The sequence below is a fragment of the Mesoplasma tabanidae genome (genome assembly GCF_002804025.1).
Lineage (GTDB): Bacteria > Bacillota_I > Bacilli_A > Mycoplasmatales > Mycoplasmataceae > Mesoplasma > Mesoplasma tabanidae.
In genome coordinates this window covers 461,371-692,056 of the sequence record NZ_CP024969.1, presented here as the reverse complement: position 1 = coordinate 692,056, position 230,686 = coordinate 461,371, and the positions used below count along the sequence as shown (strand labels likewise).

The following is a 230,686-nucleotide window of genomic DNA, read 5'->3' as shown; positions in this document are numbered from 1 at the left end:
AATAATTTTGAAGAAGAAATAAAAATTACTGAAGAAATGGTCTCAGAGGAAGATATCTTTGAAGATGAATCTGATGAAGGAATGTTTTAATGGAAAGATTACAAAAAATCATTTCAGCTAGAGGAATTACTTCAAGAAGAAACGCAGAAAAATTAATTGTTGAAGGTAAAGTTAAAGTTAATGGTGTCGTAATTACTGAACTTGGTTTTAAAGCATCTCCTGATGCTGATATTGAAGTTAATGGAAAACAAACAACTAAGAATAATGAAAAATTTTATTACTTGTTTAATAAGCCAAGACTAGTTTTAACAACAATGTATGATCCAAAGCAACGAAAAACAGTCGCTGATTATTTCAAAGATGTGCCCACAAGAGTTTATCCTGTCGGAAGACTTGACTATGATGTTAGTGGTTTAATTATTATGACTAATGATGGAGAGTTTGCCAATTTTGTTATGCACCCAAGATATGAATTTTTTAAAACATATCAAGGATTATGTAAAGGAAAAGTTTCAAAACAACAAGTTAGTCAATTATTAAAAGGTGTGAAAATTGAAGATGATTACTTTACAAAAGCAATTCAAGCTGAATTATTAAATTATGACCAAGAAAAAGATCAAACAATTGTTGAAATGACAATTGCTGAAGGAAAAAAGCACCACGTTAAGCAAATGTTTTCAGCAATTGAAGCAAATTTAATGAAGTTAAAAAGAACTAAGATTGAGTTTTTGGAAGTTGATGATTTAGAAGTTGGAAGATATAGAGAATTAAAACCTCATGAAGTTAAAAAGTTCTATGGAATTTATCAATCAACAAAGAGAAAAGAAGATTTAAAAGTTAAATAAGGAAAGGTAGAAAATATGAAAATAGCTATTTTTGGAACAGTTGGAGCAGGAAAATCATCAATATCTCAAGAATTATCAAATAGATTAAACTATGAAATTTTTCCAGAACCCATATATGAAAATCCATACTTTGAAGATTACTATAAAGATATCAAAGCTTATGCTTTTAGAATGCAAATATTCATGTTAACTGCAAGATCAAAACAATTATTTGCTGCAAAAGATTTGAAGAACAAAATTTTTGACAGAACAATTATTGAAGATCCAATATTCATGAACGTAGGTCATAAAATGGGTAATGTCGATGATACTGATTATAAAACTTATTGTGATTTTTTCCAATATGTCGTTTCAGAAAACTTAAAGTATCCAAACGATAGATTAAAATTTGATTTAGTTGTTTACCTAAAAGTTAGCGATGAAACTTCAATTAGAAGAATTAATGAACGTGGAAGATCTGCAGAATTAAGTATTGATAATGAGTATTGAAAAATATTAAATGAATCATATGAAGAGTACTACCAAGAACATAAAAATGACTTTCCATTTTTAGTTATTGATGCAAACAATAATAACTTAGACGAAAAAGTTGAAGAAGTTATAAGAAATATAGAAAAAATTAAAAAGGAGTTTTAATATGGGAAGAGCACACGAAGTTCGCGCCGCCTCAATGGCCAAAACAGCAGCTAAAAAATCTGCAGCAAATGGTAGAGCTAGTAAAGAAATTTATATGGCAGCTAAAGCTGGTGGAACTGATCCATCTTCAAACTTAGCTTTAAGAGCTTTAATTGATAAAGCTAAATCAAATCAAATTCCAAAAGAAGTCATTGATAGAGCAGTTAAAAGAGCATCTGGTGGAGATGCAGAAAACTATGTGTCAAATAGATATGAAGGTATGGGACCCGGAAACACAGCTATTATAGTTGATGCTTTAACAAGTAATGTTAACCGTGCAGCTGCAAATATTAGAGAAGTATTTAATAAAAATAATGGAAATCCAGAAGGAAAAGTTGCATTTATGTTTGAAGAAGTTTCAATGTTTGCCTTTAAAGGTAAAACAGAAGAAGAAATACTTGAACAATTAATGTTGAGTGAAGTTGATGTAAATGATGTAGAAGTTGAAGAAGACATGGTAATTGTCACCGCTCCTTATAAATCATTTAATGCTGTTAAACATTCATTAGATGAATTAGGAATTGAAGAATACTTAATATCAGAAATTAAATTAATTCCAACTGATGATTACATTGAAGTTGCAGATAGTGAATTAAAACAACAATTACAAATATTATTAGATAAGCTTGATGAATTAGAAGATGTACAAAACGTATATCATAATGCAGCTATTTAATTAAATAACAATTATAGGTGATAAAATGGATAGTTTATTTATTATAGGATTTCTTCTAATATGTTTAATTTTAATAGTAGTAATTTCCTCTTGTTTTTCTCATAAAGCTAAAAAAATAAGAGATAAAATAATTGGATTAAGCGAAGCAATAAAAAAAAGAAATGAAATTGATTCAGTTTATAAAGAAAGATTTAAAGAACTAAATGCTAGACACATAGTGCTTCAATTCAATCACTTTAATGGTAAAAAAACTTATGATAATTTTTGCCTATATAGCGCTTGCTATAATTATTTATATGAAAATGAAATTCAAATTAGAAATATTGTTGGAACTATAATAGCTAACAGACAATTTAAAAAAGAATATGAAAAAGAAATTAATGAATCATTTGCTCAAACAAATTTAGAAATTATCTTGACTTCAAAAATTAAACCTAAAAAATTTTACAAATATGAAAAAGAAATTTATTTTTCTAATTATATGAAACCTGCTGTTGATTTCAATATTAACTTATCAAAAGGATATGTGACACCTGCTGGAAGAAATAGTTACAGAGAAAATATGATTAAAACTTTTGAACAAATATTTGATATGTTAGAAAGTGTCGAAAAAGAAAAAGCAAAAAGATCTTCAGAAGAATTTAGGAGAAGATATGAAAGAAGCCTTGTCAGTGATAGAGTTCGCATTCAAATTCTTAATAGAGATAATTTAACGTGTCAAGTCTGCGGTGAATCAAAGAAAAATGATAGTTCACTTGTACTACATATTGATCATAAAGTTCCTATTGCAAAAGGTGGAAATTCAGATTTATCAAATTTATGAACATTATGTAAAAGATGCAATTTAGGTAAAAGCGATTTAATTCTCGAAAATATAATAAATTAATAAAAATATTTTTATAACACTTAGGTGTTATTTTTTTTATAATCAATATAGGTGATAATATGGATAGTTTATTTATTATAAATTTAATGCTATTAATAGTTAACTTTATTGTGATGATATCGTTGCTCTTTTCGGTGTTGTATTTCAATAGAGCTTACATGAATTATCAAGTGCCAAGAATCAATTCATATAACGATGTTATTAGTTCTAAAGAAATAGAAAGAATAATTGAACAGTTTAAAAGAATATATCATTTAGTTGATTATGAAATTATTTATGCAGATACTGAAAATTATATTAATTTATTTAGAAATTTAAATAAAAGCAAGAAACAAATTGTAATATCTAAAAAAATATTTGAATCAGTTGGTTATGAAATTGATTATATTATCTCTAGGTTATGAATAGCATCAAAAATAAATGAAAAAAATTGATTAGTTAGAGGATATAAATGGTTATTGGTAACTATTCCTTTCCTGTCACTAGCGTTAATGTGTATATGTTTATTAATGAATTGCATCTTGTTTGGCTATATGAGCGGTAGATCAAGTGAAAATGTAGATAAAATTATTTTATGAATTTGAAAAATACCGATGTTCTCAGTTTTTTTCTTTATAGGTTTTATTTCAATGATAATGTCATACTTTTTTTCACTTAAAGTGAAAGAAGCTATTGAATATAGTTACAGTAATGAAATTAGTTCATTAGTTAAATTAGCTTTAGAAGAATATGTTCAAGATTTTGTTAGTGCCAGAACTTATGCACAAAACATTAAAATAAGTTATTTACCCTTGATTAAAAATGCACATTTTTGAGAAAATGCAAAATGAGTTGGACCTTTTGTTTATATGTAAAAAAAGAGGCTTAATAACCTCTTTCTTCGATATTTTTGACTTCTCTTTTAACTTTTAAAACATTTAATATATGTATTGTGTATAACACAAAACGAAAAATTATTAAAATTAAAATAATAGATGAAATAATATTAAAAATTAATAATTTATTTTTACTTACTTTAAGAAATTCTTCTCTACTGATAGAATTAGAATTTAAATGAGAATCAAAATAATCATTTAAAAAAGAACTATCAAATGTTTGAAAATGCTCAATATAAGGTATAACTACAAAAATTAACAATAATATATAAACTGCAAATTTAATTTTAAATTCTTCACCATTGCGTATTGAAATTACAAGTTTATAAATTAAATAAATGTATACAATAATTCTAAAAGCTTCACTAACCAAAAAGGTAGGTGTTTCAAATTCTATAAAAAGAGACTTATTAAAACCACTTATATTTAAATTTCCTAAAAAATAAACAGTAATTATTAAAAGAAAATTTAATAGAAATGATAAAGTTAATGAAATTAAAACTAAATACTTAAAATTATTTTTAAATATTGCTTTCATATTTTTTGGTAATTATTTATTAATTATCCTTGCCCAATTCCCTTTGCTTTTCACTCAGATAAAATTAAATCTCTTTCACCAGCTTCAAGTCTGTCTTTATATTCAATAAATCTTTCTTTACATTCATGTAATTCTTCAATTGCTTCTTCTAAAGTTCCTCAACCATTAATTTTTACTGATTTTTTTTGTAAAGCTTTGTATTGTAAGAAGAAGTTTTCAATTTCATCGCGTAAATGTTGAGGTACATCTTCTAATTTTTCATATGAACTAAATCTTGGGTCATCATTAAAAACTCCAAATAATTTAGTATCAATTTCTCCGGCATCAATCATTTTAATTGATCCTAAAATTCTAACGCTTACTTGAACACCAGGCATTGTAGGGTAAGTACATAAACTAATAACATCTAATGGATCTCCATCTCAGTCTAGTGTGTTTTCAACCATTCCATATTCGCCTGGATAAAAGTTTGCACCATATAAAACTCTATCTAAAATAATTCTTCCTGTTTTTGCATCTACTTCATATTTATTAGATGAACCTTTAGGAATTTCAACGATCATATCTAATACATTGTTTTTTGACATATATATTTTCCTCTTTTCTTTTTTTATTTTATCTTATATTAATTTATTTTTTAATATTTACTTGAAAAAGTTATATTTCTTATTTATAATTTTTATAAATTAGGAGAAAACATGAAAAGAGAAAAAAAAGAATTTGGTACTTATTTAAAAGATATAAGTTTGCTTGAAGAAGAAGAAATAAACAAAAAAGAACATAGAAAAGAAGATCATTATCATGGTATTCATCATTTTGATGAAAAAGGAGGTCATGATCATATTGAAAAAAATGAATTTAAATTGTCGGTTGAATTTAAAATGTCAAGAAGAAGACTTATTTATAAAATGGTATTAACTTCTGTATTTTTAGCTTTAACAGCGACAGTGAGCGCTTTAGATATTTTCTTTGAAAAAGTTGCATTACCAGTAGGTTCAGGTCAGTTATGAATTGACTTTAGATTTTTGGATATTGCGTTCATATGTATATCAATAGCAACATTAGGGCCAATATTTTCATCAATTATTGGATTATTAAACCCTTTTATTCATTTTGGAATTCATGGTGGAGAACATGGAATTTGATCAACTGTAATAGAAGCACCTCAAAATGTATTAATAGTCTGAATGGTATGAGCTGTATTTAACGTAGTATTTAACAATTCCCCAATACACAGAGATACTGATAAAACAAAAGCAAGATTAAAAAGATTTACTCCTATTCCCGTAATGATATTATTAGCATCAATCATTACAACAGGTATGTTTGTATTAGGTATGTATCTTGATGGCTTAACATCTCATCATGATCATGTTCACAACCACACAATGCAATTATTTCATGAAGGACATGATCATTCTGATGGTAAACTTGAAAATGTAGGTGATATTAACTTTGCTATAGGTTTATCAATATTTGCTTGAAATATCTTAAGATATAGCGTAGCATTCTCAATATTTAGTATTGTTGAATGAAGAATGAGACCGATAAATCATAGATATAAATAAAAAATAAGGGAAGTTAAGTAGTTTTACTTGACACCTTTTTTATTTTTAGTAAAATTAAATAAGGTTTTAAAAATTATAGGAGGAAACATGGTAAAAATTAGATTAAAAAGAATTGGTAAAAAACAAGCGCCTTTCTACAGAATAGTAGCTGCTGATTCAAGAGTTAACCGTAATGGTCAATACATAGAATTAATTGGAACATTTGACCCATTAAAATCAGAAATTAAAATTAACAACGAGTTAGCTTTAAAATGATTACAAAACGGAGCTCAACCAACTGAAACTGTTAGAGAATTATTATCAAAACAAGGTGTAATGAAAGCATTACACGAAGCAAAACTTGCTAACAAGAAATAATTCAAACAGAATAAAAATTTGTTTTAAAACCACTTTAAATTAGCAAGGACACAAAATGGAAAATAAAAATTTATTATCTATTGGAAAAATTGTAAATACATTTGGTATTAAAGGGGCTGTTAAAATAGCTCTAGAAAAAAACATCGAAGCAAATGACATAAGTGAAATTAAACTTTTATTTATCGAAAATGCTAATAATGTAATTATTCCAAAACAAGTTGAATCAATTAGTATGCAAAAGAATTATTTAGTTGTTTATTTTAAGCAACATAATCATATTAATGAAGTTGAGATCTTTAAAGGCAAGAAAATAAAATATTTAAATGATAATGATGCATTCTCAATATTCTATGATTTAACTTACTATTCTGTTATTTATAACAATCAGAATGGCAAAGTTATTGAAACAATGTTTAATGGTAATCATGATTTAATTAAAGTTTTATTTGAAAATGAAGAAAAAGCATTTTGAGTACCTTTAGTTGATGTGTATAGTAAAAACATTGATGATGAATCAAAAATTATAACTTTAAAAAACATTGAAGGATTAAAATAATGAAATATTCAATTCTAACTTTATTTCCAAATATCATTAAGTCTTATATTTCTGAATCAATTATTAAAAAAGCTTTAGAGCGAGAAAAGATTGAATTAGAAATTATTGATATTAGAGATTTTACATCATTGCCTCATAATCAAGTAGACGAGTATCAATTTGGTGGAGGAAGAGGAATGGTTTTAATGTGTGATCCAGTTGTTAGTGCAATTGAATCAGTTAAAACAGATAACTCAATAGTTATACTAACATCTCCACAAGGGAAGACTTGAAATCAAAACATTGCAAAAACATTTGCAAGTGAGTATGACCATATTATTATAATTTGTGGTCATTATGAAGGTTTTGATGAAAGAATATTAAAATATATTGATATTGAAATTTCTATTGGTGATTATGTGTTAACCGGTGGAGAATTGCCTTCATTAATAATGTTAGATTCTATTACTAGAATTCTACCAGGAGTTATAAATACTGAATCACATGAACAAGAAAGTTTTGAAAATAATTTATTGGATTATCCAGTATATACAAAACCCCATGATTATAGGGGAGACAAAGTTCCTGAAGTCCTTTTAAGTGGACACCACGCTAATATTCAAAAGTGAAGAGACGAGCAACAATTAATCTCTACTTTTAATAAAAGACCAGATTTAATTGATGAATCAAAATTAAACAAAATACAAATACAATTATTAGAAAATCTTAGAAAATCGAAAGGAGATAAATAATATGGCATCAAAAGCAACAAAAACAACACAATCAAAATACGATATTATTAACAACCAATTACGTAACGACTTACCAGATTTTACATCAGGGGATACTATTAAAGTTGACGTTAAAATTAAAGAGGGAGAAAAATTCCGTATTCAAACATTTGAAGGATTGGTAATCAAAACTCAAGGTTCAGGTATTACTTATTCTGTTGTTGTTAGAAAATTATCAAATGGTGTATTCGTAGAAAGAACTTTCCCACTACATTCACCAATTATTGATAAAGTTACTATTGTTAAACGTGGACGTGTACGTAGAGCTAGAATTTACTACATCAGAAAATTATCAGGTAAAGCTGCAAGAATTAAAGAAATTTTACCAACAAAAGCTGATAAAAAATAGTTGTCAATTATTCAACAATATAACTCTCATGTTAAATGAGAGTTTTTTTATTTGTTATAATATAAAAAGATTAAAAAGGAGAAAAAATTATGAGTGCAGAATTTAACTGATTTCCAGGTCATATGAATAAGACTTTAAAAAACATTGAAGAAAAAATTCCCGTGGTTGACTTAGTTATTGAGATTTTGGATGCTCGTGCTCCATATTCATCTCGTAATTTAACCTTTTCAAAAATATTAAAAAATAAACCTATTTTATATGTTTTATCAAAAGCAGATATTGCTGATCCAAAAGTAACTCAAGAATGAGTTGATTATTATGAGAAAAAAAATAATACTGTAATGGTATTAGATGACAAACAAAAAAATATTGTTAAACCATTAATTGATTTAATTAATAAGGCAACAAAAGAAAAGCAAGAAAAAGATAAAGCAAAAGGAATGGTCAATTCTTTAATTAATGTTTTAGTTATTGGAATTCCAAATGTTGGTAAATCAACCTTTATTAATAGATTAATTAAAAATAAAAGTGTTAAAGCAGGAAATAAACCTGGTTTAACAAGAGGAATACAATTAATTCATTTATCACAATTTATTTCTTTATTAGATACACCTGGAGTCTTGCCAGCTAAATTAGAGAATGAAACAGTAGCTACAAATATATGTGCGATTAATTCTATTAGAGAAAATGTTTATCCAAAAGAAAGAGTTGCAGGAAAATTGATGCAATACTTGTTTAATCACTATGAAGGATTAATTGAAAACCATTATAAAATTTCTCCAAGGCTGCAAAGACCAATTCAAATTGCAGATACTTTTATTATTTTTGAAATGATAGCAAAAGTAAGAAAATGATATATGAATGATGAATTACTTGATTATGATCGTGTTATTGATGCATTTATGAGAGATATCATAGGAAATGAATTTACTAAAGTTTCTTATGAAAGAATTTTAGAAGTTGTTCCAGAAGAAATGGAAAAAGCTTCAAAAGTTAGAAATGAAAAAGCTATTGAGGACATAACAGATTTATGATAGATAAATCAAGAATTTTATTTGATACTCAAATTAGACTAGAAAATAATACTGATTTTATTAGCGGTAGTGACGAAGCTGGAAGAGGAGCAATGGCTGGACCTGTTGTTGTTGCTAGTGTTATATTACCAAGCGATTATGAAAATACATTAATTAGAGATTCAAAAAAGTTATCTAAAAAACAAAGAGAAATACTTTGCGAAGAAATTAAAACAGTTGCAATAAGTTATGCTATTGAAATAATTGAAGCTGGTGATGTTGATATATTAAATCCAAAGCAAGCTAGTAGGTTAGGTATGATCAATACAATCACTAGTTTAAAACCTAAACCAATTATAAGTTTAACTGATGCTGAAAAAATAAATATAGATAACTATAATTGTGTAGCTTTTATAAAAGGTGATGATTTAAGCCAATCCATTGCAGCAGCTTCTATCTTGGCAAAAACAACCAGAGATAGCATAATGATTGATTATGCAAAAATTTATCCAAAATATAATTTTGATTTACATAAAGGATATTGTGTTAAAGAACATTTACAAAAAACTAAACAGTTTGGGGTACTTCCAATACACAGAAAGAGTTACAAACCAATTAAAGATATTTTAGAAAATAACTTTTAATGTTATTTTTTTATTTTTTTCCTTAACTATATTATGTCAGGTGTCTGACGAATAATAAAAAGGAGTTCATATGAATTTAGTAAATATAATCGGACAAATTGAAGGAGATGCACAAGTTGCATATACTTCAAAAGATGGAAACGCAAAATTATACAAGTTTGTTGTTAGAGTTCCCAATTCTTATAAATCTAAAACAGGAAAAAATGAAGATGACTTAATTAATGTTAAAGCTTGATCTTCGGCTATTAATGATGAATTTGCATTGCATGACCAAGCTGTTGTTGGTATTGAAGCAAGAATACATTCATCAATTAATAAAGAGAGTGCCAACGTGTTTAATGAAATTATTGCAAATAGAATAATGTATTTAAATTAATAATGGACAATGTATTATTATATTTCTCACTAAAGTATCATGGTGATTGAGAGCAAATTTATGATGCATTAGATAGAAAAGAAAAAATAGAAACTCAGAACTTAATTCAAGTTCCTAATTCAATACCTAATAATTTCATTTCAATTATCAATCCACTTTATCCAAATAACCTTAAGCAAATAATGAAACCTGCATTTATAATTTATTATTTAGGTAATATTTCATTATTACAAAATTACTTTCAAACAATATTTATTAGCAGTTCAGAGAATATTGATGAATATAACATAATGGCAATAAAAAAAATCATTGCTGATTTAATTAAAGAAAATAGAACAATTTTAATTTCAGATGAGAGCAAGTTTGATAAGCAATTAATTGATTTTATAATAGCAGAACAAGGAAAATTAATTATAATTACAAAAAAACCACTTCAAAAGTTTATAGAAAGTGAATTTTGAAATAAAAATAAAAACGTTGATTATGCAGATTTTCTAGTGATAAGCGAATATGAAGAATCAAACAGTTTTAAATACAAGTCAATTAACAATAAAAATGAAATGAACATTAGAATTATTAATGGTTTATCAAAAGCTGTTGTATTTTTAGAACATTCAAATTTTAGTGAAATAGAACCTTTATTTAACGCTGTTGTCAATGAAAATAAACCGTGCTTTGCAATTCCACAAAATTTAAAAAAATTTAAATCTTCAAGTAATAATTTGCTAAAAAATGGTGCAAAATTATTGGAAAGTGCAGCAGATATTTTAAATCAAATTTAAAAACACATTAGGTGTTTTTTATTTTGCCTTTTGGTGGTAAAATATTTAAAATATGCAAAGGCATTTTATTAGAAAAGAGGGGATTTTATGGACAGAGAAGAACAACAAATGCTTGATAATGAAAAGCTAAATGAATCTTCAACACCACAAGTTAGAGTTTCAAGATGATTGAAAAAATCTGATTTAAACACAGAATTAGAAGCAAATAAATCTAAAAAGAAAAAATCTTCATATATTGGATTATTAATTAGATATATGAAAAAAAATAAATTATGGACAACACTTATGTTAATTTCAGTAATTATTTTATCTATTGCGTCAGCAATGACTCCTAAAATTATTGAGCAAATGAGTGCAGCTGTTTTAGTTGAAAAAACAGGAGAAGTGTTACCAAAGTGATGAGGTTTAAATTTTAATACTTTACTTGGTATTGAAATAGCTATTATTCTTTTTATGGCATTAGCAACTTTTGTTTCTCAATGAACAGCTGGTATGTTAGGTAAAAAAATAGAAGTTGATTTGAGAAATGATTTAAACAAAAAATTAGTTTCGATGGATATGTCATATTATTCTGATAAAAAAATTGGAGAAATTTTAACAAAAGTTGTTTCTGATACTCAAATTATTGGAGAACAAACTGGAATTATTCCAATTACTTTTTTAAACGGTATTTTAACAACAATTGCCTCAATTATTGTTATGTCAACAATATCAGGTCCACTAACAATTGTTTTATTTTCTGTGTTTCTTGTTATGTTTATAATTTTTGCAGTTTTATTTATTCCAATGAAACCAATTGCATACAAAACAAGAAAAATTGTTACAGAAGTTAATGGTGATGTTACTGATAGAATTAGTAATGTTAAATTAATTAAAGCTTCAGGAACTGAAAAATATGAAGAAAACAGATTTATTGAAAAACACGTTCCTTATTTTGAACAATCAACACACATGAACTACTACCAAGCAATGATCTTGTCATTAATTTTCTTAATTATTAATGCAATTGAAACAATTATGATTATTGCAACAGTTTTAATTTATGATGCAAATGATGTAGCTGCAGTTTTACCAGGTATGATTTCAGCTTCAGCTTTAATGATTGGTCCTTTAATGTCTTTCTTAAGAGTTTTAGTTGGTTTAACTCAATCAAATGTAGCTTCAAAAAGAATCGGTGAAATTTTAGAGCAAGAACCAAGATTCAATAATCACTTTGAAGATAAAGAAGGTGTAGTTATTGACAAAATCCAAGGAAATATTTACTTTAGAGATGTTGCATTTGCTTATCCTGAAAAACCAACAGAACTTATATTACCAAAATTTGATTTCACTTTTGAACAAGGTAAATCATATGCATTTGTAGGAACAACAGGTGCAGGTAAATCAACAATTTCAAAATTATTATTAAGATTTTATGATCCAACTATTGGACAAGTTTTAATTAACGAAAATATTGACTTAAAAGATGTTGTTCTATCATCTTATTTAGACAAAGTAGGATATGTTGAGCAAGAGCCTGCTATTTTCTTAGGTAATGTTTATGACAATGTAAGATATGGAAGATTTGAGGCAACAGATAAACAAGTGGTTGCAGCTTGTAAAAAAGCTGAACTTCATGACTTAATTATGAGTTGACCAGATGGTTATGACACAATTCTTGGTGAAAGAGGATTTATGTTATCTGGTGGTCAAAAACAAAGATTAGTTATTGCTAGAATGTTTTTAAAGAACCCTCAACTATTAATCTTAGATGAAGCTACTTCTGCTTTAGATAATATTGTAGAAAAAGAAATTCAAGCAAAATTAAATGAATTAATGAAAGGCAGAACAAGTGTAACAATTGCACACCGTCTATCAACAATTAAAAATGTTGATGAAATATTAGTTCTAGCTCCAAAACAAGGAATAGTTCAAAGAGGAACTTTCAACGAACTTAAAAAAGTGCCTGGTCATTTCAAAGATTTATATGACGCAGGTAATTCAAAAAATGATGGAAAGGGTGTAGTAAATAATGAGCAACAATAATCAAAAACAATTAAACAAACATGGTTTTGATGTAAATATGGAATTTTCATTTAAAAAACTTGGTGTTTTTATGAAACAAATATTTGAATCTGCAAGTCAAAATAAATTTCTTTTCTTTACTGTTTGTTTTTTCACAATGTTAGACGCCTTAATATCAACTTTTTTACCAGTATTTGCAACAATGATGATTTCAGGTATTATGAATGACTTAGCTGGAACTGAAAAAAAAGAAACTCTAAGTTTTTTAGCATGACAAGTATCTATTATAGAATGAAAAACTTGACTATATATCACATTAGCAACTCTTGTACTTTTATTTATGTCTGAATATGTTGTTAACTGAAGTGTTGCTCAATTTTCTTTACATGTTGAAATTAATCAAAGACAAAAAATGTTAATTAGATTAGCGCAACAAGATGTTGACTTCTTCTTTGATCATGTATCAGGAAATATTTTAACAAGACTTGTTGGTGATACACAATCATTAGCATTTGGTATTCAGCAATTCTTTACAAATATGATTTACTTCTTAACTGGAATAATAATGGCTGTAGTAATCATGATATTATCAGGAATTTGATATGTAGCAGTTATTATGGCTGTATATATGGTTTTCTCAATTGGAATTGCAGTTATTATATTTATTCAAAACAGAAGAAAATTAATTACAGCATTTGATAGAAAACGTGAAGTTGATCAAGATATGACTGATAGAATTTCAAATATATCTTTAATTAAATCTTCTGGTTTAGAAGAATATGAAGTTAAAAGAGTTGAAGAATTAAATGAAATTTATAATAGAGCTGGTGACAAAGCTGTTCAATGATCTGCATTACTAACTCAATGAATTCAAATAACAGCTTCAGCAATGATGCCTTTATTTGTTATTATATTTTGTGTTGCTTTCTTAAAAAGCGGTAATACAGAACTATTATTAGTTAAAATGCCTTTAGCGCAGGTTTTAGTTTCATTTGTTGTTGGAGCTATTGCAATGTTAATTCCAACATTGCGTTCTGCAACAAGAGCTCAAAACGCTGCTCAAAGAATATCAGAATTAACAGATCCAGAACCAACAATTAAACCAAACCCTGAAGGCCCATTAATTGAGAAAATTAATTCAGTGACTTTTGAAAATGTTGCTTTTGCTTATCCTAAAAAACCTGAAAAAACAATTTTACCAAAAATGAATATTACATTCGAGAAAGGTAAATCATACGCCTTTGTTGGTGAAACAGGTAGTGGTAAATCAACAATTGCTAAACTATTATTAAGATTTTATATGCCTGTTGATGGAAAAATAATGGTTGAAGGAAAATATCAAAACGAAGACGCTTTAATTAAAGATTCACATGACTTAAATACAATTAACTTACCAGCTTACCTAAGCAGAGTAGGGTATGTAGAACAAGAACCACAAATTTTATTTGGAGATTTTTTTGAAAATATTAGATATGCAAAATTTGACGCGACTGATGAAGAAATTATGAAAGCTTGCAAAAAGGCAAATTTACATGATTTCATAATTTCGCTAAAAGATGGATATAAAACTATTTTAGGTCAAAGAGGTTTCTTACTTTCTGGTGGTCAAAAACAACGTTTAGTTATTGCTAGAGTATTCTTGAAAAATCCTGACTTCTTGATTTTAGATGAAGCCACTTCTGCTTTAGATAATATTGTAGAAAAAGAAATTCAAGCTGAGTTGGATAAATTAATGAAAGGTAGAACTAGTGTAACTATTGCTCACCGTTTATCAACTATTAAAAGTGTTGATCAAATAATTGTTCTTGGTGCAAACGGAAAAGGAATCGTTCAACAAGGAACTTATGATGAATTAATCTCAACTCCAGGTAGATTTAAAAAACTTTATGAAGCAGGGTTAATGAATTAATGAATAATAAAACAATAAATATTATCGGAGCTGGTTTAGCAGGCACAGAAGCTGCATATCAATTAGCAAAAAGAAATATAAAAGTTAAGCTTTATGAAGTAAAAAGAATAACTAAAAATCCCGTCCAATTTTTGGACGGGTTTGCTGAGTTAGTTTGCTCAAATTCTTTACGAAGTAATGAAATGACTAATGCAGTTGGTACTCTTAAAGAAGAAATGAGACTTTTAGATTCTTTAATAATAAGAGCAGCTGAATACGCACAAGTTCCAGCTGGAGGAAGTTTAGCAGTTGATAGAGTTTTATTTTCAGAATACATAACAAAAGAAATTAGTTCGAATAAAAATATTGAAGTAGTTGATAAAGAAGTTGAAAAAATTGACCCTAATGAAATAACTCTTATTGCTTCGGGGCCACTAACTACTGATAAATTACAATCTGAGATTACTCGACTTATAGGAAGTGATGATTTCTATTTTTATGATGCGGTTGCTCCAATCATTGAAAAGGATTCAATCAATATGAACATAGCTTATCAAAAAAATAGATATGACAAAGGTGAAACTAATGATTATATAAACTGTCCTATGTCAAAAGAAGAATATTTAAATTTTTACAATGAATTAATTAAAGCAGAAATTGCTATTGGTCATTTGCCTGGAGAAGCTGAACTAAAATACTTTGAAGGATGCATGCCAGTTGAAGCAATGGCTAAAAGAGGACTGGATACTTTATTATTTGGTCCAATGAAACCAAGAGGTTTAGATAAACCTGATGGAACAAGAAACCATGCAGTCGTTCAATTACGTCAGGATGACGCAAGTGACAGGCTTTATAACATAGTCGGATTTCAAACAAATTTAAAATGACCTGAGCAAAAAAGAATTTTTTCTATGATACCTGGTTTAGAAAATGCAAAATTTGTTAGATACGGTGTTATGCATAAAAATAACTTTATTAACTCTCCAAAAGTTCTTAATAAATACTTACAACTTAAATCGAACAAAAATATATTTTTTGCAGGACAGATAACAGGTGTTGAAGGATATGTGGAATCTTGTGTTTCAGGATTAATAACAGCAATCAATATAGCAAACTTTTTGAACAACAAACAAATGAATATTCCAGATTCAAAATCTGTATCAGGTGCATTGCTAAATTACATCAATAAGGCTTCAGCTTCAAACTTTCAACCTATGAAAGCTAACTGAGGGATTGTTGATGAAATTGATTTTAAAAAACCTAATAGAAAAATTACAAAACAGGAAATTAGAAAACTAAAAAATGAAAATTTTTCACAGTTAGCAATTAATTCTATTAAAGACTTTATTAAAAATATTTAGAAAGAAGATAAATTATGATAAATCGTTTAGACACAGTTTTTTGAGCATATTTTGATGAATACGTTAAAAAAGACGCATCTTCTATTTTTAAAAAAATTAATAATGATTTAAAAGAAAAAGTTAATGAAATATACGATGTTACTTATTATTCACTATTTCAATTTCAATTGTGAAAAAATGAATCATTGATTAATATTGAACCTGAAAAATATAGTGAAATATCAAACTACATAATTAAAAATTATAATGAACTTTTTATTTTTACATTTCAAGATAAAAATATAGAATCAAAATTTAAAGAATTAGATGAAATCAGTAAAATTTTTATTAAGGAAGTAATTGAAGGATTTGTTTTAAACCATATTATAAAAACATCTTTTGTTAATTCAGAAGCTCTTAATCAGAACTATTATTGAACTTTTGCTAGTTTATGTGCTTTAACAAGTAAATTTGAATATGATATAAATTTTAAAAGTGAAAATCTAAATAAATATTACTATTCAATAGTTTATCCTTTTTTAGTTACAATGCTTATGATAGATGTTCTAAAACCAGCTGATATGGTAGATAAAATAAAAAAAGTATTTACAAGAAAAAATATATCTGAAGCTTACAAAAAAGGAAGAGAACTTAGTTCAGAAGAAAAAGAATGGCTTGCACCAACGGTTCAATTTTTAAAAAATGAAGATGAATTGAATGCTTTTATTTTAAACTTCAAAAAAGACAACTGAGATATAATTGATATTAAACAAAAATTTAAATTGATTCATGAACTTTCTAAGATAACAACAATTTTTTTAAGGGATAATCTAAAAAATATTTCAGTTATATCAGAAGGGGAAGAAATTTATGAGGCAATTTATGCATATTTACCATTATTTTTAAGTTCATCTAAAGAACAGGGAAAGATAAACATAAAGACTTTTGAAGGAGCTCTTAAAACAGTTCATTGTGTGTCTCCAATAAATCAAAAAGACTTTAATCCAACTTGAACTATAAAGCACTCTAAAAAATTTAAAGAATTTAAAAAAATAAAGTTTAGAAATGAAAAATTAATTGATTTTATAGCAAGAGTGAGATATTCAACTTATTATATGGAAATGATCAATAAAAATAAAAGAAATAATGGTGTATTGGGAGATTGCTTAATTTTATTTAAAAAAGTTGGAATAGTGCAAACTATGCATTTTTACAGTGAAAATGAAGAAAAATTTGAATTTAATTATAAAAATGTAAAATTTAAATCTATAAATCTCGATATTAAAAACTTTTTAAAATTACTGAATAAGGTTGATAGATTTGAAGAAATAGCTGACTATAATTCTCAAATGTCAACAATGCTAAAAATAATTTCATTAACTATTACAATTGATCCAAAAACACCAAAAGCATTTGAATATTCATGAGAAACATTGCTTAAATACTATATTATTGCTTTTGGTCCTTATAAAAAAAATATGATGTCATACACACATAAAGATCTTGAATTGATTGAATTTAAAGTAAATAAATTGTTAACACAATATAAAAAGTTGAAGCAAAAAGAAAAAGTTGTTGATTCTATTGGTGTGTTGTATAAATTGCAACATTTTAAATAGAAAAAAAATAAATACAATAGCAAATTTTAAGATTTTTTAAAAATAAAAAATTATTATTAATTTACAACTGAATATAAAAGAAACTTATACAGGGTAGCATAATGGGCTACTGACCCCGCCTTCAAACCAATTTGAAGACTATAAGTGAAAAACCACTCTTTAATTATTAAAGTTTCTTTTTATGTCCAAAAGACTAGGAAGAAATTTTTTTATTTAGTTGAATTTATAATAGAGAAAAACGAAAGGAATATAATTATTATGGCTAAAATAAAAAATCAATACTATAATGAATCTGTTTCGCCTATTGAGTACGCGCAACAAGGATTTAAAGGTAAAATGCGTTCAGTAAACTGAAATGTAGTAAATGACGAAAAAGATTTAGAGGTTTGAAATAGAATTACACAAAACTTCTGGTTACCTGAAAAAATTCCAGTTTCAAATGATTTAACATCTTGAAGAACATTGACACCTGAGTGACAAGAATTAATTACAAGAACTTTTACAGGGTTAACTTTATTAGATACAATTCAAGCAACTGTTGGAGATGTTGCACAAGTTCCTAATTCATTAACAGATCACGAACAAGTTATTTATACAAACTTTGCATTTATGGTTGCTGTTCATGCTAGATCATATGGTTCAATTTTCTCGACATTATGTTCAAGTGAACAAATCGAAGAAGCTCATGAATGAGTTATTAATGCAGAAACATTACAAGAAAGAGCAAAAGCATTAATTCCTTATTATGTAAACGATGATCCGTTAAAATCAAAAGTTGCTGCAGCTTTAATGCCAGGTTTCTTATTATATGGAGGTTTCTACTTGCCTTTTTACTTATCAGCTAGAGGTAAATTGCCAAATACTTCAGATATTATTAGATTAATTTTAAGAGATAAAGTTATTCACAACTATTACAGTGGATATAAATATCAAAAGAAAGTTGCCAAGCTTTCACCAGAAAAACAAGCTGAAATGAAAGACTTTGTATTTAAATTGCTATACGAACTAATTGACTTAGAAACTGCTTATTTAAAAGAATTATATGATGGTTTTGGATTAGCCGATGATGCAGTTAGATTTAGTGTATATAATGCAGGTAAATTTTTACAAAATTTAGGATATGATTCACCTTTTACAGAAGAAGAAACTAGAATTGAACCAGAAATATTCACACAACTATCAGCAAGAGCAGATGAAAACCATGATTTCTTTTCAGGGAATGGTTCATCATATATTATGGGTGTTTCAGAAGAAACAGAAGATGACGACTGGGAGTTCTAAAAAATGCATGATGATATTAAATTAGTTTCAGGCGAAGAGATTGTCAAGCCTAAAGGAGAAGTACATGTTGTTTACTTCTCATCAATTTCAAATAATACACATAGATTTATTCAAAAACTAGGTGTTAAAAATTCAAGAATACCATACGAATTAGAAGAAGAAATTAATGCTGATTCTGATTATGTATTGATAACTCCAACATATAGTGGTGGTGGAGAATTTACTTCAGGAGCAGTTCCAAAACAAGTAATTAAATTTTTAAACAATGAAAAAAACAGAAACTTTTGTAGAGGTGTGATTGCTTCAGGTAATACTAATTTTGGTAATACTTTTGCAATGGCAGGACCAATTCTTTCAAAAAAACTTAATGTGCCATTGTTATATCAATTTGAATTATTAGGAACTCAAAACGATGTAGAAAAAATTAATAAAATATTGAAAGACTTTTGAGGAAATAAAAATGGAAGATAAAAAAATAAATACATTATCTGGTACAGATGAAAGTGATGAATATGTTACTTTAAATGCCAGAGCTAAAATATTAGCAGCTGGATCAGATAATTTCAAATTAGATGTGGAAGCTGCAAAAGCCTATTTAAAACATCATGTTGAACCTAGATTTGTAAAGTTTGATTCAGTTAAAGAAAGAATTGAATATTTAGTTTCTAATGGATACTACGAAGAAGAAGTAATTAATAAGTATACTATTCAACAAATTGAAGAAATTACTGATATTGCTTATGGATTTAAACGTGAATTTCCAAGTTTTATGGGAGCTATGAAATTTTACAATTCATATGGTTTAAAAACATTTGATGGTCAAGAATACTTAGAAAACTTTGAAGATAGAGCTGTTATGAATGCTTTATTTTTAGGAAATGGTAATTTTGATTCTGCAACAAAAACGCTAAGACAATTAATGCTAGGTAGATTTCAACCAGCTACACCAACATTCTTAAATGCTGGTAAAAAACAACGTGGAGAATATGTTTCATGTTATTTATTAAGAGTAGAAGATAACATGGAATCAATTTGTCGTGCAGTTACAACATCATTACAATTATCAAAGCGTGGTGGTGGGGTTGCTTTATGTTTAACTAACTTACGTGAATTAGGTGCACCAATTAAACATATTGCAAATCAAGCAACTGGTGTTATTCCAGTTATGAAAATATTAGAAGATTCATTCTCATATGCTAATCAATTAGGTCAAAGACAAGGGGCAGGAGCTGTTTATTTAAATGCTCATCACCCTGATGTTATGTCTTTCTTAGACACTAAAAGAGAAAACGCTGATGAAAAAATTCGTATCAAATCTTTATCTTTAGGATTAGTTATCCCAGATGTTACTTTTGAATTAGCTCAAAAAAATGAGGAAATGGCTTTATTCAGTCCTTATGATGTTGAAAGAGAATATGGAAAAGCAATGTCAGATATATCAATCACTCAAGAGTATGAGAATTTAGTTAAAAACCCAAACATTAAAAAAACTTATATTAATGCAAGAAAGTTCTTTTTAACTGTTGCAGAATTACATTTTGAAAGTGGATATCCATACATTTTATTTGACGATACTGTAAACAATAATAATGCTCATGCTGCGACTGGAAGAATTGTTATGAGTAACTTATGTAGTGAAATTGCACAAGTTTCAACACCAAGTACGTTTAATGATGATTTAAGTTTCAAAACAATGGGAGATGATATTTGTTGTAATTTAGGAAGTCTTAACATTGCTAAAGTAATGGAAAGTGGAGCTGAATTTGCAGAAGTTATTGAACATTCAATTAATGCTTTAGATTTAGTTTCACGAACAAGTGATTTAAGTAGTGCACCATCAATTCAACAAGGTAACAAAAAAAATCACGCTGTTGGTTTAGGAGCAATGAACTTACATGGTTTCTTAGCGACAAACTTTATTTGATATAACTCAATTGAAGCTGTTGATTTCACAAATATGTTTTTCTATGCAATGGCATACAATGCATTTAAAGCATCACATAAATTAGCTTTACAATATGGTACATTTGATGGATTTGAAACATCACAATTTGCTGATGGAAGTTGATTTAATAAATATACTAAATGTGCACAAGACAAATGAACTCCTGAAACACAAAGAGTTAGAGAATTATTTGCTCAATATAATGTAACTATTCCAACTCAACAAGATTGAATTGAATTAGTTGAATTAATTAAAAAAGATGGAATCGCAAATTCACACTTAATGGCTGTTGCTCCTACAGGATCAATTAGTTACTTATCTTCATGTACTCCAAGTTTACAACCAGTTGTAGCACCAATTGAAGTACGTAAAGAAGGAAAATTAGGTAGAATTTATGTTCCTGCTTACAACATTAATTTTGACAATATGGCTTACTATGCTTTAGGTGCATATGAAGTTGGACCAATGCCAATTATTGATATTGTTGCAGCGGCTCAACAACACGTTGATCAAGCTATTTCATTGACATTATTTATGACAGACCAAGTTACAACTCGTGACTTAAATAAAGCATATATTCATGCATTTAAGAAAAAATGTGCATCAATCTACTACGTACGTGTAAGACAAGAAGTATTAGAAGATAGTGAAAACTATGAATGTGATGCATGCGTAATTTAAAACAATAACTTAAGTAGCCAAAGGCTACTTTTTTATTTATAAATTTAAGCTAACTTATAATTATAGGTTTCTACTTTAAGTGTGAAAATACAAACAAAAATTAACTTATAATGTAATTAGAATAATTTCTAAAATGAAATCAATTAATAGAAATTATTATTATTTGAAAGGTTTAAAAAAATGAGACATGTAAAAATTAACAGTCACTTTTATGATGAATGCAAAAAAGTAAGAGAAGCTGTAGGTGGAATAAAAAACATCGAATTAATTAATAGATGTTCAACAAGAATTAGAATTAAGGTTATTGACAAGTCAAAACTAGACTTAAGCAAGCTTAAAAGTTCTATAATTTTTGTAAAAACATTATTAAAAGAAGATTATGTCCAATTAATCATTAACAAGAATATTGAGCAAGTTTTCTTAAACTTATTAAAGGCTTTAAAAATTTCTTATGATGAAGTGCCCAATGACTTTGAAGTAAGAGTTAACAAGTCAGAAAGCTTTTTTAAAGCTTTCACAGATGGTATAGCAATAATTGTTAAACCATTAATTCCTTTGCTTATAACAATGGCTATTGTAGCAACATTATCAAATGTGTTTAATGGAATTAACTTTGGCTTTAACACTGAGGGGAATGATGAATTAAAAATAGCTGCAGGAACTATAGCTAGCACAGGAAAAGTTGCAGCAGCTATAGGACTTATGTTTAGAACATTATCTGATAGTTTAGTTTTAGCTTTTTCTATTATGATTCCTTGATCAATATTTAAATTGATGAAAGGGAGTCAAGCAATTGGTATATCTATTGGAGTAGTTTTATGTTTTCATGGTTTATTGACAACTAACTCAATAATGGATGGAAAGCACGGAGGTTTATTTAATTGAGATGAAACTGTTTCATTTATTAAGACTGGTTATCCATGAAAAATTTCATTTGAGGGTCAAATATTACCAATTGTAGGAGTTAGTTTTTTAGCAGTATATATTGAAAGATTTGCAAATAAATTTGATATTCCTGTTTTTAAAGAAATGATTGCAATTCCAATGATTACAATTTCAACATTTTTTATAGCTCTATTATTAATAGCACCAGTTGGATTGTTATTAACATACGGAATGAATGTAGGTATTGTTTGAGCAACAACAAACAACATTGCTAAATATATATTTAATCCAATTTTAGGATTAGCCTTACCCTGGTTAGTCATAACAGGTTTAATTCAAGTTCTTGTTGTTATTAATTTACAACAATTTACAAATTTTGGTGGAACAACAATGATGCCTTTGTTTACTCAACTAAATATTGCAGTTGCAACATCAATCCTAGCTGTTTCGCTAATTAACAGACACAATAAAGAACTGAAAAGAACAGCGATTCCATCTTATTCATTAGCATATGTTAGTGGTTCAACAGAACCTGCATTATTTGGTGTAGGACTTAAATTTATTTATCCAGTAATAGCAGCAAGTATTGGAGCTACTGTAGGTATTATTATTACAACATTTGCTGGAGTTATATGCACAAATGGTAACGCATCTTTATTAATTTTTTTATCAATAACAACTGATAAAGAAATATTAAATAATTTTAATGTTAACACTATTGCAGGAGGCCCTTATTTATGAATGGCTATTGCTATTTTAGCAACATTTATAACAACATTCTTTGCAACTATAGGATTATCAAAGTTAAAAGTATTTAAAGAAATGAGCAACAAAGTTTTAGAAAGAGATTTTTCGGTAAAATAATATGAAACTAAATAAAAAAACAATATTAAACTTAATAACAGAACATAAAAAAGAAGATATTTGTAAAGCAAATGAGTTAGTAGCAAATGACAAATATTATAGACCAACTTATCATATAGCACCACCAAATGGTTTATTAAATGATCCGAATGGTCTTGTGTATATAGACGGAGAACATTATATTAATTATCAATGATCACCAGTTCAACCATACCATGGTATGAAACACTGAAGATTAGTCAAAACTAAAGATTTTATTAATTATGATGACTTAGGAGTATCAATTATTCCAACAGAAGAATGCGAAAAAACAGGTGCATTTTCTGGTTCAGCTTTCAAAGAGAAAGACGGTGTAAAAATTTATTACACTGGTAATATTGAAGAAAACGGTGAAATGATTGAAGAAGTTCAAATTAAAGCTGATTTTATTGATGAACAAATTGTAAATAAAAGAGTTGTTGTTAAACATGACAAAAATTTATTTACACCACATGTGAGAGATCCAAAAATATTTGAATACAAAAATAACAAATATATGATCATTGGTGCACAGTGCAAAGACGATATGTTAGGTGGATTAGTTTTTTATAAAACAGATGATATGGAAAAATACACTTTTGACAGAATTTTAAAACCTTCCTTAAATGAAACATATGGATACATGTGAGAATGCCCTAACTTAGATTATTTAGAAGGCAAAATATTATTCATGCAATCATCAGAAGGTTGATTTAATGAAAAAAATCCTTATGAACTAAATAGTTCAAGAAATGTTGTTTATACTAAGTTAGATAATCTAGATTTTGAGAACAATAAATTAAATGAAAAATCAATTTTAAAAACAATGGATTTTGGGCATGATTTTTATGCACCTCAAACTTATTGAGTTGATGAAAAATTATTAATGATAGGTTGACTAGGAGCTGTTGATGTTCAATATCCAACTGATCAATACTCATGACATTCAATGTTAACTATACCAAGAGAGTTAAGTTGAGCAAAAGAAAATTTAGTTCAAAAACCTTATTCAGAATTCAAAAAGAATGTGCTAACAAATACAATTAAAAAATTAACTAATCAGTTTAATGTAAATAAAGCAATACACTTAGAATTTGATTTAAAAGATAATATAAATATTAAAATTTTAAATAATGAAAATGAATTTATTGAAATAATTTTTACTGATAATGAAATAATTTTAGACAGAACAAATCAAACATCTAAAGTTGATTGAGATTTTGAATCACCAAGAAAAGCAATAAGAAAATTAAAAAATCAAAAAATTGAAATATTTATTGATTCTTCATCAATTGAAGTATTTGCTGATAATTATGAGACAATTTTTACTTCAAGATTTTTCGTAAAAGATTTCAATAGAATTAAGTTTGACAAAGAACATGAAATTACTTTATCTGAAGTAAAAGAAATGAAATTAAAATAATAATAAACAAGTAGTTATTTGACTACTTTTTTAAATTAAAATTATTTTTTTAATTACAAACAACTATGCTATAATATATAAATGACTTGTGATTTAAAATGATTATTTTTTGATCCTGAGTATAGAAAAAGGATAGAAAATGACATTTAAAGAATTACAACTAAGCGATAAAATATTGATCGCACTGGAAAAAGCTAAGTTTAATGAAGCAACAGAGATTCAAGCAAGAGCGATACCACTTTTCCTAGAAGGAAAAAACATTTTTGGTAAATCAAGTACTGGTACAGGAAAAACAGCCTCATTCGTATTACCAATTTTAGAAAAAATTGAACCAAATAAAAGAAGGGTTCAAGCCGTAATTATGGCACCAACAAGAGAACTAGCGATGCAAATTGTTAATCAAATTAGAATATTTGGTTCTAGAATCGAAAACTTAGTAATAGCTCCATTGATTGGTGGAGCTGACATGCGTGATCAAATTAAAAGATTAAGAGATGCACAAATTGTTGTGGGAACTCCAGGAAGAGTGAATGATCACTTAAACAGAAAAACTTTAAAATTAGAAGATGTTAAAACAATCATTTTAGATGAAGCTGATGAAATGCTAAAAATGGGATTCAAAAGTGAAATTGATGCATTATTTGAAAGAGTTTCACCTGATGTTCAAATTGGTTTATTCTCAGCAACAACATCACCAAAGGTAATGCAAATAGCTAATGATTATATGAATCAATATGATGTAATTGAAATTGAAAATCAAATTGAAGTAAACGCGAATATTACAAATACTTTTATTTTTACAAAAGGTTATAGTAAAGAAGATTTAATTGTTAAAGTTTTTGAAAAACATCAACCTAAAAGAGCAATAATTTTCTCAAACACAAAAAATCATACTGATAAAATTGCAGATAACTTAGAAGCTGCTGGAATTAGAGCAATAGTTATTAATGGAGACAAAAGACAATCACAAAGATCAAGAGCAATAGCAAAATTTAGAAACAATGAAATTTCAGTTTTAGTTGCAACTGATGTTGTTGCACGTGGAATCGATATTACTGGTGTTGATTATGTAATTAACTATGATGTATCAATGGAAGACGAACATTTTGTTCATAGAATTGGAAGAACAGGAAGAAATAATACAAAAGGAGATTCAATAACTTTTGTACAAAATCAAAATGTTTTAAGACAAATTAAAGGTATAGAAAAAAACTTTAAATTAATTATTGATGAAATGCAAATTTCTGAATATGGTCAAGTTGAAAAACAAGAAGGAAGAGGAAATTCTGGTCGTGGTCGTGATGACAGAAGAAACTCAGGTCGTGGAGATAGAAGAGATTCAAACCGTGATGACAGAAGAAGTTCAGGTCGTGGAGATAGAAGAGATTCAGGTCGTGGTCGTGATGACAGAAGAAATGCTGGTCACAATGATAGAAGAGATTTTGGTCGTGGTGAAAGAAGAAGAACAAGTGAAAGAATTGATAATGCTAGAAGCGCTTGAACTTCACAATCATGAGAAGAAAGAATGTTATCATTATCACCAGAAGAAAAAGAAGTTGCTAAAAAAGCTTTATCATTAGTAGACGATTATTCAGGAAATGAAAATCAAGAAAACAGATCAAACAATTTTGAAAATGATAGAAGAGATGCAAACCGTGGTCGTGATCGTGGAGACAGAAGAGATTCAAACCGCGGACCTGGTCGTGATGATAGAAGAAGTTTAGGTCGCGGAGACAGAAATTCAAAACGTGGTAGAGACGAAAAAAGAGATTCAGGTCGTGCAGACAGAGAAAATAAAAAATATGAAGGAACTAGACATTCTTCATGAGATGTTAAAACTGACTACTCACAACAAGATTCAGGTCGTTGAGAAAGAGTAACTGGTAAAGACAAAAGACCAGATTCTTTTAATGATAAAAAAGGCGGATCAGATTCAAACCGTGGAAGAGACGAAAGAAGAGATAGAAGAAGCTCAGGTCGTGGTGAATGAGTACATTCAGGTCCAAGAGAAAATAAAGGATCTGGAACTCGTAGTAGAAGAAATTCTTCATCTAATGTTTCATCAAGAAAACCAAAAAATAAATGATAATAATTTAAATAAACAGAACTACTAAATTAAAGTAGTTTTTTTATTTATTTTTTGTTTAAATATTAAATCTTTTGTAAAATTACTTTTAAATTTATTAATATTTATGTTATATTTATATATGTAATTATTAATTGCCCATGTAGCTCAGTTGGATAGAGCACGCGCCTTCTAAGCGTGAGGTCGGAAGTTCGAGCCTTCTCGTGGGCACCACTCGAAAACATCAATCATGCTATAATAGGCATGATTTTTTATTGAAATGAGGTTTATATGAATTTTTATGATGAACTAATTGCTGAACTAAAAGAATTAGTTCTAGAAAATGATTTTGAAACTGCTTTATTAAAAATAAATCAAGAATTATCAATGCCTTATGTTCCTTCAGATATTGAAGAGCAACTTATGAAATTTAAAGTAGAAATATTTGAAAAAATTTCAAATAAAGCAAGCAACAACAATAATCTTAATGCTGATTACATTTTGCAATTATTAAAATCAGATGATAGAGAACAACAAGCATTTGGTATAAATTTTTTAAATAAAATTAATTTAAGAGACAAGCTAAATGAAGTTAGTGAAATTCTTCTTTTAAAAAAAATTGATAATTCAATAAAAACTTTAATTCTTTATACTTTAAAAGAGCAAGAAATAAATAAGATTTTTGATGTTTCATATAGTGGTGTCCAAAGACAATGAAATCCTTTTGAAATTAATTTTGATGATAACTTTAAATTTATCACTGAGATTGATGAAGTCATTTCAAAAAGTATAGAAAATGAGAATCCAGGGATAGCGCATGACGCAAAGATGATAAATATAAATTTTTATTTAAATAACTTAGATAATTTTAATACAATGTTCTTAAATGAAAAAGCTGCAGCATTTATTTTATTTGCTGTAGAAATGTTAGAAGAAAAGAAAGAGATGTCATATATTAAACAGTGATTTGATTTTGACGAAGAAAAAGCATCAGAATTATTAAAGGAGATTAAAGGTAATGAATAACAAAATCAATTTTGATAAAGATAATTATCTAGAATTTAATGATTTTAATGATGTGATGATTCAAGCATTTGGAATAGGGTGTTCACTTTGTTATGATCCAGAAATCAGTTTTGTTTTAAAAGACCACCCAAAACCAATTGGCACACTTATAAAAGAACAAGAGAAAAACTTAACAGATAATGAAGTTGAAAAGTTGATTGAAAAACCTATTCAGGAATGACAAAAATTTGAAGACATTAATTTTGATAAACATGTGCCAACATTTTTATGTGATGAATGTTGAAATCAAATGATTTAATATAATAAAAAAGAAAGGAGCTGAAAAATATGAAATTTATTGATACAGCTAAATTTACTATCAAAGCTGGTAATGGAGGAAATGGTGCAGTTAGTTTCCATACTGCACTTTTCGTGCCCAATGGTGGTCCAAACGGTGGAGATGGAGGAAATGGTGGAAGTGTTATATTTGAAGCTGATGGCGGAAAACACTCATTACTTGATTTAAAACTTCAAAAGCAAATTAGTGCTCAAGACGGATTTAAAGGTGATATTAAAAATATGCATGGTGCTCAAGGTAAAGATCTTATTGTTCGAGTTCCTGTTGGTACATTAATCATTGACAATAAAACTGGAACAATTTTGGCTGACATGGATGAGGACAAAAAGCAAGTTTTAGTTGCTAAAGGCGGAAAAGGTGGAAAAGGGAATGCAAGATTTGCGAACTCAAGAAATAAAGCACCAACCATATTTGAAGCTGGTGAAATTGGGCAATTCTATGAAGTTAAAGCTGAATTAAAGGTATTAGCTGATGTAGGATTTGTTGGATTACCAAATGCGGGTAAATCGACTTTACTTAGAGCTATATCAAACTCTAAACCTGAAGTTGCAGATTATGCATTTACAACTTTAAATCCTCAATTGGGAGTTTCTAGATCTAAAGACGGTTCAACATTTGTTGTAGCTGATTTGCCAGGATTAATTGAAGGAGCTAGTTTAGGAAAAGGATTAGGACACCAATTTTTAAAACACATTGAAAGATGTAGAGTAATTTGTCATGTTCTAGATATGAGTGGGAATTATGGCCAAGAAGATGTAATTAAGAACTATGAATTGATTAGAAGTGAACTAGTTAAGTATAATTATAAATTGGATGAAAGACCTGAAATTATTGTTGCTAATAAAATGGATACAGATGAAGCGCAGTTAAATATGATGGAAGAACATATCCAAAAATATTTTAAAGATAAAAAAGTTGTTTTTGTATCAGGATTATTAAAAGATAATGTCGATGAATTACTATTAAAAATTGCAAAGGAACTTGAAACTGCAAAATATGTACCATTGTGAGAAATGGAACAAGATATTTATGAAGGAATTAAAGTCTATCGCCTTGAAGAAGATGAAGAAGATATTCAAATTATTAATAAAGGTAATGGTAGATGAGAAGTTGCAGGTGATACAATTTATAAAATTTATCAAAAATTTCCAATCACAACTGATGATAACTTATTATTGTTTAATGAAAAACTTAAAAAATCAGGCGTTTATGATATGTTAAGAGAACGTGGTGTAGGTGCTGGAGATATTGTAAAAGTATTTGAATATGAACTTGAATGAATGGATTAATTTATAAAGGAGACAATTATGGAATTAAAAGAATATTTAAATTATTTAGTTGAATTTATTAGAGAAACAGTTAAAAATGCAAACGCAAAAGGTGTTGTTATTGGGATAAGCGGTGGAATTGATTCTGCTGTTGTTGCCTGTTTAGCAAAAAAAGCTTTTCCAAATGATTATACAGCTGTTTGAATGCCAATTGAGTCTAGTGAAGAAGACTACAAATGTAAACAAGAACTAATTGATCAATGTGGAATCAAAGCTATTGATGTTGAATTAAAAGAAACATTCTTATCATTTAAAAAGGCAATTAAAGAATCAACAACACCTGATCATAAATTAGCTATTGCTAATGCAAAAGCTCGTTTAAGAATGACAACTCTTTATACTGTTGCTCAAACAAATTCATACTTAGTTTTAGGAACTGATAATCTTGATGAATGACATATTGGATATTTCACTAAATTTGGTGATGGTGGAGTTGATATGGTTCCTTTAGTTCACTTATTAAAAAGAGAAGTTAGAGAAGCTGCAAAAATATTAGGAGTTCCTACTTCAATCATTAATCGTGCACCAACAGCAAGTTTATGAGAAAATCAAACTGATGAAAGTGAGTTAGGAATTACTTATGATCAAATTGATGCTTATTTAGCTGGTGAAATAAATGATCAAGATGTTAAAGCAAGAGTTGATCATTTGCATAAAATAAGTGAACATAAAAGAAATGGCGCACTAGCACCAAAAGAATTTAAAAGAAAATAAAAATTATAGGAGAATTAAATATGAAAAAAGTAATTATGAGAGGCGCAGAAATTTTATTTACTGCTGAATCAGAGAATCAACAAGTTTTAGATCAAATGCTTTATGATTTCTGTGTTGGTAATAACATTCCTGTTGACTCAGTAGTTTTTAAAGAAATTTAATGGTGGTTTTCCATCATTTTTTATTTTTATTACAATAATTTTTTCCATTTTTTAATATTTTTAATATAAAAAATAGTATTTAAATATTATAATTATATATGTTATGAAATAACTTAAACAGGAGAAAAAAATATGAGTAAACAATTTAAAGGTATTGGAGCTAGTGAAGGTATTGCAGTAGCAAAAGCATTAGTTCTAGCAGAAGACCAAATAGAAATCAAAAATACAAAAGTTTCTGATATTGATGCTGAAGTTTTAAAATTAGAAAACGCAGTTAATAAATCAATTGAAGATTTAGAAAATTTAAAAATTACTACATTAGAAAAATTAGGTCCTAAAAAAGCGGCTATCTTTGATGCGCATAAAGAAATCGCATCAGATCCAGCTATTAAAGACGAAATTATAAATGTTATTAAATCTGAGTCTGTTTGTGCTGAATTTGCAGCTCAACAAGTAACTAATAACTTTTATGAAATGTTTGCTTCAATGGATGATCCATATTTTAAAGAAAGAAGTGCTGATATTAAAGACGTTGCTTCAAGAATCATTAAACATATATTAGGTATTGCTATTGTTGATTTATCAACAATTAGTGAAGAAATTATTATTGTTGCTGAAGATTTAACACCTTCGCAAACTGCTCAATTAAACAAGCAATTTGTTAAAGGTTTTGCAACTAATATTGGCGGAAGAACTTCACATGCTGCAATTATGGCAAGAAGTTTAGAAATTCCTGCTGTTTTAGGATTAAGAACAATTACAACTGATGTTAAAAATGGTGAAGTTTTTGCTTTAAATGGAACAACAGGAGTTGTTGAATTAGATTTAACAGATTCAATTAAAGCTGAATACGAAAAATTAGCAAAAGAATTTGCTGCCTTAAAAGCTGAATTACAAAAATTTAAAGACTTGCCATCAAAAACTGCTGATGGACAAGAAAAATTAATTGAAGCTAATATTGGTTCTCCAACTGATGTTGAATCAGTTATTGAAAATGGTGGAGAGGGAGTTGGATTATTCCGTTCAGAATTCTTATATATGGACAATGACCACTTCCCAACAGAAGAAGAACAATATGTTGCTTACAAACAAGTAATGGATGCAATGAAAGGTAAATTAGTTGTTATCCGTACATTAGATATTGGTGGAGACAAAAAATTATCATACTTTGAATTCCCACACGAAATGAACCCATTCTTAGGATATAGAGCTGTTCGTTTTACATTAGATAGAAAAGATATTTTTAAAGATCAATTAAGAGCTTTATTAAGAGCTAGTGCGCATGGGGAATTAGGAATTATGTTCCCAATGATCGCAACTGTTGATGAATTCAAACGTGCTAAAGCAATCGTAGAAGAATGTAAAAAAGAATTAAGAAAAGAAAGCATTGCATTTGATGAAAATGTTCAAGTTGGAATGATGGTTGAAATTCCTGCTGCTGCTGTTAATGCTGATAAATTTAGTAAATATGCTGATTTCTTTTCAATTGGAACAAATGATTTAATTCAATATTCAATGGCTGCTGACCGTATGAGTGAAAATGTTTCATACTTATACCAACCATTAAACCCAGCAATTTTAAAATTAATTGATTTAACAATTAAAGGTGCACACAAGAACAACAAATGAGTTGGTATGTGTGGAGAAATGGCTGGAGATATTCAAGCATTACCATTACTTTTAGGAATGGGACTAGATGCATTCTCAATGAGTGCAACTTCAATGCTAAGAGCAAGAGCTTTAATGAGCAAAATTACTATGACAGAAGCTGAAGAATTAGCAAATAAAGCACTTGCATCTGATGACACTCCTGAAGTTATTGAACTAGTAGATGCATTTTTAGCTTCTAAATAATTTTTAATAAAACAATGTGAAGATACATTGTTTTTTTGTACCTAAGTTTCAATGATAATAGATAAAAGTACACTTCTATGTTAATATAAATAAAAGACAAACAAAGGAGAATTATGAAAAAATTTAAAAAACTTATTTTAAATATGGCAGTTTGTATAAATGTAATGATTTTTGGAATTTTAACTTTAGTTGCTTTTTATAGCATTGGTTTTAAAGATGGAGTTAATTTATCTAATGTAACAGAAGTAACAGAAAGCAAGCAATATTTTGCGTTAGCTTTAACTGGAATTATTTTAGTCTGAGCATCAATGATTTTACCAATATTGAAATTATTATTTAGAAAACCTTTTCAAACAATGATTATTAGTATTACTACTTTAGTTGTGTTAACTATGGCAACTGCAATGATGATGGCAGCTGATATTACATTTGTTATCAATGGTAATTCAGATACTTGAAAAGTGTTTGGTGTTATGTTGTTATTACTTGTTGGTTACAGTATAACAATTCAACCTCAAATAAAAATTTTATTTTTTAAAAATGAAGATAAGAAAACTGAAATTTCACAAGAAGCTTAATAGCTTCTTTTTTTTGAAAAAGTTATGATTATAGGTGTTTTTAAGACAATAAAGTAATGCATTTTTTAATAAAATATATAATAAGCAAAGGAGAATTATGAAAAAGATTAATTGAAGAGCCTACGCCTTAGAAATTATTGAATTAATAGGTGGTAAAGAAAACATACAAGAAATTTATCATTGTGCTACAAGATTGAGATTTATTCTTAAAGATGATGAAAAATTTAAATTAGATGAAATTAAAAAAACAGAACTTTTTAAAGGTTATAAAAAACAAGAAAATCAACATCAAATTATTATTGGTGCTGGTGTAGTTGATAAAGTTTATAAAGAAATTGATTTAATTGTAAATGAAAATTCATCAAATACAGGTGATTTAAAACCAGAAAATAAACAAATATTTTGAAACAAAAAATTATCAACAAAATCAAATATGTTAATGATATCAAAAAGAGGGATGAATTCATTTGCTTCTATTTTTGTACCATTAGTTCCAGTATTTATTGCTGGAGGTATGTCATTGGCAATTATGTCATTAGTAAATCAAATATCACCAAACACAGGTTTTGCAAAATTGCTTGATGTTATTGGCGGAGGAATAATGGGATCAATCCCAGTATTCGTTGGATATACTGCAGCCAAAAAATGAGGAGGTAATCCATTTTTAGGAATGGCAATAGGACTAGTTTTAGTTTCTCCAGCTTTGCTTAATAGGTATTCAACAAATACACCAATACAATTGGGATTTGATATAAATACTCCAGCAGATATAATTCAAAAATTTAGAATAGAAGCTTTACATAAATATTTTTCTGATAATAATTTAACAGAACCTGAAAATGTAGAAATCATGCTTGATAAAATTGTAGGAGTTTATTACACAATATTTTCAGGTTTCTTTAAAATAAAATTAATCGGATATCAAGCACAAATTGTTCCGGTTTTACTTGTTATTGGTTTATCAGTTAATATAGAAAAAGTATTGAAAAGATGAACTCCTCAAGTAGTAGCAATTATAGTTGTGCCTTTAGGTACGGTTATATTGTCTTCATGATTAGCTTTCTGAGCAATAGCTCCACTTGGAGAAATAATTGGAAAAGGTATTTCATTAGGATTATCAGGATTATTTAAATATACAAACTGAAACTTTATTGGATTTGGAGGAATGATTTTTGCAGGATTCTATCCATTCTTAGTTATTACAGGTTTACACCAAGGATTTTTACCAATTGAAACACAATTACTTGTAGATAGTAATTTACAATTTGGTCATTCATTATCATTCATTACGCCTGTTGCATGTGTTTCAAACATTGCACAAGGTACAGCAGCACTTATGTTAGTATTTTATACAAAAGATAAAACTGAAAGATCTAAAGCAATCTCATCAACATTTGGTGGTTACACAGGGATAACAGAACCTGCTATGTTTGGAATTAACTTACAAATTAAACCACTATTTATTTCAGCTGCTATAGGTTCAGCTATTGCTGGATGATGATTAGGAATGACACATACTATGGCAAACTCATTAGGAAGTGCATCTTGAATTGGTTTAGTTCAATTTGACTGAAATACAGTTGAAACTAAAAAGTATTTTGAAGCAAATAATATTCACGCAATTTTAACAGGAGTTCCAATGGGGGTTCATATTACAATTGCTATGTTAATTTCTGTTTTTGCAACAGCGGGTGCATCTGCATTGCTACTAAGAACAGATTGAGGAAAACAATCAATTAAAAATTACTTAAATCCATCTGAAAATCAGTATAATTAAAAAATAATGATTAATACGAAGGAAAATGTAATGGATAAAAAATGAGAAATAGTATTCGATTATTTAATGCACTTAATTAGAGAAAATAAAGTTCAAGCAGGCGAAGTATTACCTAGTCAAAATATGCTTAAAACAAAATTTAAGTACAGTGAGCAACCAATTAGAATTGCATTTAACAAATTAATTGAATTACAAATTGTTAAACCAGTAAATGGTAAAGGATATGTAGTTCAAGAAAAAATACAAAACAATTTATTATTTAGTTTTAGAGAGTTATTTCCAAATTCAATAAATAAATACTTTGAGTTAAAAGAAAGTAAAGTTGATAATGAATTGTCAAAATTAACTAATTTTTATGAAGGAACTGATGTTTACTTTTTTAAATGTGTAAGAAAAGACAATGAAACTAATGAAGTTATTTTATATCAAGAAAGTTATGTGCCAAAATCAATTTATAAAAATTTAACTTTAAATTATTTAAATGAAAATGGCTTAATGAAGTTTGTTGAACATGAAACACCTTCTAAAGTAAGTCACTCTTCAAAGAAAATATATTTTGAAGATGCCACTGATAAAAATTTAGTTCATATTTTTAATGATGAAACATTGACAGGTTTTATTGTTGATGAAGGAAACGTATACGGAATTTTTGGTGAGCTACTTGAATATAGAATAAGTAGATATAAGCCAAAGTATTTCAAATGAGATTTTATAGAATGAAGAAAATAAAAAGAGGAAAAAATGAAAAAGAAAGATTATGCGTTAGAGGCAAAACGTTTTATTGACGCAGCTGGTGGTAAAGACAATATTGAATCTTACCTTCATTGTGTTACAAGATTAAGATTAAATCTAGTTGATAAGACAAAAGTTAATGAAGCTGAAATCAAAGCGTCTCCATTAACAAAAGGGATAAACTATGCACAAAATCAACTACAAATTATATTAGGTAGCGGAGTTGTTGAAGCGGTTTATGAAGAAGTTCAAAAAAATATGGAAGTAAGTAATGTTCCATTAGATGAAAAAATAAGTAGTGATAAATTAGAAGATTTTAAACTACAAGCAAAGGCAAATAAAGAAGCTTTAAGAAATAAATCAGGATTTTTTGGTCAAATTCAAAAAGGTATGAGGGTTTTAGGAGATATATTTGTTCCTATTATTCCAGCAATTGTTGCTGCAGGATTAGCAATGGGAGTTTCTGCTTTACTAAAACAAATTATTAAACCATCTGGAGCTCAATTAGATTCATTGCTTTGAATAATTGTAGACATAATTACAAAAACTGCATTTGATTCACTAGCAGTTCTTGTTTGTTGATCAACAGTTAAAAGATTTGGTGGAAACCCAGTATTAGGTATTATTATAGGATTAATGTTAGTTAGTCCTTTATTACCAAATAAGGGTTCAATTGCCGCTTATAATGCTCAATTAGATTTTTATAACAATCAATTTGAACTAAACAAAACACCAATTGATATTTATAATGCATGAATTAAAGCAGGATTGAAATGAATGGGTCAAATTCCAACAGCTGAAAGTAAAGTGTGGGATCCTTCAACAGCAGCTATTGCACCAATTAAACTTTGAATTATTCCGATTACTGGATATCAAGGTTCAGTTTTACCAGCATTAATAATTGGTATTTGTGTAGCTTACTTAGAAAAATGAATCAAAACTTGAATGCCAAAATCAGTTAATATGATTTTTACACCATTCTTAACTATTACAATTGCATTATTAATTGCATTATTCTTCTTTGGGCCAATCTTATTAATGGTTGAACAAGGAATTCTAATTTCAACAAAATGAATTTTAGGAATTAAATATGGTTTTGGAACAGCTATTATAGCAGGTCTTTTACAAGGTATTGTTATTACAGGTTGTCACCAAGTGTTGCAAGGCCTTGAAATGCAACTTGTAATTGATGGAAGCTTACCAGGAGCAAATGGAGCAGAACCAGCAGGTTCAATCTTTAATGCTATTTGAACAGCATCAATTATTTCACAAGGTGGTGCAGCAATGGCTGTTGCAATTAAGGCAAAAGATAAATCGGATAAAGAATTAGGTTTCTCAGCAGCTCTTTCAACATTCTTTGGAATTACAGAACCAGCAATTTTTGGAACAAATTTGCCAAAAGTTAAGCCTTTTATTTACGCATCAATTGGTGGATTCTTTGGAGGATTATTTGCAGGAATATTAAGTATTACATGTCCAGGAATGGGAGTTACTGTTATTCCAGGGTTATTATTATACACAGGAGACTGAGTTAAATTATTGGGAATCATTGGAGTTAACATAATTGCATTTGGTTCAGCGTTCTTATTGACTTTGTTTTTATTTCAAGAAGGCGTTGAGGCTAAAAAAACTAAATTAGGATTAAAATTTGATCAATTAAAAAACAAATTAAAATTTGGAAAAATTAAATTTAGAAAAAACAAAGCGGAGTAAGTACATGCAAAAAGAAAAATATAGTTTAATAAGCAATGAAGATCTTAAAGATATTCAAAAATGACATGATAAGAAAGAAAGCGACTGATACAACAATCAATTTCATTTAGCTGGATATTCAGGATCAACAAATGATCCTAATGGATTAACTTATAAAGATGGTAAGTATTATATTTTTATGCAAAGTTGTCCATTTAGTATTCAACATTTCAACAAATCATGAGCTTTATATACAACATCTGATTTTATAAATTATAACTATGAAGGTTTAACTTTAATTCCTTCAACAAAATATGATATCAATGGAGTATTTTCAGGAAGTGCCAGAGTAAATGAAAACAATGAAATTGAAATATATTATACAGGAAATGTTAAATTTAATGATGTAGATAGAACTGCGTACACTTTAAAAGCATTTATTGATTTAAAAGAAAAAATAGTAACAAAAGAATTATTATTTGAAGCTGATTTAGCGAAATATTCAGGTCACTATAGAGATCCCATTGTATTTGAAAAAAATAATGAATTATTTATGTTAAATGGTGCACAAACAACTGATTTAAAAGCAATGTTAAATGTTTATAAATTTAATGGTGAAACTTGAGAAAATTTTAAAGATATTAAATTTGATGAAAATGACGATCAAAATGCTTATATGTTAGAATGCCCTAATTACTTTAAATTAGATGGTAGGGAATATGTTTTTGCTTGTCTAGAACAAGACACACCGCTTAAAGATGGAAGTCATTTTGTAAAATATAGAGAAGTTGAAGTTGATAATGAAATTAATTTTACATATAAAACTAATTTAATAAAAATTGATTTAGGTTTTGATTTTTATGCGCCTCAAGTATTTAGTAATACTGGTGAAAGAGTTATTATGCTAGGATGATTAGGAAATTCTAAATCTAATCCTTTTCCACCTGAATTAACAACATGAAGTAATCAACTTACATTACCTAGAGACTTATTTGTTAAAAATGATCATTTATATCAATTACCAATAAAAGAGATAGATGCTTTAAGACAAACTGAAATATCTTTAGCAAAAGTTTCTTATAATTATCAAAATGGTTTAAGTGAAATAATTGCTAATCAAATTAGTAGTGATTTTAAAATTAAAATTAAAAATGCTAAAGATGAAAATATTTTAATTTCAAATATAAATAACGAATTTATCATTGATAGAACTAATACCACTTTTAAAGATGAAGAAAATTTACCATCAATAATTAATTTGGGTAACTTAAATGTTAAAAATTTAAGAATTTTAATTGATAGAAGTGTTATGGAAATTTTTATAAATGAAGGTCAATATGCTATATCAGTTCGATTCTTTATTGATAAACACAATGAAATTCAAACAGACATTAAGAATGTAAAAATTAATCAATTAAAAGGGTACTCATATAATTGAAATAATATAATATTTAAAAATGAGATAAAAGGACAATAAAATGAAAAATATAGTTTCAATAGGAGAAGTGTTAATGGATGTTTATTCAGAAAATAACACAACCAAAAGCGAAGTTGGAGGGGCGTCATTTAATGTTGCTTGTTCAATTGGGGCAATTAACAAAAATAATAGCTATTTTATGGGAAGTTTAGGAAATGATGAATTTTCACCTTTAATTAAAGAATTTATAAAAAGATTTAATGTTAAAGATGAATTTGTTCAAGCAAGTGATAAACCAACTACAATTGCTAAAGTTACACTAGATGAAAATAAAGAAAGATTTTTCCAATTTATTAGAAATAGTGATGCTGAATATCAACTTGAAAAAGAAAATAGAGAAAAACTTTCAAAAATAGATTTTATTCATTTTGGAAGTGCTACTGGTTTTTTAGATGGTAATTTAAAAAAATCATATAATCAATTATTTGAATTAGCAGTGGAAAATAGAATTAAATTTTCATTTGATCCCAACTTTAGGGATAAACTTTGAGTTACTAAAGATGAAATTAAAGCTTTTAAAATGCATTGTCAAAAGTACATGGAAAAAGCTAGCTTAATCAAATTTTCAGAAGATGAATTATTGTTATTAACAGAAATTGAAAATCAAGAAGAGGCTATTAAATCAATAATGCAAAAAAACCCAACTGCATTAGTTTGTATAACTCGTGGATGTAATGACACTATTTTTGGGTGAAAAAATAAATTAAATTATGTACCAACTATATTAGCTGAAAATTTAGTAGATACTACTGGTGCTGGAGATGCTTTTATTTCAAATTTAATCAATGAATATGTATCTTTAGAAATTAATGAAAATTCGCCAACAGAGCAAATTACAGAAATTATTAAAAAGTCAAATATGTTTGCTAATCAAACAGTTCAATATTTAGGGGCATTAAGTTTTTTAGAACACTTAAAATAAGAAAAAAGCTAAGATTTATTCTTGAATATAATTCTCTAAGTATACAAAAATGATAAAAAAACAATTTATCATTAAAATGTGTATACAAGGAGAATTTTTTTTATGGCAAATATCAAAGGAAACAAATCAATTATCTTATCAACTCAAGAAAAAGAAATAATAGTAAAAGAACATTTTGAAAAACAAATGACTTTTTCACAGTTATCAAAAAAATACAATGTATCTTATTCAGCAATTAGAAAATGATGCCTTGATTATGAAATATACGGACTATCTGCGTTGGAAAGTCAAACTGGAAAAATGAATGTTAAGCAAAAAGGCAAAGCGAAACCTTCATCTAGATCTCTTGATTCAAAAGATAGAGAAATAGCTATGTTAAAAAAACAACTTAAGCAAGCAAATATGGAGCGAGATATCTGAAAAAAGTTTGATGAGTTGATGAGAGAATCTCAAAAAAAGAAATAATATTTAATAAATGTAAATTAACTTATAAATTAAAAAATAAATACAAAATTTATCAAATTTGTGAAATTTTAAAAATCACAAGAAGAACATATTATTTATGACTTAAAAAAGGAATGCCGGAGTATCAAATTAAATTTGATAAAACATTTGCCTATGAAGTTGAAAGTATTTTTAAACAAAATAACGCAAGATATGGATACCCAAGAATTCAAATAGTATTAGAAAATAAAGGAATTAAAGTTAGTTGTTCTAAAGTTTATAGATACATGAAACTTTTAAACTTATATTCAAATCTTAGAATAAAAAAATTTATTAAGAAACCAAAAGAAAATAAAAAACATGAATCGAAAATTTAAAAATATTGTTAATAGAAAATGAAATGATTATAAACAAGATGAACTATGAGTTACAGATGTTTCATACATTCCTTGCAATAAAGGTTATGTTTATTTAAGCGTTTTAAAAGATGTTGCTTCTGGTTTTATAGTTGGGCATACTGTTTCAAAAATAAATGATAATAAAATATATAAAGATACTTGAAAGAGTGCAGAAAAATTTCATGATTCATCTAAAGTTAAAATTATTCATTCTGATAACGGATACCAATATACATCAATTTAAGCTCAAAGATTTGCTAAAGATAATAACTTGATCATTTCATTATCAAATCCAGGTTTATCACTTGATAACGCAGCTTGTGAAACATTTTTTTCACAGCTAAAAACTGAAGAACCAGAAGTACTTAAACAAAAAGACTTTAACAGAATCAAAGAAATCATTGAAAATTACATTAATTATTATAACTTAATCAGAATTAGAATTAAATCAAAAAATCCACCTGCATATAACTACTTAAAGCAAGCAAAAAGTCATTTCACGAATGAAATGACCTATTATTAATAAAAAAACATTTTGTATACTTGCAAAAATATATTCATAAGATTTATTCTTAGTTTTCTTTTATTTAAATTTCCTTAAAGTATAATTTATTTAAATACAAAAAAGAGGTAACTTAAATGATAAAGATGATAGCAATTGACATTGATGGAACAGTATTTGACCATAAAACTGGTATTCATCAAAAAACAAAGGATGCAATTTTAAAAGCTAAAGAATTAAACATACCAGTAGTTATTGCAACAGGTAGAAATTTAACAACAATACATCATATTGCTAAGGAACTACAAATAGAAGATTCACTCTATCCATTTGTTTCTCAAAATGGCGGTCAATCTTTTAGTTTTAATCACGAAAATAGTAAAGAAATAAAAATATATTATACAGTTTCATTTGAGCCAAAATTAACCAAAGAACTATTTGATTGTGCTAATAAAAATAAAATTAGAATTTTTGCATATTCTGAAGATGAAAAATATGCATACTGCAATAAAAAAATAAGTGCTTTTAGAACATTCATGAAATTTAAAACAAAACGACAAAAATTAATAAGTTACAACAGCAAAACAGATTTTAATAGATTAAAAGTAAGTAAATTTATTTGTTTTGGTAAATCAAAGCACATGGAAAAATTTAGACAATTTGCTGAAAAGAATGACATTTCCATTTTTGCTTTTAGTTATGTTTCTGAATCTCACTCAAATATTGAATTAAATCCAAATGGTGTTGATAAAGCATATGGACTGAAATATGTTACTGAGCAGTTGAATATAGATCCAAAAGATGTTATTTACTTTGGAGATGGTGAAAATGATATGGCAGCAATTAAATGAGCAGGTAAAGGTGTAGCCATGAAAAATGCTAAAGACTTAGTTAAGGAAGTTGCTGATGATGTTACAGCTTTAACAGCTGGAGAAGGTGGAGTTGGAGATTATCTATTTAAAAATATTTTTAAATAATATTAATGCAAAAAATGAAGTAATTAAAGCTTCGTTTTTTTAATTTCTAAAAAATAACTTTTTATACATTTTTTAAATAATTAATATAAAATTTATTTAGTTGTTTTAAAAGGAGGTAAGCTATGAATTTATTAAAATTTAAAGAAATTTCAAATTCACAACAATATCTAATTCTTGAATGATTAGATGTTGCATTTAGCCATACCCAAATTTTTGAAACTATTTTAGAAACTGAGAGCCTCTCCCTTAAGTAGGAAGTCAAGTAAATAACGACTTCTATTTTGTCATATGATGACATGTTTTTTTGAGTTTAAAACTCAACAATCATATATGAAGAAAAAGAGGAAACCAAAATGGAAAATAACATCTTAGAGTTACGTAATGTAACTAAAGACTACGATGGTAAAGTTGTTTTAAAAGGTATAGATTTAAATATTAAAGAAGGAGAATTTATTACTCTTTTAGGACCATCAGGTTGTGGTAAAACAACAACTTTAAGAATTGTAGCAGGTTTTGAAAAACCAAACAGTGGACAAATTATGTTTGAAGGTAAGGACTTATTACCAATCCCAATTAATAAAAGACAATTTAATACAATTTTTCAATCTTATGCTTTATTTCCACATTTAAATGTATTTGATAACATTGCGTTTGGCTTAAGAACTAAAAAAACTAAAAAAGATATCTTACAACGTGAAGTTTTAAAACAAATTAGACAAGTAGGATTAGAAGGATTTGAAGATAGAAATATTAATGATCTTTCTGGTGGTCAAAAACAACGTGTTGCAATTGCTAGAGCTTTAGTTATGAAGCCAAAAGTTTTATTATTAGACGAACCATTAGCAGCTTTAGATGTTCAATTAAGACAGCATATGCGTGAAGAACTAAAAAGGCTACAAAGAGAAATTGGTATTACATTTTTAATGGTTTCACATGATCAAGAAGAAGCATTAAGCATAAGTGATCGTGTTGTTGTTATGAACGAAGGTTCAATACAACAAATTGGAACTCCTGAAGATATTTATAATGAACCAGAAAACTTATGAGTAGCTAAATTTATTGGACAATCAAACATTATTGAAGATGGAGTATTTATTGAAGATAATAAAGTTCAAATAGATGGTAAAGCATTTGTTTGTGATGATACTAACTTTGGTGAAAATGAAAAATCAATTGATATCGTAATTCGCCCAGAAGATATTGAGATTAAAAAAGTTAACACAGGGTTTTTTAATGCTTCTGTAATGCATACAACTTTTAAAGGGGTGCACTGAGAACTATTGGTCGAAACAACTAAAAAAAGAATTTGAAAAATACACACAACACAAACATTTAAAGTTGATGATAAAGTTTCTATTAAATGAAATGATGAAGCAATTCATGTAATGTGAAAAGAAGTAGAGTAGAAATGGCAAAAAAAGATAAAAAAATTTCTGTAGCTTTTGACCAAGAACAATTGGAATCAGCAATTGATAATGAAATTGCACGTGAAAACAAGATTAAAGTTCGTCAAAAATTAAAAGAAATTAACAAGACTTTAGGAAAAACTAAATTATTTAACTTTGCAAAGGGAAAAGCATGACCTATTTTATTGCCTTTCTTTATTGTTATGATTTTGTTAGTAATTATTCCTATTCTTTCAATTGTTGTGTATTCATTAGTTCAACCAAGCGGCGACTTGAAAATGTTTGAAGTTAGTTTAGAAAAATTTATTAGATTATTTAAAAATGGAAATATTATGATGTCTATGGGATTAACCATAGCATATGCTTTTATAGCGTCATTATTTTGTATTATTTTAGGATATCCTATAGCTTTAATAATGTCAGAAATGAGATCAAAAATATTAGCAAAAAATATGTGATTATTGATTACAATGCCTATGTGAATTTCAATGCTTTTAAAAGTACTAGGACTAAGAAGTTTATTCTTAATTATGGCCCCTAGTGCTTTAGGAACACAAATAGCAATTATTATTGGAATGACTTATATGTTTATTCCATTTGCAATAACACCAATTTATGATGCTCTAGACTCAAGAAGAAGAGATATTGAAGAGGCAGCAATGGATTTAGGTTGCTCAAAATATAAAACTTTTTGAGGAATAACTTTTAGATCATCAATGCCAGGGGTTATTACTGCAATTACACTTGTTCTGTTACAAGCAGCAACTTCACTTATAGTTGTTCAATATATGGGTAATGGAAAAATTAATTTAATTACATCAATAATTGAGTCATATTTCTTTAAAGGAAGTGACTTTGGATTTGGAGCCGCAATTAGTGTTGTATTAGCAGCATTAGTATTCTTATTGATGATGGTATCTAAATTCTTTACAAATAAATTTGAAAAGAAAGGAGCTAAATCATGAAAAGATTCGTCAGATCAACTTACTTTGCTTTAATCTTATTAGTTATTTATGTTCCTATTGGAATAATGGTAGTATTTTCATTTAACAGTGGCTCATCTGTTTCAAATTGAATGGGTTTTAGTACAAGATGATATGAAGAGTTTTTTAAAAACTCACCCTTTATAAAATCAATAATTACTTCTTTATTTGTTGCTGTTGTTTCCACAGCAATTAGTGTTGTTATTGGAGTTATGGCTGCTATTGGTTTAAGCAGATTAACAAAAAGAAAACAAAGCAAATGAATGTCAGTTGCAAATATACCATTAATTAATGCTGACATTATTACAGCTGTTGCTTTAATGGTTGTATTCTTAATCTGTGGATTAAAGTTTGGAATATTAACATTAATTATGGCTCACGTTTCATTTAATGTACCCTATGTTTTAATAACAGTTATGCCAAGATTAAGAAAAGTAGACAAATCAATTGTGGAAGCAAGTTATGATTTAGGCGCAAAAACAAGCACAGTTATATTTAAAGTAATTTTGCCTATTTTAAAACCTGCAATTGTTATAGCAACTGTTATTGCTTTTGCTATGAGTTTTGATGATTTTATAATTTCATATTTCACTGGAGGAGCTCAAACAAACGTAGCATCATTTATTTATTCAGCAAAAAGAATTAAACCATATATTTTTGCCTTTGGAACAATGATGGTCGCAATAATCGCAGCAGGAGTAATTATTTGAAATGCTTTCTTATTTGCTCAAGAAAAAAAAGAATCAACAAAATTAAAAATCAAAAATGGAACATATAAATCAAAAGAAATTTACAAAATTGAAAAAGAAATTCAATTGCTTTTTGATGCATTAAATTCAGGAACAAAAAGAAAAATTAGTTTTAATATTCCAATTTGATTTAAATACTGTATTTTAAAATTTAAATTAAAAATAGCTAATTCAAAAAATTATGATAAAAAGATAGCAAAGTTAGAATGAAAAAGATATAAATTACAAAATACAATTAATCGTGAAAAAAGATATGCTTCTAGACTTAAAAAAGCTTTAGCAAAACAAAAACAATTAGAAAAACAATTATCTAAAACAACTGAAGTGAAAAGGGCTGCTAAAATCTCTATTCAATTAGAAAAAAATGAAGAAAAAGTAACATTCTTGTCAGAAGAAATTGCATGATTAAACGAACAAGAAAAAGAAGCAAAAGAAAAAGCTGCTTCAATTAATAAAAAGATTAAGCAATTGAAAAAAGATTTTAAGGCAGAAGTAAATCCTTCAAAAAGTACTGTTAACTGATACAACAAAAAAATCAAATACTATGAAGAATGAAAAATTGAAGTTGAAGAAGGAAAAAATAACTTTAAACTTAGAATGATTGTTGAAAAATTAAAAGAAATCAAACAAATTAATGAAAACAAAATTAATGATTTAGCAAGTAGACTTGATTTAATAGCGACACAAGCTTTTAGAAAAGTTAGTGTAACTAATAAATTAAACAAAAAAATTGCATCTAACCCAAATGATAAAACTTTAGTTGAATTAAAAAAACAAACATTTATAAAATTTGAGCAAACTCAAAATGATTTGATTGCTTCAAAAAATAACAAAATAGATCAAATTAAGTTAGCTATTGCAAAGCAAAAAGAAAAACACTTTCCAATAAACATAGATGAAGCTAACTTCACAAAAGGATTTTTTGCAAGAAGTTGAAAAGTAATAATGGTTTCTTTATTGGTTTTAGTTTCATTTACAGGATTAACAGTAGCGTTTGTCATGAATAATATTTATGATTTAGTTATTGGTAACTGAGGTGAATATATTGACCCTTCACTAATCAAACAATTTGAAAAAGAAAATAAAGTAAGAGTTAATTATCAAGAGTATGATTCAAATGAAACTTTATATAACAAACTTTATACTTTTAATTATGATTTAATGGTTCCAAGTGATTATATGGTTCAGAAATTGGCTGAAGAAGGAAAACTAGAACCATTAGACTATTCAAAAATTAATGCATGATCAAAACCTTTTGGAGATGAAAATATAGCAATTAATCCAGAAAAAATGAAAGAAAATATTAAAACTGCTGAATCAGAAAACGAAAATAAAGATTCTGAAAAGTTAGAAATTAGTAGTGATTTATTAAATGTTATGAGTAAATCAGAAGTTAAATATGTTGAAGAAGGCGAATATGAGGGAAAAGGTCTAGGAAGTGGAACAATTGTTGATTATGCAATCCCTTACTTATGAGGGGATTTAGTTATTGCTGTTAATCCAAATTCAATCGGTACAAGTAGAACAAGTTCAAATCCTGACGCTTCAAACATTAAATGATTAATTCAAAAACATCCTGAAACTTTATTAAAAAGAGAAAAAGGATCAGTTGAATGAATATCATTAGCTCCAAATGATCAATATGATATTTCTTATGAGTACGCAATGAATAACTCAGAGTTATCATGAAGAATTTTATGAGAAGCAGCAAAAGATGGCAAAGAAGTTGTGTTAAATGAAGACCCTAAAAATGTGTTTGCAATTGCTGGACAAATATTATATGGTACAGGTAATTTAACAAAACAAAGTCAAATTGATGCAGCAGCTAAAGAATTAAAAACATTACTTAGTTATAAAAACGTAGGATTACAAGGTGACTCATTAATCCAAACAGCTAGTGAAGCTCAATTTGATTTTGCTGTAATGTATAATGGTGACCTTTCTTATGCTAATGTAATTTATAATGGTGAAGATACTTTAGAAACTGATGATGAAGAAGATGAATACAAATTGTTTTCAGTTAGTCCAAAAGCCGATGATGAACCAAAAGTTTATTATTTATATGGCAGACCAAATGGTAATGTTGAAACAAAATCTGATGAAGAAGGTTCAAAGCCAACTAAACAGACAACAAATATTTATTCAGATAATATGGTAATGTCAAGATATTCAAAACATAAAGATCTTGCTTATGACTTTATTAATTTCTTTATTGAACATGCTGAAGATATTTCAGAATCTACAGGAACTCCAACAGGTTTTGTTGAAACAATGGAATCAGCAACAGCAGCACCTGAGGGTTCTAAAGAAGAAGGAACATATTACAGATATTCAGATATGTTTAAACCAATTATTTTACATAAAAATGGAGGAAATGGAAAACCTGCATATGACGATATGTGATTAGAACCTTTCTTTAATAATTTATTAGATCCAAAATTAATCGATGCGTATAATACATTACGTGCAGGTAAACAATAGTTTAAAATGGTATATAATCTTAAAAAAGTTATATGCTTTTTATTTTGAAAGGAAATAGAAGAATGTTTTTTAAACTAAAAAAAGAATATTTTACAAATTGATACAAAAACTATTCTTTAAAAGACTGAAGACTATGATATAAAGTTTTGTTTGTAGCTTTAATGACATTTGTAGTGTTATTTAGTTATATTCAAGTATTTGTTAATTTATCTTTAGTCGTTAAACAAATTAATGCATTAAATTTAAATTCTGAAATAACTAGTGAAAAATTAAGTGAAGTTTTAACTAACTTAAATATTTCAAAGGCAACAGAAGCTAGATTAGTTTTCACAAAAACTAGTCATGGATTATTACATGCAGGTTACCAACCATTTGAGCAATTTGTTCAAATGACTTCCTTCTTTACTCTAATTAGTAATTTATTAATTTTAATTTGAATGTATGTTGCATTGTTCAAACCTTTAAATGAGGGAAGAAAAGGAATATTGAATAATAAAACATCAATTATTTTTGCAGCATATATAACAGTAACTTTTTTACTTTACAATTTGATACTAAGAATTACTGTTTCAACTATAGATAATAATTTTATGAGTTATTTTGTTAATGAAATGTTTCATACAGTAGCACCGTTGTTATTTATTGGTTATATATTGCATGTAGTTAAATGAGAAGCAAAAGACAAACTTTCTTTTATAGAATTGAAGAAAACTTGAGTATATGGAATTCTAGGGTTAGTAATTTATGGTACATATGCTATTATTAGAGGATTATTAAAGGTTGCTGGTGGAACACCTGGATCTAGTCAGCAAGCATTTCCATACCCATTCTTACAAGTTACAGAAGCAAAGGTAAAGATGGGAGCTATTGAGTTACCAGGAATATTTTTATTTTTAATATTTATAATAGTTATAGCAATTATTTGTGTAGGATTCATATCTTTATACAATTATATTATTATTAAAAAGATAGAGAAAGGAGTGCAAAATGAAAAATAATTATTTTAGTTTAAAAAAACAAAATGCTAAAAAATGATTTTTAGCTAACTATGAAGTTAACGACTGAAAATTTTGATTTAAATTATCATTTGTAACAATTTTACTAGCAGTACTAATTATGAGTTACTTGAGACCAATTATTAATTCAAGCATTTATGTTAATCAGATAAATGATCTAATAAAGGAAAAAAATATTAGAAGCATTTCAGATTTAATTGATGAAGCATTAAAAAGTGGAAAATATGATTGATTAGTTTCTTCAAAAACAAATGGTGAAACAATTTTTAATATAATAACATCTATCAACTTTACATTTATTGGTGAAGCTAAAACACTACATGCAAATTATCAACCTTTTGAAGACATTTGATTTAGAACTTCATTTTTTACTTTGTTGAGTAATATATTAGTTTTAGTTTGAGTGACTGTTTCATTTATTAAACCAAAAAATGAAGGAGCAAAAGGATTGATTGGTACAAATGGTGCCATATTAACATCAACATTTATAACAATTACATTTTTAATTTATCAATTAAGTTTAAGACCAACTGTTATTGCAACAGGTTTGGGTAATGGTGAATCACTAGTTCAAGCACTATTCCCAAGTGTTGCATCTGTAATTGAAAATGAAGTTTTTCATACATTTGTACCTATAGCGTTCGTCTTATACGTGCTTTTAGGAATGCAACATGATTCTAAAGAAAATATTTCAATTAAGTTTTTACATAAAAATTGAATTCAAGGAATTATAACTTTAATTAGCTATGGTTTGTATGCAATTATTAGAGGATTAATTAAAGAAGCTGGTGGAACTGCTTCAACTTCAATGTATGCCTACCCTTATTTCTTTTTACAGGTTACAACACCTGGTAAAGATGGTTTATTAGGTGTTTCAGGTATTGCTTGATTCTTTATATTTGTTATTGTAATAGCAGCAATATATATTGGTTTTTCAACATTGTATAGATATTTAATAGTTAAAAGAATAGATAAAAAATAATCAAAAATTAGTCAGGCTATATAAAAGCCTGATTTTTTAATTACCTAAAAATTCAACTATTAATTTACATAAGAAGATTTTTTTTATATACTTATATAGTCCTTTAATGGCGGCATAGCCAAGTGGCTAAGGCATGGGTCTGCAACACCCTGATCATCGGTTCGAATCCGATTGCCGCCTCCAATAAAATTCAATCATTCGGGTACTCCGAATGATTTTTTTTGTAAAAATTAAATTTGCAAAAAATCTATTGTTTTTTTAACAAAACTTATTTATAATAAAAAAGTCCCTTAAATTAAGGTGTACCAATAATAACAAATGCGCCCGTAGATCAATTGGATAGATCGTTTGACTACGGATCAAAAGGTTGGGGGTTCGAGTCCCTCCGGGCGCACCAATTTAATTATTAATGTTATTATTGAAAAAGTAATAACATGTCGTATCGGGAAGTGGCTCAGCTTGGTAGAGCATTCGGTTTGGGACCGAAGGGTCGCAGGTTCGAATCCTGTCTTCCCGACCATTATATTTTTTTTGTGGGCCCTTAGCTCAGCTGGGAGAGCACCTGCCTTGCACGCAGGGGGTCGTCGGTTCGATCCCGATAGGGTCCACCATTTTTTTACGGCGGGGTAGCTCAGTTGGTTAGAGCGTTCGGTTCATACCCGAAAGGTCGCGAGTTCAAATCTCGCCCCCGCTACCATAATTAAAGGACCTTTAGCTCAGTTGGTTAGAGCATCCGGCTCATAACCGGACGGTCATTGGTTCAAGTCCAATAAGGTCCACCAATAGTTAATAATATGGTTGCAACTTGAATATTACATGGAAGATTACCCAAGTCCGGCTGAAGGGATCGGTCTTGAAAACCGAGAGTCGGGGAAACCCGAGCGGGGGTTCGAATCCCTCATCTTCCGCCATTTTTTTATCGCGGGGTAGAGCAGTTGGTAGCTCGTCGGGCTCATAACCCGAAGGTCGTAGGTTCAAGTCCTGCCCCCGCAACCATTTTAATGGCCCCATAGCGAAGTTGGTTATCGCGCCTCCCTGTCACGGAGGAGATCACGGGTTCGAGTCCCGTTGGGGTCGCCATCGGTTGTGTAGCTCAGTTGGTAGAGCAGCAGATTGAAGCTCTGCGTGTCGGCGGTTCAATTCCGTCCACAACCACCACTAAAAAAAATTAAGCACATATGTGCTTTTTTTATTTTTTAAGGAGTAAAATTATTTATAAATAAAATGGAGGTTAACAAAATGCATGCACCAAAATTTAAAAGATTAGTTTATATATCAAGTTACATAATAGTTTGTGCATACGTTTTGTTTGCCTTTCTATTATCTTTTGAAGCTATAAAAACTAATAATTATCAAGAAACTAACATGATTATTGAAAAGGCGAATAATTTTTTTTCAATTATATTGATAGTATTATTGAGTTCTGAAACTTTGAGATTTATTTCAAGAAATGATGAAGATTTAATTAAAAACAAAAATATTAAAGTCTTATATAAAAAAGAAAATATAAAATCAATATTTAAACTTTTAGGTTTAACATTACCATTTTTAGTAATTAAATTTGTACGATTTGTATTTATTGACAAATTTAAAGAAAGTTTGCCTTTGCCAATTCAAATTGTAACTATTGTTTTTTTGGTTATAAGTATTATTTTAATAAGTTTAATTTTATATATAGTAATAAGTTATATATTCAAAAAGAATTGACTAATTGAGGAAAATGGAGAAGTTGATTTAACTTTGTGAATTGAAAAATATGAACCTACAAACAATGAAAATGATGACTGTGATAAAAATAATGAATTAGTTTTTATTAATTTAATAAAACACTTTTTAGCCTATACAATTAAAAAAAATGAATTAGTTTTTAAAATTTTAAAAACAAAAAATATTAAAATTACAAAACTGAGAAATATGCCACCTTTAACTAACTAATTTTTTATTAATAAAAAATAAGAAAGAGGTTAGGGAAATGAAAAAGACAATTACTTTACTAGCTGCGGTTAGTATTGTTGGAGGAGCAAGCACAACAGCTGTGTCTTGTTCTTTTAAGGGTGATAAAAATAAAGGCGGAACTACAAATCCAAAACCAGCTGATAAGGAAACCAGCCAGGTATTATTAAAAGCAGAAATTCAAAAGTATTTAAATGAAAAGGGAACATTTAATAGTAAAGAAGATGCAATAACAGATATACAGAATAAATCAGATTGAACTACTGAAGGTTTAGAATCATTAGTTGGTAGTATCTACGGAAGTGATTCAGTCTCATCTATTCACATTAAAGCAAAATTAAAAGAAGGTTATGTTTGACCAAAAACATCATCAGGAGAGTTTGATGTAATAATTAAAATAGATAATGAAAATAATGTAAATAAACTTGCTGAAGAATTGAGCACAACTTATTATAAAAGTGAAGAAGAAGCTAAAGAAACAATTAAATCAAAATTTAAATCAATAAGTGGTGTTGATCAAGTTGTTGTTGCAAAAATAGCAAATGCAAGAAGCCAATTAAAATATGAAGTTAATTTAACTTATAAAAATAATGTTCAAGGACCAGAAAAAAAAGATGTATTAATTAATATAAAAAATAATTTAAGCACAGATATTTATGCTGCAAATCAATCTATAAGTAAAGATAATAAAAAATATGAATCAAAAGTATTAGCAGCTAAAATAATTAAGGAAACCTTTGAAAGTATTAAAGGGGTCAAAAGCACAAACTTAGTTTGAGACCAATGAGCGCCTTATAATTATACTATTTCAATAAAATATGATGATAAAAGTCAAGGGCCTGAAACTGCTGAAGGAGTAATTCAACTTAAGACAAATCTTTCAGATGCTATTAAAACAGCTAAAAACATTTTTGAAATAAAAGAATATAAGAATTCAGTTTCTGCAAAAAGTGCTGTTGAAACCAATTTAAAAATTGAAGGAATATTAAATGCCGAATTTTCTTGAGAGGATGAAGCGACGTTTAAATATAATATTAAATTCAGTTATTCAAACGATTTTTTTGGACCACCTTCAATAAGTGGAACATTATTAAAATACGAATCTGCAACTTTTGATAAAATTGAAAATCAATGAATTGACATGAGAAAAAATCAAACTATATCAGTTGATTTAAAAGGTAAAAATTTAGCTAATAAGAAAATATCTGTTAGTTCAGATAATTCATCAATAACAGCAAAATACGCTGATGAAAAAATTGTATTAACGGCTAATGACAATAAGAATATTCAAGCTGTTATTAAGGTCTGAGATGAAGAAGAAAAAGATGACGGAATAGAATTTACAACATCAATATTGGCAAAACCTGAAATAGCAACTAAATTAGAATCAGAGTATGGTTGATACTTAAACCATGAAACAACTTTAGATATATCAACAAAAGATTTTGATAAAGTTAAGGGTGATACTTTTGTAATTACTTCACAACTGCAAGGAAATGAAAATAGTTTTCCCGTTTCAACTTATATTGAAACAAGTTTAATGCAAGATTCTCAAGATCAACAAAAATTTATATTCCATTATAAATTTATTAAAGCATTACCTGAAAATGTAAAAGTACAAATTGGTTTAAAATTAAATGGAGAAATAGTCTCTATATTTAATTTGGTTTCAAAATCAGAAACTAATATATCAGAGCACATTAATAAAACTTTAAATAATATTAAAAATAATTACAATTGAAAAGAAGGAAAAGAGGATGATCTACAAAATCAAGTTCAAAATGATTTAGCAACAATCAATGGTATCGATCAAATTTATTTTGAATGAGTTAAAAAAGAAAATTTATCTTACAAAGTTGCGCTAACTTATAAAATAGGGTTTACAGGAGAAAAATCATTTATTAATAATGGTACATGATATATGCCTGCTGAATTTGAACAAAATCAATCTTTAACTTTTGATATGAGAAATCCGTCTAATAATTCATACAAAATTTATGGTCAAAATTTATCAGGTAAAAACTTTGGTGTTGAAACAGATAATTCAGACATAAAAGTTGAAATTGATGGACAAGTTGGTGTTGAAGGAAATCGCCAATACGTAATTATTAAAATTTCAACAACTGCAAAAGATGACGTAAAAAATAAGATAACTTTATATCAAGACGATGATAAAAATCAAAAAGTTGAAATAGGTGCTAATGTTTGGGCGCTACCTTATTTAGAAAAAATTGGTGATTGACCAACAAAAAAATTAGAATTATATGTTAGTGGAGCTACATTTAGATATAAGTTTATAATTCATAATTACAAAAAAGACTTAGATTCTAGCATAGTGTCAGCAACAAGTTCTGATAGAGAAAGCAACACAGAAGAAAAAATTAACGTGTTTATTGAAGAAGTTTCTATTAATGATGGTATATTTAACTGAGTTATTGAACCAAAAATCAAAAATAAGTTATTTGGATCTCAATATGCAATTTTAAGATTTAAATATGGTAATGCAATTCAAGAAACTAAAGTTAATACTTGAGTAGGTGCTTAAAAGATTTGATAACAACTTAAATGTTGTTATCTTTTTTATTTCATTGATTTTCTTATTTGTTATATAATTAAAAATGTACAAAAAACAAGAGGAGAAATATCATGAGACAAAAAGTAATTTTCGGGAATTGAAAAATGAACGGAACTAATGCTGAACTTGTTACTTTCTTAAAAAAAGTTGACAAAGCTGCTAAAAAATCAGATGTAGTTGCAGGATTAGGATTACCATTTACATTATTATCAACAGGAATTGAAAAAGCAAAAAATGTTAAAATTGCTGCACAAAATGTTCACTTTGCAGAAAAAGGAGCATTCACTGGAGAAGTTTCAATTTCAATGTTACAAGAAGTAGGAGTACAATATGTTATTATTGGTCACTCAGAAAGAAGAGAAATGTTTGCTGAAACTGATGAAACAGTTAACAAAAAAGCTACTGCATTATTAGCTGCAGGTATGACACCAATTATTTGTTGTGGTGAAACTTTAGAAACTAAAGAAGCTAAAAAAACTGTTACATTTGTAAATGCACAAATTAAAAAAGCTTATAAAGGAATTAGTGCAGAAGATGCATTAAAAACAATTATTGCTTACGAACCAATCTGAGCTATTGGAACAGGAAAAACTGCAACAAGTGAAGATGCTGAAAAAGTGTGTGAAGCTATTCGTAAAAATTTAACAAAAATTTATGACGAAACAACTGCACAGCAAATAACTATTCAATATGGTGGAAGTGTTAATCCATCAAACATTGCTGAATTAATGTCACAACCAAACATTGATGGAGCACTTGTTGGAGGAGCTTCATTAAAAGCTGACGATTTTATTGCATTAATCAACTATAAAAAATAATTAATGAATGAAATTAAACTTTTAGTTTTAGATATGGATGGTACTTCTTATCACAAGATGGGAAATATTATCGAGTCTAATATTAAACCATTACAAGATGCTATAAAAACTGGTACTAAAGTAGCTTTTGTTACTGGAAGACCAGTTTTAGCAAAACCAAATAATTTAAAAGCACATAATTTGGCCGAAGAAAATGCAATTTTAATCGGATGCAACTCAGGGTGTATTTATGATTTGAATACTGAAAAAGTTTTAAAAAGTAGTCCAATTAAATCTGACCAAGCTAAAAAATTATTTGAAGAAGTTAAAAATACTGAAACAATTCTCTGAGGATATGTTGATGATTTAAATACAGTTATTCTTTCAAGAAAAGTTGATGATGTTTTTAATGAAGAATGTCACTGAGAAGGAAAATTTTTTGATGGAGAATATCTAATATATGAAGATGTTAAAGATAATTTCAATTTTAACTTTTTTAAAATTTTGGGATTCAACGGTAATTATGCTCTTTACAATAAATTTGAAAAAGAATTTAATTTAAATATTGCAACAAATGATGGAAAAATTGCTGAGATTAATGCAGCTGGAATTAATAAAAAATTTGCTATTAATTGATTATCAGAATTCTTTGATATTCCACTAAAAAATATTGCAGCAATGGGAGATGGTATGAATGATTTACCAATGATTGAACATGCTGGAATTGGAGTAGCTCTAAAAAACTCAGAACCAAAAATTAAAGAAGTTGCCCAAATATATATAGATAAAGAAAATACAGAAGGTGCAGTTGCAGAATTTGTTAACAAGTACATTCTAAAAAGCAATAAGGAGAAATAAATGAAAGCTAAAAAACCTGTTATTTTGGCCATCTTAGATGGTTGAGGGATTGAAGAAGCTAGCGCTGGTAATGCAGTTGCTAATGCTGATCAAAAATTTGTAAAAGAAATGATGGATATGTACCCATGAGTTAAAGCGCATGCTTCAGGTGAATGAGTAGGTTTACCAGAAGGACAAATGGGTAATTCAGAAGTTGGACATATTCATTTAGGTGCTGGAAGAATCAACATGGAGTCTCTAGCAAAATTAAATCATGAAGTAAAAGTTGATGGTTTTTCAACAAATGAAGTATTGGTTAATACTTTTAAATATGTTCAAGAAAACAATAGTTCACTACACTTAATGGGTTTATTCTCAGATGGTGGAGTTCATTCACACATGAACCACATGATTTCAATGTACAAAGCTGCTGTTAAATTTGGTTTAAAAAATATTAAATTTGATTTAATTACTGATGGTAGAGACACAGCTCCAAAAGTAGCAGAACAATATATTAAACAATTATTACAAGTTATTAAGGATAACAACAACATTGGTGAAATAGCTTCAATTAGTGGAAGATATTTTGCAATGGATCGCGATAAAAGATTTGAAAGAAGTGCAGAAGCGTATATTACAATGACTGAAAGAAAAGTTGATCAGCCTAAATTTACTGATCCAATTGAATATATTAAAGCAGCATACGAAAATGGATTAGATGATGAAATGATTGTACCAGCATACAATGCAAGTGTTGTTGATTCAGAATTAAAAGCAAATGACGCAATGATTTTTACAAACTTCCGTCCTGATCGCGCTATTCAAATGGCATCAATCATAACAAACAAAAATTATGCAGCATGAAGTGATGAAGCATTTAAAGGTGCTGAATTCATTGCAGACAAAATCAGATTTGTTTCAACAATGAAATATGCAGATAGCGTATCATCACCATTTATAGCATATCCACCAACTCCATTAACTAATACTTTAGGAGAATACATTTCTAGTTTAGGTCTAAAACAATTAAGAATTGCTGAAACTGAAAAAATTGCTCACGTTACTTTCTTTTTTGATGGAGGAAATGATTACTTTAAAAATGGTTTAGCAAAACCAGAAGAAATTTCTTTACCGCATGCAAGCATAGATTTAATTTCTTCACCAAAAGTTGCGACTTATGATTTAAAACCAGAAATGTCAGCTGTAGAAATTACAGATAAATTATTAGAAGAAGTTAAAAAAGATGAATTTGACTTAATTATTTTAAACTTTGCCAACTGTGATATGGTAGGACATACAGGAAACAATGATGCAACTGTTCAAGGAGTAAAAGTTTTAGATGAACAATTGAAGCGTATTCATGATGAATTTGTATTAAAACACAATGGTGTAATGGTTATTACAGCTGACCATGGTAATGCAGAAATTATGATTGATGAAAATGGTGGACCGAATAAAAAACACACAACTAGTTTAGTACCAATTATTGTTACTGATAAAACAATTGAGTTAAGTGGATTTGATCCAGCTATTGCTAAAGTTGCACCAACAATTTTAGATATCATGGGGTTAGAAATTCCAAAAGAAATGACTCAGCCTTCAATGTTTTTTAAAAAATAATTTCATATAATTTAGAGTGCTTTTAGGCACTTTTTTTAATTCATAAAAGTAATATAATTAATTTATAGAAAATTAAAAAAAGGAAAAATATGAAAAAACAAAAAATGACTTATCATGACATTGCTGAAAAAGCAGAGGTTGGCATAGGAACTGTTTCAAGATACTTTAATAACTATAATATTTCTGAAGTAGCTAAAACAAAAATAAATAAAGTTTTATCTGAAACTAATTATATTCCTAACTTTGCAGCATCAAATATTAAAAAGCCTAGTAAAGACGTTTATTTAATACTTCCTTATAATAATGATGAAACAGCTAATATGGAAATTGTTAACGGTGTAAAAAGTTCATTATCGCAGCAAAATATTAACTTCTTTATTTTTCTTTCTTCTTCTGATAGTGAAATTTATCAAAAAGATTTAAAATATCTTACAATGAGAAATCCTTATGGAATTGTATTGTTATTACCTAAACACACTTCATCTAATTTAATATTGCAAATTCAAGAAATAAAATCTACTAAACTGATTGTATATAACAGAAATATTGAAGGAATAAATTCTGTTAATATTGATGATAAAGAAATTTTTAAAAATCTTGCAATAAAAATAGATAAGAGTTATAAAAATGAAAAAATAGCTTTTATAGGTTTAAACAAACAAGATATTACAACTGGTAAATACAGATCTGAGTCATTTACAAATGCTATTCAAAATAACACAGTTAAAAATTATTTATTAAAACAAAATTCATTTGAACATGTACAAAGCATCATAGAAAAAGTAATAGAGCATAATCCAAAAATTATAGTTAGTGCTACACACACAATATCAATGTATGTTTATGGGCACTTAATGGAAAACAAAATAAGGAATAAATTTGTAACAACAGATATTGGAAGAATGGGGAAAAGCCAGTATTTAACGAATTCTGATATAAATATTTTTATTGATTACTTTTTAATTGGTTATAAAATTGGGAATAAATTATTAAATAAAGACAAGAAAATGGAAAATTTCTTTAAAATTATTTAATAGTTTATTTTTTTATATATAATATTAATGTTGGAAATGTTTCCAATAGAAAGGCAAATATTATGGGTAAAAAAGAAAAAATACCGCAAGTAAAAATTGATTTAAAAACATGATCAAATGAACTTGTTTTATACTTAGGTGGTTCTGAAAATATAATTTCAGCTACGCACTGTTTAACAAGACTAAGACTTGTTATTAAAGATGAAAATTTAATTAATAAACAAAAAGTTGAAACAATGCCCAGCGTTAAAGGGACTTTTAAGTCTTCTGGTCAATATCAAATTATTATAGGAACAGAAGTCGATAAATACTTTAAAGAGTTTGTAAGCGTTTCAGGTGTTCAAGCTGTAACGAAAGAAAAAGCAAAAGCAATTGCAAATGAAAATAATGGTGGATGATTTCTAAAATCTCTTAACTTTTTAGGAGAAGTATTTATACCAATTATTCCAGTTTTAGTAGCAGGTGGAATTATTTTAGGATTTAGAAATATTTTAGAAGCAGACTTTAATGGTTTTGTTATTGTTCAACAAAACCAATTTTGACAGGGGCTAGATGATTTTTTATGAGTTCCAGCACAAGTTTGTTTCTGATGATTACCTGTTCACTTATGTTGAAGCATATTTAGAAAAATGGAAGCTGATCAAGTTTTAGGGATTGTTGTTGGACTATGCTTGTTAGTTCCACCATTAATGAATGTTTATGAAGTTTCTGGAGAAGCTTCACAAGATGGTGGCTTTAAATGAATATGACAAATTATGGCAGGTATGGATGATGGTGCATTTAATTGAGGATTTATGAAGTATCCTTGAAAAATTCAATATACAGCGCAAGTTATTCCAGCATTTGCAATTGGTATTACAGGTGCTTATATTAATAAATGAATTAAAAGAACATCACCAGCAGTTATTAGTCAAATAATTGTACCTTTAGTTACAATATTACCTACTTTTGTGTTAGCAATGTTTATTATAGGTCCTGCTGGATTTATAGTTGCATCTGTTATAAGTTTTGCAATTTCATGAGCATTTACAAACAATGTTGCTAAATATTTCTTTGGATTTATAATTGGTATTGTTTATGCACCAATTGTATTGACAGGTGTGCATCACTTATTTAATGCAGTTTTTGTGCAAGATACAATTCAAAACGGAGGAAACTTCTTATTTATTGGTACATGTGCTCAAGCAATTGCACAAGGAAGTGCAGTTATTGGATGAATTTTAGTTAACAAAAAAGATCCTAGAGCAAAGGATGTGGGAATTCCATCAGTTGTTTCAGCTTATTTAGGGGTTACTGAACCTGCAATGTATGGTGTTAACTTAAAACACATGTATCCTTTTGTAGCAGCGTCAATAGCTACTGGAATAGGATTAGAATTGGCTGTTATTTCTGGTGTGAGTGCTGAAAACTCAGGTAACGGTGCTTGATTAGGAATATTGAATGTTCAAGTTGAATCAAAAATTGAAGGTGTAAATACTTGAATTGGTACAGGTTATACATGATTTATGATTTCTATGTTGATAACAGCAGGAACAGCTATTGGATTAACAATGTTATTTTCAAAAGTTAAATATTTTGAAAAATTTAATATTGAAGTAAAAGCAGCAGAATTATTGAAATAAAAAATATTCAACATTTAGAAATAAGAAAGGAAGTTAAAATATGAATTTACTAGCGAAAACAGATTTACCTGGGATACTTCAAAAAACAAACCCAATGGCTGCAATAGGTTTTTGTTTCTTAGTAGTTATTCCCTCAATTGCTATTTTGATATTTGCAATATTAGGAAATAAAAAAGAGGAAGGTTCTTGTAGTAAGAAAATAAAAACATATAGATATATTTTATTAGGAGTTACTGTTGCATTTATAATAGCGGGTATAGGTATGATTATTGCTTACAGTGTTTCTACAAAAGAATTTTACTTTAGCTCAAAATGAGTTGAAGAGCAAAGAACCTACTTTCATAACTTGGGAGTTACATTACCAGAAAATGTTTATGATTGACCACAATTTAAACTGCCTGATTTTGTAACTGCTGATAATCAAGAAAAATTTAAGGCAATCATTCAATCAATTGAATATGCTATTAAAAATAATTACGTTTTAGCATAAAATAAAATTAAATAGAAAAAGGGAAAAAATGAGAAATGAAGTAATTTATCAGATATTTCCTTTAACTTTTTCTGATGGGCAGAAAAAAGGTAAAGGAAATATCAAAGGTATAATAAACAAGTTAGATTATTTAAAAAATTTAGGTATAACTAGAATATGAATATCTCCTTTTACAAAATCACCATTTAAAGATAGTGGGTATGATGTTTCTGATTATTGCAAAATTAACGAAAATTTTGGTAGTATCGAAGATGTAGAATTGCTTATATTAGAAGCAAAAAAAAGAAACTTAACAATTATATTAGATATAGTATTTAATCATACATCTAATAAACATGAGTGGTTTCAAAAAGCATTAGCTGGAGATCAAAAATATATGAATTATTATATTTTTAAAGATCCTATCGATGGAAAAGAACCAACAAATTGAAAAAGCAAAATGGGAGGTCTAAGTTGAGAGTATGTTCCTAGTTTAAATAAATATTATTTACATTTATTTACAAAAGAACAGCCAGATTTAAATTGGGAAAATCCAGAAGTTAGAGAAGAACTCATTAGTATATTAAATTTTTGAAAAAATAAAGGTATAAGTGGTTTTAGACTTGATGTGTGTAATCTTTATAGCAAACCTAGTTTATTTGAAAACGATCAAATAGGAGATGGAAGAAGATTTTACACAGATGGAAGTAAAGTTGAAGAATATTTTAATTTAATGAACAATAGAGTTTTTGGCAAAGACAAGCAAATATTTACTGTAGGTGAAGTGTCATCAACAACAAAAGAAAAATCAGCAAAGTATGCAAAGTTAGAAAATAATGAACTTGATTCAGTTTTTACTTTTTTACATTTAAAAGTTGATTATGAAAATAATGATAAATGAACAAATGTAAAACCTGATTTAAGTTTATTTTGAAAATTGCAAAAGGAATGACAAGAATATTATCAATCTCAAAACTCAACTTTAGCATTATTTATGAATAATCATGATCAACCTAGAGCTGTTTCTAGATTTGGAAACACTGATAAATACTGATATGAAAGTGCAACTTCTATTTTTGCTTTCACATCTTTAATGCGTGGAGTTCCATTCATTTATCAAGGTGAAGAAATAGGAATGACAAATTTAAAATTTAATAAGATTAGTGAATTCAAAGATGTTGAATCAATCGGCAATGCTAATGATTTGTTAAAAACAAAATCGAAAAAAGAAGTTTTAGATATTTTAAGAATAAAATCAAGAGATAATGCAAGAAGTGTAATGCAATGAAGTGACGAATTAAATGCAGGTTTTTCAGAAAAGCAAAATATTAGTTTATTTGTTAATCAAAACTATAAAAAAATTAATGTTCAGCAACAATTAAACGATAAAAAATCAATTTTAAGTTTTTATAAAAAAATTATAAGTTTAAGATTAAATAATGAAGTTTTTAATGAAGGAAAAATAAACTTTTTTGAAAATCAAGATTATGCATATTCTAGAACATTTAAAGATAAGGAAATAATTATATTAACAAACTGAACAACTGAAAATAAATTGATAAAATTAAAGTTAGATTGTAACAATTGGAAAATAATTTTAAACAATTATAATGAATTTGATTTTAATTCTTTAAAACCTTACCAAGTAGTAGCTGTTGAAAGGAAATAAAAACTATGAGATACAATGACCGTGAAAAAGCAAAATTTTCTCTTAACTCAAGCATTGCGGTTTTTATTGTTTCCACTCTACTTTTTATAATTAGTTGTATTTATATTGGCGTCGCTAAACCTTTTCCCTTTTGATGAATATTGGCTTGTGTAGTATTTATTCAAACAGTAATAAGTATAGTTTATTGCTGATATGCTATATCTAAAATTGATATATATGGTAGCTACTCAAACGAAAGTTCAATGAAGATAATGTTTATTCTAATAGTGCTTGAGCTCTTAACATTAAATATTTTTGCCTTTATGTATGGTATTTATACATACAGAAAAATATATTTAAGCACAAGACATATATTATAAAAAAGTATAGGAGAAATAAAATGATATTAAATATTGATTTGGGTGGAAATTCAGCTAAATGTGCTTTAATAGATAATTTTGAAATTAAGTGTAAATTTTTTATTGAAACACCAAAATTTGAAATAATTGAAAATCTAAAAAAAATGATAGATATTTATTTTAAAGAAAATAATTATAACTGAATCAACATTGAAGCAATTTCTTTTTCAGTGCCTGGCGCGTATGATAAGAAAAATGAAACTATTGTTTTTGCAGGCAATTTAAACTGATGAAATTATCCACTTTTAAATGAAGCTAAAAAAATATTTAGTTTTGATAAAATTTTTATTTTAAATGATGCTAATGCAGCAACATATGGTGAATGAAAAAAAGGACAAAAAGGTATTCCTGAGTCAATGATGCTTTTTACTTTGGGTACTGGAGTAGGGCATGGTTTAATTTTGAATAAACAATTATGAGAAGGAACCAAAAAAGGTTATGCTAGTGAAGGCGGACATGGTGGTTGTTTTGCTGATGAAGAATTGCTTTGTTCATGTGGTGTTTATGGTTGTTTAGAGGCTAGAAGTAGTGCAACTGGTATAGAACGTGAATTAAATAAAACAGACAACAAAAACTACATTGAATCAAAATTTGGAAAAGAATTTAAAACAATAAAAATAATTGATATTGTTGAACTATTTAATAATGATGATCCAGTTATTATGAATATTTTTAAAGAATGCTTACTTCCTTTATCAAAAGCTGTTGGATATTTACAAACAGTTTTAGATGTTGACAAAATAATTATTGGTGGTGGGCCCTCAAATCTTGGTGAAAAAATCACCAAAATAATTTTTGATAATCTTAAAAAGTATACTTTAAAGTCTTTTTATGAAGATATGGAAATTGAAATTGCAAAACTAGGTAATGATGCAGGTATTTGAGGAGCATATTACTGAGCTTTTGAAAATCTTAAGTAACAAATAATAATTTAACTATTCAAATAGAAAATGATTTTCTTTGAATAGTTTTTAATATGCGAATAGAAAAATTAAACATTTTTAAGCATTTTAGTTTTTATGCTATAATCTTATAAGAAATGAAAGAGGTGATTTTATGAGTATTCCATCCCAGAGTTTATTTAATGGATTAAATTTTATTGAGAGTGCTTTTAAATCACTAATTTTTAATCGTTAAAATTTTAGTATTTAGGCATTCATAGAAAAGGAAAATTTATGAAAAGACTAAAGAAATTAAACAATAATACAAAAATTGAATTAATCAATTATGTAGACTCTGATAATAATAAATTACTAAAACAATTTGAAGTAAATAGTTTTGGTTTAAACGACGAACAAGTTGAAATAAATAGAGAAAAATTTGGTGGAAAAGAATTAAAACCAGCAAGATTTAATATATTTTTAGTTTTTGTTAAGTCATTTTTTTCACCATTTAACATTATATTAATGGTGATTGACGCATTTAACTTTTATGAATATATTGATGAGCCTAATACTTTTTCATTAGTGGCTGCTGTTATTGTGCTAATTATGATACTAGCTAGTGGAACAATGGCATTCATTCAAGAAGTTAGATCTCATTTAGTTATTAAAAAAATGATAACAGAAAATAAGAAGACATCTAAAGTTATTAGAAATATTGCATATAATTACAAATCAATAGATAATGCTAATTCAATTAGAATGATTAAAGAAGCTGAATCTATTGAAAATGATGAATTAGTGCCAGGAGACATTATTTATTTAGTGAATGGAGATATTATTCCTGCAGATGTAAGGATTCTATGATCAAATAATTTATACGTTAACCAGTCATCTTTAACAGGTGAAAGTTTCCCCGTACAAAAAAAAGATTCTAATGATATAGAATTTGAATCACATTTAAGCTATCAAAATATAGGTTACATGGGAACTGAAGTTATGTCAGGAAGTGGTTTGGCAATTGTTGTTGCAACTGGACAAAAGACTTATTTTTCTTTAATTGATAATAAAGTTAAAGAAAAAAGAAAGAGTTCTTCTTTTGAAAAAGGAATTAAAAGAATTACATTATATTTAATTGCATTTATGATTGCTGTAATACCTGCTGTTTTATTAATCTCTGGTTTACAACAAGGAGATTTAGTAAAAGGCGCAATGTTTACGATAGCAATTGCTGTAGGTATAACACCAGAAATGTTGCCAATCATTGTAACTTCAAACTTAACAAGAGGTTATAAACAAATTGAAAAAAATGGCGAAATAATTGTTAAAAATTTAAACTCAGTACAAAACATTGGAGCAATTGATATATTATGTACTGATAAAACAGGAACTATTACAAGTGGAGAAATTAGTTTAAATAAAGTAACTGGGGTTAACGGTGAAAAATCAGAATTCTTAGAAAATGTTTTATACTTAAATAGTTATTTTCAATCAGGATTTCAAAATCCAATTGATAGTGCTGTTTTATCATCAAAAATTAAGAAACCAGATGTGGAAGATTACACAAAGGAATGAGAAATTCCATTTGATTTTGAAAGAAAAATTTTATCAGTTATATTAACAAGCAAAAAAGATAAAGAAATTTTTACAAAAGGTGCAGTTGAAGAAGTTTTAAAAGTATGTAATAGAATTTCTATCAATGGAAAAATTGAAAAACTAGATGCAAAACAAAAGAAGATTATATTAAATAAAACGCATGAATTAAATTTAGAGGGTTATCGTGTAATTGGTATAGCACACAATATTTTACAAGATGAAGATGTTGAAGAAGAACTAATTTTCTATGGATTTGGTACTTTCTTTGATAGACCTAAAAAGACTTCTAAAAAGTTAATTAAAAATTTAGCATCTAAAGGCATATCAACAAAAGTGCTTACTGGTGATAATGAAATAATCACAAGAGCAATTTGTAAAAATGTAGATTTTGAAATCACAAAATTATTTTCAGGTGCGGAAATTGAAGCAATGGATGAAAGGCAATTAAATAAAGCAGTAGTTGAAGCTAACGTTTTTGTTAAATTATCTCCAATTCATAAGTCAACAATTATTGCTGCTTTACAAGCACAAGGACATGCTGTTGGTTTCATGGGAGATGGAATTAATGATGCACCAGTTCTTAGAGAATCTGATGTAGCAATTTCATTTAGTGAAGCATCAAATATTGCTCAAGACGCAGCTGACATGATTTTAACAGGTGAGTCTTTAATGGCAATTGAAAATGCTGTTGTTGAAGGACGTAAAAGTTTAGCTAATATGCTTAAATATATTAAAGTAACTGTTGCTTCAAACTTTGGTAATGTTATATCTGTTATTGTTGCATTATTCTTAACAAAAGAAGAACCTATGTTAGCATTACATTTATTATTACAAAACCTTTTATACGACTTTGTTATGTTTGCATTAGTATTTGATAATGTAGATGAAGAGTTCTTGCAAAAACCAAGACCGTTCACAACAAAAAATATAATATGATTTGCTGTTATAAATGGTCCTATTAGTTCTATATTTGATATATCAACATTCTTAGTTTTAATATTTGTGTACAATTTAGTCCCATTCCAAGGAAGTGTTCCTAAAGGAAGCACAGACGCAATGCAATTTCATGCATCATGATTTGTTGTTGGATTAATGACTCAAACTGCAGTTATGCAAGTTTATAGAACTGAAAAAACACCATTCATTCAATCAAAATGTTCATTATCAATGTTAATAGCAACTATAATAATTTGTTTAGCAGCTATATTAATACCATTTACACCAGTTAACCAGTTGGTTCAAATGGCAACACCACATTGATCATTCATATTTGTAGCATTGGGATTTGTTGGATGTTATATACTTCTTGCTCAGTTAGTAAAAAAACTATACATTAAAAAATTTAAAGAATGATTATAAATACCTTTAATAGGTATTTTTTTATATAATCAAATAATGAAAGAGGTGATTTTAATGATTATCAAAAGTATTATTGAAACAAAAGAACTAGCCATTAAAATTGCTAATGAAATAAAATTAGTTAATACTGAAATTTATTTACTACTAACAGGTGATCTTGGTGCTGGTAAAACTACTTTTACTAAGCAAATAATTAAATCATTAGGTGTTGATCAAAACGTTACATCACCAACCTTTAATATACTAAATCAGTATGAAAATAATGAAAATAAAATAATTAATCATATGGATGCTTATAGACTAGATAAAAATTCTGATATTGAAATGTTTTTAGAAGAGTTTGATAATAACATTAATATCATTGAATGATGAAAAAATTTAAATTATGACTTTGAGCAATTTAAGAATATCAAAATTGAAATATCAGTAATTGATGCAAACACTAGAGAAATTAAAATAGAAAGAAATTATTAACATGAAATTATTTATAGATACATGTAATTGAAAATTAATTTTAATTTTGAAAGATCAAGAAAAAGTAATTGATAGTTTAATAATGCACGATACTAAAAAAGTTAGTGATATAGCCTTATCTACTATCACTATGTTATTAAGCAAAAATAACTTAAAAATTAAAGACATTAAAGAATTTTATTTAACTAATGGCCCAGGAAGTTATACTGGAGTAAGAGTTGGTTTAACAATAGTTAAGACATTAAAAACATTAAATAATCAAATAAAGGTATATTTAATAAATTCTTTAGCATTTCAAGCATCAAATGATAAAGCTATTTCTATTCTTGATGCCAGAGGTAATAAATATTATATTGGTGTATATGAAAAGCAAAATGCTTTGATAAAAGAAACAGTAGTTAATTTAGAAGAATTAGAAGAGATTAAAAACACTTATAAAAGCTTTATAATTAAACAAGACAATGAATCGTTAGATTATATTGAAACATTTAACTTATTAGAAAATAAGTTTACTTTAGTTAATGAAATTGAAAAAATTTTACCTTTATATATAAAAAATTTCATTTAGGAATTTAAATTTTAAAGCAAATGTATTATAATAATTTTGCTTACTACATTTATAAGACCCCGGACAAGTCAAATAAGAGGAGAAAAAGCACATGAAACAAACAACATTAATTGCTGCAAAAGATATCAAAAAGAATTGATATATCGTTGATGCAGCAGGACAAAATGTGGGGAGATTATCTACAGAAGTAGCTAGAATCTTAAGAGGTAAACATAAAGTTGACTTCACACCTCACATGAACAATGGTGATCACGTTATCATCATTAACGCTGAGCAAGTATTATTTACTGGTAAAAAAGAATCAGATAAAACATACTACCACCACTCAATGCACCCAGGTGGACTAAGAAGAAGAACTGTAGCAGTTCAAAGAGAATTAGACGCAACTAAAATTTTAGAACGTTCAATTCGTTTGATGTTACCAAAAAATGTACAAGGAAGAAATCAATTTAGAGCATTACACGTATTTGTTGGTGAAAACCACCCTTACGCAGCTCAAAAACCAGAAGTTTTAACATTCGTAAAAAAAGGAGATAACAAATAATGGCAGAAAAAGTTATTTATAGAGGAACTGGAAGAAGAAAAACTTCTGTAGCTCAAGTTATCTTAACTCCTGGAAAAGGAAACATCATTGTTAATGGTGTTCCTGCATTAGAATTCTTCCCATATCCAACATTAGTTCAAGACTTAGAACAACCACTTGTAGCAACTGGAACAGAAAAAGATTTTGATATCACTGTTACAGTTAAAGGTGGAGGGTTTACTGGTCAAGCTGGAGCAACTCGTTTAGGGATTGCTAGAGCATTATTAGTAGCTAGTGAAGATTACCGTAAAGGGTTAAGAGCTGTTGGGTTACTAACACGTGATGCACGTATTAAAGAACGTAAAAAATACGGTCTTCGTGGAGCACGTAGAGCACCTCAATACTCAAAACGTTAAACATATATTTTCAGCAATATATATTCAAAAGATGGCTTATGCTGTCTTTTTTATTTTTTATTCATTTTTCTATTGACTTAATATTGTAAAAATAATACAATATTTTTGTTTTCGGAATATAGCTCAGCTGGTTAGAGCACTCCGCTGATAACGGAGAGGTCGTTGGTTCAAGTCCAATTATTCCGACCATTAGATATCACAAGTAATAATCATTTGATTATTACTTTTTTTATTTTTTAAAAATAGTAAAATTAATAATAGTTTATATTTACAAGGAGTTTAAAATGGAATTTTCACATAAAGCGATTGAGAAAAAATGAAAAAAATATTGAGAAGAAAATAATACAAATAAAACAACTAATACATCTGATAAAAAATCTTATGTATTAGATATGTTCCCATACCCAAGTGGAGCTGGTATTCATGTTGGTCATGTTAAGGGATATACTGCAACTGATGTTTTCTCTCGTTATAAAAGAATGAATGGATATGATGTTTTACACCCAATGGGTTGAGATGCATTTGGACTACCAGCAGAACAATATGCATTAAAAACAGGTAATGATCCAATCGATTTCACTTTAGAAAATATTAAAACATTTAAACGCCAATTAAAAATGATGGGATTTAGTTATGATTTTGATAAAGAAATATCAACAGCTAATCCTAACTATTACAAAATAACACAATGAATATTTAATCAACTATATAAAAAGGGTTTAGCAGAAAACCGTGACGTTGAAGTTAACTGATGTCAAGAATTAGGAACAGTATTAGCTAATGATGAAATCATTGAAAAAGATGGATTGATGGTTAGTGAACGTGGAGAGCACCCAGTGACTAAACGTAAGATGCGTCAATGAGTTTTAAAGATTACAGAATATGCTGATCGTTTATTAGAGGGATTAGAGGAATTAGAATGAAATAGTTCAATCAAGGACTTACAAAGAAACTGAATTGGTAAATCAACTGGAGTTGAATTAGACTTTTTAGTTAATAATATTAAAGTTCCAGTCTTTACAACTAGAATTGATACTATCTATGGAGTTAGTTATATTGTTTTAGCTCCAGAACATGAACAAGTATTAAACATCACAATAACTGAACATTTAAATGATGTACAGGCTTATATTGAATTAGCAAAAAACAAATCAGAAATTGATCGTAAAGATGAGTCAAAACCAAAAACTGGAGTATTCACAGGAAGCTATGCAACTAACCCACATACGGGTGAGTTAGTTCAAGTTTGGGTTAGTGATTATGTCTTAGCTAATTATGGTACTGGTGCTGTTATGGCTGTGCCTGCCCATGATAAAAGAGATTGAGACTTTGCAACTAAATTTAATTTAGATAAAAAATTTGTAATTGAAAGTAAAACTAATGAAAAAGCTTTTGTTGGAGAAGGAAACATCATCAATTCAGATATTCTAAACGGAATGAATAAAAAACAAGCTATTCAAGCAATGACAAAAATTGCTGTTGAACAAGGTTGAGGAAGAGAACAAACAAACTATAAATTAAGAGATTGATTGTTCTCTCGTCAAAGGTTTTATGGTGAGCCATTCCCAGTCTTATATGGGCCAAATCAAGAAATTACTTTAATTGAAGATCTACCAGTAAAACTTCCAAGAATAACAAACATTAAACCAAGCGGTACTGGAGAATCTCCATTAGCCAATGTAGAAAAATGAGTTAATGTTGAAATCAATGGAGTTAAATACAGAAGAGAAACAAACACAATGCCTCAATCAGCAGGTTCAAGTTGATACTATTTAGCTTACATTTTAGCTGATGGAGAAAATGAATTTATTAATATTGATAGTGAAGAAGCTAAAAAACGTTTTGAAAAATGAATGCCAGTTGATTTATATGTTGGTGGACAAGAACATGCTGTTGGTCATTTACTATATGCAAGGTTTTGAAACTATGTATTATTTGATTTAGGAATTACTTCAGTCAAAGAACCATTTAAGCAATTATTTAATCAAGGAATGATTTTAGGACCAGATGGTAGAAAAATGTCTAAGTCATGAGGAAATGTAATTAACCCTGATGATATAGTTTCAACACATGGTGCAGATAGTTTGAGATTATATGAAATGTTTATGGGACCATTAGATGCATCTTTACCTTGAAGCGAAGATGGATTAGATTCAGCTTTAAAATGAATTCATAGAGCTTATAGAATGGTTGTATCAATTGAATTAACTGATGTCAATGATGCTAAACTAGACTTTGTTTATAATGATGTAGTTAAAAATGTAAGCGAAATGATTGAAGCATTGAAATTTAATACAGCAATATCACAATTAATGATTTTTGTTAATGCAGTTTATAAACATGAAGGACCAGTTTATCGTCCATACATTGAAGGGTTTGTAAAAATGTTAAGTATCTATGCTCCATTCATTGGAGAAGAGTTATGAGAAAAACTAGGACATGCTCCTTCAATCACAAAACAAGTTTGACCAGTATTTGATCCAAGTAAATTAGTGTCAAATACAGTTGTTATTGCTTTACAAATTAATGGTAAATTAAGAGCTACTATTGAAGTAGAAAAAGGAACTATTAAAGATAAATTATTAGAATTAGCTAAGAAACATGAGAATATTATTAGCTATATTAAGGATAAAGAAATTATTAAAGAGATTGCTGTTGTTGATAGAATTGTTAACATTGTAATTAAATAAGGGTACAAAAAAACATAAAATCAGTATTGACACTGATTTTTTTTGTTATAATATTTTAGTTAAAAGAAAGGAATATAGAAAATGAGAAAAACAGTTAGATTAGTTATTTTATTACTAGTTGTTGCAGTTATTTACTTTGGTTACTCAGCTTGAATTGATTCAGTTGCTATTTATAACATTGATGCAGCTCAATTAGGTTCATCAGTTTGAAATACAAAAGTAACCGAAATTCTTGATTACATTGCAAATAATAAATTAGGTTTTACAGATTCAATTTCTTTAGTTGGATGAATGAAAGTTAATGGATTTGCAGATTTCATTTCAGCACAAGGAAATGCTGTAACACCACCTTCAAAAATGTTAGATGTGATTTCTCCATCAGCACTAGGTAATGTTGAATTTATTCAAAAGTTAACAGCATTGACAAATGAAAAATATGTATTATCAGGATTTATGGCAGCCAACTCATTACTAAAAACATTATTGGATCCATTCAAAATGATTTTAGTTGGGGGAGTATTTGCAATGTTCGTACCATTAACAAAACAATTATTATTTGGAACAGTTATTGGAATGAAATCATACATGAAAAACCGTCAATCAAATGTTTTATACAACTACCAAAAAACAATTTCATTTACAGAAGCATTACAAGCTAAATTAGCAGAAGGAAACTTTGAAGCAGTTAAAGCTGATTATGCAGCATATTCAGGATTGGCATTCAAACCAGAATTCTTAAACATTATGATGGATGAAATTTGTTCAGTACTTATCAAAGAAGGAGATGTAACAGTTTTTGCTGAAGCAGCAGGAGTTGTTACAGAATCTATCAAAGAAATGTATGAAAAAGAAAGAAGACGTTCAATTAATGGTCGTGGAGATGAATTATTCTTTGACTTAAAACGTGGATATGAATACTGTGCAACAGGTTCAAAATACTCAATTGCTTACCATAAAGCATTACAAGATAAAGCAGATAACAATTTAGGGTGAAAAATTTATAGTTTAGAAATCTTTAAATTTAATTTCTTCTTAGTTGCGATGTTTATACCAGCAGTTATTATTTCAGCATTTGTTGGGGGATTAATCAATGGATTAGTTTCTAACTTAACAGGTGATGTTAGAGCATTAACTGTAGCAGCTACATTCTTCGTTTCTTGAGTAATTTTAACTATTATTGCTCATTCATTAATGATCTTCAGAAATGAACAATACAAAAACATCAAAAATATTTTAGTTAAACCAGCTATTATTTTCTACTCATTATACGTATTAACTTTCATCACAATTTCAGCAGGAATTGTTGGTGTATCTAAAGTTAACATCGTTGCTCCAGGATCATCAGCTCAAATTTGAGTTTGATTCTCAGCAGTAGCTTACTTAGTATTATCAACAAGTTTAATTTTCTATGTAATTGCTACATTAGTAGATAGCTACAAACAACATAAAACATTATCTAAAAAATTATTAGTTGATGGAATCATTTTACCAATGATCGCATGAACTATTGCTACTGTTTCAAACTTTATGGCTTTATATGGACCAGATGGACATAGCTTACAAAGCATTTTCGCAGCAATTAATGGAGTTACTTTAGTTGGATTCTGAATTTACTTATCAATTTCAAGTTTCTTAATCAACAACTTAATTTCACCAAACATGGCTAGAGAATTACGTAAAGTAGTTGAAGCAGATGCATTAAAAAATGCAAAAGCAAAAAAATCTACAAAATCTACTACAAAAGCAGCTAAATAATTAGTCGCTTAGATTTAATAAAAATTAGTAATTCCATAAGGGATTACTTTTTTTATTGTAAAATAAAATGTTGTATCAAATAGTTGGTAAAATATTAATAATATAAGGAGATTTATGACAATTTATAAACAAATAAAAGAAGTTATTGAAAAATATGACAAAATAATCATTTTAAGACACATTGTTCCAGATGGAGATGCTTATGGCTCACAATTAGGATTAAAAGAATTAATCAAAACAAATTATCCGCATAAAGAAGTTTATGCTTATGGTGAAGAAATAGCATACTTAAAACATGTAGGAGCACCTGATACTTTTACAGACGAAGCAATCTTTAAAGATGCATTAGTAATTGTGACTGATTGTGGTAATGTTGAAAGAATTGATAATCAAAACTATGATAAAGGTGCTTTCTTTTTAAAAATTGATCACCATCCAGATGCAACTCCATATGGAGATTTATCATGAGTTGATGTTAATTATACAAGTGCTAGTGAAATGGTTGGAGATTTAGCAATTAATAGTAACTGAGAAATTACTCCAGTTGCTGCTAGAGTCATCTATCATGGAATCTGTACAGATAGTGGAAGATTCTTATTTGGTGGAATTACACCAAGAACTTTTGAAGTATGCGCAAAATTAATTGAAACAGGTTTTAATGTTTTTGAAATGTATAAAACAATGTATAAACGCTCATTTTCAGCTTTAGCTTTACAATCAGAATTAATTGCATCAGCTAAAGTAACTGAGCACAAAGTTGGATATATTATTTTAGACGAAAATTTGATGAAAAAATATAATTTAAGTTATGATGAAAATGGTAAGTTTTCAAACTTATTAAAGGACTTAGAAGAAATTGATATCTGAATGACTTTTTCAATTAGAGAAGATGGTAAATGAAGAGTTGAATTCCGCTCAAATGGTATTCCAGTTAATGAACTAGCTATTAAGTGAGGCGGAGGTGGTCATAAAATGGCTGCTGGAGCTCTAATTAATAATTTAGATGAAGCAATGCAAATTGTTGAAGATGCAAATCAAATAATAATTGATAATGTATAGACCACTTTATAATGTGGTTTTTTTATTTGCTATAATCTATTTATGAACAATAAAAATTATTTAAGTAAATTAGAAATTTACAATTTTGATAAGTATGAATTGTTAGATAAAAAAGAGTTTCATGAAGTTGAAAAGTATTTTTTATCTGATGAATATGTAATAGATATTATTGTTGGTGAAATTAATGCTTTTGCGCATATGGTTTTGCTAACTAACAAAAGACTATTTACAATAAGCAAGTTCATCCAAACAGCAAGTCAAATAAAACAATATGGATTAGAACAAATTGATGATGTAAAACTAAAAGTTCTTGGTGATACAGCTGATTTAACTATAATTTTTAAAAATAATAATATTTTTAAAATAGATTATTTACATACGCAAGATGCACAAAAATTTGGATATAACATATCAAAAATGTATGAAGAATTTATAAGTTCATTATAAAAAAGGAGAAAATATGAAAATATTAGCTATTGAATCAAGTTGTGATGAGTTTTCAATTTCAATAATTGATGATGGAAAAATATTAACAAATATTATTTCTTCACAAATAGATCAACACGTTAATTTTGGGGGTGTTGTTCCTGAACTAGCTGCAAGATTACATTTAGAAAATATATCTTGAGTAATCAAAGCTGCACTAGAATCTTCAAATACTAAAATTGAAGAAATAGATCATGTAGCATATACTGAAAAACCAGGTTTAATAGGTTCATTAATTATTGGAAAATTAGTTGCTGAAACAATTGCAAATTACATTGATAAACCATTGATGCCTTTACATCATATTGAAGGACACATTTATGGAGCATCAATTGAAAATGAGTTCATTTATCCTGTATTAGCAATGGTTGTTAGTGGTGGGCACACTCAAATTGAAATCATTAATTCACCAAATGAATTTAAAGTCATTGGTTCAACTTTAGATGATGCAATTGGTGAATGTTATGACAAAGTTGCAAGAGTAATGGGATTAGGTTATCCAGGTGGTCCAAAAATTGATAAATTGGCTCAGGAAGGAAACAAAAATGCTTTCACATTTCCTATCCCAAAAAACGATGAAAGTTATGATTTTTCATACTCAGGCTTAAAAACTGCGGTTATCAACATTATTCATAATTTATCTCAAAAAGATGAAAGCATTCCTATTGTAGATATTGCAGCAAGTTTTCAATATACAGCAACAAAAATAATTGAAAAAAAACTTGAAAAAGCAATCACTGAATTTCAACCAAAAACACTTACAGTTGCTGGTGGTGTTAGTGCGAATAGTGAAATAAGAAATATAATATTAAGTCTAGGAAAAAAATATAATATTTCAAATACCTTTGTGCCTAAAATGGAATACTGTACTGATAATGCAGCTATGATAGCCAAATTAGCATATGAAAAAATAAAAAGTAGTAATTAATTTCCAAAAAATGATAAAATATAATAAATATTTATGCAAAAGCACAAATTACAAATCGGAGGAAACATGAGATCTTTTTTAGCAAAATTATCAACAATCGAAGAAAACAATTTAACTACACGTGAGTTAATAATTGTTGATTATATTAAAAATAACTCAAAACAAATAGTAGAAGAAAATATCAAAATTGATGAATTAGCAAGACGTGCAAAAACAGGTTTTAGTGCAATTTATAATTTATTGAAAAAAATGAACATCGATGGATATAGAGACTTTATGATTTGTTTGGCAAATGATGTTGAACATGCAGAATTAAATATTGCAAAAAATGATGAAAACGTAGCAAACGGATATATTAATTTAATTAAGCAAAATTATACTTTAATTAAAAAAGCCAATTTGGTTAAAACAATCAAGCTTATTGATTCATCTCCAAGAATAGTTGTTTGTTATTGAGAAGCAGTATTAAGAGGACCAGCAATGGATCTTTCAAACTTTTTTTACAATCAAGGAATAAATGTAACATTGTTAGATTCTGATTGAGATTCAATTAACAATAGAATCAAGAATACTCAAACAAATGACTTGTATATATTTTTAACAAAATATGGAACATCTACTCATTTAGCAAAAGTTATTGAAGCAATTAAAAAACAAAAAGGTAAATCAATTTTTATTTCAGGTAAAGTGCCATCAAAAGAAGTTGAATTAAATGCAAGTTTAATTCATACATTAATTGTTGATGGTGTTGAAATAAATGATGATAATGTTTTAATTTCAAAATCATTACCTTTCCATTACTTTAATGATTTATTAATTTACCACTATTTAAATAGCGAAAAAAAATAAGGAGATTAATATATGTCCAAAGTAAATATAAAGAATCATAAAAAGACCAGATCAAAATTGGGAACTAGAATATTTAAAAGAGTTAATTTACGATTTAAACTTTTTTATAAACTTTTAGAGACAACAATGGGTCAAACAAATAAAAATAAATACTATTATCCAGAATTAAGACGCATGAATAAAATTATGCGTAAATTTTATAAAACACCGCAATTACAGTTAAAAGCAACAGATAATTTAATTCCTTTTAATTTTGAAACAGAAGATGGTGTAATTATTTCAGGATTAAAATATATTACTAATCCAAATTCTAAAAAATGAGTTGTATCATTACATTGATTTGCAGGACATAAATATTGAGGTTTATTTGAAGCTAGACCGTTTATTGAATTAGGCTACAATATTATGGTTTTTGATTTTAGAAACCATGGTGACTCTCAAAGTACTGATTTTGTTACTATGGGAGCTAGTGAAGTTAAAGACTTTAGAGCAGCCATGAAATGATTATATGAAAATCACAAACCTGAATCAATTGGTTTAGTAGGAATGAGTATGGGTGGTTTTACAATGCAATATGGCATTGTAAAATACAATGAAGAATTTTCAAAATATAATATTAAATGAGCAATTTGTGATTCTTATTATGGAAGTATTAAAACGCTTTTAGTACACACAAGAAATGTTTGGTTAAAAAATTTTGTTAGCTATAAAAAAGTTAATAAATCTATCAAAAAAATTATTAAGAACCAAATTCAAGATACTGATTTAGATTGAAATGATTTAGATATTTTTAAATATTATGAAACTGATTTAAAGCTGATATTCCCAATGTTTTTCTTACATTGTAGAAATGATAGTGTAACACCATTTGATGATTCAATGAGATTGTTTGATAAAAGATCAATTTATTCTAGAGATGATGAAATTTTAATTTATGATTATTCTTCTCATTGCTTATCTTTAAAACATCATTATTATCAAACAGTTTATCGCTGATTAATGTTTGAAAATAAAATAATGAAAGATGATGAAATAACTGAAAAAGCTTTAAAAAATTTAGGTATTAATTCTGAAATTATTGATAATAATTTTTTAGAAAAATATGAAGTAAATACCTTCTATGTAAATTCAACTAAAAACAAGAAAAAAGGAAAAATAAAATAAATGAAATTAACTAATATTAAATTAATTGCAACAGATTTAGATGGGACTATTTTAGAGCATGGAAAAATATCAAATCAGTTTGATTTACAAATGCTAAAAAAAGTTTCAGAACAAGGAGTTCATGTAGCAGTAGTTACTGGACAAGGATGATCAAGTGGATCAGTAAGAGCTAAAATGTTTGATGTAGATAAACATTCTGATGTTTCAATTTTTTCAAATGGTTCAGTCATTTCAAAAGTATCATCATTTGAACTAACTTATTGTGAAACTATTAATATAGAATTAGTCAAAGAATTTATGAATAAAATGTTTGAATTAAATATTCCTACATTAGCATATACAAAAGTACCTGCTCATGCTTACTGAAATAAACTTGATATAAATGTTAAGTCATTGAAAGATAGAAAATGAGTCGATAAATATGATGTTGAACCAATTGATGTAAAAACTTTTGAAAATTATCAAGACGTTATTCAATTCATGATATTTGTTGAAGAAAAAGAAGAAGCTGCAATGCTTGAGTGATTTGAAAGTACAAACAAGTCTAATGAATTAAATAAGATGAGAAGTAATGTAGAATCAACACCAATTTATGAGTTTATTAATGTAAAAGCAAGTAAAGGAAATGGTGTATTAAAATTAGCAGAACTGTTAAATATTCAATTAGAAGATATTTTAATATTTGGAGATAATATGAATGACATTAGTATGTTTGAAGTTGTTCCAAACTCAGTAGCAATGGGTAATTCAGTACCTGATATTAAAAAGATAGCAAAATATGAAACTGACACAAACCTAAATGGTGGAGTTGGTAAATTTATAGAAAAATATGTTTTAAAAGGAGAATAATATGGATATTAAATTTTTATATGACAACCATGATACTTTAAAAGAACAAAAAGTAACAATTATTGGTAGAGTTAGATCAAATCGTCAAGGAAAAGTAGTTAGCTTCATGGTTTTAAACGATGGAACTGTTTTAAATGACTTACAAGTTGTTTATAAACCTGAAACTATTGGTTTTGAAGATGGAAGTAAAGCAAGAGTGAGTTCAATTGTTGAAATAGAAGGTATTTTAGTGCCAACTCCATCAAGACCTCAACCTTTTGAAATTAATGCAACTTCAATTGTTTTACTAGACCAAGCTGTTGAAGAATACCCTTTACAAAAAAAAGAACATTCTCCTGAATTTTTAAGAGAGATTTCACATTTAAGAGCTAGAACAAAAACATTTCAAGCAATTTTTAGAATTCGCTCAACTGCAGCTTTTGCAATTCACAAGTTCTTTCAAGAAAATAATTATGTTTATGTAACAACACCAGTCATTACTTCAAATGATGCTGAAGGTGCTGGAGAGCAATTTGTAGTTACAGTTAACGAAGATAAAGATTATGCTAATGATTTTTTTGGTAAAAAAGCTAGTTTAACAGTTTCAGGACAATTAAATGGTGAATCATTTGCACAAGCATTTAAAAACATTTACACTTTTGGGCCAACTTTTAGAGCTGAAAATTCACATACAACAAAACATGCATCAGAATTTTGAATGATTGAACCAGAAGTTGCTTTTGCAGATATCAATGAAAACATTCAATTAATGCAAGATATGTTAAAAAGTGTTGTTGGTTATGTTTTAGAAAAAAACATGACTGAGTTAGAATTCTTACAAGAACAATTAGAGCCAGGATTAATTGATAAAATCACAGGAATTGTTAATGCTCAATTTAAAGTTAATACTTATGAAGATGTTTTAAAAACTTTACAAAATGCTATTGATAAAGGTCATAAGTTTGAAGAAAATAACATTTACTTTGGATTGGATTTAGGTACAGAACACGAAAGATTTATTTGTGAAGAAATTAATAAATGTCCAACATTTGTCATTAACTATCCAAAAGATATTAAATCATTTTATATGAAACAAAATGATGATGGTAAAACAGTTGCTGCTGTAGATTTACTAGTTCCTGGAATTGGTGAATTATGTGGCGGAAGTGAACGTGAAGCCAACTTAGACAAGATTCTTCAAAGATGTGAGTTCTATGGAATTAACCCTGAAGAACTAGACTGATACATTGGATTAAGAAAATATGGATTCTATAAATCTGCTGGATTTGGATTAGGATTTGAAAGATTAATTATGTACATTACAGGTGCTTCAAATATTAGAGATGTTATTCCTTTCCCAAGAACACCTAAATCATTACTATACTAATTAAACAATAATTCAAAAAATGCCTTATGGCATTTTTATTTTGAATGTTAAGTTTGGTATAATAAATAAAGATTAAAACTGGAGGTATGCATATGGCATTTGGAGATTTTTTAACTAAAAGAATGAAAAAATCAATGGAGAAAAATATTAAAAAATCTACATTGAATGAAGAAAACATTCAAGAAACACTACGTGAAATACGATTAGCGTTATTAGAAGCTGACGTTAATGTTGAAGTAGTAAAAGAATTAATAAGTAAGATAAAAGAAAAAACAGTAGGTGAATATATTCAAGAAGGTGTTACATCACACCAACAAATGTTGAAAATTGTTCATGAAGAATTAATTGATATTTTAGGAACTGAAAAAGCTCCTTTAAATCTTTCTAAAAAACCTTCAGTTATTATGATGGTTGGTTTACAAGGATCAGGAAAAACTACTTCTTCATCTAAATTAGCACACTACTTAGCAAAAAAAGAGGCTAAAAAACCTTTATTAGTAGGGCTTGATATTTATAGACCTGGTGCAATTGATCAATTAGTTGAATTAGGAAATAAAAACAATATTCCCGTTTTTGAACAAGGGAAACAATCACCATTAAAAACTGCAAAACAAGCTCTAGATTTTGCCGAAAAAAATGGACATGATGTTGTTATATTAGATACTGCTGGACGCTTACAAATTGATAAAGATTTAATGAATGAATTAAATGATTTAAGAAAATCAACATCACCAAGTGAAACTTTATTAGTAGTTGATGGAATGATTGGACAAGAAATCATTAATGTAACAAATGAATTTAATAATCAATTAAAACTAACTGGAGTTATTGTAACTAAGTTAGATGGAGATGCTCGTGGAGGAGCTACATTATCAATTAGATACATGACTAAACTGCCAATTAAGTTTATCGGGGAAGGTGAAGGTGTTTCTGCACTTGCTCCATTCTATCCAAAAAGAATGGCTGACAGAATTCTTGGAATGGGAGATATTGAAACTCTTTTTGAAAAAGTTGTTGATAATATTGATGAGCGTTCAATGCAAAAAACTATGAAACGTATGTTCATGGGGCAATTTGATTTAGAGGATTTAAGAAACCAATTAGTTCAAGTTTCAAAAATGGGTAACATTGGTGGAATTATGAAAATGATGCCGGGTGCTAAAATTTCAGAAAATCAAATTTCTGATGCACAAAGAAAATTAGTTGTATTTTCAATCTTAATGGATTCAATGACACTAAAAGAAAGAAGAGAACCTAAATTGTTGAAATCACTTACTAGAAAAAATAGAATAATTAGTGGTTCTGGTCGTACAGAAAAAGAATTAAACGAATTAATCAATTCATTTGATAAAGGTAAAAAACAAGTTCTTGAAATGGCTAAGATGATGAAAAGCGGGCGAATGCCAGGAATGCCTGGAATGGGAAAAGGAGGATTTGGTTTTTAATCAAATCATCTAATGAATATAAAAATAATTTGCTTTGGTAAATTAGATAAAAAATTTTTTATTGATTCATTTAATGAATACGTAAATAGAATTTCAAAATATGCTAATTTACAAGTTATTGAACTTAAAGAAGAATACCAAAAAGAAGATGTAGTAAATAAAAGCATTAATTCTGATTTATTATTAGAAAAGTTAAAAACTTTTTCAGATCATGAAATAATTTGTATGGATGTTAGTTCTAAAAATTATTCAACAGAAGAATTCACATCAATCATTGATAATAATAAAAATTTAAAGCAAGCAAAAATTGCTTTTATTATTGGACCAAGTGATGGTTATAGTGATAAGTTTTTAACTCAAAATTACAAAAAAGTTTCTTTTGGAAATATAACATTGCCACATCAATTATTTAGAATTATTTTAGCTGAGCAAATATATCGTGCTTTTAAAATAATGAATAATGAAAAATATCACAAATAATTTTTTGAATATATTGCACTTAATTGTTATAATAATTAAGTGTATTAATGGGTTAATACTCAAGTTGGTGAAGAGGACACCCTGCTAAGGTGTTAGGTCGGTTTCCGGCGCAAGAGTTCGAGTCTCTTTTAACCCGCCAGTAAAAATATCAAAGCTACCTTAATAGGTGGCTTTTTTTATATCAAAAATAGTTAAAAAATTATATAATATTATATAGTCTGGGGTGGTATAGTGAAATCGGATAAAAAAAGACTTAAAGACTGATTTAAAGAAAAAATTTTATTTTGAAGAGCTGACAAGGATGATATATTAAATGAAAACGAATTAGATAACTTTTTTAAATCATTATTCGTTAATGCAGGATCTGAAAAAGAAATAGTTTTAGATTTAATTAAAAAAAGAGGAATCAAAAGTTTTTTATTCTATACTGATGTTAGAAATATTGGTTATATTTTAAAAAATGGTATTCAACCAACCCAAGAAATAGTTTTAAATCATGATGAATCATATCATGTATGAGGTTATCACCAAAAACAAGACTCAAACAATTTAGACTTTGATATTTCATCAAGAGCGCATTTTTGAAAATGATCAGCTGATGCTGGAATCGATACAAATAAGTTTTGTGTTATTGGAATAGACCCTGAGAAATTAGCAAAGACTACAACAAAAGATTGAATCTTTGACAGATCTTTTGGAATGATTAATATTATAGAATCAATTCATTTTGACACAATTAAGTGAATTTTAATTAGAGATCAACAATATTATAATTATGCCAATAAAATTATTAAAGAATTAGGATTAGAAATAAAATTATATTTAAGTCATGATGGCTTAGTAAAAGTAGGAGAGTAATATAAATGAAGCAACTAGACAAAATAACACCAAGAGATGTTGATTTCTCACAATGATATACAGATATAGTATTAAATGCTAAATTAGCTAGTTATGGACCAGTTAAAGGAACAATTATATTTAGACCTTATGGTTATGCTATTTGAGAGTTAATGCAAAAATACTTAGATGCTAAGTTTAAAGAACTTGGAGTAGAAAATGTTTATTTCCCATTGTTAATCCCTCAATCATTATTTCAAAAGGAAAAAGATCATATTGAAGGATTTTCTCCTGAAATAGCAACTGTTACAAGAGTTGGAGACACTCCATTAGCAGAACCATTATTTATCAGACCTACTAGTGAAGTATTAATGGCTAATTTTTTCAAAAATGAGGTGAAATCATATCGTGATTTACCATTAATTTATAATCAATGAACAAATGTAATGCGATGAGAAAAAACAACTAGACCATTTTTAAGAACAAGTGAATTTTTATGACAAGAAGGACATACAGTTCATTCAGAAAGAAAAGAAGCTTCTGATTTAACTTTAAAAATATTAGATACTTATACTAAATTTGCACAAAATGCATTATTGCTACCAGTTATTCCTGGTAAAAAAACTGAGAAAGAAAAATTTGCGGGTGCTGATTCAACTTATACAATTGAATCATTAATGCATGATGGGCAAGCATTACAATGTGGAACATCTCATTACTTTGCTGATAACTTCTCAAAACCTTATGAAATCAAATTCCAAAATAAAGAAGGAAAACTTGAACATGCTTACTCAACAAGCTGAGGAGTTTCAACAAGATTAATTGGAGCTATTATTATGACTCACTCAGATGATAATGGTTTGGTCCTTCCTTCAATGGTTTCACCAATTCAAGTTAGATTAATTCAAATTAAAGAAACTGATGAAGTAATTAAAGTAACAGAAGACATTAAAAACTTATTAAAAAATAAATATCGTGTTGATATTGATAAAACTGATAAATCATTTGGGTTTAAAATTAGTGAAGCTGAAATTAAAGGTATTCCTTTAAGAATTGAAGTAGGACCAAGAGATTTAGAAAACAATCAAGTAACTATTTCAAGAAGAGATACGAGAGAAAAAAATCAAGTAAATGTAAATGAAGTTGAAATTGTTGTGGATCAAATGATTAAAGAATATGATGCTAACTTATATGCTAAAGCATTGAAAAACCGTGAAGACAGAACTTCAAAAGCAAATTCAATTGAAGAATACAAAAATATATTAAGTCAAAACCAAGGATTTGTTTTAGTTCCATTTTGTGGTGAAATAGAATGTGAAGATGATGTTAAAAAACAAACATCAACAAACTCACGTTGTATTCCATTTGAACAAGATAATAAAACTGAAAAATGCTTCAACTGTAATAAAGATACAACTTTAAAAGTTTATTTTGCTAGAGCATATTAATAAGAATAAAAAGGAGGTTTAGAGATGAAATATTACGCTGTTAAAAAAGGAAGAAATATTGGTGTTTATAACACTTGAGATGAATGTAAAGCTCAAGTAGAAGGATTCAATAACGCAGTTTATAAATCTTTTTCAAGTAAAGCTGATGCTGAAGCTTTTATAACTGGTGGAACTTCAAAACCTAAACCTAATAAAGTAAAAGTTAAAATAGATGAAAATGCTGCTGTTGCTTATAGTGATGGTAGTTTCATTAAAAATAACAACACTTATTCATATGGAGCTGTTGTAATGTGGAAAAATAAAGAATTTCATTTTTCCAAAAGATATCATGATGATGAATTAAAATCAATGTGAAATGTAAGTGGAGAATTACAAGGTGCTAAAAGAGTAATGTTATTTGCTTATGCTAATAACATTTCAAAACTATATTTATATCATGATTATGAAGGCATTGCTAAATGAGCAAATCATGAATGAAAAGCTAAATCTGATGAGGGTAATGAATATATTAAGTTTGTTGATCAAATTAGAACAAAAGTTGAAATTGAGTTTATTTGAGTTAAGGGACATAGTAATGATTATTACAATGATTTAGCTGATCAATTGGCAGCAAATGCAACATTTGAAGAATACGTTAAGGAGGTTTAGAGATGAGAAAATTTCAATTACAAATGATTGATGGAAAAGAACTAATTAATTTTGAATGAAAAACATCAAAAAAACCAATTGCGGTTATTCAAGTTGTGCCAAACTTTGATGAACATATGGAAATGTATGATAAATTTGCAAAAACTATGAAAGAACATAACATTTTAGTCGTTGGTACTGATTTAAGAAGCATTGGTGAAAGTAGAGAAGAAGCTGATGGTTCAAATATCTTTTTTGACAAAAAACAAGGTTGAAGTAAATTAGTAGAAGATATTAAAAATATTAATACTTGAATCAAAAGATATCATTCTGACTTACCAATCTTTATGTTAGGCCAAGGATTAGGGGGTAATCTAGCTAGAGCTTTTTCAATTAAATACTCAGAAGAAATAGCTGGTTTAATTTTAATAAATACTCGTGATTATAATTACCACATTTCTAATATTTTCTTAAAATATATGAATTTAAATCAAGTTATTTTTAATGTAAGAAATGATGCAAAATTCCTTAATAACATTAGAGAGAAAAGAATAAATAAAAGACATAATCCTTTATTAAAATTTGATAATCAATGACTATCAAGTGATTGAAAATATGTAGAAAAATATAATAACGATCCTTTATGTAATTTAAAATTAAGTTTTTCTGCATTTAAGGATATTGCTGTTGGAAATAAATTTATTTCTAAAAATTCAAATAATGAATTTATAACAAAAGACTTACCAATTTTAATTCAAAGTGGTGGATTAGATAACTATACTAAGATGGGGAAAGATTCACAAAAATTATTTTATAGATATACCAAATTAGGTTTAGATACTGATTTTAAAATATATCAAAATTTAAAAAATAAATTATTAGAAGAAGAAGTCAATGAAGTTGTTATTGATGACATTGTAAAATTTATTGAAAAATATAAAGATAACTATTAATAGTAGAAAGAGATAACATGGATAAATCAAAAATTAGAAATTTTAGTATTATTGCTCATATTGATCATGGTAAGTCAACATTGGCTGATCGTATTTTAGAGTTGACTAATACTGTAACTAAACGTGAAATGCAAGAGCAATTGCTTGACTCAATGGATATTGAAAGAGAACGTGGAATTACAATTAAATTAAACTCTGTTCAGTTGTATTACAAAGCAAAAGATGGACAAGAGTATACATTCCATTTAATTGATACTCCTGGTCATGTTGACTTTGCTTATGAAGTATCAAGAAGTCTTGCAGCTTGTGAGGGAGCAATTCTTGTTGTTGATGCAACTCAAGGTATTGAAGCACAAACACTAGCAAACGTTTATTTAGCAATAGAAAATAATTTAGAAATAATCCCTGTTATTAATAAAGTTGATTTACCAAGTGCAGATCCAGAAAGAGTAAAAGAAGAAATTGAAAATACAATTGGAATTGATTGTAGTGATGCACCATTAATTAGTGCTAAAACTGGACTAAACGTTGAAGATGTTTTAGAAGCAATTGTTGATAAAATTCCTGCCCCATATGATGCTGATGATGAAAAACCATTAAGAGCTCTAATTTTTGACAGTTACTATGATAAATACTTAGGTGTTGTTATGTCAATTAGAGTAAGAGAAGGTTCAATAAAAGTTGGTGACAGAATCAAACTTATGGCAAATGGAAGCAGTTATGAAGTTACTGAATTAGGGGTTAAAAATCCTAAAATAGTTAAAAAAGAACAATTAAGTGCTGGAGAGGTAGGATGAATAGCAGCTTCAATTAAAACAATTAAAGATATTAATGTTGGAGATACTATAACAACAGTTACAAACCCAGCGTTGCATCCTCTTGATGGGTATAAAAAACTTAAACCCATGGTTTATTGTGGAATCTATCCAATTGACACAAATCAATATCAAGATTTTAAAGAAGCCTTAGAAAAAATGGAATTATCAGATTCATCATTAGTTTATGAACCTGAGACTTCTCAAGCTTTAGGATTTGGATTTAGAGTTGGTTTTTTAGGTTTATTACATATGGAAGTCGTACAAGAAAGACTGGAAAGAGAATATAATTTAAACTTAATCGCAACAGCGCCTTCTGTAATTTATAAAATTCATTTAACTGATGGAACAATGATTGAAATTGATAACCCAGCAAAATTACCCGATCCTCAAAAGATTAAGTTTATGGAAGAACCTTTTGTAAACGTAAAAATTATGACGCCAAAAGAATCAGTTGGTGACTTAATGAGTTTATGTCAAAATAAATTAGGGACTTATAAGGATTTACAAGTTGTTGATGATAATAGAATGATGTTAGTTTATGATATGCCATTAGCTGAAATTATTTTTGATTTTTTTAACAAACTAAAATCAATTTCAAAAGGTTATGCTTCGTTTGAATATGAAATGATTGGATATCAAGAATCTCAATTAGTTAAAATGGATATTTTATTAAATGGGGATATGGTTGATGCGTTTTCAATGATTGTTAATAAACATTTTGCATATCAAAGAGGAGCTACTTTAACTAAGAAACTTAAAGAATTGATTCCTCGTCAAAACTTTGAAGTTCCAGTTCAAGCAACTATTGGAAATAAAGTTTTAGCTCGTGAAACTATTAAAGCTTATCGTAAAGATGTTACTTGAAAACTTCATGCAGCTGATAAATCAAGACGTAAAAAACTTCTTAATAAACAAAAAGAAGGTAAAAAGAAAATGAAAGAAATCGGAAGTGTTGAAGTACCACAAGAAGCCTTTATTGCAGTATTAAAGCTTGATGATTAGAAAGGGCTCATAGTATGACAAAATTCAAATATGAAGATTGATTGATGCAGTTTATTAATGATGATTGATATATTCAAATAAACACGTCAGAAAACAATATTATTTTTGATGAGGTAATAAAACTTCATGAAAAATGATTAGATTCTTTAGAATATGATACTTTCATTAGTGAAAACAAAAAATCAGTTCCTATTGATAACTTGCCTGGATTTTTGGAAAATGAAGATGTTTGTAAAACCAATGAATACATTAAGTCATTTATTAGTGGAGTATTTCATTTAAGAATTAATGGACTTTATAATGTAGCTTCAGATTATGTAAATATATTTAATGAAATTGATAAAAATTCATTTAATGCAGTTGATGAAAGCGGTATTGATGTAGTTATTAATAAAGCTTTTTTAGAATTATCAGAAAAATATTATGAAGAATTAATTTCAATTGTTAGAAATACAGAAGTTCCTGATGAATTTAAATATTGCTGAAGAGATTTACTTGAGTTAGTAAAAAGATTTAGTAAGTATGAGTCTAAGGAAGAAAAATTGGATGTTGCTTATCAGTTATTAGATTATTTAACATCAACAATTGATGGATTTGATGATTTATCAATTGATTTAACTGATGAAATGATTGAAAGTTCAAATACATTTATAGCTTTGTTAATTAAATATGAAATTATTTTTGATCGATTAATTTTATTAAAAGAACATATTGAATATCAATATGTAGAGCAAAAAGGGTTACCTGAAAATTTTTATAGAATTAATATTATTGATAGATATAAAGAAATTGAAGCATTTAAAATAATGAATGAAGAAGAATAGAAAACAGATAAAATTTTTATAGTTTGTCTGTTTTTTATGTGCTTTAACAAAAAAAAAAAAAAAATACAATTTATTTTATAGGCTTTTTAGAGCACTTTTAAAATTAAAGGAATATATTATATGAAAAATAAACTAAAGTTAGCATTTTTAATTTTTATAGCAATTGTGCCAATATTTTGTGTAAGTATTGATTTAATAATGTCAGTGATTCAACCTGATACTGAATCAGGTGGGGCTCTTTCTTTTGATGAATCAATCATTAATCAAGTTATTTACTTTTCGGTTTGAACTACATTAATAACATCTTTTTGAGGAATAGCTGCTGTACTTAACTATTTTAGAAAAATTACTAATAAAATAGCTTGAGCTGAATCAGATAATGTTTTAACAATGATTGTTTCTTATCAAATAATTGTGTTTTTAATTTATACATTTACTTTTGTTGCTTCTAAAGATGGAATAGTTGGTTTTAGTACGTGATATAAGGTATTAAAATCTATTCTAGAACATTGAATATTACCATTTGTAGTAATTGGGTATTATGTTTTAATACCCAGAGAATCAAAATTATCAGCAAAAGAATTTATGAAAAAGAAAGCATGAATAAATTGCATCATTCCTTTTGCTTACATATTATTTATTTCTATTAGAGGTTTAATGATTGTTAAATTTACTGATAAAGAAAACTGATTTACTCCATTCCCATATTCACAATTAGACCCAACAGACCAACCAGTATATTTATGACTACCAGGAATGATTAGCTTCATTGGCATATTTTACTTTTTTAGTTCATTAGTAAATTTTATTTCTATAAAATTAAATATCAAAATAAGTAACAAATATAAATTTATAAGATAACCCTTCAGGGTTACTTTTTGTTATTATTTAGTAATAAGAGAGGTTATTATGGAAATATTGGACTTATATGATGTAACTGGTAATAAAACTGATCAAACAATGGTGAGAGGAACTAAACCACCTAAAGGTTTTTACAGAAGAAAAATAACTATAGGTATATTCAACGACAAAGAAGAAATGTTAATTCAAAAAGTTTCTCAAGAAAGAAAATATTGAACTGGAATGTGAACTCCATCTGTTAGTGGTTCTGTTTCGACTGGTGAGACAAGTCAATTAACTGCATCAAGAGAAGCAAAAGAAGAATTGGGATTAAACATTGATTTTTCAGATATTAGGCCAGCGTTTACAATTAATTTTAGTGAAGGTTTTGATGATTTTTATCTTATTAAAAAAGAAGTTAAAATTGAAAAACTAGTTCTGCAAAAAGAAGAAGTTGCAGAAGTTAAATGAGCAACAAAGCAACAAATAATTGATATGATTAAAACTGGTGAATTTTTACCATTCCATTTTGAAATTATTGATCTGATGTTTTTATTGAAAGATGAACAAGGTTCATATAGATTTAAAAAATAATATGGATTTAATTTTATCAATGAAAAAAGAGTATTTTGATTTAATTAAAAGTGAAAAGAAAAAATACGAATATAGATTCAAAATACCAAAATTAAATATTAATGACAAACTTTATTTATACATACCGAAAAGCAAAGCTGGAATTTATGGTTACATTAAGATAAAAGATGTTAAATGAATGAGTAAAGATGAGCTTGCAAATTTTATTCTAATCAATTAAAAGATAAAGAAGCAGCATAACAAATAATGAAAGAATGAATAAGTGATAGAGATGGTTGTTTTGTATTAACAATATCTGAATTTAAGGAATTTGAAAATTATATAGCATATGATATATTAAAAAATAATTATGATTTTAATGCCCCACAAAATTACAATTCGTAAAAGGCAGAACCATATGTTTATTTGAAAATAAAGAGTTAAAATACAAGCATAATTAATTATTATATTTTTACTTCTAGCTTTATTTTTTATTATTTTATTAATATATTATAGTAAAACAATAATCTAACTTTACAATGACTAAGTACTACGATAGTGGAATTTTTGCTATATTTTGCTATAATTTTAAATATAGTAAAATAATAATTGTTAGATTAAATAAATTGAAAATTATCTAGTAGAAAGAAAATTTAATATATGAAATTTTTATTAAGTTTATTAACATCCTTAACTATAGCAGAACCTGCAACTGGGATTTTTTTATTAACCCCCTATTTTGGCTCAATCAAAACTAAAGAAGTAAATTCTGAAGATAAAGATGAAACTATGTTTAGAGCATCAATAATTTTTGAAAATGAAGTTAGGCAATCTTACTTTGATGCAAAATCAGGAAAAACTTATTACTCAAGAAGAGCTGATGGAAAACAAGAAGAACAAAATAATAAATTGTTTATTGCTGAAATGGATACAACTAGTGATAAAGCTTATCAAAGAACTCTTCATACACGTGTTTACAAAGAAAACGATTATAGTATTGATATGAATAGAAGAACTTTAATTTACGCAGATGCTACGAGAGTTTCATATTTTGATCGTAAAGAAAATAAACTATGAAAACTTGATATACAACAAAAAAATACTTTTAGTAAAAATGGTGAAAAAAATGTGCAAGATTCTTTAAGTGGCATGCGTGACCCTCAAAAACCAGCAGATATAGCACGTGTTTATGCAAAGGAAAATATGATCTTTGAAGAAACTCAAGAACAAATTAAAGATGCGGTTTTTTTTGAAGAAGACAATTCATTTATTTACTCAACATTAACAAATGATGGAACTTATAGAATTAAAAAAATTAAAGAAGGTGAAAATTTACCTACATTAATTTATGAAAAAACATCATTGTATGCAGGATTGCACCCAATATTAGCAAAAGGAGAAGACTCACTTGATCATAAGGATATTTTCTACCACTTTGCAGGTGAAGTTTTTGTAATTAGAAATAAAAATGGTGGTTATGAAAAAACACCTGAGTTAATTTCTAAGATTGGAAATGGTGATACAAATATTGACGCAAGACAGGGTTACAAATTAATTGTTGAAAAAGATGGCTTATGAGTTGGTCTTGCTGATAAGATTATTCAAGATACAAATGATGATGAAAATCAAAGATACCCAGAAGGTAATATAAAATCTTATTTTATAAAACGTTCTAATAATAAATTATCTCAAATATTACCAAGTGAAAGTGATGTTCAAATTGAGCAGGTTTTATGAGTTGAAAATACGAAATATATAATTCTAAAAAATGGAATGTGAATAAAAAATCCTAATACTGATAGTAGTTTGTCTAAAGAGTTACTATTTATTCCTGAAAAAGATGAGTTGGGAAAACCAAGAAAATATTCAGGTATTTTTGATTTTGGAGTAATGTTTCAAGGACAACAAAAAAAAGGGAAAAACCACCAATGAGTGCAAAATATTTATAGTGATAAATTTCAAGAATCTATAAGATTTTCTGATTTAGGAAATGGATTAGATTATGGTATATCATCAAAAAATGAAATATATGTTTGAGATGATAAAAATCCATTTCAAATTAAAATTAGAAGAAAATCTTATATTAATCAAGTTGAAATTTTTGATGATAAAGGTAATGAACACAAAGAATCAGTTGTTACAACTGATCAATATTGAATTGTTACTATAGATTTAGATAAAAACATTCGACACTTAAAGACTTCTTTTTTTGAACCAAATGCTTCATCAAGTTATCAGTCTTATTATGGGTGATTAAATTTTGTGAATGCAAATACTCAAAAAATAGATATTTCATTACCTGAATATTCAATTAGTAATTTAATAAATTGAAATAATAAAACTAATGATTCAGAAATTTTAGCTGCACTTCGTGATGTTACTAAACTAGGTTCTCAACTTACAGAAAAAGATTTACTAATTGAAAAAAAAGTTGCTGATTTTGGTGTACCAGGAGAAATAAAAATTTCTGCTAGTCAAACATCTAGACTAATAATGAATTCTCAACAAGCTTCACTTTACTTATATGTAGATTTAGCAAAATTTGATTTTAGTTCAATTGACTTTGCAGATAAAAAAAATGAGGCTGATGTTAAAGCTGAAGTTTTAAGATTAATAAATGCATATATTAAAGAAAATTCAACAAATACTCAAAATGAAAAAGAGATTACTGAAGCAGATTTTAGTTGAACTTATAAAGAACCTTCACCGAAAGAAAAAGGAGAATTTGAGGTATCTGCTAATGCTTCAACTTCAGAAATATTAATTAATACTCAAAAAGTAATTATACCTTCAACTGATGCTATTGATTTATCTAAATTAGAATATGAGCTTCATGAAGATGGACTAGAAAATGGAATCACAGATGAACAAATCTTGTCATTAATTCAAGATACAATAAATAAAAATACTCCGAAAATAACAATTAGCATTGACGATATAGATATTCTAAGAAAGAACGCTTCTGTTGGGCAAAATGGATCAATTTTGGTTTCTGCTAAAAAATCATCAGCACTTCTTAAAAATAGTAAAGAATTTATAACAAAAATACTTAAGTTTGACTTAGGTTTACTTAACTTCAATAAAAATTCTAACGATGCAACAGAAAAAGATGTTCTTGAGCAATTAAATAATGTTAGTGGATTAGGAAATAAAATTGGAGAAAAAGATATATCATTTAATATTGACAAAGCAACAATAGAGAAAGAGGGAAAAATATCAATTAGCCCTTCTGAACCATCTAAACTATTGATGGGAACTAAAGAAATAATAATACCAAAAATATATGATTTGGCAGAAGAAAATCTTTTTGATGAAATGCAATTTTTTAATGAAACAACATCAAAAGAAGTATATGATTACTTAAAATTTATTAAAGGATGAAAATATCTTGAAGAAGAAGAATTAGAGGTTGAAGTGTCTAAAAAATCAACTTTTGTTCAAAAGGGTTTAATAAATATTAAATCTAAAAGTAATGCCGTCAGAATTCAAAACTATAAAAATGAAATAATTACAAATTTTGACAGACATGATTTAGATAAAGATGTTTTTAAAGATATACAAAGAGAACTAGGTAATTTTGAAAAAGTACCTACTGAAGATGAAATCCAAGAAAGAATCATAAAATTAAATCCAGAATTAGCAAATTTAGTATGAGATGACATTAGTATTGATGACATCTTAGTTATCGATGGTAAAGTGACTTTAAAAGCAAAAAAAGAGTCTTTAAATTACAAAAATTTTGCTGTGTTTACTTTTACAAATAAAAACAAAACATTAATACCAGAAATTACTGAGGATATTACGTTCTTAGGTAAATTTAAAACAATTCCAAATATTACAGAAGTTCAAAAGAAACTTGAAATTTTAAAATATGAACCTATGGATTTTGAAATAACTCATGATCAAGCAAATAAAACATATAAAGCAGAAGCTAAAAAAGAAAGTACTTTAAGTGGTTCTATTGAATTTAAATACGAGTTATCTCAAAATTTAAGTGAAGTTATAAAAGAAACATCAATTGATTTACCAAAAGAAGAGCATACTAGTGTTGACAAAATTTTAGAAGTTCTAAAGTTAAAAAATCCAGATTTAATTTTAGAAGCAGTAGAAGTAATCTTTAATGATAATAAGGTAATTGTAAAAGACAAAGAAGATGATTTATCTTATGTTGGTGAAGTTGAAATAACTATTAACATAAAGAAAAATAAAATAAGTAATGAGATCTTAATTAATGAAGGAAAGAATCTTAATCTTGGTAAATTTAAAAAAGCTTCAGAAATTCAAATTGTTAAAAATAAAGTTGAAGAATTAAATTTAATTTTTGATGATTTTGAAATCTATCATGATGAAATTAACAAAGTATATAAATTAACAGCAAAAGCAAATAGTGAATATGAAGGTTTCTTTGAGTTAAATTATGAACTATCTCAAAATTTAAGTGAAGTTATAAAAGAAACATCAATTGATTTACCAAAAGAAGAGCATACTAGTGTTGACAAAATTTTAGAAGTTCTAAAGTTAAAAAATCCAGATTTAATTTTAGAAGCAGTAGAAGTAATCTTTAATGATAATAAGGTAATTGTAAAAGACAAGGAAGATGATTTATCTTATGTTGGTGAAGTTGAATTAGTTTTAAAAGATACTAATAAAAGCGATTGATCTAATCACAAAAATAGAACTAAAATAATATGATTATGAATTCTAGTTGCATTAAATTCAATTGTTTGAATACTAGTAGCTGTTATAACTTTAAATATTAAAAAACGTAATAGAAAGCTTGATGAGTAATATGAAAATAAGATTAAAAATAATTTTAGGTTTGATTTTTTTGATTATATTATCAACTATTCTTATGGTATTTTTTAAAATGCTTAATGCTTTATATTTCAATAATGAAAATTGAAGAGAAGCAATAATTAATAATTATGGTGTAGCTAAAATTAATGATAAATGATTTAAGGATGGACCAATGTTATTTTCAATGCTTTTAGGTCCAATTGGTCTTAAATCAATGTTTTCTTTTAATTGAAAAAGTGGTGAAATATTTTTAAAACCTGTTTTTTGAGATTTTTTAATTAATTGAATTTACCTTATAACTGTATTGATATTATTAATTATCATAGCATTTATTGTAATTAAAATTATGCTTGAAAAAAAGACTAAAAAATTATCTCATGAGCATATTGCAAAAATAGATAAAATAAAAAAAGAAAACCAACTGACAAATTCTTTTGACAATAGTGAATATGTTTTGAGTAACCAAAAAATAATTAAAACTAGAGAAAAACTTTTAAAAGAAGTTAAGTTAATTAGAAAAACAAAGTATGATAAGGTTTCAAAAATGTATTTAATAAAAAAAATTCAAGAAATTTATCCTGATTTTAAAAAGAAAGATGTTTCAATAATAGTTAATAGCTTATTTATTAATTTAGAAAATAATTTAGTTAATGACAAAGAAATAATTATTGAAAATTTTGGCAAGCTAACGAAAGTCAATAAACCTGCAAAGATAGCTATCAATCCTTCAAATGGAGAAAGTATAAAAATTCCTGAATCAAACAATATTTATTTTAAAGCTTCAAAAAATTTAAAGCTTTTAATGTCTGACACTAAATGAACAGGAATTGAGTATAGTAAAAAAATAATTGAAAAAATAACTATAGAACAAGAAGAAAACTAATATTTTTTGTATAATTAAAAAAACAATAATTTAACGTAGCTTCATAGAATTTGAACAAATATTTTGTTCAAATTCTATGAAGTTTTTTTAATATTTAAGTTTATCCTTATTTTTGTTCATTATTGAGCAATTTATTTCTTATTTTTAAATAAAATAAAAATAGATTTTTTAGCATTAATATTAAAACTTAGTTAAAGTTCTTTACTTAGTAATAAATGTCTGTAAACCAATATGATTGTTATAGACTTTAAGGTTTTAGCAAGTCTTTATTTTTATAAAAAAACTGCAAACACTTATAAGAAAATAATCTTAAAGCGTTTGCAGTTTTAATTTTAATAGTGTTTTTTAATCAAAAACTTTTTTATTATCGTTTCTGTGTTGACGTCTTTCAGTATTTGATAATCATCTTTTTCTTAAACGAATATCATCTGGTGTAACTTCAACTAATTCATCTCATTCGATATATTCTAATGCTTCTTCTAAAGTCATTAATTTAGGTGGAGTTAATTTAACTGAGTCATCACTACCACTAGCACGAGTGTTAGTTAATTTTTTACCAGTTGTTGGGTTAACTTCTAAATCATTATCTCTTGAGTGTTGTCCAACGATCATTCCATCATATACTTCAATTTGAGGTCCAACGAATAGAATTCCACGTTCTTCTAAGTTATTTAAAGCGTAAGGTAAAGTTTTACCTGAAGCCATTGAAATAAGAACTCCGTTTTTACGTGATTCAATTTCACCTTTGTATGGTTCAAATCCATTTGAACTTCTAACCATGATTCCTTCACCATGAGTATCATTAGTAAATTCACTTCTAAATCCAATTAAAGCTCTTAATGGAATGTTATAAACAATTTTATCTCTAACTCCATCAGAATCCATATCAGTCATTAGACCTTTACGTTGGTTTAATTTATTAATAACAGTTCCTGAATATTCAGTAGGAATGTTTAAAATAACTTTTTCCATAGGTTCTAATAATGTTCCATTATCGCCTTTTCTAAAAATTACCTCAGGTTTAGAAATAGCTAATTCAAAACCTTCTCTTCTCATTTGTTCAATTAAAACAGATAAGTGAAGTTCTCCACGTCCTAAAACTTTAAATCCTTCAATAGTTGGGTTATCTAATGGTTCAACTTTTAAACCAACGTTTACTTCTAATTCTTTTTCTAAACGTTCTTTAATGTTTCTTGAAGTAACAAATTTACCAACTTTACCAGCAAAAGGAGAAGTGTTAACTAAGAAGTTCATACTCATTGTAGGTTCTTCGATTGTAATTGGCTCCATTGGGTTAATATTATTTAATTCATTTATAGTATCTCCAATTGAAATATGCTCAATACCAGCAAATGTAATAATATCTCCAGCATATGCTTCTTTAACAGCAACTTTGTTTAGACCTTGATAAACTGTTAATTTAGAAATTTTGGCTTGTTTAACTTCACCATCATTTTTAACAACACTAACTGTTTGACCTTCAGCAATTTTTCCTTCAAAGATTCTTCCAATTCCTAATCTTCCAATAAATGAATCATAAGCTAATGAACTAACTTGCATTTTTAATGGTTTTTCAGCTAATTCAATTGGGTATGTTCCAACTTGTTCAATAATAGTATCAAACATTGGTGAAAGATCAATTCCTTGATCACTTAAGTTTAATTGAGCAATTCCTTCACGAGCAATACCATATAATGTTTTAAATTCTAATTGTTCATCAGTTGCGTCTAATTCCATGAATAACTCTAATACTTCTTCAACAACTTCTTCAGCTCTTTGATCTTTTTTATCAATTTTATTAATCATTAAGATTGGGTTCAATCCTAATTCTAATGCTTTAGATAAAACAAAACGTGTTTGAGGCATTGGTCCTTCACTTGAGTCAACTAATAAAATAACAGTGTCAACAGTTTTCATAATACGTTCAACTTCACTTGAAAAGTCAGCATGACCTGGAGTATCCACGATGTTAATTTTAGTTCCTTTGTACTCAATAGCACAGTTTTTTGAATAGATGGTAATCCCACGTTCTCTTTCTTGATCGTTTGAATCCATGATTTGTTCTACAACTTCTTGGTTATCTCTAAAAGCTCCACCTTGTTTTAAAAGTGCATCAACTAATGTTGATTTACCTGCATCAACGTGAGCAATAACCGCAATGTTAATAATTTTTTGATTTGACATTTTATTCTCCTTTTATATAACTTTTAAATAATATCATATTTTAAGAGATATTTTCTATTTAATTTTTTTTAAAAAGAGAATATAATATAGTAGTTAAATACATAATTTAAATAAAGAGAGGAAATTATATGTCAAGAATTGAGAAAATTATTGCACGTGAAGTATTAGACTCACGTGGTACTCCAACTGTTGAAGTTGAATTATGAACTGAATTTGGTGGTTATGGAATTGCTAAAGCACCATCAGGAGCATCAACTGGAGAAAACGAAGCTTTAGAACTAAGAGATGGAGATAAAGCACGTTACAACGGTAAAGGTGTTTTAAAAGCAGTTGCAAATGTAAACGATAAAATTGCACCAGCTTTAATTGGACATGATGTACAAGACCAATTAGGTTTAGACAGAGTAATGATTAAATTAGACGGAACTGAATTTAAGAAAAAATTAGGAGCAAACGGTATGTTAGCTGTTTCATTAGCTGCAGCTCACGCAGCAGCAAGTGAATTAGAAGTTCCTTTATACAGATACATTGGTGGAGTTCAAGCAAAACGTTTACCTGTTCCAATGTTAAATGTTATTAATGGTGGAGAACATGCTGATTCAGCAATCGATTTCCAAGAATTCATGATTATGCCAGTTGGAGCACCAACATTCAAAGAAGCATTAAGATGATCATCAGAAACTTTCCAAGCATTAAAATCATTATTACATGATAAAGGTGATATTACTGCTGTTGGAGACGAAGGTGGATTTGCACCTCACTTCTCATGAGCATATGCTAAACAAGACTTAGCTTCATTTAAAGCTAAAACACCTGCTGAAATTGCATTAGACTTATTAGTTGAAGCTATTACAAAAGCTGGTTACAAAGTTGGTAAAGATGGAATCATGATCGCAATGGATTGTGCTTCATCAGAATTATACTTTGAAGACAAAAAATACCACTTCAAAAAAATTGAAAAAGTTACTGGTCAAGAATGAGCATTCACTACAGAAGAAATGATTGCTTACTTAGAAAAATTAGTAAACAACTACCCAATTATTTCAATCGAAGATGGATTAAGTGAAAAAGACTGAGATGGATTCGTTCAATTAACTGAAAAAATTGGAGACAGAGTTCAAATCGTTGGAGATGACTTATTTACAACAAACCCAAGATTTATTAAAGAAGGAATCAGCAAAGATGCTGCTAACTCAACTTTAATTAAATTAAACCAAATCGGAACTTTATCAGAAACTGTTGAAGCAATTACTATGACTCAAAAAGCTGGTTGAACTGCAGTTGTTTCACACCGTTCAGGAGAAACAGAAGACGCAACAATCGCTGACTTAGCTGTAGCATTTAACGCAGGTCAAATCAAAACAGGATCAATGTCACGTTCAGATAGAATTGCTAAATACAACAGATTATTACAAATCGAAGACCAATTAGGTGAAGATGCAATTTATGATGGATATGCAACATTCTACAACTTAAAAATTAATAAATAATTTTAAATAAATTATTCAAACTAAGTTTTATACTTAGTTTTTTTATATTAAAAAAATGGAATTAATACTTTTCCATTTTTTCTTTATCTTGTCAGTTTCTAATCATTAACTCATTTAAATTTAAAGTTTTATCTTTTGAAATATAAAATTTATTTTTTCTATTATTTGGATTTATTAATTTGACCATTTCTAAACACGCTCCACATGGTGGGTAGATATAACCATTTCTACCAATAGTTAAAATTTTTTTAATTTCAGTTTCATTGTTTTTAATCATTTGAAATGCTGCAGATCTTTCTGCACATGTACCTAAAGCACAATCCATAACAACACAAACACCTGTATAAATATTATTATCTTTGATATTAATATTGAAGCAACAGCACCTGCTGTTACTTTTTCAGTTTTAAATTCTCTTGCATAAACTTCTTTTTTAACAATTTCTAATAACTTTTCATAATTCATATAAATACCTCTTTGGATTTATATTTTAACATTACATAAATTAAAATAGAAATAAATTAAGTATAATTAATTGTATGAAACTACTTAAAGACAAAGAAATACTTAAAAAACGATACTTATATGCTTTTTTATCAATAGGAATAATTTTATTTACTGTATTTATGGTAGGTACTTTTTTAGATGCACAAATAGCTAAAAATATTTATCAAGAAAAATCATGATTTGGTTATGCATTTGATAAATTTGGACAGCTAGCATTTATCATTCCTGTTAACTTTTGCATAGTAGGTATATTAATTTATTTATCAGATAAAAGAAAAGACTGATCAGTACAAGTTTTTATATTTAAAACAGTTTATTATACTTTAATTTATGCTGGAATTGGATTTTACTTATTTTCTCCTTTAATGTCTAACAAGGAAAAACATATTCATGAGGTTAGTGTAGATATTTTCAACACTTTAATGTTTTGAATGGTGTTAATAGGAACAATCGTATTTTATAAGTTGAATCCAAATTTCACAGAACAAAAAAACTTTTTATGAAAAATTGGATTAGTGATTATTTATATCATAATGATCTCATTGTCAACTGAAGTATTGAAAAATATTTTTTCAAGACCAAGACCAATTAAATCAGTTATTGATGGTGATGTTCCATATCGTGAGTGATGAAATATTACATATGCTTATGGATTTGGCAAAAATAAATCTTTTCCATCTGGTCATACAACTAGTGCAATTACTATTTTATCAATAGCATTATTGTTTAAAAAAGATGACTTATATTATTATGGTGTTATCTTAGTGGCATTTATATTTGCTGCATTAGTAGGTAGTTCAAGAATGGTTTTAGCAAAACACTTTTTAACTGACATAACTTTTGCATGTATTATGGCACTTTCTTGATTTTTGATTTTTGAAAATGTATTTTTAAAAATTTTAAATAAAAAACTTGGAGGAGACTATGAGTAATATTTTAGGGCTTGATGTTGGAAGCAAAACTATAGGGTTAGCTTCTTCAACAGGCAAAGTGGCCAAAAAAGAAACTAATTTAAAATTTGAAGAGTGAAATTTTGAAGAAGGTGTAATATTGTTAACTGAGTTTATAAAAGAAAAGTCATTTGAAACATTTGTTTTTGGTTATCCTAAAAATATGAATGGAACCATTGGTGAAAGAGCTGAAATGGTAGATTATTTTATTGAAGGATTCTTAGTTTATAATCCACAAATTAAAGAAGAACAGATAATTAGAGTTGATGAAAGAAGAACAACTAAAATGGCTAAATCAATTATGATTGAAGCGGGTTTATCTCGTCAAAAACAAAAAGAAAATAAAGATACTTTAGCAGCTCAATTAATTTTAGAAACATATTTAGAAAAAATTAATAAATAATTTATTATACCTATTGATTAAGAAATTAATAATAGGTATTATTTTTATATTATAAAGTTAAACCAAAGGAGTACAAATGAAATTACACCCATTAGTAAAAGAAATATTATTTACTGAAGAACAAATCAAAGAAAGAACAATAGAAGTAGCAAAAGAGATTAAATCATTTTATGAAAAAAATGAGAAAGAAGATCAATCATTATTGGTTATTGGATTATTGAAAGGATGTATACCTTTTTATCAAACTTTTTGCATGAATTTTGATTTTTTAATTGATATGGATTTCATGGTTGTAAGTTCATATTTAGGTGGAACAAAAAGTACAGGTGAACCTAAAATTAACTTAGACGTCAATATGTCAGTTAAAGATCGTAATATCTTAATTGTAGAAGATATTGTTGAATCAGGGATAACATTAGAGTTTGTTCAAAATTATTTAATGAACAAAGGTGCTAAGTCAGTTAAAATATTAACTATGTTAGATAAACCAACTGAACGTAAAGTTGACATTAAACCTGATTGAACTTGTTATACAATTCCAAAACATTTTGTAATAGGTTATGGATTAGATTATCAAGAAAAATTAAGAAATCTTCCATACGTAGCAGTTTGTGATACTGATAAATTAGCGGATTGAAAATGATAATTAAGAAAGCTTAGCTTTCAGACTTAACCATGATAGTAAGTATTAATTATTACAAATTTATATAAATTAAAAGTTTGTATTATATTTTTTAAGAACAAGAAAGGTATTATAGTGATACCAAAAGAATAATGGAAATAATATTTTTTGAATGCTCATAGAGCATTTTTTTGCTTTTTAACAAAAAAAAAAAAAAAACTATAAAATATTAAATAGAGGTATTAACTATGAAAAAACTTTTGGTATTTTTTGCTTGCTTGTCCTTAACAGCAAATTTAATAATTTTAGCAGTCTCATGCAGTAAAGAAACTATTCATCTTGAAGATTTAGATAGTGTTATTTTAAATAAGAATTTAAATAAATTAGAAGGTAATGATGAACAGACTGTTAAAAATGCTTTATCAAAAGAAAATCCAACATTAGATATTAGTGAAATAAAATTAACAATTGCAGCTGTTTCAAAAAATGTAGAAACAAAAAATTACACAGTAACAGTTGAACCAATTGATAATTCAAATGTGTATTCTGGTAAAGTTCATGACATTACTTTTTACACAGAAACTATTCATATTCAAGATTTAGATAGTGTTATTTTAAATAAGAATTTAAATAAATTAGAAGGTAATGATGAACAGACTGTTAAAAATGCTTTATCAAAAGAAAATCCAACATTAGATATTAGTGAAATAAAATTAACAATTGCAGCTGTTTCAAAAAATGTAGAAACAAAAAATTACACAGTAACAGTTGAACCAATTGATAATTCAAATGTGTATTCTGGTAAAGTTCATGACATTACTTTTTACACAGAAACTATTAATCTTCAAGATTTAGATAATGTTATTTTAAATAAGAATTTAAATAAATTAGAAGATAATGATGAACAGACTGTTAAAAATGCTTTATCAAAAGAAAATCCAACATTAGATATTAGTGAAATAAAATTAACAATTGCAGCTGTTTCAAAAAATGTAGAAACAAAAAATTACACAGTAACAGTTGAACCAATTGATAATTCAAATGTGTATTCTGGTAAAGTTCATGACATTACTTTTTACACAGAAACTATTAATCTTCAAGATTTAGATAATGTTATTTTAAATAAGAATTTAAATAAATTAGAAGATAATGATGAACAGACTGTTAAAAATGCTTTATCAAAAGAAAATCCAACATTAGATATTAGTGAAATAAAATTAACAATTGCAGCTGTTTCAAAAAATGTAGAAACAAAAAATTACACAGTAACAGTTGAACCAATTGATAATTCAAATGTGTATTCTGGTAAAGTTGAAGGTATAGTTTTTTATACTGAGAAAATAAGCCGTCAAAATCTATCAAATGTAGTGCTAAGAAAAAATTTAAGCAAAATCAAAAATAATGAATTTGATACTATTTTATTAGCTTTAAAGAATAAAAATGAAGAATTAGTAACCGAAGAAATCAAAATTGACAATGTCCAAGGATGACAAACTAATTATGAAAGTAAAAAGTATAAAGTTATAATTTCAGCAATACCAAATTCAAATTTATATTTTGGTAAAGTCGAGGAAATATATTTTTGAAATGAAACATATGTTGATAATTTAACCTATTATGTAGATAAAAATACACTTGATGAAAAAAGCATTGATGGCTCAGCACCTGATGGCACAAATAAAATAACTCATATAGGCTATAGTTCAGACAAGCAAGCCTACAAACTACCCAAATCTACAATTTATGTGCCAGATGTAATAAGTCCTGAAATTACAAACATAAGTAGTCTATTTGAAAACGTTGGCAACAGTGGTGATCAATTAACATTCCCAGGAATAAGTTACTGAGAAACATCAAATATAATAGACATGTCGAATTTATTTAATAACGCAAGAATAAAAGACGTTAATTTTTCAAATTGGGATACTTCAAATGTTATTAATATGAGATTAATGTTTTATAATGTTGACTTCTTAAATAATAGTTTTTCAAACTGAAATACTTCAAAAGTTAAAGATATGAGTTATATGTTCCAAAGATCAGGAAAATTTTCACATAACGAATCTTTTTGTTTTTTAAAGTGGGATACTTCAAATGTTGTCAACATGGAGGGTATGTTTTTGGAAGCTTTTCCTTGACTTCTTAACAATGGTATTTCAAATTGAAAAACACATAATGTAGAAAATATGGATTCTATGTTTGCAAATACGAACTTTAACGTTGACATTTCACGTTGAGTAACTTCAAAAGTAACTAATATGTCTTTTATGTTTTATAATTGCTCTTCATTTAATTTTAACCTTTCAGAATGAGATGTAGATAATGTTGATAAGCATGATAATTATGACACAGGTACTTCTCAATGATCTCCTGCATACAAACCGAATTTCAAACAGAAATTATGCACTCAATAAATTTTTAATTAAAATATGATATTAATGAACTATTCAAATACTTAATTCAAATAAATTATTTGGTGAGATAATTATGAACTATTCGAAGGTCAAAAACAGTGCAAGCTAGAGATAAAAGATTATATAATAAGTAGAAAATTTGAATTATTAAATAAAATAGATTAATTCAAAGTTGTTGAAATTATGAATTTGTAATCAAACCTTAAATTAAAAATGAAAAAATTATTAGATTTATACAAATAGTAAGTTAAAAATATAGTTAAAAGACACACTATTATAATTTATTGTAATCTTGCATTTTTTCTACTATCTTATTTAATGCTTACTTTTTGGCATGCTTATAATTGTTGCTTTTTTAATTAAAAATCCTTAATAACATTTTGAGATTTAGAAAGGGCAATAAAATGAAAAAGTTATTAATATTTTTATCTAGTTTAAGTATGACAACAATTATTTCAACTAATATTATCAGCTGCGCATTAAATAGCGAAAATAAAAATGGAGTTGAAAAACCAGAAGAAGTCATAGATTTAAAATCATTAAACATAAATACAAAGCTTATATTTTCAAGTGATATTGAAATTAATGAAGATATAGTTTTTAGCGAATTAAAGTCTATTAACAAAGATTTAAAGATTAAATGAAATAATTTATCAATTAGAAAAAATGAAAAATATCTTTTATATAGCTTAGACGAAAATATTTATGCTGGAACAATAAAATTAGAAATTATTCAAAAAACTAATATAAGTGAATTGAAATCTGAAATGTATTTAAAACTAGCAGAAATAAATGAGCAATCATTAATTGAAAATTTTAAAGCAATAAACCCTGAAGTAAATGAATTAAAACTAATATGTAAAAATGAAAATGAAAATTGAAAAATCATAGTTTCTGAAAATAATAAAAAATATGATGGTTTTATTATCTTAAGAATTTATGTTAAAAAAGATATTGCTGATGTGATGAAAAATAAATCCTTTAAAGTAAATTCAATAAATACACATGAAAAAATAATCATTAAGTTAGTAAAAAGCAAATATTCTGAATTAATTGATGTTAAATTAAAAGCAAATATAATTAATAAAACTAGTTGATCAATTATTGTTGATGAATCAGAATTAATCTATTATGGAAATTGTTCAATAGAAATATACACTTAAAATAATGGTCTTAGACCATTTTTTATTTTTCAAGTCATAAAATTAAAGTGAGGGTACACCTCACAAAGGAAAAAAATATGAAAAAATTATTACATTTATTAACTTCTCTAACATTAGTTAGTTGCAGCTTAGGTTTAACTATAAGTTGTGGTAGTAAATCAGTAGTAACTATTACAAAAACTAATATAGAAACAATATTTAATGATAACTATATTGAATTACCATATTGAATGGACATAAATGGTCAAAATATTTTAAGTGTAATTCGTAAAAAGTATCCAGAGTTAAAACAATGTAAATTAAATTTAATATATAGTATAACAACATGAGAATTACATGTTGATGAAAATGATTTGTATTATGAAGGTATTAAATACTTTAACATAATAATAAATGAAGAAATGCCTACATTTCCAACAATTAAAAAAGAATTAAAAGATGTTTTATTAAATACAAACATGATATTTAGTGAAGATATAGAAATTAACGAAATTAATATTATTAAGAAAATAAAAGAAATGTACTCTGAATTACATTCTATGAGTTTAAAACTTGAAAGATTAAATGAAACAGAGTGAAAATTATCTATTGAAGAAAATGAATTGTTTCATAAAAGCTCAGTAAATCTATTTGTAACATTTTGTAAAGAAGAGGAAATGCCTGGTTTTCCTGTTAATATTGCTTCTTTGATTAAAGAAGGTAGTTTTATTCAAGTAAATACAAATGATGAGCAAGCAATATTAGAAAGTGTTTATAAAATTGCACCAGAACTTGAAAATAGATTATTTGTAAGTGATATAGAAGATATGGGGGTTGTTAATCAAGATAAACTTGAAACACATCTATTTGAAGCTGTACTAGTAGTATTTGATGATGATCAAGACTATTTTGGAGGAGTTTTGGTCAAATACTATTTTGATATCAGCAATAAATCAGTAACATAAAAAAGTCTTTTTGTAACTATAAAAGTGTTATAATTATTTTTGATTTTATTTTTTTAATTAATAAATGACAATAATATTTTGGAGGAGAAAAGATGATTCAAAAAATAGTAAAAAGAAAAACAATGTTAAAAGGTTTACTGAGTTTAAGCGCAGCTTCAATTGTGATAGCAGCACCACTAAGTGTTGTTTCATGTGAAAAAATATCATATAATGACGGTTTTTTTGATAGACCAGTTAATTGATATAGTCCTTTTAATTCTAAAACAGGAAGTTCTGATGCTTTTGCAAATGATGCTTGTTCAATCTTGTGAGACGAAGAACAAGAATTGTTTTACAGTTGAATGTTGTTTAGAGATGGAAAAGGTTTTCCATCAGGATGAATAGAAATGACATCTCCAGATTTAAACACTTGAACACAAGGAAAATATAGAGTTAAACATGGAAGCGAATTTGAAAATATTAATAACCAAAAAAACCAAACATCAGCTTTAGGTGGATCTGTTTGAGTTGACACTAAGGGACAATTTTTTGATCAAGGTGATGTTGTTTTTGTTATTTCAATGCAACCATCAAAAATTTTAACTAATAATGGTTCAGAAGAAATTGGTAAAGAATCTAATATTGAGTCAAAAAAAGTTACCACAAAAAATGACTACACAACAGATGAAAGCGGTATAGCATATTTTGTTTCGCATGGATTAGGGCAGGACTTTTATACATCTGGAGTTTTATCAAAAGAATGTCTTAATAAAGATGGAACTTTAGATTGAAGAGATACTGCAGTTTTTGAAACCGATGATGGAGTTTATTTTGCTATCTCTGCTCATGATAGACTAGAGTTTTGAAAAATAAATCATTTTGGAAATAAACCTAAAAATGAAGGAACAGAAAAAATCACTAAAGTTAGCGAACTATTTGTGAGAAATATTGGAGTTGAAGTTCCAAATGTAGTTAGAGTTGATAATAATCTTTGATATGTTTCAGCTTCAGTTCAAGATAATCCATTTGGAGGGCCGTTCCAATCTGCATGATGAACTTTATGTGAATGAGATAAAAAAGATGGATTCATACCTGTTTATAATGTAAATGGTAAATATGAAAGATATGACATGAATAAATTGCAAAATAGACAAGCAGCTTATGAAGTTAAAAAAGAACAACCACATGCAAAAGTTATAGATTGAAGTAAAAGTGAAAAATACAAAGACCTTATAAATCCATGAACACCAAATGAATATGGAACTGAAGGTTATGCACAAAGAGTTGTTAACCCTTACCAAACGCAACTACAAAAAGCAATCGATGCTAAAAAAGCTGAAGAAACAATTAAGTATGATGAATTTTTAATAGCTCGTTCTATGACATCAAACTGAGCATATAACACTGATATATGATCATGAAAAGGTGGAACTTATGGAAGTGAGAGAATTCAGTGAAATAAAGACCGCACAGCTTTAGAGTTTTTACCAAATGATAAAATAGCTGGCTATTCGGATAATGGAACAGCAGTTTATTACTTAAAAGGTGAAAATCTTGAAGAAGGTTATACTTTAAAATTTGATGGTAAAAACTTTACATTCAAATTAGAGTTTGATGAAAACAAAAAAAATGGAAAAGTAACATGAAATAACCAACTTAATACAGGTTTAAAAAAATGAACAAATCAAGGTGGTCCAACAGAACAATCTGATGAAATAATAATAGTTTGAAATAAAAGTACTTTAACATTTTATAATAGAACAAAAAATTGAAATGCTCACTTTATGTTGCCTCAAGGCACAACACATACTAAAAATGAAAATGCTAAATCAATTGTTTAATTTGCAATTTCATTTAAAAATTATTTAAGCTTATACAATAAATTTATTCAAAAGACTTGTTGTAGTCTTTTGTTTTTTTATGTTTAAATTAATGTATGAGAAAAAAACTATATTATAAAAATTGAATTTGATATTATCATTTAATAGCTTGTTTACTATTTATAGGTTTTTTATGCTGAGGATTTTACCTTTCAAGTTTTGTTGAATATTGATATAGTAAAAATGCTTTTACTAATTATGATATTTTAATGAGTTTCTTTTCAGTGCAAGTTAATATTATGACAATAGTGTGGTTAATTATTTACATTATTAACTTTGATAAAAAACAAAAGTATGGAATAATAAATGATCGATTTAAAATGGTAATTATGAATTTAAATATGTTAGTCTTTTTAATCTTTTGAATGGGAGTTGTATATTATATTAAATCTGGTGAAGATAGCATAGCTAACTATGGTACTAATCAAATTATATGTACCATAGTAACACATATGATTTGTCCAATTCTATTATTTATCATTTACCAATTTAGTATGGGAAATGAAAGATATGCTTATAACTTTTATAAGAAATGGGATATATACATTGTATTTATCTATGCAGCTAGTTATTTAGCGTATGTATATATTAGAGGAGAGTTATATTTACATAGTGGAAATAATAAGACAGGAAGATATCCTTACCCATTTGTAGATTTTCAAAATCTATTTATAGGTAATTCTATTATTCTATATGTACTATATTTAGTAATAATTTTCTTTATATGATTTTCATTGCATCATTTATGATTGGTTTATAACAATAACTTGATTTATAATATTAAACAAAAGCGATATATCCTATCAATTATATAGTTGTAAAAAATATCAATTTTATTAACCAAAAAGATAAAAAAGCAAAATTTTGAGAATATTTTCCAAAATTTTGCTTTTTTTTTTTTTTTTTTATTCCAAAGCCAACAAATTGTTCACTTATAGTTTTATAATTTATGCAAGGTAAGATTTTTCTTGCTTTTAATATTTAATAAGAAAAGGGGATACATAATGAAAAAATTATTATCAATATTAGGAGCTGTTGGTTTAACAGCTACAGGAGCTTCAGTTGCTGTTTCATGTGGAACAAAAGACAAAGAAGAAAACAAAGCAATTACAATTGCTAACGTTGAAAAAGCAGTTGGTGAAATTAAAGAATTAAAAGATCTAGCTGCAGTTAATACAGCATTAGCTGCTAAATTAAAAGATACTAAAGATGAAACTTTAAAAGGAATTAAATCTTTAACAGCAGCATTTAAAGCTGATTCAAAAACTAATGTAACTGTTACTGCAGTTGCAAAAGACGGATACAAATTAGACAAAACAACTTTTGACATTGACGGTGCTATTCAAGATGAAGGAACAACACCACCTACAACTGATATTAAAATTGATGAAGTAATTACTGCTAATGAAGAATTTGCTGATTTAGCCGATGCTCAAGCAGCAACTATTTTAGCTGCAGTTGAAGCTAAACATGAAACATTAAAAGGAAAAATTCAAATTACAAGCATTGACGAGACAGCAAAAACTGCTAAAGTTGAAGCAGCAAGTGGAGCTACAGGAATTACAGGTACTCAAACAATTAAATTTACAGTTGTAGCATCTACAACTGATATTAAAATTGATGAAGTAATTACTGCTAATGAAGAATTTGCTGATTTAGCCGATGCTCAAGCAGCAACTATTTTAGCTGCAGTTGAAGCTAAACATGAAACATTAAAAGGAAAAATTCAAATTACAAGCATTGACGAGACAGCAAAAACTGCTAAAGTTGAAGCAGCAAGTGGAGCTACAGGAATTACAGGTACTCAAACAATTAAATTTACAGTTTCAGATTCTGAAGTAAAAAACTAATAAAAAATAAAAATTTAACTATTTTAGTTTTTATTTTAAAAAGAAAAAATTAAGTCTACTTTTATAAGGTAGACTTTTAATATAAATTTTTTTTACTTTTTTCTTAAAATTACTAATAAAATAAAGTAAAAATAAAATTGAATTTTATAATATGGCTATTACATTCAATTGACTACCATTAGTAATTTGATTTTTAGTTGGATTAGCTGGAGGTAATGCTTTAGGTGGATTTATCCTTTGTGCTATTAGTGATGTTCAATTATACCAATGACTTTTGCAACAATAAAAGCTAGAGATGAATTAATTAATTAATTAATTAATTAATGGTATTAAAAGATTAGACTTAGTTTTAGGTATATGTTCAATTATATTTATTTGAGTAGTTTCAAGAGTACTAATATTAATATCATATACAATGTGTGCTTAAATGTAATAGATATGATGAAGTAGCATTTTCTAATAAAGAAAAAGATTGTGAAGAAAAATAAGATATTTAAGTCTCTTATTTTATTTTTAAAAATATAAATTATTCAAATTTATATAAATTAAAATTGGAAGTGCAACATGTTTTAAGTATTATTAAAAATCAGAAGCAACTCATATTGTGTAAACTGAATACTATAAAACTTATATATGATATAGATAAATAATTTTAACTTCTCTATAAACCCAATTTTGGTTAAATCAAACTATAAGGTATAATCTTTTTAAAAGGAGAATGTTATGAAAAAGAAATTTAAAATGCATAATGCATATGCAAATGATTTGATTAATAACTTTACTAAATACTACGCTAATCCAATTCAAGCATATATAAAGCAAAATTTTAATTGAGAAACTGATCATGTTTGTGTAATTAATAAAGAGGAAGACAATACAATTACAGTTGTTTCAAATGACTTATTGAAATTAGATAATAAACAAGTTAGAGAAATTACAAGAAAACAAAAAACAATGACTTGAATTAATTTTTCTAATAATGAACATAATGAGAATCATGATGTTCTAATTAACAATCATTTTGATTTATTACATGTTTATCAAGGAATGGTATTAAAAACTAAAGATTGAGAAACTAATGACAGTTTAACTAACCCACATATTAAAGTAGTTGAAACTAAAACTGAAGTTGAAACATTTACTAATATTATTGAAAACACATTTGATTTAGAAACAATTGTATTAAATAAATATTTACCTATTCATAAATACAATTTAGAAAACAAAGTTAATCATTTGATTTTAGTTAAAGATGAAAATGATAACTTTGTTGGAACAGGTAATATTTACTTTGATGATCAACATGCAATTATTGATGATATATCAGTATTAGTAGAAGCTAGAGGAAAAGGTTATGCTAAGATGATAATGTTTTACTTAATCTCTTATGCAAAGAAAATTGGTAAATCTGAGGTTTTATTATTTGGAACAGAAGATGGGACACCAGTTTATGAAAAGATTGGATTCAAACTAATAGATACTTATATGGAAGTGTTTTATAAACAATAAAATTAGACTGAATTATATTCAGTCTTTTTACAATTAAAGATATATTTTGCATATTTAGTTATAATCTATCTAAATAAGGTTAAAGGTAAGATATATGATTGAATTTAAAAATGTAACTAAAATGTTTACATCAAATAAAGGTTTAAAGGATGTAAATATTATTATTGAGAAAGAACAAATTGGTTTAGTAGGTCCTAATGGAGCTGGTAAAACAACTTTTATTGAATTATTATTAGGATTTCATTTACCAAAAAAGGGTGAAGTTTTTATTAATGGAATTAAATCAACAGATAAAAATTTTGACATAAAAAGAATTGGGTATATATCAGCTAATTTAGATATTCCAAAAAAACTAAGTGTTATTGAATATGTTGATTATGTTAAAGAACTAGAAAATAGTGAAAAGTTCAATACTAATATTGAAATGTTTGCTAAGGTATTGGCGTTTGATTTAAAAGACATTTCACTAATAAGTAGTTTATCATCAGGCATGGTGCAAAAATTAAAAATTATATTAGCAATATCAGGAGATAAAGAAATTTTAATTTTTGATGAACCAACAAGAGGATTAGATCCGATTGCTGTAGAATTATTTGAAAAAATTATGGATAAATTAAAAGAAAAAAATATAACTATTATTTATTGCAGTCATATCTTAGAAGAAGTAGAAAAATTTTGTGATCGAGGATTAATCATTAAAAATAATACTATTGTTAAAGATGTAGATATTAAAGAACATAAATCAAATTTAAGAGAAAGCTTTAAGTCATTTTATGATTTTACTGAGATAGGGGACTTTTAATATGAATTTATTAAGTAAAAAAATTATCTTAAGTAATAAGATAAAGACTAAAAATAAGTTTTTGATTTATTGTAAATATAACTTTTTTAGTGGGATTAATTCTGGTTTGGGTATTTTAATATTCTTTATGTTAGATTTAATCGGAATGTTAAGTTTATTTGCTTATATTGTTAGTAGACCAAATGATGGAGTTGACACACTTATTAAAACATCAACTGTAATAATGTTTATTGGTGCAGTGCTTTTATTAAATACAGTGATAAGTTTGAATGCAACACTAAATAAAAATATAAATAATAAAGTTAATCGTATCTTTTTATTTGCTGGTTTAAAAAGAAATCAAATAAAAAACTATGCTTTAATTTATAATGTTATATTATTGTTAATTCAAGGTTTACTTGCAATTATTATGAGTGTTACTATATTTGGTATAGCATCATTAGCAAGTGATTATAATTCATTAAAACAAATTATTAATTTACAGTTTTTTGCAACTTTAGTTTTAAAACTATTATCAGGATTTATGTTAGGTCTATTAATATCAGTTTTATTTGGAGCATTACCAAAAGGTTTTATAAAACGTATTGTCATAATTTTGTTTTTTATTGCTCAATACTTATTATTTACATTTAGTTTTGGATCAATTCTATTTATGGATAGTGAAAAAGTAGTATTAGCATGAATTATAACAATTATTCCATCAGTTTCATCTGGTTCTATTATTTGATGAAATATTAATCATTGATTGATATTAGTGGGATATGCATACAATATTGCTTTAATTAGTTTATTCATTTGATTATGAACAATCATAAACAAAAAGATAACTTACTAGGAATAGTAAGTTTTTATTTAGCAAAATTGAATGAAAAGTATTTTAATAAGTTGTTAAACTATTATTTTTTTAAGTTATTTAATTTTAAATTCATATTATTAGTTATATAAAATACATTTATTAAAATAAAGAGAGTAAAATCTAATTATTAAATTAAGGAAGACAAATATAAATGAAAGAAAATATAACAATAAAAGAAAAACCTTCAAAAGAAGAAAAAAAATTTAATAGAAAAGTTAAACATAGAAAAAATGGTATTCTGCTTAACTTATTTGGTTCTTCTACAATTATCATCGGTTTAATATTATTTTCAATCATTTTATTTTTACTTTTTACTTACATAAAACAAGAAAAAATTATTTCAGTAGTTGATTCTTTTGAAAAAGATTTAAAAACAAATGTAGAAAAATTAATTAATGATGCTATACAAGCTGTTAAAGATAAAGCAAATTCAAAAGAAATATATAATGAAATAATTAATAAATTAAATACAACAGGCATTACAATTACTGTTGATAATAAAGAAATTCAATTAAAATCAGAAGATGTAATAAATTTATTTAATCAAATATTACCTGAAGAAAAATTTGAACAATTAATTAATGATTTTTTAGATTTTGGTGAAGTTAAAATACCAGAAAATATTAACTTAGATTTTTTAAGAGATTTAATTAAAAAATTAAATATAGATAATTTTAATCAAATTACTTTAATTTTACTAATTGCTTTTACTGGCTTATCTATTATTAATTTATTAAATATAATATTTGCTTGAAAATTAATTTTGACTAAAAATAAAGTCATCAAATGTTTATTTATAATAACTTCAGTATTATCAATTAATATCTTTAATTGAATTGGGTCATTAGTGTATTTAATCAATGATAAAGAAGAAGTATTTTAAATTATCAAAATTGCTAATAGTAATAAATACTATATGAAACAATGAAATGCTGAAGCTTTAATTATAATTTGTATTTTGCTAAATAAAATACAAAGATATTAAAAAAGAAAAACTTTCAACTAAGTATAATTTAGAATTTTAACTAATTATCTATGTTGTTCTTTATAGTGCAAAATATAAAGCGTTTAATATTTAATAAATTGCTTTTTTAGAACGCTTTTTAATTTTATTTTGTAATAACAATATGAAATTAGAAAAGAGGTAAATATGCAAAAGTTGAAAGATAATGAATTAAAAGATATTAAAGGTGGAGCTGCTTCAGGAGCTTTGTTAAATGGAATAGGTTCTATTATTGGTAAAACTGGAGATTTTATTATTGATGTAGCAATGTTACCATTTGCTTATATAGAAGCTGCTAAAGGACATGATAAAGCAAAATTTAAAATGGGTAATTCAAGTTTCGAATTTGATGATACAACGTCTGTTAAGTTAAATGGTAATAGTAATATTTCAGAAAATATTGTTAAATTAGAAACTATGAGATCATTTGATAATAGTCTAATTAATCAAAATAGTAATTTAGAATTATCACAGCCTGTTAACACTAGTTTAGATGCTAATGTGGTTAAAGAAATAGTTTTTAATAAGTATTTTGGTTAAAAATTGGTAAATAAATTAAGTTGTTAACGCTTTAGTTGAATTATAAATTGGTTTGTAGTATCATTTAAATGTTGAAATCAAGTTTCAACCGCTCTTAACCAATACGTACATAAGCAGATTTATATCTCACGTATGAAGGCGAGTCTAGACTGGAGGATAAATATGTTCGCAATTATAAAAACAGGTGGAAAACAAATTAAAGTTGAAGCTGGAATGGAAATCTTTATCGAAAAATTAGAAGGTGAATTAAACACTGAAGTTACTTTCGAAGAGGTTTTAATGGTTGATGGAAAATTTGGTAGCCCATTAGTACAAGGTGCTAAAGTTACTGGTACAATCGTTAAACAAGGTAAAGGTAAAAAAATTCGTGTAGTTAGATACCACCCTAAGAAAAACGTTAATAAAGTTTATGGTCACAGACAACCATATACAAAAGTAAAAATTGAAAAAATTGAAGCTTAATTATGATTAAAGTCAAAATTAAAAATGAAGGTGAATTGTTAAAACAATTCGAAATATTAGGGCATGCTGAATCTGGACCTTACGGACAAGATCTTGTATGCGCAGCTGTTTCAGGAATTATGTTTGGAGCATTAAATGCTTTAGACATTCACTTTTTAAAAGAAGTTGATTTAAAAGTTTTAGAAAATAAGATTATTATTACAAATAACAATCTACAAAATCAATCTTTACAAATAATGTTGAAAATGTTAAAAATACAATTATCAACAATACAAACACAATACAAACAGTTTATAGAAATTATGGAGGTATACTAATATGCGTTTTATATTAAATTTACAATTCTTCGCTTCTAAAAAAGGAGTAGGGTCAACTAAAAACGGTCGTGACTCAGAATCAAAACGTTTAGGAGCTAAAAAAGCTGATGGACAATTTGCAAACGCAGGTTCAATCATCTTTAGACAAAGAGGTACAAAAATTCACCCAGGTCAAAATGTTGGACGTGGTGGAGATGATACTTTATTTGCATTAGTATCAGGAATCGTTAAATATGAAAAATTTGGAAAAGGTCGTACAAGAGTTAAAGTTGTTGCTCCTGCTGAATAATTATTCATAAAAATCAATTAGTCAATTTCTTGACTAATTTTTTTTGTTTATTTTGTTAAAATATTATAAACACTAAAGAGGTATAAAATGGTAAAAATGTTAATTATTATACTTTGTATAATTCTAGCTTTATTTGTTATTGGATCAATAACGTTTTTATTTACATTCAAAAAGAATCGGATAGAATCACCAGATGTTCAAATAAGGAAAAATGAAGAGCTATTAAGCACTAATCGTAAAGTATGAATGAGAAATACTAAAAGAACTGTTTTAGTATCAAAATATGATTATTTTGAAAGCTTTGAAGAGTTTCCTTTCAACTCGGAGTTTAATAATACAAAAGAATATTTATTAAAGAATAACTTTTCGTTTACAACAACAAATGATGTTATTGAAGAATTAAAAAATGCTCAATCAAAAATATTAAATTTTTGATTAGTTGAACAAAGGAAGTTATTAAAAGCGTTTGATCAGACTGGTTTAGAAGATAATTATCAAAATCGAAACTTTTTAATGAAATTTTACAATGAATCTTTAAATATATATATGAAAGTAGTTACTCAAGGTTTTGTGCCTAGAATATTAAAAGCTAAAATAGATTTTTTAAAAGGAGATGCATTATTAGATATTGATAAAGAAGTCAGTTTAATGCATTCATGATTTACAAAAGCAATTAATGATTTAATTAATGAATTGTATAAGCAATCTGGAGTTTATCAACAATCAGAGAGATATACAAATAACAATCAATATCAACAATATACATATCAACAACAAAGACAATCAAAAATGTCAGATCAGTTTAGTGATATCAATTGAGCTTATCAAACACTGGGTGTTAGTGAAAAATCATCAAGTGATGAAATAAAAAAACAATATCGTAAATTGGCAATGACTTATCATCCAGATAAAAATAAAACAGTTGAAGCAAAAGATAAAATGGTTGAAATAAACCGAGCTTATCAATTTTTAAAATCAATTAACAAAGTTAATTAAGGAGAATATTATGGAAATTAACAACAGATTATTATTAGAAAAATACTTTACAGAAGCTTTAGAAAAAACTAAAGAATTAATTAGAATACCATCAGTATTAGCAGATCCAATTGGAAATATGCCTTTTGGAAAAGGGGTTAATGATGCATTAGACTATATTTTAAAATTAGGAAATGAATTAGGTTTTCAAACATATCGTGATGAAACTAATAAATATGGTTTTTTAGAATATGGTGAAGGTAAAGAATTATATGTAATCTTGTGTCATTTAGATGTAGTTCCTGCTGGTGATATGTCAGAATGAGTTACTAATCCATTTGAACCAATTGAAAAAGATGGAAAACTAATTGGACGTGGTTCTATTGATGATAAAGGTCCAACAATGATGAATTTATATGCTCTTAAATATTTAAAAGATCATAATTGAAAATCAGATACTTATAAAATTAGAATGATTTTTGGGCTAAGTGAAGAAACTACATGAGAATGTATGGAAAAATATGTAGCTGATCATGGAATTGCATCAGCTGGTTATGTTCCTGATGGTTTATTCCCTTGTGTATATGCTGAAAAATGAATTAATAATATGGATGTCATTGCTAATGTACCTTGTGATTTTGAAATTAAAGGTGGAGAAGCTTATAACATGATTTGTGACAAGGTTTCTTACAAAGGACCTAGAATTGAAGAAATTAAAGCTAAATTAGATACAATGAAAGATATTAATACTTCAATTAATAATGATGAATTAATTGTTAAAGGAAAACCAGGTCACGCTTCTACTCCACATGTTGGAGTTAATGCTGTATCTCACCTAGCATTTGCTATGGATGAAATAGGTATTAAGCATCCCTTAATTCAATTTATCGCAAAAGAAGCTCATTTGAATTTTAATATGTCAAATATTTTTGAGAATATCGCTGATGAAACAGGTGATTTAACTCAAAATATTGGAATTATTGATATTAAAGATAAAAAAGGAATGTTTACATTCAATTTTAGAATACCTGTATTATCAGAACCTAAAGCTAAGTTCTTTCCAATTATTGAAGAAGCATTTAATAAGTACGGTTTAGAGCATAGTAAACAAAGAATTGAAGACGCTGTATACTTTCCAAAAGATGGAGAAGTTGTTAAAAACATTATGCAAGTTTATCAAGAAATTACTGGTGACATGGTTAGCCAACCTCAAGCAATGGGTGGTGGAACTTATGCTAAAACAATGCCTAACTTAATTGCTTTTGGTGCTGTTATGAATTTAGAAGATTCACCAATGCATGATTATAATGAGTTTGCTACTATTGAAGAGCTTCAAAAAATGATTAAAATATATGCTAAAGCAATAACTAAGTTGGCTAAATAAAAGCTACTAATTTATTAAAGACAATTGACAATTTTTAACAAAGCAAATAAAAAGTCATTTCAATATTGAAATGACTTATTTTTTATTAGACAATGTTTTATTGCCATTTTAAATCTTTATTTTTAATTTTCTGGTTTAATATCTACATCAAGTTCATTTGTAATTGTTTGAATTTTAGCATTTGTTTGAACATAAATATCATCGCCTTTTTTATAAATAACATTATTATCATCTGGTCCTAGATTATTATCATATAAACAAGACATAATTTTTCCAATTGAATCATTAATTGAATAAGTTCGATAGTTTCCTGATCAAATAGACATATCATTAGTGAATTTAGCTTGAATCATTGTATCTGGATCTAATTTACCACTTATTAGTTCGTTATATATTTTATTTTGTTCATAAATGTTGTATGTTACTGACATTTTTGAATGAGCAGGTACTTTGATGCCTTGAGAAGGTGCAGTTAATTTAGTTTGCGTTGTATTAGTTGTTGTTTTATTTGAAGAAAAAGTAAAATTCAATTTAGTATTTAAAAATTTAATTGGTGCTTGTAGTTCTAATCCAACTGTTTTTGTAGTACTGTACGCAAGTGAATCAATATAAGTTTTTGAAAAACTAGCAGACTGCATTGTTTGTTGTTCATCGCTATCATTTTTTAAGTTATCATTTTCTGAATGAACTAATGTTTTTTGAGAGTATTTTGCTGGTGTATTTGTAATAATAGGATCTTCAAGGAATTTAGGATCACTTATTGAAAATGAGTCAACATTACATACTTTTAAGTATCCATCTTCTTCAACAAAATCATGGTATTCTGTATAATAGTATAGTAATAAAATACTATTTAAATAATCATTAATATTTGTAAAATTAGCTTGGTCACTTAAACTTATTTTTGCAATGTTATTATTTACAGGCGTTGTTATTGCTCCTGCTGAAATTGAAAATACATTTAAACTGCCTAATACGGATAATAAAAATTTCATATATATCATCTCTTTTCTTTGCAAAATATTTTTTCAAAAAACATAAACATAGTACTAATAGCTATTAATAGACATTTATAAAATTTGAAAAATATATGCTGAATGAAATTTTATTTTAAATCTACTTATCATAAGTAGATTCTAATATACGCTTTGCCCACCCAACCAATCCACTTTTTTATCTCCTTAATTTCATTATATTCTTATTTTAAAAAAAGTAAAATTTTATTTTTATGAATTATATTTAGCTAAATATAATTAAAAACAATGAATAAATTTAAATAGCAAATGTTTTAAATGTTAGCAATTTATCAATAAAAAATTTGATAAGAATAATTATATTTTTTTTATGCTATTATAAATCTAATATGAAAAAAATATTAAAAGATTTTAAAGCAGAAATATCTACTTGAAAGTTTATATTTTATGTTTTGTATATTTTATTTTTTATATTCTCTATTTCTTTAAGGTTATTCTTTACTGATTTTTTCTATGCTTTATTTTCAGCAAATTTAGCAATTTTCTTTTTTGTTAATATGATTAAATCTTTTAAGTCTATTTATAATAGTGAAAAATTGCATTTTAGTTTAATGGATACATTAATTAGAATTCTATGAACATCATTATACATACATGAATTAATTCAAATTATCGTTCATAAAAATATTAATCAATTTACTGCTTTATATTGAAACAATTTTATATTTTCAATTTCATTTATTTCAAGTATATTTTTCTTCGTTATATTTTTCTTCAATGTAAGTACTATCAAATTAGTTAAAAACTATGAATTTAAATTTATTTTTGATAAATTATTTGTTAGTTTAAAAGATTTTATTAAAAATTACATTAACTTAATAATTAAAATAATTTCAAAATCATTTTATAGAATTAAAGCATTTATATTTAAGTTTCAATTAATGCTACAGCTCTTTTTAAACAAAATTTTATTAATTAGTAATCACATGAGCGTAAATCCACCTACAAAAAAACTTTTATTAGTTTAATTAAACAAGGAGGAAAAAAATGAAAGAATTAATTAAAATAAATAATTTAACAAAAGAATTTAAAAATGGTCATGGAATATATGACATTAATCTTTCTATAAGAGAAGGAGAAGTTTTTGGTTATTTAGGTCCAAACGGAGCTGGTAAATCAACAACTATTAGGCACATTCTTGGTTTTATGAAACCACAAAAAGGAAAAATTATAGTTGATGGAATTAATGCATGAAAAGATGCAGATAAAGTTAACTCTATCTTGGGTTATGTTCCTGGAGAAATTTCAATGCCAGAATTTATGACTGGAATAGAATTCATAAAATATATATTTGAAATTAGAAAACTAAAAGATTGAAAATATGTAGAAGAGCTAATTGAATTCTGAGAATTTGATCCAAAAGTCAAAATTAAAAGAATGTCAAAGGGAATGAAACAAAAAGTTAGTTTAATTTGTGCATTTATGCATAAACCAAAAATATTAATACTTGATGAACCAACATCAGGTTTAGATCCATTAATGCAGCAAAAATTCATTAGTTTAATTAAAGAGGTTAAGGCAGAAGGAAGAACTGTTATTTTGAGTTCTCATATTTTTCAAGAAATTGAAAAAACATGTGACAGAGTAGCGATTGTAAAAAATGGAAGAATTGTTTCAAATATTGATATGGATGAAATTAAATATAATGAAAATAAAAAATTTGAAATAGTTTTTAAAAATAAAACTGATTTAAAATTATTTACTAATGAATATAAAAAAATAGAAACGATTGAAAATAAAAAAGTAATTATTCATTTAAAACAAAATCAAATAAAAAAATTAATGCAAATAATTTCTAAGTTTGATACAAAAATATTCAAGGAAATACCTTTTACATTAGAAGAATACTTTATGGATTTCTATAAGTTTAAAAAGGATGGTGAATAGTATGATAAACAAGGCAATCATTAAGCAACATTTTAAATCAAATTTTATTCTTTGACTTATATTAATAATAATGCCTGCTATATTCGTTAATTTAATTGTGCCTTTAACAATTAACCAGTTTGAAGGTGTAGAAGAATTGCCTCCAATTGCAAACCTTTTACAATTAGCTGTTTTCACTTCAATAGGCTTTGAAATACCATTAATTTTTGTGATTATTGCTTCAAACAAAATCATGGTTGGAGAGGTTCAAACAGGGAGAATAACTTATGTTGTTGCTTCTCCATTGAAAAGAACAACAATTATTAATACCAAAATTATTTTTATGGGCTTAAGTCTATTTATTGGATTTATTTTAAACCTAATTTTGACAATACCAGTAATATCAATTAATGCTAATAAAATAGATATAACACTTGGAGCTTACATAACTTCATTAGCTGGTATGTTTTTACTGTTATTTATGATTTGTGGAATAACTTTTTTAGCTTCAACTTATTTTAATAAAGCTATATGATCATATGTTGTTGGAGCAGGTTTACCAATTTTGTTTTTTATTGTTTCAATGTTGTCTTCAAGCGTAGATGCATTAGATTCATTAAAATATTTAACTTTAAACAGTTTATATAACAGAACAAATGTTTTTGAATTTGAAAATGGTAAATATATTTTGGCTTCTGCAGATAAATGAATAGGTCAGTATTTAGCAATGCTTATTATAGGAGCAGGTCTATTTGTAGCTTCCTCATATGTATTTAAATCAAAAGATTTATTATTATAATTTTTAAAACCGAATTAATTTGTTCGGTTTTTTATTTTATTTATATTAAGTTTGTATAATCATAATTAAGAGGTGATTTTTCAATGTTACTAGCATCAGGTTTATCAATCTGAGGAGCAAATATGTTTTCATTTTTATGGACTATTATAGCTGTTTTTATTATTTGAATAATTTTATTAATATTTTCTAGTCTTAATCGTCATTGAAAAATGAAAAATTTAACTGAAAAACAAACAGTTTACTTAGAATATGTAAAGAATGAAAGAAAAGATCGTTATTTAAAATTAAACTGAGCTTTATTTATTTCATTAATATTTGGAATCTTTTTTATGATGATTCAATTAAATTTAACTCCTATTATTGTTGCTGACTTATTTCCAATTCATAATTTAGATTTATATATTGGTTGAGGGTTATATGGTGTATGAGTGCTTTTGACTATTATAGCAATTTTAAACATATTATATTCAGGTAAAAATATTTGTAATGCTAATATGAATATGAAAGAAGAAATGACTGATGAAGAATTTAAAGATTATGTAAGTAATTATATTAATAAAGTAAAAGTAAAAGAACTGACTGAAAATTAATTAAAAAAAGTTGATTAAAATAGGAAAAATAAATAAGGTTGACAAATTATTTTTTTTAATAGGTTTAAGAATATTGATAAATAGACTATATGAAGATATCAAAAACTTTTATTTTATAGAATGGTGCAGGTTTTTAAAAAGGGCTAAAATCTTAAAATGATTGAATTATTAAACTATAAGAATATTATATTAAAATTATATTTTGAACAAATTTAAAAAGATGTAGATAATGTTTTTAATGCGTAAAATACATTGTCTGCTGCTTTCAATTTGCAACTACTAAAACAATTTAAAAATATTGTTTTTCTTTGCTGATTAAAAACATAAGAGTCAGAAATTAAAAAAGAGTACATAAAAAATATTATAAATGCTTTTAAAACTTGCTAAAAAAGAAAAGTTTGAAACTAACTTAATGGCTTTTTTGTTCTACCAAAAAAGCTAAAATTTGACTTTAATAATTTGACTTGCTAAAATTTATAAGTAAATAATACAACTATAAGGGGATAAAATGAAAATTTTAATATCGTTTTTAACAGCTTTGACTGTTGGACAAGGGACTTTTGGAATACTAGAAGTTACAGGCACATCAAAAAGTATAGCAGGTTTAAACCAAAACAATGACAATATAGAATACGAAGCAATGAGTAGGGCTGCTTTAACATTCGGAACTAAAATAAGACAATCGTATTTTGATTCTGATTCTGGTTACACAAATTGAAGTGGTTCTTCTGGTTCTAAACAAATTTTATCTAGAACAAAGATGAAATCCGACTTAACAGGTCCAACTCAAGAAATAGCATATGTATACAATTCAGGAAATAAAGGTAAAACAAGTCAACTGGATATTTTAAATAAAAATATTTTTTATGGTAATGATAAATTAACATATTATTTTAGTGAATCTAAAATATATAAATTTGATTGAAAAAATAACTCATACGCCAATTATGGGTTAATTGGTGGCATTGGTGGAATTCTTGGTGGAGTTGGTGGAATTCTTGGTGGAGTTGGTGGAATTCTTGGCGGGGTTGTAGGACTTTTAGTGCCTTCAATGCCAAAACAAGAACCCGTAACAGGATCAGAATCTTCAACAATTGAAGTTTATGGTAGAACAATAAAGGATGCTGTTTATAATTTAAGTGATGATTCTATAACATACACAACTTTGGATGACAACGGTAAAGATTGAACAATTACAAAGTACCATAACAATAGCGGTTTAAGTGACATATTAGCTTCAGGATCAGATGGTTTAGGAAATTACCCTAAATTAGCAGTTGAAAAAAAATCAAATGATACTTATTTTGTAGTTGGTGGAAAAGTATCAGTGTATAGAGATAAAAATAAGAAAGTTGAAAACATAACTGCTTTATCTGATTCAAGACAAGCCTATAATGTATTTGTTGATAGTGAAGGAATGTATATAGGATTATCAGACTCAAATGATACAACTTTTAAAGCACATGATTTAGGTGTGATAAAACAAATGAATCCAAAAGTATTTTATGTTGACAGAATTAATGATATGGTTTCTGAAGACAACGAAGGTGATGGATACATTAGAGGAATTCAATGGGTTAATGATATAACTAAATACGTTATGTATGACTCAAAAACAATAGTTAAATCAAATTCATATTTAGGTTCAAAATATGCAATTGATGGTACAAAACTTAATTCTAATTTAACAGTTCAATACCATGATGGTAATCCTAGATATAGTGGAATATTCGACTATGGAGTAATGTATCAAGCTGATGAAACATATAAAACTCTTACTGCAAAAGGTAAACCATCAACAGGAAGAGGGCAAGTAAATAGAGTTTTTAATGATAAATTTCAAGAAACTTTAAGATCATCTAATTTAATTGGTTCGTCTTCTTTGGATTGAGATTTAGGACCTAATGGAGAAATTTTTATTTGATATAAAAAAGAGAATGCAAAACCTAAGTTACGTTTGTCAGCGAAATCATATATTTCAAAAGTATTGCTTGTTGAACAAGACTCTGAAATTACTGTGAAGAATGGAGTAGTTTATAATAAAACTGATAAAGATAATCAATTTTGAGAAGTTGAAATACCAGATGCAAATGCAGATAAAGGATACGATTTATATGTACAATTTTTTGATGAAGAAAAGCAGCCAAATAATGTTATTACTTCTATTATTAGGTTAAGACCATCAGATATTGCAAAAGTAGATCTATCTGCTGAAGAAAATTCAATTAAAGAACAAATTAATATTTCAAATAATATAAAACAAAGTGAAATTATTGCTGCTTTAACAAAAGTAACGGGAATTAAAATAACTGAAAGTGACGTTAATATCAATACTGACTCAAAAGCAACTTATAATAAAACAGGTGAAATAAATATTAAAGCTATCGATTCATCAAAACTCGTAATAAATAAACAAATAATTGAAATACCCCAATTAGTTTATGACATTTCAAAAACTATTTTTGATCCATTTGAAACAAATATAAGATTGGGAATAAAAGATTATGAAGCAAAAGTTATTAAAAAAATTGCAGATTCATCAATTCAAGATAATTCAACTTTAAGTATTGATCAAGTTCAGCAAGAAATAGAAATTGAAATATCTCAACCTGAAATAACAAAAAATGGTTCAATATCTGTTAAAGCAAAGAAAAATTCTGCTCATTTAAAAGGAGAACAGACAATAATTTTACCGGCATTAAATGCAGTAAGTTTAGCAAAATTGGATTTCAATGAACAAAAAGTAAGTAATAGTACTACAGATGGAGAAATTTTGGAAATTATTAATAAATTAATTAACAAAGAAGCAATCAAAGTCGAAAGTCAAGACATTATTATTGATAGAGTAAAGCCTGCAAAAGTTGGACAAGAGGGTCACATAATTATTAAAGCAGACCCTGAATCGCTTAAGGTAAGTGATTCGAATATTATTAACATTAATAAATTAAAGTATGATTTACTTAATTTCAAAATTCCGGATTCTTCAAATTTATTTTCAAAAGAAGAAATTATTAGAAGATTAAATTTGATCACAGGATTGGGCGAAGTTACTGATAAAGATTTTGATTTTGAACTTAGTGAATCTTCAGTTGAAAATGAAGGCTCAATTAAAATAAATGCAAAAGCTGATTCTGAATTATTAGAAAAAGGAATTGAAATTATTATTCCAAAAACTTATAATTTAGCTCAAGATGGTTTATTCAAATATAATGTAAATAATGAATCAAAAGAGTTTATTTTTTATGAAAGCACTAATAAACAAGATATTGTTACATACTTGCAAGAAGAAAAAGGGTGAAGTCAATTAACTGAAGATGATATAGATTTTGTGAAAATTTCAAATGCTTCAAATTTAGATGCTTTAATATATAAAATAGTAGCGAAAGAACCCAAAAAAGTTGGCTCAACATTTACTATTGGTAGTGAACAATGTGTTATAGTAGGCGTTAAAAATGACCGAAGAGACCTTTCTGAAATAATTACTTCTCAAATTGATATTAAAAGAATTGATCCTTTAAAAATAGAAGGTGAATCAGATGAAGAATTAATAAAAGCGTTAAAACAAAAAATAATGGATGAATCAAAAAAACAAATTAATAGTGCTGAGCCTATAATATATGAAGATTTGCATATTAACCTTATAGATAGATATAAATTTGAAATTATAGCAAATGAAGACTCAGAATATTATGTTGGATCAATTGAGGGAAAATATTACTTACAATATGATATTTCAATACATAAAAATGATTTTAAAAGTGGTATTTTAATTAACGAAGAAGACAGAAATGATATTGATAAACTTAAACATGCATTATATTCTCAGTTCCCAAATACATTTATATATTGAGAAGAAACAAAAATTTCATTAGATGGTGCTAGTGGTAATTTATTAATTGAAGGTAAACAAGAGAAAAGCTTATATTCTGGAAACCTAGAAATCAAAGTTGTGTTAATACAAGATCTTGGTCAAATTATAAAAGTTTCTAATGATAAAGTTTCTAAGAATAAGTTTGATGAAAATGGATTAGTTTCAGTTATTAAAGACCAAAATGAGTTAATTCAATGAGATCAAGTTGATATTTCAGTTATTATAATTGGTGAAAATGCTCAAGTAAAAATTGAACCAAAAGAAGGTTCAAAAATGTATGTAGGGATTGCAAAAATTAATTTCTCAATAGACAATAGTGTAAAAAGTAACTCAAAACACAGAGAAACCAAAATTGTTTTATGAATTCTAGCAGTTATTAATATTATTCTTATTGCTATAGCTGCTGTTTTTGTTAAAAACAAAAAGAAAGATGAGGAATAATTTATGAAATTAATTAAAAGTAATAAATTTAAATTATGAATCATTTTATTATTAATGATACTTTCAACAACTTTAATGATTATATTGAAATTGCTAAATAATCTTTATTATGGAAATGGACAATGAAGTGAAACTATTTCAAATGTTTTAGGTTCACATATTGTTAATAGATGATTTGAAAATACAAATAGTTTTATGCTAGGACCAATCGGTTTTTATTCAATGTTTCAGTCTAATTTATATAATGGCTCTACTTTTTTAACACCTGTATTTTTAGATGCATTTATTAATTGAATATACTTGTTTGCAATTTTAGGGTTAGTAATTTTATTAATTTTAAATTTAATGTTTAAAATTGAAACAGCTGAACTTGAACAAACTCAGCTTGAAAATGAAGTAAAAGTTCAAGAAAAAGAAAATTCATTATTAATCATAAAAGAAAAAGTTATTAGACAAGATAAATTAATTAAAAAAACTAGTTATGATAAAGTATCAAAAAAATATTTAATTGTTAAACTTACAGAAATGTATCCTGATTATAAAAAGAAAACTATTAATGAAATTGTTAATAGTTTAATTGAAAATATTGAGAATCATTTAATAAACGGAGAAGAAGTTGTTATTGAAAACTTTGGTAAATTAGTTAAGATTGATAAACCAGTAAAACAAGCAATTAATCCATCAAATGGAGAAACTGTAGAAGTACCAGCAACAACTATAATTAAATTTAAACCTTCACGTAATTTAAAACTGATCATGTCTGATACAAAATGAACAGGAATTAAATATAATAAAAAAACAATTGAAACAATAACAATTGAAGAAGAACAAAAATAAGCTCAGGCTTATTTTTTTCATTCTAACTAAAAAATAAATAAAGACAAGATGAAAATGGCATTATTTTAAAAATTAAAGGAGTAATATAAAAATAGGTAAGTTTTATACCTTAGAATAATAAAGAAAGTGAGCCAAAGGTGACAGTGTGTGCTTATTCTGTACTCTAAAAATAAAACATATAAATTAAATAAGGAGGGATATATCAATGAGTGATATACTATTTCGTTGTCCAAAATGTGGGCAAGAAATTACAAAAGATTCATTTAAGAATCACGATTCAAACTGAACAGTTATTGAAAACTATTTAGGGGAATTAAAGCAAAAACAAGAAAATGAAATTCGTGTGCAACTTAAAAATGAATTAATGCAACAACTAAAAGAAAAACAAACTGCAGAAATCAATTTAGTTAAACAAGAAATGGTTAATGATTTTAATAAACAATTAGAAAATTTAAATATTTCTATTAATGAAAAAAATAATTTAATTAATAAATTAAATGAACAAAAAGCATTGGAAATAGATAAAGAAAAAAATCTTGTTATTAGTGAATTTAATGAAAAGATTAAAACTTATGAATTAAATATTCAAAAACAACAAAATATGATTGATCAATTAAACCAACAAAAAATTACAGAAGTAAATGAAGCAAAAAGCAATTTATTAAATGAATTTAATACTGTAAAAAATTTATTAGAAATTAAACTGGCAAATAAAGAAGTTGAGATTAAAGCTTTAGATCAAAAACTAAACCTTGAAATTAAAAAAAACAAAGAAGTTCTAATCAATCAATTTGGTCAGGAAATAAATAATTTAAAACTAGAGTTGAATAATAAAAAAATTGAATTAGAAAATATAGTTATTCAAAAAGATGCTGAATCAAAAAATAAAGAGTTAACTTTAATAAATGATTATGATAAAAGAATTGCAGATTTAGTTCAAGCTAATCGTGAATTTAAAATTATTAATTCAAAACGTAAAGGTGAAAACTTTGAACATGAGGTTTATGAAGATTTAGTTAAAGCATTTTCATTATTTGATAATATTGAAAAAATTACAACTGGTGAAAAAAAAGCTGATTACTTACAGACAATTAAAAATCATAAACGTGAAGAAATTGGAAAAATTGTTTATGAAGTTAAGAATGCTGAATGGAGTAATACTTGAATTCCTAAATTGTCAACTGATGCAGCAAGTAATAATACTAAATACGGAATTTTAGTTGCAACAAGTTTTAATGATAAATATCCAGGGTTACCATTTGTAAGAAGTGATGAATATGAAAACATTTGAATAACAGATTCAGAAAGCTTTGTTTTTGTTGGTCAAATTGTAAGAAGATTAGTTGAATTTGAAAATGAATATAATCAAAAAATAAAAACAGTAACTAATGCTTCTGATAATGAGTTATTAAAAGAGTTGGAAAAACAAAAAGCTGAATTAAACGAATACTGAACAGTTCAATTTCCAACAGCTTATAAAAAAATGCAAAAAGAATTAGAGGATCTTGATAAAGTAGCTGATAGTTTAGAAAGAAACTCATCAAGAATTAAAAAATCAATTAATGTAATAAACCAGCAATTTTTTAATAAAGTTCAAAAAGGACTTTCTAAAATACTTGGTGAAATGAAATTGGAAGAATTAGAAAAATAAAAGAGTACAAATATTTAATAAAAAAATAGTAAAAATACCTTAACACAAATAATAGCTAAAAATGTTTTTAATTTTTTTAGCTATTTTTTCTAACAAAACTTTTTAAAAAGCTTCACAAACTTTACTAGAATTCAACTAATAGATTAGTTCATAACATATTTTATGAGTTATTTTTATTAATTTTAAGTCGTGCATCTTAGCACAATCAAATATATATTTCCTTAAAAAAGAAAAATTTTAAAAATAAGCGTTTTTGATATTTTTAAAATTTATTCATAATAAAATAAAGTTAGCTAGTCAATAAACTAGTATAAAAAGAAAAAGGAGATTATAAGATGAAAAAGTTATTATCAATCATTGGTGCTTTGGGATTATCAGCAACAACAGCACCAGTATTATTTAATAGTACAAATACTTTAAACACTGATACAAATGAAAAAACTAACGTAGAATTTGGTACAAATTCTTTAGGATCATTTTATAACACTAATCAATTAAGAAAAGTTTTCAATACAGAGACTTTTAATGGAAAAGGTACAGAAACAAGCACAAGTAATTATTCTGTAGAAAGTTTATCAGCATCTTGAATTTCTACTTTAATTTATAGAAAAGATGTAAACATAATTAATTTAGAAGGAAACTTTTTAGTTGACACATCAATTAGAACTGATTCTTTTGATTCAATTTTATTGAAAAGAAAAGATATTGACAATAATGAAAAAGCCACATTTGAAGGATCAATTATTAAAAAAGATAATAATGGTGATTTAATTTGGAGCATTGATTTAGAAACAATATACTATGTAAACGAAGCAACAAATAAGGGATATGTAGATGTTAAACTTACAAATACAGCATTTGATGCATATAAAAATGACAACGGTGTAAATTTTGTATTCAAAGCGCAACAAGAAAACTGATATATAAATAACAATATAAGTACAAGCCAAGAACTAGGAAACGAAATGTTATTGCCAATTTCTAACCTAACAGCATCAAATAGTCTTGTTGTTATAGGAAAAAATAGAGAAACAAAGGAATCTACATCTGGTTTAACAGGAAATAAAGTTGATAATTCATTATATAACTTACAAAGAACTAAAAGAATTTCATTTTATGGAAAAATGAGATACTCAATTAGTCAACCTAATTATAGATATCATGTTATGGTAGATTCAGTTGAATTTATAAAAAATGAAACTTTATCAACAGCAAATGAATTATTTTTTGAAACTAATTATCAAACAATTTATGATATTCCAGGAGTTGAAACTATTAATGCAACTTTACAATTAACTATGAAAATATCAATTGATCCTGTAACTAACATTGCAACTTTCTCAAACAAAGGATTAATAGATTTAGATAACACAAGTTCTTCTGTTTCAAACTCATGAATGGAAATAACATATGCTTTTAATAAAGGAGCTATTTGAGCTTAACAACAATCTCAAATAAATAAAAAGGTTATAGCAAAATGAAAACTATTAAGTTATTAAATATTCTTTCTGGTGCTACAATTGTAGCTTCACCAACTTTGAGTATTTCATCTATAAAAGAAAACAAAGTAGTTGATCGTGTACAATGAATAGAACATTCTTTAAACTTTAATACTAAGTTTATTGAAACTGATCAAAATAAAGAAGTAGTGCCTAATCGAGTTTATGAAACAAAAGGCCAAATGAGCGATCTTTTGAATAATTGATTATTATATAAAGAACTAAATGAAATAGAGAATATTAATACAACTAATTATTCAAGTAAATTTATTTCAAAAAGTGAATCTGGTAAAAAATTAAACTATGATTTTATGACCAAATTACTAAGTTCTGATGACATAGTTGTAAATAAAATGAATTTTTATGTAAACGATGTTAAAGATAAACAATATAGTGTAGATATGGTCGGAGATTTTATAATAGATAAAAAAGAATATAAATCAATGTCTATTTTAGGTTATGAAAGTACAATGAAATTTACTTCAGAAGAATTACTAAGTGGATTTCAAATTGCTTTTAGTTATTATTCTTATGATATTTTAAGTTTTGTTCATCCTGAAAAGTGAAATGCCAAGGCGACTTTGAATGAATCACCAACAGTAAATGTTGGTACATTAAATGAGTATAAAAATTATTTTAATTCTCATCCTGATCAATACAGCAAAGTTATTGCACCATATTGACTATTAAAAGATGGTGTAACTGGTGAAGAATATCAAGTTAGTGCAGAAAGTTTAAATGGTTCTGAAATATTAACTGGAGAAAATAGTGGTTCATTTCTTTCAATATTACTTTCTGAAATTAATGCAGAAACAAATAGATACTATTTAGTTATTAATTGGCATGCCAAAGTAGGAAATAATTTTGTTTCTGGTAGGTATAGTAATAAAAAATATGATAAAGAGATTTTTGAATTAAAAGATTGTGAAATTTCACTAAATGTAATGATGAATAAATAAATTTGAGATATAAATTAAATTATATTTTTAAAAATTAAACTGCAATATTTATGAAAAAATGATTTCATATGTTTGCAGTTTTTTTTGCTTCAAAAAACTCTTGGCCTATTAAAGCACAAAGAATTAATCTTTAATAATTATCAAATAAAAATCTAACCATTCTTTTTAAGAAAATTACATACAATTGATGAACTTTTGACTTTTAATTTTGATATAGGTGTTTCTTTAATTACTTTAAAAAAGAAATAAAATTAAATCCTTTCTAAATTCAAAACAAAATGTTAATATTTATATATTGAAAAAAATACTTAAGAAAGGACTTTATGAACACAAATAAAAAAACTTCAACAAATGCAGAATTTTTTAAAATAATTTCTAAGTATTATATAAAATACTGATGAATAACAGTTATTTTAGCATTAACAATTTTATCTTTTTGTTTAACTAGAGCTTCAATTCCACTTTTAACACAACAAATCACTTTAGCAATTAAAAGTGAAAATCGTGTTGATTTAAACGAGGCTGAAAAAGCTCTTTTTTGAGGATGAAGTTCTACAACAATTATAATAGTTGCTGTATCTATGATTCTAATAGATGCTATTGGAACTTTTGTATTTAACTATTACTCTTATATTTTAGGAAGAAAGGTTGAAATTGATTTAAGAAATAAAATTCTTGAAAAATTGGTAAGACAAGATATTTCATATTATTCAGACAAAAAAATTGGAGAAATTCTAACTAGTGTTGTTGCTGATACTCAAAACTTAGGTGAGGGTGCTGTTAGAATTCCAACAAATATTGGTATTTCATTATCACAATTTGTAGTAGCATTTATAATGACATTTATTCTTGCATGAAAAATTGCAATTTTTGGATCAATTATTTACTTTGCTTTATTAGCTTTATATTTTGTTTTTTACATTCAAACTGTTAAAAAATATGCAGTTGTTAGAGAAGTCTATGAAGAGGTTAATGGTAATGTAACTGATAGGGTCGGAACAATTAGATTAATTAAATCAACTGGAACAGAAGATTATGAAAAAGCATTTTTAGAAAAGCAACAAGAAATTAATTATAAAGCGCATAAACCAGCTATTTTAAATTTATCATTCTTAATGACTACAGTTTATGCAGGTTCAATGATTTTACAATTTGCTATTCCAATCATTGCAGGAATTATTTACTCAATTATGGGTGATCAACAAGCATCATCGACATTCTTCTCAACCACATTCCCAGCATATATGATTAACCAAGCAAGTTTGATTGCAACATATAGTAGTTTAATGGGGATTACATTCTCATTGGCAGTAGCAGGAGTTGCTAGTGTAAAGGTATCAAACTTGTTAAAAGATGAATCAAGACTAGATCCACATTATACTGATGGAATTATTGTTAATGATATTAAAGGCAATATTGTGTTTAAAGATATTGAATTTAGATATCCAGAAAAACCAGAAAAATTAATTTTGCCTAAATTTAACTTTACATTTGAAGAAGGCAAATCATATGCCTTTGTTGGTGAAACAGGTTCTGGTAAATCAACCATCGCTCGTTTGTTATTAAGATTCTATGATCCAAGTAATGGTGAAATTATTATTAATAAAGATCAAAACTTAAAAGACTTAAATTTATCAAGTTATTTAAGACACATTGGTTATGTAGAACAAGAACCACAAATTTTATTTGGTGATGTTTATGAAAACGTTAAATATGGGAGATTTGATGCAACTAATGAAGAAGTTATTGAAGCTTGTAAAAAAGCTGAAATACATAAATTAATTAGTTCATGACCAGAAGGATATGACACAATTCTTGGAGAAAGAGGATTTATGTTATCTGGTGGACAAAAACAAAGATTAGTTATTGCTAGAATGATTTTAAAAAATCCACAAATATTAATCTTAGATGAAGCTACTTCTGCTTTAGATAACATTGTAGAAAAAGAAATTCAAGCAAAACTAAATGAATTGATGAAAGGCAGAACAAGTTTTACTATTGCTCATAGGCTTTCAACAATTAAAAACGTTGATCATATTATTGTTTTAGGTGGAAATGCTAAAGGAATAGTACAACAAGGAACATTTAAAGAGTTAGTTAAAGTGGAAGGCCATTTTAAAAACTTATACGAAGCAGGGTTATTAGAAGAACAAAATCATTAAGGAGGGAATTATGAAAAAGAAAAAAGAAATTTCGAACAGTCGAGCTTTTATATACTTATTTTTTAAATATTATAAGCAAGATTTTAAAAAGAACTGATGAGTAATTCCTAACTTTATATTTTGAGCATTTATGCTATTCTTAGCTCCTTTGTTAACAAATCAAATAAATTTAGCTTTAAGTTTAACTGATGCTCAAAAAGCCGCATCAAGTGGCTTTTGATTGGTTAGATTTTGAGGATTGGAAACTACTGAGTTAATTATTATTTCTGTAGCTTTATTAATTTTTAACTTATTTAATTCATTTTTATTTAACTGATGATCAAATACATTCGCAAAACAAATTGAGACTCATTTAAGAAATGAAGTATTAGAAAAATTAATAAGACAAGATATTTCATATTATTCTGATAAAAAAATTGGAGAACTTTTAACTAATGTTATTTCAGATGCTCAAGTTGTAGGAAATCAAGCTGTTGATATTCCGATGAATGTAGCTAGTGCATTTTTCCAGGCAGTAATTGGGTTAGCATTAACTTTTATTCTTGAGTGAAGAATTGCATTGGTTGGATTTGTAATTTTTATGCTTATTTTGATTGCATTTTTTGGTTGTTATATTGCATTAGTTAAAAAATGAGAAAGAGTTAGATTAACTTTAGAAAAAACTAATGGTAATGTAATTGATCGTGTTATTTCAATTAGATTAATTAAATCTTCAGGAACAGAAGATTATGAAACACAATATTTTAAAGATAAACATGTTGATTATTATGATCAAGGAAGACCAATTGGAAAATGGCTAAGTTTATTTTCAGTGATTGTTTTTGCTGGTGATTTCTTATTATTATTTACTGCCCCTGTATTTGCCGCTGTGTTTTTTGGTGGAGGATCTGATACAACAAGAATGCAAGCGTTCTTTCAAATTTTTCCTGCTTTTGTTATGGCACAAGGGATGCTAACTGGACCAATTATTATTTTATTTGTAATATCAGGTGGTGCTGCTATGGCTGGGGTTTCATCTTCAAGAATTTTGAAAACATTAAATGCTGAATCAATTTTAGATTTCCATTATCATGAAGGCAAAGAAATTAAAGATTTAAAAGGTGATATTGTTTTTAAAGATGTTAAATTTAGATACCCAGAAAAACCAGAAAACTTAATCTTACCTAATTTTAACTTTACTTTACAGTATGGTAAATCATATGCATTTGTTGGTGAAACTGGTTCTGGTAAATCAACAATTGCTAAATTATTATTAAGATTTTATGATCCAACTGAAGGACAAGTATTAATTAATCAAAAAGAGGATTTAAAGGAATTGAATTTATCAAACTATTTAAGTCACGTTGGTTATGTAGAACAAGAACCACAAATTTTATTTGGAACAGTTTTAGAAAACATTAAATATGGTAAATTTGATGCAACTGATGATGATGCCATTGAAGCATGTAAAAAAGCTGAATTACACGCATTAGTAATGAGTTGACCTGAAGGTTATCAAACAGTTTTAGGTGAACGTGGATTTATGTTATCTGGTGGGCAAAAGCAAAGATTAGTGATTGCTAGAATGATTTTAAAAAATCCTGAGTTATTAATTTTAGATGAAGCTACTTCTGCTTTAGATAATATTGTTGAAAAAGAAATTCAAAATAAATTGAATCAATTAATGAAAGGTAGAACAAGTGTTACTATTGCTCATAAACTTTCAACTATTAAAAATGTAGATCACATTATTGTGCTTGGTGCTAATGGTGCTGGAATAGTACAAGAAGGTACGTTCAATGAATTAACTAAAAAAGAAGGCCATTTTAAAAACTTGTACGAAGCTGGAAAAATCGAACATTAGAATAAAATTTTAAAGCATTAAAAATAGTTTTTATTTTGTTATTTAAAAATGTTAGCGCAAGCTAGCATTTTTTACATTATAAATTATTTATTAAGTTATGATTTTAGCTTTTTAAAAACATATAAAAACATGTTTTGTTATTTTAATATATTATATTTATAAGAAACCTTGAGGTATATATGTGTTAAGTATTTATGAAAAATTGGAAAATATATTAAGAATGAATGATGAAAGCACTTATTATAAAATTGCTGAAGTTATTGTGGCAAATTTATTTAATAAGAAAATATTAAGTCAAAAGGATCTATCCGAACAATCTTATTCATCTTTGTCAACTATAACTAAATTTTCAAAATCTTTAGGTTATAGCGGGTATTTGGAATTAAGTATTTTATTAAAACTAGAAATGGAAAAGTATAGTGCTAAAAAAACAAAACCATCTTCTAGTTTCTTGAAATTAGATATTGAAAAAGAAATTCGTGAATGAATAAAGAATAATACAGTTTTTGTAGAAAATTTTATTTCCATTTTGAAAGGAAATTCATTTTTTAAAATTAATACATCATATCAATTAGCTAGTTCTGGTTTATTTTTAAAAGACATATTAACTATCAAAAATAAAAATGTTTCTTTAATTACTGAAAACTTTAGTCTTTTAAAAAATACTACTAACAGAAAAAATGAAGATATCAATTTAGTTCTTCTTTCTGGTAGAGATACTTTTACAATGATTAGCTATTTAAATTTGAATTCGCAAAATTGAAATATGAATAATACTTTTATTTTTGTAACGCCAAATCATTTTAAAAAGCTTACAACAAAATTTAAAAATGTTATGATAATTGATTTTGAATCAGACAATTCAAGTTTCATTTTGAGAACGTTCGCTTTTAATTATCTTTTTGCTCTAATATCAGAATATATTTAAAACAAATGTAAACAATTTTCTTTTTTGAAAATAGTTTTCTTGTTTTTTTTTTTTTTTTGTTATCACATCAAAGATGCTTAAAATTAATATTGAAAGGAAATAAAAAAAATGAATATTAAAGTTTACGCACCTGTTGATTGTGAAGTAAAAGAAATTACTAAATGTAGTGATAAAACTTTTTCACAAAAAATGATGGGTGAGGGAATTGTTATAGTTCCTATAAAAAACAATTTTGTTTTACCTTTTGACAAAGGCTTAGTATCAGTCATTTTTGATACAAAGCATGCATTTGGTTTCGAGATTAATGAAAATTTGAGTTCAATAATTCATTGTGGCTTAGAAACAGTAAGCTTAGAAGGAAAACCTTTTGATGTTAAAATAAAAGAAAATACATATTTGCAAAAAGGCGATCCAATTTTTGATGTTGATTTAAAATACTTAAAAAGTCAAAATGTTAGTTCTGAAACTCCAATTATTTTTGAACCAGCCTCAGATAAAACAATAAAACTAACTAACTTAAAAGAAGGAAAAGCAAAACAAGGTGATTTAATATGTGAAATTGAAATATCAAATAAGATTCAAAGCTCAAAAGACTTTTTTGTGACCAAGAATAAATATCAAAACGCATATTCTATTATAAATACAGCAGTTGGTTTGAAAAGTAATTATTCAGAAGTATATAATTGCATGACTAGATTAAGATTTAAAATTATTGATAAAAACTTGGTTAATGAAGAAAATATTAAAGCAAATGAATTAGTAAAGGGTCTTGTTTGAAACGGCAATGAATTGCAAGTAGTTATTGGTCAAGATGTATATAAACTTAAAGAAGAATTTATGAAAATGAATGAGTTTGCTGAAAGTGTAGGTAAATCTGAAAAGACAAAATCTTCTTACTTTAAAAGATTTTTACAAATGTTTGGTTCAATATTACCAAAACTTATACCAGTGTTTATTGGATTTGGTATGATTCAAGCGATAATAGGTATACTTGTATGAACAAAAATAATGCCAAACTTTTCTGTTACAATAGAATCAATCAAAGATTTAGTTAATGTAAAAGGATTTGACATATTTTGATTAATATTATTTGCAACAGGTAAATCATCAAATTTATTTATAGGTATATTTGTTGCATATGCAGCTTCTGAGTATTTTAATCTTAGAAAGATGATAGGAATAGGCATTGGTGTTACTTTATGTTCTCCAATCTTATTTTTGTCAGGAGGTTTATTAGGAATAGGTGGAGAATGAGAGTTATTTAACTTAGGAAAAATAAACGTAAGTGATCCAGGTTTACAAATGGTTTTGGATAGACTAACAAGTATAGTTATCACTCCAGGAAACATAAAATTATTTGTTATTATTTTTGCAATCTTTATTGCTAAAAAACTAGATGACTGAATAGGCACATGAGTTAGTCCAATTTTTGAATTAACAGTAAGACCTTTTCTTGTATTTTCAATAACTATATTATTATCATTTTGTATATGCATGCCTATATGAAATTTCTTTGAAAGTATACTTTCAGTTTTAATGTATTATGCAGGAAAAATACCTTTTGGAATTGGTGTTGGATTATATGCTATGCTATGACAATTAGCTGTTATATTAGGATTGCACTTAGTTTTAGGAATAGTAGGTATGGTACAAGTACTTACTAGCATTCAACTAGGAAATGGAGGATATGGAATATTTGGTCTGGGGGGATCAATATCTGTATACGCACAGCTAGGAGCATTAATCAGTATAATTATAGTAACAAAAAATTATAATTTAAAAAAAGCTGCAATATCTATGATACCAGTTGGAGTTTTAGGGATAACTGAGCCTATAATTTATGGTATTAATTTACCTGAAAAAAAACCTTTTTTAGCAGGGCTTATAGCAGCATTTATAGCAGGTGCTTTTGCTGGAATTATGGGTGTTACTCAAAGAATAGGAACAGGAATAGGTGTATTTGAAATTTTTGGTTATTTCCAATCAACAATATATGATCCGAATAATGAAGTGATAGGAGAACTTTCTAACTTAGCTAATGGTTTACTTTATATAACAAGTTGTCTAATTGCATTAGGAAGTGGTATTTTAATAGGATTATTTATTTATAGAGGAAGAACTGATGAAAAAAAACTAATAATACAAACAAACAAAAAGTTAAATAAATTTTTAGTTACTAAATATAATTTAAATGATTCAGATAAAAAAGCACTAGTTGAAAAAATCAACATGCTTGACAATGTTATAACAGATGAATATGTAAGACAATTTAAGGATATTGAAAAAAAATATTCTGAAATCTCAAAAGCACAAGCAAAAATTGAAATAATAAAAAGTAAAAATGACAAAAAAGTTAATTCTTTAATTAAAAAAGGGCAATTAGCTTTAAATAAAAACAACATTGAAAAAGCAGACGCAATCAGAGATCAAATCATAGCTTTAAAAGAAGAATTAAATATCTTTATTAACAAATTGGAAAAATCAATTATAGAAATAAGAAATACAATTGATTTAGAAGAATTAAAAATTTTACATGATAGTAAGTTAGAACAAATAATAAAAATTATTGAAACTTTAGGTTATGAAATAAACTTAAATTTATTAGCAAATAATTATTCAAATAATTTAAATTCACTTCTAATTTCTTATAAAGAGGTTAATTTAAATACTGATATTTTAAATTTAAAAATTAAAAAAGAAAAGAGATAAAAAAATGACAAAATTTCCAAAAAATTTTTTATGAGGTGCATCAACAAGTGCATATCAAATTGAAGGAGCAATTAACGAGGGCGGTAAAGTCCCTTCTATAATGGATAGGTTTGATGAACAACCTTCATATCCTGAAGGCATAACAGGATTTAAAGAAGCTTCAGATCATTACAACAAATGAAAAGAAGATGTAGCTTTAATGGCTGAAATGGGATTTAAATCTTACAGATTTTCAATATCATGACCAAGAATTATAAAAAATTTAAAAGGTGATATAAATTTTGAAGGAATCAAATTTTATAATGATTTAATAGATGAGCTTTTAAAATATAATATTGAACCAGTTGTAACTATGTTTCACTTTGATACACCAAATTTTATTCAAGAAGTCGGTGGTGTATGCACTGATAAATTTACTGAATTATTTGAAATTTACTCAAAGGTTTTATTTGAAAATTTTGGGTCTAAAGTAAAATATTGATTAACAATTAATGAATTAAATATGTTTGTTATGGCTGCAGATGTAATAGGGGTTGTTCCAAAAGATCAGCAATTAAATCCATGACAATTAATGCATCATTTAAATGTAGCACAAGCAAAAGCAATAAAGCTTTTTAGAAAAATGTGCCCTAATGGTAAAATAGGACCTGCACCAAATATTGGCGCAGTGTATTCTAACTCAAAAAAACCTGAAGATTATACTTCAAAACTTAATATAGATATGGTTAGAAATTGAGTTTATTTAGATATAGTTTGTAGAGGAGAATATAGCTCTTTATTCTTAAATGCAATAAAGAAAAATGGATTGTCTATAACTATAACTGAAGCTGAAAAAAAATTGTTGAAAGAATCTAAGCCAGATTTTATAGCTTTTAATTATTACTCAACAATGACTTCACAAATGCCAACCCAAAAAGAAGTTCATCAAGAGAAAAAAGACCAACAAAGAGGATTTTCTATTCCAAACTTTGGAGAAGCTGTTAAAAATAGTGAGTTACCTAAAACCGAATTTGGATGAGAGATTGATCCAATAGGATTTAGAAATACTTTAAGAGAAGTTTATGATCGCTATCAATTGCCTGTTATGATTACAGAAAATGGTATTGGTGGTAAAGAAAAATTAGAAGAAAGTGACAAAGTACATGATTCTTATAGAATAGAATACTATCAACAACACATTAAACAAATGGGATTAGCAATTGATGATGGTGTGGAAATGATTGGGTACATGCCTTGAAGTGCAATTGACTTAGTTTCTACTCACGAGGGTATTTCAAAAAGATATGGTTTTGTTTATGTTAATAGAGATGAATTTGACTTAAAAGATATGAGAAGAATTAGAAAAGATAGTTTCTTTTGATATAAAAACCTTATAGAAAGCAACGGAGAAAATATATAGTGATTTTAAATTATACCTATGATATTGGTGGTTTAAGTACGAAAAAAATAGTTTTTAACGATAAGCAAGAAATTATAAGCGAAACATTTTTAGAATATAAAAATATCAAAAGAATAGGACCAGGCTCTCAAATAAATGCTACTGAAGTTTTTGAAATTATTAGAAATGATATACCAAAAGATAAAAGTATAAATTTAGGTTTATCTATACCAGGTTTAATAGATTCAAAAAATAATAAAATACTTTCTGATTCTTCATTAAAATTTACAAGTGAGGTAAACTTAGATGAAATATTTAAAATCTTTAAAAATATTAAAAAGATTGTAATAGAAAATGATGCAAAGGCAGCTGCAATTGGAGAATATGTTTTTGGACAAAAAAGAAGTTGTTCTAATATGCTACACGTTACTATTGGAACAGGTCTAGGAGCAGGTATTATTATAAATGGACAGTTATATAAAGGAAATAAATTTGGAGCTGGTGAAATTTCTAAGATTTTCTCAAATTTTGAAAATGACAAAATAAATTTTCTAGTTCAATTTGGATCAACAAATGCAGCATTAATGCGATATTCAAATTCAGAAAATATGGAAAAACCAGTAGAAATAAAACCGATTAGTTTAAATTCAACAGAATCAGTTAAAATGAATATAATAGACGGTAAAGAATTTATGGAGCAAGTTGAAAAGCAAAATAAAATTTCTGAAATTATTCTTAATGACTGAATAAATAATTTAAGTAAGTTTCTTATATCAATTAATTTCTTTATGGATTTTGATTTAATAACAATTGGTGGAGGAATAAGTTCAAATAAAAGATTTATGAAAGAATTACAAACAAAGTTAAATCAATATACTCAGCTGTTTCAACAATTTTTAAATTTTGAAGGTGTTAATGTTTTAAAAAGTAAACTAGAAAATAAAGCTGGATGTTATGGTATGTTAATTAAACTGCTTGATTCTAACTAGATCTTGGAATATAAAAATTATTTTAAAATTAAAATATGATTAAAATTTAAACTGCAAATCTTCAGAGAAAATAATCTCATGGAAGTTGCAGTTTTTTTTATGAAAAACTCCTTATTTAGTTAAAATCCAAATGTATTATAAATAATAAGTAAGAAAAATAAGCTATAAAAGAAAAACTATTATATAAGTGATAACACAAATTGTGTATATATAAAATCATAGCATTAAATTAAAAAAATAATTAAGAATAAGTTTATATTTTTTCTAACTTTAATGCAAAAATATATGTATAGGTAAATTATAATTTTTTATGATTTATAGCTTATCTATAAAAAAATAAGGAGAAAAATTATATGATTAAGACATTAGCAATTGCATCAGCAGCAACTATCTTTGGTTCTTCAAACAGCCAAGTGGTTACAACAGCATCTAATTTATATAAGACAGAATTGAATACAATTGATACTGAATCTGAAGATCAAATTTTAAGAATAGCAAATGAAGGTAAATTTGATTATCATTACAATTCTGAAACAGGGGCAGCCTACCAAGCTACATTTTGACTTTGAAGTTTAAGTTCAATAGGTATTACAAGCAATACTCAATTGCTTGAAAGATATTCAAAATTGGTTCCAAGCACTGAGACAGAAATAGTTTTTCCAACAACTTATATTAAAAGTGATAAATGAAACGCAACTAATACTCAAATAGATTTAACAGCTTTCAATTTAAAAAACGTTAAAGATACACAAATTACATCAGTTGAAGAATTTCACAAAAATGCAACTTGATTATGAGAGTCTGAATATCAACAAGAACATTTAAACAAAGCAAAATGAGGTGTTTCTATTTCAACATATACTGATGAAGAACAAAACTTTGTTTTACAGTTCACAACAGGTTTTGATTTAGAAATTAAAGATAAATTAGATTTTGATTTTGGTGGTCAAATTGCACCGTATTTTAAAATAGTAAGTAAAAATTAATTAAAAATATAAATAACAAAACTACTTCAGATGTGGAGTGGTTTTTTATTTTTTTTCTGTAATAACTATATGAGGTGAAATTGATGAAGGATTATTTAATTTGTAATATTAATTCAATTGATGATAATTACTTATATGTTGAATATCAAAATAAGGGTGAATATTTTTTATATCTAACAAAAGATAATTATGATAATGAGCAAGATATTAAACTTTATATTGTTGATCATAATACTGAATTTGAATCAACGGAAATTGCTTTTAAATCTAAAGATGAAAGAAATCTGTTTAAAGAATTAGTGAAAATCAAAACAGTAGGTTTAAAAACAACCTTTTACTTATTAAATAACTTTTCTTTTGATGAATTCATTTTAATGGTTGAGCAATATGATGTTGATAAGTTAGCTAAATTAAAGGGTGTTGGTGTATATACTGCAAAACTAATAATTGAAGAACTACAAAAACATTTCTTTAAAAATAAAATCACACAGAAAAAGGAAAAAATTATTACTTCATTAGTTAAACTTGGTTTTTCATATAAAACAATAATGCGTAATATCGTTAAGGTTGACAATTCGCTATCAGTTGATGAAATCACTAAAATAGTTATGGAACAAATAGGAAATGAGTAAAGATTTTAGACCAAGCAAGTGAAGTGAATATATTGGACAAGAAAAAGTAATTAAAAACTTAAAGATATGTATTGAATCAGCAATCAAACAAGATAAAGTTTTAGATCCTATAATTTTTTCAGGACCAAGTGGGATGGGTAAAACAAGTTTAGCTTATTTATTAAGCAAAGTTTTAAAAACAAAGATTCATATTGTGAATGGACCAAGTTTACAAAAACCAAGTGATTTAATTTCAGTGCTAACTAGTATTAAGGAAAGACAAATTCTTTTTATTGACGAAATTCATTCAGTTAGTAAAGATATTATGGAAATTCTATATCCTGTTTTAGAAGAAAATAAGTTAAGTATTATTATAGGGAAAGAGTACAATTCAAAAATTGTTAATATTAAACTTCCTAACTTTACTATCATTACTGCAACAACAGAAATAAATAGATTACCATTTCCATTCTTAAATAGATTCCCTATCCAATTTGAATTAGAAAGATACAATCAGGATGACTTAACAAAAATTATTATTAATACTTTTAATAAGCTGGACCAAAAAATATTAATTGATGATGCTAAAATAATCGCTAAATATTCGAGATTAGTACCAAGAGTTGCTATTAATTTAGTTAAAAGAATATATGATTTCTTGATAACAGAAAAAATAAAAGACTTATCAGGTGATAATTTAATTTGAGTTTTTAAGCAAATGGGTTTATATGAGTATGGGTTAAATGAAAAAGACTTGGACTATTTATTAACTTTATCTGAAAATAATATATTATCTTTAGATAGTTTAGCTCAAATAATAAATGTTCCAAATCAAACAATTTTAAATAACATGGAACCAATATTTTTAAAAGAGAGATTAATAGTCAAAACAGGTCGTGGTAGACAAATAACAATTAAAGGAAAACAATATTTAGAAAAAAATAAAAATCAATATATTTAAAAAAGAAAAATAATAAATTTAGAATTATAATCTTTACATTGAATAAGGGAGATTGAACATGAAACAATATATTGAATTAGTTAATGAAATTTTAAAAGATGGAGAAAAACGAGAAGATCGAACAAACACAGGAACAATATCTAAGTTTGGTGTTCAAAAAAGATATGACTTACGTGAAGGTTTTCCATTATTAACAACAAAAAAAGTTTTCTATAAAGCAATCTTTCATGAAATGTTATGATTCATTAAGGGTGATACTAACATAAAATATTTAGTTGATAATAATGTAAAAATTTGAAATGAATGACCTTATGATAATTTCAAAAAATCAGCTGAATTTAATAATGAAACTTTACAAGAATTTGTTGAAAGATTAAAAAACGATAATGATTTTTGTAATAAATGAGGAGATTTAGGTCCTGTTTATGGAAAACAATGAAGAGACTTTGGCGGAGTCGATCAATTTGCTAAATTAATTAATGATATTAAAAAGAATCCATTTTCAAGAAGACATATTGTTTCAGCATGAAACCCGGCAGAAGTAGATAACATGTTATTACCTCCATGTCATTCATTTTGACAAGTTTATGTTTCAAAAGATGGTTGATTGGATTTACAATTGTATCAAAGAAGCGGAGATGTATTCTTAGGAGTTCCTTTTAATATAGCTTCATATGCACTGCTAATGGAATTAATAGCAAAAGAATGTAATTTAAAAGCAAGATACTTTGTTCATACAATTGGTGATGCACATATTTATTTAAATCATTTAGATCAAATTAATGAACAAGTAAATAGAGAACCATTGCCATTATGCAATATTAAGATAAATTCAGATAAGTCAATTTTTGATATAGAATTTAATGATATTGAAATTGAAGGTTATGAAAGTCATGCAAAAATAACAGGGGAAGTTGCAGTTTAGTAACTTCTTTTTTCTTTAGTTTGTTAATTAGCACTCTATTATTGACTTTGCTAAAATTATGTATTAATATAATATCAAACCTAAGAAAAAGGTTTTTACGAGGAGGGAATTTAATATGGAATTTCAACAAAAAGGCGAAGAAGTAAACGCATTAGAAAAATATACACGTGACTTAACTCAAGCAGCTAAAGACGGTAAAATAGATCCAATCATTGGTAGAGAAGAAGAAATTTTAAGGGTTATTAGAATTCTTTCAAGAAAAACTAAAAATAATCCAGTTTTAATTGGTGAGCCAGGAGTTGGTAAAACAGCTGTAGTTGAAGGTTTAGCTCAAAGAATTGTTAAAGGAGATGTACCTTCAATCTTAAAAGGTAAGAGAATTTTAGAATTAGATATGGGAAGTTTAATGGCTGGAGCTATGTATCTTGGGGATTATGAATCAAGAGTTAAAGCTATAGTTAACGAAATTAAAAAATCAGAGGGTGAAATAATTTTATTTATTGATGAGCTTCACTTAATTGTTGGTGCTGGCAAAACTGGCAGTGGAGGAGGAATGGATGTTTCTAACCTTCTAAAACCAGCTCTTGCAAGAGGTGAATTAAAAGCCATTGGAGCAACAACATTAAAAGAATATAGAGAATATATTGAAAAAGATTCTGCATTAGAAAGAAGATTTCAAAGAGTGATGGTTGAAGAACCAACTGTTGATCAAACAATTTCAATTCTTAGAGGATTAAAAGAAAGATTTGAAACATATCATGGAGTTAGAATTCATGATAATGCAATTGTTAGTGCTGCAAATTTATCAAATAGATATATAACAGATAGATTCTTACCAGATAAAGCAATTGACTTAATTGATGAAGCTTCATCAACTATTAAAACTGAATTAGCAAGTGTGCCTACTGAGTTAGATCAAATAAATAGAAAAGTTATGCAATTAGAAATTGAAAAAAGTGCTCTTTCAAAGGAAAAAGACGACAAGTCAAAAGAAAGATTAGCTGAAGCTGTTAAAGAACTAGAAAAAACAAAAATTGAACAAGAAAGATTAGATAGCGAATGAAATGAACAAAAATCAGAACTAGAAAAAATTAATAGTTTTAAAACAACAATTGAAAATTTAAGAAATGAATTAGAAATTGCGCAAAATGAAGGTAACTATAAACGTGCTGGTGAAATTCAATATTCTTTATTACCAAGTTTAGAAAAACAATTAAGTGAAACTGAAAAAAATACTCGTGAAACATTAGTTAGTGAAGAAGTTACAGAAAAAGATGTAGCTGAAATAGTTGCTAAATGAACAGGTATTCCAGTTGATAGATTAGTTGAATCAGAAAAAACAAAATTATTAGAGCTTGAAACAACACTTGAAGAGAGAGTTAAAGGCCAAAATCAAGCTATTGAAGCAGTGTCTCAAGCAATCTTAAGAAGTCGAAGTGGGATTAAAGATCCAAATAAACCAATTGGTTCATTCTTATTCTTAGGACCTACTGGAGTTGGTAAAACTGAAATAGCAAGAAGTCTAGCTGATATATTGTTTAACTCAAGTAAAAAAATGGTAAGAATCGACATGAGCGAATACATGGAAAAACATAGTGTTTCAAAATTAATTGGTTCTCCTCCTGGATATGTAGGATATGAAGAAGGTGGAAGACTAACTGAAGCAGTTAGAAGAAACCCTTATTCAATTGTTTTGTTTGATGAAATAGAAAAAGCACACCCTGATGTATTTAATATCCTATTGCAAGTTTTAGATGAAGGAAGAATAACAGATTCTTTAGGAAAAACAGTGGATTTTAAAAATACAATAATTATTCTAACTTCTAATTTAGGAAGTGAATATATTTTAAAAAATGGTTCAACTTCTGAAGAAAGCAAAATAGCTATTAAAGCAGAATTATTAAAACATTTCAGACCAGAATTCTTAAATAGAATAGATAATGTTGTTATATTTAATCCATTGTCAAAAGAAAATGTAACTGAAATAGTAACAAAAGAATTAAACATTTTATCTACAAGATTAGAAAATGATAAAAATTTCTTTTTAACTTTCGACATTAAAGCAAAAAATAAAATAATAGATGAAGGTTATGATCAACAATTTGGTGCTAGACCAATCAAAAGATATATTGAAAAAAATATTGAAACATTGCTAGCTCAAAAAATCATTTCTGATGAAGTTGAGGAAAATATAAGATATACCATTACAGTTGAAAATGATGACTTTGTGCTATCAAAAGTTAGAAATTAAGAAAAAAAGTAGCAATCCAATACATAGAGTGCTAAAATAAAAACAGGTGATCAAATGTTAAGCGAAAGACAAGCTAAAATTTTAAAAGTAATTGTTTCAGAATATATTAAAACTAATCAAGCTGTTAGTTCAAAAAGAATTCAAGAGTTACTTAGCATGCAAGTTTCAAGTGCGACTATCAGAAATGACTCTGCAGCACTTGAAGAAATGAATTATTTAGAAAAGCAACACACATCATCTGGAAGAGTTCCTTCAACAAAAGGGTACAGATATTATGTTGATCACTTAATGGAATTTGATGATTATAATGAAGGTTTAAAAGAAAACTTAAAATCAATTTTATTTCAACGTGGAACAAAAATTGAATATGTTTTAGAGCAGGCCAGTCAAATAATTAGTGAAATGACTAAGATGACAGCTATTGTAACTAAACAAAACTTAAATAGTGAGTTAATGGTTAAAAAAATAGACCTAATTCCATTATCAGAAACTATGGCATCAGTAATTTTCATTCTTTCAAATGGAGAAATGCAAAATCAATTATTCAATCTAAAAGATATATCATTATCAGATTTATCAATATCAATAAAAGTGTTTTCAGATTGTTTAGTTGATACTCCAGTTAAAGAAATAGAAAATAACATATCACTTATTAGACCTAACTTAGAAGCAACTGTAAAGAACTATGATTTAATTTTAGAAACTTTTATGTCAAACATTTTACAATCAAAAGAATCTAAAAAAGAAATTGTTGGAATGAAAAACATGTTGGATAATCCAGAATTTAATGACACAGAAAAACTTAAAAAGGTTATTAACATTATGGAAAATATGTCACCATTTGATTGATTTGATGTAAGTTACAGTTCAAATCAAAAAATGATTCAAATTAGTACAAAGATAGGTGAAGAAATATCTGAGGATTTAAGTGATATTTCAATTGTTGAAACAGCAATTAAAACTGAACAGGGTTCAACAATGTTAACACTTGTTGGGCCTAAGAGGGTTGATTATTCTCAAGCTAATCAATTAATTAACTTGATAGTAGAAATAATAAATGGAGATGATCATAAAGATGAATAACGAAAAAGAATTAAATAAAGAAGAGACTTCAGTTGAAAACAATGACGGAAAAGTTGAAATTGAAGAAGTAAAAAAAGATAAAAAAGATTATAAAAAAATAATTCAAGATCTTGAAAAGCAAATTGAGAGTTGCAACAAAGAAATTGAATTTCAAAAAAGTTTGAGAAATGCAGATATTGCAAATCTTACTAAGAAGAGAAATGAACAAGAGGCATTGGTTAGAAAATATGGTTCAAGCAATTTGGCTGAGGACTTAATTAAACCGATTGATTTATTAAAAAAAGTAATTGATACGCCAACTGAAAGTCCGGAGTTGCAAAACTATTTAATGGGTTTTAAAATGATCATTAGTCAAATAGAAAATGCATTTGAAAACAATGGAATAAAAGCAATGGGCGTAAAAGCGGGGGATGAATTCGATTCAAATTTACATGAAGCAAATGAATCACTAGAAGATAGTGGTATGGAATCAAACAAAATAGTGTCTGTAATTTCTGATGGATATATGATTCACGATAGAATATTAATTCACGCAATTGTTAAAGTAGCAAAATAGTATTAAAAGGAGAAAAAAGATTATGGCAAAAGAAAGAATTATAGGAATAGACTTAGGTACAACTAACTCAGTTGTTTCAATTATGGAAGGTGGACAACCAATTATTTTAGAAAACCCAGAAGGGCAAAGAACAACACCTTCAGTTGTAGCATTTAAAAATGAAGATATTATTGTTGGAGGGGCTGCAAAACGTCAAGCAGTTACAAACCCAAACGTAGTTATTTCAGTTAAATCAAAAATGGGAACAAATGAAAAAATTGATGTAAATGGTAAACAATATACACCAGAACAAATTTCAGCTGAAATTCTAAGATACATGAAAAAATACGCTGAAGAAAAAGTTGGAGAAAAAATTACTAAAGCTGTTATTACAGTTCCTGCTTACTTCAATGATTCACAACGTAAAGCAACTAAAGATGCAGGTAAAATTGCAGGGTTAGAAGTTGAAAGAATTATTAATGAACCTACTGCAGCTGCATTAGCTTATGGTTTAGAAAAAAAAGATAAAGAAGAAAAAGTATTAGTTTATGATTTAGGGGGGGGAACATTTGACGTTTCTATCTTAGAATTAGCTGATGGAACATTTGAAGTATTATCAACAAGTGGTGATAACAAACTTGGAGGAGATAACTTTGATACTCAAATCATTAACTGATTAATTGAAAAAATCAAAACTGAAAGTGGTGTTGATTTAAAAAATGACAAAATGGCATTACAAAGATTAAAAGATGAAGCTGAAAAGGCAAAAATCAACTTATCAAGTCAATTAGAAGTTGAAATAAACTTACCATTCATCGCAATGAATGAAAATGGACCTGTTTCATTCTCAACTCAATTATCAAGAACAGAGTTTGACAAAATTACAAAAGATTTAGTTGATAGAACTTCAAAACCTGTTAAAGATGCATTACAAGCAGCTAAATTAAGCGCTAGTGATATTGATGAAGTTTTATTAGTTGGTGGATCAACAAGAATTCCAGCAGTTCAAAAACTTGTTAAAGAATTATTAGGCAAAGAACCTAACCGTTCAATTAACCCAGATGAAGTTGTAGCTATGGGTGCTGCTATTCAAGGTGGTGTTTTAGCTGGAGATGTTACAGATGTATTATTATTAGACGTTACACCATTATCATTAGGGATTGAAACTATGGGTGGAGTTATGACTAAATTAATTGATAGAAATACAACTATTCCTACAGAAAAAACACAAGTATTTTCAACAGCAGTTGATAACCAACCAGCAGTTGATATTAATGTATTACAGGGTGAAAGACCAATGGCAGCTGATAACAAATCATTAGGTCAATTCCAATTAACTGGAATTAAACCAGCTCCAAAAGGTACTCCTCAAATTGAAGTTACTTTTAAAATTGATGTAAATGGAATTGTAAGTGTTATTGCTAAAGACAAAGCAACTAATGAAGAAAAATCTATTACAATCAGTAATTCAGGTGCATTAAGTGATGCTGACATTGAAAAAATGATTAAAGAAGCTGAAGCAAATGCAGAAGCTGATGAACTAAAAAGAAAAAATATTGAATTGAAACATAAAGCAGAAAGTTATGTTGCAATCATTGAATCAAGTCTAACTCAAGAAGGACAAGAAGTTCCACAAGAACAAAAAGAACAAGCTGAAAAAATGGTAGCTGAGGTTAAAGTATTAATTGAAAAAGAAGATTATGAAACTTTAGAAACTAAAGTAAATGAATTAGAACAAATGATACAAATGGCAAGTCAATTTGCTCAAGCACAAGGTGTTCAACCAGAAGAAGAAAATTCAGACTCAGAAGAAAATAAATAAAATTAAATTTAAAAAACTAACAACTGTTAGTTTTATTTTTTACAAAGGATAAACAACATGGCAAAAAAAGATTATTATGAAGTTTTAGGTGTTTCTAAGACCTCAACAGAACAAGAAATAAAAAGTGCTTATAGAAAACTTGCTAAGAAGTATCACCCTGACATGAATAAAGAAAATGGTGCTGAAGAAAAGTTTAAAGAAGTTAACGAAGCTGCAAGCATTTTACTTGATGCTGATAAAAGAGCTAAATATGATCAGTTTGGTCATGCTGCTTTTGATGGCAGTTCAGGTTTTGGTGGTTCTGGATTTGGAGGATTTGAAGATTTCTTCTCAAATATGGGCGGAGGAATGGACTTTGGTGACATTTTCTCAGACTTATTTGGTGGAGGAAGAAGCGGTCGTTCTTCTAGAAGAGGACCAGCAAAAGGTCAAGATATAGGATTGGAAGTAACTTTAACTTACAGAGAATTAGTTTTTGGAATTAATAAAAGAACAGTTTTAAATTTAATTAAAAATTGTATGAAATGTAAAGGTGTTGGAGCAGAAAATCCAGATGATGTTCACATTTGTACAAAATGTAATGGAGCAGGACAAATAATTGTTAACAAACAAATGGGTCCTTTCCAAGTACAAAATCAAATTACTTGTGATAAATGTAATGGAATTGGAAAAGAATTTAAAAACAAATGTAAAAATTGTCATGGTAAAGGTGTCGAAACAAAAAGAGAGGAAATTGAAATACCATTGCCAAAAGGATTGTGACCTGGTCAACAATTTGTTATGCGTGGGCAGGGGCATGCTTCATTAGAAGGTGGAACACCAGGTGATCTTTATATAACTGTTGGCATTGTTAGAAGCGATGTATTTGAATTAACTAAAAATTCAAATGATTTAATAATGAATTATAATATTTCATATCTTGATGCAATTTTAGGGAATGAAGTTATTATTAAAACTTTAGATGGGCCTGTTAAATTGAAATTACCAAAAGGTGTTCGCTCAGGACAACTAATAAAAGTTCATGATAAAGGTTTATTTAAAAATCAAACATCTGATAAACGTGGAGATTTATTAATAAGAATTAATATTTCAGTTCCAACTTCAGTTTCAAAAGAAGAGAAAAAAATTCTTAAGGATCTAGAAGAACTTTCAATATTTGAACCAAAAAATAATATTGAATAAAATCAACTTACAATTAAAGTTGGTTTTTTTATTTGAATATTAATAGTTTATTAGATAAAATAACTAAGTATAAAATGAATATGAAAACTTATATAATCCTTCATATCGGGAAGGAGTCTCTACCTAACACCAATGTTAGATTATGAGTTTTATAGTTTTCACTATACGTATTTTTGCGTACTGTGAAAACTCTTTTTTATTTTTGCTGAGTTCTTCATTGAATTTTATACATAGAAAGAATAAGCAAAATGGATAATAAAAGTCTAAAACAGTCTCAAGTTGAGAATGAGTCTGAATTATTTTTAAACGAAACGCCTGAGCAAACAGCTCAGAGAAATAAGGAAGCTTTTGTCTTCAGCAACAATAAAGCTATCCGTTCAATTGAAAAGTACTTTAAGTTTGATACTTTAGGTGCAATTATGAAAAAAGAAATTATTGGTGGAGTTACAACTTTTTTAGCATTAATGTATATATTAAGTGTGAATCCGTCTTTAGTTTCTGAAACAGGTTCAATTAATAATGATGGAACAAAAATGAATGAATTTGGAATATTTTTTGCAACAGCTTTAGTTTCAGGAATTTGTTGTATATTAATGGGCTTATTTGCCAATATTCCAGTAGCAATGTCTACCTCAATGGGAATGAATGCATTAGTTGCATTTAACATTGGTGGAACATTAGGTTTTGAAGGAGCTATGATTGTTACAATGCTTTCATCAATAGTATTTGTAACAGTTTCACTAACACCTTTAAGATCGTTCATCATTAAATCTATACCAAAAGGAATTGTTTTAGCAATTGGAATTGGAATTGGTTTATTTATATCATATGTTGGAATTGCTAGCATGGGATGATTAGGAAAGGATTCATCAGGTATTCCAGTTGCAAAACTTGGAATTTTAAAAGAAAATTATTTGCCAATTATTTTAGGTTCAGCAACATTAATGCTAATTTTGTTTTTAGCATTTAAAAAAATACCAGGTGCTGTTGCAATATCTCTAATCGGAATGTCAATAATTGCAATAATAATTGCAACATCAACAAACATAACTAATGATAAAGACCTATTATATAAAGCAAACTTATCAAATTGAGAAGGTTGAAAATATGATTTTGATGGTTTCGCATGAAACTGAAAATCAACATTTAAAGCATTCGGAAAAAGTAAAATTTGAACATCACCAGTAACTTATATTTCAATATTTGTTGTTATGTTAATTAACTTCTTTGATGCTACAGGAACTATGGCAGCATTTACAAATCAACTTGATAATAAAACAAATCAACATAAAGAAATTAGCCAAAGAGCTTTGGTAATTGACTCAGTTGGAACAATGATGGCATCAGTAACAGGGACAACACCTTTAGGAGTTTTTGCTGAATCTGGAGCAGGAATTGAACAAGGCGCAAAAACAGGATTAGCTGCAATTGTTAATGGTGTATTATTCTTATTAGCTATTGCATTATTTCCTATATTTAAATTAATTCCTCAACCAATTACAAGTGCAGCTTGTGTATACATTGGAATTATGATGATAAAAGAAGCAGCTCATGTTGAATGAGAAAAACCAGAATTCTTAGTTCCTACTTTCTTATCAATTTTATTTATGATAGCAACTTATGAAATTGCTAATGGTGTAGCAATGGCATTTATAGGATATTCATTCATGATGATGATAACTGGTAAAGCCAAAAAAGTTCACCTAGCAGTTTATTGTTTATCTCTATTATTTATTTTTTATTTCATTGCTTTTGCATTCATACAAATATAATTTGAATAAGAAAAATATGTTAAAATTAAATTACTCATTTGAGTAATTTTTTTGTGTAAGGAGGAACTATGAAAAAGAAAGTTATTGTAGGTTTAAGTGGCGGAGTTGATTCATCAGTAGCAGCTTATTTACTAATTCAACAAGGATATGAAGTTGAAGGATTATTTATGCGAAACTGAGATTCATCAGCAAACAATGATATTTTAGGAAATCAAGAAATTGATAATGAAGTATGTCCTCAAGAACAAGATTATTTAGATGCTTTAGAAGTTGCTAATAAATTGGGTATTAAATTACACAGAATTGATTTTGTTCATGAATATTGAGAATATGTTTTTGAATACTTTATTAAAGAATACAAAAAAGGTAGAACACCAAACCCAGATATACTATGTAACAAATATATTAAATTCGATAAATTCTTAAATCATGCAATTAATGAATTAAGAGCAGATTATATTGCAATGGGTCATTATGCTGGAGTTAGATTCAATGAACAAACAAAACAATACGAAATGATTCGTGCAGTTGATACAAATAAAGATCAAACATATTTCTTATGTCAGCTAACTCAAACACAATTATCAAAAACTTTATTTCCATTACAAAGTTTGGAAAAACCTGAAATTAGAAAGATAGCTGCTGAACAAGGATTAATAACAGCTGATAAGAAAGACTCAACAGGAATTTGTTTTATTGGTGAAAGAGAATTTACTAAATTTTTACAAAACTATATTTCAAACCAACCTGGGGATATTGTTGATATCAAAACTAATGAAGTTGTTGGAAAACACATTGGAGCAATGTATTACACAATTGGGCAAAGAAAAGGTCTTAACTTAGGTGGAATGAAAGAACCTTATTATGTAGCAACAAAAGATATTGATAAAAAAATAATTTATGTTTGTCCAGCAAGCGATGAAAGTTATTTATTATCAAATAGTGCAATTGTTAATGAAATTAATTGATCAATCGATTTAACAAAATATTTAGATAATATTAATGAATTTGAATGTACAGCAAAATTTAGATATAGACAACCTGATGTAAAAGTTAAATTATATAGAATAACAAATAATGAATATAAAGTAACTTATGATGCGGTTGTTAAAGCTGTGACACCAGGACAAGAAGCAGTATTCTATTTAAACGAGATTTGTTTAGGTGGAGGAATTATTGACATAGTAGATAATTTTAGAAAAAATAATTTATAATTATAATGAAATAAAAGAGAAGGAATGATATTTTTATGGGTAACAGTGCAGGATTAATAATTCTTTTAGTTATGCTTATTGTTGTTGTAGGTTTTGTAATCATTACAACAATAACTGGTAAAAAAGCAGCTAAAAAAGAAAAAGAACAAAGATATAAAGCAGTTAGAAATGAAATTAAAGCATTTTTAGCAAAAACAGATAACAGAAAAAACATTAGAGTTGAGTTTGAAAAAGTTTACTCAAGAAAAGGTCCAGAATATAAATACCGTGATGTGTTTGATGTTGTTGTTGAATTAATTGAACCAAAAACACAAAAGTCAATCGAAAGAAGAGCTTATGAAGTTGAAGGTATTACAACTAAAATTGATAAAAAAAATTATGCTACAAAATGAGTTGTTAACACAATTTTAGATTTAGACGAAACTGAACAAAGAATAGCTATTGGGCAAAAAGAAATCAAGTTGACTAAAGAAGAAAGAAAAGCACTTAAAAAGTCTGATCGTATTAAAGAAAAAGAATTAGCTAAAATTGAAAAAGAAGAAATTAAAAAAATTAGGGCTGAAGCAAAAGAAAACAAAAAAAATCCAGTTATCCAAAGAACAACTGAACATAAAGAAAAGTTTGTTCCTATCAGAAGTAAAGAAGGAAATTAATAAAGCAAATAACTTGTAATTATGTAAACATAATACAAGTTATTTTTAATAACAACTTAATAACATATCTAAAGTTGATAAAATATAAATAATAAAGTTTAATAAGGAGAATAATTATGTTTAAATTGAGTGCAAAAGTTAATAAAGAAACATTTAAATTGGCAATGAAGGAATGTGTTAAAAAGGCATGAATTTGGGATAATAAGGAAAATTTTACTAATGCTGTAAAATGAAAAAAAGACAGAATTCTTGAAATTGATGCAGATGCTAATTTTGATGATGAAAACGAATTTTCTGAATCAGCTGAATCAATTGATATTTTTTCTGCATATTTAAACATTGATTCTTTAGATGAAAATGAAAAAGAAGAATTTCTTATAAGATGAAATTCTGCTTGAGATTCTGAAACAGGATTTGATCCAGAATTATTTGCAGGTGAAACAATTGAAGATGGTAATGCTTTTGGTGATAAAGTTAGAGAATATTTTGATATGAAAAATATTATAGCAAACGATAAAAGAGCAAATAAAAAAATAACAGTAAATTTAGATGAACTAAAATTCTTTGAAGCAGAACAAAAAACAAAAAAGTTACTTGATGAGGATAACTGTGAGTACATTTATGAAGCAGCATTCAGTTATGATGATGAAAAGATTAGAACAAGATGTGATGTTTTAAAAATTAAAGAAAATAAACACGTTGAAATCATTGAAGCTAAAGCTACAACAAAAGTTAAAGCTGAGCATTTCTTTGATTTAATGTATCAAGTTTTTGTTTTAGAAAAATGTGGATTTATTGTTGATGATATTTGTATAGCTAAAATTAATTCAGATTATGTAATGAATTCTGATTTGATAATAACTGCAAAAACTTTTGGTGATCAAGCTAAAGAGTTTATAAATCAATTTGGAAAAATTAAATATGAAGAAATTGAAGAATTTGTTAAAAGTGATTTTGAAGTTAAATATGATAATAATTCTATTGAAGTTGAATTAGAAAAATTAGTTGCTCTTGATTATTTAACATATGGAACAAATGCAAAAAGACCTACTTTAAAAGATGAGTTAAAAATGTTTAGAGAAAAGTTTGATTTGGATCAAATATTTATAACATTATCAAATTATTTAAAAATAAAACCTGAAAATGGAGAAATTCCCGAATTCATCCACAATAAAAAATGTACATTGAATTATAACAAAGATCGTGCTGGTAATTGAGATCATGGGTTTAATCATGAACAATATGATAATTGCTATCATGTGATGAACTGATTTGATAAAAATGAACCCGGTTTTTGAAACATTGGAAAATTTAAACGTGCTCTTAAATCGCATGTTATCAGAAATTCAAAATCTCCGTACTTTAAAGACTATGAAAGTTTGTTTGAACCAAGTATTGTACTAAACAATAAAGGTGAGTCATTTTTTGAAAAAAACAGAATAGCAAGAAGAATGTTTGAAGTTTATGATTTGAAAAAGCAATATCCTGATGATGAGTCAAAATGAAGAATAATTGATTTTGATAATATTGAATGAATAAATAATTTATTAAGTGTTTATAAAGAATATCCTATATACATGTATGATTTTGAAACAGCTAAATGAGCAATACCAAGATTTAATTTAGTTAATACTTATTATCAAACACCATTTCAATACTCAATTGATGTAATTGTTGATGAAAACTATGATTATAATAAACCAGAAACAATGTATCACTATAGTTTTTTAAGTAATGAACAAAATACCGATCCAAGAATTAAATTTATTGAAAACTTCATTAAAGATTCATTCAAGCATGGGCCAGGTATTTATGTGGCATATAATAAAAGTTTTGAGCAAGGTGTTTTAAGAAAATTAGCAATGATGTTTCCAAAATACGCAAAACCATTAGCTTACATCATTCAAAATACAGTTGATTTAATGGATTTTTTCACAAGCGACACAAAAGGAACTGGAAGACCAGCATTTTTAATTTATCATCCATATTTTAAAGGCAGTTATTCAATTAAAAAAACACAACCAAGTTTAGATCCAAGTTTTTCATATAACGATTTAGTAATTAATAAAGGCGATAAAGCTAGTGAAACATTTAGGAAATTTGTTGATGGTAGAATTCCAAAGGCAGCATGAGATTTAAAAGTAAAGGAAGGAATGCTTAAATATTGTGATAGAGATACTTTAGCAATGGTAGTTATTCTTAAAAAAGTTAAAGAGTTGATGGAGGATTACAATGGAAAAAATTAAAGTTATATTTTGTGGAACTCCACAAATTGGAGCAGAAATCTTAATAGCATTAACTGAAATGCCAAATGTAGAAGTTGTTTTAGTTATTTCTCAACCTGATAGACCAGTTGGACGAAAGAAAGAATTAAAACCAACGCCAGTAAAAGAAGTTGCTCTAAAAAATAATTTAAAAATAATTCAACCAATTAAAATTTCTGAAGCATATGATGAAATTGCACAAATAGAGAGTGACTTTATTGTAACTTGTGCTTATGGTCAATTTGTTCCTACCAGAATTTTAGATTTACCAAAAGTTGATTCTATTAATATTCATGGTAGTTTGCTACCTAAATATCGTGGTGGTGCACCAATTCAATACGCTATTAAAAATGGAGATTCTGAAACTGGAATTTCAATTATGAAAATGGTTAAAAAAATGGATGCTGGTGATTATTACATTCAAGAATCTGTAAAGATTGAAGATTTTGATGATACAGGAACAATGTTTGAAAAATTAGCTAAGCTAGGCCAAAAAATGATTAAGGAAAATTTAGTTAAAATTTTCAATAATGAATTAAGTCCAATTGCTCAAGTTGAAGAAGAAGTAACATTTTCAAAAAATATAACAAGTGAAGAAGAAAAAATCAATTGAGATGATTTATCGATAAATATTTGAAATCATGTTAGAAGTTTATCTCCTTGACCAATAGCTCATACGTTTAAAGGCGAAAGAAGATATAAAATCCAAAAAGTTAAAATTCTTAATAATAAGATTGAAAAAAGAGCTGGAACAATTGTTGACATTAATGAAAATGGAATTGATGTGCAGACAAAAGATGGACAAGTGCAAATCGAATTAATTCAAAAGCCAGGTAAAAAAATGATGAAAGCTAGTGAATATAAACTGACTAACTTAGCTGATCTAAAAGTTGGTGATCATTTTGAATAGAAAAAAATGATCAATTAGGTATATTTGTTTAATCAGTATACTCTCTGCATTACTAGTAACCTTATCTTTAGTGACAATGTTGTTTACTACTGATGGAGTAGCTATTCAATTTACCACAGGTTTATATTTAGTTTTTTGTTATTTAACCCCTGGGTATGGAATGTTGGTTGCTGGAATTGTTTATGGAGCAATAATGGATTTGGTTTTAAATTCAGTTATAACTATGGGAATAACAATTCTTGTTAATGTACTTATGTTTTTTATTATGAAGTATGGATCAAAAGTTATTACAAAGCATATTGTAGTAGTCTTGGCCGCTAGTTTAGTATTTTTATATATTCCTTTTTTATATTATGTTGTTTGAAATACACAAGAAATTGCATTAAGAAATGGATTAGCTGTTAAAGAAGCAATTGTTGATAGTGTTCAGTGAATAGTTTCAATAATCGTTTTTGAAGTTATGCATTTCACTTTGTCAAAAACAAAACTAAGTGAAAAACTTTCAAACTTTTAGCTTAAATGCTATAATTTATTATGATTAAAATTAAATCTTAAAAAAGAAAGAAGGAAAAGAAATGTCAGTAAATGATTTACGTCCTGGAACAACATTTATATACGAAGGTAATTTATTTGTTGTTATTGAACAGTCTTTCTCAAAATCAGGAAGACAACAAGGAAAAGTTAGTGTAAAAGCTAAAAACTTAAGAACTGGATCAAGAGTCGAAATAACTTTTACAGGTGGTGAAAAAGTTGAAAAAGCGATGATTGAAAGAAAAGATATGCAATACTTATACAATGATGATACAGATGCATACTTAATGGATACAGATACTTATGAACAAATTCAAATTCCAATGACTAGATTAGAATGAGAAAGTAAATTCTTAACAGATGGATTAATGATTAAAATGACTGAATATGATGGAGAAGTTTTAGGAATTTCTTTACCAGATAAAGTTGAATTAGAAGTAACAGAAGCTGAAGCAGCTGTTAAAGGTGATACAACAAGTGGAGCATTAAAAAAAGCTGTTGTTGAAACTGGATTAGATATTATGGTTCCATTATTTGTTAATGTAGGAACAAGAGTTATTATTTCTACAGCAGATGGTAAATATAGCGGTAGAGCTCAATAGTAAAAAAAAGAGGTGTAATAATATGTATATTTCAATTGAAAGAAATAATCGTGGAGCATTAGAAATTGAAGTTAATGCTTTAAATAAGTTAATTCAAAATACAATTTTAATGCGTTCAGCCACAGGTTTAAACAATGTAAACAATATTGAAGTATTAACAGACTTATATCATGATAACTTACTTTATGTTTTGATTAAAATTGATTTAAAAAATAAAACTGAAATGTTAGAAGAAAATCAAATTAATAAAATAGTAGAAGAAATAATTGTAAAAACTTTAAGCATTAAGCCAAAGAATATTGCTATTGCTTACAAAAGATAGAATAACGAGGAATAAAAAATGAAATTCACAGAATTAAAAATTATTGAACAAGGTCAAGGTAAATGAATTGTTACTATTGATGGAACAGAATGAACTGATACTTTAAAAAAAGCGAAAAATAGAGTGCTTGCTAACTTAGAAGTTCCAGGATTCAGAAAAGGGAAAATTCCAGCTGCTCAAGCTGAAAAATATGTGACTCCTTCAAAAGTTTACAATGAAGCTTACAGAATGATGGTTTCTCCAGCGTTTGATTTTGCAAGAGCTCAAGATGTTAAGATTGAACCAATGAACTCACCAGAACCAGTTCCAGCAAAAGTAAGCGAAAAAGAATTAGTTATTGAATTCTTATTTGATTTAAAACCTGAGATTACATTAGGTGAGTATAAAAATATTAAAACAATTAAAAAAGAAACTGTTGAAGTAACAAAAGAAGAAATTGAAGCAGTTATTGAACAATATTGTGAGCAATTCATCATGGAAAAACCAAAAGCAGCTGATGCAAAAATTGAAAAAGGGGATATTGTTACTTTTGACTTTAAAGGATTTGTTAATGGTGAAGCTTTTAAAGGTGGAGAAGCTAAAGGTCACAAATTAGTTATTGGTTCAAACCAATTCATTCCAGGATTTGAAGATTCAATGATTGGTTTAGGGCTTGGAGAAGCTAAAATTGATGTAACATTTCCAGAAGGATATACTGCTGAACTAGCAAATAAACCTGCAACATTTGAGTTAAACATTATTGAAGTTAAAGCAAGAGAATTACCTAAAAAAGATGATGAACTTGTAAAAGATTTAAATTTACCTAATGTTGAAACTTTTGCTCAATTTGAAGCAAAAGTAAAAGAAGACATTACAAAACAAAAAACACAAAATATTAAAAATCAATTTGTTAATGATTTAATTGCTGAAGTTATTAAAAACTCAAAAATTGAATTGCCAAAAACAGCTATTGAAAATCAAGCAGCTGATTTAAGAAAAGAATTTGAAGCTCAATTAAAACAACAAGGATTAGATATTAAAAAATACAAAAAAGTAACTGGTTTAAATGATGATGCTATTAAAGCTGAGTTATTAGCTGATGCTAAAAATAAATTAGAAACTTACTTAGTAACAACTGAAATTAGAAGCAAAGAAAAATTTAAAGTTACTGAAGAAGCAATTAATGAAAAATTTGAAAACTTAGCAGCACAATTTGGAATTCCTGCTGATCAAATTAAAACTATGGTAAATCCAGAAATGTTAAAATCAGAAATAATCAATGATTTATTGGTTGACTTCTTATATTCAAATAACGGATAATTATAAAAATAAGCAAACCTGAAAAAGGTTTTTTTATTTTTAGCACTCTACTATTGTAATTGCTAATCAATATGATAATATATACTTAACCACATAGGAGGTTATCAAAAATGAGTAAAAAAATAAAACTACCTATTTTCCAAATTAGAGGTTCATTTATTGTTCCTGGAATCAAAGAAAATTTAGAAGTTGGAAGAAAAAACACATTAGCAAGTGTTAATTATGCAATTAAAAATTCAAATAATCAAATGATTGCAATACCACAAATCGATGCTTCTGTTGAAAAACCAGAATTTTCAGATTTACATAAATTTGGAATATTAGTTGATTTTGAAGTAATCAAAGAATGAAAAGATAATTCGCTAACAATTAGTACAAATCCTATTCAAAGATGTCAAGTAATTGATTTTTTTGAAAATGAAGATCAAATTGCTTATGCAGAAGTTGAATTGATTGAATCAATTAATGATTTTAGCGAAAAAGAATTAAATGAATTAATTGAAAAAATTTCAGATGCTATCAAAACTAAAGCAAGTTTGGTAACAAAACAAATTAAACAATTAATATCAGGTGAATCTGATGATTTAAGTTTATCTTTTGATTCAATTATGTTTAAACTTGCACCTTCAAAAATTTTAACTAATCCAGAATACATAACATCACCGTCTTTAAAACAAAGATGATCAATTATTGAGAAAATAATTTTTGCAGAAGATGGAATTATTACTAGAAATGCTGAATCAATTGATGCAGCAAGACAAAAAAATGAAATTGAGCAAGAATTAAATCATAAGTTAAAAGATAAAATGGATAAACAACAAAAAGAGTATTATTTAAGAGAAAAAATGAGAATTATTAAAGACGAATTAGAAGAAAATGATGATTCAGATGATAGTTCATTAGATAAATACAAAGAGAGATTAGCAAAAGAACCATTCCCAGAAGAAGTTAAAAGAAAAATTATGTCTTCAATCAAAAGAGTTGAAGCTCTACAATCAGGAACGCCTGAATGAAATACAGAAAAAAACTATATTGATTGAATGATGAGCATACCTTGATGAGAGGAAACTGAAGATTTAACAGATTTAAAATACGCAAAAGATGTTCTAGATAAACATCACTATGGAATGAAAAAAGTGAAAGAAAGAATTATTGAATATTTAGCTGTTAAAACTAAAACTAAATCTTTAAAAGCTCCAATTATTACATTGGTTGGACCTCCAGGAGTTGGGAAAACAAGTTTAGCAAAATCAATTGCTGAAGCTGTTGGTAAGAACTTTGTTAAAGTAAGTTTGGGTGGAGTTAAAGATGAATCAGAGATTCGTGGACATAGAAAAACTTATGTAGGATCAATGCCAGGAAGAATTATTCAAACTATGAAAAGAGCAAAAGTAAAAAACCCATTATTCTTGCTTGATGAAATTGATAAAATGGCATCTGATCAAAGAGGAGACCCTGCAAGTGCAATGCTAGAAGTTTTAGACCCAGAACAAAACAAAGAGTTTTCAGATCACTATATTGAAGAACCTTATGATTTAAGTCAAGTAATGTTTATTGCAACTGCAAACTATCCTGAAGATATTCCAGAAGCATTATATGATCGTATGGAAATCATCAATTTATCTAGTTACACAGAAATTGAAAAAGTTAAAATTGCTCAAGACTATTTGGTTCCAAAATCAATTGAACAACATGAATTAACTTCAAATGAAATTTCATTTACTGAAGGTTCAATTAATGAAATAATTAAATTTTATACTAGAGAAGCTGGTGTTCGTCAGTTAGAAAGACATATAAATTCAATTATTAGAAAATATATTGTTAAAAATTTAAATGGAGAAATGGATAAAATTGTTATTGACGAGAAACAAGTAAATGAATTATTAGGTAAAAGAATTTTTGATCACACTGAAAAACAAGAAGCATCTCAAATTGGTGTTGTTACAGGTTTAGCATATACTCAATTTGGCGGTGATATTTTACCGATTGAAGTAAGTTTATATCCTGGTAAAGGAAACTTAATTTTAACTGGTAAGCTTGGTGAAGTCATGAAAGAATCTGCAACCATTGCGTTAACTTATGTTAAGTCAAACTTTGAAAAATTCGGAGTAGATAAAAAAGTATTTGAAGAAAATGATATTCATATGCACGTTCCTGAAGGAGCTGTTCCAAAAGATGGCCCAAGTGCTGGAATTACAATTACAACTGCTTTAATTTCTGCACTTTCAGATAAACCTGTTTCAAAAGAAATTGGAATGACTGGTGAAATTACACTAAGAGGAAATGTATTGCCAATTGGTGGATTAAGAGAAAAATCTATTTCTGCTTCAAGAAGTGGATTAAAAACAATCATTATTCCAAAGAAAAATGAAAGAGACTTAGATGAAATTCCTGATGAAGTAAAAGCTAAGTTAAAAATTATTCCAACTGAAAAATACGAAGAAGTATTCGGCATAGTTTTTGAAACAAAATAAGAGTAAAATAATAACTAGTAAGGTCTAGTTATTTTTTATTAAGGAGGAATTATGAATACACCATTAGCATATTTATTAAGACCAAAATCAACTTCTGAAATAATAGGACAAGAAAACTTATTAAAAGAAGACGGATTAATTAAAAGAATGATTAGTAAAAATTTTTGCAGATCTTTAATTTTTTATGGCCCAAGTGGTGTTGGAAAAACATCTTTTGCTATTGCATTAGCAAACGATTTAAATATTGAATATGATCTCTTCAATGCTAGTTATGACAAAAAAGAAAATTTGACTAAGATTATTGATAAAGCTATTAATAAGGAAAGATTTATTTTAATTATTGACGAGATACATAGACTAAATCGTGATAAGCAAGATATATTGTTAAATTTTATGGAAAGTGGGAATGTTTATTTATTCGCAACAACTACCGAAAACCCATTCTTTACAATAAACCCAGCAATTAGAAGTAGAGCAACAATACTAGAATTAAAAAGAGTTAATCATGAAGATTCTTTTAATTTTGTTAATAAATTAATTGGTGATAAAAAAATTGATATTAATATTAAACCTGAATCACTTAAATATTTATGTGAACTTAATAGTGGAGATATAAGAAGTCTTTTAAATAATATTGAGTTGTTTAATTCATTATATAAGGGTGAAGAAATAACAATGGATTTAATTTCATCTGTTATATCTCAAGGTAAAAACCCAAGTGGAGCAACTGGTGATGATTTTCATGATTTAAAATCAGCATTACAAAAATCAGTTAGAGGTAGTGATGTTGACGCTAGTTTACATTATTTTAGTAGATTACTATCAATTGGTGATTATGAAACTTTAATGCGAAGAATGGTAATTATGGCATATGAAGACATTGGATTAGCAAACCCAAGTTTGCCTCCAAGAGTTATGCAAGCTTGTGATGCGTTTAGACAAATTGGAATGCCAGAAGGAATTATTCCATTAGGATTAGTTATTATTGAAATGGCTTTAAGTCAAAAATCTAATTCTGCATTAATGGCAAGTGGTAAAGCTTTTGAAGATGTTAAAAATGGAATGGCCTATGATGTTCCTGATCATTTAAAAGATAATCATTACAAATCTGCTATTAAATTAAATAGGGGCGTGAATTATTTGTATCCGCATGTTGAAGAAAAAGGCTGAGTTGCTCAACAATATCTACCTAATGAAATAAAAAATATTAAATACTTCAAACCAAAATCAAACTCTGCTTATGAAAGAAAACTTTGATCTTTATATGAAGAGATGAAAAAATAAAAATTAAGTGAGGAATTATGAGAACTAAAAAAATATTAGTTGTATTAACTAACACAAAACAATATGGCAAACATAAAGAAAAGACAGGATTATGACTTGGCGAAGCAACTGAATTTATTAATTTTTTTCAAAAAAGTGAAATTAATTTTGAATTTGATTTTATCAGCCCTAATGGCGGAAAAGTTCCAATTGATCCAAGAAGTTTGAAATATGCAAGTGAAGAAGATATCAAACTTTATAATGAAAGATGATTTATTGATAAAGCATTAAATAATTCATTAAAACCAAGTGATGTAAAAAATGAACAATATGATTGCATATATTTTACTGGAGGTCATGGAGTAATGTGAGATTTTACAAATAATAAAGAGATTCACGATATAGCTTTATCTATTTACAAAAATAACAAAATAGTGTCTTCGGTTTGTCATGGAATTGCAGGTTTGCTTTACTTAAAAGATGAAGACAATAAATTTATTATTGAAAACAAAAGCATTACTGGATTTACAACATGAGAAGAAATTTTAAGTGGTAAATATAGAAAAGTTCCTTTTCTTAATAAAAGAGTAGCAATTAAAAATAAGGCAAATTTTAAAACTAAAAGATTTTATAAACCTTATGCGTTAAAGGATGGAAACTTAATAACAGGTCAAAATCCTTTTTCTGTTATTAAAGTAGCAAAATTAATTTTAGAAATTATTTAATTTAAATAATGAAAAGAATAAAACAAAATTTTTTACTTTTAGGACTTTTAAGTCTTTTTTTATTTTTTGGAAAAAATTTTAAAAAATAGTTGCAACTTAATATTTAGTTGTGCTATTATTAAAAAGTCCCTGATTGGGAAATGATCTTTGAAAACTAAATAGAACAACAATTGTACAATCCTGTAACAATTTCAAATTGAGTACAGAATAATATACAAAAAAATATAATAGTCAGAATCAAAACAATAATTTAAAATGAGAGTTTGATCCTGGCTCAGGATAAACGCTGGCGGCATGCCTAATACATGCAAGTCGAACGGAGGTGCTTGCACCTCAGTGGCGAACGGGTGAGTAACACGTATCTAATCTACCTTCTAGCGGGGGATAACTTTTGGAAACGAAAGGTAATACCGCATGTGGATGTTATTATCGCATGAGAAAACATTCAAAGATCCGTTTGGATCACTAGAAGATGAGGATGCGGCGTATTAGCTAGTAGGCGGGGTAAAGGCCCACCTAGGCGATGATACGTAGCCGAACTGAGAGGTTGATCGGCCACATTGGGACTGAGATACGGCCCAGACTCCTACGGGAGGCAGCAGTAGGGAATTTTTCACAATGGACGAAAGTCTGATGAAGCAATGCCGCGTGAGTGATGACGGCCTTCGGGTTGTAAAGCTCTGTTGTAAGGGAAGAAAACATAGGAGAGGAAATGCTCTTATCTTGACGGTACCTTACCAGAAAGCCACGGCTAACTATGTGCCAGCAGCCGCGGTAATACATAGGTGGCAAGCGTTATCCGGATTTATTGGGCGTATAGGGTGCGTAGGCGGTTTCGCAAGTTTGAGGTTAAAGCCCGGAGCTCAACTCCGGTTCGCCTTGAAAACTGCGGGACTAGAATATCAGAGAGGTAAGCGGAATTCCATGTGTAGCGGTAAAATGCGTAGATATATGGAAGAACACCAGTGGCGAAAGCGGCTTACTGGCTGATTATTGACGCTGAGGCACGAAAGCGTGGGGAGCAAATAGGATTAGATACCCTAGTAGTCCACGCCGTAAACGTTGAGTACTAAGTATTGGGGATTACCTCAGTGCTGCAGCTAACGCATTAAGTACTCCGCCTGAGTAGTATGCTCGCAAGAGTGAAACTCAAAGGAATTGACGGGGACCCGCACAAGTGGTGGAGCATGTGGTTTAATTCGAAGCAACACGAAGAACCTTACCAGGGCTTGACATACAGTGCAAAGCTACAGAGATGTAGTGGAGGTTAACATTGATACAGGTGGTGCATGGTTGTCGTCAGTTCGTGCCGTGAGGTGTTGGGTTAAGTCCCGCAACGAACGCAACCCTTGTCGTTAGTTACTAACATTAAGTTGAGGACTCTAACGAGACTGCTAGTGTAAGCTAGAGGAAGGTGGGGATGACGTCAAATCATCATGCCCCTTATGTCCTGGGCTACACACGTGCTACAATGGCCGATACAAAGAGTCGCAATCTCGCGAGGGGGAGCTAATCTCAAAAAGTCGGTCTCAGTTCGGATTGAAGTCTGCAACTCGACTTCATGAAGCCGGAATCACTAGTAATCGCGAATCAGCTATGTCGCGGTGAATACGTTCTCGGGTCTTGTACACACCGCCCGTCAAACCACGAGAGTTGGTAATACCAGAAGTACGTTTCCTAACCGTAAGGAAGGCGCGTCCCAAGGTAGGACTAGCGATTGGGGTTAAGTCGTAACAAGGTATCCGTACGGGAACGTGCGGATGGATCACCTCCTTTCTATGGAGATAAAAACAAAACAGATTGACTATTATATGTTCTATTTAGTTTTCAGGGATTATTTAAATATAATCTCTGAAAGAGAATTGTTCTTTGAAAACTGAATATTAGATGAAAAGCATTGTAAAAGATTAAAATAAATCAACAATTTTTAACAAATAAAAATAAATTTTACTGAATCAATTATCAATTGCTTTAAGATTTTTTCTAAAAAATAGTAAGGGCACATGGTGAATGCCTTGGAAAATGGAGCCGAAGAAGGACGTGATTACCTGCGAAAAGCATCGGGGAGCTGGAAGTGAGCTTTGATCCGGTGATATCCGAATGGGGAAACCCAATACGATTAATCTCGTATTATCCATAAGTGAATACATAGCTTATGAGAAGGGAACCTTGGGAACTGAAACATCTTAGTACCAAGAGGAAAAGAAAATAAATAATGATTCTGTTAGTAGCGGCGAGCGAACGCGGAAGAGGCCAAACCAGTCTACGGGCTGGGGTTGTAGGACATCTTTTTAGAGTTACAAAATCAACATATAGTAGAAACTACTGGGAAGTAGTGGCATAGAGGGTGATACCCCCGTATACGAAATGTGTTGATCTCTTAGATGGATCCTGAGTACGGCGAAACACGTGAAATTTTGTCGGAATCCGCCGAGACCACTCGGCAAGCCTAAATACTCCCATTTTACCGATAGTGAACCAGTACCGTGAGGGAAAGGTGAAAAGTACCCCGAGAGGGGAGTGAAATAGTTCCTGAAACCATGTGCTTACAAGAAGATAGAGCCCGTTAATGGGTGATATCGTGCTTTTTGTAGAAAGAGCCGGCGAGTTAATGTATCGTGCGAGGTTAAGCAGAATATGCGGAGCCGTAGTGAAAGCGAGCCTTAATAGGGCGTTTAGTACGTTGCATTAGACACGAAACCGGGTGATCTAGCCATGAGCAGGTTGAAGTTTGGGTAAAACCAAATGGAGGACCGAACCGACGTTCGTTGAAATGACCGCGGATGACTTGTGGCTAGCGGTGAAATTCCAATCGAACCCGGAGATAGCTAGTTCTCCCCGAAATATATTTAAGTATAGCGTCGAGGTTTACCACAATGGAGGTAGAGCACTGAATCTATGATGGCCCCACCTAGGGGTACTGAATAGAATTAAACTCCGAATGCCATTGTCGGATACTCGGCAGTCAGAACATGGGTGATAAGGTCCATGCTCGAGAGGGAAACAGCCCAGATCGTCAGCTAAGGTCCCTAAATTTAGGTTAAGTGTGTAAGGATGTGGAATTGCACAGACAGCTAGGATGTTGGCTTAGAAGCAGCCACCATTTAAAGAGTGCGTAACAGCTCACTAGTCGAGTGATTCTGCGCCGAAAATGTACCGGGGCTAAACCTAATACCGAAGCTACGGATTGTATTTTTTAATACAGTGATAGGGGAGCGTTCTAATTGTGATGAAGTCAGACTGTGAGGACTGGTGGAACGATTAGAAGTGATTATGCCGGCATGAGTAACGATTGAATGTGAGAATCATTCATACCGTTTGACCAAGGTTTCCTGGGCAAGGTTCGTCCACCCAGGGTTAGTCAGGACCTAAGGCGAGGCCGAAAGGCGTAGTCGATGGACAACAGGTTGATATTCCTGTACCTGCTAGTTAGTGATGGAGTGACGGAGAAAGGTAGTGTATCCCAGGTGATGGATGTCCTGGGTTAAGCACAAAGGCGGCAACATAGGCAAATCCGTGTTGTATTAAACGCTGAAGTGTTATGAGGAGTGAACGGTTCGCCTAGTAACGAAGTACATGACCCTACGCTTCCAAGAAAAGCTTCTAACTTAATAACTAGTAGCCTGTACCTATAACGAACACACGTGGTCAAGGAGAAAATCCTAAGGTAAGCGAGATAACTGTAGCTAAGGAACTCTGCAAAATAACTCCGTAACTTCGGAAGAAGGAGTGCTCAACGTAAGTTGAGCCGCAGTGAAGAGGGAGGGGCAACTGTTTAGCAAAAACACAGCTCTCTGCTAAGTCGCAAGACGAAGTATAGGGGGTGACGCCTGCCCAGTGCCGGAAGGTTAAGAGGAGAAGTCAGCGCAAGCGAAGCTTCGAATTGAAGCCCCGGTGAACGGCGGCCGTAACTATAACGGTCCTAAGGTAGCGAAATTCCTTGTCAGGTAAGTTCTGACCCGCACGAAAGGCGTAATGATCCCTTCGCTGTCTCGGCTGCAGACTCGGTGAAATTTTAGTACCGGTGAAGATGCCGGTTACCCGCAACTAGACGGAAAGACCCCGTGGAGCTTTACTATAACTTGATATTGAAATTTGGTATAACGTGTAGAGGATAGGTGGGAGACTTTGAAGCTGGACCGCTAGGGCCAGTGGAGTCAACCTTGGAATACCACCCTCGTTATATTGGATTTCTAACTTCGACCCGTTATCCGGGTTAAGGACAGTGTCTGGTGGGTAGTTTGACTGGGGCGGTCGCCTCCTAAAATGTAACGGAGGCGCTCAAAGTTACACTCAGCATGGTTGGAAATCATGCATAGAGCGCAAAAGTATAAGTGTGATTGACTGTGAGACTTACAAGTCGAACAGGTACGAAAGTAGGATTTAGTGATCCGGCGGTCCCGAGTGGAAGGGCCGTCGCTCAACGGATAAAAGTTACCCCGGGGATAACAGGCTGATCTCCCCCAAGAGTTCACATCGACGGGGAGGTTTGGCACCTCGATGTCGGCTCATCGCATCCTGGAGCTGTAGTCGGTTCCAAGGGTTGGGCTGTTCGCCCATTAAAGCGGTACGCGAGCTGGGTTCAGAACGTCGTGAGACAGTTTGGTCCCTATCTGTTGTGGGCGTAGGAAAATTGAAGAGAGCTGTTCCTAGTACGAGAGGACCGGAATGGACACACCTCTGGTGCTCCTGTTGTCACGCCAGTGGCACAGCAGGGTAGCTATGTGTGGAACGGATAATCGCTGAAGGCATCTAAGCGAGAAGCCTCCTTTAAGATGAATTTTCCCATTTCTTTAGAATGTAAGATCCCTTATAGACTATGAGGTTGATAGGATGGATGTGTAAGTGTCGCGAGGCATTAAGCTAACCATTACTAATAGATCGAGAGAATTTTAGAAAAAAGAAGCAATTGAGTATGTAATCATCTAATATCCAGTTTTCAGAGAACAATTTATAAAAAGATCTGGTGGTCATAGCGTAGAGGTCACACCTGTTCCCATACCGAACACAGAAGTTAAGTTCTACAGCGTCGACGATATTGCATTGTGAGAAAATAGAACGCTGCCAGTTTATGAAAGAATCCACAAGGATTCTTTTTTTATTTATAAAATGTTAAAATATAAATAAAATATGAAGGGGTTTTTTGGTGATTTTAATGAATAAAATAATGAAAAGTTATTTAAAGACTTTTTTTAAAAATTGACTGTCAACTTTATTCATGATTATTTTTATTGTGACCTTAGCAGCATCAGTAATTGGGATGCTAGCAACTCCTTTGCAAATTTATTCAAAAATGCATTCAGCTCAAAAAGAAAACATAGCATATGATTCAAATTTTTCATCTGCTGATAAAGATATGCTTTACAGTGAAGAATTTATAACATCATATGCAAAAGAATATTTAGACCCTGAATTTATTAAACTTTTAAATGCAAAGCTATGAGCTGGTTCTTCTGAATCAAATAAAAAAGATAATGAATACTATGCAGATTGAACTAAATTGAGTGCAGAAGAAAAAGAAAGAATGACTTTACAAGTTAATTCATCTTTAAAACGTTATAGACTATCATCAAATTCAACAGCTTTTGAATTGCAATATAAAAACGAAGAAAATTATCAGTCTGTCTTTTCATTTCCTACACCACAAGAAATTTTTCAATACCATGTTAAAAAATCATTAGAATTAGGTTTATATGATTTAGATATTTTTTTACAAAATGATGAAGAAACTAATATTTATTCTTCAGTATCAAGCATTGGTTTTTCAATTTTATTTAGAATATTTAATTTTGCTTATACAAATGGAATTAATTTTAATATACCTTCAAATGTAACAATAAACAAACTTGAAGATTTAATTGCTATAGTTAACAAATCAATTGCTTCTTGAAAACCTAAATCAGTTAAAATTTCAAGTTATACAGCTTTTAATTCTGAATACTCAAAACTTTTAGCAGATGAAAAATATCAACATGATGATAGAATATTGCTTTTTAACAAAATTTTAAATAATGAAAACAATAAGTCAAATTATAAAATAGATATTAATAAAAACTTTTTATTTAAAAAAAGTGAAACTGGAGTTTTAACAAGTTCTCAAACTTTTGAGATAAGAACTGATTCTACAAATGAATTTAATAAAGTTGTTTTCGATAGAAATAGTAAAAAATCAAAAATACCAGAAAATTGAGGTTTAAATAAAACTCCTGAGATTATTATTTCTTCTGCATATGCGAAACAAAATAATATAAAAATTGGTGATGAAATAAAAATGCCCATTGCTAAATCTAATAATTTGATATTAAGTTCACTGCTTTCAAATAAAATAATTCAAAATATTTTGCCAACTGAGTATTTTTTTGCTAATCAATTAACAACTGTTAAGGTTGTGGGAATTGGCCAAACGTTCGATGATTTTGTTCCAGGCAGCAACTTTTCACCATTTTCACAAAGCATGAAAACATATGGATTTATTTATTTAAATCAAAAATTTATTAATGAATTTAGAAATTATTCTTGAAATCTTTTAAATAATGAAGCTTCTTATACTTTACAATTAAAAATAAAAAATATGAATGATGAAAAAGGAGTACCTTTTGAATTATTTACAACGCAAGACAAAATTAAAATATTGTCAAATTTGGAAACTAATTTAGTTCCTTGAAGTGAAACTAAAGTCGCTAAGGCTTTAGAGAATTTGCAAATCAGAATAATTATAAATGTTGTATTGGGATCTATAATTTTAGTTTTAGCTTTCTTATTTATAAATTTTCAACTTAAAAAGGAAATGAACGAAACAAGAAAACAATTGGGAATATTTAAGTCTTTTGGTTATAAAACAAGTGAGTTAAGCTGAATTTTTTCAATAAAAACCGGAATATTATTTTTTATAAGTTTAATATTTGGATTCTTTATATCCATTCCAATTCAAGTTTTTGCTGCATTAGCATTCGAAAATACAGTCTCAATTAGCTTTAGTACAATTTATATTAGTCCTTTCTTTTTGCTATTTTTATTTGTTGTTATTCCCTTAATTTTTGTTTTAATAAGTTATATAACAACTATTTTATATATAAAAGAACCAGTTCTGTCACTAATGTCTAATGGTAAAAAAACAAAAAATAATATTAAGCAAGGAATACTATTTAAAAAAGTTTTTGCAGGTGAAAGATTTTTTAATTGAAGATTAAGAAGAGCATTTGTTAGAACATCAAAAGGTAAGTTTTATACCGTCCAAACATTATTTGCTTGTGCATCATTTACGTATATATTATTATTTGGTGCGCAAAATTTAATGGCAAAAATGATAAATCAATCTTTTGCTGTTTATAATGAAAAAACAGATCACTATTATAGTTGATGAAACTCCAACCCTACATTAGATATTATTGAGGGAACAGATAAATTTAATTATAAATATGAAACAAATAAATTATCTCCTACATATAATGACTATTCTCAATACAAAAATACTAATGATTACTTGAAAAAAACTTCATCTGAAGAGTATAGATTTAGAATAGATGCAGTAATTCAAATGACAAATAACTATTTCATGAATTTATCTTCAATAGATAAAAAAGTTAATTTTTTATTGCCCAGAAGTGAAATGTATTTTATTTTAAATAATATGTTAAATATAAATACAAAAGATTTAGATGTAGAAGAAGACAACATTAATAGTTTTATAGGAACTATTATGTCATATAACTTAAACTCACAAGATTCAACTTTTATAAAAGCAGTTGAAGAAATTAAAGAAACAGGAAAAACTTTAGAAAAAATAAATTTTTCTGAAAATTTAAATGAAAATAACATTTTAACAATTGCATCAATGAAATCTGACATGGTTAAACATATTTTTACTAAAGATCTTTCATATATTTATGCAGTAAAAATTGCTCAAATTGATTTAACAATTTCTGCATTGCAAGAAATTATAGGAAAACCTAACCAAGTCATTCAAATAAAAGATTTAATAGCAGCTAACACAACAAAAAGTTATATTGACAATGCCTATGAAAAATTATATGCAAATATGTTAGTTGATAAATTTGATATGCATGATACAAGACAGAGAAATTTAGTAGATAATTGATTACTAACTCAAATTGATGATATATTTGCAAAAGACATAAAAGAATATATACCGCTTTTAGTAAGAGCAAATTTTTCAAGTATGAATTCTGTAGCAACAAATGTTTTTCAGTCAACACAATTAACAGATTTTGATAATTACGACGAGAATGATTATATGCTTAATATTAACAATGTAATGTATGACAAAAAAAATGAAGTGTTATTTGATTGAATTGGTCTAAAACAGAGTGGTCAATATAATGATGTAGATGTTTATGCTAGATTGGTAAATACTAAAACTGATCAATATGGAAGTTTTGAAAATATGTTTAACTTTGAAGAAGTATCAAATTCTCAAATGGCAAGATTTAATAATTCAGCTCAAGAAAATGCTCAATCAAATATTGTAAACGCAATTATTCCATACAGTATGGCAAGAAATCAAAATATAAAAATAGATGATATTATTGATTTAAAAACTAAGACTTTAAGTCCTAAAATAATTCAGCTTAGAGTTGTAGGCATTAATAAAGCAGAAACTATAAAATTAGGATCAGATAACATTTGAATTAACTCAGAAGATTTTAAAGCTAAATTTTATGAAGAAAGCTTACCAATAATGTTTTCAAGCTTATATTCAAAAAATAAAATGATTTCTGCTAACACAAATACAAGTGACTTTATGAAATTATTTTATTCAATTAAAATTATTGAAAAAAATTCATCAATTTTAATTAATGAAGACTTACCGATTATGTTAGATATTTTAAGACCTATTTTCAAATATACTAATTCTTTAAGTCCTAACATAATAACAAACCTAAAATCTGTAGTTAACCCATACTTTTTGAACTTTTCATCTCGAACTTCAACTATATCTTTTGTAATTAATAATCTAGTTATAAATAAAGCAACTGAAATAGTAAATAAAGTTATGCTAATATTTGTGTTATTAACAACGCTTTTACTTGCAATAATTTTAGTTGTTATAATTGGAATAATAGTTGAAGAAGCTAAAATAATAATCTTAACTTTGCAAGCACTAGGATATAAAGATAAAGAAATTAATTGAACAGTAATGGGAAGTTATGCAATTGGTGCTTTAATTTCATTTGTTGTTGCATATTTAGGATCTGTCATTTTTTGAAAAATATTGTTAAATTGAATAGCAGGAAAATTTAGTGTTTATGTTTTTATGAGTGTTGATTTAAAAACTATGTTGATTACTTTAGCAGTTATGTCAGTAGTTATATTATTTGGGTGATATGCTTCAAATAAACAAGTAAAAAGAAATCCTTTAACTCAAATAACAAGTTTAGCTTAGGAGAAATATGGAAGTAAAACAATCTATAATAGATCATTTTGAAAAAACAAGAATAAAAAAAGAACAGACTGCAAAAGTGTTTGAAATTAACTTTACATGAGAGTATACAAATCTTTTTGAAATAATATCTAAACCTAGATTTTTAAAATACTTGAGCATGAAATATAAAAAAGAATTAACTAAAAAGACAGTTTTGAACTTTAATCAAACGATTGATCAAATAAGAATTTTTAATAAAGAAGTAGAACAAACTATATGGGACTACATAATTCAAACTAATAATGATAAAATTATTTACAATATATATGAAGAATTTTTAGTATTTGTATATAGTTCAACAAAAGCTTTTGTTAATGATACTTTAATTGAGCAAATAATTTTTTGAAATGAAAATTTTGAATCTAAAATATTAAATAATAAACATTATGATGTAAATTTATATTTTGAATATGAATTACAAAAATACAAAAATAGTTTTCAAAATTTTGTTTTTAAAAAATTAAAAACATTAGTAAAAGAAGAACCTAATAATTCAATTATTGGAATAGTTGTTCAAGCATATGAAGAAAATTTAAAAGAAAATGAAATGAAGTTAGTCAAGTTAAAACAGACCGCTTTATTAAAATAGCAAAAGGAGTTTTTATGATTAAAAAAATTAATAAGATTAAAGAGCAATTTGTATCTGATTTAAACAAAGTTAAAACAGTTATTGATGCTGAAAAATTAAAAAAATCTTTATTAGGTAAAGAATCAGAATTAAGTGAGATTTTAAAATCTTTAAAAGATTCTGATGTTAAAGATAAACAAGCAATTGGTGTGGCAAGTCATGAATTAAGAACATTTATTGCTTCAACTATTGATGAGTTTGTAGCAAGAGTTAAAAAAGAAGAGCTTGATGCAAAATTAGCAAGCGAAAAACTTGATGTTTCATTAACTGGAACATTAGCTCAATTTGGTACAAAACATCCTCTAAATATTGTTGTTGAAGAAATCACTCAAATTTTTACTGAAATCGGATTTGACGTATTAAATGGAAACGATGTTGAAAGCGATGAGTACTGCTTCCAAAAATTAAACTTACCAGTGGGACACCCTGCTAGAGATATGCAAGATACTTTCTACATTGATGAAGAAACCGTTTTAAGTACTCACTGTACACATATGACAGCAAGAGTTTTAACTCAAATGGCAGAAGATAAAAACTTTGAGGGTAATTATGCATGTGTTGCTATTGGAAACGTTTATCGTAGAGATGACGATGATGCAACTCACTCACACCAATTTATGCAGTTAGACTTATTATGTATTGGTAAAAAAATTACTTTTGCTAACTTAAAATGAGTTTTGAAATATATGTGTAAAAGATTATTTGGTGAAGAAGTTAATATTAGATTAAGACCAAGTTTATTTCCATTTACTGAACCTAGTGTAGAAGTTGATGTAAGTTGTTTTAAATGTTCAGGAGAAGGTTGTTCAATCTGTAAATATTCAGGATGAATTGAGATTTTAGGATCAGGAATAATTAATGAACAGGTAATGCTTTTAAACGGTATGGACCCTGAAAAAAATACAGCTTTAGCATTTGGGGCAGGTATTGAAAGAATAGCTATGCTTAAATTTGGAATTTCAAACATTAGAAACTTATATGAAAATAATGTTAAATTCTTAGAACAATTTAAATTTTATGGAGAGTAGGTAGAATATGATTATTACAAGAAAATGATTAGAAAAATACTTAGATCTTTCTAATATTACAAATGAACAAATTTCAGTGTGTCTAAACTCTTTAGGATTTGAAGTTGAACAAGAAGTTGATTATTCAAAATTAAATACAAAATTAGTTATAGGACATATTGAAGAAGTTGATCCAATTGAAGGAACAAAATTGAAAAAAACAAAAACTCGTATTGGTGAAAACAAATATGCAACAATTTTATCAACAGCAAGAAATATTGAAGAAGACAAATATCCAATAGTTGCTTTACCAGGTGCTAAATTAGCTAATGGATTAGAATTAGAAAACAGAGAAATTTTAGGAATACTATCTGAAGGAATGTTTTGTGGGTTCAATGAAATTGGATTATCTAATTCAGTTTTAACTGATGATGAACAACAAGATGTATATTACATTAATTCAATTTACAAAAATATGGATGAAATGGTTGGAAGAGAAATTAGTGAAGTTTTAAACTTTGATGATTATTCATTTGAAGTTGATTTAACTTTAAATAGAAGTGATGCTTTAGCTGCTAAACAGTTAGTTAAAGAAATAGCAAACTATTTCGATTTAAAAATTAATTGCATTGAAAATAAAATTAAGTTTGAAAAAGCAACACAATCAATTGATATCGAGTTAAACAAAAAAGTTGAAGAAGAAGTTAACACTGTTTCACATACTTTTATAGGTTTAAAAAATACAAATACACCTTTTGATTCTTCACATGATGTTTGATTAAAACATTCAAATGTAAAATCAACACAAAATAAATTTGAAAACATTGCTAATATGGCAACTCTTATTTCAGGACAACCTTTTATTTTAATTGATGCTGAAAAAGTTAATGGAAATTTAACTTTAACAAAGCAAATAATTGATGAAAAAGAATTAGTTGTTTTAAAAGCAGGAAAAGACATTGTTAATGTTTTAGGTTTAAAAACAGAAGCTAAATATAAAGTTAATGAAGAAACAAACACAATGTTAGTTGTAATGTTAAACCTTGATCAAATAACAATGCGTAAACAACAGAAAAACTTAAATATAAGTAGTGTTGATACTCAAAGATATGCAAAACCCTTAAATCCAAATCTTTATGATCAAGGTATTGAAGAGTTAATTGCAATTTTAGATGAGTATAAAATGATCGAAGATATACAAAAAGTTGTTACAACTGTTCAAAGACAAAACTATGACAACATATACTCTATAACATTAGAAAAAGTAAAAGAAATTTTGGGTATTGAAATTACAGTTGATGAAATTATTAGTCTGTTTAGAACATTGGATATTGAAATATCTGTTAAAAAATCAGAATTGACATTTACAGTTGATAAAAATAGAACTGATTTATATGGTAAAAATGATCTTTGCGAAGAAATAGCTAGACTATATGGGTATGATAATATAATTGAACAGCCACTAGAATATGTAAGTTTCAAAAAAACTAAAAATTTAGAAAAAAAACTTAAAGATAAATTAAGTGATTACTTAGTTGGTGCAGGATTTAACAATATTAAAACTTATTCATTAACTGACATAGAATCTAATAAGACTTGAAACTTATTTAAAGTTAAAGATCCAGTTGTTTTAATGAGCCCTTTATCAACTCAACGTGAAACTTTTAGAAATAACTTATCAAAATCAATGATTGATACAATTATTTTTAATGCTAATAATGGTAATAAGTCAGTTAAATTCTTTGAAATGGCTGATATCTTTGCGTTGAACGGATTTAGACAATCTAATTTATGCTTTGGTGTTTCAGGAGAAGCAATTTCTGATTCTTTGAATCAAGTACATATTAGATCTAATTACGCTTATATAAGTTCAATATTAATGAGTGTATTAGATTTATATAGAATTAATCATTCAAACATAACATTTGAAGTTAATGAAAAAGTTATTGATGAAATTCACCCATATATTAATGCAGTAATTAAACATAAAAACAAAAAAATTGGATTTATTTACAAACTAAATCCAGCATTTGAAACAGCTAATAAAATTTATCCAACATTTATATGTGAAGTTAATTTAAACTTATTATTAGAATTAGCTGATAAAGTGCATGTAACAAATGAAGTTTCTAAATTCCAACAATCAACAAGAGATATTTCATTTAAATTAGAAAATAATGTAACATTTGATTCAATTGTTAAAACATTGTTAAAAGATTTAAACTACTTAACTAATTACAAAGTAATAGATAAATATTCTGATGATGAAATGAATAAACAAAATATTTCATCATTAACTATTAAATTATCATTTAACAGTTTAGACCACCAGCTAACTGAAAAAGAAATTAATGATGATTTTGAAAGAATATTAAACAACTTAAAAGAACTTAAAATTAAAGTTAGATAATATGATGAATAGACAATACTTTGAAAAAAATACACATACAGAGTTAACCGAAGTAATTAATGATTTAGAATCTATTAAACTTAACAATGTTTTAGTTAAAAAAGTTACTTATTTAGATTATGATATTGATATTGATTGAGTAAATTCAATTGAAACAGTAAGTGTTAATGGTGTGATTAATTTCACACTTGAGGCAATTGATTCTAGAACTGGTGAACAATTTGAATACACAAACGCAATTGATTGAAATGATGAATACACTTTTTCAGATTCTATAAACGATCATGCTAACATTATAGTAGGCGAAGAATTTGATGTAAAAAACTATTTAATTGAACAAATAAATATAAATTTACCTTTTAATTTATCAAATAATAGTGATATAATAAAAAAGACTGGATTTGGTTGGACAATTATGTCTGAAGAAGAATTTTATCAAAACGAACAAAACAAAGTAGATCAGAGATGAGATAAATTGGATGAGTTCAAGAAAAAATAAAAAATGTTAAGGGGGTTTTAAGATGGCTGTACCATTTAGAAAGACAAGTAAATCTGCTAAAAATAAAAGAAGAAGTCATTTAGCTTTAGTAGCTTCTAATTTAGTTTCATGCGAAAACTGTGGGTCAATGATTAAACCACACAGAGTTTGTAGAGAATGTGGATTCTATAAAGGAAAAGAAGTTAAATCTGTTCAAGATTAATTTCTCTTAATAATAAATAGATGAGGTTAGCCTCATCTTTTTTTGTACTTATTTACCTTTTTAACGTATTTTTAATTATTTCTATTAACAAAATGAAATAAATATAGTAATATATATTTATAAAGTGGGAAGAAATGGGGTAAAGTGGTATGTTATTCTTTGGAACATATGATCACAATATGGATGATAAGCAAAGACTTACCATCCCTTCAAAAATGAGAAACAAGATTTTGAACTCAACAGTTTATGTTTCTAAAGGTTTCGAAGGAAGTCTTGAAATGAGAACTGAAGATGAATTCGAAAAGTGAAGTTCACAAATCTTAAATCTTTCTTCTTTTAATAAAGAAACAAGGATGCTAACTCGTGAAATCATAGCTAATACTCATGAAATTGAGATTGATAAAATGGGAAGAATTAAAATTCCTAATAACTTATTAAAATTAGCTAGCATTGAAAAGAGTGTCTATATTCTTGGGATGGGTGACAGAATTGAAATATGAGACCAAAATTCATATGACAATTATCAAAATGAAAACAGTGACAAAATGGAAGAAATTGCTGAAACAATTTATCAAGGTATCAATAAATAATGGAAAAGCATATACCAGTACTATTAAAGGAATCTATTGAATATTTAAATATTAATGAAAATGGAACATATGTTGATTGCACTCTTGGTAGGGCAGGCCATTCAAGTGAAATATTAAAAAGATTAAAAAAAGGTAAGTTATTTTCAATTGATCAAGATGAAACGGCAATTAAAGAAGGAACTGAAAAGCTTAAAAAAATCAGTAAAGGTTTCAAAATATTAGAAGGAAATTTTGTTAATATTTCAGCAATGTTAGCAATGGAAGGAATCTTCAAGGTTGATGGTATACTTTATGATTTAGGAGTTTCTTCGCCACAATTTGATGTGGCAGAAAGAGGATTTAGTTATAGATTTGATGGTCCTCTTGATATGAGAATGGACAGAATCAATAATAAATTAACCGCTCACGAAATTATAAATAATTACAGTCAAGAAGAACTTGAACAAATATTATGAAATTATGGAGATGAAAAGTTTGCTAGATCAATTGTGAAAAACATAGTTTTATCAAGACCAATTAATACAACATTTGAATTAGTAGGTGTAATTAAAAAATCATTACCAGCAAAAATCTTGAAACAACAAAAACACCCAGCAAAAAAAACTTTTCAAGCTTTAAGAATAAGAGTTAACAATGAAATGGAAACTTTAGAAAATTCTTTAGAACAAAGCTTAAGTTTATTAAATTCAAAAGGAAGAGTAGTGGTTATCACTTTTCACTCATTAGAAGAAAAAGTTGTTAAAAATATTTTTAAAAAATATACACTTGATGAACAACAATTTTATTTAAGTAATTTACCTTATGAAGTTGAATCATCAAAAAATTTTAAACTATTATTTAAAAAACCATTAAAACCCACAAACACAGAAGTCGAAAATAACAACAGAAGTCATAGTGCAAAATTATGAGTCATAGAGAAAAAATAAGAAACTAAAAGAGGTACAAAGTTATGTTAAAAAATAATAAAACATTTACAACAGTAGAAATAAGAAAGAATGTAGTTAAAATTAATGCTTATAGAGTATTAAACAATAACATTATTTCAATTTTTGAACATCAAATTGAAGCTAAAAATAACACTACCTTTTTAAATGATAATGGAGTTGTTAAAAATTCAGTATCTAATCAGCTTAGAAAAGAAATTTCACTAATTATTAAATCAATTATTAAAGATCAAGCTGACTTTAAAGATAATAAAATTTTCATGGTTGTACCAAGTTCAACATATAGTTTTACAACAAGAAGTCACTCAATTAACTATGAAACTCCAATTTTAATGACAGAAGAATTTGTTAATGACTTGTTTAAAAAAACAGTGAAAAAAGAACAACAATCAAATAATGCTTCTCATTTAGATGTGGAATTAATGCAAATTAAAATTGATGATAATAAGCAAGAAAAGAAAAACTTAACTATTGAAGGTAAAAAAATTGAGCTAATTGTGTCAGTTAAATCAATTTACAAAAAAGTTTATGAATCGCATAAGAATGCTATTGAAAAAGTATTTGAAGGTAAAAATTCTTATATGACAAATCTTGAAGCATTGTATAACTCAATTCAAAGACCTGGGAAAGATGAGAACGATATAATTGTTGTTCATTGAAAAGAAGATTATATAGAAGCTGGTTTATTCAAAAATGGTTCATTTATTGAGTATGCATCAACAAACATAGGAATGAATAATGTTATTAAAAAAATATCAGATGAATTTGGTTTAAGCAATGAAATGAGCAAACATTATTTATACAATAACATTAACTTTGATTCAATAAATATTTTAAAAACAGTATTTTTAAAATTTAAAAATACAATAACTGCAAAATCTCTTACAGGTGAACAAATTCAATTAATTGTAAAAGCAGCTGTTAAAAGTGCGTATAAAGAAATTAAAGAATCTTTCATTTCAACAGAAAAAATTGATTTCTCTGTAACGCCAATATTTAATTTTGGATTAATTCAAGAAATACCAAATGGAATATCTTTAATTTCAAATACTAAAATGTCATCAGATTATATTAATAAAATTAAAATAATTGGAGCTTTAAAAAATAATGAACACTATGAGAGTTATGGATTAATTAGTAAAATCACTAATAAGTTTATTACAGCTAATATTAAAGCCAAAAAACAAAAAATTACAAACACTGTTGTGAATATGCAATTCGCATTTTCTGATGAATTCAGTAGTCAAAATAAAGCAAGTAGTCATTTATATTTAAAAAATGATGGTATACTAATAGATAAAGTAGAAGCTTAAAAGAGGGGAAAACAAAATGAATAATAATACTCAAGAATTTAGCCAAAAAGCCAAGATTAAAGTTATTGGAGTTGGTGGTGGTGGAAACAACGCTGTATCAAGAATGTTTGAACAAGGAGCACATGGAGTTGATTTTTATATTGCAAATACAGATGCACAAGTTTTAGCTGGGTCAAATGTACCTAATAAGATTATTTTAGGTGAAAAATCAACTAAAGGTTTAGGAGCTGGAGCAAACCCTGAAGTAGGTAAAACAGCTGCACTAGAATCAGAAAACGAATTAAGATCTGCATTAGATGGTGCTGACTTAATCTTTGTAACTGCTGGAATGGGTGGTGGAACTGGAACAGGTGCCGCTCCAGTTATTGCAAGAATTGCTCAAGAAACAGGAGCATTGGTTGTAGCTATCGTAACTAAACCGTTTAGATTTGAAGGAAAATACAGAAATACTTTTGCTGAAGAAGGAATCATTGAATTAAAGAAATATGTTGATTCAACAATTGTTATTTCAAATGACCGTTTATTAGAATTTATTGGAGCTAAACCTATTCAAGAAGCATTTGCAGAAGCTGATGCAATTTTAAAACAAGGTGTTCAAACAATTACAGATTTAATTGCAGTGCCTGCTTTAATTAACTTAGACTTTGCTGATGTTAAAACAGTTATGTCTAAAAAAGGAAACGCATTATTCGGAATTGGATTAGGAACAGGGCCAGATAAGGCTAATTTAGCGGCAAATGATGCTATTTCATCAACTTTATTAGAAGCTGCTATTATTGGTGCTAAAGATGTTATTGTTAATGTTACTGGTGGAGAAGGTATTTCATTAAATGACGCTTATGATGTTGTTGACGTTGTTAACCAAGCAATTGATAATCCAGAAGTAAATATTGTATTTGGAGTTGCTATTAATAAAGAATTAACTGAAAAGGATGAATTAGTTGTAACTGTTATTGCTACTGGTTTTGATGAAGAAATGATCAAATCATCAGCAAGTTTAGGAACAAAATCAAATGCTACTTCAACATTTGCAAATTTAAGAACTTCAAGTCTATACAAATCAACGCATGTTGAAGAAGAACCAAAAGCTCAAACTTCATTTGAAGAAGATGTATTACACGCACACCAAACTATGCATTCTGTAAATAACACAACTTCAAATTATTCTGACGAAACTGAAGATGATTTCCCAACATTCTTGAAGTAGTAGGAGAATAAAATGAAAATTAAAGAACTATTAGAAAAAATAAAAGCTAAAAGAGTTGAATCAGGGGAAACAGATCAAGCTTTAAGCGATGTAAATGCATATAGTCTATATGATGAAGAAGTTTCAACAACTAAAGAAGAAGTTGAATATTCAAACGAAAGTGAATTAAACACAATCAATCAAGATATTCCTTCTAAAAGAACTGAAATTATAAAACCTGCTTCATTTTCTGATGCAGCAAAAATTGCTGATGAATTAAAGATTAATAAGATTGTTTTAATTGATCTTTCAGGATTAGAAAAAGCTGAAAAAAGAAGAATTATTGATTTTATTTCAGGTGTAATTTATATTAATGATGGTATTTATAAAAAAATTGAAGGTAACATTTATAAGTTAATAATTAGAAAATAAGCATTGCTTATTTTTTTATTCCATTTTTACCTTAGTGTTATAGTAAAATATTAATAAATAGAAAGAGGTTATTATGTCAGAATATTCAACATTAGCACATAAAATGATTCAAATGTGAAACTCAAGTTTTTCAAAAACAATCAGACAACGTGAAGAAGCAGCTAGTCTAAAAATTAACTTTGTTAAATCAATTAATAACCTTAATTCAATAAATAGAAACTCTAACAAAAAATTAAAAATTAAAGAATATAAAAGTCCAACAGCTAACTTTACAACTTTTTCAAAAGATGGTACAAAAATTGTTGCTAGTGTATGATTAAATCCAAAGCCAAGTAACAAATGAGTAATAGGTGTTCATGGTTTTAATTCAAGCAGATTTAACGTGCTTTACTTAACGTGACATTATCGTTCATTAGGTTATAATATTATAACTTTTGATTTTAGAAATCATGGTTCAAGTGATAGTGATGTTGTAACTTGAGGTTACAAGGAAAAATGAGATTTAATGACAATCATTTCTTGAGTAACTAAAAACTACAAACCAGATGAAATTGGTCTTGTTGGAACTAGCATGGGTGGTTTCACAATTAACTATTTAGCATTGACTGAGGAAAAATTCATTAAAGAAAATAATATAAAGTGAGCTATCGCAGATTCAGCTTATATGTCAGTTTCAAAATTACTGAGAAGAATGGTAGCCAATAATGCTCCAAAAATTTTTGAAAATTATGTTAACTTAGTATTAGAAGATATGCTAAAAATATATAAAAATGAATATGGTGTTAATCTTGTTGAACTTGATTTTATTAATCTAATTGAAGCAAAGCATAAGTATATTCCAATTATGTACATTCATAATAGATTTGATAGAGTAACAAACTTTTTAGATAGTTTTAAAATGCAGGATGTTAAAAATAACATTGAAGAATCAAATGTTAATGAATTAATTATTTATGACACAGGAATCAATCACACTAAATCAATTATTAAATTTACAGAAGATTACATTTTAAGAACTACTGAATTTGTAAAAAAACATCAAATTTAGTCGAAAATAAGATAAAATATTATTATAAAAACTAAAGGACAAGTTTTTTAAATCAATTATTTAGAGAGAGCTAGTGTTTGGTGTGAACTAGTAATAACATTTAAAAGATATCACCTTTTTTCAACAGAAAAGAAAAATTATATTGAGTAGAATTCTGCGGTGGCACCGTTAAAACCTTAAAGATGATAAATTAAGCTTTAATTTATTAATTAGGATGGTACCGCGGTCAATCGCTCCTTTATATAGGGGCGATTTTTATTTTTAAAAGGAGATTAGAAAATGAAAAATATTTATAAAGATACGTTATTAATTGGTCAAACAGATTTTGATATGAGAGCTGGATTAAAAGATAAAGAACCAGTTATTCAAGAAATATGAGAAACTAAAAAAATTTATGATCAAAAACAAAAATTAAATAAAAATAAACCATTATTTATGTTACATGATGGTCCACCATATGCAAATGGTGATTTACATATTGGTCATGCACTAAATAAAACTTTAAAAGATATGATCATCAGATGAAAAAACGCTAATGGATATTTAGCGCCTTTCATCATGGGATGAGATACTCATGGATTACCAATTGAAACAGCTGTTACTAAAATGGGGATTGATCGTAAGAAAACCCCAGCAGTTGAATTTAGAGATATGTGTAAAGATTACGCATTAAAACAAGTCGCAAATCAAGCAAACCAATTTAAACGTTTAGGTATTTTTTCAAACAGCGATGTTAAATATGTTACTTTAACACATGATTTTGAAGTTAGTGAATTAAGACTATTTCAAAAAATGTATGAAAAAGAAATGGTTTATAAAGCATTAAAACCTATTTACTGATCTCCTTCAAGTGAATCTGCTTTAGCTGAATCTGAAATTGAATATAAAGATGTTAAATCACCAACTATTTTTGTTGCTATGAAAATAGTTGAAGGAAATGCAAAAATTGATACAAACACTGAAATCGTTATCTGAACTACAACACCTTGGACTATTCCTTCAAACCAAATGGCAGCAGTTGGAGAAAATATTGAATATAACATTGTTAAAGCAAATGATAGAAAATTCATTTTGGCATCAACATTAGTTAATAAAGTAGCTGAACAAATTGGTTGAGAAAAATTTGAGATATTAGAAACTTTAAAAGGACCCCAAATTGCAGGTATCAAATATGCTCACCCATTATATGAACAAAAAATTAATCAAGTTGTAATTGGACACCACGTTACTGATGAAGCTGGAACAGGTATTGTTCACATTGCTGGTGGATTTGGTGAAGATGACTACTTAATTGTAAAACAACATGGCTTAGAGCCATTCGCCCCAATTGATGATCAAGGTAAGTTCACAAATGAAATTGCTGAATTTAACAAAGAACTAGTTGGTGTATTTTACGAAGATGCAAATAAAATTGTGGGAATGGATTTAGATGCTAAACAAAGATTATTAAAATTAAAATTTGTTTCTCATTCTTACCCACACGATTGAAGAACTAAAAAACCTGTTATCTACCGTTGTACTTCACAATGGTTTATTGGTTTAGATAAAGCAAAAGATCAAATTTTAGCAAACGTTGATAAAATAACAACAAAACCTGAATGAGCAAAAAAACGTTTATACCAAGTATTAGAAGATAGAACAGATTGAACTATTTCTCGTCAAAGATTATGAGGAGTACCAATTATTGCATTTTATGATGAAAATGACAAATTAGTATTGAACAATGAAATCTTAGGTTATGCAATTGATAAAATTGCTGAACTTGGAACAAACTCATGATTTGATAAACCAGCAGATACATTCTTACCAGAAACTTATAGAAACAAAAACCTAAGAAAAGAAAAAGATATTTTAGATGTTTGATTTGACTCTGGTTCTAGTGCTATTGCATTAAGTGAAAGATTTGAAAACTTACCATTACCATATGACTTATATTTAGAAGGTAATGATCAATATCGTGGGTGATTTAATGCATCAATGATCAACTCTACTATTTATTCAGGAAAATCTCCTTACAAAAAACTTATTTCACATGGAATGACTGTTGATGAAAAAGGAAATAAAATGTCTAAATCATTAGGTAATGGAATTGATCCTATTGAATTTGCAAATACACAAGGTGCAGATATTTTAAGGTTATGAGTTGCTTCAACAGATTATACTGATGATCAAAAAATTGGTCCTGACATTATTAAACAAATTGGTGAATCTTATAGAAAAATAAGAAATACAATGAGATTTATTTTAGCAAACTTATTTGATTTTGATCCAAGTAAGGATTATCAAACTAAACTAAGTGAAGTTGACAGGTATGCATTAAATAATTTAAGTGTTGTTAAAAATAAAGCTAGTGAAGCTTATGATAATTTAGCCTATAACCAAGTTTATAATTTAACAATTAATTATGTAACAAAAGATTTATCTTCATTCTATCTAGATTTTATTAAAGATATTTTGTATATTGAGCAAAAAGACTCACTAAGAAGAAGACAAGTTCAAACAGTTTTATATGAACAACTTTGAATGCTAATAGATTTATTAAGACCAGTGTTAATTCATACAATTGAAGAAGTTTATCAATCAATGGTTAACTTAGACAAAGTTGAATCAATTCACTTGCTTGATAATAAAGAGCAAAATTTTATTGAATCAGATGAATTTGTAGCTAAATGAAATAACATCATGATTTTAAGAGATGATGTAAATAAAGCATTAGAAATTGCAAGAGAAGACAAAATAATTAATAAAGGTTTTGAAGCTATTGTTAAAGTTTGTTTGAAAGATGAATTTAAAAATATTGAAACAGTAACTGAATTAGAAAAAATATTTATTGTTAACTCATTAAGTTTCACAAATGATTGTTCAAATTTATTAGAGCAGAAAATAGCTTCAATTGGGGTTGAACCAAAACAAGGATTCAAATGTGAAAGATGTTGAGCTATATTTGATACATTAATAAACGATGAAATTTGTGAAAGATGTAATTCAGTAGTAAAATCATTATAAATATTGTTAAAGGGGTGATAATTATGTTTAAAAACTGAATAACTAATTTAGTATTCGGACTTAAATCATATGATTTTAAATGAAAGTTTAAACTAATTGTGGCAACCCCAATTATGAGTTTTTTAATTTTATCAGATTGAATAGTTAAATGAATTGTTGTAGGAACAATGTATCAAGGAGAAAAGAAAAACTTTATAGATGGATTTTTAAATTTGAATTTTATCATTAATTTGGGTTCTGCATACGGAAGAAATGCAGATAAATTAGCGTTAACTGTTACACTAGCAAGTATATTTGTAATAGCTTTAATGATAGCATTTATATTTTTAAATGACAAAAAATGAATCATAACTTCGTCTATTCTATTGGCTGGTGGATTTGCTAATTTATTAGCAAGAGCATGAGCACCAGCGGATGTTAATGGTGTTCATGGTGGAGTTGTAGATATGTTTAGTTGAGGATTCAGTTTTTTAGGGTCTAATACATATGTATTTAATTTAGCTGATATGTGAGTTAATATTGGAATTGGATTTGGAGCAGTTTGTTTTATTATTGAAATTTTTTATATTTTCAAACCAAAAAAACAAAACAAAAAAGAAATAAATCAAGAGGTAGAAAAAAATGAAATTAAAAGCTAATGTTGAAAAAGTAAGGTTAGATAAATACTTGGTAGATGCATTAGCTGAATCTACTGAATATTCAAGAAGTTATATTCAAACTTTAATTAAAGATGGAAATATTACAGTTAATGGTAATGTTGAAACAAAACAAAACTTTAACTTAATTGGTGATATTGAAATTGAAATAACTATTCCAGAAGTTAAATCATCAACAATTAATCCTGAAAAAATTGATTTAGATATTGTTTATGAAGATGATGATATTTTAGTGGTTAATAAACCCAACAATATGGTTGTTCATCCAGGAGCTGGAAATACTGAAGGAACAATGGTTAATGCTTTATTAGGTAGAGATGCTAAATTCTTAAGTACAATTGGTGGGGTTGAAAGACCAGGTATAGTTCATAGAATTGATAAACAAACTACAGGCTTATTGATTGTTGCTAAAAATGATAAAGCTCATCAAGTATTAACTGAAATGCTAAAGAATCATGAAATTTATAAAGAATATATTGCTTTAGTTTGAGGTGAAATAAAAGAAGACAAAGGAATTATTGATGCACCAATTGGTAGACACCAAAATGATCGTAAAAAAATGATGGTTACATCGAAAAATTCAAAATATGCGGTTACTAATTTTGATGTTATTAAACGCTTAGATAAAACAACTTTAGTTAAATGTGCAATTGAGACAGGTAGAACACATCAAATTAGAGTGCACTTTAATTTTATTAAACATCCAATTGTAAATGATCCATCATATGGTAAGTTAGCTGAAAAACAAACTGATTTTGGACAAATGCTGCATGCTTATAAATTAGAATTTTTACACCCTATCACAAAAGAAATGGTAAAATTAAAAGCAGAATTACCAAAAGAATTCACAGATAAAATTATTCAGGAGGGTGGTGTTGAAAATGACTGAAAAACAATCTAACACATATCAAGCATTAGTAAAGTTTTTAAAGAAAGAATATAAATACAAAAATGTAGATAAAAAAATAAAAGAATCAAGAACTTTATTTATTAATAATTCTAATGAACATGCAATCGTTGAAGTTCAAATTCAAGGTTCAACAGAAACTTGATCAAACATTGAAATTACTGCACAAAAGAACTTTATGAATGAAAAAGTAAGAAAATTGAAAATCGTCATTAGTGAATATGAAAATAAGTTAAGTGAAGATGAAAATGAAATCTTGGTTGTTACAACACCAGAAGAACTTAAAAATAATTTAATTAAATTCTTACCATTAATTTCAAAATTAAAAGAAACTTATATTTCAAATGAAAAAGCTGCAGAAAGTAAAGAACAAGTAGAAGAATTAAGTGATGAAATTAAATTGAATAATTTTAAAATAGCATTAAATAAAATTAAAAATAATAACATTAGTTTTACTTGAATAATTTTATTTTTCTTCATTATAATGCCAGTTTCATTTACTATTATTGGTTTGTTTATGAATTTAAGCGTTTTACAAGGAGCAGCTGAAAATAGCAATGGAGTTCTAGTACCATGAGCAATAAGAGCATGACAAGCACCTATGATTATATTTGGTGGTACTAATCAGTCATTAACTATTGCTGGTGGCCAATGATGAAGAATTTTCACTTATGGTTTTAGCGCGATGGATGCAGGGAATGGGATAGTTTTTAGCGCTTTAATGATTTTTTTATTAACAACATCATTATTTTCTATCAGTAAGATTACTGAAATCATTATTGGAAATGTTTGAAAATTAGCTATTTCATTTGTTTTAGCTTATATTACACTTGGTTTTGTAGTTTCAGCTACACTACCATATACAATCACCTCTGGTTGCCTTCCAATTATTGGAATAATGGTTGGTATTTTAGCAATGAATGTTTCTGGAGAAACTTCACCAATTGCAAAATTTGGTAAAGTTAAAGTTATTTGACCAATAGTTTTAATTATTTTAGCTATTTTTAATAGTGAAGACCAATTAAGTTCTTTTTCAGTATTAATGGCAGGTATTATTTTTGGTTCAATTTTTGCAGGATTAGTTAAAAAACCAATTAAAGATTGAACTTGAAGAGAAAACATTTTAATTTTATTCTTAATAGTATTTTTAGTTGTAGGAATAGTATTTGTAGTTACTCTTAAAAAAGCACCAGCATATAATTATAGTGTTATTGCAGCTTTACAATTTTATGGAAAAAATAAAATTGGTGGGAATTTTGATCATTATAATCAAATAGCAGCAAAAATTGGATGAGTTGGTAGATTTGAAAATGGATTATGAAATGACAAAATTATTACATATTCATCAAGAATCTCAACAATTGATTTAGCTTCAATTAGTGAAGCAGTATCAAATTACAGATTAGGAATTATTTTCTAATGAAAAGAGATGATTTTTTAAGTTGAGAACAATTCTTTATGACTGTTGCTAAAGTTTGTGCAATGAGAAGTAAAGATCCATCAACTCAAGTTGGGGCTATTCTTGTGAATAATTTAAATCAAATTATTTCAACTGGTTATAATGGTTTTCCTAGGGGTGTTGATGATGATAAGTTTCCTTGATCAAGAGAAGGAGAATGAATTGATACTAAATATCCTTATGTAGCTCATGCTGAATTAAATGCTATTGTAAGCGCTAGAACCAATTTAACTGATTCTGATGTTTATGTGACACTATTTCCATGCAACGAATGTACTAAAATAATTATTCAAGCAGGTATTAAAAAAGTATTTTATCTTGAAGATAAATATAAAGATTCAATTGAAGTTAAAGCATCTAAGAGAATGTTAGATGCAGCTAAGGTTGAATATTATCAAATAAGTGATTTTAATGTAAAAATATCAATAGATTAATTAAAAACCTTACAATAGCATGTTGTAAGGTTTTTTTATGCGCTATTAATTGATAAAATTAAATAAAGTTAAAGGATGAACTATGATAGAAAAAATAGGAATTGATATTGTTGAAAATAAAAGAGTTAATTTGAGAGAAAATTTTTTAAATAAGGTTTTGTCAAAAAATGAACTTGAAAAAATTAAAATGATGTCTTCAAAAAAATCTAAGTTACAATTTGTTGCTGGTAGATGAGCAGTTAAAGAGGCTATTATTAAAACTTTGGATGCTAATCAAAATTTTCCTATGAGTAAAATTGATATTGGATATGCTGAAAAAATGCCTATTATTCTAAATAAAGAATTGAGTAATATATTAATTTCAATATCTCATGAAATAAAATATTCAGTTGGTATGGCGGTGAAACAAAATGATTAAAATGATTTGAGCACAAACAAAAGATGGTGTTATTGGGAATAATAATTCACTGCCTTGATCAATCAAAGAAGAAATGCAACATTTTAGAAGTACGACTCTAAACCAAAATGTGTTAATGGGTGGTAAAACTTTTGAGTCAATGAACTTTAAAGGATTACCAAAACGTGTTAATTATGTACTAACAAGAGATGTCAATAAATATAAAGATAAGCAAGCAGACAATTTATTCTTTATAAATAATAAAGATTTAATTGTTAATGAATTTAAAAATAATAAATTAAAAGATATTTATATAATTGGTGGTAGTCAAATTTATGAATTATTCTTTGATGAATGTGATGAAATAATAAGAAGTATTATTAAAGATCAATTTGAAGGAAATGTACATATCAAAAACTTTAACTATGATATTTTTGATAAAATAAATATAGTGGAAAAAGAACACTTTTATGTGGAATACATGAGTAGGAGAAAATAAAATGACTAAAGAAAAAGAAATTAAACAATCTGAAGCAAAAGCATCAGTATCAAAAAAATCAACAGCAAAAAAAACAGCAGTTAAAAAAAATACTGCTAAAAAAGTTGACACAGTTGAAGTTATTGAAATAAAAGAAAATAATAAAACTAAAAAGAAACAAAAACCTAAAAAGAAAAAAGAAAAGTTAAAATTAAACTTTTGAAAAATGACATACATGTGATTCCCAATGTGAAACATGATGCGTAAAGCAAAGAAAATTAATAAAAAAAATCTTAAAAGTCCTGGGTATTTTTCAGAAGAATATTGTTATAACTTTGTAAAAAAAGCTGCAAAAAGAATTTTGTATGTTTCTGATATAACAGTTAAATGTGAAGGAATTGAAAATTGATTAGATCGTGGTGTTATATTAGCACCTAACCACCAATCAAATTTTGACCCTGTAGCTCTTGTTGCTTTAAATAACTTTTATTTACAACAACCATTAGCATTTATTGCTAAAAAAGAATTATGAGAAGATAAAAAGTTTGGTAGATTTGTTCGCTTAATGGATTGCATTCCTTTAGACAGAAAAAATCCAAGAAGTGCATTGGAAGCTTTTAAAGAAGGAAAAGAATTAGTTGTTGATTTTAGACGCTCATTAGCTATATTCCCTGAAGGAACTAGAAGTCACTCACAAGAAGTAGGAGAATTCCAACCAGCAGCTTTAAAAGTAGCTCAAATGGCTAATGCTCCAGTTGTCCCTATAACAATCATTAACTCATATCAAGTATTTAGTAAAGATAGACCAAAACACATTGAAATTAAAGTTGTTTTTGGTAAACCAATTATGCCATTAAAACATATTTCATTAAAAACAGAAGACTTAACAAAAAACACAAGAAAAATAATCGTTGAAAATATGGAAAAATGAGCTGATAAAGAAATGTTATTAGATCATAAATTAATTAACAAAATTAATTTAAAAAATAGAGAAGATTTCAAAAAAACAGGTAAATCAAAACCTAAAAAAGCTAAAGACAAGAAAAAATTTAAAGATATATTTAAAGTTGTTGATTAACAACTTTTTTATTTTAAAAAAATGTAATTTTTTAAAAATTTTGCTTGTTTATTTAAAATTAATAATATAAAATAAATAATGTCCTTGTTAAAAGAGGATAGCAAAAAAAAGGCATCGCTGACTTAGCTCAGTTGGTAGAGCAATTGACTAGTAATCAATAGGTCGAAGGTTCAAGTCCTTTAGTCAGCACCATTTAAATGGAGGGGTAGCGAAGCGGTCAAACGCGGGTGGCTGTAACCCACTTCCTTTCGGTTCGGGGGTTCGAATCCCTCCCCCTCCACCATTTATTGGGCTATAGCCAAGCGGTAAGGCAAGGGACTTTGACTCCCTCATGCGCCGGTTCGAATCCTGCTAGCCCAACCAACTTTGACTCGCTAGCTCAGTCGGTAGAGCAACTGGCTTTTAACCAGTGGGTCCGGAGTTCGAGCCTCCGGCGAGTCACCATATACATCCCCAAGTGGCGGAATCGGTAGACGCAGTGGACTTAAAATCCACCGGGCTTTATCTCCCGTGCCAGTTCAAGTCTGGCCTTGGGGACCATTTATAAATAAAATCAACCTTAGGGTTGTTTTTTTATTTAAGTTGATAAGAAAATAAAAAATAGGATCACAAGTCCTATTAGTATCTATTTAGATTGTATGAATAAGATGATGAATCTGATTCTGATGACGTTTTAGAATCTCTGATAACTCAATTATCTCAGTGTTCTCATTTTCAATTACCTTTTGATTTACTATTTAAATCAAAGCTTGTATTTGTTGATTCATATGTAGTAGTCATAACATTTTTAGTATGAACAACATTCATAATACTTTCATTAAATTTATGAGTTAAATCTGTTGAATCATATTTTTTTGATCTTAACGATGTATTATCACCAGGTTTAATTTGATTAGCGTAAACCTCAAATCCATTAAGATAACCAACAAATTCACCGTTTCTTATTATTAAAAATAAAGGACCTTTTGAACTCTTTATAGCATCAACTCTTGAATTAATTTCTTCATTTATTGTTTTAATTTTAGTCGCATCTTTGGTTTTGTCTCATATAGTTTGACCATTTTTTGAGTATACCATTCTAGCGACAGAAGGTTTTATTCAATCATTTAAGATTTTTTTAGTTGCTTTATCTGTTCAAAGATCACTAACGGTTTCAACAGTTGTACCATGCATTTCTATTTTTTCACCAGTTGCTTTTGCACTAAAAGTCATTAAATCTGTTTGATTTTCAAAATATCATAATTTCTTCTTTTTATTATAAGTTACACTAGTTTGAGCTAAATTCAAACCATCTTCACCGTTTTCATCATTAGATTCAAAAGTATTACCTATTTTTTTAAAATTTCCAGCAAAATCATTACTTGATCCATTTGCCTCATTCACTTTGGCAAATGCTTCGTCTAAACTTGCATTTTGACTAACAACTGTTGCTTCTTTCAATGCATATTCAAATGATAAAGAAGAAAGGTTGTCTTGAGCCCCTATATAGTAAACAAGAGTTGATCCATTCTTTTGTACTTCACCATTTTTATCTAATGTTGGTCTTGTAGCGTTAGCTAATTTTGCAAAATTTTCATATTCTGGAACTGTCGTATTCCCACAAGCAACAACAACTGATGCTGATGCTGCAGTCAAAGTAGTAGCTCCTAAAAGGGCTATTAATTTTTTCATAATTCCTCCTTAAGATAAATGATTGAAATCATTATTAATATTTTACTATAAAACATTAAAAATAACCAAATTAATTATTTAATAATAAAATAATTGCCTATCTAACTTGTAAAAAATCATAAAGATTGATATTATTAAATAGATATTGTATGTATACAAGAAAAGTTTAGCGAGGTGACGTTTATGCGTGAAAAATATATTCTACGTTGTACAGAATGTAAAAATGAAAATTACATTGGTAAAAACGATAAGAAAAAAGAAAAAATAGAAGTTAAAAAATTCTGCAGTAACTGTAACAAACACGAATTACATAAACAAAAAAAATAGTTTTAACTATTTTATTTTTTTATTTAATGGCAAAATAATAATAAATTAAATAAGGAGTATTTATGAAAAAACAACAAATAGTAAATCAATTATTAGAATTAAATTCAGCTGAGGCAATTTTGTTTTATTCACCTGAAAATAGATACTGATTTTCAAGATTTAAATCATCTTTAGGTTATTTATTAATAACTAAAACAAAAAGTTACTTATTAGTTGATGGAAGATATATAACAGCAGCAAGAAATTCAAAGAATATTCCAGCTGAAATTGAAATTAGAGAGTTTTCAAGTAATTTATTTACCCAAATGAAAGAAATTTTAAAAGAACATAATGTTCACAAATTAGGTTTTGAATCTGATTGAGTTCATTATGCTGAATTTGAAAAATATGCATCAATTTTTACAGATCAAACTTTGGTTCCAATTAATTGTTCAGAAATTAGAATAGTTAAAGATGAATGAGAAATTGAGCAACTACAAAAAGCATGTGATATAACAAATGAAGTTTTTGAAGCAATTCTTGAATATGTAAAACCAGGAATGACTGAAAAAGAATTACAAAGATTTATTGATAATGAATTTTTAGTAAAAGGTGCTGAAAAAATCTCATTTGATACTATTATTGCATCTGGTGTCAACGGAAGCATGCCTCACGCTGTTCCAACTGACAAAAAAATTGAAATTGGAGATCTTGTAACTATTGATATGGGATGTTATTACAATGGATATTGTTCAGATCAAACAAGAACTATTGCTATTGGTGAAATTGATGCTAAATTAGAAGACATTTATAATGCAGTTTATGAAGCACAATCAATAGGGATAAGTCTAGTATCTGAAGGTGTTAATGCTGGGCAAATACATAAGCAAGTTTATGATTTCATTGAGCAAAAAGGATATGGAGGATACTTCACACATGGTTTAGGTCATGGTTATGGAGTTGAAATTCATGAAGAACCTTATGCATCAGCTGCTGGTAATACTGTTTTAAAAGAAAACATGACTTTAACAATTGAACCTGGTATTTATATTCCAGGTTTAGGTGGAGTTAGAATAGAAGATGACATTCTTGTTTTAAAAGAAGGTTATAGAATGCTAACAACAGCCAAAAGAGAACTAGTAAAACTAAAGTTTTAAATTGTAAATGGAAGTGCAACACTTATAACCGAATGTCTCGAATAATTGATTAGCAGTTTTATGGCTAAGCAGTTATTCGAGACATTTTATTTATTTGTGATAGTAATGAGTTAATCGTATCATCATTTAAATTAGAAAAGTTTGTTGATTTTGGATATTCTCTTCTCATTAGTCCATTGAAATTTTCATTTGTCCCACGTTCACAAGAAGCATAAGTATTACACGTATATAATTTGACATTAATTTTATTAGTAATTTCATGTAATAAATTGAATTCCATACCATTATCTTTTGTGATACTTTTTAGCATAATATTTTTTTTATTAATAAGTTCTAAAAATTTTTCATTTGTATGCTTCATTGTTCTATTTTTTAATTTAATCGCAAAAGCTTTTCTAGTTAATCTTTCAACTAAAGTTAAAATATAACCACTGTTTTTTTCACCAACAATTAGATCAACTTCATAGTGGCCAAACTCTGAACGATTGTTTATTCATTTAGGTCTAAACGAAATAGGTATTGAATTTAAGTTAGCTATTTTTTTAAAGGGTTCATTGTATTTACTTGACTTATCTCATCATAATCTAGGTCTCAACAAATGTTTAGGTTTAATCTTTAACTGATTTGTATTGATTCAATTGTAAGCAGTTTTTGTTGTTGGCGTGTTTATACCAAATTGTTTGGCTTTAAAAACACAAATATCAATACTTGAATATTTTTTACTAAAATTGGAGTATAAATATTGAATAAAGTTTTGATAATTTTTTGTTTCATTTAAATGAGATTTTTGATTATTTATTTCTCTTGAGAATTGTGCATCTTTTGCTGTATAAATTTCACTAGCTTTATTTCTTTTTATTTCTCTATAAATTGTTGATCTATTTTTATTCAATTCTTTTGCAATATAAGCAATACTTTTCAGCCATTTAATAAATATTCAATCAAATATCTATCTTTTTTATTTAGTTGTTTATAATTATTCATGTGAATACTCCTTTGTGCTTTGAACGGTTATTGAGGTATTCACTTTTTTTATGCAAAAAAGGAAGTGACTCATGAAAATATTTTCTCACAAGTGTTGCACTTCCAATTACAATTGATAACTTAAGTTTTACTATAATGATCATCTAAAATAAAAGCTTACAAAATCAACGTTTAAACTTCAATAAAACTAATTCGAATAAAAGATGTTACAATCAAAAATGCAGCTTTATTCTCTATGAGAAAATAATCTTATAAGAATTGCAGTTTTTTTGATATAAAAAGCAATCCTTGACCATTCAAAGTTCAAGTAAGTTACAATGAATAATTATAAATAAATATGTTTCTTTTATAGCTGATGAATTAATGAGATAGATCAAAAATTTACAGATAAAGCATTGACAGAAGAATTCTTGAATAATGGTAAATTAATGAAAAAATATCTAATATGAATTCTATTCCAATTACCTATAGACCTAGAAGCATCAATCAAAGAAAAGATATTCGTCATTTTAAAATTGATTTAGTTGTTAGCTTTGGTAATAGTTCAAAAGCCATAATGACAATAGTTGAAAGTACACGAAAAGGCTTAACAAATTTAAATGCCTCGTAATTCATGAACTATAATCAGTTCGCGAATTACGAGGCATTCGGTTAGAAGTGTTATACTTCTAATTTTAATTTATATTTCTTGTTAATAAAAAAGTTTTTTTATGTATTTGAAAAAACTTTTTAGTACTACATTTTTTGTATTCGTTAATATTTTCTTCTAAGATACAATTTAGATTGACCACCATTTTTATAATAGAATGAATCTTTTTTTACTTTTATGACATAGTAACCTGAATATCATTCTGGATAAGATGAACTTGAACCATTAACTCACTCTACTATTTCAACATCATCTCACTGATAAAGATTATTAAATTGGGGATCTTTTCCACTTTTAAAGTAATTATATGCATCTTCTAATGTTTCCACTTTTTCAATCATAATTGTCTTACTTGTACTATTTATACTTGCAATAATATCAATTTTTTTAAGGGTGAATGTTAAAGCCATTTTAGTTTCAAAGTAAACTTTAGAATCTTTTTTAACGCTTAAGTCAAATTTACAGTTATTTTCGTCTGAATAATTTATATTTAAAATTTCAATCTCGTTAGTATTTAAATTTGGATTATTTATAACTAATGCTTTTAATAAATTTAAATTGATTTTATCTCTAGTGGTTTGTATCTGACCAATATTTGTTTTATTTACATGTGTTGCTAGTGCTACACGAACATCTCTTTCAAAGCTTATAATTAATGATTCGACAAAGTATATGCTAGAATTTTGGTTAACATTAACTTTTGCGCTTTTATTTGTTATTTCTGTAAGTTCAATCTCATCAATTTTTAAATTTGCATTTTTTTCTAAAATTTTGTTTTTAATAGTTTGTTGAGCTTCTGTTTCTTTTCAAGCAAAGTAACCTAAATCAGTTACTATTAAATCAGTTTTAATTGATATTCTTCCATCGATTTTTGCTTGGATGGTGATTGTTTTTGTTTCGGTTGTGTTGTCTGATCATTTTGCTTTGTTGCTGTCTTTTATTTTTAGTTTGATTGTTAAATCAGCATTACCAAAGATTGTTGTTGAAGTTGATGTTACACTATCAAATATGATTTCTTCTGGTAGGTTTTTGTATTCTTTAGTGTAGTTTAAAGCTTCTTCAACTGATTTGAATTGTTTTGCTTGTATATAAGTGTTAATTTCGCTATTAACTTTATTTAGATCTACAATGCTTCTTCCATCGATTTTTGCTTGGATGGTGATTGTTTTTGTTTCGGTTGTGTTGTCTGATCATTTTGCTTTGTTGCTGTCTTTTATTTTTAGTTTGATTGTTAAATCAGCATTACCAAAGATTGTTGTTGAAGTTGATGTTACACTATCAAATATGATTTCTTCTGGTAGGTTTTTGTATTCTTTAGTGTAGTTTAAAGCTTCTTCAACTGATTTGAATTGTTTTGCTTGTATATAAGTGTTAATTTCGCTATTAACTTTATTTAGATCTACAATGCTTCTTCCATCGATTTTTGCTTGGATGGTGATTGTTTTTGTTTCGGTTGTGTTGTCTGATCATTTTGCTTTGTTGCTGTCTTTTATTTTTAGTTTGATTGTTAAATCAGCATTACCAAAGATTGTTGTTGAAGTTGATGTTACACTATCAAATATGATTTCTTCTGGTAGGTTTTTGTATTCTTTAGTGTAGTTTAAAGCTTCTTCAACTGATTTGAATTGTTTTGCTTGTATATAAGTGTTAATTTCGCTATTAACTTTATTTAGATCTACTTCATTTCTACTATCAATAGCTACTGAAACTTCAGCGTTTATATCATCAACTGTTTCATCAACTCATTTATTTTTTTTAGGTTCTTTTAATTTTAAATCATAGCTCAAACTTATTTGTTTAGTGTCTATTTTTGTAATATTTGATAAGGGTTTAACATTTATTATTTCAACATCATTTTTTAAAGTGAAATCAACATTTTTTAATTCATTTGTAGCTTCACTAATTGTTTCATAATGTTTATTATTAAGATTAAGTTTTTCTTTGATTTCATTTTTAATAGATTCAGAGTCAATTTTATTTCTTTCGTCAATATTTGTTTTTATGTATAAACCTTCTGTTGATTGTTGTTGAATATCTCATTTATATTTATCGTCTAACGAAACCTTAACATTATATTTTTGTTGATAAATTTTACTATCTTCAGGTTTAATTGCATTAGTAGGTTCAACATAAATAACATTTGCTCCAGTTATAATTTCATTGTTTAATAAAATTTCTCTTTGTGCTTTAATTTCTGAATCAAATATTTTATTTTCATAGCGTTTATTTAATTCTTGCTGTATTAAATTAGTTGATATTTCAATGCGTTCATCAATGAATGCAGTCATAGTTAATAACATATCAGGCTTATCACTATTTTCTCATTGATATAAACTAAAATCAGTTATCTTTACAATAATGTTAAATGTTCTTAGTCCAAAATGTAATCCATCATTAATAGGGCGCATTTGAGCAGAATATTCAATACCTTTAATGTTATTAGTTTTAATTAGTTTAACAACATCTTCTTCATTTTTAAAAGTATTGTTCAATTGTTCTTGCAAATTTTGTTTAATTTCACTAACTTTTAAAATCTTTATGTTTTCATTAATTCTAAAATTTTGGCTAATTGAACTTAAAATAGGATAAGAAGCTGTTGAAGTCCCTGTAACAAAAATTCCTATTCCTAGTATTGATAATAATTTTTTCATAAATTACTCCTTTCCTTTTATTACTATTTGTAAGATTACTTCTTCTCTTGTTTCATCTGATCAGTAATAGTCATTATTTAAATTAATTTTTAACGTTAAAATACTTGTTTGCATGTTGAAATTATCTTTACTTATATTAATTGTTTCAATTTGATAATTAAATTCACTAATATATGTGTCTAGCTCTAATTCAGATACAAAAATATAATCTTCAAAATATTGATTAATATGTTTAATTGTTTTTGCTAAACTAACAATTTTATTAGATAAATTAACTTGCTTTGATATTTCAATATCATCTTGTGTTTGATCATCTCAAACATAATCGTTCTCTATTCCAAAAATAAAAATATAATTATTTTCTTCTTGCTGATTTTGGTCAAGAAAAGCCGATTTAAAAATTATATTTTCAAAATCTGCAAATTCTTTATTAACTTTTGCAATTAGGTCACTTTCATTATTAAATGAAAGATTTAAAATTTGATTTAGTCGTGTTTCAACTTCTTGTTTTTTAACAATTTTATTGTTCTTAATTAAAACCTGCTGTTCAAAACTACGCTCTAGATCATCTTTATTTTCATCTCATTCATGTCCTTCGTTAGGAACCAATTTAATTCGTGTTTCAATTTTTGAGAACGCACTTTTTTCTCTTGTTGAAGTTTTTTCAATAGTTACTAAAACTTGCTTATTTGCATTTTCTTTAACATCTTTTTCAAAATCATTAAAACTATCATAGATTTTGTCTTTAACAAGATTCTGAATAAATAAACGTTGCTCATTAAAACTTATTTTTTTAATTCTTTGTGTTGTTTGACCTGTTACAGTAATAATTGTTATTGTTGTAGCAGTTATTGACAATAAACAAGCAAGCAATAATAAAAGTAAAATTAATCATTTCTTTTTTCTTTTTATTTTCTTTAGCTGTCAATATTTGCCTGTTCATTCTGTTGCTTGCATTTTTTCTTTCAAAGTTTTACTAGGAGTAAATTTAACTATTCTTAATTGCTTTTTGTTTTTTACAACTTTTAAACTACCAAAATCTCGAATAGTTATTATTTGTTGATTAAAAAGTTCATTTTGGATACTTTCAAGAGTTCTATTAACAACATTTGTAATTTTTATTTTACTTATTTCTTGATGCTTAATATCAAGTGCATTGATTATGTCTTTCTTATAAACTTTATTATATTTAGATTTACTAATTCAAAGTCTAAAGTATTTTTTTATTCACAGATGCTTATTATAATTCTTTAATGTATTTAATTTTCTTTTCATTATTTTAATTTCCTAGAAGTGTTACTTTTGTTGGTTTGTTTGTTCCATCTGTTCAAGTATAATCTTCATTTGGTGTTAATTCTAAAATAATTATTCATCCTTCAGTTTCGTTTCCGGTGATACTTACTTCTTTAATAAGCAATCCATCAATTTCAATTTCTTCAATAAATTTCTTTACTTCATCAGTGCTTTTAAATTTTTGTTCATTAAACTTTGTTTTTAAAACTTTGTGAACATTACTTAAACTTAATCTTGTATCAATAATTTTTGAATCAATTTGAAATGATTTAGGTAAATTATTGTCGTCCTTATCATCTCATCGATGCTGTGCATCCAAGATAACTTGTATAGTTACTTTTGCATCATCATTAACTTGAGTAACTGCAACATTTGTAATCATAGAACCATCAATTGTTTCAATTTGTAATACTTGATTTACTAGATCTGCTTCTGTGTTAAATTTTTTATTAACTAATGCATCAGATAGTTTTTTTTCAACATCAGCTTGTTTAATTTCAGTTCTTATATCAATAATAGTTTCTAAATTTATAGTTTTGCTTTCGATTGTTTCATCACTTCACTTGTATTTTTCATCATTAATGGTTGCTTTGATTTTGTATTCTTTTTTATAGACTGGGTCATTTGTTAAAATTGATGAATCGCTTTCAACTTGAAGTGAAATTTTTTTATCCTTTATAACTTCTAAGCTAGATATGTCACTATAGTTATTAATCGCGTCTAATGCTTCTTTTTCAGAATAAAACTTACGTTGATTATATTCATTAAGTGGTATTTTAGCCATTATATCTTGTTGAATATCTCCAACTTTAATTTCTTGTCTTTGATCAATTTTCAAAGTAACTTCAAATTGTTTTGTACTTAATTCTTTTTGATTAGAATGATTTCATTTATTTTCTTCATTTAAAATAATTTCAACTAAAAACGTTACTTCTTGATTAATAAATACTTCATGGGCTATTGATTCATCTTTAATATTAACATTTAAAATTTCACCATCATTGTATTGAGTTTTTAAAATAGTTTTGATTGCATTATTTATAGTTTTATAATATCTTTGATGTTCAACTTTCTCTTCTGTTGCTGGGATTGTTTCACTAAGCGGTGTAAATAAACTTGAAATTTGACTATCATCAATTTCTGTTCTTTCATCGACACTAATTACTGTTGAAATTGTTAATTCATTTTCTAAACTAGTGTTATCTCATGAAAAATTTTCTTCTAAAGCAAGTTTAATGTTTATATTAAACATTCCATTTTTAATTGTGCCTTCACTTAAAAGAGTGTTTTCAAATGAAATTGTAGTTCCTTTTGTTTTATTGTTTAAAATTTCATTTTGAGCTTCACTAAATGACTTAAAAGTTCTTTTTTGAGCTGAACTATGAATTTTGTTAATAACATCATTGGCAATTAATTTTGTGTTATTAACATCATTTTCACCTTGTTCATTTGGCTTTTCTTCAGGCAAAATAACATTTTCTTTTTTGTTATTTGTGTTAATTGAATAAAATGATGTAGTTGATGTTGATATTAATGATATTGCAGTTATTAGTCCTAATAATTTTTTCATTTTATTTCTCCTTTGTTTTGTTAACGATTAGCTTTAAAATAATGTCGTCATTAATTATGCTGTTATCGTCTAATAATCAATAGTGATCATTAATTAAATTTATGTTAATTTGAATTATCATGTCATTTTCAAGTGGTTTGCTTAAATCAAAATCAGTTATTTTAAGCTGATATTGATCATTTTCTTTGTTCAATCTTTCAAGTTCAGTATTTAACTCATCATAAGTGGTGAACTTCTGCTGTTCAAAATTTATTTTTATTTTTTTAATTTCATTAACCAGCAAAATTTTGTTGTTAATAATATAAATGTCGTCAGTAAAAATAAATTTTTTAGTTTCGTTTGTTCTTGTTGAAATTCATTTGTATCTACTATCTAAACCTATTTCAAACTCTAATGAGTAAAATTCTTTTTTATTTTTTGAAGAGTTTGTTTTTAACTTTTGTGTTGTTTTTATAATATAGCTTCCTTTTATATTGTTGTCATTAATAGCTTGTGCATTATAAGCAACAAAAGTTTCATTAATTACTTGATCAATTGATAGCATACTTGAATAATTAATCTGTTGAATTATTTTGCTTAATGCTTGATTCACATTTTGCTCATCAATTAAAATTGAAAAGTCTTTCTTAATTTTTATATCTTTCATTATATACTCATCATCATTTCCATCATTTCATTTATAAAGCTCATTGTTCAAACTAGCTCTTACATCAATATATTCATTTATTTCTTTTTCTGGATTAACTAGATTTAGATTTATAGCGTCTTTAGTTGGAATAAATTGCTTAGCGATTTTTTCTAAATCAATTTGTATATCACTTGTAAAAGCATATTCTTTAAAACTTAATTGTTTTCTTGTAAATTGTTCTAAATCTTGTTTATTAATTATTTTTCTATTATCGATACTTAGCAAATAAGTTTCTTTTTGTTGTTCGTTATTTAGCTCTGTTTGAATTCAAAAATATTTGTATTTTAGTTTAAAATTTACTTGAATGTTGATTTCATATTGTTGACTAGTATGAGAATTAATTAACATAGATTGGTTATCTTTTAAACTTGCAAACAGTTCAACACCTTCAAGCTCAAGTTGATTAATCTCTCTTTGATAATTATCGATACTTGTAAATGTATTATCATTTGTATATTGTTTAACTTTTTGCTCAGTTTTAACAAAATCTATGAAATATTTGTGCGTATCATTTAATTGATTTACCCAAAAAATTAACCCTAAAAATAAACATATGAAAAACAATAGGATAATTATTAATGATGTTTTTTGTTTTTTATTATTAAAAATATTTTCATTCAATTTTGTTATCCTCCTTTTTGTTTGATCTTTTTTTGCTAATATTAAAAAATAACTATTAGCTGCCACTTTTAGATATCTGTTAATAAAATTCACTTATTAAATTAAACATATACCTACAATAGTGTTACTTCTAATACTATTTTTTTTTTTTTTTTGTCAAGCATATAAGAAAATAACTTGATTTTTTTGATTAAAAAACGAAAAAAAACGAAGAAAATTCTTCGTTTTATTTTGTGTTAATAAATATGATTTAGAAACTATTATATTTAATGTCTAAGACGATTTCTCTTCCTAAATTTGTTCATGCCTTACCATTAGAAAATGATCATTTAGGATTAATTCACGATCCTACAATTCACATAAAAGCAAAGTTATTTGAGTAAGGATCATCATATTCTGTAATTCCACTTCATTCTTCATAATCAAGCACTGCTAGTCCAGAACTTCATGAATATGAAGCTAACTTATTTGAATAAGCTTTAATATATTCTGGTGGCATACTTGGAAAACCTGTATTGATTCTATTTGTATTAATATAATTTGTTCTTGCAAAAGCTGAAGTTGGATAGTAACGATCACCGCCTCAAACAATTTCACTTTCTTTTTTATTTGATCCATAAACGTTATTAACGGCCACTGATTCAATTCATTTGCCTTCACTTTTTGGAGTGTTTGTTTTAATAATATATGTTCTATATGTCCAATCAGGTCTCCCTGTTGCTGTTGTTTCATGAAAGAATAATTCATTATTGTACGAGTTGTTGAATTTATATGCAACGCGTTCACTTGATAATGCTTTTTCATTATAAAGAATATCATCTGAACCTAAAGTTCTTATTTCTTCATTGTTAATTGATGCATTTTCACTTGATGTATTAATATGCATAATAGTTGGTGCTGATGACGCAGTTAACCCAAATACACTAAAAATTGATAATAACTTTTTCATTTCTTGCTCCTTTTTTCGTTAGTCTCATAACTAACTTATCAAAATTTTATCATTGATTTTAAGTAATCTTTTTTAAATAAAAACACTAATTAAAACTAAAAAGACTTATAATTATATTCAGTATCGGTAAAATCAAATGTTCTAAAATGAATCAAAAAATTTCTAAAGAAATATAGCTATGTAAAAATTAAAATACTTATAAATTATTATTTTATAAAGTTCTTGAAAATTGCAAAAATACTTATTAAAAGAACAAAAATAATGTATGTTTTATTGAGTTATTCAAATATGTTAACTTAAATTTTAATGTTATAATACTGTAAAAGATAATAGTGTTATTATGAAAAGAGAAGGCTTGATGCCATTAATTTAATTTTTTATAGTAAGTATTTTACTTTTTAAACAATATAAAATTCATTTTTAAGGAAAAAACTTTATGCAACAAAGAACAAAAATATTTAAACAACATATTGATACTGATTTAGGACAAATGATTGTTATTTCAGATGAAAAAAAATTATTTTTACTTGAATTTGCTGATAAAAAAAATTTAAATGAAGAAATATTAACTTTAGAGAATGAATTTAATTGTAAAGTTGAAGAAAAAATAACTAAAATTTCTAAAAAAATAGATAAAGAAATTAAATTGTATTTTAAAGGTGAATTAAAGGAATTTGAAACTCCCTTTTTAATGAGAGGAACTAAATTTCAAAAACTAGTATGAAGTGAATTATTAAAAATTCCTTATGGAAAAACAATTTCATATAAGGAATTAGCTACAAGAATCGGTAATGATAAAGCTTCAAGAGCAGTAGCAAATGCAAATGCAAAAAATAAGATTGTAGTATTAATACCGTGTCATAGAATAATAAATACAAATAAAGGTTTGGGCGGTTATAGTTGCGGAATTGAAAAAAAGCAAAAATTACTAGCACTAGAAAATCAAAAAAATAAATAGTTTATAATTAATGTAAATATAGTTTTGGAGAAAATAATGATTTATAGTAGTTCACTTAAAGCAATGACTGATGTATTATCAAATTTTAATTTTTGAAGCATTTTAATAGCTGCATCTTTTATTATTTTTATAGGTTTTATTTTTCAAAGAAAAAAATTAATATTTTCAGATTGAGAAAAAGTTGTAGTTAAAATAATTCTTTATGCTGCATTGCCAGCGTTAGCACTTAAAAGCTTTTTAATTGATATAAATACTGAAGATATTTGGGAATCTATTTTTATTGCTGTTATAGGTATAATATTTTATACAAGTTTGACTTTTGGTTCAAAATACTTTTTTATAGGTAAAACAAAAGCATTACAAGACGCTTTAGGAATGAGTATAGCATTTTCATCAGCAGTTTATTTTGGTGTTATGATCGTAAAAGCAATTTCACCAGATCAACAAAAAACAATTGATTTGTATTCATCATTATTTCTAATTGGTTTTTGAATTTTTATGTATTCTGCTGCAGATAATATAATGAAGAAGAAACGATTTAATAAAAATGAAATAGAAAATAGTTTATTAAATAAAAAAGAACCAAAATCATTTCTAAGTTTTATAAAAGTTTTTAAAAACCCAGTTATTATTGCAACGTTTGTAGGTATTTTTTTATGATTATTTCAATTAATACCAGGAGTTAAAATAATACATATAAATGATGAATATTATTCAATAAGTAGAATAGATAAATTCATACCCGGTTTAAGTCAAATACTAAATATATTAGCCCCATTAGCAAGCCCTCTAGCTTGATTTTCAATGGGAGCTGTTTTAGCAAAAAGTCAGATTAAAGAAGCATTAAAATCATCATTAGTTTGATGAACAACTTTTATTAAAAATGTTATAACCCCTATAATATGTGTCATATTGTTTCTTATTTTTAGTTTAATTCTAAAAGGCATTACAGGTAATTGAATAAGCTCGTTAGCTTTTGTGCTATGTGTAGCTATAATTGCATCCCCAACCGCTAATACAATTGTTGGTTATGCAATTATTTATAATAAGGAACCTAAAATAGCATCTCATGTAGGAACATTAACAATTCTAACAAGTATTATAACTATTCCACTTTGAATACTTGTTGCATCAGCAATAGGAGCAACACAATTATTTAGCTAAAAGTGAATTTTTTCAGTTCACTTTTTACTTTAAATTTTCAAATTTTTCTTTTGCTATATCTATAAATACTTGCTCATTTGTTTGTTCAAACATATAGCTTGCTCAATAAATTCATAAGTAATTCTGAAACAAGATTAAATCATTAATTTTGTTTAATTCACTTGAAGACAAATTCAATAAGTTTAAAAAAACATTTCATCTTTTCTTGTTTAATGATTCGCTGACAAAACTTGCATAATCAAATAAATAATGATTGTACATACCATATTCAAAATCAATCACTTTTCACCCTTTTTTAAAGTTAATAAAATTGCCCTTAACTAAATCGTTATGAGAAAAAACGGGTTTAGAATTATCTGATCAATAATTAGTTATAATCAAATCTACTTTATTCTTTATAAAATATAAGTCAAATAAACATTTTTTTGTATTTTTGATAAAGAATTCTGAAAATTCTTTAGGATTAAAAGTTTTAACATCAAGTAATTCCAAATTATGTATTTTGCTAATTATTTTTATGATTGATTTCATTTTATTAACGCAAATATCAGTATCATGAAGAGTTATAGCACTTTGATAAAAATTAGTTACAGAAATCATTTTATTATTCTTGAATTCCCATTTGTAAGGAATTATTATAAAATCATTTTTCATATTAGATAATTGCTCATAAACCTTTATTTCATTAATTCTATCAAGATATTTATTAACATAAGGATATGATTCTTTGATTAAATTATTTTCATTAACACTTATTTTATTACTTAAACCGTGAACTGCTTTCATTTTTATACCTAAACCTCTAAAATATATAATATATATTATCAAATTATCTCAGAAAGGCAGTCATGAATAAAAAAGAATTATGAATAGCTACTAATAATGAGGGTAAAATTAAAGAATTTAAGTTATTACTACCTGATTATGAAATTAAAAGTGTTAAAGACTTACCAGAATATGTTGAGCCAGAAGAAGATGGTGAAACATTATTAGAAAACGCGAGAATTAAAGCTGAGGCTCTTTCAAAGTATATTAATGGTTGAGCTATTGCTGATGATACTGGTTATTTTTTTGAAGCATTAAACGGTTTTCCTGGTGTTTATTCAAGAAGATGAGCATATCCAATAACTGATTTTAAAGAGATTTGTAAAATGATAATAAATAAAACAAAGCATTTAAATAACAAAAACATGAGCATGCAAACTGCAATCGTAATTTGTAATTATAATCAAAATGAAAGTTTTGAAGCTTTAGGTATAACAAAAGGTGTCATGGGAAATGAATTAAAAGTGTCAGATCATACATTTGGCTATGATTATATTTTTAAACCAGAACCATTTAATGTTTATTGTGCTGAAATAAGTGAAGAAGAAAAGATAAATTGTTCAGCAAGAGCATATGCTTTAAATGATATTAAGAAAATAATTGAAAAGGAAATTAAATAATGGAGAGACAAGTTAACATAGTTTTATATGAACCTGAAATAGCTCAGAATGTTGCTGCTATTATTAGAACATGCGTTGCTACTAATGCAAAATTACATATTATTGAACCATTAGGTTTTATATTTAAAAAAGAAGAATTAAACCGTGCTAGTGCTGGAACTTTTGATTTAGTTGAATATAAACTATATGATGATTGAGAAGATTTTTGTGAAAAAAACCAAAGTATTGATTTATTTTGTATTTCAAGATATGGTGAAAAACCACATAGTGATTTTGATTTTAACTCTTATGAAAAACCAGTTTTTGTAATGTTTGGTAAAGAATCAACAGGAATACCAAAACAAATTATTAAAGATAATTACGAAAATACTTTTAGATTGCCAATGTCTTCTCAAACAAGAAGTATTAACGTTGCTAATACTGTTGGGATAGTAACTTATGAAATTTTAAGACAATGAGATTATCCTACTTTAAGTAAAACTGAAGTGCAAAAAGGCAAAGACTATATTATGAGTGAAAGATGAAAAGATGAAAAATAATAAAAAAATAGCACTTTTTGGTGGCAGTTTTGATCCTGTTCATACTGACCATTATAATATGGCCAAAGCGTGCCATGAAAAACTTGGTTTTGAAGAAGTTTGAATTATACCGACTTTTTTAAATCCGTTTAAATCTTCAACCAAAACATCTAATAATGAAAGATTAAACCTACTTAACTTAATTTTTGAAAATGAAAGTTATATTAAAATTGATAAATTTGAAATGAATAATCAAAGAGTTACAACAACTTATGAAACTGTTTTGCATTTTAAAAAGATGTACTCTAATTATGATTTTTCTTTTGTAATAGGATCTGATAATTTAAACCGTTTAGAAGAATGAAATAATTTTGATGAGTTAATTAATTTAGTAAACTTCATTGTTTTTGAAAGAAGTGATATTTACAAAAAAGAAATTGCAAAAAAATATAATTTACCGATTTATCATTTTGAAAATAATTATTTAAGTTCAACAAAAATAAGAGAACTTGAAGATTTAAAATTATTAACTCCAAAAATTAATGATTATATTAACTATAATTTGTTATACCTTGATACCAGAATGAAACCATTCATGGATGAACAAAGATACCTACACTGTTTAAATGTAGGACAAATGGCTGCTAAATTAGCTAAATTAAACAATATTGATGAACAAAAGGCAAAAGTTGCAGGAACATTACATGACATTACTAAAAGATGATCTGAAGAAAAACAAATTTCGTATTTAACTAAGTATGAAAAATCATTGCTTGCTGAACCAAAACCAGTTTGACACTCATACACTGGAGCATTTCATCTAAAAAATGACTGATTAATTAAAGATGAAGAAATTATTAGTGCAGTTTATAACCATACAGTTGGTTGTGAAAAAATGTCAACTTTGGATATGATTGTTTTTTGTGCTGATAAAATTAGTGCAGAACGTGATTATGAAGATGTTGAATATTATCGCGAAGAATGTTTTAAAGATTTAAAATTAGGATTTATTAAGTTATTAGTTAATCAGTATGAAGCAGCAATTAAAACTCATGGAATTGAAGCTATTGGAGATAAGCTATTAAAAACATATAATTTTTATGTAAAAGGAGATAAGTAATGAAATTAATAATTGGAGCAATGCATGAAGAACTACAAGATTCAATTGATTTTTATAATTTAAATAAAATTGAAGATGAAAAATTCATTATTTATAAAAATGAAGAAATCATGTTTTGCATTACAGGTGTTGGATTAATCAATTCAGCAGTGCAATTAGCGTATATTTTAACTAAATATGAAATTAATTCAATAATTAATATAGGTACTAGTGGTGCTTGTGATGACACTTTAAAACAAGGTGATATTATACTTGTTGATAAAGTTTATAATAGTGTTGCTGACGCAACAGCTTTTGGTTATGCTTATGGTCAAGTTCCTAGAATGCCTAAATATTATGAAACAAATAAAGAGAAAGTAATTAATAGAATTGATTATGTAAAAATTAAAAATATTGCGTCATCTGATATATTTATTCACTCAGTTGATCAAGTTGATTTATTTGTTAAAAAAATAGATGATGAAATTAGTATTTTAGATATGGAATGTTTTGCTTATGCTCAAACAGCATTTTTATTTAATAAAGAGTTTAGTGTAATTAAAATAGTAAGTGATGTAATTGGAAAAAATGATGCCAACAATATTCAATTTAATGATTTTATTAAAATAGCAGGAAAAGAAATTTTGGAAATACTTAAAAAAATATTATAATAATACTATAGAACTAGAGGTGGATTTATGGCAAATCACAAAATTAAAGGTAGAAAAGAAGCTACAATTTTAAGAGAACTTACAATTATTATTGAAAGAGAAATGAAAAATGACATTTTAAGAGCTCTTTCAATTGCTGAAGTAAGATTAACAAATGATAGTGAAATAGCTAAAATTTATTGATCATTCTTACCGTTAAACAATGAAATAACAAAAGAATTAATATCAAGTGAACTTGAAGAAAATAAAAAAACAATTCGTATGAAATTAGCACATAAATTAAATACAAGAACTGTTCCAGATTTATTTTTTGAATACGACACAAGTTTAGAAAATGCTAATAGAATTGAAGAAATCTTAAACAAAGTTAATAAATAGTTAAAAATTAATCTACTCAGGTAGATTTTTTTTATTTTTTAAACTTAATAACTAGTATGAGAAAAACTAAGAATTTAATAGGAATAATTTTAGTTTTAATTCTTGTTTTTATAACAAGTGTTTTTAATATAGGTTATTTAGATAAAAAACAAGAATTTATTTTTAAAATAAGATATGAATTTAAAACCACAATAAGTAATTTTACATACCCAAAAAAATTACCTAAAAATAAGTACAAAAATTATTGATCAGAATTCCAAAATTTTAATAGTAATATCGGGTGATTTGAACAAATTAATATTGATTTAAAAAGTGATTTTATTATTTTGGATATTAAAGAAAAATATGTTCAAAAAGTAAAATTTAAAGAGGTTAATATAAAACAATTATTAATTTTTAACTTGAGTTTAAAAGAAACAACTGTTTTATTTTCAATTTTAAATCAATCTAAACCACCTTTAGTTATTGAAAGTGAGGTGAAATTTTTTTGTGAATCTAAAAATGACAAATTTTTATTTGAAAAAGGAATTAATAAATTTATTACATTTTAAACCAATAGTATATTTTTCATTTTTACTTTCAGTTGTATCAATTTATTATTTTATTTTTACGAATGAAATTATATATTTATTATTAACTTTATTAATAGCAGTTTATTTTATGTCAGTACAAGAAAAATATAAAAAATATTTTTTAATAGCTTGGATATTAATTTTCATATCCTTACTTTTGATTTATTTATATTGAAATTCAGATAGCTTTAAAAATGAACAAGAAATAATAGGTAAAGGAAAAATAATTAAATGTAAAACAAATTACATTATAGTTAAGATTCAGAATACAAAATTTTATATACAAGCAAATAAAAATAATTATGTTGTAGGAATGAAAGTCCATATAAATGGTAAAGTGAGTTATATAAATAGTACAGCCAATTATTATCAATTTGATTTTAAAGATTACTTAAAAAAGGAATATGTAAACTTTCAGATAAAAGTATCTAGCATAAAAGAAGTTAATAATTTTAATTTAAGAGTTTTAATATACAAAGTTTTTAAATTAAATGAAGCTCATGAATTAATAAAAACTTTGTTTTTAAATAGATATGATTCAAGTGATTTAGTTGCTTCAAATTTTAATGATTTAGGTCTAATTTTTTTACTCAACTTTAACATAATTAACATGCTTTTAATATTTAAATTTTTTAAAAAAAATAAAAGTAAAATAGTTGTTATATTATTTATTACAATATCGCTTGCTTGAAACTATATAACTTGTTGACCCTTAATTATGACAAGGATTATGATTAAACAGATTTTAAGTTTGTTTAAACAATTAAAAAACAAAAGTGAACTAAAAAATTTGATTGTAATAACATTATTAATTCTAATATTCCCAAATTTTATATTTAGTTCTGGATTTTGATATATTAACTTAATTGTTTTATTTAGTTATTTTATAAATAAAAAAAATAGCAAAATAATACAATTTATTTATTTTTACACATTGTTAAATGTATTAAATATTTATTTTAATTATCAAATAAATATAACATCAAGTTTTTACGCAATTTTACTGTCACCAGTAATAAGTATCTATTATTTAGTTACCCCATTACTGTATTTTATTAATAAAGATTTTTTAACAAACTTATACCAAGTTTTAGTGCTTATTATTTCGGCATTTAAAAAAATAAGTTTAATAATAAATGTTGGAAGCTATAGTATTTTATTTTTAGTTTTTGGTTTTATAATGATTGTTTGCATTTCATCAGACTTAATTACTTTTAAAATAAAATCCTTTTGAATATTTTTATTTATTATGTTTTGATTTTTAAATTGACTAATTAAACCTAGCGAGTATTTAGCAATGCTAAATGTAGGAAATGGTAATAGCTTTGTTTATCATAACAAATGAAATAATATAACAATAATATTTGATGCTGGAGTTGGGAAACAAAGAAGCTCTGAGTTAGTTAGTGATTTTTTAAAATATCAAGGAATAAATAAAATTAATTTAATTTTTATTTCCCACAATCATGAAGATCACTATAATAATTTATTTAGTTTGAAGGAGAAATTTAGAATAAATGAAATAATATATAATGATGATTTTATTAGTACTATTAAGATAAAAAATATTATTATAAATGCTTTTATTAATCCTAATGCTAATTCTGAAAATAATAAAAGTTTAGTTTTAATTGTAGATGTTGGCAGTATAAGAACAGTTTTCATGGGTGATTCTGAAAAAGAAACAGAGATTCACTTAATGAGTAGGATAGATTTTCTTTATATTTTAAATTTAAAAAAAGTGAATATTTTACAAATCGGTCATCATGGAAGTAAAACTAGTTCATCTTTTGATTTCATTAATTTGATAAACCCTGATTTTGCATTAATTAGTGGAGAAAATGAAGGAGGAAATAAAAAGTTTCCGCATCAAGAAACTATAAATACATTAAAAAGGTTAAAAATAAATTTTTATATAACAAATGGTTCAAATAATTTTTTCGTTTTATTTAAATCTATGAAAATCATAAAAAAATAAGGCAACTTATGTTGCCTTACATTATTCTTTTTTAGTTGAGAATTACGCTTGCATTAAACGTGATTTTTCTCTTGCAGCTTTGTTAGGTTTTAAGATACCTTTTTTAACACCTTTGTCAATTAAACTAACTGCGTGGTTAATTAAATCTGTTGCATCAGTAGCTTCATCTTTTTTAGCAGCTAAAGCTTTTTTAATCGCTGTTCTAATTTCAGATTTAATCGCTTTGTTTGAAGCTCTTGATTTTTCGTTAGTTAAAACACGTTTTTTTTGTGATTTAATATTTGGCATAATTTCAACTCCTTTATATAATTTTTAGTACAATTTAGATTATAACAAATAAGTAGATAAAATTAAACATTTTTATTCTTTAAACATTTTTATGTAAACATTGATATAAAATAAGAATAACATTTGTGGAGGTAATCATGCATTTTATTTATTCTGAAGATCATTTTTTGTTAACAAAAACTGTTAATAAATTAGTTAAGGGATTACTAATTGAAAAAAATTATGAAATTGAAAATTATTCTTTAATTTATAATGACATATCTGAAATATACACGACATTAAATACCTTTTCTTTATTTGGAGAACCAAAAATATTAATAATAAGTGATGCCTGATTTGCAACAGAAGAAAAAATAAGCTTGCATAGAAATTATTCAGAAGAAGCTTTATATAAAATTCTTGAGAGCAAAACAGATAATGTAGTTATATTTACTTTGAACAATGAAAGAATATCAAAGAGATTAAAACTAGTTAAATACTTAGAAGAAAATTTGGAATTAACAAATGTTAAACCTATGCAAGAAATTGAAGTCTTAAATTACATTAAGGCATTTTTTACAAGAAGTGAAAAATCAATAACAGATGAAAACGCTTCATTTATATTTCAATCAATTCCAAAGGATATGCAAACATTAACAAATGAATTAACAAAACTTTCTCATATAGAATCAGATGTGATCACAATTGAAGATATTAAAAATAACTTAACTAAATATATTGATAATGATATTTTTGAACTATCTAATGCTTTTGTAAATAATCAGACAAAAATATTTCTAAAATTGTACAAAGATTACTTATTATTGAATGACGATATATCAAAATTGGTAGCCCTATTAAGTTCAACTGTAGTTTTCTTTAGAGATGTAAATGTTATGAGACAACAAGGTATGAGAAATGATGAAATAGTTCAAATAACTAAAGCTCACCCCTATAGAGTTAAAGTTGCGTTATCAAATAAACTTAACATTAAAAAATTAAATGATAAAATTAAATTATTATATTCTATTCAACAAGGTGTTTTAAATAACACTATGGATAAAGATAATATAGTTGAATATCAATTTATAAAAAATATGGAGGATAAAAATGGATAATAAAAAGATTTATATTAGTATTTCTTATTTAATATTTAACATTATAAAAAACAATAAATTAAAATACTATTTAAGAAAAGATGAAGCTTTCAGAAAAGAAGTTATTAAACTAATTGATTTATTATTACTTTTAGAAAGTGATAAATTTAAATGTAGATATAACCGTAAAAAAATAGCTGCAGAGTTTGCTAAAGCATATGTAAAAATTACTAAAGTTTCAAACAGATTTGAAGCAACTGAAGAAGAAATAAATAGTGAAGAAATCTATGCTGAATATTCACGTGTTGTAGGTTTTATTAGTGAAAACTATAAAACAACAAGAAAAACACTAACAAATGAAGAAGAACTTTTTACAATCGAAGATATAGAATTAAATGGTAAATTAGCTGCTGATTTTGTTAAAAAAATGGATGAAAAAATAGCTGCTGAAGCAAAAGACAAAGCCGAAAAGGAAGCAAAAGAAAAAGCTGAAAAAGAAAAAACTAATCCTGAAGCTAAAAAAACAGCAACTAATTCAGAAAATATTAATCAACAAAACTTCAACAATCAAAACTTTAATCAACAACAAAATTTCTTTGGTGGAAATATGGGTGGAAATATGCCTCAAAACATTTTTTTGAATCCTAAATTTTATCCATTTAAAACAAAACCAAAATACATGCCATTACTTAAAATCATTTTAACTATATTGTTAGTTATTACTGCGGCTCTATTTACTGCTTTATATATATATGCAAGCACGGTTAAAATTGAATTAAAAGAAGGAGACTTATACTTTAAAGCACTTTTTGGTGATTTTGATTTAAAGAATAAAGATCACTATTCTAGAGAAGGGTACAAAGATTTTAATTCAATAAATAGTGTTTGAAATATACTTGGTAGTCAATCTGCAGGAATTTTCCCAATCATTTTTTCAATTATTTTATTTGTATGAATAGCATATATGGGATATTCGATTAGCAAAAAAACAGAAGATTCAAAAAGAAAGTATAGAATCAGTGGTTTTACGCTATTTATAGTTATATTTTTAATGATTTCAATTATTTCATACTCATTTTCAAGTATTTCAATAAAAAGTATAGAAAGTCAATGAGGATTTTTTGAAAAATTAAAAATTGTATCAAAAGATGCTGAAACAGGGAAAGAAACTGCAACTCCAGCGGATTTTGCAGCATTCTTTGATTTGATAAAAACTAATTTTTCAAGTCAAATAAGTGCAATTATAACAATTTCAATATTGACTTTAGGATTTTCATTTGTAACAATTTTATTTTCAATTTTTATGGTAATTATAAATCCTAAAAAAGATCTTCAAAAAATTATGAAAGCAAGAGCTGAGCAAACAAATGCTACAATGGCTGCTATGCAAGGAAAGCATTATGAAATAGATCCTTCATTATTTGACGAAGACGAACAAAACTAATAGTTAAATGATAGATTTCTATCATTTTTTTTATTTTATAAATCCATATTCTTTGTTAAGAAATGAAAATGTTATAATATTTAAAGCAAAAGGAGATTTTATGATTCAAAAACCTAGAGGAACTCAAGATTTATATTTAAATAATTCAAAAGAATGAAACATAGTAGAAGAAAAATTTAGAAAAATTCTAAATCTTTTTAACTATGGTGAAATTGTTACTCCAATGTTTGAATCAAAAGAATTATTTGTTAGAAGTGTAGGAGACACAAGCGATATTGTAAGCAAAGAAATGTATGAGTTTACTGATCGCAAAGGACGTGAGTATGTTTTAAGACCTGAAGGAACAGCACCAACAGTAAGAGCTGTTATTGAAAACAAATTGTACATTCAAGAAAACTTACCTTTTAAAGCATTTTACATAGGACCTATTTTTAGATATGAAAGGCCACAAGCTGGAAGATATAGACAATTTAATCAATTAGGTGTAGAAACATTTGGCATAGATTCAATTAGTCATGATGTGGAGTTGGTTTCACTAGGTCAGTCATTTTTAAATGAACTAAAAATTAATAATGACGTAGTTATAGAAATTAATTATTTAATAACTGGTGACGAAAGAAAAATGTATGAAGTAGAACTTAAAAAATATTTAAGTTCGTTTACTGATTTATGCTCAGATTGTAAAACAAGAATTAATAAAAATGTTTTACGTACATTAGACTGTAAAATAGATGCAAGTAAATTTATAAATGCTCCAAAAATGTTTGAATTTGCTAGCCAAGAAAATAAAGACAGATTGGGCGAAACATTTAATCAATTGAAACAACTTGGAATTAAAACACAAATAAACTTTAACTTAGTTAGAGGCTTAGATTATTACACAGGTTTAGTTTTTGAATTTAAAAATGCCAAAACTGACCAAGCTATTATTTCTGGAGGATCATACAATAATTTAGTAGAAGAATTAGGCGGACCAAGTTTGCCTGCTAGTGGTTTTGCAATTGGAATTGAAAGAATAATGTTAATTCTTAATGAACAAGGTATAAAAGTTGGAAATAATGATCAATTAGATTTATTTATCATACCTTTAACAGAAGAAGCACAATTTATAACTAATAAACTTTTAATGGAAGCTAGAAAAGCAAATTTAAAAGTTGATACAAATTGAAATATTAAGAATTTAAAAACAGGATTTAAATCCGCAGAAAGATCTAATGCTAAAAAAATAGTTGTTATAGGTGATAACTCTATGAAAAGTGATATTTATGCAATAAAAGATCAAAAATCTGGCAAAGTAAAAGAAGTTAAGTTTAATGAAATCGTTAAATATTTAAAAGAGGAAAGAAGAAATGAAAAGAACACATAATTGCAACCAATTAAACATAACAAATGTAAATCAAGAAGTTACGCTAAAAGGATGAATTAAAAAAATTCGTAAAATGGGTCAAATAACATTTATAGATTTAAGAGACTTTTATGGAATTACTCAAATTGTTGTTGGTGAAAAAAAACAAGAATTAATTGCTAACTTAAAACCAGAATATGTGATTTCCATATCAGGTAAAGTAGTTGAACGTAAATCAAAAAACAAAGATATAGCTACTGGTGAGATTGAAATTGATGTTGAAACTATTGAGTTAGTTAATAAAAGTAAAGTAACCCCTTTTGTTATTGAAAACGACGTAGAAGTTTCAGAAGAAACAAGAATGTCATATAGATATTTAGATTTAAGACGCCAAAAAATACAAAGTAATATGCTTTTAAGAGCAAAAGTAAATAGTATTATTCGTAATGAATTTGAAGCAGATGGTTTTGTTGAAGTTGAAACTCCATACTTTGGTAAATCAACACCAGAAGGAGCAAGAGATTATTTAGTTCCTTCAAGATTAAATAAAAATACTTTCTATGCTTTACCTCAATCTCCACAATTATATAAACAGTTATTAATGGTTAGTGGTTTTGATAAATATTACCAAATCGTTAGATGTTTTAGAGATGAAGACTTAAGAAATGATCGTCAACCTGAATTTACACAATTAGATATGGAAATGTCATTTGCAACAGCTGCTGAAGTTCAAGATCAAATTGAAAAGGTAATTAAGAAAATATTCTTAGAAGTTAAGGGAATTGATTTTAAAGAAAAATTAATCAAAATGCCTTTTAGAGAAGCAATCGATTTATATGGTAGTGATAAACCAGATATTAGATTTGATTTAAAAATTAATACTTTAAATGAAATTTTTGCTAATACTGAAATTAAATTATTTGAAGGTTTCAAAGAAAATAATCTAACAATTAGAGGAATTTGTGTTGAAGAATTATTAAGTAAAAAACAATTAGAAACTTTAACGGAAACAGCAAAACAAAAAAACTTTAACAATTTAGCTTTTGCTAAATATGAAAATGGTACATGAAGTGGTTCAATTGCATCTACTTTATTAGATAGTGAAAAAGAAGCTTTAATTAAACAATTTAATATCAAAAATAAAGCAACTATTTTATTAAATGTTGCTAAATATGACAAAATATCAGATATGTTAGGAGCAGTTAGAAATAAAGCTGCTGAAATATTAAATCTAACAGATCCTAATGATTATAAATTATTATGAATTATTGATTTCCCATTATATGAATGAAGTGATGAAGAAGAAAGATATGTAGCAGCTCATAACCCATTTACAATGCCAAACATTAAGTCAATTGCTGATTTTGAAACTAATAAAGAAGAAGCAATTGCTGATTCTTATGATTTAGTATTAAATGGATTTGAACTTGGAAGTGGCGGAGTCCGTATTACAGATTCTGAAATTCAACAAAGAATGTTTGAAGCTGTTGGATTAGATGATGAAACTATTGAGAAAAATTTTGGATGATTTATTAATGCATATAAATATGGGGCCCCAAACCATGCAGGATTTGCTTTTGGAATTGATAGAGTAATTATGTTATTAACTAATTCTGAATCAATTAGAGATGTTATTGCGTTCCCTAAAAATTCAAAAGGCATTGATATGATGAATGATGCACCAAGTTATGTTGAAGAAAAACAATTAACTGAGTTAAATATTAAAACAATGAAATAAAGCAAATAAAGACTAAGCATTAATTGTTTAGTTTTTTATATTGTAGTAATTTAATCATAAAAACAATATAAACTAAAAAATGATAAAATTATTTAAAGGAGAAATGATATGAAGGGAATATTTGATGTAAATAATGCTTTAGTCATATTTGGAAAACCAATACCATTTTTATTTATTTTTATTTTCTTTGCATCACTTATGTTAGCTTCTTTGCTTATTTATTTAACAAAGTTTGTTGTAACAAAGACTAAAATGGATAAAAGCAGTAATAATTTAGAACTTGAAAAAATTAAAATAGATGAAGAAATAAACTCAATAATTAGAGAAACAAAATCAAAAGAAAGGGAAAATAAATAATGAATAATGAAATTATAAATGGAATTCAACAACCAAATCCAAATGAGCAAAATAAAATAAATAATCCTAATTATGTTAATTCAAGTGATTCAGTATTTGGTGATAAAAAATTTAGAGGATTAACTCCAGAATTTACCAAAAAAGAATTAGAAGCTGTTAATGTAAATAAAAGAATCGCAAAAGAAATTAAAATGGAAAAATATAAGATTGCTTTCTTAATGTTTGCTTCAATCATTTGTGCTACTGTTTCAATATTCTTTATTGCTTTAAATTATATAAAATTAAGTGATGGGCAAAACTTTTTGAAAATTGATCCAAAATTAATTCCCAGTGTTGCTATCATGATATCTATTTTAGTTTTAAGTTCTATAGTTATGATAATAGCTTTAATAGATTTAAGACATATTTTAATTGATGTTAAAGGTTATAAATCAGATTTATTGATGGGAAAAGAAAGAATCCCATTCTTTATTATAAAAAGTTATAAAAAAATAGTTAAAAGACATATATTTTTAAATTGAGCGTGTTTTGGAATTTATTTATACGGTGGTTTAACAACATTAATTTTATTTTTAATTAATAAATCAGATAAGATAAATTTAGATTCTGAAATAATGATTTTTATTGTTGTTTTATCTTTAACAGCTATAATTCAAATTTTTTCTTTGATGTTTAATTATTCAAGAAAAGGAAATATTGATTCATTTTATGGATATGAAATTATTCCAGTTGATCAACAACTTGCTTTAAAAAAGGCAGCAAATAAATTTTGCATGTTAATTTTCTTTACGATATTAGCGATTGTATTATTTGTAGTGTTTATTCCATACTTTATTATTAGAAAAAAGTCTGACAAAAAACTTTGATGATTCTTATAAAAAGTTTAATAAAAAAAGTTAAAAAATTAATTTTTTATAAAAGTCTTGTAATTTACAGACAAATTAAGATAAAATATTAATAGTTTATTGAATTGGAGTTGAAAAAATGGCAAGTATTATCGTACACGAGGGAGAATCAATCGAAAAAGCTCTTAAACGATTTCAAAAAGTAGCATCATCTAATAAAGCTGAAGCTAGAAAACGTGAGTATCACCTAAGTAAAAAAGAAAAAAGAATTTACAAACAAAAACAAAACCGTAAATATAAATAATTAATAATGGCAAGTAAATTGCTAAAAGATGCTTTATGCATCTTTTTTTTATGACAGTAATAAATGAGTCTTTAAAATATTTATCATATATAATTTATTTAATAAATGCGGAGGAAACAAATGAAAGTATTAATTTTAGGTGGCTGTGGAACATTAGGATCAGCAATAGTACAACAATTGAAAACTAAAAATAGCTCTTATCAAATAATTACTGCTGGAAGAACTTCTGGTGATGTTCATGTAGATATGACCTCAAAAGAAAGTATTGAAGCAATGTTTGAAAAAATTGGTAATGAGATCATATTATAGTTGCAGCGGGATCAGCAGCGATTAAACCAATTGAAGATTTGAGTAATGAAGATATAATGTTTTCTATCAATAATAAGATGTTAGGACAAGTAAATACAGTATTGATTGGAATCAACTTTATTAATGAAACAGGAAGTATCACATTGATTACTGGTAAAGCTAAAGATGAGCCTATAAAAGAAGGAACAATGTTAGCTTTAACTAATGGAGCTGTTATGGCTTTTGCAAAAGCAGCTGCTTATGATCTTAAGAAAAATATAAGAATAAATTCTATAAGTCCTTCAATTTTTGATGAGTCACTTAATCTATATGGAGATTATTTTAAAGGTATCAAAGCAATTCCTGTTGCAAAAGCAGCAGATGCATTTATTAATGTTATTGAAAGCGATATAAATGGTCAAGAAATAAAAGTTTATTAATAAATTTAAAAAGAATATTAAGTAAATCACTTAATTATAAATTAAAATTGGAAGTGCAACACTTCTAACCGAATGTCTCATAAAATTCCTGAGCTGATTTATAGTTCAGAATTTTACGAGGCATTTTATTTATTTCATTTAATATTTCTATTATATTATCATCTTTTAAATTTGTAAAATTAGTTTTCTTAGGTAAATATCTTCTAATCAAACCATTAAAATTTTCATTAGTTCCTTTTTCACAAGAAGCGTAGGTATTACATGTATAAAGTGGTACGTTTAATTCTTGTGTGACTTCATGTAAAAGATTAAATTCCATACCATTATCTTTAGTAATAGATTTAATATTTAAATTTTCTTTTCCAATTAATTCTTTTAATTTTTCATTTGTATGTTTCATAGTTTTATTTTCTAATTTAATTGCAAAACCTTTTCTGGTAACTCTTTCAACTAGTGTCATTATGGCTTTTGAACTATTGCCAGAACTAACAATTAAATCAATTTCAAAATGACCAATGTCTTTTCTTTGATTAATATTTTTAGGTCTATAAGTAATTGGAATGGAATTCATTTTTGATATTTCTCATAGATAATGCTTATATTTACTAGACTTTTTTCATCAAAACCTAGGTCTCAATAAATCTTTTGATTTAATTTTTATTTGCTTATTCTTAATTCAATTGTAAACAGTTTGGGTTGTTGGTGTTTTAATCCCAAGTTCTTTGGCTTTAAAAACACAAACATCAATGCTAAAACTTTTTGGATTAAAATTAACATAAAGAAATCTCAAGAATTCATTATATTTACTTATTTTATTTTGATGAGATAAGGTATTATTAATATCTCTAGTAAATTGTGAATCCTTGGCTTTATAAATCATAGCTGCTTTATTTCTTTTAATTTCTCTGTAAATAGTTGATCTATTTCTATTTAGTTCTTTAGCTATGAAAAAAACTGATTTATTTTGAACATTTAATAGATATTCAATTAAAGTTCTTTCTTTTAAAGATATTTGTTTATAATTATTCATGGTAACTCCTTTGGGCTTTGATCGGTCAGAAGTTGCTTTTTTGTATCAAAAAAACTGCAATTCCTATGAGATTATTTTCTCATAAGTGTTGCAGTTCCAATTTTAATTCGTAATTAAGTAAATCACTTAATATTCTTTTGTAATTTAAAGATTAATTATAAATCCATTATAAATATAAATAAAAGATTCAATGAAATTTGCTTGTAAGTAAGCTAAGTACATTATATTTAGAAATTGTTTTTCTGTAACTTCAGTTCTTTTTAATAAATTTGATGTATATTTAACAATTGTATTAATAATAACTCTAGAATCAAATAAAACATCATCGTATATAACTTCATTTTCAAAAATACCTTTAATAACATCTTTAATTATTTCATTTCCACCAAAGTTAGATAAAACTTCTCTTTTAAATTTATTTCACTTTTCAATTAAAACTTTATTTGCAAAACTAATGGCTTCTTTTTTATTAAATTTAGTTAAATCATTATCAACTTTTTCAGCATAAAATGAAGCTATTGTGCTTATTGATGTTGCATATCCATTAAGTTGCATATAATTAATAATTGACTTGTCAAATTTTTTAAAAGCATGTCTTTCACTAACTATTGTTTTTAATTTAGGCGTATAAAAGTTTAAATAGTTATTTACGCCCTTTATAAAATCATTAAAAGAAACTTCATTTAGATTATCAAATGTTATGTAATCATTTGGCTGCAATCCAAATTTTGAAATAAAAGTTTTGCATTTTTGTATTTTCTTATTTATTGGTTTATCTCATCACGAATTTAGTTCTTCTATGTGATCTAATTCACTTTGATTTAGTTCTTTTAATTTAAAAATTTGAATCATTATAACTCCTCTATTTTTTATTCTTTTTTATATTATAAGGTATAATTAAATATAATTATACTTTAAAAGGAGAAAGAAGATGAATAAGGAAATCGAAGTTGATTTTTTAGAACCAGGTTTAGCAATTGTTATTTCAAGTTTAGAAAATGTTGAAGCTGAGTTAAAAAACAAAAAGGAATTAACAAATCTTTTGGATAATCTAAATGAAGTTGAAGAGTTAGAAAACTTAACTAAAATGTTAAATGAACTTAAAGACATAGAAAAAGATTTAATAATAGAGATTAAATCTTTAAACCATAAAGAAGAATTTGAAATAATTTCAGATTTGCAAATAGCTATATCTATGAGCAAATTTTTAGCACCTAATGAATTTTTATTTAAATTTACAGATTCAATAGAAGCTAAAACTCAGGCAAAAGAAATAATTGTAAATCAAGAAAATATTTTAGAAATATTTAAAGAAGTAATAATAAAAAAAGTTAATGAAATTTATAATGAATCACTTTCTGAATTTAAAAATGTTTATGATAATGAAAGTGAATTTTTCAAAGTTTTAAAAATAGCAATTGAAGAATCTAATCTAAATGATTTAAGAGAAGCAAGTAAATTAATGATAAATTTACTTAAAATTGATAGAGCTATAAACGAAGAAAAAAAATATGAATTTTTAGAAATATTAAATAAAGCAGAATCATTAATTAATTTAATTGATATTTGATCACAATATGAAATGGATTTTGAAGAAGAATAAAATGGACTCAAAATTTATAATTGCAATTTGCATAATAATTTTATATGCAATAATACTTTTAATTGTTGGAATTCTGTCATATATTTATTCAGTTAAACACAAACCTTTTAAAGTAATTAATGATGAATATCTAAAAGAAATTGCTGAATACAAAAAAGTGGAAGACGAAATACTTAAAAAAATAAAACCTATTAAAACAAAATTTGAACTTTCAGAAAATGAAAGCATTTATTTTGTTGATGAATTAGAAGTTTCTTTTAATGAAATTGTAAATAAAAATAATAAGAAAAAAGAGTTTGATGACGAGTATGATCAGTACATTAAAAAACTTAAAAAAAATTATTCTCTTTTTAAAATAAAAGAAAAACAAAGTGATTTAGAAAAAACACTAATTTATGTAAGTAATAAAAGAATTGTTTTAGATAATGGCGCAGAATTTAAAATTATAAAATTTAATAATGTTATATTAGTTGAAAATTATATTTGAAATTTTAATGGTAAATATTTAAAAACTATTTACTTAAAAACGAAAAACGAAGAAATGTATTTTGTGTCTAATGACTTAAAACTAAAATCTATCATTTCAAAATTCAGATTGGAGAATGAGTAAAATGAGAATAATTATATTTCCATTAATAATAAGTTTATTTTTAATGGCGTATTCATTCTATATTGCTGTAAAAGATTGAAAATACTTCAAACAGATTCAAGAGTTGATTAAACAAGATAGTAAATATTTTCAAAATTTAAAATTATTATATATATGTTTTGGTTATTTGATATCATTAATAATATTTAGTTTTGTATTTGTTGTTATCACAATTGCTTGTTTAGTATATATGACAAATGTAATTTTATTAGTACAATCAATCATCTGTGTCATGTACATGATAATGCTAATTGCTTGGATAACTTTAATTCAAAATAAAATTAAATCAATATATGTAGTTGCTAAGAACAAAAAAATAGTTATATGAGATAAAGTTTTTGATATTGAAGAAATAGAAATAATTAAAAATGATATTAAACGTAAAAAAATAATTTTTAAAATTAAAGAAAATAAAGAATATGACATAATAAAAGTTTCATATCATTGAGAATTAAAGGACTTTTTAATTGAATTAAAAATGAAAACAGAATTTATTTAGGAGGTAAAATGTTTAAACAAAGTGTATTTATTAAATCTGCAGCAAATAAGTCTGGTTGAATCGAAGATAACATTCCAGAAGTTTGTTTTGTAGGAAGAAGTAATGTTGGTAAATCAAGTTTTATTAATACTTTAGCAAATAATAAAAAATTAGCTAAAGTAGCTAACACACCAGGTAAAACAAGATTATTAAATTTCTTCGATATTAACAATAGTAGTTTTAGACTTGTGGATGCACCTGGATATGGTTATGCTAAAATTTCTAATTCAATGAAAGTTGAGTTTGGTATTATGATGGAGGATTATTTAATAACAAGAGAAAATCTTAAACTTGTCTGTATGTTAGTAGATCTAAGACACAAACCAACAAATGATGATATTCAAATGTATGACTTTTTAAAAGCTAATGATATTCCAGTATTAATGATTGGAACAAAGTTAGATAAATTAAAAAGAAATGAAATTGCAAAAAATGAAAAATTAATAAAAGAAACTTTAGAGTTTGATCAAAATGATGTGTTTGTTAAAGTTTCAAATTTAGATAAAATAAATATTAAAGAGAGCTATGATGCTTTAATTAGATTATTAGAGGTAGAAAATGGATAGTTGAGAGAGTAGTCAGATAAAAGAAATTGAAAATAAGTTAGATAGTGATATAAAAACAGGTTTAACAGAAGAAGAAGCAAAAAAAAGACTTATAGAGAATGGTAAAAATGAATTACCAACTGCAAAGGTTACTCCTTGATGAGTTACATTCTTGCATGCGTTTCTTGAACCATTACAATTAATATTAATGTTTGCTGCTGTTATATCAGTTGTAGCACCATTAATTTCATCTCCTGGTGAAAAATTAGGTTTTCATGAATTTATAGATTTTGTTGTTATTATGCTTATTGTTATTGTTGATGCTGTTTTAGAAACAATTCAAACAGTTAAAGCTAGAAAGAGTGTTGACGCACTTAAGTCACTTTCTAAGCCAAAGGCTGTAGTTTTAAGAGAACATAATCAAAAAGAAATAGATGCATCTGATCTTGTAGTTGGTGATATTGTAATTCTTGAAGCTGGTAAATATGTTCCTGCTGAATTAAGAATTGTTCAATCAGCTGATTTCATGATCGATGAAGCAATTTTAACTGGTGAATCAGTTCCTGTTGAAAAAACACATAAAGCAATAAAAGAGACAACTATATTAGCAGAAAAAACTAATATAGCATTCATGTCAACATTTACTACAGCTGGTAGAGCTGTAGGTATTGTTATTGGAACTGGTTTAAACACAGAAATAGGGAAAATTTCAGAAGCTATTGATAAAAACGAAGAGTCTGAAACTCCGCTTGAGAAAAAAATTAGTAAATTTGGATATGTGATTAGTTGTGTAGCAGGTTTAATAGGAATTTTTGTTTTTTTATTATTATCTTTAGTTGGTGGATTTGAAGCATGAGCTAGTTATTTAATGGTTGCAATTACTTTAGCAATTGGTGTTATACCAGAATCATTGGCAGCTGTAATTTCTATTACATTGAGTTTTTCAACAAAAAGAATGGCAAATAATAATGTTATTGTTAAAAAATTAGCAAGTGTTGAAACTTTAGGTTCAGTTAATGTTATTTGTACAGATAAAACTGGTACATTAACTCAAAATAAAATGACAGTCAAAAAAGTTATTGATAATAATAGAATTATGGATTCAGATGAATATCTTGAATTAGATAAAAGTATTCAAAAAGAATTATTACTTAAAGCTTTAGTTTTACCAAATGATAGTATTACTGAGGGAAATGAAAGAATTGGAGATCCAACAGAATTAGCGTTAGTAGATTTTGCTGAGTTAATGGGAATTGATGAACTAGTTTACCGTAAGAAATTCGAAAGAATTGATGAAATACCTTTTGATAGTGAAAGAAAGTTAATGAGTACTTTAAATACTGTTGATAAAAAAACTATAGCATTTACAAAAGGTGCTATAGACCAATTATTAAGTATTTGTGATCATATAATGATTGAAAATAAAGTTATTAAATTAACTGAATCTCATAAACATGAAATTATGCGTGCAAGTATTAATTTAAGTGATGATGCATTAAGAGTTTTAGCTTTTGCTTATAAAGAAGTTAAAAATAATAAACTTGAAGAAAAGGGTCTTACTTTTATTGGAGCAGTTGCAATGATTGACCCAGTTAGAAAAGAAGCTGTTCAAGCAATTGAAGAGGCTCATGCTGCTGGAGTTGAAGTTTGTATGATTACAGGTGATCATGCGATTACTGCTTTAGCTATTGCTAGAGATTTAGGATTAGCTTATGATGAAAAGCAAGTTATTTCATCAGATAAACTTGATACTATGTCTGATGCAGAATTAGAAGAAGTTATTGATAACATAAGAGTATTTGCTCGTGTTAACCCAGAACATAAGGTTAAGATTGTTGCTACATTACAGAAAAAGGGATATATTGTCTCAATGACTGGTGATGGAGTAAATGATGCACCAAGTTTAAGTAAAGCTGATATTGGGGTTGCTATGGGTATTACAGGTACTGATGTGGCAAAACAAGCGAGTGATGTTATTTTAACTGACGATAACTTTGCAACTATTATGACTGGAGTTAATGAAGGAAGAAACGTTTATCAAAAAATTAAGCGAGCAATTACTTTATTAATGGGATTCAACTTAGCTAACGTTTTATCTATTTTAATAATTTCATTAATTTTTAAAATATCACCATTAGAAGCAACAAATATTTTATACATTAACTTAATAGTAGAATCATGTTTAGCTATTGCTATTGGAATGGGTCCATTAGATGACACTTTAATGAAACTTAAACCACAAGTTGGAAAAAATGGATTATTAAAAGGAATAATACTTCCTATCATTAAAATTGGAGTACTATCAGCATTATGTTCAGTTGCTTCATTCTTTATTGGAATGATGGCAACAGACATTAAAACTTGAAACAATGTATTTAACTCAGGCGAATATATTGGAAAAATAAGTTTAGATTCAACAAACTGATTAGATCAAATACATGCAATTATGAATAGTAGTTTATCAGCTATTGAAAGAAATAAACTTTTAGATGAATATATTGTTTTTGGAAGAACTGCAATGTTTATAACAATTGTTATGTCACCATTGTTTTTTGCTCATTTAATAAAAATATCAAATTGAAAAGCATCTAAAAAAATTAAATTACAAGTTTCAAAACCTTTAATTTATGCGTCATTAATTGCTTTAGTTTTATCAGTTGGAGTTATAACAATTCCAGGTTTAAATGAAAGTGTTTTAGGATTAGTGGGATATTCAAAAGAAACAGCAAAATGAACAAGTGATAATATTTGAATTATGTTTGTAGCATTTGCAATTTCAATAGTTCCATTTTTATTGATTTTATTAATTGATGCAATTGTATTTTACTCATATCATTTATCAGTTGGTAATTGACAAAAAAATCAAATGCTAATTGCTGAAATGATTAATCAAGATGTAAAAGAACAAAATAAAAAACATAAAAAGTAATGAGTTCATCTCATTATTTTTTGTTTATAATAAATTAAAATACAGAAAGCTAAACAATGAAGAAATTAGAAACTAAAACTATTTACTGAGGATTTCCTGTTTGTCTATTACCAATATTGGATTTAATACCTAATTCAACATCAAAAGCTTATGAAAATATTAAATTAAATAAAAAATTAATATTAAATGTTGTTCCATCACAAATGTGAAATAAAATTGAAAAAATAGCAAACTTCTCTGCATCAAAAACAAATGTAATAAAAGGAAAAGAGCTTGTTATAGATAAAATAGCTAAAACTAATTTAAAGTTGGTAAAAAGCGATTTTAAAATTGATTATATCGAAAATACGACATTATATATTGAAGCATTTTATGAAGGCGAACTATTAAAAAATGGAATCGCTAATATATGTTTAAGTGTAAAAAATATTTATATAAATGA

General features: G+C 26.9%; 204 protein-coding genes, 18 tRNA genes, 3 rRNA genes, 2 pseudogenes, 2 riboswitches and 2 other annotated features (2 of these 231 running past the window's edge). Of the genes and pseudogenes, 210 read left to right on the top strand and 17 right to left on the bottom strand.

The window, feature by feature from the left end; genetic code table 4:
* The 6 genes from scpB to MTABA_RS03120 form a co-directional block, all read left to right on the top strand.
* Window positions 1-90 carry the final stretch of an SMC-Scp complex subunit ScpB gene (gene scpB, locus MTABA_RS03145; protein ID WP_100679715.1) on the top strand. 540 nt of this gene lie to the left of the window's left edge, so 90 of the gene's 630 nt are visible here — the last part of the coding sequence; its start codon lies beyond the left edge, outside the window; it ends in the stop codon at window positions 88-90.
* Window positions 90-845: a pseudouridine synthase gene (locus MTABA_RS03140; RefSeq protein ID WP_100679714.1), complete on the top strand. Its 756-nt coding sequence runs from the start codon at window positions 90-92 to the stop codon at window positions 843-845. Before scpB ends, MTABA_RS03140 begins: the two co-directional genes overlap by 1 nt.
* Window positions 846-860: 15 nt before the next feature.
* Window positions 861-1,481, top strand: coding sequence for a deoxynucleoside kinase (locus tag MTABA_RS03135; RefSeq protein WP_100679713.1), 621 nt, complete (start codon window positions 861-863; stop codon window positions 1,479-1,481).
* Between the two features lies 1 nt (window position 1,482).
* The gene (locus MTABA_RS03130; RefSeq protein ID WP_100679712.1) at window positions 1,483-2,196 is read left to right on the top strand and encodes a YebC/PmpR family DNA-binding transcriptional regulator; all 714 of its coding nucleotides are present in this window, start codon (window positions 1,483-1,485) and stop codon (window positions 2,194-2,196) included.
* Between the two features lie 25 nt (window positions 2,197-2,221).
* Complete coding sequence (locus MTABA_RS03125) at window positions 2,222-3,082, top strand: HNH endonuclease (protein WP_100679711.1); 861 nt, start codon at window positions 2,222-2,224, stop codon at window positions 3,080-3,082.
* A 158-nt stretch (window positions 3,083-3,240) separates the two neighbouring features.
* Window positions 3,241-3,936, top strand: coding sequence for a hypothetical protein (locus MTABA_RS03120; RefSeq protein WP_167373336.1), 696 nt, complete (start codon window positions 3,241-3,243; stop codon window positions 3,934-3,936).
* A gap of 10 nt (window positions 3,937-3,946) precedes the next feature.
* Here MTABA_RS03120 and MTABA_RS03115 read toward each other — a convergent pair whose 3' ends face one another.
* A complete protein-coding gene (locus MTABA_RS03115) occupies window positions 3,947-4,495 on the bottom strand; it encodes a hypothetical protein (RefSeq protein WP_100679709.1) in 549 nt (182 codons plus the stop codon).
* A gap of 23 nt (window positions 4,496-4,518) precedes the next feature.
* Entirely contained in the window at window positions 4,519-5,082 is a 564-nt protein-coding gene (locus MTABA_RS03110) for an inorganic diphosphatase (protein ID WP_100679708.1), read from the bottom strand.
* A 111-nt stretch (window positions 5,083-5,193) separates the two neighbouring features.
* Here MTABA_RS03110 and MTABA_RS03105 point away from each other — a divergent pair, with 111 nt between their 5' ends.
* The 93 genes from MTABA_RS03105 (at window position 5,194) to MTABA_RS02650 (ending at window position 94,923) form a co-directional block, all read left to right on the top strand.
* Window positions 5,194-6,063: a DUF4779 domain-containing protein gene (locus MTABA_RS03105; protein ID WP_100679707.1), complete on the top strand. Its 870-nt coding sequence runs from the start codon at window positions 5,194-5,196 to the stop codon at window positions 6,061-6,063.
* Between the two features lie 87 nt (window positions 6,064-6,150).
* Entirely contained in the window at window positions 6,151-6,420 is a 270-nt protein-coding gene (gene rpsP, locus MTABA_RS03100; protein ID WP_100679706.1) for a 30S ribosomal protein S16, read from the top strand.
* Between the two features lie 55 nt (window positions 6,421-6,475).
* Window positions 6,476-6,976, top strand: coding sequence for a ribosome maturation factor RimM (locus tag MTABA_RS03095; RefSeq protein WP_100679705.1), 501 nt, complete (start codon window positions 6,476-6,478; stop codon window positions 6,974-6,976).
* Complete coding sequence (trmD, locus tag MTABA_RS03090) at window positions 6,976-7,707, top strand: tRNA (guanosine(37)-N1)-methyltransferase TrmD (protein WP_100679704.1); 732 nt, start codon at window positions 6,976-6,978, stop codon at window positions 7,705-7,707. Before MTABA_RS03095 ends, trmD begins: the two co-directional genes overlap by 1 nt.
* Window position 7,708: 1 nt before the next feature.
* The gene (gene rplS, locus MTABA_RS03085; RefSeq protein ID WP_100679703.1) at window positions 7,709-8,095 is read left to right on the top strand and encodes a 50S ribosomal protein L19; all 387 of its coding nucleotides are present in this window, start codon (window positions 7,709-7,711) and stop codon (window positions 8,093-8,095) included.
* 89 nt (window positions 8,096-8,184) lie between these two features.
* Window positions 8,185-9,132, top strand: a complete 948-nt coding sequence (gene ylqF, locus MTABA_RS03080; RefSeq protein ID WP_100679702.1) for a ribosome biogenesis GTPase YlqF — start codon at window positions 8,185-8,187, stop codon at window positions 9,130-9,132.
* A complete protein-coding gene (locus MTABA_RS03075) occupies window positions 9,126-9,752 on the top strand; it encodes a ribonuclease HII (protein WP_100679701.1) in 627 nt (208 codons plus the stop codon). The genes ylqF and MTABA_RS03075 overlap by 7 nt, the downstream gene beginning before the upstream one ends.
* 70 nt (window positions 9,753-9,822) lie before the next feature.
* The gene (locus MTABA_RS03070) at window positions 9,823-10,128 is read left to right on the top strand and encodes a single-stranded DNA-binding protein (RefSeq protein ID WP_100679700.1); all 306 of its coding nucleotides are present in this window, start codon (window positions 9,823-9,825) and stop codon (window positions 10,126-10,128) included.
* A 2-nt stretch (window positions 10,129-10,130) separates the two neighbouring features.
* A complete protein-coding gene (locus tag MTABA_RS03065; RefSeq protein ID WP_100679699.1) occupies window positions 10,131-10,910 on the top strand; it encodes a DNA-processing protein DprA in 780 nt (259 codons plus the stop codon).
* A gap of 87 nt (window positions 10,911-10,997) precedes the next feature.
* On the top strand, window positions 10,998-12,935 hold the full coding sequence (locus MTABA_RS03060; RefSeq protein ID WP_100679698.1) for an ABC transporter ATP-binding protein: 1,938 nt from the start codon (window positions 10,998-11,000) through the stop codon (window positions 12,933-12,935).
* The gene (locus MTABA_RS03055) at window positions 12,922-14,823 is read left to right on the top strand and encodes an ABC transporter ATP-binding protein (protein ID WP_100679697.1); all 1,902 of its coding nucleotides are present in this window, start codon (window positions 12,922-12,924) and stop codon (window positions 14,821-14,823) included. The genes MTABA_RS03060 and MTABA_RS03055 overlap by 14 nt, the downstream gene beginning before the upstream one ends.
* On the top strand, window positions 14,823-16,163 hold the full coding sequence (gene trmFO / locus MTABA_RS03050) for a methylenetetrahydrofolate--tRNA-(uracil(54)-C(5))-methyltransferase (FADH(2)-oxidizing) TrmFO (protein ID WP_100679696.1): 1,341 nt from the start codon (window positions 14,823-14,825) through the stop codon (window positions 16,161-16,163). The genes MTABA_RS03055 and trmFO overlap by 1 nt, the downstream gene beginning before the upstream one ends.
* A gap of 14 nt (window positions 16,164-16,177) precedes the next feature.
* Window positions 16,178-17,761, top strand: a complete 1,584-nt coding sequence (locus MTABA_RS03045) for a hypothetical protein (protein ID WP_100679695.1) — start codon at window positions 16,178-16,180, stop codon at window positions 17,759-17,761.
* A gap of 82 nt (window positions 17,762-17,843) precedes the next feature.
* Window positions 17,844-17,907: riboswitch (nucleoside riboswitch) on the top strand.
* A gap of 112 nt (window positions 17,908-18,019) precedes the next feature.
* Window positions 18,020-19,042, top strand: coding sequence for a class 1b ribonucleoside-diphosphate reductase subunit beta (gene nrdF / locus MTABA_RS03040; RefSeq protein ID WP_100679694.1), 1,023 nt, complete (start codon window positions 18,020-18,022; stop codon window positions 19,040-19,042).
* 3 nt (window positions 19,043-19,045) lie between these two features.
* Complete coding sequence (gene nrdI / locus MTABA_RS03035; RefSeq protein ID WP_100679693.1) at window positions 19,046-19,513, top strand: class Ib ribonucleoside-diphosphate reductase assembly flavoprotein NrdI; 468 nt, start codon at window positions 19,046-19,048, stop codon at window positions 19,511-19,513.
* Window positions 19,503-21,668: a class 1b ribonucleoside-diphosphate reductase subunit alpha gene (gene nrdE, locus MTABA_RS03030; RefSeq protein WP_100679692.1), complete on the top strand. Its 2,166-nt coding sequence runs from the start codon at window positions 19,503-19,505 to the stop codon at window positions 21,666-21,668. The genes nrdI and nrdE overlap by 11 nt, the downstream gene beginning before the upstream one ends.
* Before the next feature lie 180 nt (window positions 21,669-21,848).
* Window positions 21,849-23,417 carry a PTS transporter subunit EIIB gene (locus MTABA_RS03025; protein ID WP_100679691.1) on the top strand — a complete coding sequence of 523 codons (1,569 nt, stop codon included), beginning with the start codon at window positions 21,849-21,851 and terminating at the stop codon, window positions 23,415-23,417.
* Window position 23,418: 1 nt separating this feature from the next.
* The gene (locus tag MTABA_RS03020; protein ID WP_100679690.1) at window positions 23,419-24,858 is read left to right on the top strand and encodes a glycoside hydrolase family 32 protein; all 1,440 of its coding nucleotides are present in this window, start codon (window positions 23,419-23,421) and stop codon (window positions 24,856-24,858) included.
* Window positions 24,859-24,997: 139 nt separating this feature from the next.
* A complete protein-coding gene (locus MTABA_RS03015; protein WP_100679689.1) occupies window positions 24,998-26,947 on the top strand; it encodes a DEAD/DEAH box helicase in 1,950 nt (649 codons plus the stop codon).
* A gap of 133 nt (window positions 26,948-27,080) precedes the next feature.
* A tRNA-Arg gene (locus tag MTABA_RS03010) sits at window positions 27,081-27,157 on the top strand.
* A 57-nt stretch (window positions 27,158-27,214) separates the two neighbouring features.
* Window positions 27,215-27,949 carry a hypothetical protein gene (locus tag MTABA_RS03005; protein ID WP_100679688.1) on the top strand — a complete coding sequence of 245 codons (735 nt, stop codon included), beginning with the start codon at window positions 27,215-27,217 and terminating at the stop codon, window positions 27,947-27,949.
* Complete coding sequence (locus MTABA_RS03000; RefSeq protein WP_100679687.1) at window positions 27,942-28,247, top strand: hypothetical protein; 306 nt, start codon at window positions 27,942-27,944, stop codon at window positions 28,245-28,247. Before MTABA_RS03005 ends, MTABA_RS03000 begins: the two co-directional genes overlap by 8 nt.
* A gap of 29 nt (window positions 28,248-28,276) precedes the next feature.
* Window positions 28,277-29,575 carry a GTPase ObgE gene (gene obgE, locus MTABA_RS02995; protein ID WP_100679686.1) on the top strand — a complete coding sequence of 433 codons (1,299 nt, stop codon included), beginning with the start codon at window positions 28,277-28,279 and terminating at the stop codon, window positions 29,573-29,575.
* Window positions 29,576-29,593: 18 nt separating this feature from the next.
* A complete protein-coding gene (nadE, locus tag MTABA_RS02990; protein WP_100679685.1) occupies window positions 29,594-30,328 on the top strand; it encodes an NAD(+) synthase in 735 nt (244 codons plus the stop codon).
* Window positions 30,329-30,348: 20 nt separating this feature from the next.
* Window positions 30,349-30,489, top strand: a complete 141-nt coding sequence (locus MTABA_RS02985; RefSeq protein ID WP_100679684.1) for a hypothetical protein — start codon at window positions 30,349-30,351, stop codon at window positions 30,487-30,489.
* Window positions 30,490-30,621: 132 nt separating this feature from the next.
* Window positions 30,622-32,343: a phosphoenolpyruvate--protein phosphotransferase gene (gene ptsP / locus MTABA_RS02980; RefSeq protein ID WP_100679683.1), complete on the top strand. Its 1,722-nt coding sequence runs from the start codon at window positions 30,622-30,624 to the stop codon at window positions 32,341-32,343.
* Between the two features lie 113 nt (window positions 32,344-32,456).
* A complete protein-coding gene (locus MTABA_RS02975; RefSeq protein WP_100679682.1) occupies window positions 32,457-32,921 on the top strand; it encodes a hypothetical protein in 465 nt (154 codons plus the stop codon).
* Window positions 32,922-33,018: 97 nt separating this feature from the next.
* Window positions 33,019-34,698 (top strand): PTS transporter subunit EIIC, encoded by a 1,680-nt coding sequence (locus tag MTABA_RS02970; RefSeq protein WP_100679681.1) that lies wholly within the window; start codon window positions 33,019-33,021, stop codon window positions 34,696-34,698.
* Window positions 34,699-34,728: 30 nt separating this feature from the next.
* Window positions 34,729-35,427, top strand: a complete 699-nt coding sequence (locus tag MTABA_RS02965; protein WP_100679680.1) for a GntR family transcriptional regulator — start codon at window positions 34,729-34,731, stop codon at window positions 35,425-35,427.
* A gap of 12 nt (window positions 35,428-35,439) precedes the next feature.
* A complete protein-coding gene (locus tag MTABA_RS02960) occupies window positions 35,440-37,143 on the top strand; it encodes a PTS transporter subunit EIIC (protein ID WP_100679679.1) in 1,704 nt (567 codons plus the stop codon).
* Window positions 37,144-37,147: 4 nt separating this feature from the next.
* Window positions 37,148-38,599: a glycoside hydrolase family 32 protein gene (locus MTABA_RS02955; protein ID WP_100679678.1), complete on the top strand. Its 1,452-nt coding sequence runs from the start codon at window positions 37,148-37,150 to the stop codon at window positions 38,597-38,599.
* Window position 38,600: 1 nt separating this feature from the next.
* The gene (locus MTABA_RS02950) at window positions 38,601-39,521 is read left to right on the top strand and encodes a carbohydrate kinase family protein (protein WP_100679677.1); all 921 of its coding nucleotides are present in this window, start codon (window positions 38,601-38,603) and stop codon (window positions 39,519-39,521) included.
* Between the two features lie 102 nt (window positions 39,522-39,623).
* On the top strand, window positions 39,624-39,986 hold the full coding sequence (locus MTABA_RS02945) for a transposase (protein ID WP_100679676.1): 363 nt from the start codon (window positions 39,624-39,626) through the stop codon (window positions 39,984-39,986).
* A 113-nt stretch (window positions 39,987-40,099) separates the two neighbouring features.
* Window positions 40,100-40,342, top strand: coding sequence for an IS3 family transposase (locus MTABA_RS02940; protein WP_100679675.1), 243 nt, complete (start codon window positions 40,100-40,102; stop codon window positions 40,340-40,342).
* Window positions 40,326-40,607: a DDE-type integrase/transposase/recombinase gene (locus tag MTABA_RS02935; RefSeq protein ID WP_100679674.1), complete on the top strand. Its 282-nt coding sequence runs from the start codon at window positions 40,326-40,328 to the stop codon at window positions 40,605-40,607. Before MTABA_RS02940 ends, MTABA_RS02935 begins: the two co-directional genes overlap by 17 nt.
* 27 nt (window positions 40,608-40,634) lie before the next feature.
* Window positions 40,635-40,886: an IS3 family transposase gene (locus MTABA_RS02930; RefSeq protein WP_100679673.1), complete on the top strand. Its 252-nt coding sequence runs from the start codon at window positions 40,635-40,637 to the stop codon at window positions 40,884-40,886.
* A gap of 116 nt (window positions 40,887-41,002) precedes the next feature.
* Window positions 41,003-41,842, top strand: coding sequence for an HAD family hydrolase (locus MTABA_RS02925; RefSeq protein WP_100679672.1), 840 nt, complete (start codon window positions 41,003-41,005; stop codon window positions 41,840-41,842).
* Between the two features lie 122 nt (window positions 41,843-41,964).
* Window positions 41,965-42,096, top strand: coding sequence for a hypothetical protein (locus tag MTABA_RS04000; protein ID WP_279627004.1), 132 nt, complete (start codon window positions 41,965-41,967; stop codon window positions 42,094-42,096).
* Window positions 42,097-42,195: 99 nt separating this feature from the next.
* Complete coding sequence (gene potA, locus MTABA_RS02920) at window positions 42,196-43,248, top strand: spermidine/putrescine ABC transporter ATP-binding protein (RefSeq protein WP_100679671.1); 1,053 nt, start codon at window positions 42,196-42,198, stop codon at window positions 43,246-43,248.
* Between the two features lie 2 nt (window positions 43,249-43,250).
* Window positions 43,251-44,246: a spermidine/putrescine ABC transporter permease gene (gene potB / locus MTABA_RS02915; RefSeq protein ID WP_100679670.1), complete on the top strand. Its 996-nt coding sequence runs from the start codon at window positions 43,251-43,253 to the stop codon at window positions 44,244-44,246.
* A complete protein-coding gene (gene potCD, locus MTABA_RS02910) occupies window positions 44,210-47,461 on the top strand; it encodes a spermidine/putrescine ABC transporter permease/substrate-binding protein (RefSeq protein WP_100679669.1) in 3,252 nt (1,083 codons plus the stop codon). The genes potB and potCD overlap by 37 nt, the downstream gene beginning before the upstream one ends.
* A gap of 62 nt (window positions 47,462-47,523) precedes the next feature.
* Window positions 47,524-48,459, top strand: coding sequence for a Pr6Pr family membrane protein (locus MTABA_RS02905; RefSeq protein ID WP_100679668.1), 936 nt, complete (start codon window positions 47,524-47,526; stop codon window positions 48,457-48,459).
* Window positions 48,449-49,459, top strand: a complete 1,011-nt coding sequence (locus tag MTABA_RS02900; protein ID WP_100679667.1) for a hypothetical protein — start codon at window positions 48,449-48,451, stop codon at window positions 49,457-49,459. Before MTABA_RS02905 ends, MTABA_RS02900 begins: the two co-directional genes overlap by 11 nt.
* A 108-nt stretch (window positions 49,460-49,567) precedes the next feature.
* Window positions 49,568-49,642: transfer RNA gene (locus tag MTABA_RS02895), tRNA-Cys, on the top strand.
* A 137-nt stretch (window positions 49,643-49,779) separates the two neighbouring features.
* Window positions 49,780-49,856: transfer RNA gene (locus MTABA_RS02890), tRNA-Arg, on the top strand.
* Window positions 49,857-49,902: 46 nt separating this feature from the next.
* A tRNA-Pro gene (locus MTABA_RS02885) sits at window positions 49,903-49,979 on the top strand.
* Between the two features lie 15 nt (window positions 49,980-49,994).
* Window positions 49,995-50,070: transfer RNA gene (locus tag MTABA_RS02880), tRNA-Ala, on the top strand.
* A gap of 9 nt (window positions 50,071-50,079) precedes the next feature.
* Window positions 50,080-50,156 (top strand) — tRNA-Met (locus tag MTABA_RS02875).
* Window positions 50,157-50,164: 8 nt separating this feature from the next.
* A tRNA-Ile gene (locus MTABA_RS02870) sits at window positions 50,165-50,241 on the top strand.
* Between the two features lie 36 nt (window positions 50,242-50,277).
* A tRNA-Ser gene (locus MTABA_RS02865) sits at window positions 50,278-50,370 on the top strand.
* A gap of 9 nt (window positions 50,371-50,379) precedes the next feature.
* Window positions 50,380-50,455 (top strand) — tRNA-Met (locus MTABA_RS02860).
* A 7-nt stretch (window positions 50,456-50,462) separates the two neighbouring features.
* Window positions 50,463-50,539 (top strand) — tRNA-Asp (locus MTABA_RS02855).
* Window positions 50,540-50,541: 2 nt separating this feature from the next.
* Window positions 50,542-50,617, top strand: a tRNA-Phe gene (locus tag MTABA_RS02850).
* Between the two features lie 81 nt (window positions 50,618-50,698).
* Window positions 50,699-51,394, top strand: coding sequence for a hypothetical protein (locus MTABA_RS02845; RefSeq protein WP_100679859.1), 696 nt, complete (start codon window positions 50,699-50,701; stop codon window positions 51,392-51,394).
* Between the two features lie 37 nt (window positions 51,395-51,431).
* Window positions 51,432-53,957 carry a hypothetical protein gene (locus MTABA_RS02840; RefSeq protein ID WP_167373335.1) on the top strand — a complete coding sequence of 842 codons (2,526 nt, stop codon included), beginning with the start codon at window positions 51,432-51,434 and terminating at the stop codon, window positions 53,955-53,957.
* 101 nt (window positions 53,958-54,058) lie between these two features.
* Window positions 54,059-54,805, top strand: coding sequence for a triose-phosphate isomerase (gene tpiA, locus MTABA_RS02835; RefSeq protein WP_100679666.1), 747 nt, complete (start codon window positions 54,059-54,061; stop codon window positions 54,803-54,805).
* Between the two features lie 3 nt (window positions 54,806-54,808).
* On the top strand, window positions 54,809-55,642 hold the full coding sequence (locus MTABA_RS02830) for a Cof-type HAD-IIB family hydrolase (RefSeq protein WP_100679665.1): 834 nt from the start codon (window positions 54,809-54,811) through the stop codon (window positions 55,640-55,642).
* Complete coding sequence (gene gpmI / locus MTABA_RS02825; protein ID WP_100679664.1) at window positions 55,643-57,241, top strand: 2,3-bisphosphoglycerate-independent phosphoglycerate mutase; 1,599 nt, start codon at window positions 55,643-55,645, stop codon at window positions 57,239-57,241.
* Between the two features lie 89 nt (window positions 57,242-57,330).
* Entirely contained in the window at window positions 57,331-58,275 is a 945-nt protein-coding gene (locus MTABA_RS02820; protein ID WP_100679663.1) for a LacI family DNA-binding transcriptional regulator, read from the top strand.
* Between the two features lie 62 nt (window positions 58,276-58,337).
* The gene (locus MTABA_RS02815) at window positions 58,338-59,897 is read left to right on the top strand and encodes a PTS transporter subunit EIIC (protein ID WP_100679662.1); all 1,560 of its coding nucleotides are present in this window, start codon (window positions 58,338-58,340) and stop codon (window positions 59,895-59,897) included.
* 40 nt (window positions 59,898-59,937) lie between these two features.
* Window positions 59,938-60,387 carry a hypothetical protein gene (locus MTABA_RS02810; RefSeq protein ID WP_100679661.1) on the top strand — a complete coding sequence of 150 codons (450 nt, stop codon included), beginning with the start codon at window positions 59,938-59,940 and terminating at the stop codon, window positions 60,385-60,387.
* Window positions 60,388-60,415: 28 nt separating this feature from the next.
* The gene (locus MTABA_RS02805) at window positions 60,416-62,035 is read left to right on the top strand and encodes an alpha,alpha-phosphotrehalase (protein ID WP_100679660.1); all 1,620 of its coding nucleotides are present in this window, start codon (window positions 60,416-60,418) and stop codon (window positions 62,033-62,035) included.
* Between the two features lie 379 nt (window positions 62,036-62,414).
* The gene (locus MTABA_RS02795) at window positions 62,415-63,353 is read left to right on the top strand and encodes an ROK family protein (RefSeq protein ID WP_100679658.1); all 939 of its coding nucleotides are present in this window, start codon (window positions 62,415-62,417) and stop codon (window positions 63,351-63,353) included.
* Between the two features lie 255 nt (window positions 63,354-63,608).
* Window positions 63,609-66,269, top strand: coding sequence for a magnesium-translocating P-type ATPase (gene mgtA / locus MTABA_RS02790; RefSeq protein WP_100679657.1), 2,661 nt, complete (start codon window positions 63,609-63,611; stop codon window positions 66,267-66,269).
* 54 nt (window positions 66,270-66,323) lie between these two features.
* Window positions 66,324-66,743: a tRNA (adenosine(37)-N6)-threonylcarbamoyltransferase complex ATPase subunit type 1 TsaE gene (gene tsaE, locus MTABA_RS02785; RefSeq protein ID WP_100679656.1), complete on the top strand. Its 420-nt coding sequence runs from the start codon at window positions 66,324-66,326 to the stop codon at window positions 66,741-66,743.
* Window position 66,744: 1 nt separating this feature from the next.
* Window positions 66,745-67,311 carry a tRNA (adenosine(37)-N6)-threonylcarbamoyltransferase complex dimerization subunit type 1 TsaB gene (gene tsaB, locus MTABA_RS02780; protein WP_100679655.1) on the top strand — a complete coding sequence of 189 codons (567 nt, stop codon included), beginning with the start codon at window positions 66,745-66,747 and terminating at the stop codon, window positions 67,309-67,311.
* A gap of 91 nt (window positions 67,312-67,402) precedes the next feature.
* Window positions 67,403-67,855 (top strand): 50S ribosomal protein L13, encoded by a 453-nt coding sequence (gene rplM / locus MTABA_RS02775; RefSeq protein ID WP_023025963.1) that lies wholly within the window; start codon window positions 67,403-67,405, stop codon window positions 67,853-67,855.
* On the top strand, window positions 67,855-68,250 hold the full coding sequence (gene rpsI, locus MTABA_RS02770) for a 30S ribosomal protein S9 (protein ID WP_011183390.1): 396 nt from the start codon (window positions 67,855-67,857) through the stop codon (window positions 68,248-68,250). The genes rplM and rpsI overlap by 1 nt, the downstream gene beginning before the upstream one ends.
* 112 nt (window positions 68,251-68,362) lie before the next feature.
* Window positions 68,363-68,439 (top strand) — tRNA-Ile (locus MTABA_RS02765).
* Window positions 68,440-68,534: 95 nt separating this feature from the next.
* Window positions 68,535-70,940: a leucine--tRNA ligase gene (gene leuS, locus MTABA_RS02760; RefSeq protein ID WP_100679654.1), complete on the top strand. Its 2,406-nt coding sequence runs from the start codon at window positions 68,535-68,537 to the stop codon at window positions 70,938-70,940.
* Window positions 70,941-71,021: 81 nt separating this feature from the next.
* Entirely contained in the window at window positions 71,022-72,695 is a 1,674-nt protein-coding gene (locus MTABA_RS02755; protein ID WP_100679653.1) for a hypothetical protein, read from the top strand.
* Window positions 72,696-72,809: 114 nt separating this feature from the next.
* Window positions 72,810-73,754: a DHH family phosphoesterase gene (locus MTABA_RS02750; protein WP_100679652.1), complete on the top strand. Its 945-nt coding sequence runs from the start codon at window positions 72,810-72,812 to the stop codon at window positions 73,752-73,754.
* Window positions 73,755-73,796: 42 nt separating this feature from the next.
* Window positions 73,797-74,201: a PH domain-containing protein gene (locus MTABA_RS02745; protein WP_100679651.1), complete on the top strand. Its 405-nt coding sequence runs from the start codon at window positions 73,797-73,799 to the stop codon at window positions 74,199-74,201.
* A gap of 13 nt (window positions 74,202-74,214) precedes the next feature.
* Window positions 74,215-75,168 carry a tRNA (adenosine(37)-N6)-threonylcarbamoyltransferase complex transferase subunit TsaD gene (tsaD, locus tag MTABA_RS02740; RefSeq protein ID WP_100679650.1) on the top strand — a complete coding sequence of 318 codons (954 nt, stop codon included), beginning with the start codon at window positions 74,215-74,217 and terminating at the stop codon, window positions 75,166-75,168.
* A 66-nt stretch (window positions 75,169-75,234) separates the two neighbouring features.
* Entirely contained in the window at window positions 75,235-76,017 is a 783-nt protein-coding gene (locus MTABA_RS02735; protein ID WP_100679649.1) for a MurR/RpiR family transcriptional regulator, read from the top strand.
* 12 nt (window positions 76,018-76,029) lie between these two features.
* Window positions 76,030-77,181: an alpha/beta hydrolase family protein gene (locus tag MTABA_RS02730; RefSeq protein ID WP_100679648.1), complete on the top strand. Its 1,152-nt coding sequence runs from the start codon at window positions 76,030-76,032 to the stop codon at window positions 77,179-77,181.
* The gene (locus tag MTABA_RS02725) at window positions 77,182-78,030 is read left to right on the top strand and encodes an HAD family hydrolase (RefSeq protein ID WP_100679647.1); all 849 of its coding nucleotides are present in this window, start codon (window positions 77,182-77,184) and stop codon (window positions 78,028-78,030) included.
* A gap of 1 nt (window position 78,031) precedes the next feature.
* The gene (asnS, locus tag MTABA_RS02720; protein WP_100679646.1) at window positions 78,032-79,396 is read left to right on the top strand and encodes an asparagine--tRNA ligase; all 1,365 of its coding nucleotides are present in this window, start codon (window positions 78,032-78,034) and stop codon (window positions 79,394-79,396) included.
* Between the two features lie 92 nt (window positions 79,397-79,488).
* Window positions 79,489-80,841: a signal recognition particle protein gene (gene ffh, locus MTABA_RS02715; RefSeq protein WP_100679645.1), complete on the top strand. Its 1,353-nt coding sequence runs from the start codon at window positions 79,489-79,491 to the stop codon at window positions 80,839-80,841.
* A 12-nt stretch (window positions 80,842-80,853) separates the two neighbouring features.
* Complete coding sequence (locus tag MTABA_RS02710) at window positions 80,854-81,321, top strand: 23S rRNA (pseudouridine(1915)-N(3))-methyltransferase RlmH (protein ID WP_100679644.1); 468 nt, start codon at window positions 80,854-80,856, stop codon at window positions 81,319-81,321.
* A gap of 49 nt (window positions 81,322-81,370) precedes the next feature.
* A tRNA-Ser gene (locus MTABA_RS02705) sits at window positions 81,371-81,460 on the top strand.
* Window positions 81,461-81,552: 92 nt separating this feature from the next.
* Window positions 81,553-82,179, top strand: a complete 627-nt coding sequence (locus MTABA_RS02700; RefSeq protein ID WP_100679643.1) for a hypothetical protein — start codon at window positions 81,553-81,555, stop codon at window positions 82,177-82,179.
* Between the two features lie 5 nt (window positions 82,180-82,184).
* Window positions 82,185-83,606 (top strand): proline--tRNA ligase, encoded by a 1,422-nt coding sequence (gene proS / locus MTABA_RS02695; RefSeq protein WP_100679642.1) that lies wholly within the window; start codon window positions 82,185-82,187, stop codon window positions 83,604-83,606.
* A 24-nt stretch (window positions 83,607-83,630) separates the two neighbouring features.
* Entirely contained in the window at window positions 83,631-84,254 is a 624-nt protein-coding gene (locus MTABA_RS02690; RefSeq protein WP_100679641.1) for a ribonuclease H1 domain-containing protein, read from the top strand.
* Between the two features lie 2 nt (window positions 84,255-84,256).
* Window positions 84,257-85,186: an alpha/beta fold hydrolase gene (locus MTABA_RS02685; RefSeq protein WP_100679640.1), complete on the top strand. Its 930-nt coding sequence runs from the start codon at window positions 84,257-84,259 to the stop codon at window positions 85,184-85,186.
* A 17-nt stretch (window positions 85,187-85,203) separates the two neighbouring features.
* Window positions 85,204-87,006 carry a translation elongation factor 4 gene (gene lepA, locus MTABA_RS02680; RefSeq protein ID WP_100679639.1) on the top strand — a complete coding sequence of 601 codons (1,803 nt, stop codon included), beginning with the start codon at window positions 85,204-85,206 and terminating at the stop codon, window positions 87,004-87,006.
* 14 nt (window positions 87,007-87,020) lie between these two features.
* Window positions 87,021-87,830 (top strand): hypothetical protein, encoded by an 810-nt coding sequence (locus MTABA_RS02675; protein WP_100679638.1) that lies wholly within the window; start codon window positions 87,021-87,023, stop codon window positions 87,828-87,830.
* Window positions 87,831-87,950: 120 nt separating this feature from the next.
* Window positions 87,951-88,691: a hypothetical protein gene (locus tag MTABA_RS02670; RefSeq protein WP_100679637.1), complete on the top strand. Its 741-nt coding sequence runs from the start codon at window positions 87,951-87,953 to the stop codon at window positions 88,689-88,691.
* A gap of 48 nt (window positions 88,692-88,739) precedes the next feature.
* Complete coding sequence (locus MTABA_RS02665; RefSeq protein ID WP_100679636.1) at window positions 88,740-89,264, top strand: NUDIX hydrolase; 525 nt, start codon at window positions 88,740-88,742, stop codon at window positions 89,262-89,264.
* Window position 89,265: 1 nt separating this feature from the next.
* Window positions 89,266-89,484: an ASCH domain-containing protein gene (locus tag MTABA_RS03915; RefSeq protein ID WP_167373334.1), complete on the top strand. Its 219-nt coding sequence runs from the start codon at window positions 89,266-89,268 to the stop codon at window positions 89,482-89,484.
* 26 nt (window positions 89,485-89,510) lie between these two features.
* The gene (locus tag MTABA_RS03910; RefSeq protein ID WP_167373333.1) at window positions 89,511-89,648 is read left to right on the top strand and encodes a hypothetical protein; all 138 of its coding nucleotides are present in this window, start codon (window positions 89,511-89,513) and stop codon (window positions 89,646-89,648) included.
* Between the two features lie 255 nt (window positions 89,649-89,903).
* A complete protein-coding gene (locus MTABA_RS02655; protein WP_100679635.1) occupies window positions 89,904-94,031 on the top strand; it encodes a hypothetical protein in 4,128 nt (1,375 codons plus the stop codon).
* A 1-nt stretch (window position 94,032) separates the two neighbouring features.
* Window positions 94,033-94,923, top strand: coding sequence for an HU family DNA-binding protein (locus MTABA_RS02650; protein ID WP_167373332.1), 891 nt, complete (start codon window positions 94,033-94,035; stop codon window positions 94,921-94,923).
* 345 nt (window positions 94,924-95,268) lie between these two features.
* On the opposite strand, the gene typA is transcribed toward MTABA_RS02650, so the two are convergent.
* Window positions 95,269-97,107: a translational GTPase TypA gene (typA, locus tag MTABA_RS02645; RefSeq protein ID WP_100679633.1), complete on the bottom strand. Its 1,839-nt coding sequence runs from the start codon at window positions 97,105-97,107 to the stop codon at window positions 95,269-95,271.
* A gap of 128 nt (window positions 97,108-97,235) precedes the next feature.
* On the opposite strand from typA, the gene eno reads away from it, so the two are divergent.
* Complete coding sequence (gene eno, locus MTABA_RS02640) at window positions 97,236-98,597, top strand: phosphopyruvate hydratase (RefSeq protein WP_011183366.1); 1,362 nt, start codon at window positions 97,236-97,238, stop codon at window positions 98,595-98,597.
* 61 nt (window positions 98,598-98,658) lie between these two features.
* Here the strand turns inward: eno and MTABA_RS02635 are convergent, their stop codons facing one another.
* Window positions 98,659-98,922 (bottom strand): hypothetical protein, encoded by a 264-nt coding sequence (locus tag MTABA_RS02635; RefSeq protein WP_167373331.1) that lies wholly within the window; start codon window positions 98,920-98,922, stop codon window positions 98,659-98,661.
* Entirely contained in the window at window positions 98,907-99,062 is a 156-nt protein-coding gene (locus MTABA_RS03905) for a hypothetical protein (RefSeq protein WP_167373330.1), read from the bottom strand. The genes MTABA_RS02635 and MTABA_RS03905 overlap by 16 nt, the downstream gene beginning before the upstream one ends.
* Window positions 99,063-99,136: 74 nt before the next feature.
* Between MTABA_RS03905 and MTABA_RS02630 the strand changes: the two genes are divergently transcribed.
* The 19 genes and pseudogenes from MTABA_RS02630 (at window position 99,137) to MTABA_RS02540 (ending at window position 117,446) form a co-directional block, all read left to right on the top strand.
* On the top strand, window positions 99,137-100,036 hold the full coding sequence (locus tag MTABA_RS02630; protein WP_100679632.1) for a phosphatase PAP2 family protein: 900 nt from the start codon (window positions 99,137-99,139) through the stop codon (window positions 100,034-100,036).
* Window positions 100,029-100,457, top strand: a complete 429-nt coding sequence (gene ruvX, locus MTABA_RS02625) for a Holliday junction resolvase RuvX (RefSeq protein ID WP_100679631.1) — start codon at window positions 100,029-100,031, stop codon at window positions 100,455-100,457. The genes MTABA_RS02630 and ruvX overlap by 8 nt, the downstream gene beginning before the upstream one ends.
* Window positions 100,458-100,533: 76 nt before the next feature.
* Entirely contained in the window at window positions 100,534-101,103 is a 570-nt protein-coding gene (gene hpt / locus MTABA_RS02620; RefSeq protein ID WP_100679630.1) for a hypoxanthine phosphoribosyltransferase, read from the top strand.
* A gap of 224 nt (window positions 101,104-101,327) precedes the next feature.
* Complete coding sequence (locus MTABA_RS02615) at window positions 101,328-103,493, top strand: BspA family leucine-rich repeat surface protein (RefSeq protein ID WP_100679629.1); 2,166 nt, start codon at window positions 101,328-101,330, stop codon at window positions 103,491-103,493.
* A gap of 404 nt (window positions 103,494-103,897) precedes the next feature.
* On the top strand, window positions 103,898-104,656 hold the full coding sequence (locus MTABA_RS02610; RefSeq protein WP_100679628.1) for a hypothetical protein: 759 nt from the start codon (window positions 103,898-103,900) through the stop codon (window positions 104,654-104,656).
* A gap of 77 nt (window positions 104,657-104,733) precedes the next feature.
* Complete coding sequence (locus MTABA_RS02605; protein WP_100679627.1) at window positions 104,734-105,600, top strand: hypothetical protein; 867 nt, start codon at window positions 104,734-104,736, stop codon at window positions 105,598-105,600.
* Between the two features lie 92 nt (window positions 105,601-105,692).
* Entirely contained in the window at window positions 105,693-107,420 is a 1,728-nt protein-coding gene (locus tag MTABA_RS02600; RefSeq protein ID WP_100679626.1) for a hypothetical protein, read from the top strand.
* Between the two features lie 1,043 nt (window positions 107,421-108,463).
* Window positions 108,464-109,309 carry a lipoprotein gene (locus MTABA_RS02590; protein ID WP_100679624.1) on the top strand — a complete coding sequence of 282 codons (846 nt, stop codon included), beginning with the start codon at window positions 108,464-108,466 and terminating at the stop codon, window positions 109,307-109,309.
* 151 nt (window positions 109,310-109,460) lie between these two features.
* Complete coding sequence (locus MTABA_RS03995) at window positions 109,461-109,595, top strand: hypothetical protein (RefSeq protein WP_279627003.1); 135 nt, start codon at window positions 109,461-109,463, stop codon at window positions 109,593-109,595.
* A 437-nt stretch (window positions 109,596-110,032) separates the two neighbouring features.
* Window positions 110,033-110,818 carry a GNAT family N-acetyltransferase gene (locus MTABA_RS02585; protein ID WP_100679623.1) on the top strand — a complete coding sequence of 262 codons (786 nt, stop codon included), beginning with the start codon at window positions 110,033-110,035 and terminating at the stop codon, window positions 110,816-110,818.
* Between the two features lie 94 nt (window positions 110,819-110,912).
* A complete protein-coding gene (locus MTABA_RS02580) occupies window positions 110,913-111,620 on the top strand; it encodes an ATP-binding cassette domain-containing protein (RefSeq protein WP_100679622.1) in 708 nt (235 codons plus the stop codon).
* 1 nt (window position 111,621) lies between these two features.
* On the top strand, window positions 111,622-112,455 hold the full coding sequence (locus MTABA_RS02575) for a hypothetical protein (protein WP_100679621.1): 834 nt from the start codon (window positions 111,622-111,624) through the stop codon (window positions 112,453-112,455).
* Between the two features lie 172 nt (window positions 112,456-112,627).
* Window positions 112,628-113,359 carry a hypothetical protein gene (locus MTABA_RS02570; RefSeq protein WP_100679620.1) on the top strand — a complete coding sequence of 244 codons (732 nt, stop codon included), beginning with the start codon at window positions 112,628-112,630 and terminating at the stop codon, window positions 113,357-113,359.
* Between the two features lie 267 nt (window positions 113,360-113,626).
* Window positions 113,627-114,019, top strand: coding sequence for a hypothetical protein (locus MTABA_RS02565; RefSeq protein WP_100679619.1), 393 nt, complete (start codon window positions 113,627-113,629; stop codon window positions 114,017-114,019).
* A 76-nt stretch (window positions 114,020-114,095) separates the two neighbouring features.
* Window positions 114,096-114,175 (top strand) — a sequence feature (ribosomal protein L21 leader region).
* 6 nt (window positions 114,176-114,181) lie between these two features.
* Window positions 114,182-114,481 (top strand): 50S ribosomal protein L21, encoded by a 300-nt coding sequence (gene rplU / locus MTABA_RS02560; RefSeq protein WP_011183340.1) that lies wholly within the window; start codon window positions 114,182-114,184, stop codon window positions 114,479-114,481.
* A gap of 2 nt (window positions 114,482-114,483) precedes the next feature.
* Window positions 114,484-114,798: a ribosomal-processing cysteine protease Prp gene (locus MTABA_RS02555; protein WP_100679618.1), complete on the top strand. Its 315-nt coding sequence runs from the start codon at window positions 114,484-114,486 to the stop codon at window positions 114,796-114,798.
* Between the two features lies 1 nt (window position 114,799).
* The gene (gene rpmA, locus MTABA_RS02550) at window positions 114,800-115,087 is read left to right on the top strand and encodes a 50S ribosomal protein L27 (RefSeq protein ID WP_011183338.1); all 288 of its coding nucleotides are present in this window, start codon (window positions 114,800-114,802) and stop codon (window positions 115,085-115,087) included.
* A gap of 789 nt (window positions 115,088-115,876) precedes the next feature.
* Window positions 115,877-116,074, top strand: a pseudogene (locus MTABA_RS04025) (DnaJ domain-containing protein); the annotation flags it as partial.
* Window positions 116,075-116,093: 19 nt separating this feature from the next.
* Window positions 116,094-117,446, top strand: coding sequence for a M20 family metallopeptidase (locus MTABA_RS02540; RefSeq protein ID WP_100679616.1), 1,353 nt, complete (start codon window positions 116,094-116,096; stop codon window positions 117,444-117,446).
* Between the two features lie 122 nt (window positions 117,447-117,568).
* Here MTABA_RS02540 and MTABA_RS02535 read toward each other — a convergent pair whose 3' ends face one another.
* Entirely contained in the window at window positions 117,569-118,441 is an 873-nt protein-coding gene (locus MTABA_RS02535) for an ETX/MTX2 family pore-forming toxin (RefSeq protein ID WP_157799985.1), read from the bottom strand.
* Between the two features lie 368 nt (window positions 118,442-118,809).
* On the opposite strand from MTABA_RS02535, the gene MTABA_RS02530 reads away from it, so the two are divergent.
* From MTABA_RS02530 to MTABA_RS02215, 64 genes are all read left to right on the top strand, one after another.
* Complete coding sequence (locus MTABA_RS02530; RefSeq protein WP_100679614.1) at window positions 118,810-119,448, top strand: hypothetical protein; 639 nt, start codon at window positions 118,810-118,812, stop codon at window positions 119,446-119,448.
* A 19-nt stretch (window positions 119,449-119,467) separates the two neighbouring features.
* Window positions 119,468-120,367, top strand: coding sequence for an ABC transporter ATP-binding protein (locus MTABA_RS02525; protein WP_100679613.1), 900 nt, complete (start codon window positions 119,468-119,470; stop codon window positions 120,365-120,367).
* Window position 120,368: 1 nt separating this feature from the next.
* Window positions 120,369-121,145 carry an ABC-2 family transporter permease gene (locus MTABA_RS02520; protein ID WP_100679612.1) on the top strand — a complete coding sequence of 259 codons (777 nt, stop codon included), beginning with the start codon at window positions 120,369-120,371 and terminating at the stop codon, window positions 121,143-121,145.
* A gap of 83 nt (window positions 121,146-121,228) precedes the next feature.
* Entirely contained in the window at window positions 121,229-121,735 is a 507-nt protein-coding gene (locus MTABA_RS02515) for a hypothetical protein (RefSeq protein WP_167373329.1), read from the top strand.
* A gap of 508 nt (window positions 121,736-122,243) precedes the next feature.
* Window positions 122,244-126,047 carry a hypothetical protein gene (locus MTABA_RS02510; RefSeq protein ID WP_100679611.1) on the top strand — a complete coding sequence of 1,268 codons (3,804 nt, stop codon included), beginning with the start codon at window positions 122,244-122,246 and terminating at the stop codon, window positions 126,045-126,047.
* 3 nt (window positions 126,048-126,050) lie between these two features.
* Window positions 126,051-126,884: an HU family DNA-binding protein gene (locus MTABA_RS02505; RefSeq protein WP_100679610.1), complete on the top strand. Its 834-nt coding sequence runs from the start codon at window positions 126,051-126,053 to the stop codon at window positions 126,882-126,884.
* 205 nt (window positions 126,885-127,089) lie between these two features.
* Entirely contained in the window at window positions 127,090-128,535 is a 1,446-nt protein-coding gene (locus MTABA_RS02500; protein WP_100679609.1) for a DUF2130 domain-containing protein, read from the top strand.
* A 335-nt stretch (window positions 128,536-128,870) separates the two neighbouring features.
* Entirely contained in the window at window positions 128,871-129,977 is a 1,107-nt protein-coding gene (locus MTABA_RS02495) for a lipoprotein (RefSeq protein WP_100679608.1), read from the top strand.
* Window positions 129,978-130,012: 35 nt separating this feature from the next.
* Entirely contained in the window at window positions 130,013-130,993 is a 981-nt protein-coding gene (locus tag MTABA_RS02490) for a hypothetical protein (protein ID WP_100679607.1), read from the top strand.
* A 323-nt stretch (window positions 130,994-131,316) separates the two neighbouring features.
* Window positions 131,317-133,155 carry an ABC transporter ATP-binding protein gene (locus tag MTABA_RS02485; protein ID WP_100679606.1) on the top strand — a complete coding sequence of 613 codons (1,839 nt, stop codon included), beginning with the start codon at window positions 131,317-131,319 and terminating at the stop codon, window positions 133,153-133,155.
* Between the two features lie 10 nt (window positions 133,156-133,165).
* Complete coding sequence (locus tag MTABA_RS02480; RefSeq protein ID WP_100679605.1) at window positions 133,166-134,998, top strand: ABC transporter ATP-binding protein; 1,833 nt, start codon at window positions 133,166-133,168, stop codon at window positions 134,996-134,998.
* A gap of 181 nt (window positions 134,999-135,179) precedes the next feature.
* The gene (locus MTABA_RS02475) at window positions 135,180-135,926 is read left to right on the top strand and encodes a hypothetical protein (protein WP_100679604.1); all 747 of its coding nucleotides are present in this window, start codon (window positions 135,180-135,182) and stop codon (window positions 135,924-135,926) included.
* Window positions 135,927-136,034: 108 nt separating this feature from the next.
* Complete coding sequence (locus MTABA_RS02470) at window positions 136,035-138,635, top strand: PTS sugar transporter subunit IIABC (protein ID WP_100679603.1); 2,601 nt, start codon at window positions 136,035-136,037, stop codon at window positions 138,633-138,635.
* Window positions 138,636-138,639: 4 nt separating this feature from the next.
* On the top strand, window positions 138,640-140,034 hold the full coding sequence (locus MTABA_RS02465) for a glycoside hydrolase family 1 protein (RefSeq protein ID WP_100679602.1): 1,395 nt from the start codon (window positions 138,640-138,642) through the stop codon (window positions 140,032-140,034).
* Window positions 140,034-141,002 carry an ROK family protein gene (locus MTABA_RS02460; RefSeq protein ID WP_157799984.1) on the top strand — a complete coding sequence of 323 codons (969 nt, stop codon included), beginning with the start codon at window positions 140,034-140,036 and terminating at the stop codon, window positions 141,000-141,002. The genes MTABA_RS02465 and MTABA_RS02460 overlap by 1 nt, the downstream gene beginning before the upstream one ends.
* A gap of 353 nt (window positions 141,003-141,355) precedes the next feature.
* Window positions 141,356-141,988 carry a hypothetical protein gene (locus tag MTABA_RS02455; protein WP_100679600.1) on the top strand — a complete coding sequence of 211 codons (633 nt, stop codon included), beginning with the start codon at window positions 141,356-141,358 and terminating at the stop codon, window positions 141,986-141,988.
* Window positions 141,989-142,071: 83 nt separating this feature from the next.
* Window positions 142,072-142,620, top strand: coding sequence for a Holliday junction branch migration protein RuvA (gene ruvA / locus MTABA_RS02450; RefSeq protein WP_100679599.1), 549 nt, complete (start codon window positions 142,072-142,074; stop codon window positions 142,618-142,620).
* Complete coding sequence (gene ruvB / locus MTABA_RS02445) at window positions 142,613-143,560, top strand: Holliday junction branch migration DNA helicase RuvB (protein WP_100679598.1); 948 nt, start codon at window positions 142,613-142,615, stop codon at window positions 143,558-143,560. The genes ruvA and ruvB overlap by 8 nt, the downstream gene beginning before the upstream one ends.
* A 58-nt stretch (window positions 143,561-143,618) precedes the next feature.
* Complete coding sequence (locus MTABA_RS02440) at window positions 143,619-144,485, top strand: thymidylate synthase (protein WP_100679597.1); 867 nt, start codon at window positions 143,619-143,621, stop codon at window positions 144,483-144,485.
* Between the two features lie 115 nt (window positions 144,486-144,600).
* Complete coding sequence (locus tag MTABA_RS02435) at window positions 144,601-146,736, top strand: ATP-dependent Clp protease ATP-binding subunit (RefSeq protein ID WP_100679596.1); 2,136 nt, start codon at window positions 144,601-144,603, stop codon at window positions 146,734-146,736.
* Window positions 146,737-146,790: 54 nt separating this feature from the next.
* Window positions 146,791-147,819: a heat-inducible transcriptional repressor HrcA gene (gene hrcA / locus MTABA_RS02430; RefSeq protein WP_100679595.1), complete on the top strand. Its 1,029-nt coding sequence runs from the start codon at window positions 146,791-146,793 to the stop codon at window positions 147,817-147,819.
* Entirely contained in the window at window positions 147,812-148,375 is a 564-nt protein-coding gene (locus tag MTABA_RS02425) for a nucleotide exchange factor GrpE (protein ID WP_100679594.1), read from the top strand. The genes hrcA and MTABA_RS02425 overlap by 8 nt, the downstream gene beginning before the upstream one ends.
* Before the next feature lie 22 nt (window positions 148,376-148,397).
* The gene (gene dnaK, locus MTABA_RS02420) at window positions 148,398-150,176 is read left to right on the top strand and encodes a molecular chaperone DnaK (protein ID WP_100679593.1); all 1,779 of its coding nucleotides are present in this window, start codon (window positions 148,398-148,400) and stop codon (window positions 150,174-150,176) included.
* Between the two features lie 57 nt (window positions 150,177-150,233).
* Entirely contained in the window at window positions 150,234-151,358 is a 1,125-nt protein-coding gene (gene dnaJ, locus MTABA_RS02415) for a molecular chaperone DnaJ (RefSeq protein ID WP_100679592.1), read from the top strand.
* A 68-nt stretch (window positions 151,359-151,426) separates the two neighbouring features.
* Window positions 151,427-151,521: riboswitch (purine riboswitch) on the top strand.
* 85 nt (window positions 151,522-151,606) lie between these two features.
* Entirely contained in the window at window positions 151,607-153,130 is a 1,524-nt protein-coding gene (locus tag MTABA_RS02410; protein WP_100679591.1) for an NCS2 family permease, read from the top strand.
* A gap of 68 nt (window positions 153,131-153,198) precedes the next feature.
* A complete protein-coding gene (gene mnmA, locus MTABA_RS02405; RefSeq protein WP_100679590.1) occupies window positions 153,199-154,344 on the top strand; it encodes a tRNA 2-thiouridine(34) synthase MnmA in 1,146 nt (381 codons plus the stop codon).
* Window positions 154,345-154,379: 35 nt separating this feature from the next.
* A complete protein-coding gene (locus MTABA_RS02400; RefSeq protein ID WP_100679589.1) occupies window positions 154,380-154,997 on the top strand; it encodes a hypothetical protein in 618 nt (205 codons plus the stop codon).
* Window positions 154,998-155,113: 116 nt separating this feature from the next.
* Complete coding sequence (locus MTABA_RS02395) at window positions 155,114-157,243, top strand: DUF2779 domain-containing protein (protein ID WP_100679588.1); 2,130 nt, start codon at window positions 155,114-155,116, stop codon at window positions 157,241-157,243.
* The gene (fmt, locus tag MTABA_RS02390) at window positions 157,230-158,171 is read left to right on the top strand and encodes a methionyl-tRNA formyltransferase (protein WP_100679587.1); all 942 of its coding nucleotides are present in this window, start codon (window positions 157,230-157,232) and stop codon (window positions 158,169-158,171) included. Before MTABA_RS02395 ends, fmt begins: the two co-directional genes overlap by 14 nt.
* Window positions 158,164-158,685 carry an ECF transporter S component family protein gene (locus MTABA_RS02385; protein WP_167373328.1) on the top strand — a complete coding sequence of 174 codons (522 nt, stop codon included), beginning with the start codon at window positions 158,164-158,166 and terminating at the stop codon, window positions 158,683-158,685. The genes fmt and MTABA_RS02385 overlap by 8 nt, the downstream gene beginning before the upstream one ends.
* A 61-nt stretch (window positions 158,686-158,746) precedes the next feature.
* Window positions 158,747-159,304, top strand: a complete 558-nt coding sequence (gene efp, locus MTABA_RS02380; protein WP_100679586.1) for an elongation factor P — start codon at window positions 158,747-158,749, stop codon at window positions 159,302-159,304.
* A gap of 22 nt (window positions 159,305-159,326) precedes the next feature.
* Window positions 159,327-159,626, top strand: a complete 300-nt coding sequence (locus MTABA_RS02375) for an MMB_0454 family protein (protein ID WP_100679585.1) — start codon at window positions 159,327-159,329, stop codon at window positions 159,624-159,626.
* 18 nt (window positions 159,627-159,644) lie between these two features.
* Window positions 159,645-160,925, top strand: coding sequence for a trigger factor (gene tig, locus MTABA_RS02370; protein ID WP_100679584.1), 1,281 nt, complete (start codon window positions 159,645-159,647; stop codon window positions 160,923-160,925).
* A 110-nt stretch (window positions 160,926-161,035) separates the two neighbouring features.
* Window positions 161,036-163,399, top strand: a complete 2,364-nt coding sequence (gene lon / locus MTABA_RS02365) for an endopeptidase La (RefSeq protein ID WP_100679583.1) — start codon at window positions 161,036-161,038, stop codon at window positions 163,397-163,399.
* Between the two features lie 51 nt (window positions 163,400-163,450).
* Entirely contained in the window at window positions 163,451-164,683 is a 1,233-nt protein-coding gene (locus MTABA_RS02360; protein WP_100679582.1) for a replication-associated recombination protein A, read from the top strand.
* 17 nt (window positions 164,684-164,700) lie between these two features.
* The gene (locus MTABA_RS02355) at window positions 164,701-165,387 is read left to right on the top strand and encodes a type 1 glutamine amidotransferase domain-containing protein (RefSeq protein WP_100679856.1); all 687 of its coding nucleotides are present in this window, start codon (window positions 164,701-164,703) and stop codon (window positions 165,385-165,387) included.
* Window positions 165,388-165,638: 251 nt separating this feature from the next.
* A 16S ribosomal RNA gene (locus MTABA_RS02350) occupies window positions 165,639-167,163 on the top strand.
* Between the two features lie 207 nt (window positions 167,164-167,370).
* Window positions 167,371-170,285 (top strand): 23S ribosomal RNA (locus MTABA_RS02345).
* Window positions 170,286-170,349: 64 nt separating this feature from the next.
* Window positions 170,350-170,457: ribosomal RNA gene (gene rrf / locus MTABA_RS02340) — 5S ribosomal RNA — on the top strand.
* Together the 16S, 23S and 5S rRNA genes form the textbook arrangement of a ribosomal RNA operon.
* A gap of 85 nt (window positions 170,458-170,542) precedes the next feature.
* Complete coding sequence (locus MTABA_RS02335) at window positions 170,543-174,790, top strand: ABC transporter permease (protein ID WP_100679855.1); 4,248 nt, start codon at window positions 170,543-170,545, stop codon at window positions 174,788-174,790.
* A 7-nt stretch (window positions 174,791-174,797) separates the two neighbouring features.
* Window positions 174,798-175,418: a hypothetical protein gene (locus MTABA_RS02330; protein WP_100679581.1), complete on the top strand. Its 621-nt coding sequence runs from the start codon at window positions 174,798-174,800 to the stop codon at window positions 175,416-175,418.
* Window positions 175,419-175,432: 14 nt separating this feature from the next.
* Window positions 175,433-176,485 (top strand): phenylalanine--tRNA ligase subunit alpha, encoded by a 1,053-nt coding sequence (gene pheS / locus MTABA_RS02325; RefSeq protein ID WP_100679580.1) that lies wholly within the window; start codon window positions 175,433-175,435, stop codon window positions 176,483-176,485.
* A gap of 7 nt (window positions 176,486-176,492) precedes the next feature.
* Window positions 176,493-178,874, top strand: a complete 2,382-nt coding sequence (gene pheT, locus MTABA_RS02320; RefSeq protein ID WP_100679579.1) for a phenylalanine--tRNA ligase subunit beta — start codon at window positions 176,493-176,495, stop codon at window positions 178,872-178,874.
* A gap of 4 nt (window positions 178,875-178,878) precedes the next feature.
* Complete coding sequence (locus tag MTABA_RS02315; protein ID WP_100679854.1) at window positions 178,879-179,373, top strand: YceD family protein; 495 nt, start codon at window positions 178,879-178,881, stop codon at window positions 179,371-179,373.
* A 22-nt stretch (window positions 179,374-179,395) separates the two neighbouring features.
* Window positions 179,396-179,575: a 50S ribosomal protein L32 gene (gene rpmF, locus MTABA_RS02310; RefSeq protein WP_011183295.1), complete on the top strand. Its 180-nt coding sequence runs from the start codon at window positions 179,396-179,398 to the stop codon at window positions 179,573-179,575.
* 149 nt (window positions 179,576-179,724) lie between these two features.
* The gene (mraZ, locus tag MTABA_RS02305; RefSeq protein ID WP_208611718.1) at window positions 179,725-180,165 is read left to right on the top strand and encodes a division/cell wall cluster transcriptional repressor MraZ; all 441 of its coding nucleotides are present in this window, start codon (window positions 179,725-179,727) and stop codon (window positions 180,163-180,165) included.
* Window positions 180,165-181,091: a 16S rRNA (cytosine(1402)-N(4))-methyltransferase RsmH gene (gene rsmH / locus MTABA_RS02300; protein ID WP_100679578.1), complete on the top strand. Its 927-nt coding sequence runs from the start codon at window positions 180,165-180,167 to the stop codon at window positions 181,089-181,091. The genes mraZ and rsmH overlap by 1 nt, the downstream gene beginning before the upstream one ends.
* Window positions 181,092-181,114: 23 nt before the next feature.
* A complete protein-coding gene (locus MTABA_RS02295; RefSeq protein ID WP_100679577.1) occupies window positions 181,115-182,422 on the top strand; it encodes a hypothetical protein in 1,308 nt (435 codons plus the stop codon).
* A 16-nt stretch (window positions 182,423-182,438) separates the two neighbouring features.
* Complete coding sequence (ftsZ, locus tag MTABA_RS02290; protein ID WP_100679576.1) at window positions 182,439-183,629, top strand: cell division protein FtsZ; 1,191 nt, start codon at window positions 182,439-182,441, stop codon at window positions 183,627-183,629.
* A gap of 12 nt (window positions 183,630-183,641) precedes the next feature.
* Window positions 183,642-184,040 (top strand): cell division protein SepF, encoded by a 399-nt coding sequence (gene sepF, locus MTABA_RS02285; protein WP_167373327.1) that lies wholly within the window; start codon window positions 183,642-183,644, stop codon window positions 184,038-184,040.
* Between the two features lie 70 nt (window positions 184,041-184,110).
* Window positions 184,111-185,088, top strand: coding sequence for an alpha/beta hydrolase (locus MTABA_RS02280; protein ID WP_167373360.1), 978 nt, complete (start codon window positions 184,111-184,113; stop codon window positions 185,086-185,088).
* Between the two features lie 26 nt (window positions 185,089-185,114).
* Window positions 185,115-185,329 (top strand) — a binding site (T-box leader).
* 38 nt (window positions 185,330-185,367) lie between these two features.
* Complete coding sequence (gene ileS / locus MTABA_RS02275) at window positions 185,368-188,094, top strand: isoleucine--tRNA ligase (RefSeq protein WP_100679574.1); 2,727 nt, start codon at window positions 185,368-185,370, stop codon at window positions 188,092-188,094.
* Between the two features lie 23 nt (window positions 188,095-188,117).
* Entirely contained in the window at window positions 188,118-188,732 is a 615-nt protein-coding gene (locus MTABA_RS02270) for a signal peptidase II (RefSeq protein WP_100679573.1), read from the top strand.
* Complete coding sequence (locus MTABA_RS02265; protein ID WP_100679572.1) at window positions 188,716-189,651, top strand: RluA family pseudouridine synthase; 936 nt, start codon at window positions 188,716-188,718, stop codon at window positions 189,649-189,651. The genes MTABA_RS02270 and MTABA_RS02265 overlap by 17 nt, the downstream gene beginning before the upstream one ends.
* Complete coding sequence (locus MTABA_RS02260; protein WP_100679571.1) at window positions 189,632-191,077, top strand: MFS transporter; 1,446 nt, start codon at window positions 189,632-189,634, stop codon at window positions 191,075-191,077. Before MTABA_RS02265 ends, MTABA_RS02260 begins: the two co-directional genes overlap by 20 nt.
* Complete coding sequence (locus tag MTABA_RS02255) at window positions 191,077-191,550, top strand: deoxycytidylate deaminase (protein ID WP_100679570.1); 474 nt, start codon at window positions 191,077-191,079, stop codon at window positions 191,548-191,550. Before MTABA_RS02260 ends, MTABA_RS02255 begins: the two co-directional genes overlap by 1 nt.
* 82 nt (window positions 191,551-191,632) lie before the next feature.
* Window positions 191,633-191,968 (top strand): holo-ACP synthase, encoded by a 336-nt coding sequence (locus MTABA_RS02250; protein WP_100679569.1) that lies wholly within the window; start codon window positions 191,633-191,635, stop codon window positions 191,966-191,968.
* Window positions 191,961-192,446 carry a dihydrofolate reductase gene (locus MTABA_RS02245; RefSeq protein ID WP_100679568.1) on the top strand — a complete coding sequence of 162 codons (486 nt, stop codon included), beginning with the start codon at window positions 191,961-191,963 and terminating at the stop codon, window positions 192,444-192,446. The genes MTABA_RS02250 and MTABA_RS02245 overlap by 8 nt, the downstream gene beginning before the upstream one ends.
* Window position 192,447: 1 nt before the next feature.
* On the top strand, window positions 192,448-193,503 hold the full coding sequence (locus tag MTABA_RS02240; protein ID WP_100679567.1) for a lysophospholipid acyltransferase family protein: 1,056 nt from the start codon (window positions 192,448-192,450) through the stop codon (window positions 193,501-193,503).
* Window positions 193,504-193,619: 116 nt separating this feature from the next.
* A tRNA-Thr gene (locus tag MTABA_RS02235) sits at window positions 193,620-193,695 on the top strand.
* Window positions 193,696-193,702: 7 nt separating this feature from the next.
* Window positions 193,703-193,786 (top strand) — tRNA-Tyr (locus MTABA_RS02230).
* 5 nt (window positions 193,787-193,791) lie between these two features.
* Window positions 193,792-193,866, top strand: a tRNA-Gln gene (locus tag MTABA_RS02225).
* Between the two features lie 5 nt (window positions 193,867-193,871).
* A tRNA-Lys gene (locus MTABA_RS02220) sits at window positions 193,872-193,947 on the top strand.
* 7 nt (window positions 193,948-193,954) lie between these two features.
* Window positions 193,955-194,043, top strand: a tRNA-Leu gene (locus MTABA_RS02215).
* A 78-nt stretch (window positions 194,044-194,121) separates the two neighbouring features.
* On the opposite strand, the gene MTABA_RS02210 is transcribed toward MTABA_RS02215, so the two are convergent.
* Entirely contained in the window at window positions 194,122-195,174 is a 1,053-nt protein-coding gene (locus MTABA_RS02210) for a lipoprotein (protein ID WP_100679566.1), read from the bottom strand.
* 183 nt (window positions 195,175-195,357) lie between these two features.
* Here MTABA_RS02210 and rpmG point away from each other — a divergent pair, with 183 nt between their 5' ends.
* Both rpmG and MTABA_RS02200 read left to right on the top strand, forming a co-directional pair.
* Window positions 195,358-195,501, top strand: a complete 144-nt coding sequence (rpmG, locus tag MTABA_RS02205; RefSeq protein ID WP_011183279.1) for a 50S ribosomal protein L33 — start codon at window positions 195,358-195,360, stop codon at window positions 195,499-195,501.
* Between the two features lie 62 nt (window positions 195,502-195,563).
* Window positions 195,564-196,637, top strand: coding sequence for an aminopeptidase P family protein (locus MTABA_RS02200; protein ID WP_100679565.1), 1,074 nt, complete (start codon window positions 195,564-195,566; stop codon window positions 196,635-196,637).
* Here MTABA_RS02200 and MTABA_RS02195 read toward each other — a convergent pair.
* Window positions 196,626-197,621, bottom strand: a pseudogene (locus MTABA_RS02195) (IS30 family transposase). The gene MTABA_RS02200 and the pseudogene MTABA_RS02195 overlap by 12 nt on opposite strands.
* 445 nt (window positions 197,622-198,066) lie before the next feature.
* Between MTABA_RS02195 and MTABA_RS03850 the strand changes: the two are divergent.
* Complete coding sequence (locus MTABA_RS03850) at window positions 198,067-198,231, top strand: hypothetical protein (protein ID WP_157799983.1); 165 nt, start codon at window positions 198,067-198,069, stop codon at window positions 198,229-198,231.
* Between the two features lie 143 nt (window positions 198,232-198,374).
* Here the strand turns inward: MTABA_RS03850 and MTABA_RS02190 are convergent, their stop codons facing one another.
* The 5 genes from MTABA_RS02190 to MTABA_RS02170 form a co-directional block, all read right to left on the bottom strand.
* Window positions 198,375-200,921 (bottom strand): SSURE domain-containing protein, encoded by a 2,547-nt coding sequence (locus tag MTABA_RS02190; protein ID WP_100679563.1) that lies wholly within the window; start codon window positions 200,919-200,921, stop codon window positions 198,375-198,377.
* A gap of 3 nt (window positions 200,922-200,924) precedes the next feature.
* Window positions 200,925-202,196 carry an HU family DNA-binding protein gene (locus MTABA_RS02185; protein ID WP_100679562.1) on the bottom strand — a complete coding sequence of 424 codons (1,272 nt, stop codon included), beginning with the start codon at window positions 202,194-202,196 and terminating at the stop codon, window positions 200,925-200,927.
* Between the two features lie 4 nt (window positions 202,197-202,200).
* Complete coding sequence (locus tag MTABA_RS02180) at window positions 202,201-203,784, bottom strand: hypothetical protein (protein ID WP_100679561.1); 1,584 nt, start codon at window positions 203,782-203,784, stop codon at window positions 202,201-202,203.
* 1 nt (window position 203,785) lies between these two features.
* Window positions 203,786-205,093 (bottom strand): hypothetical protein, encoded by a 1,308-nt coding sequence (locus MTABA_RS02175; protein ID WP_100679560.1) that lies wholly within the window; start codon window positions 205,091-205,093, stop codon window positions 203,786-203,788.
* Window positions 205,094-205,343: 250 nt separating this feature from the next.
* Window positions 205,344-206,042 (bottom strand): lipoprotein, encoded by a 699-nt coding sequence (locus tag MTABA_RS02170; RefSeq protein WP_100679559.1) that lies wholly within the window; start codon window positions 206,040-206,042, stop codon window positions 205,344-205,346.
* 436 nt (window positions 206,043-206,478) lie between these two features.
* On the opposite strand from MTABA_RS02170, the gene MTABA_RS02165 reads away from it, so the two are divergent.
* Together MTABA_RS02165 and MTABA_RS02160 are read left to right on the top strand one after the other, a co-directional pair.
* Window positions 206,479-207,000 carry a methylated-DNA--[protein]-cysteine S-methyltransferase gene (locus tag MTABA_RS02165; RefSeq protein WP_100679558.1) on the top strand — a complete coding sequence of 174 codons (522 nt, stop codon included), beginning with the start codon at window positions 206,479-206,481 and terminating at the stop codon, window positions 206,998-207,000.
* Window positions 207,001-207,036: 36 nt separating this feature from the next.
* Complete coding sequence (locus tag MTABA_RS02160) at window positions 207,037-208,164, top strand: AEC family transporter (protein ID WP_100679557.1); 1,128 nt, start codon at window positions 207,037-207,039, stop codon at window positions 208,162-208,164.
* A 24-nt stretch (window positions 208,165-208,188) separates the two neighbouring features.
* Here MTABA_RS02160 and MTABA_RS02155 read toward each other — a convergent pair whose 3' ends face one another.
* Window positions 208,189-208,950, bottom strand: a complete 762-nt coding sequence (locus MTABA_RS02155) for a phosphotransferase family protein (RefSeq protein ID WP_100679556.1) — start codon at window positions 208,948-208,950, stop codon at window positions 208,189-208,191.
* A 62-nt stretch (window positions 208,951-209,012) separates the two neighbouring features.
* Between MTABA_RS02155 and MTABA_RS02150 the strand changes: the two genes are divergently transcribed.
* The 7 genes from MTABA_RS02150 (at window position 209,013) to MTABA_RS02120 (ending at window position 214,825) form a co-directional block, all read left to right on the top strand.
* A complete protein-coding gene (locus tag MTABA_RS02150) occupies window positions 209,013-209,609 on the top strand; it encodes a non-canonical purine NTP pyrophosphatase (protein ID WP_100679555.1) in 597 nt (198 codons plus the stop codon).
* Window positions 209,606-210,148 carry a tRNA (cytidine(34)-2'-O)-methyltransferase gene (locus MTABA_RS02145; protein WP_167373358.1) on the top strand — a complete coding sequence of 181 codons (543 nt, stop codon included), beginning with the start codon at window positions 209,606-209,608 and terminating at the stop codon, window positions 210,146-210,148. Before MTABA_RS02150 ends, MTABA_RS02145 begins: the two co-directional genes overlap by 4 nt.
* Window positions 210,138-211,247, top strand: coding sequence for a nicotinate-nucleotide adenylyltransferase (locus MTABA_RS02140; protein WP_100679553.1), 1,110 nt, complete (start codon window positions 210,138-210,140; stop codon window positions 211,245-211,247). The genes MTABA_RS02145 and MTABA_RS02140 overlap by 11 nt, the downstream gene beginning before the upstream one ends.
* On the top strand, window positions 211,247-211,897 hold the full coding sequence (gene mtnN / locus MTABA_RS02135; RefSeq protein WP_100679552.1) for a 5'-methylthioadenosine/S-adenosylhomocysteine nucleosidase: 651 nt from the start codon (window positions 211,247-211,249) through the stop codon (window positions 211,895-211,897). Before MTABA_RS02140 ends, mtnN begins: the two co-directional genes overlap by 1 nt.
* A gap of 27 nt (window positions 211,898-211,924) precedes the next feature.
* Window positions 211,925-212,275, top strand: coding sequence for a 30S ribosome-binding factor RbfA (gene rbfA / locus MTABA_RS02130; RefSeq protein WP_100679551.1), 351 nt, complete (start codon window positions 211,925-211,927; stop codon window positions 212,273-212,275).
* Window positions 212,276-212,331: 56 nt separating this feature from the next.
* Window positions 212,332-212,826, top strand: coding sequence for a hypothetical protein (locus MTABA_RS02125; protein WP_100679550.1), 495 nt, complete (start codon window positions 212,332-212,334; stop codon window positions 212,824-212,826).
* A 109-nt stretch (window positions 212,827-212,935) separates the two neighbouring features.
* Window positions 212,936-214,825 (top strand): MBL fold metallo-hydrolase, encoded by a 1,890-nt coding sequence (locus MTABA_RS02120; protein ID WP_167373326.1) that lies wholly within the window; start codon window positions 212,936-212,938, stop codon window positions 214,823-214,825.
* A gap of 42 nt (window positions 214,826-214,867) precedes the next feature.
* Here the strand turns inward: MTABA_RS02120 and rpsT are convergent, their stop codons facing one another.
* Window positions 214,868-215,113, bottom strand: coding sequence for a 30S ribosomal protein S20 (gene rpsT, locus MTABA_RS02115; protein WP_100679549.1), 246 nt, complete (start codon window positions 215,111-215,113; stop codon window positions 214,868-214,870).
* A 137-nt stretch (window positions 215,114-215,250) separates the two neighbouring features.
* On the opposite strand from rpsT, the gene holA reads away from it, so the two are divergent.
* The 9 genes from holA to MTABA_RS02075 all read left to right on the top strand — a co-directional run bounded on the left by holA (window position 215,251) and on the right by MTABA_RS02075 (window position 222,950).
* On the top strand, window positions 215,251-216,210 hold the full coding sequence (gene holA, locus MTABA_RS02110) for a DNA polymerase III subunit delta (RefSeq protein WP_100679548.1): 960 nt from the start codon (window positions 215,251-215,253) through the stop codon (window positions 216,208-216,210).
* Window positions 216,203-217,633, top strand: a complete 1,431-nt coding sequence (locus MTABA_RS02105; RefSeq protein ID WP_100679547.1) for a hypothetical protein — start codon at window positions 216,203-216,205, stop codon at window positions 217,631-217,633. Before holA ends, MTABA_RS02105 begins: the two co-directional genes overlap by 8 nt.
* Window positions 217,634-217,733: 100 nt before the next feature.
* A complete protein-coding gene (gene hisS, locus MTABA_RS02100; RefSeq protein ID WP_100679546.1) occupies window positions 217,734-218,999 on the top strand; it encodes a histidine--tRNA ligase in 1,266 nt (421 codons plus the stop codon).
* Window positions 218,983-220,716 (top strand): aspartate--tRNA ligase, encoded by a 1,734-nt coding sequence (gene aspS, locus MTABA_RS02095; protein ID WP_100679545.1) that lies wholly within the window; start codon window positions 218,983-218,985, stop codon window positions 220,714-220,716. Before hisS ends, aspS begins: the two co-directional genes overlap by 17 nt.
* A 108-nt stretch (window positions 220,717-220,824) precedes the next feature.
* Window positions 220,825-221,073 carry a TIGR04561 family membrane protein gene (locus MTABA_RS02090; protein WP_100679544.1) on the top strand — a complete coding sequence of 83 codons (249 nt, stop codon included), beginning with the start codon at window positions 220,825-220,827 and terminating at the stop codon, window positions 221,071-221,073.
* Entirely contained in the window at window positions 221,073-221,951 is an 879-nt protein-coding gene (locus tag MTABA_RS02085; RefSeq protein ID WP_100679543.1) for an MSC_0882 family membrane protein, read from the top strand. Before MTABA_RS02090 ends, MTABA_RS02085 begins: the two co-directional genes overlap by 1 nt.
* A 106-nt stretch (window positions 221,952-222,057) precedes the next feature.
* Window positions 222,058-222,222, top strand: a complete 165-nt coding sequence (gene rpsU / locus MTABA_RS02080) for a 30S ribosomal protein S21 (protein WP_011183260.1) — start codon at window positions 222,058-222,060, stop codon at window positions 222,220-222,222.
* Window positions 222,223-222,342: 120 nt separating this feature from the next.
* Entirely contained in the window at window positions 222,343-222,531 is a 189-nt protein-coding gene (locus MTABA_RS03935) for a Rossmann-fold NAD(P)-binding domain-containing protein (protein WP_208611717.1), read from the top strand.
* Between the two features lie 38 nt (window positions 222,532-222,569).
* On the top strand, window positions 222,570-222,950 hold the full coding sequence (locus MTABA_RS02075) for a Rossmann-fold NAD(P)-binding domain-containing protein (protein ID WP_244166534.1): 381 nt from the start codon (window positions 222,570-222,572) through the stop codon (window positions 222,948-222,950).
* Between the two features lie 64 nt (window positions 222,951-223,014).
* Here MTABA_RS02075 and MTABA_RS02070 read toward each other — a convergent pair whose 3' ends face one another.
* Together MTABA_RS02070 and MTABA_RS02065 are read right to left on the bottom strand one after the other, a co-directional pair.
* Window positions 223,015-223,980: an IS30 family transposase gene (locus tag MTABA_RS02070; protein WP_100679542.1), complete on the bottom strand. Its 966-nt coding sequence runs from the start codon at window positions 223,978-223,980 to the stop codon at window positions 223,015-223,017.
* Between the two features lie 144 nt (window positions 223,981-224,124).
* On the bottom strand, window positions 224,125-224,832 hold the full coding sequence (locus MTABA_RS02065) for a hypothetical protein (RefSeq protein WP_100679541.1): 708 nt from the start codon (window positions 224,830-224,832) through the stop codon (window positions 224,125-224,127).
* Window positions 224,833-224,911: 79 nt separating this feature from the next.
* Here MTABA_RS02065 and MTABA_RS02060 point away from each other — a divergent pair, with 79 nt between their 5' ends.
* The 6 genes in view from MTABA_RS02060 to MTABA_RS02035 are tightly spaced (at most 56 nt apart) and all read left to right on the top strand, a layout consistent with a single transcriptional unit that may run on beyond the window.
* Window positions 224,912-225,583: a hypothetical protein gene (locus MTABA_RS02060; protein ID WP_100679540.1), complete on the top strand. Its 672-nt coding sequence runs from the start codon at window positions 224,912-224,914 to the stop codon at window positions 225,581-225,583.
* Between the two features lies 1 nt (window position 225,584).
* The gene (locus MTABA_RS02055) at window positions 225,585-226,193 is read left to right on the top strand and encodes a hypothetical protein (RefSeq protein WP_167373325.1); all 609 of its coding nucleotides are present in this window, start codon (window positions 225,585-225,587) and stop codon (window positions 226,191-226,193) included.
* A complete protein-coding gene (locus tag MTABA_RS02050; protein ID WP_167373324.1) occupies window positions 226,186-226,731 on the top strand; it encodes a hypothetical protein in 546 nt (181 codons plus the stop codon). The genes MTABA_RS02055 and MTABA_RS02050 overlap by 8 nt, the downstream gene beginning before the upstream one ends.
* Before the next feature lie 8 nt (window positions 226,732-226,739).
* Window positions 226,740-227,336: a ribosome biogenesis GTP-binding protein YihA/YsxC gene (yihA, locus tag MTABA_RS02045; protein ID WP_100679852.1), complete on the top strand. Its 597-nt coding sequence runs from the start codon at window positions 226,740-226,742 to the stop codon at window positions 227,334-227,336.
* Window positions 227,329-230,244, top strand: coding sequence for a cation-translocating P-type ATPase (locus MTABA_RS02040; RefSeq protein ID WP_100679537.1), 2,916 nt, complete (start codon window positions 227,329-227,331; stop codon window positions 230,242-230,244). The genes yihA and MTABA_RS02040 overlap by 8 nt, the downstream gene beginning before the upstream one ends.
* Window positions 230,245-230,300: 56 nt before the next feature.
* On the top strand, window positions 230,301-230,686 hold the 5' portion of the coding sequence (locus tag MTABA_RS02035; RefSeq protein ID WP_100679536.1) for a hypothetical protein. Its footprint extends 130 nt past the window's final position; the window shows 386 of its 516 coding nt (coding positions 1-386); the start codon lies at window positions 230,301-230,303; its stop codon lies beyond the right edge, outside the window.